We start from the raw sequence: 229,415 nt of genomic DNA, 5'->3' as shown, positions 1-229,415 counted from the left end.
GCGACGTCTTGATACGTGACGGAGCCATTGTGGACGTGGGAAGCGCCCTCAGTAGTGACTCTGCAGAGATCGTCGACGCCACCGACATGATCGTCATGCCCGGTCTAATCGACACCCACTATCACATGTGGAGCTCACTGGGCCGAAGCTTTATTTGCGACGACGGATTTGGGTACTTCCAGGCGAAATGGGCGACCGCCGAACATTACAGCGCCGAAGACTTCTACAACAGTGTGATGCTCGGCCTTGCTGAGCTTGCAAATAACGGCGTCACGACGGTCAACAATTGGTCTCACAATAATCGATCGCCAGCGCACGTGGACGCGGAGCTGCGTGCGCACAGGAATTCCTTGCTAAGAGCTCGATATTCTCTCGGTCCCCCTGACCAACTGCCGATCGACGTCGTCAACGATTTCACCGATCTCCCTCGCGTGAAATCCGAATGGTTCGATGATCGCACGCAGTTTGACGGACTGGTCCATCTTGGCGTGAACCTCAGGGCGATGGTTCAGAGCAATGCTGACGTGTTTCATAAGGAAATGGAGACTATCCTTGAGACGGGATTGCCGGTCTGTATCCACGCCAGCCAGGACGAGCCAAATCTCGACGACGCGGAGGACTACGAAAGCCGAGGCTATCTGGGCCCGAACTTTCTCTTCTGCCACTACTTGGCGGCGACAGACAGGGACCGCGCGGCCCTAGCCAGAACAAATACCCCACTGAGTTTTGCGACGCACTCAGAAATGAAATTCGGTATGCCCGGGGATCCTCGGCGCGCTCTTCTTGCGGCGAAGGACGCGAATGTTCTGATTTCGCTCTCGTCGGATGCGACCTCAGTTTCTCCGCCGAACATGTTTGAAAATATGCGGTTCACCTGGAATTTGGGCTTCTCGGCGACGAACCCGCTCGGGTTCTGTGACGTCATAAAGATGGCCACCATCAATGGTGCGGTTGCATTGGGGCTAGGAGATATCACGGGCTCTATAACGCCTGGAAAACGAGCCGACATAATCCTTCTCCGCTCCAAGGATCTCAACATGGCGCCCGTGACCAACATCGAAACCGCAGTAGTTCAGGCGGCGACACCAGCGAATGTCGATACGGTCATTGTCGACGGTCGTATGATTAAGCGTCACGGCAAGCTGATGGCATTTGATGTCCCCACGATAGTGGACAATGCAGGGCATTCGGCGCTTCGTATCCGAAAAGCTACTGGTGGCATCTTGAAGCCACGGTTCGGCACGCTGGGCAATCCGATCTGCTGCTAGAGAGGATGCATTTAAAGCTGAGTGGGACCCGGGGATCGAGCTGACACCCTCAAATTCCGAAGCGTTCGATTGAAGATTTCCGCATTTCCGCCTTGCGCCTTCCTCGTTTCCGAACTTCCCCATCCGAGCCGTGGGCACCTTGCCCCGCCGAGTGCGGGGATCTTTTTTTGTGGAGGTAATCGCTCGCCCAGCCGCGCGTAGCGGCGTCTGGCAAAGGTGAGTGGCGGAAGGCGCTCCACCACTCACCTGTCACGTCGCGACAACGCCGCGCCGCCGCATAAAGCCTAAATCTTCTTGCCAACAGCGACCATAACACTCGAAATGTCTGCGGCTAAACGAAGAAGCGCAGCATCTTGCCCGCGGCGTCCTACGATCTGCAAGCCACATGGCAAGGCACCGGGAGGGACCGCCAGCGGAATGGATATGGCCGGAAATCCAGCCATGTTGAATGGCGCCGCATAAGTCATCAGCGCTTCGCGCACTGTTCCGCTCCAGCTTCCGATCTGCACGGATTCCTGCCCGCGGAGGGGAGCGACGCACGGAGTAGTTGGAAGCACAAGAAAATCGATCTTGTCCATGAAGTCGTCTAGTCGTTTCGTGAACGACCGTCGGAAGTCTTGGTGGTCAAAGTAGTCACTGATGCAAACGTTTCGCGCGCGTTCGATCCGCTCGCGCGTCTCGGGCTCGTAATCCGCCTCGATCTTCTCCTTGCTGTTGCGCATGTAGTGGCCCACGCTGCCTTCAGTGAGCACAATTCCAGCGAACGCGGCGAATACCCCTTCAAAGGTCCCGGCATGATCGATCTCGACGGTGTCGTAGGCATTCGCAATCGAAATGACCCCAGCATGGAAGGCCTCCGTCACCGCCGCGTCCAGTGGAACTGGCGGAATCGACCTCAGTACTCCAAGCTTGGTTTTGCGTCCTTGCGGCGTTGCAGGGCTATCGATTCCAAGCGCACTGGCGAGCAGCATCACGTCATCAACAGTTGCGCCTAGGATACCCGCGTGATCGAGCGAGGGTGAGAAGGGAAAGATGCCGGAAGTCGAAAGCCTTCCAAACGTCGGCTTGTAGCCAACTGTGCCACACAGCGCCGCCGGAATCCGTACAGAACCACCGGTGTCAGTTCCGAGCCCAGCGGCTACAACACCCGAAGCGATGGCAGCGGCGGCGCCGCCACTGGACCCGCCTGGAATGCGGGCCTCGTCGACCGGATTGCAGGTATCGCCGAAATGCGTGCTGGCCGTAGTGACACCCCACGCAAACTCGTGCGTGGTCGTTTTTCCGACGATTATCGCGCCTTGGTGCCGAAGCTGACGGACGAGCTCTGCATCCGCGCTCGGAAAATGATTCTTGTATGCGGCAGAACCATAAGAGGCCTCCATATCGTCGGTATCGAATAGGTCCTTGACCGCAATCGGAATGCCTTCGAGGGGGCGCGCGCGGTCCTCATCCCATCGTACTCCGCTGTCCACCGCATCGCGGAGTGCTCGCTCGCCAGCGACGGCAGCGAAGGCGTTAACGCGCGGATTCACGAGCTGTGCGCGGTCAATTGCGTTGCGCACCAGATCCACGGGCGTGATCTCGCCATCACCCAACATATCGAGCGCCGCCCGAATACCGAGGGGCGATGCCGACATACCATTCGGAGAAGCTTTCACCAGATGCTCCCAAGTAGGGTTGCCAGTTTGTCGGAAGCATTTTCACCCAGGTCTGCCACTTCGTTGGGATAATTGCTTTCAAGAAGCGCTGCGACAGCTGGCAGCTCCTCAGGTGACAGATTGAAAGCACCGATCCTGTTTGGAAGCTCAAGCCTGCGAACTACATTCTCTATTCGGTTGGCGAGAACCTCGGCCGCTAAGATGGTGCCGCTCTCAGGAGAGAATACCGTCAACTTTCGTCCATAGAAGTCAGCGCAGGCCCGGATGACAGGCGCCAGCGTGATACACGAGGTCATGCTATGCGGCACACCATAGGTACCGCCAAGAATGTGCCCAATTCTATGGCTCAAGCCGTAGATGACCGAGGCCGGATAGAAATAGCACTGCCATGCGGCGAGTTGCAGTTGGAGCAGGTCGTCATGGTCGACTTTGCCCGATCGGAGTCCCTCCACGGTCTCGAGACCCGACGGCCATCGTTCCAATACGGACAGGAACCGCTCTGCCCCGCTCGCCGCCAGGATCGCGTGAGGGTGATCACTTTCGACTTTGCGCATGCCTTCAACTGCGTGATCAAGGCCTTTGATAGCAGACGAAAGAAGAAGTGCGCGGGGCGTACCTTCGACGAGAACGGGATCGATCACAACGACACGCGGCGTCGTTTCGCTTACCGCATAGCTTCGCTTGAACTTCTGCGGACCGCTCGTTTCAGTGACACCGAAGTAGTGGGAGAATTCGGACCCCGAAAGAGTAGTCGGGAATGCTGCGATCGGTAGGAACTCACCCGTGCGCTGATGATGGAAGTGTGAAACCGCCTTCGCGGCATCCAAAACTGAGCCGCCACCAAGCGCAACGATCGACTTGGCGCCTGCAGCGATTGCTGCGTCCAGCGCGGCTTCGACGGCAAAATCCGGCACGTGTGCCGGTAGAGCGGTAGTGAGCCCAGCGACATCTTTCAGAAAAGGCTGTATGTGTTTTTCATAGAGCGGCACCAACGGTTCGGCTGTGAAGACAATCGGTCGGTTCACGCCGTGGCCGGAGAGCCGGGTTACCGCTTCCGCAATAATGGCTTTTCCCCAAATCACGGACTCTTGTGGCAGGCATTTAAGCTCACTCATGTGTGATACAGTCCTTGCAAAAGCGCTTGAGAGGGTCGGTACTGCTTGCTCGAGCGCCCTCTGCGAGGACACTGAGGTTGGACGGAGGGATCGACTCGATCCCTCCGTGATGGCTTTGGACGTCAATGGGCCAGAGATAAGGACAGAGAAATCCGTCGCCGTTTGGCAATGGACATCTCAATCGCAGGGCGCAATCACGCCAGCTTGATTGTGGAGAGCGTGCGGGCGCCCTCCACCGGATCAAGCCTCCAGAACCGGAGTCGGCGCCGGACGGAAAGCGAGGTGCCGTTCGATCTTTGCACGGTTGGGCTCCAGCGACTCTGGCAGGCAGAGTGATTGCCCCAAGTCCTCACGATCTTCATCGATCGTAAAATTGCTGGGGGTCGAAACAGCACAGATATGACCGTCCGGATCGCGGAAATGGAAGATTTTGTTGTAGATGGCATCCTGGATACCGGAGACGTCCACGCCCGCGCGCCGCAGGCGCTCACGATGGTCGGCGAGCGCCGGTTCGTTTTCGACTTCCAGCGTAAAGTGGTGCGACAGCCCGGTGCCCAAGCGGCCCGGCACATAGTTGGGCAAGCCAAAGAATGTGATCACCGAACCGGGTGAAAGATCTTCATCGCAAGCGTAGTAGTAGTGCGTACCACCCTTTTCATCGAGGTAGTCCGTCTTCTTGATGAGACGCAATCCAACAGTCTCGACGAAGAACTTCTCAGTCCTTTCGGCATTGCTGGAAATGGATGTAATGTGATGAAAACCTCGAAGCGCGTAATCGTCGGTGATGAGCGGCACGGGTGCCGGCCAAGTTTCCGAAGCTACGTGCAGTTCGCTACGTCCGCCAACGAGATTCTCTTCCGGCTGAGGCTTGAATTCCGAGCCGAGAATGGTTTCGTCGTGACCGAAGCCCGGTTCCGAAGTGGCGATTTCGATGATCGCTCCGTCCGGATCCCGCAGATAGATCGCATGGAAGTAGTTGCGGTTATAGGGACCGGTAACATGGATGCCCAAGTCGGTGAGCCGCCGCTTCCACTTCAGGAGACCATTTCGGTTTGGAACATGAAGCGCGAGATGGTGGTTAGTGCCGGCGCCCCAGCGCCCCTTTGCATCGCCAACGCGCGGGTTCGAAACCGCATCCGCCACCAGCGCGGGATCCGTGAAGCCTTCCTTCGGCATCATGTAGAAAATCGGGTTCCACTCGAGGTACGTGACCGTCTGAGTTCTAGGAAGTTCTTCGGCGTGGCTATTGAACCCGAACGTAATCACCGGGAGTCGGCCATCGAGATGACTGACGGTGCGCTTGAGCACACGAAGTCCAAGCACTACCGTATAGAAGTGCTCGATCCGCCCTAAGTTCGAGCACACGAATGTCTGGCTGTTGACGCCGCTTATGATCATTTGGTTCATGATTTTAGATTCTCCTGTTGTTCTGCACTAAGGCATTTCTCCCAATATGGCGGGTTCCCGACATGGGCGATGACTGCTGCTGACAAGGCACGAACCTTGCGCGCCAAAAACCGGTTCTGGGGATAGATGATGCAAAGGTCGTCGGGCACGAGTTGCCAATCGAAATTCACAACCTCGATTTCGCCTGCTGCGATCGCCTTATGGACAATGAAAAGCGGCAGCGCCGCAATTGCGATGCCGTCTTTAACCGCAGCCAACTGGATATCGCCGCTATTCACGCGCATCCGGCTTTTTGGCGTGACGCTCTTCAGCTCCTGGCCTCTACGAAAGATCCATTCCGACTGTGGAGTGATGTTCGCGTAGCTGACAGCGTAGTGGTTTTCTAGACTTTCGATCGTATCCGGCTTGCCGTTTTCTTCGATGTACCGCGGCGAACACACAACCACACGATTGCTGAGACCGAAACGTCGAACGATGAGAGCCGAATTTTTCAGTCTCCCGATCCGGATCGCCATGTCGAAAGAGTCACCCACCAGATCATGCATCTTGTCATCAAATTCGACCTGCAGGTCGATGAGCGGATTGTCCTGCAAGAATTTGGAGAAAACGCCCGTGAGGTGAAGTTGAGCGAAACTCACCGGAGCCGCGACGCGAATTGTCCCCGAGAACTCATCCTGGCGATCACTCACCTCCTCCGCTGCTAGCTGGAACTCCTCGACGATCTTCTGACAACGGTCGAAAAAATACTTGCCGCTGTCTGTCAGCGCTTGCTGGCGCGTCGAGCGACTGAGCAGACTCACATTCAGAGCGGCCTCGAGTGCACTAAGGCGTTGACTTACGACCGACTTGGATACACCGAGCCTTCTGCCCGCCTCACGCATGCTTCCCGCTTCGACGATTGCGATAAAAGTCGTTATCACATCGATACGGAGGTTTGCGGGCTTCATAGCCCTTCAAGAGCGCTTGTTCGCAACTGCACCTCCCTGTAGGTCAATCAAAGCAGTTCATGGAACTGCCGCAAAATGCGTTCCCGGACGCCGATCCAGTCGACGTCTCCTATTGAAGGTCAGTATAAATAATGCGCAGCCATTCGGTAGCCGGACAAACAAGGACACAGTTTCTTGGGGGAACGGACACTGCGTCGCGCCGCCGCTATCAGCCGATCTTGCGGAGCCGAATCCGGGCCTTCTTGGCTTGGTCGCCACAGGTCGTCATCGAACACCAGCGCCGCTTGCCTGGACGTGACTCGTCGACAAACAAGCCTGCGCATTCGACGTTCTCGCAGATCCGTATGCGTTGGCGTAACTTGCCTGCGTAAAGGTCGATCGCATCCCGTGCGACATGCGACAACGCCCCCTCGATCCCGCCAGCGACCCAACGTATTGCAGCCGCATCGTCTGATAGCTGTGGAGCGACATCTACGGAGGCTGCTACATTGATTTGGGCCACATCACGCGCCGTCGGCGGTGTTCTGCGTGCAATCGCCTCACCTACCCTTTGAATGGCCTCTCTCAGGGCGATCGCCTTGGACAGTTTTTGCTCGTCAGCGGCTGGCGGATGGTCGAACAGGCCTATTTCAACACACCACCTACCGAGATCGTCCGGGGTCTTGAGGCGCTCGTAGGGTTGTTCGCTGCCACGATCGCCCAAGGTCGCTGGAAGCGTAAAGCACAGCCGCGTGTCGCGGAGCCGGAAATCTTCTTTGGTACGTCTTTTCCTGTCCACCATACCACTAATATAACCGGTGCGTCCTCAAACGCAAGGTTGCAGCATCGCGATCGATGCCAAACGGAAGTCAGCGGGAATTATCTCAGCTTTTCAAGGCCTATTGCATCGCATCTGGCTGACGAGCGTGGGGGACGGAACAGTGATTGTCGCACGAGTAGAGAAAGATGTTAAAGCGGGGCTAGAGCAGCGACATATCAGCCTGGAAACCCCGGTTCTCAAAGCCATGAAGCACGAGAAGAGTCTTCATCAATACGGCTATCACGGATCTCGCGACAGGGCGTTTCATCCGAAAGAGTTTCCGAACATCTCCGCAAACGCTGCACGTTTTCTAAGGTCCCGAGCGTTGATCCGGTGCGCTCTCCTTCAGGCCGAAAGGAGAGGACCAACTCCTTCCGGCCTGCGCGGCTTCTTCAATAAAGAAGCCGAGTAACTGTGCCGAACGATATGTTGCGCCGGCTCAATTGATTACGGTTGCGCCGTTGCCCGCAGCGAAAGCCGCTCCAAAAAAGAGGTCCATGAGCCGCCCACGATCAGGAACAGGGTTGGGCTCGAGTTCGAAGATCCAGTACGACGCACAGCCGTGAACCTGGAAGGGATCGGTGGCAAGTATCTCCAACATCTCGTCGCGAGAATGCGCCGCCATAATGCAGATACCACCGGTACCAGGTACCTGCCGCCCAGTGACGACAGTCCTCCCCGCGCGGTCCTGCTCCTTCAACCAGGCGATATGCGCGGGCAAATGCGGATCCACCTCGGCCAGCGGCTTCGTGTACTGGCTGATGCATACGAAAATGTTGCGGTCTTCAAATCCCATTTTATCCTCCATGACCAATGCTGAACCCGTCGGCCGGGCTATTGCGCAAGATATCCGCCGTCGACCGCAAGGCTTGCGCCGGTGATGAACGAAGCCTCATCCGAGGCTAGGAACACAACTGCTGCCGCGATCTCCTCAGGTTTCCCGAGCCGCGCCATGGGCGTTCTAGACAAGCCGGCATCGGTGAACTCCTTTGCCTGGGCGCGGACCAGGTCGGTATCCGATATCCCGGGCAATACTTCGTTCACTCGGATGCCCTGGGCGGCATAGGTGATGGCGGCATTCCGAGTCATTTGGGATACGGCGCCCTTCGTTGCATGGTACGCAACGGCTCCGGCGACGGCTACGGTGCCCAGCGTGGAACATACATTCACAATTGATCCGCGCCCTTTGCGCAGCATCAAAGGAAGGACGTGGCGCAGCCCCAGCATCACTCCGGTTTGGTTGACCGCAATCGCGCGGCTCCAATCGTCCAACTCTATCTCGTGAGCTGCCGGATACACGTTTATCCCGGCATTATTGACGAGGATATCGATCCCATCGCTTTCTTGATCGATCGCCGACACGGCAGCACGCCAGTCGCCTTCCTTCGAAACGTCCAAGTGCAGAAAGGCCAATCGGGCATCATCGCTGCTCTGCAAATCTGCGACATATACCTTGGCGCCCTCATCAGCCAGGCGCCTACAGATGGCCGCGCCGAAACCCCGAGCGCCTCCCGTGACGATCGCCGTTCGTCCTTTAAACCGCATTGTAATCTCCCAGTCCAATGGTTGCCGTTCCGGACAGCGCGCTGTCCGGAACGTCTTCAAGCTGCTTAGAGACCCAGCGCCTTCATCGACTTGCAAACTCGCTTTTCGAGCGGCTGCCCAAATTCGCTTGCATTGTCTTTGGTGATCATTGCGGCGGTAAGTTCCACGCGATCCGGGACTTTTTCGCCCTTTGCAATGCGATCGATAAACTCAACCGCGGTGCATCCCATCTGGAAGCCGGAAAACTCAACGCTCGCCAGCATCCTACCGTCGGAGACGGCATTTACCCCGTCGACCGTACCGTCCATGCCGACCACCTGCGGAGCATCGCGGCCTGCCGATTCCATGGCCTCAAGCGCGCCAAGTGCCATATTGTCGGATGCGGCAATAATGCCATCAATTTCCGGGAACTGCTGGATCAGGTTCTCCATAACTTGAAGGGCCTGAAGCCGCTGATAGTTTGCGGCCTGGATCGCAAGGACCTTCATATCGGGATAGGCCTTCAGAGTTTCCAATGCGCCAGCTGTGCGGTTGTCGCTCGTCGCGGATCCTTTGACGCCTTCGATGATTACCACCGTACCCTTGCCGCCGAGCTTTTCAGCGAGGATCTTAGTGACCTCCGCTCCGAGGCGGTGGTCGTTGTAGACGACGTAGGAGTTGAAATTTCCGTCGCCTGCGTCGATGAAGTTGACGATCGGGATCCCGCCTGCGCGCACCTTGTCGACCGAGGGCTTCAGACCCTTGATATCGACCGGGACGAACACCATTCCGGCGGGCTTTCTTGTGATCGCGTCCTCGACCTGGGCGATCTGCTCCTGGAAATTGTTCGGGCGGGTCGGAGCGTACTGGACAGTCTGGTAGCCCAGCGACTTGGCGGCGACATCCGCGCCCACTCTCGCCTCTTCGAAGAACGGGTCGACCTTGTTTTTGGTGAATACCGCGATTTCGGCACTCTGGGCCACTGCCGTCGATCCGAGCAGAGCGGTAAGAACGATGGATGCAGTGCTAATTTTCATTTTAGTGTTCCCTCTGGTTGCTTTGGTAGAAGTTCGCTTGCGCGACAAACAGCGCCGTTAGCGGCGACGCCGATTCATTGCGGTGTCCGCCAGCATCGCTGCGACGAGGACGGCACCGGTTGCGAAGGGTTGCCATGCCGAACTGATGGTCAGCAGGTTCATCGCGTTCAATACGATCGTTAGGAGAAGGGCGCCCAAGACGGTCCCTAATACTGTGCCCGTCCCTCCGGACAGCGACGCGCCCCCAACGAGGATGGCTGCAATCGCGGGCAGCAAGAATGGATCGCCCATCCCCGGGTCCGCCGAATTGACGCGACCAAGAGCGACGATCGCGGCAAGGCCGGAGCAGACCCCGCTCAGTGCGAAGACCAGCAGCAGATTCCGCTGCACCGGAACGCCCGACAAGGCTGCCGTCTCGCGGTTTGCGCCCATCATGAAGATCTGTTGACCAAACGTTGTCAGGTGCATCAGAAACGAAGCCACACCGACCACCCCGAACATGATCAGAATCGGGACTGGGACCCCGAACAGGAACCCGCTGCCTAGATACCGAAACTCCTTAGGGAATCCTGTGATCGGAACGCCTCCCATGTAGTTCAGCGCCAAACCGGACAGAATCCATAGGCTTCCGTAGGTGACCAGGAACGAGGGAAGTTTGAGCCACGCAACGAGCGCCCCATTAATGAGACCCACCGCCGTACCAATCGCGAGTGCAGTGGCTATGCCCAGAGCGGCCGATCCCGTTGAGTGCATCACGCCAGCTGCGACACAGGCCGACAAGGTCACATTTGCGCCGATGGACAGATCGATGGCGCCAGCAACGATAACTAGCGTCGCTCCCGAGGCGACGAGGAAGAGCAGACTCGCCTGCCTCAGAACGTTCGTGAGGTTGCTCAGAGAATGAAAGTTTTCATTCACGAGCGAGATCGCAAGCGAAAGGATGAGGACCACGATCAATCGAGCAAGCAAGGAGACCAGTTCTGGCGACATGTGTTTCGGGCGGACACCGGTCAGACGAGGCGAGCTGAGTGCGACTTTCGACATCTTAGCCTCTCCCTTCGCTGACGAAACGCTCGATGAGGAGCACGGCCAGCACCAGGATGCCGATGCAGACAAGCTGGAGTGACGTATCAACGCCAAGCAGATTGAGGCCATTGCGCAGTATCCCAATTGCGATGACACCGAGCACCGTTCCAAATAGCCAACCATTCCCCCGCTCGAAGGACGTTCCTCCAAGAACCACCGCGGCGATGGCGTCGAACTCCATGCCGAGGGCAATCGTCGGATGACCTGCGTTGGTTCGCGCAATCATGCTGAGAGAAGCAAAGCCCGCGGTCAGACCGGAGATCGCGTATACTGCGCCATGAACAAGACGAACCCTGACCCCAGAGAGCCGTAGCGCGTCGGCGTTACCCCCGACCGCAATGACGTAGCGGCCGAACGTGGTGTGATACAGAAGCCAATGGAAGATGCCGTAGGCTGCGATCGCGATCACGATGAGAAGGGGGAGCCCAAGAATTTGAGCATTGTTCAGCGCTTCAACTTCCGGACCAAGACCGGACACTGCATTTCCGTCCGTGATGGCGAGAGCCAGGCCCTGCGCCATACCGAGCGCCCCAAGAGTTACCACGAACGGTGGCATGCCGAGAGCAGCCACACAGACGCCGTTGAACACTCCAAAGGCAAGCCCCACAAACATCGCGACCAGAGTCGCTAAGGGCAGAGCCACTCCTCCGACAAGGCAGAGCGCTAGCACGACGCCACACAGGCTGAGCAAGGCTCCGGGCGAAAGATCCAATCCTTCAGTTAGGATTACGAAGGTCATTGGAAGCGCAATCAACAACAGAATCGAACTCTGCAAGGCGATGTTCAGAAAGTTCCCCGCTGTGAAGAAACGATCGGCGAACACGCCGAAGAGTGGCATCAACACGAATAGCACCGCGATCGCGCCGAGCGCCTTGTGAGGAAGGCCGGAAAACAGGGCGGGCGACGCCCCGCCGCTGAGTTTAAGATTGATTTTCATCGTGCACCGCCAGTTTCATAATGCGTTCTTCAGTGAGATCGGCGCCCGAAAGCTCGCCCCGCACGCAACCGTTCTGGAAAACGTAGACACGGTCGCAAACCCCGATGACTTCAGGCAATTCAGAGCTGATCATGAGAATGCCGCAGCCCTCGGCAGCCAACCCTTCCATCAGCGCGAAGATTTCGGCTTTGGCACCAACATCGATGCCGCGGGTGGGCTCATCGATGATGATCAGCCTGCGCTTTCCAGGGATAGGAAGCCATTTTCCAATCACAACCTTCTGCTGGTTGCCGCCACTCAGCGTCCTTGCTGGCTGGCGTACGGAATTTGCGACCAGGCGGACGCGCCGGGCGATGCCATCTGCAACGTCCTGCGCCTTACCGCGGGATCTCAGGCCGCTGGGGAATATGCTCCATAAGCCAGGAAGCGTAAGATTGTCGCTGATCGACTTGTCGATCGCCAAACCCTGCTCCTTGCGGCTTTCAGGCACGAAAGCTACGCCAGCCTTGACCGCCAGAACCGGATTCTCCGGCAAAGGCTTGCCGTGAAGCTGCACGCTTCCACCAGTGCGTCTGTCGACGCCAAACACCGCGCGTGCGAATTCCGTCCGCCCCGACCCAACCAACCCGGCGAGGCCTACGATTTCTCCTTCCCTGACCGTGATGCTGGCCTCGACCAAGCCAGCGGAGGAGGAAAGCTTGCTCGTCTCTAGTATCGCTGCACCTGGCGTAAAGCGGGCCGCTCTCTTGTAGAATGCTTCGACGTCCCGCCCAACCATAGCCCTGATGAGCTGTTCCGGGGTCGTCGAGCCAGGAAGCGTTGTTACGACGTGCCGGCCGTCCCTCAGCACTGTGACTCGATCAGCGAGTTCGAACACCTCCCGCATGCGGTGCGAGATGAAGACGATCGCGACGCCGCTGCGTTTGAGCTCCAAAATTATTGACTGCAGATTCGCTGCGTCCCGTTCGGAGATGGACGCAGTGGGTTCGTCCATTACGATGATCCGTGACCGATGTGCCAACGCCTTGGCTATTTCCACGAGTTGCTGCTGGCCAGTGCTGAGCTTCACAACATTGCTTTTGGGATTTCCGTCGTAGCCCACAAGCTTCAGCGCCTGCGCCGCGAATTCGCGCTGCGCCTTGCGGTCCACTGATCCGAATAGGCGGGACTTGGGTTCGCGGCCCAAGACGATGTTCTGCTCGACCGACAAATATGGCACGAGCGCGAGTTCCTGGTGGATTACGCTGATTCCGACGCGCTGGGCATCCGCCGGCCGCTTGAACACAATTGGCTGCCCGTCCAGGAGTATGCTGCCGGAATCCGGACTATGGATTCCGCCCAGCATCTTGATCAGTGTCGATTTTCCGGCCCCATTCTCGCCTAGCAGAACATGAACCTCTCCTGGGTAAATCTCGAGATCAACGCCTTCGAGCGCCTGAATCGCCCCAAACGCCTTGGAGACAGACTGCAGTTTCATAATTGCGTTGGGCACGGGTTGGTCCTCGCAGGATGGCGTCGGCGCCACCTGATCTAAGACACGTAGCATTCGCGTCAGTCCTCTGTTCCCAGCGTCATCGGCGACGCTTTTTATGTTTTGTGTTCTTTTTGGCGCTCAACGCGCAGCCATCATCGGCTATTCAGATTGCGGCGGCGCATACTCCAGCCGCAGCGATTCCATTGATCTTCTAGCGAGGCCTTCCCGCCTCTCAGAACCGTCGTCGCAAGGCTTCGGCCGGACAGCTCCAGGCCGTCCAAGGCTGTCAAGCGGCGTGCTTCGCGCTCTTCGGGAAGACCGCGATCATGTCGAGTTCAACGCGCGCTCCCTGCGTCGAGAGCTGATTGATGCAGATCGTCGTACTGGCAGGCCGCCAGTCACCAAAGTACTCCTTGAGCACCTCAACCATGCCGTCCTGATCGCGCATGTCTGTAAGGTACTTCGTCACCTTTACGATATCGGTCCACGTCAGTCCTTGGTCGTCGAGAATCGACCTGACGGTTTCCATCGCCAACCGCGTTTGATCGCGAATATCCACGGGGTGATTGTGCTCGGTCAGCACATGCGGGTGCTGATGGTAAAGCGGAGACGGCGTAGCGCCCGAGATAAAGAGCAATTCGCCAAGACTATCCACCCGTATAGCTGGTGCATACGGCATATCAAAATGCCGTTCCGGCACTGTCTGGACCTCGATGAGATCCGGATTCGTGGGTGATGGCCGAAATCCATTTCGCTTCACGTCAGACCCCTTTTATTTTGACATCGATCCTCAAACGACATGTTTGGGCCGAATTTTGACGATCATCAACTCAAATCCTGTTGACGTTGTCAATGTTTAAGGGGGTGCATTTTTGTGGTTTCTTCGTCCGGCATATGCGGACATCCTACTATATTGCCTTTTTTAGTGCACCGGATATAAAGGTGCCTTATCATTCGACAAGGAGAGGATGGCGAATGATATCGACATCGAGAAAAGGCACCGGCCAGGCTTCAAATGTATGCCTCGGAGGTTCTTATCGCCTGCGACAGGCACCCGTCAGTGACCTCGCGATCGCGGGCGCTATGCCCGCCTTTCACAAGCTGAGGAGCAGCCATCCTCTCCGGTGCACGATACCGATTGGAACCGCGTTGGTCGTGGAGTTTCCGGAAGCGAACCTGCAAAGCCGACGGCCGAATAGAGACCAAGGAGGAGCGCGATTTTGAATATCGAAACTCGGACTTTGCAAGGACGTGTCCGCAAGGATCTCGATGGAAAGATTGTTCTCATTCTCGGTGGGGCGGGGGCGATCGGATCTTCCACGGCGCGTCTTTTCGCAGCGGCTGGTGCGTTCGTAATCTTCACCCATCTTGGATCCCAATGTGAGACTGAACTGGCCTGCGACCTCCTATCGGAACTCGGACCTTCCAGGTCTCGCGCTTTTGTAGCTGATGTTACCGACACAGCCTCTCTCTTGAAGCTGCGGGACCACATTGAAAGCAAGTACGGCCGGTTGGACGTATTGGTCAACGCGGCCGGCTACACGGTTCCGATAGCGCACGCCAATCTCGATGGACTTACAGATGAAATCATCGACCGGATGTTCGCCGTCAACTGGCGCGGCCAGTTTGCGGCAATCCGAACGTTCGTCGGACTATTGGAGTCATCCGCGGACGGCCTGATCGTGTCGCTGTCATCGATCGCTGCATTCACCGGTGTCGGCTCTTCGATCGCGTATTGCGCGGCGAAGGCGGGAATCGACGTGATGACGAAGTGCTTGGCGCGCGCACTGGCGCCAACTGTGCGAGTCCTTGCCGTTTCACCCGGCGTAGTGGACACGCACTTTGTTCCTGGACGCGGTAGCGACTTCAATGAAAGAGCCGCGCTGACCACGCCACTTGGCCGAATCGCGACCGCCAAAGATATCGCGATGGCGATTCTCGCCTGTGCGACAATGCTGACTTACTCCACTGGGCATACGATCCAAGTGGATGGTGGGCGATCGCTATAGGGGGACCGTATGCGGACGCCACGCCAGAGGGTCTACATCACCTGCGCGGTCACGGGAAATCTCACCCTGCCTTCGCGATCACCGCACCTTCCCATTACTCCACGGCAAATCGCGGAGTCGAGTTTGGCTGCGGCGGACGCCGGTGCGGCAATCGTGCACATCCATGTACGCGAGCCTATATCTGGTGCACCCTCCATGAACATCGACTACTATCGAGAAGTCGTCGACACTATCCGGGATAGGAATGAGAAGCTCGTCATCAATTTGACGACCGGACCGGGCGGACGGTTCGTGCCGTCAGCAGAAGATCCGAAAGTGGGTGGACCCGGGACAACGTTGCTGGCGCCGGATAAACGCGTCAAGCATATAGCGTTGCTGAGGCCCGACATATGCACTCTCGATCTGAATACAATGAATTTCGCAGGTGAGGTCGTTATTAATACGCCGGACAACTTGCGACAAATGGCCACCATTATTCGGCTAGCTGGGGCGAAGCCCGAATTGGAGCTATTCGATTCCGGCGACATCGCACTCATGCACGATCTCATCGCCGATGGCACCCTCGATACACCACCGCTGATCAGTCTTGTTCTCGGGGTAAAGTATGGTTTTCAGGCTACCCCAGAGACCGTCACCTATGCACGAAATCTTCTTCCCCCGGACGCTGAATTTACTGCATTCGGCATTGGCAAAAGCGCTTTACAGACCGTGGCGCTCTCATATCTCAGCGGCGGCCATGTGCGGGTGGGATTAGAGGACTCCATCTACCTCAAAAAGGGTGTATTGGCGCCCTCGAACGCAAGCCTTGTCGAAAAAGCCCGGCGGATCGTCGATGATCTGGGCGGGGAGATCGCGACCGCCAATGAAGCGCGCAAAATAATTGGCCTACCCGTCCGTTAATATCGCGGGAGTGTTCCAATCTGCCATCCCTGATCGCAACGTCTTCGAATCCCTCTTGAGCGGACCACCACGTGGAATTCGGCTCAGGGTTCTTTAGCGGGCATAAGGGCGGGCCGGCCACCGCAAAATCGAGTCAGCCAGTAATCGGTCTACCTAGGACTTGAGGAAAGCCGAGATGTCTCGGACCAGATCCGACTCCGGGTCGGCTAGATCAAGCATGATCGAGAAATGATCCCGCGCATTGCGCAGGCTTAGGTCGCCGTGCAGGCCCGCTTGCTGCCATCGCAGCAGGAAATCATCGCTTTGCCGGATAAACTCACTGGTTTCTGCGTCGCCATAGGCGATCCTGAGTTGCGGCGCCTCGGCAGGAAGATCGCGAAGCATTGGGCTCAGGTCGAAGATCTCGCGCGTGCTGAGCTGTAATGCGGGGCCAATGAAAGTGTAGGGCAGAGGGCGCAGATCGTAGAGCCCACTCATGGCATAAGCGCCTTTCACGAGGTCCGCGGGCAGACCATATTCACGCGTCCAGTCCGTAAGCGCAGCCATGACGGTGAGGTGCGCACCCGCCGAATGGCCGATAACATAGATACGATCTCGGTCGCCGCCGACCTTGTCTGCATTGTGCCAACTCCAGGCGATCGCTGCGCGAACTTGCCGCACGATCTCCCAGATCGGCACTTTCGGAGCGAGCGAGTAGTTCACGACGTTGACGGCAGCGTGCCGATGCAGGCCTCGCGCAACAAAATCATAGTCGCGTCCCTGTGAAAGGCGCCAATAGCCGCCGTGCACGAAGATCACGATGGGTGGCCGACCGCTCATCGGAGCGGCTGGGAAGAGATCAAGCCGTTCATCGATACCGAGGCCGAATGGCACATCGGGCTTGTACTCAAGCTCCGACCGCGTCCTGAGGTTGGCTTGCTCGAACTGATCCAGATAGCCTTGGAAGTCCGGCACAGCCGCCTCAACGTCGTATACGGCGTCAAGGTCGGCCTGCGTTGAAAAGTCCCGGTAAAGCATCTGATATCCTTTCTTGTCCGGCAGCGAGAACGGGTTGGCGGATGTCAACGGGCCGGAATCTGCCGCCCCGTTGACATGTCGCCATCGCCTTCAGTGGTTGGAGAGCGCCCATTTACCGTAGCGCACCTGGACGTCGCCGAAGACCGAATGCGGTTGCAGCAACTCCATGACGCCCTGATAGGTCTCGTGGCGAGCCCAGTCCTGCTGAAGTTCATACACGAAGTGCTGAGCCGTCAGCGGCGTCGCGCCCTGCTGGATCATGCGCTCAATGGAGCGCTCGTGAACCTGAAGCGATGTGTCACCGCAGGCGTCCGCCACGAAGCCGACTTCGTAGCCGCGCCAGATGCCTTCAAGCGCGTTGAAAGCGGTGCAAGCCCCGGTCCAGAGGCCCGCAATGATCAGGCGCTTCCGGCCTGTAGCCTCCACCGCCTTGACAAAATCCTCGTTCAGCCAAGCATTGATCGAGGTGCGATCGATGATCTTGGCGTCCGGGAAAACCCCGGCAAGTTCGGGCATGAAGGGCCCCGCGAAGGAATCCGCGGTGATCGTCGTGAGAATGGTCGGCATGCCGAATAGCTTGGCACCCTTAGCAATGATCGCGGCGCTATTGAGAACGGACGAAGGATCGTCGCTGCGGATGCCCATCAACATCTGGGGCTGGAAATCGATCAGCAGCAGCGCACTATTGTCGGCCGTGATAAAGCTATCAAAAGGTTTCCTCATAATCTTCTCCTTCATTTGTTGTCGGGGGGACGGGAACGGGGTTCGGATTTATTCCGCCGAGAAGGCCGCGTTGATCCTGAGCTTGACCTTGTCGGAGACGGCCGGGACGAGAAAGCCGAGGTCGAATTCACTCCGAAGAATCGTCGTCGTTGCGGCGAACCCAAAATTGAGCTTGTCGCTCAACGGATTCTGACCGACGCCAACGAAAGCAGCGTCAAGTGCGACCGACCGGGTGATGCCCTTGATCGTGAGATCGCCGGTGATCGTTGCACGATCAGTGCCACTGGGTTTGACCGAAGTCGATACAAAGCGGGCAACCGGGAAATTCTCCGCGTCAAACAGGTCGGCGGACCGCAGATGATTAGCGAATGCGCAGGTCGTCACGGAAAGGTCTTTGATTGCGAAGGAAACCTCGACGAGGCTTTCCGTTGGGTGGTTGGGGTCAATCACAATCTGACCGTCAGAGGCTCCGAATATGCCTTCGAGCAACGAAAAGCCCATATGGTTGACCGTCCAGGCGACCAGCGTATGAGCGGGATCGATTTTGTAGGTGCCTGCCGACAAACGCGAGGCATCTACCGCTCCCGGCTGCCCCTGTTCAGTCGCAAGCGAAGTCTGATATACGTCCAGATCCGCGAACGGCATAGATTGGACGTTGTACATGGCTTGCTTCTCCATGACGCATAATCGAACGACAACGCTGCACACTCGGCCCCGAAAGGTCCTGGTTTGCGACTGATCGTAGTTTCAATAGCTTGGCGCTATTTTCGGCATCGGCGATCCAGCTTCCTCATCAGATCCCTTCTTGGATATCCTGTCTGCTTGCCCTTGCAGATTCTGTATTTCTGACGAAACGACTCCGCAAAAATGCGGAGACGAGTGCGACCCCGCACTCCAATTGCCTTTGGCCAGCCCGACGCCGGCAATGGCATTGAGTTGGAAATCCGCCTACCGTTGCCATACTGATTCGATCCAGCCCAGAAGATGAACGACAGCACGAAATAGGTATGGCTGCCGAAGCGGTGCCTGCGCCGGAAGTCTTCGGAATGCCGTGATTGGACATCGCGATCACCACCCGACGCAGCGCTTCGGGAAGCAAAGGCCACGCAGCGCACAGCCGGCAGAAATTTCAGGTGTCGCTGTAGAAAACAGTGGGGGCTTGTTTAACGCTAGCCATAGTCTCGTTTGGCAGCGGGGTTATAAACACCAGGAGTCCCAACTCCTTCAATGAAGTCGCGACGTTTAATTACCGCTTGGGCACAGTGCGTCATGAAGGCGTATACTCGACCGGATTTGCGGATATCGGGATGTGTCAGAATCCAGAGTTCGTCGTAAACTTGCGCCTGAACCGCGCTCACTCGAACAAGGCTCGGCACTAGATCGCCATGCATGCAGGGCAAAAAACCTATGCCGCCTCCTGCGCACAAGGCCGATGCAACTCCCAGAACGGAGTCGGCGCGATAAATAATATTCTGCGCCGCCACCCTCTCTTCGACGAACGAGAAGGCTCGCAACCCCTTCAAGCCCGAGCCATATGATATCCACTGTTGCTCGTACAGGTCTTCGAGACGCGGCTGGCGCCCTAGGAAATCGTCACGGCGGCCATATATGGCCCATGCCACCTTGGCGATCTTCCTACCGTAAAGATTCTCGGGCGGCGCGAGCGTCGCCCGGAACGCAATGTCGGACTCGCCTCGCGCCAGATTCAGCGGAGCATTCCCGACGAGCACTTCGACCCGAATGTCTGGATGGATGCGTTGGAAATCCACAATGATTGGAGTCAGGAAATCATACAGGAGCGCATCGCTGGTTGCTATTCTGAGCTCTCCAGCGAGGCGCTCTGCACTGCCAGCAACGCGCCGAGCGACATTTATAATATCCTGCTCAACACGTGCACTCAGCGCGAGGATTTCGGTTCCGGCGGTTGTTGGCTTGCATCCAGTACGAAGCCGATCAAACAACGCAACCCCGAGAATTTCTTCAACGATCGCAAGGCGGCGTGCAACAGTCGAGTGATTGAGCGAAAGCGCAGTCGCAGCACTGCTCAGCCCGCCATGATCGCCGATTGCCTTTATAATACGCAGATCTTCCCACGGCAGCGCCGAAGCAGGATCCTTCACCCTGGCTTTTCGATTCATAGGCGAAACATCACAATCAACCGCCGACCAATTTCATCCTACCGCCACCATGTCGAAGGATCGCCCTTCCTAGATAGGCAGGCCGGCTCTTGTTTTCCAGACCGTATTGCGCCGTGGACCAGTGCGTGCGAGCGAGCACTTCCAGAGGCGTGTGGCCGACAACGGCGCCACCCGCTCGATGAAACGCTCGGGCAATGTCTGGGACAATGCCGCGGCGGTGGCGAAAACTTCCGATCACTCTGCAGGGGTTCGCGGACAGGGCGTCTCGCGATGCCACCCTTCTCCTCGGTTACCACCTCAAGACGTTGGGTTCGGAACGTCGGGTTACGTCCTCGGTATGGCCAGACGACGATGGAGAGCGCTATGCCATGTGAGGCTTGGCGAGGCGCAACCGGTGCTTTCCCCCAAGCTACCCGCCTTCACCGGAGCGTCGAGGAAGTGGCGGCGGGATTCACTCGGCGTGGGCGCCGTTTTGCCGGAAGCTCGCGAAGACAAACGCGGCGTCGAATGCAGAATAGGCGAAGGACGACAACATCCCGTCCTTGCTCGAATCATCCGAATCCTCGAGGGCCTGCTTCTTCTTCGTGAAGTCCAACTTGTCGCTGACGACCGACACGCCAAGTTTCCGAGCGAGCCTCACGATCTGCGCGCCAGCTTGCGGGTCGAATCCTTGGACTGATCCGCTGTCCTGCCGTAGGTCACGCATGGGAAGGTTAAGGACTCGACCGGATTCCCGGACGCGTCAACAAGGGTCGCCGTAAGCACGGTTATCGCACGCTGGCGGTTACTCGTCTGGACGGCATCGTCCGGCTTAATCGGCACGCGCCAGCCGCTTTTGCCCGGCTGGCGCGCGCAACATCAAGCATCCATTCACGGTTCAACGGACGTCAGCCGCTGCGAGCTCGCGGAAATTCGCGAAATCCCAACCGCGCCCGGGCGCGGCTTCAATGAGCGCTCGGGTATATGGGTGGCTTGGACTGGACAAAACGTCGGATGCCGCACCATGCTCGACGATGCGTCCACGCTGCATCACGACCACCTCGTCGCAGATTTGCGCGGCCACGCGCAGATCGTGTGTAATGAAAAGGATCGCGATCCCCAACTGGGCCTGCAGCTCATCGAGCAAGTTCAGCACCTGGGCCTGGACTGACACGTCAAGCGCAGATACCGCCTCGTCCGCGACCAGCACATCAGGTCGCATGGCGACCGCGCGGGCGATCGCGATACGCTGACGCTGACCACCGGAGAACTGGTGCGGGTATCGGCCGATCGCATCTGCCGGGAGCCCTACGAGATCAAGCAGCTTACGGGCGTGCGCCAATGCGTCTTCGCGACATATCCCGAAGTTGAGCGGTCCCTCGATGATGCTTTCGCCGACCGTCCAGCGCGGATTAAGCGAGCGGTACGGGTCTTGGAACACCATCTGGATGCTCCTGCGGTGCGGCTGCAACTGACGACGCGACAGCTTGGCAATCTCCTTCGAAGCTACCCGTATCTCACCTCCCGTCGGATCGATAAGACGCATGATGCAGCGCGCCACCGTGGACTTGCCCGAGCCGCTCTCACCGACGATGCCGAGCGTTCGACCGCGCCGAATTTCGAAGTTGACACCGGTCGCGGCAATCGTTGGCGGTTTGCGAACTCCGGCGAGCGGGTAGGTCTTTTCTAGACTTTTTACGCTGAGAACGTGTTCCCTAGGCGCATCCTGCCGTGGGACCCGAGGTTGAAGGCTTGGCACCGCCTGCAGCAACTTTCGCGAATATTCGTCCTTTGGAGTCCGCAACAAAGTTCCGACGGCTGCATGTTCGACGACCGCGCCTCGTTTCATCACATAGACTGAATCGGCAATGTCAGCCACGACGCCCATATCGTGCGTAATGAACAGCACGGCGGTTCCATGCTTCTCCTGCATTTCTGCGATCAGACTCAAGATCTGCTTTTGCGTCGTGACGTCGAGCGCGGTTGTCGGCTCGTCCGCGATCAACAGCTGTGGCTCAAGGATCAAAGCCATAGCGATCATGATCCTCTGACGCTGCCCGCCCGAGAGTTGATGGGGAAATGAATTGTAGATCCGTTCGACATCGGGCAGGTGCACTTGATCCATCATATCAAGGACATGACGCCGCCTTTCGTGCGGAGTAAGGTCGCCGTGCATTTCCAGCACCTCCTCGACCTGCGCACCGACTCGGAGGACTGGGTTGAGAGCAGTCATCGGCTCCTGGAAAATCATCGAGACTTTGCGGGCGCGCAAGTCGCGCATGGCCTTTGCGTCGAGCGCAAGCAAGTTCCGGCCCTTGAGCAGGATCTCGCCGCCTTTCACCGCCAAAGCGTTCTTAGGCAAAAGCCCCATGATGGCGAGAGACGTGACCGACTTCCCCGATCCACTTTCTCCGACGAGACAAACGGTCTCGCCGTGCCGGATTGTCAACGATACACGATCTAGAACGGGCTGAGCGCCAACGCCGGTACCGGACAGGCTTATAGTGAGATCCTTGACTTCGAGTGCCACAGGAGCCGCTTGAAAATTTCTGTTCCTGAACATTGGGCGTCCCTCACGCTTCACGCTGCTTCAAACGGGGATCGAGCATGTCCCGTGCCGCATCGCCGAGGAGATTGATCGAGAGAATGCATAGCGAAAGCATCAGGCCGGGCCAGAAGATCAGTGACGGCTTGAGTTGGAAGTAAAGTCGCCCGTCAGCCATGATGTTTCCCCAGGTTGGAATTTCAGCACTGACACCGGCCCCGAGAAACGAGAGGACACTCTCGGCCAAAATGGCCGCGGCGCAGATATAGGTCCCCTGGACAATCAAGGGCGCGAAGGTGTTCGGCATCAGATGACGGAACAGAATTTTCGACAGCCCCGATCCGACGGCTATCGCCGCCTCAACGTAAGGCTCTTCCCTAGCGGAGAGCACTACCGAACGCACCAAGCGCACTACCCTTGGGATCTCAGGGACCGTGATGGCGCAAATGACAGACCAAAGACTTGGGCCGTTGAGGGCCACGAGCGCAATTGCAAGCAGGATTGACGGTATTGCCATCAGCGCGTCCATGATCCGCATGATGATTGCATCGGCCAGCCGGAAGAATCCTGCGACAAGGCCAATAAGGAGCCCCAACGCTACGCTCACGACAGCTGCACCGATGCCCACGAGCAACGACACCCGACCACCAGCCATCACGCGTGAGAACACGTCTCGCCCAAATGCGTCCGTACCGAGGATGTAAGCCGCGCTTGGCCCCTTCAGCCGCTCGACTGCATTCATAGCGATGGGATCGTGGGGAACGTAGAGTGGCGCCGCAATTGTAGCGGCAACGATAACGATGAGGACGATTGCGGCGATGGAAGGCGCCAAGCCTCCACGCAAATGCTTGCGGAGCGATACCAGGTTCAAAGCCATTCGCGCACTCGACTCGGGATTTAGATGCGTAGTCATCAGTAGCGGATCCTTGGATCGAAGAGCGAGTAGGAAAGGTCAATCAGCAAATTGATCACGACGTAGATACCGCTGGTCAGAAGGATCATGGCCTGGATGACCGGATAGTCGCGAGCAAGCACGGCATCCACCGTCAGGCGACCAATGCCGGGAATGTTGAACACGCTCTCGGTGACCACCACCCCGGAGATCAGCAGCGCAAAACCGGTGCCCACGATGGTTAGAATGGGCACTGCGGCGTTTCGCAGCGCGTGCCTGAATAAAACCAATCTCTCTGGAATGCCCTTGGCGCGAGCGGTGCGGATATAGTCCTCGCCAAGCACGTCCAACATGCTTGCTCTCGTCATACGAGCGATAAGCGCGATGTAGATCGTGCCTAGCGTCAGCGCCGGTAGCAGGGCGCGCTGAAGAAAGCCTACCAGGCTCTGTGAAGGCGGCATGTAGCCTTGAACAGGCAACCATCTGAGATCAATCGCGAACAGCTTTATGAGAACATAACCAACGACGAAAACGGGAATCGAAAAGCCGAGAACAGAAAAGCTCATGATCGCCCGGTCGATCCAACTGCGGTGGCGCCATGCTGCCACTACCCCGATGGGAACGGCGACCACGATCGCGAGGGCGATTGTCAGAAGTGCGAGATTGAGCGTCGGCCAGATCCGCTGTCCTATCAGCGTCACCACCGGAGTGTTCGAGATCACAGAAGTCCCGAGGTCACCGTGCAACAGGCTTTTTGACCACGTCAGAAACTGAGTATGAATAGGATCCGCGAGGCCGAGCGATTGACGAATGCGCTCGAGTTGCTCGGGCGTGGCTGCGTCGCCAGCTATAATCGCCGCGGGGTCGCCGGGCGTTAATCGCAATAGTAGGAAGACTAGAACTGTTACTGTTAGCATGACGGGGATCACCGCCATTGTGCGTCGAATAAGATATCCGAACATAGACGTTCCTTCCCAAGGCTTTCGCCTTGCGCAAGCTTTTCAAGGGTAGAGCGGGCGAACCTTGAAGTTCCCCCGCTCTAGGAAGCCTGGCGGCTTAGTCTGTCTTGCGAATTCCCCAGAAAACCGGAACAGCCGACGCGTTCATTTCGATAAGCTTGCTCGAACGCGCCTGAACTTCTGAAAATTGGCCGAGGGGGATGTAGATCACCTCGTCAAGCGTGTGGATCTGAACCTGCTTCGCGATGTTTTTTCTGTCTTCTGCAGTCTTCGCTTCCGCGAATGCCGCGCGCAACTGTTCAAGCTTGGGGTCGTCGGGCCAACCAAACCAAGCTTTGTCGCCGCGACCGTTGAGCATGGGGCTCACCAGCGGCGATCCGACCTCCGGAAGGATGAAGTTTGTAATGAACATGTTCCACCCGCCCTCTGCAGGCTTCCCCATGTTGGCGCGGCGGGTGACGAGCGTCTGCCAATCCATCGATTGCATGTCGACGTTGAAGCCGACATTGCGCAGGGCCTGAGCAGCCACGATCGGCTGAGGCGCAGCGGAGAGGTTATCGGTTGGCTGCAACAAGACCACCGGTGTACCGTCATAGCCCGCTTTCTTCAGAAGCTCCTTGGCGCCTTCAATATCTCCCTTGCCTGTCAACGATTCCGAGCCGGTTTCGTCTGCGAGCGGCATGCCACATCCCAGGACGGCACCACACGTCGTATAGTATTTTGGATCGCCCATCAGCGCGACTTGTATGTCGGTCTGGTTCAGCGCCTTGAGTGCAGCGCGTCGGATATCGATGTTGTCGAAAGGGGGATATTTGAAGTTGAGCCGCCCCAGAGTCTGAAAAACCAAACCCTTTCTCTGTTCAAGCACTATATCCGGATTGCTCTCCAGGAGAGGCAGGAGATCGGCCTTCACGGTTTCGATATAGTCGATCTCGCCGGTCAAAAGAGAGTTAATCGCTGTCTGTGCGTCTGGCATGCTCAGCCATTTGACCCGCTTGACGTGCACGGCCTTCCCACCAGCCAATCCATCGGGTTTCTCGCTGCGCGGAACATAGCCGTCGAACTTCTCATAGGTCACACTAACGCCGGGCTGAAACTCGCTTGCGACAAACTTGAAAGGACCAGAGCCGACGTATTCCGTGATGGGCCGGTCGGCAGGGGTATCCGCAATTCTCTCCGGCATGATGAAGGCTGGAACACTGGATTGCTTGCTGACGATTTCAAGCAGGGAGGGGAAAGGCTTCTTCAGCTTCCAAGTGATGGTCCTGTCATCCGTAGCTTCGAGGGTTTCCGTCGCGTCGAAGAGAAGCTGGCCGCCGCCGTCACGCTTGCCCCAGCGCCTGAGCGAAGCCACCGCGTCCTTGGCTTTCACTGGCTGGTTGTCGTGAAAAAGAAGGCCATCGCGCAGCGTAAACACGTAAACGAGACCATCTTCCGAAACCGTCCAATCCGCCATCTCGGGCTGTGGATTGAGGTTCGAGTCCTGGGCGACCAGTACGTCGTAGATCATGTAGCCATGGTCACGCGTGATGTGCGCCGTATTCGTGATCGGATCGAGGACGCGCAAGTTTGAATGCATCACGACAGTGACTGTGTCGTTATCGGCGAGCACAGGACTGGAGACGCCAAGTGCGAGGCCCAATGCCATCGCCCCAGCCAAAAGTTGCCCGGTTAAGCGGGAAAACCTGCCGCTCTTGGTACGTTCGTCGGCTACGGTCGTTTTTTTATGAAGTTGCATTTCACATTCCCCTTTCTTTCTGGATGACGTTCGAAGGCGTAGTCGCGTTTAGTTCAGTCCATGTTCTCCAAAGTCAGAAGCTTCGCGGATCGATTGGTTTCAACGGCCCACCCACCGAAATCTCGATTGCCCGGGCGACCTGCAGCAACCTGGCTTCTCCGCGTGGTCGTCCGATCAATTGCATGCCGACGGGCATGCCGCCTTCGCTGAAGCCGATCGGAATGGAGATTGCAGGCAACCCAGTCGTCGTTGCCAAGAAAGCGAAGCGGAGCCACTGGATGTAGTCGGTAAGCGGCGTTCCGTTGATCGCGGTAGGATATTCCTCTTCGACGGGACCAGGTTGCATTCCTACCGTCGGACAGGCGAGGACATCGTAGCTCTGCAGGAACTGCTGCATGTTGTGGAAGAGAACAGTTCGCCTGATCTGCGCGTCGTACACGTCGTCGATCTTGAGTTTGCGTCCGACCTCAATGTTCTCGACAACCGTCTGCTTGAAGTGCTTTTGGACCTCGGCGGGCGCCCTTCCTGGCCCTGCCGCCCACACCATTGCTCTTAGCGTTACATAGGTCGGCTCAAGATCCGGAAGCTGTGGGCAGGCCTCGTCGACGGCTGCACCTGCCTTTTCGACAAGGCCCAACGCATGTCGCAGCACTGCGTCAACTTCTGGCGTGACATGCGCGAACCCGTTCAGGTTCGGGCTGTAGGCGATACGCACTTTCTCCGAGGCACGGTACACGGCCTGCATGAATGGTGTGCGCGGAGCCTCAAGCGACAACGGCGACCTTGGTTCGAAGCCACTCATTGCGTCGAGGAAGAGCGCACAATCGGTGACGCTCCGAGCCATTGGGCCCGGCACAATTTCCGTGTTGAACGCGAATTTCTCATCGCTTTCAGCGACCCGGCCAATGGAGGGACGCAGTCCAACAACCCCACAGTAGGCGGCAGGCGTGCGCAAAGAGCCTGCGAGGTCTCCACCCTGACTAAGCCAAACCTCCCCGGTTGCCAGTGAAACCGCCGCGCCCCCGGAAGAGCCGCCTGCATTCTTGCGCGTGTCCCACGGGTTGCGGGTCATCCCGAAAACTTCATTGAAGGTATTGCCACCCGCCCCAAACTCGGGCGTGTTGGTCTTTCCAACGACGATGCCACCGTTATTTTCGAGACGTTCGACGAGAGCGCTGCTTTGCTCCGGAACAAAGCTCGCCAGCCCTTTGTTGCCAAAAGTGGTGCGCACCCCCGCAACCGGCGTTAGATCCTTGATACCTATTGGCAGCCCGCCGAGCCATCCAGGCAGACTTACGTTTTTGACCCCCTTGACCGCGAGGCTGGACACACTGCTGCGAGCGCGTTCTTCGCAGCGGGTGACTATCGCGTTGACTGAAGGTTCCACCGCGTCGATGCGGGAGAACGCGGCATCAAGAACCTCGCTGGGCGAGACTTCGCCAAGATGAAGCAATTTGACGACTTGGTGCGCTTCAAGAGCGCAAAGTTCCGGCCCAGTGAACTGGGTGCGGGGAGCTGATTTCATATGCGATCACTCGAGAAAGAGTTTCTAAGCTTAGCGAGAGACGGAGCTCCGCGGCCGGTCAGGCGTTCGTGTAAATCCCTGCGTATTGCTCACGCAGCACGTTCTTCTGGACTTTGCCCATCGTATTTCGCGGTAGATCATCGGCAAAGATCACGCGCTTCGGCTGTTTATAGCGAGCAAGTCGATTCTGTAGGGCCGCCAGTACATCTTCTTCGCCGAGAGTGGCGCCCGGTTTGCGCACGATTATCGCCGTTACGCCTTCACCAAAATCGGGATGGGGAACGCCGAACACGGCACTTTCGAAGACACCTTCGAGCTGGTCGATCTCGCCTTCCACCTCTTTAGGATAGATGTTGTATCCCCCGGAAATCACGAGGTCCTTTCCACGGCCAACAATGCTCAGATAGCCAGCGTCGTCGAATTTCCCCAGATCACCACTGATGAAGAAGCCGTCCTTCGTGAATTCTGCGGCAGTCTTTTCTGGCATTCGCCAATATCCGCGGAAGACGTTCGGCCCCTTGATCTCGATCATGCCGGTTTCGCCCGGTGGCAGAGACGCTCCGGTGGCGGTGTCCGTGACACGCACCGTCACACCCGGCAGCGGAAGGCCAACTGTTCCGGCGATCCGCTCGCCGTCGTAAGGGTTGGACGTATTCATGTTGGTCTCGGTCATGCCGTAGCGCTCCAGAATGGAGTGACCGGTGCGCCTTTTGAATTCGGCATGGGTCTCAGCCAAGAGCGGCGCGGACCCGGAGATGAAGAGACGCATTGAGGCAACCGCGCTCTTGTCCAAGCCCGGATTCTGCAGCAGGCGCGTATAGAACGTCGGGACACCCATGAGTAAGGTGGACTGTCCCATTAGCGCGAGCACCTCGTCCGGATCAAATTTCGGTAGCAGGAACATGGAGGCTCCGGCCAACAGGGTGACATTCGCTGCGACAAACAACCCGTGTGTGTGGAAAATCGGCAAGGCGTGGATCAATCGATCATCCGCGGTGATCCGCCAGTTGTCGCGAAGGCTCATCGCATTGGAAAGCAGATTACCATGGGAGAGCATCGCCCCCTTTGAACGACCCGTCGTTCCTGACGTGTAGAGAATGGCTGCCAGATCGTCCCCAGATCGGTTAGCGTCATCAAACTCTGGAGGCTCGTCTTGTGCGAGCTCGGTCAGCGAGCCCGTGCCGTCCGGATCAAGCGTTTCCACGAAAGCGCCGGACGCCTCCGCGATCTTTCCGATGATTCCCCGGGCAGCCGACGAAACGACGATCAGCTTCGGCTCTGCGTCGCCCAGAAAATATTCGATTTCGGCTGCGGTATACGCCGTATTGAGCGGCAGATAGATAGCTCCACAGCGCACGCATCCGAGATAGAGCATCAGCGCTTCGGCACACTTCTCCACCTGCACCGCCACCCGGTCGCCGGGTCTGACACCCAATGTAGTCAGGGCGTTGGCCAATCTCCCGGAGAATTCGAGCATATCGTTGTACGTCCATTCGCGCCCACCGTTAAGCTGGATGAATGTAGCGTCGCCGCGAGCGGCCGCTCGGATGGCATCGAACAGATGATTGCTCACAGGTTGTTCTCCTTATGTCGTTGATTAAGCTTTGGCGCTATCCGACGCAGCTGCCCGCCCGCCGTTGCGCCTACCTCTCGCCGGCCCAGCGCCTCTACGGCATCCGAAGCGGCGACCTCTCCACGCTGGGCCAGTGCCTCGTGGTTGGCTTCGATGTCCTCCAGCCGATACAAGTAGTTGACCATCAGGCCGTGTGCTTGGCGCATCGCCTTCGCCGAGCGATCACCAAGAAAATTTAGCCGCTCAAGGCGCGCGCCGTTGCCCAGGTGGAAGCGTGCGACTGGATCGACTGGACGTCCCGCGGAAGTTCGCTCGGCCAGGAAAAAACGGGCTGCGACTGGCATCAATGTCGCTTGAAGTTTTGCGGCCTTTGCCTCGTCTGTGAACCAAAGCGGGTCATCGAGTGTGACAAGAGCCTCGCGTTCGGACTGACTGAGAGCGGAACCCGATGCGCGGGCTTTGTGGAGCCAGGCAGCAAAGCCCGGGACGGGAGACAGCGTGACGAAGTTCCTGAGGCCAGGAAAGTCTCGACGCAGATCCTCGACGACTTGTTTGATCAGGAAGTTGCCGAACGAAATCCCCCGCAATCCATCTTGGCAATTAGAGATCGAGTAGAAAACTGCCGTCGTCGCATCCTCGGCGTTGATGGACACCCGGTGCTCGTCCAGCACTTCATCGATTTCATTCGGTATGGAGCGAGTGAGTGCCACTTCCACGAAAACGAGCGGCTCATCCGTCAGGCTGGGATGGAAGAATGCAAAACAACGGCGATCCTGAGGGGCGAGGCGCCGTCGCAATTCGTCCCAACTGCCTATCTCATGGACGGCCTCGTACCTGATAATCTTTTCAAGGATGTGAGCTGCGGTCGACCAATCAATCGGACGCAATGTGAGAAAGCCGCGATTGAACCAGGAACTGAAGAGGTGGGCAAAATCGGCATCAACGGCTTTCAATTCCTCTGAGCTGTCTCGCGAAGCCAGGAGCCTTTCTCGCATCTTCACCAACGCACCCGTTCCGTTGGGCGCCAGGTTCAACCGACGCAACAATTCCTGACGACGGGGCTCGGATGCCTTGTGCAAATTGGTGATCGCCGCGGCGCTCTTCCCGGAGCGATAATCGTCAATCGCCTTGTCGAGTTTGATTTCTTCGGGCCCGAAGGCCCGGTAGAGCATCGAAAGGAACGAGAGCTCGCCCTTTTCATCCATTTCGGACCAACGCTGCAATATCTCCGCCGCGATCGCCATTCCAGACGCCTCTCCGCGACTAGACAGCAGCATTTCGCAGAGCGCTTCCATACCCGGTCGCACGGCTGCCTCTTCCGAGCGCGAGCTCGCAAGCAATCGGCGACCGCGGTCGGTGATGCTCTGCACCATGTCGCTGAAGAACGAAGTTCCGGACACACCACTTCTCCCAATCAGTTGCCGGTCCGCAGTCGCAGTGATCCGCGCCCTAAAGCAGGCGGAGCTATTCTCACAGATTTCGAAATACGGTATGCATTGTGTATCAGCGTTCTTGTGGACGAAGTCAATAATCTTGTATGCAAAAAATAGAAGCTTGCATTTTAAGGGTGGGAAATGGCGAAAAATGTAGTTCAGAGGCTGCGCGACGAAATCGAGGACGCAATCCTCTCAAATGAGTTCGCTCCAGCAGAGCGGCTCGATGAAATGGCCTTGGCGAAACGCTTCGGAGTTTCAAGAACGCCGGTGCGTGAAGCACTGATGCAGCTCAATGCGATCGGACTCGTCGAGATCCGCCCGCGCCGTGGGGCCATTGTTGTAGATCCGGGACCATCCCGGATATACGAGATGTTCGAAGTCATGGCCGAGTTAGAGGGCCTTGCCGGTTCACTAGCAGCGCGCCGACTAACCGACCCAGCGCGGGCGGCAATTCTTGCCGCGCACGACAAGTGCGAGCGTTCGGCGAATGCAGGCGACAGCGACGCTTACTATTACGACAACGAACAGTTCCATAAGGCGATCTACACTGCAAGCCAAAGCGGCTACCTGCTTGAGCAGTGCACCGCCTTGCGTCGTCGGCTTCGCCCCTACCGACGACTGCAACTGCGTGTTCGAAATCGCATCCCCACATCCTTTTCCGAGCATCGCGCTATCGTGGATTCGATCCTTGCAGGCGACGCTGATAAGGCGCGAATCCTTTTGCAGGAGCACGTTGCCATCCAAGGTGTTCGGTTCAGCGATCTGGTCGCGAGCATGGCGAACAACTCGGGTCGCAGCGCAGAAAATTCCCAGTCCGGCGAATGAGTTAGATCCACACTGCGGGCGAATTTTGATCGCCTGCAGTGTCGAGCACTTCGGATAAAATGCGCTCGACAATCTTCCGGTCCGAGCAGCGCTAGCTGGCGATAACGGTCGCGCCTGAACTGATCTCGGGATGGCCGGGATGATCGGGGCTCCACCGGTCAAGATCCCACTCCTGCCATCGATCTCGGTGGCGATTGTCCTTCAAAACAGGAACCTGAGTTCGGGCTCTGCCGCCTAGTGTGAAGAAGAGGGCTGAGACTAAGTGCGGTGACACATAGTTCCGATTTCAGGAGGCATTTATGACCGCACCCAAAATTCTGATCGTCTTCTATTCCCGAAATGGTTCCACCGAAGCATTGGCCAAGGCAATTGCCGAAGGCGCCGAAAATGCAGGTGGCGAAGTGAGACTGCGACGCGCCCGGGAAATCGTGTCCGCCGAAGTCATGGCCAAGGCGCCGGGCTGGACAGAGAAGGCGACCGAAATGAACGAGCGTTACCCGATGCCCACCGAAGAAGATGCAGAATGGGCAGACGCGATCATCTTCGGCACACCGACGCGGTTCGGCTCAGTCACGTCTGAACTCAAAGCTTACATTGATGGCTTGGGTGGCCTGTGGTTTGCCGGAAAGCTGAACGGCAAAGTGGGCTCCGTGTTCGGGTCGACGTCTTCGACCCACGGCGGCAATGAATCGACACTTCTGTCGCTGTACAATCCCATGGCTCACCTCGGCTTGATCATTGTCCCCCTGGGCTACGCCGACAAGGCGCTGTTCGAGGCAGGTACACCGTATGGAGCCACGCACGTGTCCATCCACGATACCGTTTCACCGAACGCCAAAGAACTCGAAGTCGCACGCTTCCAGGGTCGGCGCGTTGCGTCTGTGGCGCAGCGCCTCACCACGGGTGCCGAGGCGTTCTTCAATTAACACACAGACAAGTGCGGGCAGCGATGGCTGGCCGCACTTTTGCTTGCCACTCCGCGGAAATGGCTGCGGCATCCAGGAGCCATGCATATGAAAAAGATCGGCTTTCTTTCCTTCGGGCACTGGACGCCTTCGGCTGGGTCTGCAACCCGCACCGCAAGCGACGCGCTGCTGCAGTCAATCGATCTCGCCATAGCGGCTGAGGAGTTGGGTGCTGACGGAGCATACTTCCGCGTCCACCATTTTGCACGGCAACTCGGTTCACCGTTTCCACTCCTTGCGGCTGTCGGTGCCAGAACAAAACGCATCGAAATCGGTACTGCAGTTATCGACATGCGGTACGAAAATCCGCTGTACATGGCAGAAGATTCCGGTGCTGCCGATCTGATTAGCGGTGGCCGGCTTCAACTCGGGATCAGCCGCGGCTCCCCCGAACAAGTGGTCGACGGTTGGCGATACTTCGGTTTCACGCCGGAGAAAGACGGCTCGGAAGAAGCAATGGCGCGCCGACACGCGGAGGTCTTCCTGAGCGCGTTGCAGGGCAACGGCTTCGCGACGCCGAACCCGTATCCCATGTTCCCGAATCCTCCTGGACTGCTTCGAATAGAACCGCATTCCGAAACCCTCAAGGAGCGCATCTGGTGGGGTTCTAGTTCGAATGCGACCGCCGTTTGGGCTGCCAAGCTTGGAATGCACCTTCAGAGTTCGACTCTCAAGACGGATGAAAACGGGCGCCCATTTCACGTGCAGCAGGCTGAGCAAATCCGAGTATTTCGCGAGGCATGGAAAGCAGCGGGGCATGAACGTGAGGCTCGTGTCTCTGTTAGCAGAAGCATCTTTCCTCTTATAACGGAGCGCGACCGCTCCTACTTCGGAAGGCAGTCGGACTCCGAAGACTCGATCGGCTTCATCGATGAGCAGACCCGAGCGATTTTCGGGCGAAGCTATACCGCAGCGCCTGACCTCCTCATAAAGCAGCTGGAGGCCGATGAGGCGCTTCGGGAGGCCGATACCATACTACTGACAGTCCCCAACCAACTCGGGGTGGACTACAACGCGCACGTCATCGAATCCATCCTAAAACATGTCGCCCCCGGCTTGGGTTGGCGCTGAGGGCAATGGCCACTCCCGGCCCTGAAAAACCAGAATGGGAACCCGTATGACTGGTAGTCCGAGCCCCAGGGGTGAATTGACCTTGCGCACGCTCGCCATGCCTGGGGATGCCAATCCCGCTGGCGACATCTTCGGCGGTTGGGTGATGGCACAGATGGACCTCGCGAGCGGTATCCGAGCAGCTGAACAAGCACGCGGCCGCGTCGTCACGGTGGCCGTCAAGGAAATGGCATTCGTGTCGCCTGTGAAAATCGGCGATACATTGTCGATCTACACCGAAATCGAATCCATCGGGCGGACGTCCATCACGCTTCACATCGAAGCCTGGGCGCATCGCTCACGCTATAATGAGCAGGAAAAGGTCACAGCGGCCACCTTCGTTATGGTGGCGCTCGACGAAACGGGCAATCCGAAGCCCGTCCCCAACGCCTAGGGTATTTCTCCCGCGGTCAGGACACGCTTCCCGTTTTCCGGCTGCTCGGTGCTCTCCCTGTCACATCGCCTCACCGGGGCTCCAATCTTCCATCGCAGAAAAGCGGACGGTGTTTCCTTAAGTGCGGATCTTAACGCGCGCAGGGTGTCCCTTTATGTCTTGCGAGAAAGGTAGGTGCACAAATGTCGATACGACCCATTAAGCACGAAAGTAGGGCTGTCCCAACGGTGGAAGGCGCCGGAGTGAAGCTCCATCGCGTCTTCGGCTTTGACGATCCGTCGATGACGGATCCGTTCTTGATGATGGACGACTTCCGCAATGACAATCCTTCGGAATACCTCCAAGGGTTTCCTTGGCATCCGCACCGTGGCATCGAAACAATCACCTACGTGCTCGCCGGAACCGTCGAGCACGGCGACAGCTTGGGAAATCGCGGACTACTCGGAGCTGGTGACATCCAATGGATGACCGCTGGAAGTGGTATCATGCACCAGGAAATGCCGAAGGGCGACTTTGCTGGACGCATGCACGGGTTTCAGCTGTGGGCGAATCTCCCCTCGTCCCTGAAGATGACCGCCCCGCGTTACCAGGATGTAAAATCGGGCGATATCCCGATCGTAGTCGATGACGACGGCACTGTGGTGCGTGTGATCTGCGGTAACTTCTGGGGCAAGGCCGGTCCGGTAGACGGGATCGCCGCCGAACCGGTGTATCTTGACGTCTCCGTTCCCCCCGGGAGAAAGAAGCGTTTGCCTGTAGACACCTACCGGAACGCTTTCGCTTACATTTTTGCAGGCTCCGGCACTTTCCGCGACGCGTCCAAACCTTTTGGGGTCCGGGTCGAGAAGGAAGTCGATGGAGAAGAACTTAACATCCGCGACATGTCCGGCAACCGCACGCTGGTCGTTTTCGACAGTGGCGATGAGGTAACGGTCCAGGCGGGTGACCAGGGCATACGGTTTCTTCTGGTCTCTGGAAAACCGATCGAGGAACCAGTGGCCTGGCATGGACCGATCGTCATGAACTCCCAGGAGGAGATAAGAACGGCGATACGCGAACTGAGAAACGGGACGTTTATCAAGCCCGCACACTAGCGCCTTTAGACGCTGGATCGTTCGATGTGCCCGAGCGCGTTTCACAATGCTCGGGCACATTCCGTGTTGCACAGGGCCCACTTTGAGAATCCGACGTTGATGCCGAACGCCGTGTGCTCGTGCAGGATCTCCATCACGCCCGCATAAGTCTACTAGCGCCCTCAATCCTGCTGTAGTTCGCAATGAAGTGCTCCGCCGTCGTCGGCATGGTCTTTCCTTTACGTACTGAACACTTCTGAGCGGAAGCAGGACAAAACCTAGGGAAGGGCTTGAAATCCAGACAGCGCCGAGCCTTGTATTCTGAAACCGGAAAACCCGGACAATCGGAGCTTCCAAGACCTTTGTCCGTCACTTCGAAGTCGGGTAAAAACCTCACGGGAGGTGACAACAAGCAATGTGCGTCAGATAGCGCGTGCTAATTATGGCAGTACATTGAGACCGGCTGGCTAGTGGTTTTCAAGCAATGGAAGAAACACGGTTTTACAACGAGGCTGGATCGCCCAGCAATCAGCACTCAGTGGTGCATTGGCTATTGCACGAAACACAGAATGAGCGGTTCCTTGATGATATTCTTGTGCAACTATGCCAGCGGTTAAACGCGGCAGGCGTGCCTGTGGCTCGCTCAACGATGCATTTCCGGACACTCCATCCTCAGTGGCTGGGCGCAAGGATCCTGTGGCGGAAGGGGATGGTACACGCCAGGTTCAACAGTATCGCACATGGTGTAGAAGCTACGCGGCAGTTTCAACTGAGTCCTTTGAACACGCTTTACGAGGGGGCGAGCGAAATCCGCAAGGTGCTCGCGAACTTAGATGCTTCGAACACCTCTGATGTGTTTTTCAGCGAACTCAGGAGGGATGGACTTACGGATTATATCGCATGGCCTTTGTCCTTCACGCTTGGGACTCGGCACATCGTAACCTTCGCAACAGCCAGTCGAAGTGGCTTCGAAGATCGTCACATCAAAACACTAAGCGAACTCGTCCCTATCCTGACGTTGGTCAGTGAGATCCGTTTGAAAAACGTGCTGGCTCGCACGTTGCTCGAGACCTACGTCGGCACCCATGCCAGCGAGCAAATCTTGGCTGGAGCTACCACCAGGGGAAGCGGAAGCACGGTGCGCGCGGCGATCATGATTTGTGATTTGCGGGAGTTTACCGCGATTTCCGACAGTCTGCCCCGCGACGACGTCATCGAGGTGCTGAACGGCTTTTTCGATGCCATCGGTGGCCCGGTCGAGCGCAACGACGGGGAGATCCTGAAATTCATGGGCGATGGCCTGCTCGCCATCTTTCCTCTCGAGAACGCCCGTGCCTCGGACGCACTGCTTGAGACGATAAAGGAAGGGCGGCGGGAAATGGCCCGCTTCAACGAGGAGAACATGTCCAAGGGCCGTCCGACGCTAAGATATGGCACCGGGATTCACGTCGGCGACGTCATGTATGGAAACATAGGTTCCCGCAAACGCCTTGATTTCACCGCCATCGGTCCGGCTGTCAACATTGCGGCGCGTCTGGAAAACCTGACAAAGCGTGTCGGGCGTTCGGTGCTGGTCTCCCGCGATTTCGTGGCTCTCGCTGGTAATCAAGCGGAATTGGAGTGCATTGGTTCCTTCGACTTACGAGGTCTTGAGGACACAATCGACGTCTATGCGCTGCCAGACCCGGAGTGATCAGCATTGGCGGCCGCAGGTGCTCGGTTCATCGTCCGTATTATTGAGACCCTGAATCCTTATTTTGGTGCCTAGTGCTGTCTGGCATTCCCATAGTAGCGTCCGCGAATATTCAACGTTGATAGCGTCGAGGTCATGCGCCAGGGGAGTGGAGCACCGATCAGACTTTGAAGGCAGCCCGCGCGCGACAGGATCAAGCGGTCGTAGATCGGAATGCCTGAACGATAGCAGTTATTCTCTGTGGCTTGTGGATGTGTCCCGCTCACCGCGTGCGAGAATGCTTGTTTGTGCGGTTCGCTCCCATTGGCAAAGGCTGCCCTTCCGCTCATCAGAGGAGGACTCTATGCAGCTTGAACTTGCACAAATTCCGGTCCAGGACGGATCCGTCGATGTCAACCTTGATCGAATCCTGAAGGCGATCGCGGATTCCAAACCGGACACCGAACTGCTGCTGTTCCCCGAGGCGGCGTTGACCGGCTTCCCTACGCCCAAGACCGTTAAGGACGTGGCCGAGGCATTGGACGGAAGTGCGATGTCTCGAGTGCGCGACGCTGCACGCGCGAAGTCTGTCGGAGTAGCGATGGGGCTCGCAGAAAACGACGGCGGACGCTTCTTCAACACCACCGTTCTGATCGACTCCAGCGGCGAAACCAAGCTCACCTATCGGAAGACTCACATGTGGCCCGCAGAGGTCGATATGTTTGAGCCAGGCAACAGGTTCGACATTTGCGAATACAATGGCATGAAGGTGGGAATCCTTATCTGCTACGACATTGAATTCCCCGAAACTGGTCGTTCGGTCGCAAGTCTCGGGGCCGATCTGCTTCTGGTAACCGCCGCCAACATGGACCCCTACGGCCCTGTTCACCGACGCGCGGTCGTGGCGCGCGCCATGGAGAACCAGGTTTTTGCGGCTTACGTCAATCGCACCGGTAGGGCGAACTCTCAACTAAACTTTGTTGGTGAATCAGCCGTCATTAACCCGTTCGGCGACGTCATCTGTGAAACCGGCCTCGCCCCCACGTTACTGTCCGCTTCGGTGGATCTTGCTGGCATCGAGGATGCACGGCGAAATTATAGCTACCTCAAGGATGCGAGGATTAGCCTTGATCTCTCGGACGTGTCCGAGGACCAGATGAGCCGGACTATCCGGAACTGAATAGCTTGGCCGATGCCAAGCACTGCATTCACACCTTAAATCTCAGGAGATATTCCATGGATGATACGTCCACCTCTGGGCGGGCAGAGGCGCAGCCTATTCGCTTGAAACGGACTTTGGGGCTAACGTCACTGCTGCTATTCGGGCTTTCATACATGGGCCCGATCGTCGTCTATCCAACTTATGGTGTGTTGGCGACAGTCAGTCAGGATACAATCGCCCTTTCTTATCTCATCGCCCTTGGTGCGATCTGTTTTACGGCCCTGAGCTACGGATATTTTGCTAAGCGGCTTCCTGTGGCCGGATCGGCATACACCTACACACGCCGAAGCTTTGGAAGCTATGCTGGATTCATGGTCGGCTGGGCTTTGCTTCTAGACTACTTCTTTCTGCCCATGGTTATCGCGTTGACGGGCACGGTAACTCTCGGCGCAGTCTTTCCGGATGTTCCCAGTTGGGTTTGGGTCGTGGGGTTTGTAGCCCTGATCACGGCTTTGAACATCCTGGGCATCGAAATGGCGAACCGTCTGAACATTATCCTGATGGTAGCGCAGCTCGCAATTGGTGGGCTTTTTATTCTTCTCTGCTGCCATTATGTTATCGGAGCATCGGGTCCAGCAGGACTGCTTTCGGTCGAACCGTTCTTCAAGAGCGGCGTTCCACTCTCCGCGACCATGGCTGGCGCTGCGATCGCAGCCTACTCGTTCCTTGGCTTTGATGCCGTCGCCACTTTGACTGAGGAAACGATAGACCCGACCCGTAATGTACCGCGTGCCATCCTACTTACCGCATTGATCGGTGGGTCGATTTTCGTCGTGTCCGCCTATGCCACTCAGCTCGCACATCCCGGGCTGCTTTTCGACCAACCGGAATCTGCCGCTTTCGAAATCGCCAAGAAGATCGGTGGCGACGTATTTGTGGGTATATTCCTGACGGGCTTGGTCATTTCCCAGACAGCATCGGGCATCGCCGCGCAGGCCAGCGTCGCACGGCTTATGTACGCAATGGGTCGGGATGGCGTTCTACCGACGAAGGTGTTCAGCTATCTGCATCCGAAGTTCAAGACACCGACGATCAATGTCTTGATCTCGGGTGCGGTCAGCCTTCTCGCTGTGAAGCTCGATATCGCGACCTCAACCTCCTTCATTAACTTCGGTGCGTTCCTCGCGTTCACAGCAGTCAATCTTAGCGTGATCCGCCAGTTTCAGCTCAGCGGCGATAAAACCACGATCGGGCCTATCCGAGGCGTGTTGCTGCCTCTTCTGGGCGCGATCACCATGGTCTGGCTGCTCGCGAGCCTGGACAAAACCGCAGTCGCCATGGGCGCCGCCTGGTTTGTACTCGGGCTATTCTACCTGACTTGGCTGACCGACGGCTTCCGAAGGGTTCCTCCCGAAGTGACGCTCTGAGCATCCGTCACTTAACTCGCCGGGGTCCGTACGACAGTACGTTCCCCGGCGCTCTTTTTTCGAAGGACGGCCGAAGCACGGCAGCTACATCGCGTCAAAGCAGTGTTTCGCTTTCGTTAACGCAATTCCGGGCTCAGCAAATGCGCATTACCATCCTGGTGATCTTATCCTCGATCATACTAATTTCTTTGTTTTTTTTGGTGAGCGTCACAGCCAACGCGGGCACGACATCGCTGACTACGAAGTGCCGAAGCAGGGACTGCCACGCTGCTAGATCGCTAGCTCACTTTTATTGAATGGTTGGGCCCACCTACTGCTGTCGCACCTAGAACCGTCTCAAGAGCCGCTGCGATTTCAATAAGGCGATGGTCACTGCCCGCTGCCATCGTCAATTGGATACCGACTGGCATTTCATGCCGATCAAAACCCGCCCGAATGACCGCTGCGGGTAGTCCGCTCAGGCTCTGAGGCGCGATGTATCCCATGATCGCCGATCTCAATTCAACGCTTTTGCCATCATGGATTACTGTATCAGTGCCAATCTTGACCGCGCTAACGGCGGACACTGGCGACAAGAGCACGTCGCCCTCCGCGAACACGGAAACAAACTGGGCTGTGAAAGCCGCCCTTCGCTGCGCCGCTTCGATGTACTCTCGCAGACCATACTGGGCAGCCAGTTCTATTCGCTTGCAAACATCCGGGCTGTACTCCGCAGCCCGCTGCGGATAATGGCCGAGAACGACTTCATGCCTTAACCTCGCTTCTGCGTTGAGGGTCGGCGCCAGAATGCCATAGGGATCCGGCCGCTCGGTGTCCGACCAGCGCTTGTCTATAATCCTCGCGCCATGCTGTGAGAGCGCGCCGCATGCTTCCGCAAACACCCGCGAGATGTCTTCGGTCAACGCAACGGGATGAAGGTCGTCAATCACAAGAATTCGCAGACCATTCAGAATCTTGGGATTTACTTCTTGCTCTCGAACTCCAGAACCGTAGGTGCCATCGAGCACCGCCATGGCCAAGGACAGATCTTCAGCGGTTCGCGCCATGGGACCGACATGATCCAGAGACGAGGCCAACGCGAATGCCCCTTCCATTGGCACACGGTTCCGGGTCGGTTTAATTCCAGCTGTGCCGCAGAAGGCTGACGGGATCCGAATGGAACCACCTGTATCCGAGCCCAACGCCAAAGGAACGAGATCAACCGCCAGAGCCGCAGCCGACCCCCCGCTGGATCCACCAGGGACACGCGTTAGATCCCAGGGGTTGCGCGTGGGTCCGTGAAGAGCGCTCGTCGTTGTAAGGCCCCATCCAAATTCATGCGTGGCCGACTTTCCAACTAGAATTGCACCCGCATTTCGCAACCGTCCGACGGCCTCCGCATCCTCACGCGGTACATGGCCGCGGTAAAGCACGGACCCATATGTTGTTTCAACGTTAGCGGTGTCCAAGAGGTCCTTGGCTACGAACGGAATGCCATCCAATGGCAACGCGTCGCCTCGCCTGTAGCGCTTTTCCGATGCTTTCGCTTCCTGCCTGGCACGTTCGATACAGAGCGCGGTCAATGCATTGATGCGAGAATTGAGACTGTCGATGCGGGCCACCGAGTTCTCTAGAACTTCCACCGGCGACATCGTGCCAGATCGGAAATTCGCGAGAATGCTCGCAATTGTAAGGTTGTCGTTCATCTATGGGATCTCCGGATCGCAATCATAAGATAATGTTGGTGGGGGCCATCTAGGTGCCGTGTGCCAGCGAGGGCATTTCTCCGCCTATTTCACCTAGTTGCCGCTGATCTGGGCCAGCTTCATCAGGCCCTTCTGCGGGAGCAGCGCGGAAATGCTGGGGCCGGGCTACGCTTGGCGGGACGAATTAGTTCGATGTCACGAAGGAAGATAATGCCTTTGCCGAAGGGGCCGAAGGCGAAAGCCTGCGCCGTGTTCATCGCGCCGACTGGCTATCCCGTCGAAGTAGCCAACCGGCGGCTTCTATTTTGATTAATGGACAATCGGCTCGAGCTTGCCGATCATTTCATCTCGTCGATCGATAAGCTGGGGTGGGAACTTCAGTTCTTGCCCAAGTGTCGCGGCGGGTTCGTCTTTCAGCCAGCCTTGCTCTTGAGTGACTGCAGCCTCAAAAAGCGCGCCTGACGGCGTGCGGACGTAGACTGAGTTGAAGTAGTTCCGGTCTTTGACTTCCGAAACATCCGTGTACCCCAAACCTTCCAAGTGCAACTTGAGGTCCAGCTGCACTGGCGCTGTCGGCAAATCGAACGCAATGTGATGAACCGTTCCACGGGACCAAGTCCAACTTCCCTGCGGCCGATCCTCCTCGTGAAGGACCTCCAGAAGAGGAGATCCGACACCACCGCCCATCGCAAACTGCGCATTCCTCCCATCTTTTCCCTGGTTGACGAAACCAAGTCCCTCGCTAAGGAAGTCGGAAAATGGAGAAAGATCTCTGGTCGATATGGTAACAGACCGCATCCCCTGAATGGCCGCTTCGACGGGAACGCCGCCCTGGGCCCAGCCGCTTCGTGTATCACCCGCCATCTCGATGATTTCGTATGCGATGCCGCACGGGTGATTGAAGCAAAGCCGCCTAGCGCCGAGGCGATTTTCGACACGGGTATTGTAGCCGAAATTCTGAAGACGCTGCTCCCAGAACGAAAAGCTTCCCTCCGGAACACTCAGACTGAGAATGCAGACCTGGCCCGACCCAACGCCGCCGGAAGTCTTCCAGTCCATCGGGAAAGTGGTGACAAGCGAGCCTTCCTGTCCGGAAGCGTTGCCGTAGTAGAGATGGTAAAACGGTTCGCGACCATCAAACAGAACGGTTTTCTTGATCATTCGGAGACCAAGCACCTTAACATGGAAATCATAATCCTCCTGAGCCGAGCCAACACACATGGTAATGTGGTGGTAGCCGCGAACTGGTGAACCCTGAAACATTTGCTTCTCCTCTCTGGAACTCAACGGATTTACAACACGGCCGGGCCTGCGACGTCCGTTGAGATCTGGTGAGGCTAGAGACGCGCTCAGCGCCCGCCAAGCCGGGCAGCTTGGAACGCTTCGTCCAAAAAAATTGGACGACAAATCGTGCTGTCATCCTTCCTGAATGGAGCGGACCCATGCGGGTCAAAAGGAGACACCGAATGGGGGACGACCAGTCAAGGTGCCCAGATCAAGGAGGAGCTCAAGCCCCAAGAGCGATCACATTCCAGAGCAGCTCGATTAAATTGTCGGTACATTTTCACGATGTTGGACAGCTGCAGCCTTGGGAAATTCCACCGCGAGGAAATCAACCAATGCACGGACCGCAGGCAAGAGGCCATGACGGAATGGCATCAGAGCAGTGACGCTCGAGTCTCGCGTGATCCATCCTGGAAGAACCTGTTTCAGCTCTCCTGACTGAACTTCCAAGCCACCTACGTAGTGCGGTAAGGACACAATTCCCAAGCCCGCGCACGCTGCCTGTTTCAAGGCGACCATGTCATTGCTAACAAACCGCGGCTGAATACCTACATCGATCCGTCGACCGTCAGAATGCTGCAATTGCCAAGCATTGTCGCGCGGCACACCAATAGAGTTGCAGCCGATCAAATCCTCCGGTGTTTCGGGAAACCCGATGCTATCAAGGTAGCGAGTTCCAGCGTAGAGGAACCAAGGTACTCGTGCGATCGTGCGCTGAACCAGTGACGAGTCGGGTAAGGGTGACGAATGCCCTCGAAGCGCGAGGTCGAAGCCCTCTTCGACGATGTCGATTAGCACGTCAGTCGATTGTTGATGAATCTCGACCTTGGGATGTTGAAGCATGAACGCGGGAAGGATCTCGCGCAAAGCAAACTGAGAAACATCCAGCGGCGTCGTCATCCGTACGATCCCGCTGGGTTCCGCCAACCGCTGTCGAACGATATCCTCAATATCCTCCGCATCCTTTAGAAGTATGCGGGCATGCTGGTAAAACTCGCGTCCTACATCAGTCATACTGAAACGGCGAGACGTTCGATTGACCAGGCGAACTCCCAACGAGGACTCGAGCTGCTGAATCCTGTAGCTGAGGGTCGATTTTGGAATTTGAAGACTTCGGCTTGCTGCTGCAAATCCCCCTCGGTTCACCACTTGAACGAAATAATAGACTTCTTTCAAATCCAACACGTTGCACCTCGTGCACCAACGATTTGAGCCCGGATCGTATGATTAGCCGTCATCCCCGAACCACAATATCTCTAGCCATTCTGAGCCCACTTTGGGAGAGGAATGGCGATCCTGGCCCGAACTATGGTGAAGGGTACCTCGTTCATGATGGCCAAGTTTTACGCCTGGCTGCTGAACGAATAATGGGCCATAGTCTGCCGCCACTATCCGACAACGGCGGACAATAATTTATGGACCGTTTTGATGCTATGCGCGTGTTCGCTCGTATCGTAGAGCGACAGAGCTTCACTCTTGCGGCAGAGGACCTGGGATTGCCGCGCTCAACGGTAACCGATGCAGTGAAACAGCTCGAGGCCCGTTTGGGCGTGAAATTGCTCCAACGCACGACGCGGGTTGTCAGCACGACGCTCGATGGAGAGGCTTATTACCAGCGGTGTTTAGCCATCCTGGCTGACATCGAAGACGCAGAAGGAGCGTTCGCCGGCGCAAAGCCGAAGGGGCTGCTGCGCGTTGACGTTCATGGCACCCTCGCGCGCCACTTCGTCCTGCCCAGCCTTCCCCAATTCCTCAAATTATATCCTGAAATCGAAGTCTACATGAGCGAGGGTGATCGCTATAGCGCGGCGATCAGGATGAGACGGTGGCGACAATCTGGATGAGACTCTTATGTCGCGGTCGGGATGAAGGTATCATGCTGATTGTCGCTGGCAAGAGTCTCGTCGTGTTCTGATTGCCGCTCCGCGACAATCTGGGAAGCACTTTTAATTGTCGCGAAGGCGGCAGGTCTGCCGCGCTGGCGTTTGGCTTCCATGGCGGAACGTCGCCGATAGCTTTCGACGTTCATTTCGAAGATCGTTGCGTGATGAACAAGTCGGTCCACCGCGGCAAGCGTCATGGCTGGGTCCGGAAAGACGCGGTTCCATTCTCCGAAGGGCTGATTGGCGGTGATCATGATGGAACGCCGCTCATATCTTGCGGAGATGAGTTCGAAGAGCACGCTGGTCTCGGCCTGGTCCTTGGTGACGTAGGCCAGATCGTCGAGGACAAGCAGATCGAACTTGTCGAGCTTTGCGATGGCGGATTCGAGCTGGAGTTCACGCCGTGCGACCTGAAGCTTCTGGACGAGGTCGGTCGTGCGCGTGAACAGCACTCGCCAACCGTTCTCGATCAGCGCGAGGCCGATGGCGGCGGCGAGATGGCTCTTTCCGCCACCCGGCGGACCGAACAGGAGGATGTTGGCACCTTTGGCGAGCCAGCTATCGCCGGCGGCAATGGCCATGACCTGGGCCTTGGAGACCATCGGCACGGCGTCGAAGGCGAAGCTCTCGAGCGTCTTTCCAGGCGGCAGATGTGCCTCGGCGAGGTGGCGTTCGATCCTGCGATGCGCTCGCTCGGCCAACTCATGTTCGGCGATGGCCGACAGGAAGCGGGCGGCTGGCCATCCCTCCCGATCGGCCTGTTCGGCAAATTGCGACCACAGTGTTTTGATCGTCGGCAACCGGAGCTCATTCAGCATGATGCCGAGGCGGGCTTCGTCGATTGTGTGAATGCTCTTCATGCGACCTCTCCGGCATAGGCAGCCCCCATCAGGGCTTCATAGCTATTGAGCGATGCGAGTTGCACATGCACGGTCGGCAACTGATCCGGGTCCGGGCCGAAGATCGCTCTCAAGGCCACCAGGTCGGGGAGTTTGTGGGCGTCGAGCGTTCTGGCAAGCTCCTCGGCCAGTTCCCGCTCGCAGCCGCGATCATGCGCCAGCGCCAGCAATTCGACGGTGATCTTGCAAGCCTGCCGGTCAGGCAGTTGCTCGATGAGAGTGTCGAAAGCCCTTCTGTATTCCGGCCGGGGGAAGAGCTTGTCGCGATAGACGAGGTTGAGAAGAGCCATCGGCTTTTTGCGCAGAGAGTGGATGACGTGGTGATAGTTGACGACCTGATCGTGCTTGCCACTCGCATGGGCGCGACCTCGTGGCAGCGTCAGCAGATGCGTGCCGCCGATGAAGACGTCGAGGCGATCGTCAAACAAACGCACACGCAGCCGGTGGCCGATCAAACGGGAGGGGACGGTGTAGAAGACCTTGCGCAAGGCGAAGCCGCCGGTGCGCGACACGGTGACGACCACCTCTTCGAAGTCGGACGTGCGGCGATCGGGAAGCGCCTGCAGATGCGGGCGCTCGGTATCGATGCGCTTGCCATGTGCGGCATTGCGGCGGCTGACGATCTCGTCGACGAAGGCGCGGTAGGAACGGAGATCGTCGAAGTCTCTGGTGCCGCGCATCAGGAGTGCATCGCGGACCGCATTCTTGAGATGGCCGTGAGAACTTTCGATTGAGCCGTTCTCGTGGGCGACGCCCTTGTTGTTACGCGTCGGGGTCATCCGGTAATGAGCGCACAAGTCTTCATAGCGGTTTGTCAGATCGACCTTGGCATCGGCATCAAGGTTGCGGAAGGCGGCCGACAGGCTGTCGCTGCGGTGATAGAGCGGCGAACCGCCGACCGACCACAGGGCATTCTGCAGGCCCTCGGCCAAGGCGACAAAGCTTTCGCCGCCAAGGATGACATGGGCGTGTTCGAAGCCCGACCAAACCAGCCGGAAGTGATAAAGCAGATGGTCGAGCGGCTGACCGGCGATCGTCACGCTGAGGCTGCCCATGTCGGTAAAATCCGACAGCCCCAACCGGCCGGGCTCGTGCGTCTGGCGGAAGATCACCTCCTGTGCCTCACCGTAAGCGGCTCGCCATGACCGGATGCGTCGCTCAAGTGTGCGGCGAATGCCTTCGGGCAATTCCGGATGACGCCGCAGCATCTCGTCATAAACGGCGACCGCACGAATGCCGGGAGCGGCTTTGAGGAGCGGAACGACCTCCGCATCAAAGATATGCGCAAGCGGATCGGGGCGACGCCGACCGCGGGGCGGCTTGTTTTGCGACGGAAGGCGTTGCTCTTTCTCCACACGGAACGCCGTCGCCCGGCTGATCGACGCCTTCGCGGCGGCGACCTCAACAGAATGCGTTTGTCGGTACTTCATGAATAATCTCATCTGATGATCGGTTACATGGCGACCCGGCACAAAGGTGGTTCTCCATTCCAGATAACCACCACCGTAGCGGGCCGACCGCGATCATGAGACGCCGAAAAATTGCGCCGCGGCGGGGGTGTAACTCCGGTCGGGCTACGCCCTCCCTTCGTCACACCCCCGCCGCCGAGTCTCATCCTGATTGACGCTGAATCTCACCTTGATTGTCGCCGCGCAGTGATCGCTTTGTCGATATCGTACGCGAAGGAATAGACTGCGTGCTGCGGGTTGGTTCCTTGCAGGATAGCGATATGGTTGCACGCAAGGTGGCGATGCTGGAGGAGGTGACGCTTGCAGCCCCGTCATACATCGCGGAACATGGAACGCCTTTGAATCCTCACATGCTTGATGGACATCGCATGATCGGCTTCCGCTCGAGCGCAAGCGGCAAAATCGTCCCACTTGAATTCGTAGTTGAAGGCCGCACGGAAGAATTTTTGCTGCCCGCAACGGTCTCGGTAAATGCGGCGGAAAGCTACCTTATGGCCGCCAAGCTCGGGCTTGGCTTGATACAGATCCCGCGATATCACGGACTCGCCGCGATGGAGTCAGGCGAACTCGTTGAAATACTTGGAGAGTTTCTTCCCACGAGCACCCCTGTGTCGCTCCTCTACCCTCCCAACAGGCAATTGGCTCCGAGGGTTAGAGTTTTCATCGAGTGGGTGGCTTCGTTGTTTAGGGAGCAGGGTGGCCGCGGTTAAAATCCAGGAAAAGAAGGGCGACAAAGGCGCCCTCCCCCATCTCCAGGGTAGGCATTGTGCTCAGGCGGACGGGCGGGTACCGCCGGGGACGATGCTACCGTTCTATGATTTCATTTCTTGTTCGAGAGCCCCTTGTAGTAGGAGCCGTTTCTTGGCGGCGGGTGGTTTACGGTCTTGCCCGATGGGGCATATTTTTGGCTTCCATGTCCGTCATTGACGGGTGAAGTCGATACGCCTTTGTAGTAGCTCCCGCCAGCCGATGCAGGAACTACACCACCGGCGGCAAACACTACAAAAACCGCCAGAGAAAGCTTCGCAAACATACGCATTTCTGATCCTCGTTGACCCGGCCACGACCCAGATTTTTTAGGTGTCGTGGCTTCGATTTCGCGGCGATGAACTGCGCCGCTCAGGTCCTCCCGGGCGTGACAATAGACAGAAGTTGGTACGCGCCTGTAACTTGGGTGACACGGGTAGATACCTCCGCGCGCTATGCTGAAAGATCAGCTGCAAATAGCGGTGCAAGCCCACCACGCTCTCCATCGCTAATCCTGTCGAGCAATTCCCTTCAGTATGCTGACGCCTTTGGTCGCTACCCAAATTCCACTGTGGATTGGCCGATCTCCCACACGTCGTCGCATCTGATTGTGCTAACCACCTCGACACGAGTTACTCACTGGACTCATCAGAAGGGTTGGCGACGCGTGACCTCACGTTGTCATTCCGTTGAACTGCCTCTTGATTGGAACTGGGACACCGACGGAAGATTGCTACTCCGTGCGGAGCGTACCGAAAAACTTTGGCATGCCGGGTCGGGTTTCATATGAGGCGCCGGGTGCGCCTGAAAAGGGGGATCGAGTTGACGAAGACTATTGGAATGCTTGTCTTCGAAGGTGTGCAGGCCTTGGATGTGTCCGGCCCACTTGATGTCTTCGCCGAAGCGAATGCGATTGTCGGAGTGGAGGCCGGATACAGTATCGCCTCCATCGGGCCCGGCGATCGGGGGTTTCACGCTTCCAACGGGACTATTTTGGGAGCCAACCTCTCGTATCGGCACGCTCAAGGCCCTTTCGACCTCTTTCTTGTCGCTGGGGGGCCCTTGCTGCCTACGTCCGAAGCGCCGCAGGAGCTTGTGGAATGCATCCAACGCTTGGTGCCTCGAAGCGCCATCTACGGGTCCGTCTGCACTGGCGCGTTCCTGCTTGGGGCAGCCGGGTTCCTTGACGGACGCAACGTCACAACCCATTGGCAGAACGCGAAACAGCTGGCTGCGCGCTTTCCAAATGCCAACGTGGACTTTGACCGCATCTATCTGCGGGACGGTCCGCTTGTCACATCCGCAGGAGTGACAGCAGGGATCGATTTAGCGTTGGCTTTGGTCCGAGAAGACCATGGGCCCGCGGTGTCCCTGGCGGTGGCGAAACGCTTGGTCGTCGTTGCCCAACGCCAGGGAGGTCAGTCACAGTTCAGCCCGTACATCGAAGTGCCCGCGGACTCGGGCTCACCGATCGCACGTGTCACGGATTACGTAATGGCCAATCTTAACCGCCAGCTTTCAGTAGCAGAACTAGCCGCCGCGAGCTCGATGAGTGCGCGCAATTTCGCCAGGATCTTTGTATCGGCGACGGGATCGACACCAGCCCAGTTCGTCGAAAGGGCGCGTGTCGATGCCGCGCGGGCGATGTTGGAAGGAACCGGAAAGCCGTTGAAGGTGATCGCCCATGAATGTGGATTCGGAAATCCGAAGCGCATGCGCGAGGTTTTCTTCAAGAGGCTTCGCATCCTCCCAACCCAGTATCGAGATCAATTCCTGACAAACTCGCTGTAAAGATCAGCTTTCCCACTTCGAGTTCAATATCATGTCCACGAAGTTCTCGCGCTTGTAGGTCGGATCCATGTAGCTGAGGACGTCCGCCTTAACGTTACCAAACGTGGTCTCCGGCTTGCGAATCGTTCCCAGGCAGAAAGACGATACGATGCCGTGCTTGAACTTCAGACCGCGGGGGTGGCATGAGCAGACTTCGTGGCGTTGAGCATCGGTGAACTCATCATAGGCGATCCCGAGCACATCCATTTCGACGCCGGCGGTAACAAGCGCAACGGTCGGACGCTTGTGCTGCGGGATCCCCGGAGTGGTATGGAGGGCAATCGAATCCCATACGTCGTCGACACCGCGCTCGGAGACGTCATAGGCCGATAGGAAATCGCGTGCAGCATTCGCGCCGTCCACCTCGAAGCGATCATGGTCGCTAGCATATTGATCCATGATACCCATGTCATGGAACATCGCGCCAATGTAGAGGAGCTCCGCATCGTACTTCAGCTGTTTGCGCTCTCCCGTCAGGGCTCCAAACAGAAATACGCGGCTGGAGTGATGGAAAAGTAGGTCTGTTTCCGTGTCGCGGACCAGTTCCGTTGCGGCTTTCGCCATCGCACTATCAGGAATCTTGATGCCGGCAACGACCTTCTGCTCGTTTTTCATGGGACAACCTCATTGCTTGGAGAATGGCGGCACGTTTGTACCGTAGCGGACGTTCAATCGCCGCTGTCCGTAAAGTTGACACTTCATGATCTTCAAGCAATTCGCTCGCGGGTCACTTACCTGCCATTCAGGGACGAATATCTGCCAAAGGTGGTGATGGTCTGATTATGCTTAGTTGCCTCACAATCGAATAGGTTTGTTATCATTCTCAATTGCTCCGATTGATGCCACGGTTCGGAAAATCTCAACCGGAGCCTCCCTATGAAGACCGATGAAAAGCGACCGCCGCTGACCTATGCCAACGGCGCTCCCGTGAGCGACAATGTCAATATCCAGACGGTTGGGCCTCGTGGCCCCGCATTGCTCCAAGACATCTGGCTGATCGAAAAGCTCGCGCATTTTGACCGAGAGGTTATTCCGGAACGGCGTATGCATGCCAAGGGCGCCGGCGCACATGGGACTTTCACCGTTACCCACGATGTGACCCGTTACACCAGGGCCAAATTGTTTTCCGAGATCGGAAAACAAACCCCGGTCCTCGCGCGGTTCTCTACAGTCGCGGGCGAACGGGGCGCCGCTGATGCCGAGCGCGACATTCGCGGCTTTGCTCTCCGCTTCTACACGGAGGAAGGCAATTGGGATGTCGTCGGCAACAATACACCGGTCTTTTTCTTCCGCGACCCTCTGCGCTTCCCGGACCTCAATCACGCCGTCAAGCGCGATCCGCGCACGGGCATGAGGTCGGCGGACAACAATTGGGACTTCTGGTCGCTTCTTCCGGAAGCGCTCCATCAAGTGACAATCGTAATGAGCGAGCGCGGAATTCCGCGATCCTATCGGCACATGCACGGTTTCGGAAGCCACACTTTCAGCTTCATCAACGCAGAGAACCGACGAACATGGGTCAAATTCCATTTTCGGACACAGCAAGGCATTGAAAACTTAACTGATGCAGCTGCAGCCGATGTCATCGGCCGAGACCGTGAATCCCACCATCGAGACCTCTACGAGAGCATCGAGGGTGGTGAATTCCCGCGCTGGAAAATGTACATCCAAGTCATGACCGACGAAGATGCGAAAGATTACCCGTTCAATCCCTTCGATTTGACGAAGGTGTGGTCGAAGAAGCAGTTTCCGCTGCACGAAGTCGGTGTTTTTGAACTTAATCGGAACCCCGAGAATGTTTTCGCCGAGATCGAACAAGCGGCATTCACTCCAGCCAACGTAGTCCCTGGCATCAGTTTCTCTCCGGACAAGATGCTACAAGCCCGTCTCTTCTCCTATGGCGACGCCGCTCGTTATCGGTTGGGTGTGAACCATCACCAGATCCCAGTCAACGCGCCGAAATGCCCGTACCACAGCTACCACCGGGACGGCGCAATGCGGACGGATGGGAATCTTGGGGGCACGCCGTCCTACTGGCCCAACAGCAAGGGCGAGTGGCGCGATCAATCCTTCCTGAACGAGCCACCGCTCGAAATCAGCGGCGCCGCCGACCATTGGGACCACCGTGTCGACGAAGACCACTATCAGCAGCCTGGTGATCTGTTCCGTTCGATGTCGCCGGCACAGAAGCAGATGTTGTTCGACAACACAGCTCGCGCAATGGGCGACGCTAGGACCGAGGTCAAGAACCGACATATCGAAAACTGCTCAAAAGCGGATCCTGAATACGGACAAGGTGTAGCAGAGGCGCTCGAAAGACTCGGAACCCGCTAGGGCACCACTCACATCGCTTGCCGCGTTGTCGGGGTCCCCTCCCCGGCTCCGCCCGCCGCGATGTCGGGGATCCTCTCCCCGGCATCGCTTGCCGCGTTGTCGGGCATCCCCCCTCCCGGCATCGCTCGACGCGTTGTCGGGGATCCCCTCCCCGGCAACGCTTTTTGGAAGGTTGTCATGGCAACGCGTCGATACGGGCTGACGAGCAATCACGAGATCCTTACCCACTTCAAGGACTCGCCTACGGTCAGATATTCTTCCGATCGGAAAGTGGGAATTCTGCTTGCTGCCCTAGGATTCGAGGGCAATGAGAAACCGCAGGCGGGTTCTCCACCGAAAGCTGAGTCCACGGCTCCAGCCGACCTTCGTTGCATCTCCTCCTTGTTCCAGGAGAGTATCAACAGCAGCATGCTGAGAAACTCGAGCGCCGAAATCGTCGTCGGCTCCGTCCTATTGCATGGAACGCTCTCGTTCGATCAGGCAATGATCGATCTGATGCGGCAAGGCTGCGATCGCATTCTGCTTGCGCCCCTTTATCCCCAGTATTCCAATGCGACAACGGGCCGGATTTGCAGTGCCGCATTCAGGGCGCTGGCGCGACTACAACGGCAACCAACGATCCGGGTGCTTGCCCCCTACTACGCAGAAGACGCTTACATCGACACGTTGGCGAAATCCGTAATCAAGGCGGGCTTCCATCGCAACGCTTCGTCGCAAGCACTCGTTCTATGCTTTCCCGGGCGGCCAATCGAGACCATCAGCGATGGCGATCCCTACTTTGAACAATGCCATCACACGATCAACGTACATTGCGTTCATCTTGGGCTGAACCATGGGCTATTCGGATTTTCGTGTGGAACCGCGAATCCTCTGTTTGTTACTGATGAGCGCTGTCGAAGCTCAACGTTGTAGTCCGATTTCCGCCGGCGTTTGACCGCCGCAAGGATTCGACAGTCAATAGGAACATCCCTCCAACGATGTTCCTGTCTTGCAAACCATCTCCGTTCCCTACCACTGTTCAGACGAGCATCATTCGTTCCTCGACGATCTGCGGCGCGTGCAGTCGGCTGCCATCAGGACAGCCTATGCAAACGCGCTCAATGCCGACGGCTCCAGGCCGAAGGAAATGAACCTGCGCAACCTGGTGAAGGCGCGGTTTGCCCAGGAAGGGCTGCTCGACAGCTGGGCGATCCACTGCGCGACGAAGCTCGGCATGTGGAAACGAAAACTCAGTCCGGCCGGGACGGCGATCTTCGGCGGTCGAGCGGAGTTCGAGCGCCGGCGCAAGGGTCTGATCACGCGGGACGAATGGCAACGCAGAAGACTGCATCCGTTTGTCAGCTTTGGAGATCGCCAGAAGGCGCGCGGGAACCAGAACATCCATCTGATCGACGAGACGACGGTCGTCGTCAAGATCGGCCGCAAGGAGAGCGGCGGTCGGTCGGGAAAGACAGTGACGCGCACGGCGGTTCTCCATCTGGCTCGCATGACGGGCAACCGCGGCATCATCCTGCGGCAATTGGCCGAGATTTGCGGAAACAAGGCCGAAGCAGACCGGGTCAACGTCAGCTTCTCCATCAACGACACGCATGTGAGCGTGACCTTCGATCCCGCCGATCTGCCGAACCACCCGCAGCGGCGGCGCCCGGTCGTGCCGATCAAGGGCCGCTGCCTCGGCATCGACCTCAATCCCAACTGGATCGGCCTGGCGGTGGCGGCGAATACAAAGGATCCGTCGTCGGTCGAGGATACGAGTCTGCTGGAGCACGCCCTGGTGAAGCTCGACATGCCCAAGGACTCGTCGGCGGAGCTTGTGCGCGAGACGCTGGCGGCGGTCTGCGACCGCGCCATCTCGATGGCACGCAAACATCGCTGCGGCACCATCGTTGTGGAGAAAGGCCTTGGCAAGTTGCGGTCGAGCGGCAGGAGTCGTTCTCTCAACAGGCTGTTGAACTACTGGGCAAGGACGGTGTTGGTGCAGATGCTTCAGCGTCGCGCCCGTCTTGCCGGGATCGAAGTGCTTGAGGTCTGGGCGGGGTACTCCTCGACCATCGGCAACCTCGCCTTTGATGCCCCCGACGCCTGCGCGTCGGCAACAGAGATCGCCAGGCGTGGCATTGCCTGCCTGGCTGGAATGAAGGACGTCCTGCCGGTTCTCGAGGAAGGGTGTGTTTCCCGTCTATGGAAGAATGGGAAGGTGCCCGTCGAACTCGGTTCATGGCAGGACGTCCATCGGACAATCAAAGCGGCGAAGATTGGCTACCGCCGCCCGCACCCAGACGTGCCGCTCGGCGCTCTGGGTTCCGATGTCCACGGAACGAGAATGTTCTGTGGGCATGCGGTCGTCCGCCTTGGTAGACGTCATCGTCCGGGACTCTTGTTCCGGCTGGCATCTCACAAGTCGGACGCAGCAGTTCGGACTTTTGCTCAACGTGGACGTGTCGCGTAAAAGCGCGGATCCACACGAAAATCCGGATAGCCAACCATGATCAACTGATTGCCTCCTTTCAGGCGCCTTCGAGTCAGAAGGGCTGGCTCAAGCCCTACACGCTCGAGATCGCGAGGAACCTAGCGGTTAAAGGCGTCGAACGGATCGCTATCATAGCCACCTCATCGGCTTTCGATGACCCCTCGGCAATGGATCATTGCTCCGAAATCGCCCGCACGTTTCTCTCCAACGGCGGGCAAACGGCCGAAACGTCCCGCTTTGATGAGAACCAGAGGGACCAGATTCTCCTCCTCTCCACATTGCTCCAGCGAGAACTCATGGGTTGGCTATAGGTGCAATTGGGCCAGCGGCGTGCGGTGTTATGGTCCAAGACAGCATTTCCGCGTTCGGAACTCGTTTGCAGCAATCGCTATTCTCGATAATTACCAACGGAAAATGCACCAGGCTTCGCTAGCCCTGCAGGAGAGGATTACTGCCAAAATGGAGCGGATTACGGCCAAGCGGTCCACACCTGCCGCTTGGGCAATAGCGGGGGCTTGCTGAATTTTTGGAACGCTTGCATAGAAGCAGCGCGGTCATTGCTCGGACATTGGCGACGGCTCGACGGTCTCATGATAAACCTGAATTATCTTTCATTGCGAGCCCTTGAATACGTCGTTGCTGTCGCCGACAACGGCAGCTTTATCGGCGCGGCGAAGCAGTGTCGGGTCGCTCCGCCCTCCCTCTCCGCACAGATCAAAAAGCTCGAGTCCAGCATCAGGATCACAGTCTTCGAGCGCACTACTCGGCGCGTCTTCCTCACTCGAGAAGGGCAACAATTTGTCGAGCAGGCAAGACGTGTGCTCGCAGAGGCGGGCAAGCTCATAGCACTCACCGGACAACCCAATCTACCGTTCGGCGGTACTTTGCGGCTCGCAGCAATTTCCACGCTTGGTCCCTACATCTTTCCGTTTGTGCTCCCTCAAATGCGTCAGCTGTATCCTGACCTCAGCCTCGGGCTGGAGGAAGGCTTTACCCGTGATTTGATCAGTAAGCTGCTTTCTGGGGCAGTCGATGGCGCTCTCTTGTCATTTCCCTTCGATGAACCGCTCTTATCAAGCAAACCTTTGTTCGAAGAACCGTTCATGCTCGCGGTGCCCAAGACCGAGTCGAAGGATTCGCCGGAGCCTTACGATCTGATGCTGCTCGACGATGGGCATTGTCTTCAAGGGCAAGCGCTCGCAGCGTGCTCAACGCTCAAGCGTGGCAAGCGTCATGCCACCAGCCTCGAGACACTCAAGTATATGGTCGCCGCGGGCGAAGGCTCAACGATCGTCCCGGCGCTCGCGGCCACCCAAAACGATCCCGTCGACTATCTGCCAGTTCCCGGTCCGAACAATAGTCGCACGATCGCGCTTGCCTGGCGACGCAGCGATCCACACGCCCAGGACTTTGCCGCACTGGCAAAGACCCTGACTGAAATTGTGCTGCCAGCCGGGCTAGTGCGACCCGCGACACCCCAACCGTTTTCAGCCGCCACCGGCTGGGTATCAAATCAAAGGAGCCATGGCAGTTCGTGACATGGCTCTTCAATCTTCAACTATTGCCTCGCCTCACTCAGAGGGGGTGCGCGGGTCCCAGAGCTTTCGACCCACATGGGTGCGCTCATACGCCTTGCCGTTAGGATAGCTGACCACTTCCATATATAGACCCCAAGGCGTCTTGAAGTAGCACCAGCTTTCACCAAGCGTCGGACCGGACTCAATTATGGTCTTTTCGAAGACTGTGACGTTGTGCGCTTTCAAATGATCAATGGCGGCATCGATATCATCGACATAGATTGCTATGTGGTGGCCTGCCATGTCGCTGTTCTTGGGACGATAATCGGTCTGGTCGGGCGCCGTGTACTCGAATACTTCGAAATTGCTCCCATGCCCTAGCCGAAACAGCTTCATCCGCTTGGTTACGGAACGCGGATGAATATCAAGGTGGGACGCCATCCAGTCGTCTTCGGATGAGAACGGGCCATTTGGGTGAACTTCTTCGCATCCAATCACGTTGACCAGAAAGTCGGTGGCCGCGTCGAGGTCCGGAACGTTGAAACCAATATGATCGGCGCCCCGGGCGCCGGGAATTCCGCGAGTAAAAACCATTTCTTCCTCCCTGTGGTTACACACGATATCTCGGGCGGTGCAAACTGGCCCGCACATCGATCTGCTGGTCTTCCCGGCAGTTCATGTCGGCGCTCTCCCGTAGCCCTAGAAGGCCGTGACCGCCTCTCACTGAATGGCGGCGCCGGCAACACTCCTAGGCATCAACCTCAAGCATTGTTGCCCGATACAGGGCGATTTTTGCCGTGTAGCGCGCGGCTGCACCCCGAAATCTCTCCATCTCGTCAGTTCTCAAGCTTCGGATCACCTTTCCAGGACTGCCCAAAACAAGGCTTCGATCGGGAATCTTGGTGCCCTCGGTGATGAGTGCATTGGCACCTATCACGCATTCGCTTCCAATAATGGCGCCGTTCAGCACGGTCGATCCCATGCCAATAAGGGTGCCATCGCCGACCGTGCAGCCGTGGAGAATTGCATTGTGGCCCACCGTGACGTCGGCGCCGATTTTCAGCGGAAAGCCGGGGTCGGTGTGAAGCACGGCTCCATCTTGCACGTTCGTCCGGTCGGCAACGATGATCAGTTCGTTGTCGCCCCGAATGACTGCTCCAAACCAGATACTCACGTCGAGACCGAGTTCGACGCCACCGACCACGGTCGCAGTAGGCGCGATCCAAAATCGGCTTCGATCAGCAATCTCAGGCCGCCTATTATTCAAAGAATACATCGGCATGCGGTTTACCTTTCTGCTTACGTTTTTGGTGGCGCAGCGGGAGATGGCGAAAGTGGCATAGCAAGAAGGATCATGGCCGCCTCCGAGGAGCCATTGCGAAGGGCCCTGGATTCACCAGGAGCAAAGCGGCACGAGTCCCATCGGTGGAGTGCTACCTCTTCCGACCCGTTCGATACGATGACTTCGCCAGTCAGAACGACATAGAACTTCTCCGATGCGGACGCATCCAACGTCGTGCCCCCGCCGGGTTCTATCGTTGATACGCCCAGCCAGAGATTGTCTGCAGGGCCCGCCTCCCGACCCTGCAGACGAATCATTTCCATGCCGTCGTGGCCCGCCGCCTGATAAGACGGCGCTGCACTATAGCGTACGACGTGCACTCCTAGTTCTCCGGCACCAGGATCACCCGGTCACGGGTGGACCCCGCGACCAGTTGATAAGCGTCGTAAGCGCGGCTCAAAGGATACACCGCGTGCGGCAGGATCGGGAAAGGTCGCAAAGCGCCGGACGCAAGGCCGACCATGACCTGGCGGAGGATTGCGCCGCTGGCAACCGAGCCCAGGGCAATCGTGTCTACTCCGATATAGGTGTGACGGCCCTTGTAGAAAGCAAGGATGTCAAAGGTGACAAGTCGTTTCACCGCTGCAATGAAAATTGCCCGCCCGCCCGGTGCCATGGATGCTTGACCAATCTCGTACGCCGGATCTCCGACGGTGTTGAAGACGATGGTCGCGCCGCGTCCTTCGGTGAGTTCGCGAACCCGCTGTGGAACGTCCTCGCTGGAACTGTCGATCATATCAACCGGGCCGTTAGCATGGCCGATGTAGGGTTCGGCCTTACGCGAGACCCCGATGACACGTGCGCCGCGCCAGGTGGCGATCTGTACAGCAGCCTGGCCCACCTTCCCGTTTACACCGAGCACGAGAACAGTGTCCGTCGCTTCCGGCAGACCCGCTCTCGCAAAGCCCTCCCAGGCGGTCACAAACGGCACACCAACGCCGGCGGCCTCTTCGACAGAGATGGCTTCCGGAACGGGGACGACGGCATCAGCTTCAACAACCAAATGACTGGAATGCGTACCATCCGCTCGAATGCCGAGGTCACCGGACGACCCGAATACCAGCTGTCCGACCAGCGCCTCGGGGCCCCGGATGACTCTTCCGGCAAAATCACGACCCGGCGTGCGTGGAAAGACTGCATAGGGCATCAATCCAGTCGCGGCCTTTGCATCGGAGGGGTTCACCGCTGCCGCGAGAATCTGGACGACGACCTCGTTTTCAGCTGGTTCGCGCAGGGCATGCTCGCTGACACCAAGTTCGATTTCGGCATAGCTTGCCGCCTTCTTTTCCAATCGAAGGCTACGAGCACGGATGGCATCTCTCTGAAGGGTCTCAGTGGCGTTCATTTTCAACTCCAAATGTAAGTGAGCTTGACTGGTTAGGCATGCAGTCGCGGCAAGCCGAGCATTTCTCTCGTCTCGGTCGGAGACGCTATTTGTCCCCCAAGGTCCTCGACGATGCGGCGCGCCTTTTCGACCATGCTGGCGTTAGACGGCGCCAAGACACCACGGTCCAAGTAGATGGAATCCTCGAGACCGACCCGAATGTGGCCCCCCATCAGGTAGGACAGTGCGACCGCCTGGAAGGCGCTCCTTCCGATACCGATCGCGGTGAAGCGAGCAGTGTCAGGCAATAAATTGCGGGCATACAGCACCGTCTCAGCACTGGGTTGGAAGCCATACTTCACTCCCAGAATGAAGCAGGTCAGCAGCGGCCCCTTGAGAGTTCCGTCCTTGACCAAGTCGTGCATGAGCGCGATGTCGCCGGAGTCGAAGAGTTCGAGTTCCGGGACGACACCTGCCTCATTGATCACTGCTGCCATGCGACGCACGTTTTCAGGCGTGTTGATGACGACCTGCCCCGCCGAGTTCATGGTGTTCAAGTCGAGTGTACAGATGTCAGGCTTCAGGACGGCAATGTGTTCGACCCTGAGTTCGGGACGCAAGAGCGTTGTGCCCGGACCTGCGACACGCGGATCAGCTTCAGACGGCACGAACCGTCCGCCCGGGCCTGTCGTCAGGTTGATGATCAGCTCAGGTCTCTTCTCCCGTATGCGGTCCATGACCTCCTTGTAGAGCGCTATGTCCATCGAGGGCGCGCCCGTTTCCGGATTGCGGACATGCAGGTGGATTATCGAGGCTCCAGCCTCAGCGGCAGCCAGGCTGGAGTCGGCTATTTGTGCCGGTGTGATCGGGAGGTGCGGCGTTTGAGAGGGTGACGTGAGGTTCCCGGTGACGGCACAAGTGATAAACACTTTTGCAAGTGGCGTACGCATCTGGAATCTCCCTTACAGTGCCCGGCCGCCGTCGACCTGGATGATGTGGCCGGTCGAGTAATTCAGCATGGTCGCGCAGGCGACGATCGCCGCTGCGATATCGGCCGCTTCGCCGATCCGACCCAAAGGCGTCGATGCCGCGACCTTGGTATTGAAATCGTTGCCACGGCCAGGAACGAACTGCGTATCGACAACCCCGGGGGAAACAGCGAGCACCCTGATGTCAGGTGCAAGGACCCGGGCCAGAGCCTTGGTCATGACATCGATCCCGGCTTTGGCCGCGCAATATGCGATGGAGGAACCAATTCCAGTGAATGCCGCTATCGAAGAAAGAGAGACGACGAGGCCGTCTCCGCTTGCGCGAAGCAGCGGGGCGAATGTTCTGATCGCGGCGTATTGGCCTCGCCAGTTGACCTTGAACATCGCGTCGATGAGTTCATCAGTCAGAGCGTCGAGGTCCGCGTGGGGAACGGGAATCGTGTAGCCAGCTGCGTTGACGAGGATGTCGATGTGGCTGTGATTGGCTTCGATGGCCTGTCGAAGCAGCAGCAGCGACGCCGTGTCGGCGACGTCGGCGGGCAGTGCGACGCACCGTTCCGACCCGAGTTCGCCGACGAGCTTCGTAGCGGCGGCCGTATCGCGCTCGCTGGAAAGATGCGTGACGATCACCTTGGCACCATGTTCGGCCAGAAGGCTGCTAGTGGCCGCTCCGATCGCCCCCGCACCACCCATTACGAGTGCGACTTTGCCATGCAGAGAGCGGGGAAATGGTATCCGCCGGTTTCCTTCGGAAGCTTGCGCGGAGGAGAGTTGAGACATTTCGCTCATCGTTTGACCTCTTGAATCACTTAATGGGGGGGATCGGGAGCTTGGCTTCGCCAGGCTCCATCACGAACGCATAATTGAGCCGGTACCAGTCGCCCGTCACATCCGCGTCAGGCGCTGCGCCGATACCTTTCTCGTATTGACCGACGAGGTGTCGGGTCACTCCGAAGACGGCATCACTCTCAAGGTATTTGTCGTCGTCGACGAATATCTGCGTAATGAGCGTCTTGTAGTGTTCCCGGAAGCCAAGGACATGCAGATGCGCGGGCCTGTACGGGTGCCGCCCTTGTGCACGCAGAACCTCGCCGGCCGGGCCATGGGTGGGCACGGGATAGCCTGCGGGTTTGACTGACCGAAACCAAAAGCGCCCTTGGGCATCGGTGGTGAACTTACCGCGAAGATTCATGTCTGCCTGTGAGGCATCCTGGTTCTCGTAAAGACCCACCGGCGATGCCTGCCAGACATCCACCTCCACACCCTCGATCGGTTTTCCCGCGGGATCGGAAATTGTGAAATGCGCAAAGAGCGCTGGCCCTGGGGTGGCCGACCGTATGATGGTTCCACCATTCGGGGTAGGTGGCGAATTCATGCGCCAGAAGGGGCCCAGCAGCGCGGCGGCAGTCTCCGTGGCCCCGGCTCCGCCGTTGTTCAACATGCATACGAGCGTGGAAAGCCCAAGGATATCCGCGAAAAGGATGCCCTCATTGTGCCGATCGTTCGTGGCCTGACCGATCCGGTTGAGAAAGTCGATGCCAACTTCAAACTCTTCTTCGGAAAGCCGCGCCTCACGCACGAAGGCATGTAGGTGCCGCACCAGAGCAGACATGAGTTCGCGCAGCCGCGGGCTCTCCGTACCAGCCGACGCAGCGAGAACCGCTTCGGTCACCCCTTTTTCGTTTTCAATGATCATCCGCGCGCCTCCTCGCGACATCTTTTGCGCATCGCTGCGCTGCAAACGTTTGCAACTAGCTACGCCCTTCGGTCGGCAACGTCAACAAAATTGTGCAATCGATTGCCGCTTTCGATAGAATTTTTTGCACGCCGACGGCTTGCGCGGCATTTGAACGCCTTCGCCTTTGGAGGGACATCTACGAGTTCGTGCGGGCGCGTGCTCAGACGGCGTGAACCGCCCCGGCTGGCAGTGTCGCCCTAAGCGCCTGTATTGCGGTCGGGTTTCGATCGCGAGAAGCCGGACAGTGGACAGTCCTTCCCCCAGACCTCACGCTTTTGGGCGACGGCTCGGCATCGCCGATCCAGCACATCAGTGCGCAAAGCTAATTGCCTTTCCAGTCAAGAGTCCTTGCTTGCGTTCGACACAGCCAGCCCAGCATAGCCAATCCGGTTCTCGGTCGTGTGTCGTTCACATCGAATGCTCATCATGCGGTCAGTATCAGGCCCAGCCAAAACCCCTTGGAAATCGATTGCAGATCTCGTAAAAGTCGAGAAGGATCCCGGGGAGCATGAAATGAAACAGAGAGTCACTCTAAAAGAGATTGCCAATCGAGTTGGAGTGCATGTTTCTACGGTTTCGAGAGCACTTGACCCTAAGACCCGACACCGCATCAACCCGAAGGTGGTTGAGAAGATAGTTAGCGTCAGTGAAGAACTCGACTATCGGCAGAATACAGCGGCATATTCGTTGAGAACGAACCGCACGAGGACAATCGGGGTCATTATTCCGGACATCACAAATCCGATCTTTCCCCCAATCATACGTGGAATCGAAGATTCACTGGCAGCCAGCGGGTACGTCGCAATCGTAGGCAACACCGACGGCAATCATCAGCGGGAACGCCACCTGATGGACACCTTTCTCGGACGGGGTGTGGACGGCCTGGTGCTGGCAAGCGTCGAGCGCGACGACGACGCGCTCAACAGCGCAATTGCGGAGGGGGTCCCAATTGTGACTGTAAACCGCCGCGTGGACAAACCGACCGTGTCGTCCGTGGTACATGATGACGATGAAGGTATCCGCAGGGTTTTGACTCATCTCGTTTCACTGGGCCACCGGAAAATCGCCAACATCGCGGGCCCTCAGACTTTTTCGACAGGCGCCGAGCGCTACGCCGCTTTCGAAAGGTATAGGTCGGCGATGGGCCTCGACCCCGATCCGCGGCTCGTCGTTTTTGCCGATGCTTACAACGAGATCGATGGCGAAGGCTGTGTAGAGGAGCTTATCGCTGCAGGCAGCGAGTTTTCGGCCATTGTTTGCGCCAACGATCGCCTCGCGATGGGCGCCATCACAGCGCTGAACCGACGAAATTTAAGGTGTCCGTCGGACGTATCAGTGACCGGCTACAACGACATGCTGATGGTCGACCGCATCAACCCGCCACTGACCACCGTGAGAATCCATCAGTACAGGCTAGGCACCGAAGCAGGCGCCCTGCTTCAAAAAATGATTGGCACTGACTATTCTCCCGAACACATGGTGTTGCCCGTCGAACTCGTCATTCGCGGCTCTACACAGGCGGTGAAAAAAGCAATGTGAGGCCAGCACGGAGGGCCTTGCTCACGCATCATTCGCGTGGACGCTTCTTTTGGGATTGCAATCACCGGGCGGCCTTCTTGGATTTGAGATCCCCGGTGGAGGATCCCATGACAGCAGAAGCGCCTCGCCCCCCCCTATCGCGAGGCGCTACTGCGTTCATCATACGAGCCGCATCACTGCGCCAAGTACCCACCGTCGACAGGCAAACCAATCCCCGTTACCGCGCTGGATTCGTCGCTAGCCAGGAACAGGATGCCATTTGCGATCTCTTCCGGTTTGGTCAACCGCCCCATCGGGTGGGCCGCGACGCCCGCTGCAGTGAAGTCCTCCGGCTGCCTACGGACCATTCCGGTATCTGAAATACCAGGCAGAACTGCATTCACTCTGACGCCCTTCTTGGCATAGGTGATCGCCGCGTTCTTTGTCATGCCAAGAACGGCCGCCTTGGTGGCGTGATAGGCGAACGCACCGTTGACTGCGACCACGCCCAATGTTGATGCAACATTGACGACCGATCCGCGGCCGCGCTCAATCATTCCCGGCAGTACGGACTTCATCCCCAGCATGACACCAGTCTGGTTTACCGCAATCATCTTTCCCCAGAGATCAAGGTCCTGATCGAACACGGTCTCGTACGTTATGATTCCTGCGTTGTTGACCAACACATCGATCTTGCCGAACTTGCCCACCGCAAAGTTCACGAGCGAATTCCAGTCCGCCTCAGATGTCACATCAGCGCTGAACGGATATACGCTTGCGTCCGACCAACCGCCGGACTTCATGTCCACGGCAACAACTGTCGCCCCCTCCTCGACAAATCGCCGGACAACGGCCTCGCCAAATCCGCCTGCTGCGCCCGTCACTACCGCGACCTTCTCGATCAAACGCATGTCTCACTCCTCAAAGAATCTCAATGATTGGAACCTCCACGGCTCACACTTATCCGTGGAGACTTGGTGCAATTTGGTTTCGACTGGATAATTCACCCAACGCAGCAGCCTTTCCTCCAGATGACGAGAGACATGCCAATCTCTCGAAACGGACCGCTGCGCTTTATGTCCTCGGTGGCCGTTTCCCGGCTCACGCGCTGCCAGCTCGGGTTTTGCAACCCAGCGCTCGCGCGGAAAATTTATGCAAACGTTTGTCGTCAGTCAATACAGTTTTATCTCTCGGCACACAGGCCACCATGAGATTTGCGCGCAGCCACATCCAGAATGGGAAGGCTTATTTTTTCACTTGATGCGAACGTTTGCATGAGCTACATTTGTTGACATCGACGGGAGGACGTCGAAAACCGGCGACACACCTGGATATCTGAATTTGCCCAGCTGAAAGCCGCGGTTCGAAATAGGGAGATGAGAAGATGGCCCTCAATCGAAGAAAGCTGGCGGCCAGCAGCGGCGTTCGTTACCCGAACTGCAAAGAGTAGTGCGCGCGTGCGCTTGCTGAGACGAGCAGTGGACTAAGCAAGCGCTGAGCAAGTCACTCGAACGTGACCATACGGCTCCATGCTGAGCATGCGGGGCTGGCAGACGCTGCTCGCCTAACTTTGCGCACCTCAAATATAAATCGTTAGCATTCTTCGGACGGCGAAATAGCAATCGAGGAATTGGGCCTCTGTATTCGAATTTACAGAGACAGACTGCAGTATAATATTTGTGCAATCGTCTGCATTGATTGTTGACATCGCTATTTATACTGCACTTATTGAAGGCGCATGCGGCTGATCGACAACCGCAGAATTCTACAGAGGAGGAACTTATGGCCAGAGGACCAGGCTTCAAACACTCGCCAACCAACCCGGATATCGTCGAAATTCAAACGATCCCCGAGCGGCACGTTGACATGCCATATGCGCCGGCGATCCGGGTCCAGGCGCCGGGAGATATGCTGTTCATCTCGGGAGCGACGCCGTCGCCGCTTTATCACAAGCACCCGCATGAACTGCACGAACACAATCATCCGAACGATATCCGGGACCAGACCCGGCTCGCTATGGAAACCATCGGTTCCATTCTTCGTCACGAGGGGCTGCAATGGACCGACGTGGTGAAGGTGACCAAATACCTGACCGACATCCGGGATCAGGACGGCATGGTTGCTGTTCTCAAGGAATACTTCGGAGACTGGAAGCCCGCGAGCACCACGATCTGCATCAACCAGCTTTCAACCCAGGGCGCTCGCGTTGAGCTGGATATGATCGCGGTGTTTCCCAAATCGGCCCCCGAGGGCAAGTGATGACAATGCATCTCGCACTGTCGGCCTTGCTTGCAATCGTCCTTGCATGGGCTGGCTTGCTGAACCTCGCCGCGCCCGCTTTCGTGCGCGCCGAGTTCGAGAAATGGGGATACCCGCCAGCGCTACGCGTCCTCGTCGGCCTGATGGAACTCTGCGCAGCGGTTCTGCTGCTATGGCCAAATGGCCAGCGGCTCGGAGCTCTGATCGGCGGCCTGGTTTTGCTTGGTGTGGTCGCATCCCTTCTTCGCACCCGCGAATGGCTTCGGCTTGAGTACCCGCTGGTGTTGCTCGCTGCCGTGGCTCTGGTTGCGCTCGTTTAAGCACTTTCGTGGTCACGGCCGCGATCAATACATGTCTGGGAGGATTGAATTGTGAACATGCTGATAAATCCTGGAGGAGACAGGTCACCTGACACCGGTGCCGGTGAAGATAAGAGCTGGCTTGGTCCCGACCACCACGAGACGGCGAATCCTGCAGGGGCTGTCATGGCTCTCCGCGGCGTCGGCAAGAGCTTCGGTCGGTTGAAAGTCCTCGAGGGCATCGATCTTGATATATATCCGGGCGAAGTTCACGTCCTGCTTGGGGAAAACGGCGCCGGCAAGTCGACCCTGATCAAGACACTGTCAGGCATACATTCGCCTGACGCGGGCGAGATCCTTCTCGACGGCGCCCCGGTCAAGCTTTCCGGGCCCGGTCAAGCCCAGCGGCTCGGTATCGGCGTCATCCATCAGGAGTTGGCGCTCGTGCCCTACCTGAGCGTCGAGGAGAACATTGTTCTCGGGCGCGAGCCGAGGTCGTTGGTACCTTGCTCAATCGATCGAAGCGCGCAACGGAACATTGCCACGCGCGCCCTCGCGCTCGTCGGGTTTCAGGGCGATCCGAAGGGGAAAGTGGCGGATCTGACGATCGCAAAGCAGCAGCTCGTCGAGATCGCCAAGGCGCTTGCTCATCAGTCTCGTGTCCTCATCATGGATGAACCCACCGCCTCTATTTCAGAGCGGGACGCGACAAACCTTCACGACATCATCCGTGACCTCAAACGTCGCGGTACCGCAATCGTCTTCATTTCGCACCGGATGCGCGAAGTCTTCGACCTCGCTGACCGCGTGACGGTACTCCGCGACGGCCACAAAATTCTTACCACGGTTCCCAGCTCGACTACGCCGGAAGCACTGATCAAGGCAATGGTGGGTAGGACAGTCGGATCGTTCTACCAGCGGAAGCAAAGAAACGAGCCCGGCGAAACGATCCTCGAGACACGCTCCCTCGGTTCGTCCAACGGGATCGTCGACATGAACATTCTGGTTCGAAGCGGCGAGGTGGTAGGTCTAGCTGGGTTGGTCGGATCCGGACGCACGGAGTTCGCCCGGACCGTATTCGGACTGGATTCCAAGCGCGGGGGTGAGGTGCTCCTGCATGGTCGTCCGTTTAAACCGGATCCTGTCCGCGCTGTAAGATCAGGCATCGCGTTTGTTCCGGAAAGCCGCAAGGAAGAAGGACTCGCGCTGAGCAAATCGGTCAGCGACAACCTGACACTCGCCTCACTGTGGAGAATTTTCCCAAGCGGCATACGCTCGCGAACGAAGGCTCGTCGCATAGCACAGAAACTCGTCGACCGCCTTCGCGTTGCGACACGGTCGCTGTCGCAGCCCGTTCGAACCCTCAGCGGGGGCAATCAACAGAAGGTGGTGATCGGCAAATGGCTCCCGATGGAGGGCAACCGCAGACTGATCATCATTGATGAACCGACGCGCGGCGTTGATGTCGGCGCGAAAGCCGAAATTCTCGAACTCGTCGAAGGATTGGCTGCCGAAGGCAGCGGCATCCTGATGATAAGTTCCGAACTCCCTGAGATCGTCGGGTTCTGCGACCGTGTCTACGTTCTTCGGAGCGGCACGGTGCGGGGCGAGTTGTCAGGTGAGGAACTCACCGAGGAATCAATCATGAAATTGGCGGTGCACGATGGCCATTGATGTTGGAAAACTTGATCACCGGGGCCAGGGTGCGCTCAGCGCATTGTTGCGATCCCGATCGCTTGGAGTCAGCGTTGTTCTGCTGGTTCTCATTCCAGTGTTCGCTCTGCTGACTGATCGCTTCCTGCTACCGCAAAACCTAGTCAACATTGCGGGTCAGAGCTCCATTCTACTACTCATCGCGCTCCCGATGACGCTGATCATCTTGACCGAGGGGATCGATCTCTCCCCGGGTTCGCTGCTCAGCCTATGCGGGGTCGTCTTGGCGCTCGCGTTGGTTTCCGGATACTCGGTGCCAGTGGCCACGTTGTTCGCCGTGATCGTCGGTTTGCTGTTCGGCATTCTCAATGGGTTTTGCGTGGCCGCATTGGCGATGCCGCCCTTCGTAGTCACACTCGGAAGCCTCGGAATGGCGCAGGGGCTGGCGCTGGCCCTCACTGATGGCAATGCCGTCTCTGGATTGGGGCCGGAAATCGAGGCCTTCGCTGCAATCCATGTTTTCGGGCTGCCGCTGCTGGTTTTCATCGCCATCGGGGCCTACGGGATCTTTCATTGGCTGCTCTATCACACCGTGTTCGGCCGTTACGTCGTGGCAGTCGGAGGTAACCCCGAAGCCCTGCGGCTTTCCGGCGTTGGGGTGCGGCTCGTCAAATGTGCAGTCTATGCACTCTCAGGTGCGACTGCGGGCTTTGCAGCACTGTGCATGATCGCCCGGACGAACGCAGGGCATCCGACGATTGCGCTCGGCATGGAATTCGACGCTATCGCCGCCGTCGTACTGGGAGGCACTTCCTTCGAGCGTGGGAACGGTTGGTTGTTCGGCACGGTACTCGGTGTGCTTGCCATCGGCGTGCTCCGAAATGGCATGAACCTTGTTGGAATAGACACGTCACTTCAGCTCGTAGCTATCGGAGTTCTGGTGATCGCGGTGTTGCTGGTCGAACGACTTGCAGGCGAGAGGAGCGCTTAACATGGCCCACACATCTGAGCGGATGGACAACCGCGCCGTCCACACTTTGCCTCCTCTTGGACCAGAGCTGCGTTCGATACTGGTCCGGCTCATCGTACTCCTGGTGCTGTGCTTGTCCGTGTCGGTTCTGAACGAGAATTTCCTCTCGTTCGGGAACCTGGTCAATGTTCTGCGCCAGACCAGCCTGCTGTTCCTGATCGCTGCTGGTGGGGGCGTGGTAATCATCGCTGGCGCGATCGACCTATCGGTGGGAGCAATCCTTACGCTGTCTGCATGTGTTGCAGCGGGGGTCCTGCATGCAACCGGGTCGTCTGCACTCGCAGTTGCTGTCGCGCTTTCGATCGGGGTCTCGTGCGGTTTCATCAATGGCCTTTTGGTCGCATGGCTTCGGCTGCCGCCGTTCCTCGTGACCTATGGCATGCTGTGGATCCTCTCGGGTATCGCGCTCTACTACATGGGCGGAGTTCCGATCACCGGTTTCCCGGCCGAATTCCGGTTCCTTGGCAGCGGCTTTCTGCTCGGCCTGCCCGTTCCGATCTGGATCATGGCCGTGGTCGCTATCCTTGGCAGCGCGGTTCTGCATCTGACGACCGTCGGACAGCAAATTGTCATGATGGGTGCGAACCGAGCAGCGGCCGCACTCGCGGGCGTGCCGCTGCGGCGCAACCTCATCGGAGTCTATGTTCTTAGCGGTGCATGTGCGGGAATTGCGGCTGTTGTCGCGCTCGGTCGCGTCAACTCCGCCGATCCGGGAATGGGCGACCCATTCCTGCTGCCCTCGATCGCAGCGATCCTCGTTGGCGGGACGTCGCTCTTCGGTGGCACCGGAACGCTGTTTGGCACCGCTCTTGGAGCGTTGCTGCTGACGATCGTCCTCAACGCAATGAACATGCTCACCATCAGTTCGGCATGGCAGCCCTTTGCCACCGGCCTGGTTCTGGTGGGGGCGCTACTTGCCGACGCCTACCTCAATTGGCGCCGGGCCTGAATGACTATCCACCTGACAAAAATGGGAGAGAGAAAATGAAAAGAGCAGTTGCAGCGATTATGGTTTTGACAGCCTTTGTCTCGGGCGCACACGCGCAGGATAGCAAGGCTGGCGAGATCGCCGTCTTCACTAAAAACAACGTCGACCCCTTCTTCGAGGAGGCGCGTTCGGGCGCCACTCTAGCCGCGAAATCGCTCGGTTACTCGACCGTTCAATATGCACCGACCAGGCCGAACAATTTCCAGGAGCAAATCGCCCAGGTCGAGGATGCAATAACTCGGAAACCACTGGGCATGATCTTCGTTCCTGTTGACCGCAAGGGCATGAAACCTTCCGTCGACAAGGTAAGCGGCGCCGGTATCCCAATTATCAATTTTATCGACAGAGGCGAGGGCAATTTCACCTCCTACGTCGTCTATGACGATCACCAGATTGGTTTTGAAGTCACGACCCTCCTGGCGGAGAAATTGGGCGGCAAGGGCAACGTCGTCATCATCGAAGGCGTCAAGGGATCCACTACCAGTGACGGTCGCGTGGCTGGCGCCAAGGAAGCGTTGAAGAAATACCCGGGGATCACGTTGCTTGCGTCGCAGGCCGCGAACTACCAGCGTCTGCAGGCGCTCGCAGTCATGGAAAATCTCATGCAGCAATTCCCGCAGATCGACGGCATCATCGCCGCTTCCGACAACATGGCACTCGGCGCTATCGAGGCCATGGAATCCGCGGGCCGAGGCGGAGCTCAAGCGGTCAGCATGGACGGAACGATCGACGGGGTTCAGGCGGTTAGCGCCGGTCGCCTCCTCGCATCGAGTGAGTTCTCGGGCTTCCAGATGGGTTGCAGCGCGGTCGAGATCATCGATCGGCTGGCCAAGAAAGAGGCTGTTCCTGAAAGTCTCGTGCTGAAGGCGACGATTATCACGAAGGAAAATGCCGGAAACTTCGGCAAGCCGCTTGAACAGAGAACATGCAAGCAGCTGGCCGAACTTGGCCTTGGAAACTGACCTTTGAAGAAGCAGGGCCCGAACCGAACAGGTTTTGGGCCCTGTTGCCCATAATATAGCACGAGAGGGTGGGGTGGCCCCTTCCTTGCCGAGCGACACGAGCTTCATTCAAGGCCCGTTGGTTCGTTGAGCGCGCCCCTTCCCCGACCTATTAGCAACGAACCCGCAGGAGAGACCAATGCCGAGTCCTGGAGACAACATTTTCGTCTGCATTAGCCAGTACATGAAGCCCCTGAGCGAGGTGGACGCTCACCTTCCCGCACACATGGAATGGCTGCAAGAACAAGATCGTGCTGGGCGCACTATCGCGACCGGCAGGCAAGTGTCGGGCACCGGTGGCGTAAACCTGATGGCGGCGCGCGACCGGAACGAAATGCTGGAAATTCTCGGCACTGATCCGTTCCAAGTGCACGGGTGCTCCTCCTACTGGATCTTCGAGTTTGAACTCAACCCGGATCCAGCAAAAGGCCGACTGATGGATTACTTCTTCAGCGATGCATTTTCGGCAGGAGCGCCATGATATGAGGCTCGCCAACAAGGTCGCAATTGTCACAGGCGGTACCCGCGGCATTGGGAGCGCCATTGCAGAACGATTTGTCGAAGAGGGCGCCGTTGTCATTTCTGCTGATTTGATCGCCGAGGAGAAGATGAATGGCGACGGCATAGTCTCGCAGCGCCACGATGTCAGTAATCAGGCTTCCTGGCGGACGCTCGTCTCTCAAACTCTAGCGCCCTTCGGCAGGATCGATATCCTCGTCAACAATGCGGGGATGATAAGCCACAACACGGTAGAATCGGAAACGCTTGAATCCTGGCAGCGGGAGATCGATGTCAATCAAACCGCTGTGTGGCTGGGCATGCGAGAAGTGGTTCCAGCGATGCGGGAGAACGGCTCCGGATCAATCGTCAACGTCTCATCGATCTGGGGATTGGTCGCCGTTCCAAGTGCTATCGCCTACCACGCTTCCAAGGCTGCCGTCGTGAACATGTCGCGCTGCGCTGCAGTGAGTTTCGCCAAGGATCGAATTCGCGTCAATTCTCTCCACCCGGGGCTTACGCTAACTGAAATGGTAGCAGCTCAGGCAGCCGAGATCACTCAACGCGTCGTGGCCATGACACCACTTGGCAGGGGTTGTGACCCACGCGAGATTGCGAACGGAGCACTGTTCCTCGCAAGTGATGAAGCCAGCTTCATAACGGGTACTTCGCTCATTGTGGATGGCGGGTATACAGCACAGTAGTTTTGGCTTTTCGTGGATGTCGCCCCTTCAATACCTGCAAGGAATTTGTCGGGCACGTTTCACGGAGACTGAAGCGGCAGAACGAGGCTAGGGATGGCGGCGGAGCACCGGGCCACGGCACATCCGCAGAGGATGGACGTGCCATCTGGATGCCGCCTCGGTCGCAGCGTCGCCGTCGCAGTCCGTAACGGTCTGCGACGACCCCCGGCAGCCTGGAAGCTGGTTCGGCGACAAATCGAAGCGGAAATGGTCTGCAATCGCCAGCCGCAGGTCCGAAATTCGATGCGGCGCCCCCTTCAAAGGAGACGTGTTCGTCACGAATACGACCGTTCCGGCAGCATCCAAACAGCCGAATATACTTCGACATTACTGCCTTGGCGATCGAAGCCTGCTTCGAGAGCTGCGATAATGGCGTGGTGGGGTACGGGAATTGAACGAGTCCCGACCTTGTCAACAATTGGCCTGACTGCCCTGCTGGTGTTTTCTATGATCGCATCTTGATAACGTCCGACAACTCAGTTGTCGGACGCGCTCGTATTCAAACTCGGGAATTCAGATCTCTAAGACGTTGTTTTGCTGGAGAAAAATGCGAAGTCTTCCCGCAGTGGCTCCCAGTACTCCATTCTCCTGGGAGCACGTAGAATTTCCGGCAAGCGGGCCTCATAAGTCTTGCGATATTCCCGTGACATCTGAACCTCCAGGAAATCAGCCTTGTCGGACCATGTCTCATAAAGCATGAACCGCGTCGGATCCTCTGGATCCCGATTGAGCACTGTGTTGACGAATGTCTTTTCGTGTCGCATCGCGTCGAGCACAGGGGTCACCAGCTCGACGTACTCTTTCTCGTGTCCGGGTTTGACGTGGTTTGAGACCACCACCACAAATTCGCTCATATCCAACCTCGTTTTCAACCAACTAATGTGCACCTGTTATAATGGTGCTCACGCAAGCCTCTTGTTGTCAAGGCTGATTGGCCAGGCGTGGCAAAGCGCAAATCTCCACGAGGAGATCCGCCGTGCCCGGACTACGTAGAACCCCTTCTGGTTATCTGGACAACGGGTGTTAGCTCCAGTCCACCCACCTGGGCGTGGAAGATGTTGACTCACCGATTATGATGGTGCATAAATCAGTTGATCCGCTTGCAAGCGAGTTTGCGGTTGGCACTCTGAAACCCCGCACGGGCCGCAGGCGCACCCAGATACCACGCGTATTCGATCCCGTCGGGGAGACCTGGGCAGAGAGATGACAGTGTTAACGAAGATCTGGTGTCTTCGCGCGAAGTCTTGTAATAACTTCTGTTATAAATCGAGCCACGCTAAGCAACTCTCTCGTATTTGTAATATTATTTTCCAGCGAAAATCAACGATTGAAAAATTCGTAGTTCGATAACGATTTTATTCTAATCGTTATATTACCCGACAATGCTCGTCGGAGAACCTCCTCTCGCGTGAGGCGTTACCACCTGGCGGCAGAAATGAGTTCGGCGCACCAGAAGCGAAACGCCCTCGTCTGGAAATGTTCATATGCGGATTAAGAGCCAATTCATGATTCTGGCGTCGGCCACTGGCGTCGCCATTGCTGGCCTAGTCGCCAGTCTTTGGGGCTATGCGGACGCAGCCGCCGACGTCACGGGCGCATACGATCAGAAGTCCCGTTCCTACGTGCTCGCAGATAATTTTCGCCAATCGTCCGACGATCTGACCCGCCTCGTGCGCACATATGCTCAGACGGGCGATCCATCCTTCAGAGACCAGTACTACGCCGTGGTCGAAATCAATAACGGCACGCGCGCGCGGCCGGAGGACTATCACCGCATCTACTGGGATTTTGTCGCCGGCGGAGAAGCAAAACCTCGCCCCGACGGGGCCACCATTTCCATGCACGATCTGATGAAGCAGGCGGGTTTCACAGATGAGGAGTTTGCCCTTCTCGATGAAGCAGGAAAGCGCTCGGACGCGCTGATCAGCCTTGAGACACAGGCCATAGAACTGGTGGACAATGCCGCCAGCCTCGGCCCCAACGTCAAAGCTAAAGCCTCGCAAATGCTGAACTCGCCCGATTACCACAAGATCAAAGCCCAGGTCTTGAAGCCGGTCGATGATTTCTACGTGAAGCTCGAAAGCCGGACGCAAGGCGCCGTCAACGAAGCAAACATCCGCGCGTCATATTATTGGGTACTTATCATCGTCGCCATGTCCGCGCTGGCGCTCATGCTGGCCGTCGTCGGTTTCGTCACCTTCAAGCGCATCCTCGGCGGCATGTACAAGCTCGGCAGTTCGATGGGTCGCGTTGCCGACGGACAACTGGAGACTCAGATCGAGCTCGCCGCAAACAATGACGAAATCGGCGACATGGGTAAGGCTCTCGAAATCTTCCGCCAGGGCGCGATCGCCAACCGGCGCCTGGAGCAGGAGGCGGCGGAAAACCGCGAGCGCGCCGAAGTCGAGCGCGTCGCCCTGCAGGAGAAGGCCGAGGCCGATGCGGCCGAGCGGTTGCGTGTCGCAACATCCGGGCTTGCAGCTGGCCTGAAGCGACTGGCTTCCGGAGACCTCGCCTTTCAGCTCAACAGCGCCTTCGCACAGGACTTCGAGGCGCTGCGTCAAGATTTCAACCAGTCCGTAGCGCAGCTCGGCTCGACGCTTTCCGAGATCTCCGGCTCGATCTCAACCCTCGACACCGGAACTCGTGAGATCGCTGCCGGTACAGATGACCTCTCCAAGCGCACCGAACACCAGGCGGCGTCGCTTGAGGAAACAGCAGCGGCGCTCGATCAGATCACTGTCAACGTCGCCAATTCCTTCAAACGTACCGAGGAAGCGAAAGACGTCGCCAGCCGCGCCAACCATTCGGCCGCGGAATCCGCTCAGGTCGTCTCCCACGCCGAAGAGGCCATGCGCAAGATCGAGGAAAGCTCACAGCAGATCTCCAACATCATCGGCGTGATCGACGAGATCGCCTTCCAGACGAACCTGCTTGCCCTCAATGCAGGCGTTGAAGCAGCCCGCGCAGGCGAGGCTGGGAAGGGCTTTGCCGTCGTCGCACAAGAGGTGCGAGAGCTTGCCCAGCGCTCCGCCCAGGCAGCAAAGGAGATCAAGGGCCTGATCCACAACTCGTCAGCCGAGGTCGAAAACGGAGTGAAACTCGTGCGTAACGCCGGGTCGGCGCTGAAGACGATCAGCGATTTCATCGTCGAGATCAATGCGCACATGGAATCTATCGCGACCTCGGCAAAGGAACAGTCCGTCGGGCTTGCGGAAGTGAACACGGCCGTCAACGCCATGGACCAGACGACGCAGCAGAATGCCGCGATGGTTGAAGAGTCGAACGCAGCCTCCAACACGCTCGCCAACGAAGCGGTGCGCCTCAGAGAACTTGTCAGCCAGTTCAAACTCGAAGGTGCCAGCAATCTGCATCCGGGTACGGCCCGGGCTCCCTCAAAGACTGAAGCAAGGCCGCCGCAGAAGTCGTTGCGCAGTTTCGCATCGGCTGGCAATGCCGCACTCGATATGAAAAACGACTGGGAAGAGTTTTGAGGTTTTTGCAGCTTGGCCGTGACTACATTCACCCGCCGCGCGCCACATTGTGAAATATCACATGCAGGCCGCGGCGGATGTCAGATCATGATCGAGCGCGACGGCCCGTTGTCTCAGACGAAAAGTCGCCCCACTCCTCCGCTGCACCCGGCACTCGCACGCATGAAAGGTGGCGAGCGCTCAGGCGGAACCAGACAGCCTTCCACGCGTTCGGCTTTCATGGACATACGCGAACACCGCGAGCGCAAGTTGATAGCGATGCTCCGAGCTTCGGCAAGCCTACACTTTCCAGATCCTGACGAGGCGGATGCCGAAGTCGAACGGGTACTTCTCGCGGCCATCAAGGAAGCTCAGGTAGGGCTATCTCATCGCGACAGGAAGCGGCAGCTGCTCCGTATCATGAATGTTCCTTCTTAAGCGCTTATTGTTGGCCGCTGAAGAGTTCCTTTGTGCTTTGAGGAGCGTTGATCCAAGGCTGGCCAAAGAGGCGCTGCAACAGTCCTTGCAACGCGCGGCTCTATCCTTTTCTCGTTTTTAAGGTAAACGAATCCTTAAAAGGGAGCCGGCGTCTTTCGCCTATTCCTCCGGGACGCCTTTGCCCAGTAGCCGTCCGGCCGACACGCGTGAAACATCTTCTTCATACTTCACAACGAAGCGCCCGCCGCTCGCCTTAACATATTGGGGGCCCGAGTCTTTTGCCGCTTCAAGGAGCTCGGAAAAACGCTTTCGCGCCTCCGCTTCCGTCCAGCTTTGTTCACTTGCCTTCACGTTAGCAGCGCTCCGAAACCCAGTTCCGAATCCATTATAGCTTTGTTTACCCACTTGGCGAAACCTTCAATGAGGCTGTTTGGTGAATCGCGCCACGTTCGGAAGGTGTGCTGCCGATGTTGCAAGACCGTATCCTGCTAGACACCAATTTGATTAGCGAAGCCCAAAAGCCCCGGCCTCTCCAAGAGGTCGCCGACTGGTTCGAACGCTTAGGCGCCGGCACGATCGCCTTGCCCTTCCCCGTGGTTTTCGAGGCAGAGTACGGGATTCGCCTCAAACAGCCTGATGACCCTGCCAGGGCACTTAGGCTCCTCGCCTGGCTGGACGAAGTGTTGGCATCCGACTTTCACTACCCAGAAATCACGATCGAGGTCGCGCGCCTTTACGCCCGAATGGCCGCGTGCCCGCCGATGAAACACTTCTGGTGCCCGGACCTCACACCCGACAACAAGCGGAAGCGCTTAAAGTTCGGGTGCGACCCAATGATCGCCGCGGTCTCCATCACCCACCGAATTCCAATTGCAACCCTGAATGTCCGCGACTTTCTCGCCATCGACGAATTTTTTCCGATCCCCGGCCTCTATAATCCTGCTCGCAACGAGTGGGCTATCGATCCACCGATCGGCTGGGCGCTGCAGATGAGCGCCAATGATGATCGCGCTGACGACGGAAACATCATCCGCCTCGTGCGTTGAAGCAACTGCGCAGTAGGTGAGGAAATCACGACGACTTCGCGCCTTCCAATCGATCAGCCATTTGCGACTTACCAGACTGCGGCTGTTCAGCGCTGACCCGGGCCAACTATAGCCCACCGGGGTCGAGCGATCCTGTTGGTCTGGCTGGCCGCCCGAACAGGACTCCGACCCAGAAAGAACCGGGAGCAAGCTCTCTTGCTCCCGGTTCGTAGCGTCGGCTTTCAGCGATGGGATCGCCGAACAGCCTTACTTCTTCTGGCCTTCCTGAGCACCGAACATGGACTTGGCGTAGAAGATGCCCAATCCATGTGCGCCGCCATGCTCCTGGGCGATTTTGGTCACGGCTTCGTAGGTATCCCGGCGTGCCCAGTCGCGCTGGTATTCGTACAGCACCTGCATCCAGGTCACCGGCTGTGCACCCGCTTGCACCATGCGCTGCACAGCAGCGTCATGAGCTTCCTTGCTCGAACCGCCGGAAGCATCCACCACGATGTAAACCTCGTAGCCTTCGTCAAGTGCGCTCAACACCGGCAGCGTCAAACATACTTCGGTCCACAGGCCGGCCATCACCAGCTTCTTGCGGCCGGTCTTCTCCACCGCTTTGACCAGGTTCGGGTCTTCCCACGCATTCATGATGGTTCTGTCGATGATGGGCGTATCCGGGAAGGTCTTGGTGATGCTCGGATCCAGAGGGCCGGCAAAGCCGGCGGCAGTGATCGAGGTCAAAACAGTCGGAACGTTGAATGCCTTGGCGGTTTCAGCCAACGCAGCCACGCTATTCATCACATCATGCCGGTCGTGACTTTCCACGCCGAAGTACATCTGCGGCTGGTGGTCGATCAGGATGACTGCAGAATTTTCCGGGGTCAGCAGCTTGGGGCTGGCGCCCGCGGCAAGCGCTGGTACAGAGGACAAACCGACCACCAGAGCGGTCAGCAGTTGCACGAACTTCTTCATCTTAATCTCCTTCTAAGGAATGGCAGTGATCGCAACATGCCAACCTGGAGCCCGTTGGGAGCGAGCTTTCAAAACCATCGGAGCGTCGACGTGGGAGGCGCTGAACTCTGATGGTGAGATTAATCTAGGAAGCGTCCATCGCATTGAGAATGGAAATAATGGAATGACATTCTTTCCATTTTTTATGCCGCGGGATCCGCGCCTGAAAAAGCGGTGAGGACCACTCGGGGTTCGTGTCCCAAGAGGGGCTGCACCGTTCCGTCAACTAGTCGGCACAGAGCTACAGACGGCTGTCGTTCTCGTTTTTCTGTGCCCAGGGCTGCTTTGCCATGCGCTCGGCCAGATAGCTGATCAGCGCCTGCACTCGGGCCGGACGCCTTCGCCCAGGCGGGGTCACAATGTGAAGCGCGACCGGTTCGGCCTGCCAGTCTTGCATGACCACCTCAAGCCGCCCTTTCTGCAATTCCTCCCACACTAGGAACTCCGCCTGCAATGCCAGCCCCCGTCCAGCTAACAGCGCGGGCATAAGCGCGTCGGCATTATTCGCATGCAACTGGGCGCGCACGGCTTGGGTGAATTCTCCATGCCGGGCATGGTGAAAGCGCCAGTTTTCGCCGCTGCATGAGTTACTGTACTGCAGTGTGCGATGGTTCGCTAACTCGCGTGGATGCTCCGGCCGCCCGTGACGTTCGAAATATGCGGGGGCGCCCACCAACAGAACGCTTACAGGACATAGGCGCCGCGCCAGAAGGCTGGAGCTTTCCAAACTCGAAATGCGCAGCGCGAGATCGAACCTGCTGCCTATTAGATCGACCATTTCATCATTGAACTGCACGTCGAGGGTGACGTCGGGATAGGTTGCCATGAATTCCGGCAGCATCGGCGCCAGGTGTACAATACCGAACGACATCGGCGCCGAGACCCGGATCAATCCCTGCAGGCTTGTCGAATGCTCCGCGATGGCCGCTTCCACTGCTTCACCCTCATCAAGAATGCGGGTGGCTCGGTCCAATGCGAATTCGCCGCTTTCGGTCAACGACATGCGGCGTGAGGTACGATGGAACAGCACTGTTTTGGTGCGGGCTTCCAGGCGCGAAATCGCCTTAGATACCGTGGCCTGCGACAGTGAAAGCTCATTGGCTGCCCGCGCAAATGAACCAGTCTCCGCCACTTTGGCAAAGATGGCCCACGCCTCTAGGTCAGGTAGTCTACTCATGATTGGCCCGCGACGGACCCTTGCAGATCCATGAAAACAGAGGGAACGATTGCATTGGCGATTGTTAACTCCAGGACAGCTCCCGCCAATTGGTGCGTGAATGGAAAGAACAAGATTTGCCCTTTCCATCCTCCCCATTAACAACTGCGAACACAATCTAAAAGCATCGAATGGCGCGTTCGCATCAGTGCTGGCCCAGGCCCTATCTGGGGCGCTCCCAAGGTTGGCAGAACGAACCCTTTCAGATGACGGCGATCTTATAGGCGAATGTGCATTGCTGACTAGCTGAGCATCAGCAAACAACCAGCCGCGATCGCGGGTGGCAGGAAGACCTGGGGAAGGATGACAAGCTCTTCCTTGAAGGGGTAGCCAGCCTTTGAGATGCCGATCCACATGTTCACAATCGATATCACCAGCCAGATTGAGATGAAGAGCCTTACTATCTGTGCATTCGGAAATTGCCCGATGTGCCAAAGCCATCCAAACGCGACGAGCAAGGCCAGCAACACGAAGCCGCAAGCAACGATAATCAGAGTATGCACCCTTAGAGTTCCCTTTAAAGAGAAGATTAGATCGACGGGGGCTTCAAAGCCCCCATTTAACACGCGTCAAGGTTTGCGGGCACAAGCAGGTCTTCCAGCCCAATCCGGCGGAACATCTCCGCCCTCACGCGGTCTGCAACGCCATTAACGATCTCGGCGCCATCTTGAGACGGGTCGATGTGGACTCGGAAAGGCCTCTTGCCGAACGGCTTACCAACAACCTCGACAATGGCGACGGCAACCTCTGCAGCGTCTGCATCAGCAGGCTCCAATGAGGCCAGCCCCTGCAACGCCTGCTCCGAAACTCCTTTGTAAGGCCCATCTACATATGCGCTGGCTCGGGCTTCGTCAGCGGGCCTGCCAGAGTGGGCAAAATGATTGGTGCCCTTGGTAAAAGCACCTGGAACGATGATTGAGGTTTCGATGCCCCACCTCGTGAGCTCCGAGGCATAGGAAACGGCAAGTGAGTCCATGGCCGCCTTGGCGGCAAAGTAGGGCGACAGGAACGGCGGCGTACCGCCGCGAGTACTCGAAGAAGAGATCCAGACGACCAGTCCTCTTTTCGCGGCGCGCATGTGCGGAAGGGCCGCTCGGTTGAGCCGCTGCGTCGAAAGGACGTTTACATCGTAAAGCTGGGCGAACTGCCCAGGCGTGAACGCCTCCGCGGGGCCAAAAGACATGTGCCCCGCATTGTGAACCAGCACATCGATGTGTCCGGTCTCTGCAATGATCGATGAGACAGCCGCTTCGACAGAGGCTTCATTTTGGACGTCGAGTTCGACAGTTCGAAGATCGACCTTATGCTGCCCAGCATAGTTTGCCGCATCGGCTACGGCCTTGAGGTTTCGCCCGTTCGTGTCGCGAACGCCCGCATATACGGTATGGCCGCTTTGTGCCAAGGCGCGTGCTGCAAGAGCGCCGAACCCGCTTGAGGCACCAGAAATAAGGATTACTTGATTGGTCGACATCGCTTCCCTCCTTGAGGGTCATATTTGAATAAACTAGGCGCCTGAAAATTCAGGCACCCGGTCCGAGATGTATTGCGTCAAACAACGCCGCCGTTGGCTCTCAAGACCTGGCCGTTGATCCACTTGCCGTCAGGGCCAGCAAGGAAGGCCACGACGCTGGCAATATCTTCGGGTGTCCCGAGCCGCTCGAGCGGGTTCATCTTGGCCATGCGCTCGATCAGTTCGTCCGACTTTCCTTTGAGGAAGAGATCCGTGGCGGTCGGACCGGGAGCGACTGCATTCACGTTGATGTTTCGGCCTCGCATCTCCTTGGCCATAATCGCAGTGAGTGTTTCCACAGCGGCTTTGGTCGCGGCATAAACGCCGTACGTTTCGAGTTTCAGCCCGACAACCGTCGTAGAAAAGTTGATGATCCGGCCACCATTGCGCATACGGTTCGCCGCCTCGCGAAGGGTATTGAAGGTCCCCTTGAGATTGATGTCGATCTGCTTGCTGAAATTGTCGTCGTCAGCCTTTGCCAGCGGTGCCAACATCATCACGCCGGCGTTATTGACAAGGACATCAACACCACCGAAGTCGGCCTCGGCGGAGTCAAACATGCGCTTGACCGCCGTTGCATCTGAAACATCAGCCTGCACCGCCACCGCCTTGCCGCCTTCCCGCCCGATCTCGCTGACAACGGCGGCGGCGGCATCTGAACTTCCAGAATAGTTGACTATGACGGAAAAGCCGTCGCGGCCGAGCCGCTGGGCGACTGCAGCACCAATGCCGCGAGATGCGCCGGTTACAAGGGCAACTTTTTGTGTAGCAGACATTTTCTTCTCCGTTGTGGCCGCGAGTGTCGCGCTTCATGACGGAGTTAGATTTGCCACGTCTTCCCTCTCGGATAATCTGTCGTTCTTCCGCAATAGAATCCGAGAATCACGAACAATCGCATCGCCATATTCACTCACTGGCAGCTTCGATTCGCGTTTCCGCCAGCCTTCAGCCCATTCCTGGTATTTGCAGCAAGTCTGCCGCGGGCGCTTCCTTTGCGTTTTCTGCCGTTTCGTATTCAAGCCAAGCGAGGTGGATAAGAATGCGCGGCGAGGTCAGAGTTGTTTGTTGCCATTTCCGCGTCAGATCAGCCTTCCGCACGCCGCGCAATTTGCGGGATTCTACGTAAAATCGCGGGAACCAGTCTCCACGATGGCGGTTTACAATGCGAGCCCGAGTGTTCCCCTTCCCCCAGCTAGGGCTCAGTGGATGTAAACTCTCTCTTTGGCCCCTTAATCGCCTTCGGGGCCACTTCTTTTCAGCGCCCCAAGGGCGTTGCGGCAATATCCGATCAGGGTGATGAACGCGGAACGTCCCACAACACGTCTGATAAAGCAGATGCGATCCCGTCCGCGTCGGACTGATCGAATTGAGTTGTTCGCTGGCCATTGATCAGCAGTTCTCCGAGCATCGTACGTAGGGGAAAATTCAGCCTGATTTCTCGCCCCAACGTGTCCTTGAAGACATAGCTCTCAACGTCCGCCTCGCGTTCGATCGATATGCCGTCAACTCCGTAAATGCAGACGTAGGGATGCACCGCGCACCATGCGTGCGCGAAATCGGGCGAATTGACGACTTTCGGCATGTCATTGGCGAGCGTCACGATCTCAGATTCGCGCAGCGCGGCCCCGATGCGGGTAAACGTGTCTTCAAGCGAACCCTGCGGATGATAGCTGCTTTCGCCACTCTCTTCCCAATGCACCCAACTGGTGTTTCCGAGTTCAATTAGGCTGTAACAGAGCTCGACGACCTCCAACTTCGCCCATGTTGCACGCTCGCACCCGCTTAGCGCCGGGCCTTCGAAGATCAGGACAATCGGCAAAAAACTGTAGTCGTCGACTTCGAAGCGCACAGTGATCGCTCGCCTATCCTCCACGACGGAAAGCACCAGCCCCAGTTCCTGCATGAGGGCGCCGAACCGCACAGTTATCTGGCTCAGTACGTCATCCATGTATCCGCGCATCTTCTGCTCCACCCAGACCTGTCCTCGGGAGGCAAGATTCGTCAGCAGTTATGCAAAGATCAAAAAATGGTCGCGAAAATCCCTGTCAACAATTCGAGCATTTTTACGACGAAGAGGATGATCCACCGCTCTCAACAGAATGCATGGGCTGTTTCCTTCGCCGGAAAACTCTCCAACGCCTGACACTGGGGACACCAGGGAAAGTAGGTTGGGAGCCATAGCGGCATCTTCCAATCATCGCGTTCAAATGCTCGAATTTTATCGATCTCTTTGCCGTTGCTTCAACCCGTAGACGATAGAGATGCCACCGCACGTACCACGGAGCGAGAAGTTGTCGTCCACATCAGAGCTGCGGTTGCCGCCAACCAGGACCCAGGTAAACGACGCGTTGGCCACCGCCTCAAAGCGACTCCAGAAGATTCACGACAAGCTGGCCAGCCTTTATCTGGAAGCCGCCGACGAAGTGACCCGCCTTAAAGAGTTTGTTGCCGACGACATCCTCCGAGCTCACCTCGTGACGCATTGTGGCGTCTCCCGGAACGATGCCCCTGCCTTCATTGAATTCTCCGACAAGCTGGGACACGTCCGTCCCCTTCTTCGGGAGAAGAAAGTCAGCTTTCCGGTCATCAAGTCGCTGATTAAAGCCAGCTCTGCCACCCGGGACGCCGCGTTGTTGCGCATCACCGGTGGCGGGCTGATTGACACAAATGACGTACGAAGGATTGCCAGCGACGTTCGCAAGCAGGCTCTGAGCGCGGAAGAGCACTTCAAGCTCGGTCGGGCGCGCTTCCTAAAGAAGCATCGTTCCTCCCAAGTGCAGATTTCGGTCAGCGAATTCGAGGCGGGCGTCGAAGCATTCGTGGAGGAAGCAATCGACTTTCGTTTGCGTCACATTCCCTATCCAGAGCCTGACAGTCCTGACATCAACCCAAAAGACCCCACGTACAGGTTGGTATTCGGCAATCTGCGCACACAGGCGATCGGGTTACGGGAAAGCTTCGTGAAGCTGTTCGGAGAGATCGCGATCGCCCCAGCGGATTGGGACCGGGTCAACGAACGAAACCGCCAACGCATTCATCTCGAACAAGCGTTTTTCGCTCTGGAACGTTTCGCTAGCGGCCGCTTCGCGCACAACGGCGGTTTCGCCTTCGATCAAGATAGCGGGGACGTAACGTCGAACGAGCTTTTCGATGCTTTGTCGTACATCACGTCCGATGCCGAGTATGCCCCCACCAGCGATGAGCTTCGCGTTCGCGAGCCGAAGCCCACGGTTCTCGAGCTCTGCGCTGGGGCAGGCGGCCAGTCCATAGGTCTCGAAGCAGCCGGGTTCAGATCGGTCGGCCTCTTCGAAAAGGGGACCAATGCTGTCAAGACATTGAGACTCAACTGGCCTTCGTGGATGACGCGCAAAGCCGACATCACAAAAGATACACAGAGACTTTTCGCTCCCTACGCGGGCAAGGTTGACCTGGTTGCGGGAGGCATACCCTGCCAGGCGTTTTCAAGAGGCGGCAAGCAGCGAGGCGGCGACGATGATAGAGCGCTTTTTGGAACGGCTGTTGAGATCGTAGGTATCATAAAGCCCAAGGCATTCTTCTTCGAGAACGTGACAGGCTTTCAGGATAAGAAACACGGCTATTATCGAAGCGAGATAGCGAAACGTTTCGCTGAGATCGGATATGACGTCGCCATTCAAGAAATAGAGGCCTCCAAATTCGGAATTCCCCAACAGCGTAACCGCATCATCCTAGTCGGGATGCCTGCAGGCACAATCCATCGGTTCGCCATGCCACCGACCGACCTGATTCCCGAAGCGTACATTTCGGAGGCCTTGGGCGCTTTAATGTGCCCGCACCACACTCCAGAAAGCGATCGTGGTGCGAATGGCAGCGGAGATCTACGTAGTGCCCAACAAAGACTTTATGACGATTGGGCGGACGCCTGGCTTCGGCATAATGAGCGTCAACTTTCCCCTACCATCACCCAAATCAAGAAGAACCTGAGAGAATCGATCAAAACACAATGGGCCAAAAGGCTGATCGATATCGACGGATGTGCGGATAGTGCCCCCGCGGTAGAAGACATCACTGGTCTCGACTTCAAGCCCAAGCTGACTGTAGAGATGCTCAAGCGCCTCCAGGGATTCCCAGATTTCTGGCATTTCGTCGGAAGGGATGGATCCAGACTGAAACAGATCGGGAATGCGTTTCCCCCTCGGGTAGCAAGAGCCGTCGGCCTCGCATTGCTGAGCGCCATCACGGGGCGAGACGTGGATTACGGCACGGCGCTCCAGGGCCCCGACGTGCCACATTCTGCAATCAAGCGAAAACCGCCGCCGTTGAACAAGCGCTTGTCGCCGGAAGAGCTCTGGACCCAGCACGTGGTCAATCGAATTCCACTGAGCCTGATAGCGGGCAAAGGCAAGGGAGTCCGCGCTCGCATTGAGGCTCACGAGCTTATGCTGGCGCAGTACGAACCGCCCTGGCATATCGATAGTTGAGATAGCAAACGTCGCCACCCTCCCAGTCACTCGGTTCAGTGAGTTTCGGGACTTCCTAGCTCACGATGCGCTATCGATGCGTCCTCGCGAATCCACTCCTCAGCCAGGGGAGGAAGGCGGCACTCGTCTAGGGTCAAGCGCCGGTATCGAATACAGGCGTGTCGCGGCAATCCTATGAGTTCCACGACCGCGCTATCGACGCCCAATGCTCACGGTCTCCTGCAGCGCTACTTCCCAGACTGCGGCTGCTCGCGTCTCTGGATTGACCGGTCGTGTACCCATTTGTCCACGGCACGACCAACATCCCTCCCACGGTGAGTGTTGATCCGATCGACCTCCTGCCCGTCGATCAACAGGACGACGTCTTGATTTTCAAAAGCCGGAGGGAACTCCAGGACAAACTCGCGTCCGTGCTCGCTGACAAATCTGAGACTCTCCTTGCCCTGCTCGTCCCTTCGAAACTCAACTGTGACGTCCAGTCCAGCCGCTAGTTCGACGTGTTCATAAGCTTCAGCGATGAGGGGAGAACTTACGATGTTCGGGATATTCTCACCTGCCTGGATAATCTCGATATCCTCGAGCCATTCCGCGATGGCGCGCTTGTTCTCTTCGGCAGTGCCGTCCAGTTCGTAATCGCGCGTTCCCTGCAGCTCCCAATATCGCCATCCCGTGTCGCCGAGATCGATCGGGTAGTAGCACTCCATCTCAACCTCCACGTTTTCCCAGGACGCAAGCTTCTGCTTTGTCGTCGCGCGGCCGAAAAACCTGATGCTGACCGGTGAGAATGATTTCTTGTCGATATCGAAGTCTACGCGCAGATCGCCATCCTCCATGACCGCACTGACCTTCAGACCGTACTTCTCGAGAATGGGCGCGAAAGTCTCCTTCACTTCCGCCACAACATGTTTGAAATAGAACATCGGCTGCCTCCTGTGGTGTGTCCACCAACGATCGGATGCGGGCATGCAAGCCACCATACACATCCTTTCGGCAGTACAATTGTTGACAACGAGGCGAGACGCAGTTCCCCACACATTGTTGACAATATATTTATGTTTAACTAAGGGTTAATATTGCGCCAAAAGCACGCTACTCTTGACGTTACCACAATTTTGTAATAGTTTATATTATGAACTTGGAGATATGACTTGAACAACCACCTTCGGATAACGCAGTAACGACTTCTCCAACCCCTTCCGGGGGATGGATAGACCGTTTTCCGATTTCGACTTGCGCTTGCACAGTTCACAAGGTGGTCAGGTTGCCAACCATTTCCCGGGAACTCGCTCTAAGAGCCTTCCAAATGCTTAGCCCGAAGCGCAGAGATCAATCCGCGCGAAAGCGCACCCGCGTGAGAACATTCGGGAAAACGCTAGCTATAATTCCATTTCGAATAAGCGCCCCGCGATTCCGATCCATTTTCCATCCTGCGCGTTTCGAACAACTTTCGTAGAATCTTCGGACATCAGGAAGTGACCTGAAGCTCTGGCCAATGAGGCGAGGAACTGCACGTTCCGCGCACGGCGGAGCCATGGCCGAACGAGGAAAGGAAAAGCAGAGTTTGCATAACGATCTGATCCTAAAGACCCACGTGGAGCTCACGCGGGCGCTCCGGCTTTGCGGCAAAAACTCGATCAAGCCCCGAACCTGCGACTGCCAGACCGCTGGTCAGTGTGAGGCGCTCTTCTCGAGCTCGCCTCTCCTTGTGGCCGAGCGCCTGTCCTCGCTGGTCGCCGCGAGCAGCGACGCGTCGACGGCGATCACTGCATCGAACGCCGAGCACCACATAACCCGCTCGTAGCTCGTCGCCGTAGCGCCCAGCAGCGCTCAGCGGACCTCTCCATCCCCACCAACACTCTCTTTTCCACCGCTCGGTCCCCCGGCGCGGATCGGATCACCATGCCCATTCATCAAGCACAGAAAGGCTTGCGCATGCACGACTTCTACTCCTCCCGCACCGCCCGCATGATCGACGATCAAGACCCCTACGAAGGCATGTACGTCCTCGGAGACGACAAGCCCTCGCTCGACGTTTGCGACCACATCACCGCAACGAGCACGGGAAGCCGCGAAACGGATCCCGACACCACGCTCTATGATGAAGACGCTGACGAGGCGGAACGAGGTCGAGGTGTTTCTCCGTGCGACGGATCCCCGCCGTCGCGCTGCACGTGTTGCCACCCGTCTTCAGCGGAAGATCGAGGCCCGCCGCCTCGGCGGCCCCGCCTCCTGATCGTCGACGCATTCACATGCAGGCAACGCCCCAGGAAGCCATTCCGGCCGCAGCGACGCGACTGCGGCCGTCCAAAGTCATGATCGAAAGGATCCATAGTGAAGGCACTCCAGGTACTGCGTTTTATGAAGGAAGAACAGGCTCTGCAGATGATCGGCCGCGGCGCGTCGACACCGGAACATTCCGAGCTGCGTCCCGACCATCTTGCTTCGGGCAAGGTCGTCACGATGAGAGGCGGGGGCTGGGAAATACGACGCTGTTGGAGATCCCTGGTCCGAGGCCTGGGTTCCGCCCTCCCGCTCGACGGGCTCGCGCCAGCCCACGCCCCGTACGAAGGCGCACTGCCGGGGATGGCTTGTCGATCCCACCACAAACCGGTCCGTCGGCTTCTCGAGCACGCACGAGCTGCGAGTGGCAGCGATCCTGATGGCAAATCGGGCCGTCACAAACGTCGAAGATCAGCCCCCACCCATCCGCTTTCGCTGCGACGACGGCAAACTGCGCGAACACACGTTCGATTTCCGCGCCACGTATTTCAACGGGCGACGGATCGCCATCGCCGTGAAACCCAAGTCAGACGTCGTGAAGAGCGGCATTCGGCAAGTGCTGAGGCACGTCCGCCCGCTGCTTGGCGGCTTTGCCGACGAGGCCATCCTGCTGACAGACGAAATCGTCACGCTCAAGCACGGCTGGAACGCATGCAGCATTCTTAGAGCGCGGCGCGCGAGAAACCACGAAGACTGCGCGCGGATGCGCGACTTCTTTCGAGGAGTGCACGGTGCCGTGCACATCAGCCAGGTGGCGGTCCAGTTCGACAACCCCGCCGCCGCGCTGAATGCCATCTGGTGCCTCGTCTACGACGGCGTTCTGAAACTGGTCTTCCCCGACCAGAAGCTCGTCGACGCGCCTTACGTCATCAACGCCAAAACCACTCTGTAAGGAGTTCACGTTGCACGACCTTCTACAGCATTCTCCCGTCAGTTCCGCCAATGATCATGTCCCCAACCTCCGGTTCGGCCCAGATGACAAACTTGTCTATCGTGGCGTCGAGTATGGCTACGTCGCAAGCAACACCGCCGGCCACGTGCTGCGCCGCAAGGACGGCTCGAACATCCTGGAGCCGTTTTCGCACAAGCTGCTCGCGGCCATGCTGGCCGATGTCCAGGACCCGCTCGTCGTATACCCCGGCGCCTACAAGGAGGGCGCCGCTCCCAGGGGAGCGAAGGGTACAGACCTCCTCTCCAGCCTGCGCCCGCACCAGCAAAAAGCGGTTATCAAGAAAGACCGATGGTGTCGCCGCTGGCTTCAGCTCGAGTACCAGGAAACCAATGTCACGCGCAGCGACGCATGCATGCGGCTCCACATTTTCCGTATCGGCGAGGAGTTCAAGCAACTCCTGAATCCGACGCAGAAGCGCGTCACCTACAAATCGAAAAAGACTGCGGAAAGCACTCCCGCCCCAAGCACGTTGCGCCGCTGGCTCAGAGATTTCGAGGCAGCTGACTACGACCCAATCGTGTTCGTCGACAAGTATCTGACGGCGAGACCAAGTCCCCTAGACCCGGAGGTTCAACAGATGATGGCCGCATTCGCCCGCATGTACGCATCCGATGCAAAGCCCAAAATGAACGAGCTCTACGACCAGTTCGTTGCCGCAACGCTTGACGAGAACAAGCGCCGCGCGGCTAAGCACATGCCTCCGCTCGACCTTCCCTGCCTGCGCACCTTCCAGAACAGGATCAATGACCTCCCGCGGGCATTCATCGACCTTGGGCGTCTGGGTGAGGCCGCCGCAGCCAAGAAATACGCGATCGTGCTGGAAGGGATCGACCCGATCCGTCCCTTTGAGCGACTGGAGCAGGACGAATGGGCGGTTGACCTCCAAACCTTGCTCACGATCACCAAGATCTGGCCGACTCTGACCGCGGCCCAGAAGAAGCGGCTCAAGCGGGTGCGCCTCTGGATTACAGCTCTCATCGATACCGCGACAAAGTGCTTCGTGGGGCTCCGCGCCCACCGCGAAGCCCCATCAGTAAAATCTGCGATCATGACGCTCGAACTTGTCACACGCGACAAGTCCGATATCGCGGAGAAGTTGGGCTGCAAAACGCCGTGGGACATGTCCGGCACGCCCGAAGTAATCGCTACCGACTCCGCGACCTGGTACACGAGCACCGCCTTCCGCGTAGTCGTGAACGATCTCGGCAGCACGCTGTTTCTGCCCCCGGCTGGTGCAGCATCCGCACGCGGAACTATGGAGCGGTCGTTCCGGACCACTGGGTCGAAGGCGCTCCAGTACTTCTCTGGCCAAACCTGGGGCTCCATCGCCGAGAAAGGCGAGTACCCGTCTGAAAAAGAAGCAAGCGTGCTGGTCGATCAGGCCGCCGAGGTGATCACGCGCTTCTTCGTCGACGTCTATCACAATGAACCCCACGCGGGATTGAGCGGCGAGACGCCGCGCAATGCCTGGATCCGCCTGAGCAAGACCCACGGGGTCCTCCCTCCCCCGACCGGACATCGCCGCCGACACATTTTCGGCATCAACCGGAAAGCTTCCATCACGACGTCCGGTATTTGCCAGAACGGCAACTGGTACCAATCGCCAGCCCTCCAGGCAATTCGCCGCCGTAACCCGAAGGTCAAGCTACTCACTCGCGTCGACCGATGGGATCTAGGCGAGATCTCCGCCTGGGACGGGACTGGCTGGATTCGCGTCCCTGCAGTCCACGCGGAACTCAAAGGCATGAGCATCTGGGTCTGGGCCGCAGCATGCGAACGTCTTCGCCTTCTCAACCGCGAGAAGGCCAGCGTCTCTCGAGAAACGCTTCTGAAGACCAAGCAATGGCTGCAAAAACAAGGTCAGATGGCCCGGCTGGAAGCCGAGCTCGGAACCGGTTTCATCACGGATGCGGACTTCCAGCGCTTCGAAAGCAAGATCTCGCACTCGATCAGGATCACCGAAAAGAATGACGCGGTTCCCCTCGATGACGAAGCGGATTGGGGGCCGTCGACGCAGTTCTTCGACCTGATGGGCATGGACCACACGGAGTTTGAGAAGGAGCCACGCTCGCCCGCGAAGAACGACGAACTCGAGCGCGCGATGCTGCGCCCGGAGCCGGGAGAACTGCTGCCGCTCGGCGCAGTCGAGGCCGACGAAGCAGACGACCACGGCGTGAACTTCGCCACCAACAGCCAGTTCGACAGCTAAGCAAAAGGAACCTGTCCATGCCGAACAACTTCGACCAGGCTGCAGCTGTAGCGCGCATCAGGGCCATGATCGACCCCGAAAAGCTCAAGGTGGCGGACCGAATTGCCGATCTAAACGCACGCTACATCGGTCTGTCCCGAGACCAATTGGTGCAGTCAGCGCTGGCAGGAATGGTTGCCAGCATTGCCACCGTCGACATCAAGGCCGTGAGCAAGCCAGACAAGCGCCGGATCGTTGCCATTTGCGGCGATTCCGGCGCGGGCAAGACGCGCACGCTGCTCGAACACACCAACCGCATCCAAGCGATGCAGCCCTACGTCGACGACGACGGCGTTGAGGTGAGCCCATTGCTCAATTTCAATGCCCCCTCGCCCTGCCCTCCAAGACTTCTTGCGCTGACCGGACTAGACGCGCTGGGCTATCCCGTCCGGCGCCAACTTCAGGAGCATCAGGCGTGGGCTCTCTTCCAGCAGATGTTGAAGAGCCACCGCATCATGTTCGTCATGATCGATGAAGCCCAGCACGCGGTGGACACAGCCGACATTCTGGCGACGACCAAGATCGGCAATGCCTACAAGAACCTCGTGCAGATGCCGGACTGGCCCGTTCGCCTGATCCTGGCAGGTGTGCCGCCGCTGGCAAGCTTCCTCGCGCGAAAGCAGCTCTACAATCGCCGCACCGTAATCCGGTTCGAGAAGCTGAAGGGGAAGTCTGCACGGGAAACGGTCGAGACCGTGCTGAAGAAGGTCATCATCGAGCACGCGCAACTTAATCTCGACACCACGCTGGATGGAGACCTCGTCACTCGGCTGACCTACGCCTGCGATGGCGAGTTCGGTTCGGTAGTCCAGATGGTGAGAGGCGCAGTTGAGCACGCAATCCAGGACGGGGTGAACGCGGTAACAATCGATCATTTCAAACGCGTCTACGAGACCTACTCAGGATGTGTACCTGCCGAAAACATCTTCAGCGCTAACGACTGGCGCGGGATGACTCCGCAAACGGCATTCCTGCGTGACGAAGACCACGAGTGGGAAGAAGCACAGCTCGAAAAGAAGAAGCGCAAGACATCGACCAAGTTCGGAGTTCGTCCGTAGTCGGCACCACTCCAACTTAATCGAGATCCTACTTGCGGCCGCGGTGTATCGAATTCCGCGGCCGCTCGGAGCCACCAGCCAAACGCACAGGAAGTCGGATGAAACCTCTGTCGATCACTGTCCCACTCCACGCAGACGAGATTATCACAAGCTATTGTTCGCGCATTGCAGCCGCAAATGGCATTCCGAGCGCACGCGTTTTCGCAAACGACATGACCCTCGACTTCACAGGGCTCGCCAATGGAAAGCCCGCAGCAGTTCAAAGGCTCGCCGAACTTGTCAGGCTTACCCCGAGCCAAATTGAACATGCTGTCGTTGTTACGGACCAGAAGCACGCGCACGTAAGTGGTCAGACATTCTCACGGCCTCATTTCCGCCGGCACAGGCTCCGTTTTTGCCCCCACTGCATCATGGAGGACGAGGCGACAAATCTCGGTCGCCGCCAAAGTCGGGCTTACGGCCGCATGAACTGGTTGATCACGTTTATTCGCACCTGCCCGGTTCATCGAGCACGGCTGATAACTTCAATCAAGACCAGTACCATCGCGGTTCACGATTTCGTCGTCCGCCTCGGTTGGGAACGACCGAACATGTCTGAGCACTTGCTCGCCAGTTCGAGGCAGGAGCCCACCAAATTGGAACGCTACGTCTCCAATCGACTTCTTGGAAAGGAGAGCGGTATGCGCCTGCTCGACTCCATGCCCCTCTACGCAGCAGCCCAGACAGCGGAGTGGGTGGGTGCCACCATGACCCAAGGGGTCGACTTCATGCCCGACAGCCTCAGCGAAATGGATTGGCAGGAAGCGGCCAAAGCCGGATTCGAAGTCCTGGCGGACGGGAAAGCCGGGGTCCGACGTTTCCTCGAGGACCTCTGCGCGAAATACACCACGAACCCTGGCGTACGACAGGGAGGGAAGGTGCTGGGGCGGTTCTATGCGCTGCTCAAGTGGCAGCGGCGCGACCCCGCCTACGATCCCATCCGCGAGATCGTTCACAGCGTCGCAGCGGAGTGTCTTCCGTTGGGGCCCGGCGACGATGTGTTCGGATCAATCACGCGGCGAAAATGGCACACGGTAATAACTGCGGCGAGACAGCATCGGCGAAGCCCCGGGAGCATCGCAACCAAGTTTCGAGCGGCGGGGCTGCTCCCATACAATGGCACCCCCTACCGCAACCGTCGGGTACTAGTGGATGCGAGGAAGGCGGATGAACTGCTTGTTGCGGCAGAGAGTGCGATCTCATCAGCTGCTGCAAGCCGCATGCTCAACCTGGATACGGTGCAGCTTTTCGCGATCATACGAGAAGGGCTCCTGACCCCCATTATGTCCACAAAGGACACGGGAAAAGGCGGCGTGGTTCCGTTCTTCCTGCCGGAGCAAGTCGTGGAACTCAGACGCACAATCGAGAACCTCGTCACTTTGCGTAAGCCGACACCTGAGCTGGTCCCGATTTCGGGAGCATGTCGCCCAGCCAAATGTACCCTAAGGGAGTTCTTCTCGATGCTCTTTGAAGGAAAGCTGAAAAACGTTGCGTGCGATACCAGCAAGCCAGGTTGCAGCACGCTGCTTGTAGACCCCGTGGAGATCAGGAAGGTACTCTTGTCTACCGGACGGGACGCAGAACTTATCCCGGTTTCACAGGCCCACAGGAAGCTGCCAGTTTCTGGTGCCTGCGTTTCGGCCCTGGTCCGTCACGGCTACCTCCGCACGGCAACGCCGATCAGGCGAACGCGCCAGTCCAACGCAAAGTACATTGCGCCGAACGACCTCACCGAGTTCAGGTCGATCTATACGACACTTAGAGAGGTCACGTTTGCAGTTCAAAGGCGGCCCAAATGGCTCACGCAGCGCCTGTGCGCACTTGGTGTCAAGCCCGCCTTCGATCGCGAACTCATAGGCGCGGTTTTGTATCGCCGCTCGGATGTAGAGCCCCTCTACGACCAGCTTCGCAAGGGTCCCAAACGTCCAGAAATCCGTAATGGTGAGAGAACGTGAACATGACACGACTGTCGATCAGCCTGCCCTTCCACGGCGACGAGTCCCTGGCCAGCCACTGCTCGCGTCTTGCGGCCGCTCACAATTTCAAGTCCGCAAAGATGTTCGCCGGGCAGCTGGGAATTCGCTTCGAAAAGCTCTGCAACGGGGCCGGTCCGGAACTCGAAGCATATGCACGCCTGACTAGCCAGGAGAACTGCGATCTAACCGCAGGCATCATCCGCACTGACGGAAAAAACGCGCGCATTGCCAAGGAGATCATGTCCAGGACATTCCTGACGACAATGTGTCACCGCTTCTGTCCCGTGTGCCTCGTCGATGACGAAGCTCGACTTCCTGGACGAAAGGGCTCGCGCGCATACGCCCGCTTGCACTGGTCGGTCTCATCGATCAGGTCGTGCGTGGTCCACGACTGCGCACTTGTCGAAGTACGCATGCCACTGGGCCATCATCCAGCAGACTTCTCAGCCAACATCAGACATCTATGCGATCAGAGGGACAAGGCCCTGATGACTCCGATGCCATTGCCAGCGTCGCCATTGGACCGATACGCCATTGCTCGGCTCCAGCAGCACCCGACTACGTCGAACTGGCTCGACACGTTGCCGCTCGAGACTGTCTGCCGCCTGACGGAAACCACCGGCGCCATCCTCCGTCATGGCATCTGGTTCGATACTCTCATGTCCGACGGAGCCGAGTGGTCCGCGTGTGCAGCAGAAGGTTTTGCCGTTACCTCCGAGGGCCCAGAGCGCTTTTGCGATTTCCTTCGGCACCTCGTCAAAGCCTCTTATCGCCCGTCGATCCAGCGCAGTCCGCTAAAGATCTTCGGCCGCCTTGCGGAACTCGTGCAGAGTGCCTCCCCCCTGTCACCCTATCGGAAAGTTCGCGAACTCATGCAGACAGTTTCTGTGGGCGAACTCCCGTTCGGTCCGGGAGACAAGTTTCTCGGCACCGTCCGGGAACGCCAACTGCATTCGATCGCATCGGCTGCCACTGCGTCCGGTCTCAGCCGCGTCGAAGTCCGCGCACAACTCCGGAAGGCGAACATCATCACCAGCGACACCGAGAACCTTCCAGACCACATGGTGGTCTTCCCCAGCCAGACACTCGACAACATTGGCCGACCCGCCCGATGCTCGACGAAGGAGGCGATGGGCCGCCTGAACGCGACTGGCGACGAACTCGCCGCCCTGGTGCGAGCAAGGCTGCTCTTTCCGATGCAGGGGAAACGCTTCCAAGCGATCGAGTTTTCCGACAGCGACGTGGAACGCATCCGAGATCAAATCCAAGCCCTTCCTTTGATCACTCTGAAAGAAGCTCCGATGACGTGCATCAGCAGTGCGGCAACCGTCTCACAGCGCTCCATCGCAACCGTGCTGAAGCTGGTTTTTGATGGGAGCGTCCGCGCCGCCACGACTGGCGAAACCGGAATCGCTGGCCTGCTAGTGGACCCGGTCGAGTGCGCCCAGGCGCGTTCGAAATACAAGCTGAAGGAACTTCCCTGGCGCAGGGCAATGGCAGCGCTTCAGGTTCCCTCCCGCACTCTGGAGGTGCTCCTTTCCAAGGGCTATCTCGAAGGAAACACAACCGGAGAACAGTTGGACTTTACGATCACGACGGACGCTCTCATCCGGTTCGCCCGCGAGTATGTCTCCATGCGCGAAATGACTCATCAGCTACGATTTGCGTACCCGCAGCTCGCAGCAAAAATTGCGATGCGAGCACATCCGCCTGCCACCCCTTGGACGATCGCTCATGCGAATTTCTATCGGCGATCTGAAATCGCTATCTAGCTAAAATCTTCAGAACTGACGTTCGAGCCGGGCTTTCGCCCGGCTTTTTTTATGCCTTTTTGCCGCCAGACGAGCGGAGCCGTTCGTGCCCAGAGCCATTTCAGGCTGCTTTCGAGCCAAACCTAAATGCCGAACTCGAAACGGGATACGAGAAATCAATGGCTTGCAGACGCGTTGAGCCAAACCTAGATGCTTCTAACACACGATTTGATAACCAAGATCGAGCTCGCCGCGCGCGGCCGACGACCTTTCAATGTCATCCGGCTGTCGTTGACTCGGCACGCCATGGTGGTTACTGGCGCTTCAGGAGCCGCATTTCTCGGATTCTTCTCAAGGGGTTAGCAACTTATGGCCACAGGTCTCATCGCCCTCCTCGACGACATCGTGGCCATCGCCAAGCTGACGGCCGCTTCGCTGGACGACGTGGCGGCCCAAACCGCGAAGGCCAGTGCCAAGGCAGCCGGCGTCGTGATCGACGACGCCGCGGTGACCCCGCGCTATGTGGTGGGACTGACGCCTGAACGGGAACTGCCGATCATTGCACGGATCGCGCTCGGATCGCTGAAGAACAAGTTGCTTTTCCTTTTGCCTGGCGCGCTGCTGCTCGGCTATTTCGCGCCCTGGGCGATAACGCCGCTGCTGATGCTCGGCGGCGTCTATCTCTGCTACGAGGGTGCCGAGAAGCTTTACGGCGCCGTCTTTCCGCATGCGGCCCACGCGCACGAGGAAGCGGTGCTCGGCGAAAAGAGCGATCCGGTGGCGCTTGAAAACGAGAAGGTAACCGGCGCCATCCGCACCGACTTCATTCTCTCTGCCGAGATCATGGCGCTGACCCTGTCGACCGTGGCCGATGCCGACATCTACATGCAGGGCATTGTACTCGCGGGCGTCGGCATCCTGATTACCCTTGCGGTCTATGGCGTCGTGGCGCTCATCGTCAAGGCCGACGATGCCGGCATAGCGCTGGCGAAGAACCCGCTGTCCGCCCTGCGCGTTCTCGGCCGCGGCCTCGTTCTCGGCATGCCCGCATTCCTGAAGGTCCTTGCCGCGATCGGCACCGCGGCCATGCTCTGGGTCGGCGGCAGCATTCTCGTGCACGGCATGGCGCAACTGGGCCAGGCTGGGCCGGAACATTTCATCCACGACATCTCCGAAAGCGTTGCCCACACGCTGACGATCGCGCCGGCGGTCGTCGGCTGGTTCACAACCTCGGCGCTCCAGGCACTGCTTGCCATGGTCGTCGGCGCTGCAACCATTATCATCATGGGCAATGTGGTGGCGCCGCTCTGGAGCCGCCTGCGGCCGGCAAAGAGCTAGACACTTTCGCAAAGATGCATCGGGAAGGAGGCCGCCTACGGCCTCCCGCCAATTCGTCTCCAGGCTCTCCGGCAGGCTAGCGCTTGTACTTCACACCCGGCAGCACGCAGAGCATTTCGTAAAGAAGGTTCGCCGCCGTGATCGCCGTCGTCCCGGTCGTGTCGAAAGGCGGGCTCACCTCCACGAGATCGGCGCCGACGAGATTGAGGCCGCGGCAGCCGCGGATGATTTCGATCGCCTGGATGATGGTCAGGCCACCGATCTCGGGCGTGCCGGTGCCGGGAGCATAGGCCGGATCGAGACTGTCGATATCGAAGGTCAGGTAAGTCTTGTGGTTGCCGATCTTGGCGCGGATGCCTTCGATCAGCGGCACGAGCGACTTGTGCCAGCATTCCTCCGCCGGAACGACGGTAAAGCCCTTGTCGCGTGACCAGTCGAAGTCGTCGGACGCATAGCCGGTGCCGCGCAGGCCGATCTGAAACACCAGATTGGGATTGAGGCAACCATCCTCGTAGGCGCGCCGGAACGGCGTACCGTGCGCGATCTTCTCGCCGAACATCGTGTCGTTGATGTCCGCGTGGGCATCGACATGAATGAGGGCGACCGGCCCGTGCTTTTCGGCAATCGCCTTCAGGATCGGGTAGCTGATCGTGTGATCGCCGCCAAGCGTCAGCGGAATGCAGTCGTGCTTGAGGATCTCGCCGATGTTGCGGGTGATGATCTCCATGTTGGCCGGCAGGTTGAAGGTGTTGATGGCGATGTCGCCGATATCGGCCACCTGCAGGCTTTCGAAGGGGGCAGCGCCCGTCGCCATGTTGTAGGGGCGGATCATCACGGATTCGGCACGGATCTGCCGTGGCCCGTAGCGCGTGCCGGAACGGTTGGATGCGCCGATATCCATGGGGATCCCGACGAAGCAGGCATCGAGGCCTTCAGCCGACGCCGCGGTGGGAAGGCGCATCATCGTACCCGGCCCACCGAAGCGGGGCATGTCGTTGCCGCCCAGCGGCTGATTGAATTTCTCATCCATCGAAGCTCTCCCTTTTGATTTCGCCGGAACCCTATCAGGCGCTGCGGGCCGAGAAATGCCCATTGATCGAATGTTACTTCGATCGCGATCAAACCAACATGGTCGACCCAGCGAAGGCAGGCGTCGATTGCCATTTACGTCGACGCTTGGCTCGCCGCACCTAGCCAAAGGGAGTGTTGCCCTCGCGGGACCCGCCGATCACTTTGGCGAAAACAAAAATACGATGTCCTTGGGAGGAACCATGCAAAACTTTACCCGCACCGCACTGCGCTCCATGTTTGCGGCATCGCTCGCCGCTATCGCGGTCTCGACGACCGCCCAGGCGCAGGACAAGCTGTTCATCTACAACTTCTCCGACTACTTCGCCGAAGATACGGTTTCGAACTTCCAGGCCCGCACCGGTACCGAAACCCGCGTCGACTTCTACGATTCGCTTGAAGTGCTCGAGACCCGGCTGCTCGCCGGCGGCAGCGGTTTCGATGTCGCCTTCCCGAGCGCCACGGTCGGCGAACGGCTCATCCAATCCGGCGCACTGAAGCCGATCGACGTCACGGCGCTCAAGAACTACGGCAATCTCGACAAGGATCTGCTGAAGCTCGTCGCCGAGCATGACCCGGAGAACAAGTATCTCGTTCCTTACATGTGGCTGACGACAGGCGTCGCCTACAACGCCAAGCTCGTCGGCGAGCGCCTTCCCAATGCGCCGACGAACAGCCTCGACATGTTCTTCAAACCGGAGGTCGCCGAGAAGTTCCAGGATTGCGGTATCGGCATCGTCGACGCGCCGAACGAGGTGATCCCGATCGCGCTCAACTACCTCGGCCTCGACCCTTATTCCACCAAAGCGGAAGACCTCGACAGGGCGAAGGAGCTGCTGCTGAAGCTGCGTCCCTTCATCCGTCACATGCAGAGCGGCCAGCTCGTGGCCGACATGGCGTCCGGCCAGCTCTGCCTGGCGCTGATGTGGAGTGGCGACGCCGGAATTGCGGCTGCCCGCGCGGAAGAAGCGGAAACCGGCGTCAAGGTCGACTATTCGATCCCGAAGGAAGGAACGATCATCTCCTTCGACACGATGGCGATCCCGGCCGATGCGCCGGATCCGGAGCAGGCGCTTGCCTTCATCGACTATATCCTCGAGCCGAAGACGGTTGCCGCGATCAGCAACCACGTCTTCTACGCCAACGCCAATGCCGCAGCGACCGCCGAGGTTGACGCCGGCATCCGCGACAACCCGAACATCTATCCTCCTGCCGACGTTCGTTCCAAGCTCTTCGTCGACAAGTCGCTGCCGCCGCGTCAGACGCGCGAGCGCACTCGCGTCTGGTCGGCATTCAGGGCCGGCCAATAGCGCGCACCGTCAACAGCAGGACCAAACCCCGTGCAATCCTATATTTCGATCGAGAACCTGGCGAAGTCCTATGGCGTCGTCACCGCTGTCAACAACATCAACCTGGGCATCGAGAAGGGCGAGTTCTTCTCGCTTCTCGGCCCCTCGGGCTGCGGAAAGTCGACGCTGCTCCGGATGATCGCCGGCTTCGAGACGCCGACATCCGGCGCCATCAAGCTGGAGGGAGCCGACGTCACCGATGTTCCGGCGCACCGGCGGCCGACCAACATGATGTTCCAGTCCTATGCGTTGTTTCCGCACCTGACCGTCGGCAAGAACATCGCCTTCGGATTGCAGCAGGATGGTCTTGAAAAGCTTGAGATCAGGAAGCGCATCGACGAGGTTGCGGAGAAATTGCAGCTGACGGCGCTGCTCGATCGCAAGCCGGCACAGCTTTCCGGCGGCCAGCGCCAGCGCGTGGCGCTCGCCCGTGCGCTGGTCAAGCGGCCGAAGGTTCTGCTTCTCGACGAGCCGCTCGGCGCACTCGACAAGAACCTGCGCACCGAAACGCAACTCGAACTCGTCCGTCTGCAGCGGGAGCTCGGCCTCACCTTCATCATCGTCACCCATGACCAGCATGAGGCGATGACCGTTTCCACCCGCATCGCCATCATGAAGCAGGGCCAGGTGCTGCAGGTCGGCACGCCTTCGGAGGTCTACGAGACGCCGCGATCGCGCTATGTCGCAAAGTTCCTCGGAGAGACCAATGTCTTCGCCGGCGGACGCGCGAAGCGCAATGGCGAAGAGCTTAGAATCGACAGCGATGAGGCCGGCGGCGGCGTCCGCGCCGCCTTCACCGACCGGGTGGCACTCGATCGGCCGTTCTGGGTCTCGGTTCGCCCGGAGCGGGTGGAACTCGCGACTTCGGGCGGCGGGCTTGAAGGCACCGTGGAGCAACTCACCTATACCGGCGTCGAACGGCACTACCGGGTGCGGCTGAAATCGGGAGCTACGCTCGACGCACGACGGGTCAACCTCGGCACCGAAAGCGATCTTCGCGTCGGCGATCAGGTGTTTGCGAGCTGGTCGCCGCAGGCAAGCCGGCTGTTGGCCGAATAGGAGGTTCCCATGCTCACGGCAGCGACACCGTCCGCAAAGACGAACTGGGGCAAGCGGCTCCTGATCGCCATACCCTATGCCTGGCTTCTGGTCCTGTTCCTGGCGCCCTTCGCGCTCGTTGCCGGCATCAGCCTCTCGACCGTGCGGCTCGGCATGCCGCCCTTCGAGCCGCTGACGGCCTGGGACGGATCGATCCTTAATCTCCGGCTCAACTTCGAGAATTTCCTCTATGTTCTCACGGACGACACCTATCTGCTGGCCTATCTGACGAGCCTCAAGATCGCGGCGATTTCGACCGCAGCCATGCTCTTCATCGCCTATCCGCTTGCCTATGGTATTGCCTCATGTTCGCCGTCGTCGCGGTCGCTGCTGGTCTTCCTTGTGATCGTGCCGTTCTGGAGTTCGATGCTGATCCGCGTCTATTCCTGGATGAGCATTCTGCGAAACGACGGTCTTCTGAACGCGCTGCTCTTGAAGCTTGGCCTGATCAGCGAACCTCTGCGCATCCTGAACACCGAGACGGCGATCTACATCGGCATCATCTATACCTACCTGCCCTTCATGGTGCTGCCGATCTACTCGAACTTGAGCAGTGCCGACCGCACGCTGATCGAGGCGGCGCGCGACCTCGGCTGCTCGCGTATCTCGGCCTTCTGGCGGGTCACCTTCCCCTTGAGCCTGCCCGGCGTTTTGGCCGGCTGCGCGCTGGTCTTCATTCCCGTCGTTGGCGAGTTCGTGATCCCGGATCTCCTAGGTGGCGCCGACACCCAGATGATTGGCCGCGCCATCTGGCTCGAATTCTTCAACAATCGCGACTGGCCGATGGCTGCTGCCGTGACGATCGTGCTGCTCGCGTTGCTGGTCGTGCCGATCGTCTATTTCCAATCGCGCCAGTCGCGCGAGCGAGCCTGAGGAGCTGGCCATGACAAAACCAAGCTGGTTCAATCGGCTGTCGATCCTGTTCGGCCTCGCCTTCCTCTATCTGCCGATCGTCGTTCTCGTCATCTACAGCTTCAACGGCTCGAAACTCGTGACGGTCTGGGGCGGCTTCTCGACCCAATGGTATGCGACCGTTCTCAACAATCCCTCGATCATCGAGGGTGCGAAAGTCAGCTTCCTGGTCGCGGCGGTCTCCGCCACTGCAGCAACCATTCTCGGGACGCTCGCGGCGGTCGTCATGGTGCGGCTGCGTCGCTTCCGCGGCCGGGCGCTCTTGAACGGCATGCTGCTTGCGCCCATGGTCATGCCGGAAGTGGTGATGGCGGTGTCGATGCTCTTGATGTTCGTGACGCTTGGGATCGATCGCGGGCCGCTCACCATCACGCTGGCGCACACGACCTTCACGCTCTGCTTTGCAACCGTCGTGCTGCAGTCGCGGCTGGTGGAACTCGACCCGTCGCTGGAAGAGGCGGCCCGCGATCTCGGCTGCCCGCCGGCCAAGGCATTCGTCAGCGTTGCCTTACCGAACATGATCCCGGCCATCGTCTCCGCCTGGCTCCTGTCCTTCACCCTGTCGCTGGACGATCTGGTCATTTCGAGCTTCACCACAGGACCGGGCGCCTCGACCCTGCCGATGAAGATCTATTCGCAGATCAAGTTCGGCGTGACGCCGGAGATCAACGCGATCTCGACGATCATCCTCGGCATCGTGGTGCTGGGATTGATCGCGGCCCAACTGGTCTCGCGGCGCTCGGAACAACGGGTGAGCGCCGCAGCTTGAGGGCAGTTCCGAGGAAGATGGTTTTCCCCGGAATTGAGGACGTAGTGAGCGAAATCAGTGCGGCTTCAGCGCGACACCCGGCGAAAGATACGTGGCCAGCGGATCCTCGAAGGCATTGTTCGCCGAAGACACGGCGTCGAGGAACAGCGAGAACAGTGCGGTCTGCGATGTGATGTCGAGCTTCGCATAGAGATTGCGGCGGTGCAGCTTGACGGTAGCCGGCGATATGCCGAGCTTTTCCGCCGCCCCCTTGACCGAGTAACCGCGCAGGATCATCTGCGCGACCTGGCACTCACGGTCGGTCAGCAGGCTGCGGCCGAAGTTGCGGATTGCCTGCGCCAGGGCGCTTTGCAGCGGCGAGCCATCTTCGCCGAGGCTTTCGGGTCTGAGGTCACGATAATGCCGAAGCACGGCCATGCTGAGCAGCGGTGCCGCGCTCTGCAGGAAATCCTGGTCTTCTCCGCTGAAGGCCGCGTGCGCGTGGCGTCGCGCCAGCGAAATCGCGATCTTCGTGTCGGCATCGATGCCGATGAAGAAATTGAACTCGTCGTGCAGGCCCGAGTGGCGGTAGTAATCGCGGTAATATTGCGATCGGTCGAACGACGGATCGATCTGCCTCAGGCGGTAGAGACCGTCATCACCGTTGTCGAGCGCCAGCCGATAGAACGGATCGAGCCGGTACGGCCCCTGTAGATAGGCGCGGATATCGGAAAGCCCCTTGTCCGTGCGCCAGTCGTTGAACAGGATCTTCGGCGCCGCGCCGCGCCGATAAAGCAGCATCAGCCCCGCATCCACCGCGACGTGCCGCTTCAGCGACTGTGCCAGGCGATCCTGGAAATCCGAACGGCCAACCCCCTCCATCAGGGACAGCGCCAGATCACCCACGCGGGTCTGCTGCGCCGGCGCGCAGACTTTGATGATCGCATCGTCTTTCATGTTGTTCTCCTCCAAGCGCAGACTAGGCGAAGGTTGGGTTCGTCGCAAGTAACTGATTTTCACTACGGGATTTCCAAAACTAACGTTTGGACCTAGCAAAACAACGGCAATCGCCGTCAAAACCCGGCAAGGCAAGGCCTGCAAGCCCGTTCCGGGGCGCCGTTATCGCCCGCAACCTAGCCCTTTGGCGTATACCTAAGGTCATTACGGCCACTTAGAAAAACGGGACAAGCCGCGCAGTAAGAACGCCGACTTGCAAAAACAAAGCGCTGCGGCCGAGACGACATTTATCTCTGGCACCGCGTCGTCTTGCGAAGATTTCAAACAACGAAACCCTGATGCGCGGCCGATCATCTTGCCGTTCGTCTTTCTGAACTGGAGTGAACATGTCGAAGGTCATCAAACTCGGGCGCGATGGTGTCGGCCTCAAGGCGCTTGAAAAATGCAGCGTCGTCCCCCCGGAGGCAATCCTTTCCGGCTTTGCGAACGAGCTCGGCGACGTTCATTTCGAAAGCCCCGACAAGGCCGTCGTGATCGGCACCTGGCAGTCGACGCCCTATGCGGAAATGCTCTCCTACCCCGATGGCAACGAATACAGCGTCATCCTCTCGGGCAAGGTCGCCATTACCAACCCCGACGGTTCGGTCGAAACCTTTTCAGCCGGCGAAAGCTATATCCTGCCGGCCGGCGTCGAGGTGCGTTTCGAAGTGCTGGAGACGATGCGCAAAGTCTACGTCCTCTATACCGCGCCAGCCGCGAAGTGATGTGAGGCCTCCCCATGACCAAGGTAAGAAGCAAAGCCCTTGCAGATGTGACGATGACGCCTTTCTGGCTCGACCGGCCGGACGCGCCCGAGCCGAAAGAGCGACTGACCCGTCACCTCAAGGCAGACCTGCTCGTCGTCGGCGGCGGCTTTACCGGGTTGTGGGGCGCCATTCAGGCAAAGCAGCGCCAACCCGAGATCGACGTCATCCTGATTGAGAAAGGCTCGGTTGCCAACGGCGCATCCGGCAGGCCGGGTGGTGTCGTCTCGACCTCGGTCATGCACGGGCTGTCGAATGCGGTGCGCATCTTTCCCAAGGACATTGCAACCCTTGAGAAGCTCGGCCAGGAGAACATGCACGGCTTCCTCCACACCCTTGAGGAACACGCGATCGACTGTCATGCCGAATGGGGCGGCGAACTGACGGTCGCCGTCGACGACGCCCATATCGACGCGCTGCACGAGGAGCACGAGCTTCACCTGAAATATGGCCACCAGGCCGTCTTCCTCGATCAGAGCGCCGTCTGCGCCGAGATCAACTCGCCGCGTTACAAGGCTGGTGTCTGGTCGAAGCACATCTGTGGCACCGTCCACCCTGCCCTTCTCGCCTTCGGGCTGAAGCGGGTCGCGCTCGCGCTCGGTGTCCAGGTCTTCGAGAACACCGAACTCACCGGCCTCGAAGACCTCGGCGACCGGATGAAAGCCGTGACACCATCCGGAAGCGCCACCGCTCCGAAGGTGCTGCTTGCCACCAATGCCTTTACGTCCGGGCACAAGCGCATCAAACGCCGCGTCGTTGCGGTTCGCGACCGGGTCCTGGCAACGGAGCCGCTGTCGGCGGAGCGCATGGCCTCAATCGGCTGGAGCCATCGGCAGGGTGTGTATGACACCCGCACGCAGATGAACTACATGCGGTTGACCAAGGACAACCGCATCATCTTCGGTGGGCGGCTTGCCTATGCGTTTGCCGGTGACCCATTCCCCTCGGTCGACCGCGAACTCGACACCTACGAGCCGCTGGCAGCTGCATTCTTCGACACATTTCCGCAACTCGAAGGCTTGCGCTTCAGCCACGCCTGGAGCGGGCCGATCGATCTCAGCACTCGCATGGCGGTGCATTTCCAGCGCTATTATGCCGACAAGGTCGTCTATGCCGGCGGCTATTCCGGCTTTGGGGTTTCGGCCTCCCGTTTCGGCGCGCGCATCGCTCTCGATATCCTCGACGGCTCGAAGACCCCGGAAAGCCGGCTGGATTTCGCCACCAGCCTTCCGAATACGATCCCGCCGGAGCCGTTCCGCTGGCTCGGCGCGCAGGTCACCATGTATGCGCTCGATACCGCCGACAAATCCGGCGGTTGGCGCAAGCCTTGGCTGAAGATGGTCTCGGCCATGGGCTTTCCGCTCAGCTGACGCAGTCGTTCAGGTACAATTGAAGACAGGCGGGGCCGCCACTGCCGGCCCCGCCTGTCTTTGTGTCGGTCCTGAATAGGTTGAGATGTGGCTATCGCCCGGCGCGCAGGCGCGACGCACTGAGCCCGGTTTGCGAGACGCCGAACTCGCTGACGAGCAACTTCACGAAAAACGGGATCAGGCCCGACTTCGCACGCGATTTATCAAAGGCTGCCTGAAACGGTGCCTTGTAGCTGAAGAGATCCGGACGGATCGGCCGCAGCAAGCCCTCGCTCACATACCGGCTGGCGAAATGGTCCGGCAGATAGCCGAGGTAGCGACCGGAGAGGATCAGCCGCGCCTCCGCCTCCATGTCGCTGACGGTGGCGCGCGGATTGGCGATCGAGAAGATCTTGAGGTCGCGGGCGTTCCAATAGGAGCGGCCGATCAGATTGTAGGATCGGATATCATCGACCTCGATCTCGCTGTCATTGCGGCTGAACAGCGGATGTTCGGCACCGCAATAGAAGCGCTGGGTCTCCTCGTAGAGGTCGATGTATTCCAACCCCAGCGTCGTGCGCGGAAAGCTGGCGACGGCGATGTGCAGCTCGCCCGTTATCACGTCGCGCAAGAGCTCGTGCGGCGGCCGCGTGACGATCGAAAGCGCCACCTCCGGCGCCTCGTCGGTCATCCGGGCAAAGACGCGGTTGAGACGGGAAGACGGATCGGACAGCGTGTTGTCGATGAGACCGACGGAAAGGGTGCCATTCAGCTGGTGCTGCAACCCTTTCATGCGGGTGTCGAACTGGTCGATGGAGCTGAAGAGGCGCTTGGCTTCCTCGTAGGCCGCCCGCCCTTCCTCTGTCAGGCGAAAGCCGGAGCGGCCACGCTGGCAAAGGGTGAGGCCCAGCCGGCTTTCCAGCGCAGAGATATGGTTGGAGATCGTCGAGAGCGAGAGATTGAGTTCTCCCTGCGCGGCCGCGAAGCCGCCGGCTTCCACGATCGTGACGTAGATGCGTAGCAACCGCACATCCAAAGAGTCCAATGCCATGCGCGCCTCGCCATTACCTTGAGATAGCTCCAAGTGAAGCGCAATTATTATGTATTCTCATGGACTAAGCTAGCTCTAAGCGCGAACGAAAAGCACGTGTCATCTGGCTGGCCGCGCATGCTCGTCCCAAAGGCCCTTAGCGTATTTGAGCCTGTAGTCCGCGGCATCATGGATATCGTAGGCGACGCCCTCACTCCCGCTGCGGTTCTTTCGGCCCGAACGGCGCCGAAAACCGGTAACGGCAATGCCCGCATGCCAAATCGACCGGCGCCCACGGGCACCGGCCGAAATGACTAGACGATCCGAAAGCAAGATCGATGGAACGCATGTCGATCGCTTGGCCCGACAGCGACGAAGAGCTCTCGTCCAGATTTAGGGCTGGCGATAGACCTCGTTTCCGGCGAGATAGGTCGCCTCGACCTTGCGCTCGCGGATGGAACGGTCGAGCGGATCCGGCAGCGTACCGTTGATCAGCACGAAATCCGCCCATTTGCCGACGCTGATCGAGCCAATCTCACCGCCCCAGGGCGTCATGTCGGCGCCGGCTTGAGTGAGCCCATGCAGCGCCTGGTCGAAGCTGACCGCCTGCTCCGGATGCCAGGGCCCGTCACCGAGGCCGAAGGGGCTTTCGCGGAAGACGGCATCGTTGATCTGGGTCAGCGGGCTCAGCGGTGAAGTCGGCCAGTCGGAACCGAACACCAGCGGCACTCCGGCGTCGAGCATGGAATGCCAGACGTAAGCGCGTGGCTCACGCTCGGTGCCGATGCGCTCGGTGATGTATTTGCCGATCGTGCCGGTCGCATGGTTCGGCTGCATCGAAGCGACGACGCCCAGTTCCTTGAAACGCTGGATATCCTTGGTCTCGACCACCTCGATATGCTCGATACGGTTCGGTTGCGCGCGCGGCACCGAGGCCTCGGCGAAAGCATCAAGCACGAGACTGACACCGCCATCGCCGATCGCGTGCACCGCCGTCGGGAAGCCGTTTTCGTTGGAGGCCTTGATCGCGGCCGCGAGTTGCTCCTTCGTTTCGAAAGGCTTGCCCTTCCAGCCGTGTTGGTCGGAGTAATCCTCATGCATGTAGGCCGTGCGTGTCGAGAGCACGCCGTCGATCACCGACTTGGTATAGCCGAGCTTCAGCATCGGCCCCTTCTTCACCTGCTCGCCGGAATCGGCGGCAACCTTGTCGACCTCGTCGCGGTCCTTCACGGCGGCGGCAATCTTCTTCGGGTCGCCCTCGAAGAAGCCGTACCAGACGCGAAGCGGCATCTTCTTCTCTGCAAGGATCGCCGCGTAGTCGTGGACGGCGGCAAGATCGGACATGTCGTTGACGCCGGTAATGCCGAGGCTGTTGGCAAATTTCATCGTCTGCAGCAGCGCTTCGCGCCGCTCGGTGTCGGTCGCGACCGGGCGATGCTTCTCCACGAGGTCACCGGCCTTTTCGAGCAGGATGCCGCTCGGTTCGCCTTTGTCGTTGAGGAGTACCTGTCCGCCTTCTTCGACTTCCGACTTCGCGGTAACGCCACCGACCTCGAGCGCCTTGGAGTTGACCCAGACGGAATGGAAATCGATATCGCGCAGGACGACCACCCGGTCCGGCACCACGGCATCGAGGTCTTCCTTCGTCGGCAGCTTGCCCTCGCCGAGCGTGTAGTCCCAGCCGCCGCCCATCAGCCAGACGCCCTTTGGAAGACGCGCGTCGGCCTCCTTGATCTTTTCGAGCCAGGTCTTCTTGTCGGGGATGTAGGAAAGGTCCACACCGGTCACCATGTCCATGCCGGATGTGAGATGGGTATGGCCGTCGATGAAGCCTGGGGTCACGGTCTTGCCGCCGGCATCGATCACCTTGGTTTCGGCCTCGGCCAGGGCCTTGATCTCGTCATTGCTGCCGATCGCAGTGAATCTTCCGTTCTCGACCGCGAAGGCCTGTGCCTTCGGCTTGCTCTGGTCGACCGTGCGCACATCGCCGTTGAGCACGATCAAGTCGGGTGCCGCCCATACCGGCTGTGCTACGCAAACCATGATCGCCAGGACCGACGTCGCGCTCAGTGCCCGGGTTACTGCTGCCAATGTCATGAAATCCTCCTCCCGCGACTGCATCCCTCCACCCCCGGCGAGCCGCGCGACACCGGTGTTGGGGAGATGATGCTGCAAGTCGGGAAGGTAACGATATACTCCCTCGGGCTAGGTCTGCGCCAAGCCGCCGCAAGGGCCGCCATCCACCGGAGTTTCGCGTGAAGTGTCGTCGACACCAACGATCGCACATTTCTCTACCGCCCCGGCGGCGAAACCTCGTCACCGCGGAAGAGGAAAACGGGAAGTGAGGGAAGCTTCCGGCTGGCGCCCTGGCTTCCCTGAGGAAGGCCGATCTGGCTCAGGTAAAGAGCGCCTTCAGTCGCGGCCAGAGGCCGATGGCCGAGCGAACTCGCCGGGCGGCATAGGCCGCACGCACCGAACTGCCGAAATTGCAGTCGCAGACGATGTCGTGCAGTTGGTGGTCCGATATTTCGAAGAACCGTTTTGCTTCGCCGTAGCTGTCATCGGCAAGGCCCGCGAGCCGCAGCTGCGTATCCTCGAAGGCGACAGTCATGGGCGAACCGTTGACCTGCATGGCCTGCCGAACGGCAGCGGTAGCACGTTCGGTACCGGAAAGCGTGCCGAGCCGGCGGTCGGGATTGCTTTCCAGGAGTTCGGCCCAACGTTGGAGCCGTTCCGTTCTCGTCATGACGGGATCGGGACGGATTTCGGCGAGCGCTTGCAATTGTTCAATCGATTGATGCTTCATAGTCGTCTCTCCTAGTCCGAAGATGCGACCTTGGTGCGCGCCCCGCCACACGAAGATCGCCGCTCCACCAACTCGCCAGCAGGAACCACAGTTCCCTCGCCAATAAAAAAAATTCCGAGGACGCGTACCGCAGCGCGAAGCGCGGTCGGGGACCCAACCATCACTGGCGGAAATGCCCGAATTCTCCGCTGCCAGCCGCTGAAAATGCGCGCCCCGCGTGTCGGAAGGCGCCGGCGCTCGTTTTCAGTATGCGTCCCCTTCTGCAAGGCGTATTCTTTCCTTCGACCGGTCGGGAACGATTTTGCCGGATCCGCATCAAACGATGGTTTGGAGGTGGATGATGAAGGATGTTCTCTTGCAATCGACACGGGCCGCTCCCGATGATTTGACGGACCACGATCTCGTCCAGGGCGCGCTTGCCAATGATCCGGAAGCGTTCCGCACCATCATGCGAAGGCACAACCAGCGGCTCTTCCGCATCGCCCGCGCCGTGGTGCGCAACGACAGCATCGCCGAGGACGTCGTGCAGGAGGCCTATCTTCGTGCCTTCGAACACCTTGAGACGTTTCGCGGCGACGCCAGCCTCGCCACCTGGCTCCATCGCGTGGTGCTCAACGAGGCGCTCGGACGCCTGCGCAAGTCATCCACCCGGCGCGAGGTTCCGCTCGTAGCCGAACAGGTGAGCGCCGACATCGTGCCGTTTCCGAACGCAGCTAGCACGGAGGATCCGGAGCGATCCCTTGCCCAGCGGCAAATCCTGCGGCTGGTGGAAGAGGCGACCGACGCCCTGCCGGACGCGTTTCGCCTCGTCTTCACCGCCCGCGTCATCGAAGGCATGAGCGTCGAGGAAACGGCCGTCCTGCTCGGCATCAAGCCGGAGACCGTCAGAAGCCGTCTCCATCGCGCCCGCCAGCTGCTGCGCCAGCATATCGACCGCAAGATCGGCCCCGTACTGATGAATGCCTTCCCTTTTGCCGGTCGTCGCTGCGAACGGCTGACCATGGCCGTGATGAGCCGGCTTGGACTCGTGTAAGATAAAAAAGTCGGGAACTTCCGCCATCGGCGCGCATCCAATGGAGGTCATCCACAGAGACCGGTGGCAACGCCCCGCCGGAGAGGAGTTTCCCATGTATGCCCGCCTCACCTCAGCCCTCGCCCTCGCCTGCCTCCTCAGCGGCGCAAGCGTTGCGGCCGGGACCAAGATCAACGATCCGCAGATCGCCCATATCGCTTATACCGCCGGTGTCATCGACATCGAGGCGGCCAAGCAGGCCCTGCAGATTTCCAAGGACAAGGACGTGCTGGCTTTTGCCAACGATATGGTGCGCGACCACGAGGCTGTGAACAAACAGGCTCTCGATCTCGTCAAGAAACTCAAGGTGAAACCGGAAGACAACGACACTAGCCGTGCGCTTACGAAGGCCGCCAAGGAAGAGCGCGAAAAGCTTGCGAAACTGAGCGGCACCGACTTCGACAAGGCCTATGTTGCCAACGAGGTTGCCTATCACAAGCAGGTCAACGGCGCGCTCGAAACGCAGCTGATCCCGTCCGCCAAGAATGCCGAGCTCAAGGATCTGCTTCAGACCGGGCTGAAGCTGTTCCAGGGCCACCAGCAACATGCCGAGCATGTCGCCGAGATGATGAAATAGGCGGCGCCATGGTCTCGAAGCTGAGCCTTGGTGCCATTTGCGGTCTGGCCGTGATGCTGGCCGGACCGCCCGCGCGGGCCGAAACCATCCGGGTCACAATCGAAAAGCTCGTGTTCTCGCCCGCCGAGATCAACGCCGCCGTGGGCGACGTGATCGAGTGGCAGAACAAGGACGTCATGGCGCACACGGCAACGGCCAAGGGTGATTTCGATATCGTGATACCGCCCAAGAAGACGGCGACGCTCACCGTCACCAAGGCCGGCAGCTACGATTACTTTTGCCGCTTTCACCCGAACATGAAGGCCCGCCTGCAGGTACGGTAAAGCGAGAAGGGTTCCGTTCCAGATCAAGACGGCGGCGCGACGCAGCTGGCGCCGCCGTTCACGGCGAAGTCACCAAGCGCTGTCTGTATCCCAAACCGGAATCGTGCGATGAAGCGGTCGGTTTCATTCTACAGGCGGCACGACCATGAAGAAGATCGGTTTTCTTTCCTTCGGACACTGGACGCCCTCGCCCCAGTCACAGACGCGATCGGCGGCCGACGCCCTGCTGCAGTCGATCGATCTTGCGGTCGCGGCCGAAGAACTCGGTGCGGACGGCGCCTATTTCCGGGTCCATCACTTCGCCCGCCAGCTCGCTTCGCCCTTCCCGCTCCTGGCAGCCGTCGGCGCCAAGACCAGCCGGATCGAGATCGGCACCGCCGTCATCGACATGCGCTACGAAAACCCGCTCTACATGGTCGAAGACGCCGGTGCCGCCGATATCATCGCCGGTGGACGCCTGCAGCTCGGCATCAGCCGCGGCTCGCCGGAACAGGTGATCGATGGCTGGCGCCATTTCGGTTACCAGCCGGGCGAAGGCGAGACTGAAAGCGACATGGCGAGACGCCACGCGGAAGTGCTGCTTGACGTGCTGCGCGGCGAAGGCTTTGCTGCGCCCAACCCGCGACCGATGTTCCCCAACCCGCCTGGCCTGCTGCGGATCGAGCCGCATTCCGACGGCCTGAGAGAGCGCATCTGGTGGGGCGCCAGCTCCAACGCCACTGCTGTCTGGGCCGCCAAACTCGGCATGAACCTGCAAAGTTCGACGCTGAAGGACGATGAGACCGGCCTGCCGTTCCATGTCCAGCAGGCCGACCAGATCCGGGCCTACCGGGAAGCATGGAAGGCGGCGGGTCACACGCGCGAGCCACGCGTCTCTGTCAGCCGCAGCATCTTCGCGCTGGTGGACGAGCGCGACCGCGCCTATTTCGGGGGCGGCAATCAGCACGAGGACAAGATCGGCTTCATCGACGACAAGACGCGGGCGATCTTCGGCCGCAGCTACGCCGCCGAACCTGATGTCCTTATCAGGCAACTGGCCGAGGACGAGGCGATCGCCGAAGCCGACACGCTGCTCCTGACCGTCCCGAACCAGCTGGGCGTCGACTACAACGCCCATGTGATCGAGGCGATCCTGCAGCACGTGGCGCCGGCGCTTGGCTGGCGCCAAGGCTGAAAGCCGGCCGTGGCGGAAGCAGGCGGGATTGTCACCGTCTCGGCGCGCCGTTAGCCGCCGAACTGGACCATAAGCATTCCCTCATAGACATTTCCGGCGGACGTCCTACAATCCCGCGTACCCCTTTCTGCGGAAGCGCGCGATATGGCTGAAGAACGCGCTCAACGGCGTCTCGCCGCCATTGTGGCTGCCGATGTCGTCGGTTACAGCCGCCTCGTCGAACTGGACGAAGGCGGTACGCTTGCGACGTTGAAGGAACGCCGCAAGCAGATTCTCGATCCCCTTGTCCGAGAGCACAAAGGCCGCATCGTCAAGACGATGGGCGATGGGGTGCTGGTGGAGTTTGCCAGCGCAGTGAATGCGGTCACCTGTGCGATCGACATTCAGAAGGGTATGGCAGCGGCCAATCAGGGCCTTGCCGACGACCGCCGAATTCTCCTGCGCATCGGTATCAATCTCGGCGATGTCGTCGTCGAAAGCGGCGATCTCTACGGCGACGGCGTCATTGTCGCCGTGCGGCTCCAGACCATGGCCGGCCCCGGCGAAATCTACGTCTCCGGCAACATCTACGATCAGGTCAGGAAGCGCCTCTTTTGCGATTTCGACGCGCTTGGCCCGCAAGCGATCAAGAACATCGTCGAGCCGGTCAACCTCTATCGCATCGGCATCGCAACCCTCGGCCAAGGCGGCGGCGCCAGGGCGCCCCTGCCGCTGCCGATCAAGCCGTCCATCGCGGTCCTTCCCTTCACCAATATGAGCAACGAGCCGGAGCAGGAGGTCTTCGTCGACGGCCTGACCGAAGACCTGATCACCGACCTTTCCCGGGCCGGCGGGTTGTTCGTCATCGCCAGCAATTCGGTCTTTGCCTACAAGGGCCGGCATGAGGATGTGCGGCGGATCGCGCGCGAACTCGGCGTTCGATACGTGCTGGAAGGCAGTGCCCGACAGGCGGCCGGCCGGGTTCGCATCAACGCCCAGCTGATCGATGCCTTGCATGGCGATCACCTCTGGGCGGAAAGGTTCGACCGCAGCCTGGAGGACATCTTCGCCGTTCAGGACGAGGTAACGAGCAGGATCGTCGAAGCCCTGGTCGGACGACTAACCGACGCGCCTGCCCGCAACCGCCCATCAAACCTGAAGGCCTACGACTATTGCGTCCGGGCGCGCTCGCTCGGGCTGCAGACGGCGGGTGCCGCACGAGAGGCGGTCTTTCTTGCCGAGCGGGCGCTGGCACTCGACCCGGACTACGCCGAGGCGCATCGGCTCCTGGCCCTGAACCTGTGGCTAAGCTGGGAATTTTGGGACCAGCCGGTCGTACCCTATCGGCTACGCGCTGTCAGCGAGGCGCAGAAGGCAGTGGCGCTCGATCCCAACGACGCCGGGAACCGCTGGGTCCTCGGCATCATCCTGGGGCACGAGTGCCGCTGGGAAGAGTCCGACGCCGAATTCGACCTGGCCCTGACGCTCGATCCGAACCACGCCGATGCCTGGGCGATGCGCGCCGACCTCATCGTTCTTGGTGGCCGACCGGCCCAGGCGATAGATCATGTTCACAAGGCGCTGCGGCTCAACCCGCATCCGCCGGGCTGGTACTACTGGATGCTTGGGCAGGCTCAATATGCCACTTGCGACTATGAGGCGGCGGTGCAGACCTTGCGTCACCCGGAGACCTACCGGGCGACGTCCCGCCGGCTGCTTGCTGCCAGCCTGGCGAGGCTCGGCCGCCTGGATGAAGCCCGCACCGAAGCGCAATTGTTCCTGATGAACAACCCCAACTTCACGATCGCCCAGTGGGCCGCATCGCAGCCGTTCCGGGACGAGAAGATGCTGCAGCACTTCGTGGAAGGCTACCGCCTGCTGGATCTGCCGGAATAGGCGATGCTCCAGGCAGACGTGCGTAACGACAGGGGGGACGCGTGGAAACCTCATCCCACGCGTCTGCTTCAGCACTGTCGATTGGATCCGCGGCAACGGGCTTAGGGAACCTGTGGCGGATGCGCGACGCCGAGGTAGTAGTCGCCCTCGCCGCCACTCTGATACTCACCCGTGTAGCGCTGGCGGGCGTCGCCCAAGGTGCGGGCCGGCGGGCGATAGACGTAACCGGGCGCTGGTTCGACATAGATGCTGCCGGTCGGCATCGGATCGACATAAACCTGCGGCTGAACAGGCTCGACATAGACCGGGCCGGGCGCGGGTTCGACATAGTAGGGTTGCCCATAGAGAACCCTGTTCTGGGTGCCCGGCGGATTGTGCGGGTCGATACCGGTGTAGAAACCGTTGGCCATCGCCGGTGCTGCCGCGCCAAAGGCGAAGACGATTGCGGCGAATGACATTCCCTTCGAAAGCTTCATGGCGTTGCTCCTGTCTCGGCTCGGCATCCGGCCCATCCTGTCGAATGCTGCCATCGAGAGATAAACGCCTGATCGCTGCAACCGTTCCGCCGAAGCCTCAGTGCAGACCGAAGAGGTTGAGCAGTTCCTCGCGATGGCGGACGAATTCGGGCGCGCTGCGATCGCGTGGGCGCGGCAGGTCGATCTCGATCAGCCTTGGTTCACCGCCCTTCTCGCGTGGCAGGATCAGGATACGGTCGGCGAGGTAGATCGCTTCCTCGAGATCGTGGGTGACGAGCACCGTCGTCACATCCTCATCCCGCCAGATCCGCGCCAATTCCTGCTGCATACTGATCTTGGTCATCGCGTCGAGCGCGCCCAGCGGCTCGTCGAGAAGCAGGATTTCGGGCTGGACCGCGAGCGCCCGGGCAATGCCGACGCGCTGCGCCATGCCGCCGGAGAGTTGCCGCGGATAGGCGCTCTCGAACTGCTGCAGGCCGACGAGTTGTACATAGCGTCGTGCCCGGTCCCGCGCTTCGCCGCGGGGGAGCCCCTGCGTCTCCAGTCCAAAGCCCACGTTGTCGAGCACCGTCAGCCAGGGCAGCAGCCGCGGCTCCTGGAAGATGACCGCACGGTCGGTGCCGACGCCTCTCGTCAACTTGCCGTCGATCAGCACCTCTCCCGCATCCGGATCCTCGAGCCCCGCCAGCACCCGCAACAGCGTCGTCTTGCCCGAGCCGCTGGCGCCGACGATGGCGAGCGTCTCACCGGACCGGATGTTGAGGTTGATGTCTCTGAGAACGGGCAACGGCGTGCCGTTCAGGCGGTAGGATTTGGAGAGATGGCGGATCGCCACCTCTCCACGACGAAGGTTCGGGGAAACGCTCATGGCCGGTCCTCAGTTGCTGACCGACAGGCCGTCGACGGCAAAGAGCACGTCCTTCGGCGTCAACTGGCCTTCCTTGAGCTTGCCTTCACGCACCAGAACGTCGATCCAGAACTGAAGGTCGCGCTCGACCGGAAGACCACCCACCCGCACCCCGTAGCCGCGGAAGTACTGGGCGATCTCAGGATTTTCGCCGCGCGCCTGCAATGCCTTGGCCAGGATCTTCTTGGTTTCTTCGGGATGTTCACGCGCGTAGTCGAGCGCGCGGGCCGACTGCAGGACGAAGGTCTTGGCGGCATCGGGATGCGCCTTGACGAAATCCCGGCGAAGCACCACGAATCCGCCGGCGATTTCCCCGAGCACGTCGGTATCGTCGAAGATCGCACGCAGGCCGCCGTTCTTGCGCGCCGCGCCCTCGAAGGTCGTCTGCCAATAGCCGAAAGCGGAAATATCCACCTGGCCGGAACGCAGCACCTGCTCGAGCTGCGGACCGGGGACGACCACCTGGTTGGCAGCGTCCGTCGGCAGGCCGACCGAATGCAACGCTTCGCGGATCGTGTAATCGAGATGCGCGCCGAGCGTGTTGACAGCAATGCTCTTGCCGGCGATGTCCTTGATGCTCTTGATCGGGCTGTCTTCCAGCACGTAGAAGATCGACTGCACCTCGTTATTGATGCCGTTCGAAGGATAGGCGGCGACGAACTCATTGCCGCTGATGATGGAGTTCAGCACGGCGGAGGTGGCCGCACTGCCGATCTCGACATCGCCGGAAGCAAGCGCGATCAGCGAGGCCGGGCCGCCTATCGCGTAGCCGATGTTCTCGATGGTGATCCCGGTCCCATCGAAATAGCCGAGCTCCTGGGCGAGTTCATGAGCCGACAGGCCGCCCTGGCTCGCAAGGTAGCGCAGCTTCACTTCGTCAGCGGCCGCCGCCGGTGCGGCTAGGCCGAGGGTGATTGCGGCGGACAGAAGAAGATTGCGGGGGTGGAAAGTCATCGCGTTATCCTTTCGCAGATGAGAATGGGAGGTGACGATCAGGCGTTGGGCTGCGACCAACGGCAAAGGTTGCGCTGGAGCAGAACGAGCAGCGCGTTGGCGGCGAGCCCAAGCAGGGCGAGCAGCAGGATTGCGGCGAACATCAGCGGGATCTGGAAATTGTACTGCGCATTCATGACCTGGAACCCGATGCCCTTGTTCGCGCCGATCATCTCGGCAGCGATCAGCAGCAAAAGGGCCGTGGTGGCCGAAAGGCGCAAGCCGACGAAGATCGCCGGCACCGAGGCGGGCAGCACTACCCGGCGGAAGACGGTGAGCGGTCCGGCGCCATAGGTCCGGGCCATCTCGATCAGCTTCCTGTCGACCTCCTTGACGCCACCGATGGTGGACAGCAGGAGCGGAAACAGCGTCGCCCAGAAGATCACGAAGACCTTTGAAGTCTCGCCGAGGCCGAGCAGCAGGATGAAGACCGGATAGAGCGCCAGGGCCGACGTCTGGCGGAAGAGCTGCAGGATGGGATCGAGCGCCTGTTCGACCAGCCGCACCTGGCCCATGAACAGGCCGAGCGGGATGCCGACGACAACGGCTGCCGCAAAGGCGATCCCCGATCGCTGCAGGCTGATGGCGATATCGTCCAGCAGCGCGCCACTGGCAAGAGCACCCCAGAGCGCCGACAGGATCACATCGAGGGGTGGAAAGACCGCCGGGTTGACCCAGCCCAGCGTGCTGGAAAGCTGCCAGAAGGCGAGAAAGCCGAGCACCACGCCATAGCGCGCCACGATCGACCCAAACAGGGCGCGCCAGCGGGAAACGATGGCCCGGAGAGCAGTGGGGGTCTGCCCCTCGGCACGGCCAAGTCCAAAACTTGCGGCAAGCGATGTGTTGACGTGTTCATAGGACATGATCGTACCTCATTCTGCTGCCTGAACGGCCGATCGCGCGGCGGCCCAGCGGTTGACAGGAACGGGCAGGCCGAGGTTTTCGCGGAGTGTCCGGCCCTCGTATGCCGTGCGGAAAATCCCGCGGCGCTGCAGTTCCGGGATCACCAGCTCGACAAAGTCGTCAAGCGCGGTCGGGAACCAGGGCGGCAGGATGTTGAAGCCATCGGCCGCTTCGTTTTCGAACCACTCCTGCAGGGTATCGGCGATCTGTTCGGCCGAGCCGACAATCGTGTAGTGGCCACGCGCCGATGCAATCCATTGATAAAGCTGGCGAATGCTGAAGTTGTTCTCGTCGGCGATCTGGCGGATCAGCGCCTGGCGGCTTTTCATGCCCTCGGTCGGCGGCGCCGGCGGCAGCGGCCCATCGAGATCGTAGCCATGAAGATCGAGCGTCCCGCCGGTCAGGCCATTGAGCAGTCCGATGCCGTCTTCTTCGACGATGAGCGAGGTCAGGCGTTCGTACTTCTCGCGCGCCTCGGCCTCCGTCCGGCCGACGAACGGAGAGACGCCCGGCATGACCAGGATATGGTCCGGGTTGCGACCAAGACCGCGGGCGCGGGCCTTGATGTCACGGTAGAATTCCTGCGCCGTCTCGATATGCTGGTGCGCGGTGAAGATTACCTCCGCGGTCGCCGCGGCCAGCCCGCGTCCGTCATCGGACTGGCCGGCCTGCACGATGACAGGGTAGCCCTGTGGCGAGCGCGAGATGTTGAGCGGGCCGCGGACCTTGAAATGATCGCCGCGGTGATCCGTGTCGTGCAGCTTCGCCGGGTCGAAGAAGACACCCGTTTCCTTGTCGCGGATGAAGGTGTCGTCCTCGAAACTGTCCCAGAGCTTCTTGACGACGTCCACATGTTCGGCTGCACGGCGGTAGCGCTCCGCATGCGGAAGCTGCGTATCGCGATTGAAGTTCTGCGCCGTCGGATCGCCCGTTGTCGTCACCACGTTCCAGCCGGCGCGGCCACCGGAAATGAGATCAAGCGACGCGAATTTGCGCGCGGTGGTGTAGGGCTCCTCATAGGTCGTCGACGAGGTGGCAATGAAGCCGAGATGGGTGGTAAGCGGCGCCAGTGCCGAGAACAGCGTCACCGGCTCGAAGCCCGCCACGCGGGCATTGCCGCCTTCACGCGCGCCGCCAAAGCCGATCGCCAGCCCGTCGGCGAGAAAATACGCATCGAACAGGCCGCGTTCGGCCGTCAGCGCCAGCTGCCTGTGAAATTCGAAACTGGTCGCCCCGTCGGCGGGTTGGTCGGGGTGGCGCCAGGCGGCGATATGCTGTCCGCCACCGGGAAGAAATGCTCCAAGCCGGATCTTGCGTGTCATCTCAATCCTCTCCTCTTCTCGCTGCAAACTCATGGGGCCAAACGCCCCGACCCTGGCGATGAAGGGCTGTCTGCGGCCAGACCCAACACCTCGTTGCCATACAGACAAGGTACATTATCCATAATGTTTATAGAGAACTAGTATTTCGTAAGCGCCCGAGACAAGTGAAATGATTTTCGACGCAAACCCAGAAAGCGGGATCAGTCGCCGCATGCCTGGAAGCGAAGGCTTGTAAGAAAGGGGATGCGGCGAAAGTTTTGCAGGAGCGGACCCGACGGGTTGAGCTATTCGGCAGCTCTCCATCGCTACTCCCGCCACCCAGGCGAACGCGCAAAGTCGACGCCGCATGCGTCGCTTCGGCCGAAGCACAGCCTCTCCGTGAGATCCGAGTAGTCGTCGGGCACAATCGCGTCGGGGAAATTATTCCACTCTGAGTGGTTTTCGAGCCAAAGGGTTTCTTATCCCGAAGCAGGCACTCGACTATTTCTTGGGCACTTGCGGCGACCGTTGCCTAAAAATGCGGCCGCCGCCGTTCAATGAGAGTGCAAGACGTGTCCCAAGCAACCACCAAATCCTCACAGAAGCCGATTTTCGCCTCCTTCGGCTTTCAGGTCCTGGCAGCCATGGTCATCGGCCTGCTGCTCGGCCTCATCGCCCGCAACATGGGCGCCGACGCAGCCGGCAATGCCAACTGGTTGACCGTTACCCTGCAGACGATCGGCTCGATCTTCGTCCAGCTTCTGCGCGCACTCGTGCCGCCGCTCGTCTTTACCGCGATCGTCGCCTCGATCGCCAATCTGGCGACGCTGCAGAATGCCGCCAAACTCGTCTGGCAGACGCTTCTCTGGTTCGCGATCACCTCGCTGGTCGCCGTCGTCATCGGGATCGCACTCGGCCTCATCCTCCAGCCAGGCGTGGGCTCGGCCGTTTCGCAAGAGGCTGCGAAGGCGCCTTCCCATTCCGGTTCATGGCTCGATTTCCTCAAGGGCTTGGTGCCCGCCAACATGCTCGGGCTCGAAGCCAGCACCAAGGTCGCCGATACCGGCGCCACCACCTCGCTCAACTTCAATGTATTGCAGATCCTCGTCGTTTCGATCGCCGTCGGCGCCGCTGCGCTCAAGGTCGGTGACGCCGCCAAGCCGTTCCTCGCCTTCAACCAGTCGTTGCTTGCGATCGTGCGCAAGATCCTCTGGTGGGTCATCCGCCTGACGCCGATCGGCACCATCGGCTTGCTCGGCCGTGCCGTCGCCCAATATGGCTGGGAAACGTTGGCGCAGCTCGGCTGGTATGCCGCCGCCGTCTATATCGGCCTCGCGATCGTGCTCTTCGTCGTCTATCCGGCGCTGCTCGTCGGCCACGGCCTGAAGCCCTCGCGTTTCTTTGCCGGCGCCTGGCCGGCAATCCAGCTCGCCTTCGTCTCGCGCTCCTCCGTCGGCACCCTGCCCGTTACCGAAACCGTGACCGAAAAGAGCCTCGGCGTTCCGCGCGAATATGCCGCCTTCGCCGTGCCGCTCGGCGCGACCACCAAGATGGACGGCTGCGCCGCGATCTACCCGGCAATCTCGGCAATCTTCATCGCGCAATTCTTCGGCCTGCCGCTCGGCGTCCAGGAATATGTGCTGATCGTCTTCGTCTCGGTGCTCGGCTCTGCCGCCACCGCGGGCCTCACTGGCGCGACCGTCATGCTGACGCTGACGCTTTCGACGCTCGGGCTGCCGCTCGAAGGTGTGGGCCTGCTGCTCGCCATCGACCCGATCCTCGACATGGGCCGCACGGCAGTCAACGTCGCCGGCCAGGCGCTGGTACCGACGATCGTCGCCAAGCGCGAGGGCATTCTCGACGAGACCGTCTACAACGGCGACAAGGTCCTCGACGACATCGAGCCGCTCGCCGCCGCAGCACGGGCTGCTTAGCGGCCTGGAACAAAGCATGCGGGCCGCGAGGTCCGCATGCCGTGTTATACTTCAGGCATCTGCCTGCTGAGGGATCGGCGATGTCGTCGACCAATTTTCATCTTGTCACCGAATGGACGGTCGACGCCTCTCTCGAGGATGTGTGGCGAGAACTCGCAACGGCCGAGCGCTGGCCCGAATGGTGGCCGTCGGTGAAACAGGTCACGCGACTGCGGGAGGGCGACGAGCGCGGCGTCGGCGCCGTGCGTCGCATGCGCTGGTCGACGGCACTGCCCTACGAACTGGTCTTCGATATGGAGACCGTCAAGGTCGAACCGCCTTTGCTCATCGAAGGCAAGGCTATCGGCGAACTCGACGGCATCGGCCGCTGGACGTTGCAAGGCAACGGTGCCAGCTGTCACATTCGGTACGATTGGATCGTTGAGGTCACGAAACCCTGGATGGTCCGCCTTTCCTTCATTCTCAGACCGGTCTTCCGCTGGAACCACGGGGTCGTCATGGAGCGAGGCCGCCGCGGTCTCGTGGATCGGCTGGCCCAGATCCAATTCGGAGCATCCCGTCTCGAGGACGAGGCCCATGCAGGCGGCGCGAATGGAGGTTGCCCTTGAGACCCTCGATGCCGAGCTCGGCGACGCCGTCGTACATTTCGTCGGGTGGAGAGACTATGCGGTCATCGATGCAGCGACGGCACGCAGGATCGAGCCGGGCCTTCCCTCTCAGGCCTATCTCGGCGGCTCTCGGCTTTCCCGGCCTCACCGCCTATGTGGGGCTGACGCGGATCGCCAATGCCGCGCCTGGCGAAACCATATTCGTCTCGGCCGCCAGCGGCGCCGTCGGCAGCATCGTCGCCCAGATCGCCAAGCTCAACGGCCTGCGGGTGATCGCCTCGGCCGACACGTCGGACAAGGCCACCTGGCTCAGAAGCGAGATCGGCGCCGACGCCGTCATCAACTATCGCGAGACGTCCGATCTGACCGAAGCGCTCGCGGCCGCAGCACCTGACGGCATCGACATCTACTTCGACAATGTCGGCGGAGACCATCTCGAAGCGGCGCTCGCGCTTGCCAACGACCACGCCCGCTTCGTACTTTGCGGCATGATCACCGGCTACAATTCCGGCGGCGCCGCCGGTCCGCGCAACATCTTCCAAGCGATCGAGAAGCGCATCCGCCTGCAGGGGCTGATCGTTTCCGATCATGTCGACCTCATCCCGGAGTTCGATCGCAAGATGAGCGCCTGGATCAAGGAACGGAAGATCCATCTGCGCGAGACCGTCGTCGACGGGCTGGAGAACGCGCCCGATGCCTTCGTCGGCCTGTTCAAGGGCGCCAACACCGGCAAGATGCTCGTTCGCCTCTGACACCGGCGCGCCCGGGCGGCCCATCGGCTGCCCCGAGCAACGCCTCGATCCGCGAAAAAAAGTGCCCCGCGCGAGGGCGGGGCAAGCGCGCATCCCCAGCTTAAAGGATGCGAGGGAACTCTGTAGCACCGCCGGCCTCTGGAGGCATCGACGAGCGTCGCATAGGCTCTATGCCGGCGAGACCTCCTGCTGAAGGAGAGCCGAGCGCTTGCCGCGATGAAGGTCGGCAGCGAAGCTGCAGGCCGCCGTATGACCCGGCGAAAGCACCCGCGATGGCGGCATCGCCTTGGCGCAATCGTCGACGGCAAGCGGGCAGCGGGTTCGGAACCGGCAGCCGGAGGGTGGATTTGTTGGGCTCGGAACCTCACCGATCATCAGCGGTCCCCTGCGGTTCTTTTCGATCCGCGGATCCACCTCGGGCGCCGACGCCAGCAGCATCTGCGAATAGGGGTGGCTCGGGCGGTCGTAAAGTTCGCGCGACGAGCCATGTTCGACGATCCTGCCGAGATACATGACATAGACTCGCGACGCAGCCTGTCTGACCAGCGCCAGGTCATGGGCGATGAACAGGCACGCGACGCCGAGATCCTTCTGCAGCCGCAGGAAGAGGTTCATCACCTGCGCGCGGATCGAAAGATCGAGCGCGCTCACGGGTTCGTCGCAGATCAGCACCCGCGGATTTACCGCGAGCGATCTGGCGATTGCCACGCGCTGACGCTGCCCGCCCGAAAGCTCGCGCGTGTGGCGGTCCCTGACCACAGAGGCGAGGCCGACCTGATCCAGCAGTTCCTTCGTGCGACGATCGCGCTCCTCCGGCGACCGTGTGCCGGCAATCACCAGTGCTTCGTCGATCGCCTCGCCCACGGTCTGGCGGTCGTTCAAGGACGAATAGGGATCCTGGAAGACGTATTGCAGCGCCCGACGGCTGTCACGCAGCGCTGCGCCGGAGAGAGCGCTGAGGTCGACGCCGTCGAGCAGCACGCGGCCGCTGCTCGCCTTCTCGAGCCCGACGATGGTGCGCCCAAGGGTCGACTTGCCGCAGCCGGATTCCCCGACGAGACCGACGATCTCGCCCGGATAGAGCTCGATCGAGACGTCGTCGACGGCATGTACATATTTGCCTCGCTGCACGCTCTTGAAGCGCGTCTGCAGGTTTTCGACTTTGAGAACGGGAGCCTGTGTCATGCGGCAGCCTTTCCTTGATTGACGACGGGGCAAGCCACGAGAACGGCGCTGTCATCCGACCGGACCAATGGCGGCCGGGCATTCCCGCATGCAGGGACGGCGAGCTCGCAGCGCGGCGCGAGGGCACAGCCCTTGATCGGCGCGCCGAGCGTCGGCGGAATGCCGGGAAGCCCCCGGAATTCCGATCCGATCGGGTCCTCTCGCCGCGGGATCGCGTTGATCAGGCCCCTGGTGTACGGGTGGCGCGGGCTGACAAGCACCTTGTCCACCGGACCGCATTCGGCAACACGCGCCGCATACATGACGACGATGTTGTCGGCAGCGCCCGCCACCACGCCCATGTCGTGGGTGATCAGTACCATCGCCATGTTCAGCCGACGCTGTACGTCTTTCAGCAGCCGCAAGATCTGCGCCTGAACCGTGACGTCAAGTGCGGTCGTCGGCTCGTCGGCGATCAGCAGCTTCGGTTCGCCGGCTAGCGCAATGGCAATGACAATGCGTTGCCGCAAGCCGCCGGAGAGCTCGTGGGGATACTGCCGAAGCCGTGCCACAGGGTCGGAGATGCCGACGAGCTTCACGAGTTCCAACGCGCGCGCTTCCGCGGCCCTGGGCGTCATGTCGAGATGCAATTCGGCCATTTCGGCAATCTGCCGGCCGATCCGGCGCACCGGGTTGAGCGCGCTCATCGGGTCCTGGAAGATGAAGCCGACGGACTTGCCGCGCAGCTTCTGGATCTCGGCCTCCGGCAGGCCGATCAGCTCCCGTCCTTCGAGCTTGACGGATCCCGAGAGCATCGTCGTCACGCCGGTTGGCATCAGGCCGAGCGGCGCGAAGTTCATCACCGTCTTGCCGCTGCCGCTTTCGCCGACAATGGCGAGACACTCGCCTTGCCGGACCGAGTAGCTGACCCCATCGACGGGACGAACTGCGGATTTCGCCGTCAGCAAGTTGACGGTCAGATTGCTGACTTCAAGGAGCGGTTGGTCATGCATCGGAATTCTCCTTGCTCCAGCTTGCGACCTCGGCGCGGCGCAGTGCCAGCATGCGCCGGGTCAGCGGCTTCGGAATACGGTTAAGCGCGATGGATTCGCCGAGCGTGTTGAATCCGATGACGGCTGCGGTGAGAGCGAGGCCCGGAAGCAGAACCTGGCGCGGGTCGGATTCGAGATAGGGCAGCGCATCGACGAGCATCTGCCCCCATTCCGGCGTCGGCGGCTGAATGCCGAGGCCAAGGAAGCTCAAGGTGGCGACGGCGAGCGCGGCCGTACCAGCATCCGCCGTCGCATAGACCATCACCGAACCGATGGTGCCCGGCAGAAGGTGGCCGAAATAGATCCGCCACGGGCTAGCGCCCAGCACCCGCAAGGCCTCGATATGCGGCTTGCTCATGATGCTGACGGCAACCGCCCGGCTGATACGGCCGCTCATCGGCCACCAGGCAAGCGCCAGCGCCAGCACCATCGTCCAGTAACCGGGGCCGACGATGCCGATGACGGCGAGCGAAATGATCAGGCTCGGGACGGACAGACCCACATCGACGACGCGCATCAGGAGGTCGTCCACCCAGCCTCGGTGATAACCCGCGATCGTTCCGAGCAGGATGCCGATAGTCATGGCAACGCCGAGAACCGAGCCGACGCTGACGAGCGAGGTGTTTGCCGCGATGATCAGCCGACTGAAAGTGTCGCGTCCAAGGTGGTCGGTCCCGAGCCAGTGCGCGGCAGAGGGGCCGAGACCGGCATCGAGCAGGTTCTGGGTGCTCGGGTCCTGGGGCGCCAACCACGGCGCAAAGGTTCCAAGCGCGAGGAATAGGCCGATGGTGATCAGTGCCGCGCGCGGCATCTTGTTCAATCGGGCCATGATGGGATTGAGCATGTTCATGATCAGCTCCATTGGCGGCGGATGCGCGGATCGGTCAGCAGCACTGCCAGATCGACGATCAGGTTCACCACGATGAAGAAGGTGAGGAAGATGAGCAGGCATGCCTGCACCACCATGAAATCGCGGAAGCGCACGCCGGCGAGGAAGTAGTCCCCCACGCCCTGCCAGGCGAAGAGCGGCTCGACGATGATCGCGGTTGCGGTCATCAATCCGACCTGGGTGCCGAGCGCATTGATGAAGAGCGGCGTGATATTGGGCAGTGCCTCGCGAAAGAGGATTGCGGTACGGCCAAGCCCCTTGCTCTTTGCCGTGAGAACGAACGGGCTTGTCATCGCCTCCTCCAGCCCCACCCGCACGACACGGCTGAGGACAGCGGCCGGCAGAACCGCCACGGTGAGCCATGGCAGGATCCAGCTCTCCGGCCCGTTGAAGCCGAACGACGGCAGGAGCTGGAAGGTAACGGAGAAAGCGTAGATCATCAGCGCGCCGACGAAGAACGTCGGGGTGGACGCGCCGAGGAGCGCCAGACCGCGCGAGACGCGGTCTGGCAATCTGTAGGGCCAAAAGGCTCCAAGGAATCCAAGAGCCAGGCTGATGAGAGTGGCGATCACCGCCGAGCCCGCAATCAGCGTACCGGTCACGAGCATCCGGTTCGCGAGATCCGCGCTGACGTCCTGTCCGGTTCTGTAGGAGATACCGAAATCTCCGCGAACCGCATCGCCAAGCCAATCCACGTAGCGCATCAGCAGTGGCTTGTTCAGTCCTATCTCTTCTTCAACTTGTTCAACGTAACCGGGTGTGGCGACGGCTCCCCGTAGCTCGGCAATCAGAACGGCAACATTACCGGGTGCCGATACGACGAGAGTGAAGCAAACCACGGATGCCATGAACAATAGGACCAGGGAGTGCTTCAGCCGCTTGCTGATGAAGTGGATCAAGATACCCTCCTAATCGTCCAGCAGAATGTTTTCGTAGGGCATGTCGTATTCGGTGACCGGGCTGGTAAAGCCGTGGACCCGCGTGGAATGCGCCCAAATGCTCGGCACGTAGACCAGCGGCGCAATCGCGTCGTTGTCTCTGAGCCAGTCGTAGACCTTCTGGATGGTCGGCTGGATCTGATCCCCGGTCGCAGCGGTCGCCGCGTTGATCAACGGATCGAGGTTGACCGGATCCGTGACCAGCTTGCCTTCGACGTCGTTCTTGAAGGTCGAAAGGCAAAGCGCCACGATCGAGCCGAACGGATCATAGGGCGCGCCATAGGTCAGGAAGAAGCCGAGATCGTACTTCTGCTCCAACATGTCGGTGTGCTTGGAGGCATGGTCGACGGAGCGGATGACGAGATCAATGCCGATTTCCTTCATCTCGGACTGGATGACTTCGGCGATCACACGTGATCCGGGCACCGCGTCCGGGCTGACGACGAGTTCGAGCGTCAGCGGCTTGCCGTTCTTGGACCTGATCGGGCTACCAGTCCAACCGGCCTTTTCGAGCAGCGCCGATGCGGCCGCGACATCGCGGACGGGAGCATCATATTGCGTCCCGGCATAGGGCAAGGCGCCCGAGAACATGTTGCCTGCGGGCTTAGCGTAACCATGGTAGAGCACCTTGGAGATCGCCGCGCGGTCGATGCCGATGCTGACGGCCTTCCGCACTTGCGAATCCTTGAGCGCCTCGGCGCGATCAGGATTGAACGCCAAGACCAGCGTGACGTTGCCGGGATCGACGACGACGTTTAAGCCCGCCCCCTCGAGCTGCTTACCCTCTTCCGGCGTCAGCGGCGCAATCCAGAAACCGCCGATCAGGTCGATTTCGCCGGCACGCAGCGCCGCGACTCGAGACCGAGCGTCGGGGATCACCTTGGCTTCAAGGCGTTCATAGGACGGTAGTTGACCCCAATAGCCTTCGTGGTGCTCGAAGACGCTCTGCGTGTCGTCCGCGCTGACCTGGCGCCAGGGACCTGTTCCGACCGGATCCTTGAACTTGCCGTCCACGCCAACCGACTTGGGCGAAAGGAAACGCGTCGGCCGCGTGTAGGAAAGTTCCTGCATCAGCGCGAGCACCGGCTCCTTGAAGTGCAGGGTGATGTTGTAATCGTCCACCACGTCCAGCGACTGGAAGTGCTTGGAGCAATTCATCCAGCTGAACTGGTCGAGCCCCATCCAGCGCTCAAGATTCCATTTGCAGGATGCGGCATCGAACTTGGTGCCGTCCTGGAACGTCACACCCTGGCGCAGCGTCAGATGCAACGTCTTGCCGCCGTCCTCGATCTTCCAGTCGGTCGCAAGGCACGGTTCGATCTGGCCGCCCTTGCCGTACTTCACGAGCGGCTCGAACATCAGGTCCTGGATTGCCCAGATGGCATAATGGCTCTGCGGATCGAGGTTGCCCGCCGGCTTGGCGATGGCAACCCTAAGCGTGCCGGCTGCGCCCTGTGCGTAGGCAATTTTCGAAAGGGCACCCTGTGCGATGGCCAAGCCGATAGCGCCGGCCGCCCCTTGCAGGAACGTACGTCTCTTCACTGACATGAGTTTTTTCCTCCGTTTGGGCGCTCCTCGCGCCGTCGATACAAGCGGCCTCCACACCGTTTTGTATAGACAAATAACTGTCTCATGTATGCAATCTTGCGTCAATATCGTATTTTAGATTGCAGACATTTTAGAGCAGGAGTGAAAAATCGACTGCCCTGCGCAAGGCGAAATGAACAAGAAGACAGCTTTCGGACTGACAAGGCGGCCCGCGTTCGACCAAATCGTTGAGGTTAGACAGCCAAACACCCCTTCCTCGGCGTAAAAATCCCGCAGGGTGCCGGTACTTGAATTGCATACAATATGAACGCACGAACTCACCCTAGAAGGCCCGCAGGCGGGTTGAGCGGGGCAGAACCAGGCTGGCGTCGCGTGGAACGATCCCGCTAAATCCACCACTTGATACATCCCCTCCAGGAGGATAGGTTATAGAAATGACCGAGCATAGACACGACACCCACCCCGAGATCGTCAAGCGACTGAAACGCGCCGAGGGCCACCTGAAGAGCGTCATTGCCATGATCGAGGGCGGCCGACCCTGCCTCGACATCGCCCAGCAACTCCACGCGGTGGAGAAGGCGATCAGCCAGGCGAAGCGAACCCTGATCCAGGATCATCTGGACCATTGCCTCGAAGACACGATCGGGGCGCTTCCACGAGACCAGCGCCACTCCATCGACGAGTTCAAGGCGATCACGAAATATCTCTGATCGGCCGGACCTCCCGTCGCGCCGACAGCCACCGAGCGAGCCCCAACATCATGCTGCAGATCCTTGCAAACCGGACGTATCGCCATCTGTTCCTGGCACAGGTGATCGCGCTGATCGGAACCGGTCTTGCGACCGTCACGCTCGGGCTTCTCGCCTATGATCTGGCCGGCGCCGAAGCGGGCGCGGTGCTCGGCACGGCGCTGGCGATCAAGATGATCGCCTATGTGGGGGTGGCGCCGGTCGCCGCCGCCTTCGCCGAACGCCTTCCGCGTCGGGCTATGCTCGTCTGCCTCGATCTGGTGCGCGCCGCCGTCGCGCTCTTCCTGCCGTTCGTGACCGAGATCTGGCAGGTCTACCTGCTGATCTTCGTGCTGCAGTCGGCCTCTGCCGCGTTCACCCCGACCTTCCAGGCGACCATTCCGGACGTGCTGCCGGACGAAAAGGAATACACCCGCGCCCTGTCGCTCTCGCGGCTCGCCTATGATCTAGAAAGCGTCGCAAGCCCGATGCTGGCCGCTGCCTTGCTGACGATCATCAACTTCCACAGCCTGTTTGCCGGCACGGTCATCGGCTTCCTCGCTTCGGCCGCCCTCGTCCTCTCGGTCCTGCTACCGAGCCCGAAGCCTGCCGAACACCGCGGGATTTACGACCGGACGACCGGGGGCCTGCGTATCTATCTCGCGACGCCGCGCCTGCGCGGGCTGCTGGCGCTCAACCTCGCGGTGTCCGCGGCAGGATCGATGGTCATCGTCAACACAGTGGTGTTGGTCCAGTCAAGATTCGGACTTACCCAGACCGACACAGCTATCGCACTCGCCGCCTTCGGCTGCGGCTCGATGATCGCCGCGCTGCTGTTGCCGCGCCTGCTCGACAGGACTCCTGATCGCGTCGCCATGTTTTCGGGTGCGACGATCCTGACCGCCGGCCTGTTCATCGGCGCTCTTGTCCCCAGCTTCGTCTCGTTGCTGCCGCTGTGGCTCGCCATCGGCCTCGGCTATTCGCTGGCGCAGACGCCATCCGGCCGGCTGCTGCGCCGATCGTCACGTCAGGAGGACCGGCCGGCGCTGTTCGCCGCGCAGTTCGCCCTGTCGCATGCCTGCTGGCTGATCACCTATCCGCTTGCCGGATGGCTCGGCGCCACTGTCGGCATGCCCATGACCTTCACGGTGCTTGGCCTCATCGCCGTCGGCGCCATCCTCGCGGCGACCCGGCTCTGGCCGGCGCAGGATCCCGACGAAATCGAGCACGTGCATCATGCACTTGCTGACGATCACCCCCATCTTGCCGGCGCAACGCGCGTCGGCAGCGGCCATCGGCACACCCATATGTTCGTGATCGATAGCCATCATCCGGACTGGCCGGCCGAGCGCTGAGAGACGCGCGCCGCTACTTGGCACGACTGCCGGCAAAGGACAGGATCGCCGCATCGGCGATCTCCGCAAAGCGGGCGCTCGGCCCTTCGGCGCCGCTGCTTTGCTGAGCGGCGCGCGCGCCCTCGATCAAAAGCAGCAGCGTGTCGCCGAGCATTTCCGCATTGGCGACGCCGGCCCTGCGGCAAAGCTCGACGACGCGATCGCGTTGCGCGTCCTTGAACATGCGGATCAGCGAGCGCCCGGGATGATCCTCATCGGTCAGCTGCGCAGCGGCGCTCATCATTTCGCATTGGCACTTGTCGTCACCGAGATGCTCGGCGATCCGCCGAACCCAGGCCCTCAGCTGCCCCAACCCGTCACCAGGGTGCGCGTCTTCCAGCTCGCGCCAGAAGCCATCCATCTCCATTCCCGCATGGCGCAGGCATTCGACGATCAGCTCATCCTTCGAATTGAAGTGGCGGTAGAGCGTCATCTTGTTGCTGTCGGCGGCATCGGCGATCGCATCGACGCCGGTTCCGCGAATGCCGTGGCGACGGAAGAGGTCACGCGCGGCCTCGACGATGCGCTCGCGCGGCGAACGACGGGATGGCTTGCAGGTATCCGTTGTCATCACATTGGCCCGGCGTGGGTGGCGTGGAAAATCTTGCCCCTTGACGCCCTGTCATTGGTCGATAACATACGACGATGTTACCGACCAGTAACATTTTCGCCAGCGCGGCACATCGAGGCGTAGTCGCTTGCCGCGAAGGCCTTTCCGGATATGGCGGTAACCGCAGAAAAATTTCTGGCGCAGTGTCGGTGGGCGCGCTCATCAGGCGTCTTTTAGCCAGAGCGCACACCGCAGTGACTTTTTAAGATTCGATAACGCTCGTGATTAGGGTCGTCTTGGCCCATCATGATCTCGTGCTGGAGCCTTACGATGCGCAGGCTGGATGGGCTGAAGGCTGAGGTGAACGTCGCTGGCTGCAAGGTCCGCGCGGCGCGCGTGCGCATGCCCGGTTTCGAAATGCTCCGCTTTGCCGCCCGCCACGGTGGCAACACCTCACAAGGATCGATCCCGCCATGATCGACTTCTTCATTCACCGGCCGATCTTCGCATCGGCCATCGCGATCATCATGACGCTCGCCGGCGGCATCTGCTATTTCCTGCTGCCGATCTCGCAGTTTCCCGACGTGACGCCGCCACAGATCGTGGTTGCCGCCAACTATCCCGGCGCCAGCGCCCAGGTGGTGGCCGATACGGTGACGACCCCGCTCGAGCAGCAGATCAACGGCGTGCCGGGCATGCTCTACATGACCTCGACGAGTTCGAACGACGGCTCGTCGCGGATCATCATTTCCTTCGAAGTTGGTTACCCGATCGACGTTGCGGCGCTCGACGTGCAAAACCGCGTATCGCAGGCCGCCTCCTCGCTTCCCGCGCTCGTCAACCAGACCGGCGTCACCATCGCCAAGCAGATCCCGAACTTCACCGTGCTCGTCAGCCTGGATTCGCCAGACAATTCGGTCGATTTCGCCTCGGTCAGCAACTACGCCTACCTGCAGATCCTCGATCCGCTGAAACGTCTGCCGGGCGTCGGCGACGTCCAGCTCTTCGGGGAGCGCCGCTATTCGATGCGCGTCTGGCTCGATCCGGACCGCATGGCCAATCTCGGCATTACCGCCGTCGACGTCCAGAACGTCATAGCCGAACAGAACATCCAGGTCGCGGGCGGCAAGATCGGGCAATCGCCGGCGCCGGCAGGAACGCCCTTCGAGATGCAGATCAACGCACTCGGGCGCCTGAGCGATCCCTCGCAGTTCGGCGACATCGTGCTTCGAGCCGACCAGACGACCGGGGCGACGACCAGATTGCGCGACGTCGCGCGGATCGAACTCGGCGCACTGCTCTATTCGTCCTCCGTCACCTTCAACGGCAAGGAAAGCGTGGTCCTTGCCGTCTTCCAGGCGCCGGGTTCCAACGCACTCGACCTGCAGAGCCGGGTGCAGGCGAAGATGGACGAGCTGTCGCAGCGTTTCCCCACGGGCATCGCCTACCACATGTTCTACGACACCACGCGTTTCGTCTCGGCGGCGATGAAGGATGTCGTCTATACGCTGCTGGAGGCGCTCGCCCTCGTGGTCTTCGTCGTCTTCATCTTCCTGCAGAACCTGCGCACCACGATCATCCCGACCATCGCCATTCCGGTCTCGCTGATCGCAACGCTGGTCGTCATGTATCTGCTCGGCTTCTCGCTGAACATGCTGAGCCTGCTCGGCATGGTGCTCGCTATCGGTCTCGTGGTCGATGATGCGATCGTCGTCGTCGAAAACGTCGAACGCCAGCTCGAGGCCGGCCTGCCGCCACTTGCCGCCACCAAAAAGGCCATGCAGGAGGTGACCGGCCCGATCATAGCGACGACAGCCGTTCTGCTCGCCGTTTTCATCCCTGTCGCCTTCATTCCGGGCGTCGCCGGCAGCCTCTACAACCAGTTCGCGCTGACGGTCGCAATCTCGGTCGCCTTCTCCGCCTTCAACTCGCTGACCCTCAGTCCCGCACTCAGCGCCGCATTCCTGCGTTACCGCGGCGAGCCGCGCTTTGCCCCCTTCCGCTTGTTCAACAGCGGCTTCCATGCGCTGTCACATGCCTATGCCCGCAGCGTCGCCGGGCTCGTTCGCTGGCACTGGGCGCTGTTTGCTCTGTTCCTGCTCGCCGTCGGGTCGACCTATGCGCTGTGGCAGCGCATCCCCTCAACCTTCCTGCCGGTGGAAGACCAGGGCTATTTCTTCGTCGTCATCCAACTGCCCGACGGCGCCTCACTCGAACGCACCGAGGCGGTCGCGCGGCGATCCGAAGAAATCCTTCGCGGTACCGCGGGCGTCGATTTCGTCGGCTCCGTCGTCGGCTTCAATTTCCTGTCTTTTGCCGCCCAGTCGAACTCGGCCGTGCAATTTGCCGTCCTGAAGCCATGGGACGAGCGACCGCCGGAACAGGGCGCCTCGGCACTACGTCAGGCCGTCACCCCGCAACTCCTGCAAATCCCGGATGCGCTGGTGCTCGCCTTCGATCCGCCGTCGATCCAGGGGCTCGGTGCAACTGGCGGCTTCGAATTTCAGGTCGAAGACCTCGCCGGGCGCAGCGCGCAAGCCCTGAGTGACACGACCCAGGCGCTGATTGCCGAGGCGCGCAAGCAGCCAGAGATCAATCCCTATCAGCTCTTCACCACCTTCAGCACGTCGAGCCCGCAATTCAACTATGATCTCGACCGTGACAAGGCGAAGCTGTTGGGCCTGAGCCTGCCGGACATCTTCAACACGCTGCAGATCTATTTCGGCTCGCTCTATGTCAATGACTTCAATCTCTTCGGCCGCACCTTCCGGGTGACGCTGCAGGCGGACCAGGGCGCGCGGGCCTCGGCGACCGATCTTTCACGCCTCTATGTGCGCAACACCCAAGGCGAAATGGTGCCGCTCAATACGCTCGGGACGTTCAAGCCAACGGTCGGTCCGGAGACAATCACCCACTATAACAACTACCCTTCGGCGCTGATCAACGGCGCGGCAGCACCCGGCTTCAGCTCGAGCCAGGCGGTGGCGGCGATGGAGCGCGTGGCCCGCACAACGCTGCCGCGGGACTACACATTCGAGTGGACCGGCATTACCTATCAGGAGATCCGGGCAGGCTCGATCGCCGCGCTTGTCTTTGCGCTCGCCCTCGTCTTCTGCTTCCTCATCCTGGCCGCCCAGTATGAAAGCTGGTCGATGCCGTTCATGGTGCTGCTTTCGGTGCCGCTCGCGCTTTTGGGCGCGCTATCGGCGCTGTGGCTGCGCGGTATGCAGATCGACGTCTATTCGCAGATCGGTTTCGTGATGCTGGTAGGACTTGCCGCCAAGAACGCCATCCTGATCGTCGAGTTCGCAAGGCGACGGCGCGAGGAAGGCCTGGATGTGGTGGCTGCGGCCGCGGAAGCAGCCCGCCTGCGCCTTCGGCCGATCCTGATGACGGCCTTCGCCTTCATCCTCGGTGTGCTGCCGCTGATGTACGCCAGGGGCGCGGGCGCGGCCAGCCGCCAGTCGATCGGCACCACCGTCTTCGGCGGCATGTTGGCGGCAACCATTCTAACTCTCATTTTCGTCCCGGTGTTCTACGCGGTCATCGAACAATGGCGCGAGGGTACGTCCTCCAGGCCAATCGGCCAGCGGGAGCCGGAGGCGGCGGAATAGGAATTGGAGCCTGACATGCGTGGTTCGAGACTGGTCCTTGCCGCAGCGGTCGTGATCGCCGCCTTCGCTGCAGCCTATCATTACAAGAACGGCGGCTTTGAGCTCAAAGGCGGCGATGCCGGCGCCGCGGTGGGGCCACCGCAGCAGGCCATGCCGGTTCCGGTCGCAGCGGTCGTCAAGCAGACGATCCCGATCTATCTCGACTATTCGGCCCGGACCGAGGCGATCCGTAACGTCACGCTTCGCGCCAAGATCACGGGCTACATCGCGTCACAGGCCGCATCTGACGGTTCGGATGTGAAGCAGGGCGATCTTCTTTACCGGATCGACGCACGCGACTACCGGGCGCAACTCGATCAGGCGAAGGCGCAAGTCGAACGCGACGAAGCATCGCTCATCTATCTTCGCTCCAGTCTGACGCGCGGCAACGAGCTTGCGACCACAGGCTATCTCAACAAGGACAGCTTCGACCAGCGCCAGAGCGCTGTCCACCAGGCGGAGGCCGCGCTGGCGATGTCGCAGGCGGCGGTCCGCACCGCCGAGATCAATCTCGATTACACCGAGATCCACGCTCCCTTCGCCGGCCGGCTGGGACGCAACCTGGCGCCGGAGGGCACGCTGGTCAGCAATACGACCGGCACCCCGCTCAACAACCTGGTACAGCTTTCGCCGATCTATGTTTCCTTCAACCCGAGCGAATCCGAGCTCGCGGACATCCAGAAGGCCCGGGCGAAGGGCAAGGTCGAGGCCGAAGTGCTTCTGCCCGGCGACAAGGAGCCACGCTACCGCGGCGACCTCAGCTTCATCAACAACACCGTCGAAGGCAACACCGGAACGGTCGTGGCGCGCGTGACGATCGACAACACCGATCTCTCCCTGCTGCCCGGCCAATATGTGCGCGTGCGGCTGAAGATCAGGGACGAGCAGAACGTGCTGATGGTCCCGGAAACGGCGCTCGGCTCCAGTCAGCTCGGCAAATACGTCTATGTCGTCGGCAAAGGCGACACGGTCGAACAACGGCTAGTCTCCCTTGGCCCGGCGAGCGGCGACCTTATCGGGGTGACGTCAGGGGTTTCGGAGGGCGACCAGGTGATCGCGGGAAACCTGCAGAAGATTTTCCCGGGCGCGCCAGTCAAACCGATGCCGGCGGTGCAGGCGCAGAAATAGGCCGGTCGCCGGCGCGGCCTACGCCCTTTTCAGGATCGGGAAGACCATTCCGAACGTGATGACGGCAATGGCAACGACCTGAAGCAGCGTCGGAACTTCGCCGAGAACGACGACCCCCGCCGCGGTCGTCGTCACCGGGACGCACGGCATGAACAGCGACGCAGGCTGCGGGCCCAACTGACGGATGACATAGGTGTAGAGAACGCTCGCAAGCGCTCCGGCAAGAAATCCCTGGATGACGAATTGCGTGGCAATTTCGGTGAAAGAGGCGGCAGCGAGCCCGCTGGGCGCCAGAATGTGCAGCAAGGGCAACGGCAGACAAGAGAAGAACACCACTGCGATCGTCGCCGTCACGGCGTCGACGGACCATAGCCGCACCAGCACCGCAAAGGTAGCAAACATCAACCCCGAAACGGCGAACAACAGATCACCGCGCAATGTCCCGGCGTCAGCAACTCCCGATTGGACCACGAACAGCAAAAGGCCGGCAATGACCGTGGCAACGCCAGCAAGCCGCGTGCCGGAGGCCTTGTCCTTGAAGACGAGACGGGAAAACAGGAACGAGAAGAAGACGATCACGGCGGGAGAGAGTGCTGCCGCATGTGCGACCGGTGCCAGCGAAAGTCCCTGGTTGATGATCAGCGGATAGGGCAGCCCCGTCAGCAGCGCCAGCACGGCTGCCTTGCGCCAGCCGAGCTGCGTCAACTTCGGCAAGCCGGCGCTGAGGAACACCGGCAGGAAGGCCAGGGCGGCCCCGGAAAACCGCAAGGTGACGATGTCGGCGGCGGTCAGATGCTCGCGCAGACTGAACCGGGCGGCCACGAACTGTAAGGTGGTGATTGCGACCACCGCCACCCCTGCCCATATCGCCAGCCGCCGGCTGCGGTCGCCCTCTCCGATTGTAGCACTTTGCACGCCAGTCTCTCCACATTGCGGAAGCCTTACCCGCGGCTTCGACAGAAACACCGTATTGCGCAAACGGCTGCATCAAAATACACTGATTTCAATGAATCTGAGCGATTATCACTCTTTCGTGGACCAAATAGCGTGAAGAACGAAATTGCAGGCCTCGACGCCATCGATCGCACTTTGCTGAGATTGCTGCAGGACGATGGCCGGCGGACCACACTGGAGCTGGCAGAGCGTGTCGGCCTGTCGCCAACGGGCACGAGCCAGCGCGTGAAGCGCCTCTTCCGCGAGGGTTACGTGAAGGCCGTGCGAGCAATCCTCGATCCGAAGAAGATCGGCCGGGGCACCGTCGTCTTCATCCAGGTGCGCCTCGATCATACCGCCCCGCATATCTTCGAGCGCTTCTCCGAGGCGGTTGCAAAGGCGCCGGAAGTTCTGGAATGCCACATGGTGATCGGAGGCTTCGACTATCTGGTGAAGGCGCGGATTGCCGACATGTCGCTCTTCCAGGATTTTCTCGAGCGGGTCATCCTGCCCCTTCCCGGCGTCAGGGAGACGCATACTTATGCGTCGGTCGGGGATGTGAAGCCGGACGCGTTGTTGCCGATCTGAACGCCCCGCGGGACTTCAACTGCTACTGCTGCCGTCGCGGCCGAGCCAGGGATCCGGCCCCGGATCGCGCCCGGACGCAACCTGCCCCAGCCGTTGCAGGTAGTGCGCCCAACCTTCCGCATGCCCGGCGCATTGTTCGGAATTGGGCAATCCGGTTTGCGTGAGACGCAGCAAGGTTCCGGGCGGCTGCTCGATCAGGTCGATCTCGATCAGGCTGGAACCGGGTGGAACGATCTCGCTGCCTTCCCAGCCGAAGCTGTAGGCGAGCCGATGCACCGGCACCACTTCACGAAAAGACCCGCGGGCGAAACGCGCTCCGGTTACGTTGACGAGATAAAGACCGCCAGGCTCTGCCTTGGTATCGGCCTGCGTTCCCATCCAGCGGAGAATCTTCTCCGGGTCAGTCAAAAGCGCGAACACTGCGGCGCGCGGCGCCTGGATATGCGTTTCGCGGCGGACGACGAGGGCTTCCTGCATCGGTCTTCCCTTTGCTGTTTGGCCGGCCCGCCGGTTCAGGAGAGGTGAAGCACGGAACCCGGGCTGCCGCAATCATAGACCCGCACGCCCATTGGCGCCACCATGCAGGCGAGGCCCTTGCCGGAATGGGGCGCAGCGCTATTCTCGTCGCCATGGATTTGTCTGCGCCCCTCGCCTGGCTCGTGGATGAAGCGAGCGCCTCGCCTGAGCCGGACCGGTTCCTGTCCGAGCTTGGGCGGCTGCTCGTCGCCGACGACCTGCCGCTTGCCGGCGGGGCCCTCACCCTGGCCGTGCCGCACCCGATCATCGCCCGCCGCACCTGGCTGTGGCGCGCCGAGACAGGCGTGGTGATAGAGAGCCTCGGCTTTGCGGGCGCGGTCTCCGACCGGGCCGGGCATGAATGGTTGGCCGGGCTTGGACCTGTACTGGAACAATCGACCGGCTCGGGCACCGACCGGGCGACCCTCGGTTGGGCCGGGACCCGGGCTTTCGGCCCGGACGAGACGGCACGGCTTCGTCGGGTCGCGCGTTTTGCCGCCGCGCCCCTGGCAGCACTTGCCGAGCGGGCGGCGCTCGCAGCCCTGCTTGAGGCCTATCTCGGCCGCCGCAGCGCCGCTCGCGTTCGCGCCGGGGCGCTCACGCGCGGGACCGGCGAGACCATTCGCGCGGCATTGTTCTATGCCGATCTTCGCAATTTCACGGTTCTGTCGGAAGCGACGGAACCTGCTTTGGTGATCGCGACGCTCGACGCCTGGTTCGAACGGGTGGCCGGCGCGATCCACGCCTTCGGCGGCGAGGTGCTGAAGTTCATCGGCGACGGCGTCCTGGCGATTTTTCCCGTCAGCGGCTCGCCTGTCGATGCATGCGATGCTGCCCTGCGCGCGGTCACCGCCGCGCGCGCCGGCATGGCCCATCTCGATCAGACACGGCAGGCCGAGGGGTTGCCGCCGCTCACTTTCGGCGTGGCGCTGCATCTCGGAGAGATTCTCTGGGGCAACATCGGCGCGGCCGACCGGCTCGACTTTACCGCCATCGGCCCGGCGGTGAACCTCGTCAGTCGTCTGGAGGGGCTATGCCGGCCGCTGGGCCGGTCTGTGTTGATCTCCGGCGCCGTCGCCGCAGCAACGTCGACGCCGCTCGTGCCGCTCGGCGAGCATCCGTTGCGTGGTATCGCAACGCCCTGCGCCGTGTTCACCCTGCCGGATGCGTAACGGCTGCCCGGAACCGGCTTTGGTTGGCCGTGATCACAGCCGCGGAAAGACGGTCGCCCGCTTGACCGTGCCATACGCAAAGCTCGTGTCGATCGCCGCTATGCCCTCGATGTTATGCAGCTGGGTGCGGACGAATTGCTCGTAGTCCTTGAGGCTCGTCACCAGAACACGCAGCAGATAGTCCGCTTCGCCGGTCATGACATAACAATCCTGGATGTTGTCGATCGTTCTCACCTTGCGTTCGAAGGCGGCGACGGAGGCCTCGGAATGGCGCTCCAGCCGGATGCGAACGAAGGCCGTGATCGGCAGGCCATAGGCCTCCTCGTCGACGATCGCCGTATAGCCCTTGATGATCTTCGCCTCCTCGAGCAGGCGCAGCCGCCTGAGGCATGGCGATGGAGACAATGCGACCTTCTCGGACAGGTCCTGATTGGAAAGGCGGCCATCCTTCTGCAGCGCCCAGATGATCTGCATGTCCTTTTCGTCCATTTACCCCTCCTCACTGGCATATTCTGCCAAATACTCTGCAATAGGCAGGTGAAATAGCAAGAAATCAGCGGTGCGAGAAGCATATCATGGGAACCATCCTAGCGATGAGGCCGCACATGACCGAGGTGACGTCAGATTTCCAGCAATCAAGAGGCGGATGGCTGTCACCGACGGCCGTCGGCTACATCGTGCTTTCCATCGTCGTTCTGGTGTGGGCGGGCTTCGCGCTGACCATGCGCGCGATCGGGGCTTCGCCGCTCGCCACCGCCGACGTCGCCCTCATCCGTTTCGCCATCCCGATCGTCGCCCTTCTGCCGGCGATCCCGCAGCGTCTCTCCGTGCTTCGCAAGGTCAGGCCTGTGGATGCAACCCTCGTCTTGCTCGGTGGCGTGCCGTTCTTCTTCATCGTCTCCGAGGGTGCGAAGGCAACGTCTGCGGCTTATGTCGGGGCGCTCGTTGCCGGGACCACGCCACTTTCCGTCGCATTGGTCGCCTTTCTGCTTGAACGTAGGGGCGTGCCGAGGAAGCGCTGGCTGCCGCTCGCGCTGATCCTCGCCGGCGTCATCGGCATCGTCGCCGGACAGCAACATGCGGTGACCTCCGAGACGCTGCGCGGCGTCGGCATGCTTCTGATCGCAAGCCTCATCTGGGGCGCCTATACGATCGGCCTGCGCCGTACCGGAGTGGACGCGATCAGCAACGGATTGCTGCTCTCCATCGGCTCGCTTGTCATCCTCGTCCCGTTGCTGCTTACGGGCGCCGTCACCACCCATATCGGGCAGTTCTCCTGGCATCAGGCCCTGCCCTTCGTTCTGGTCCAGGGGCTCGGTGTCGGCCTCGTCTCGACGGTCGGCTACGCATTCGCGATCTCGCGGCTCGGCGCCGCCCGGAGCGCAACGCTCGGCTCGCTGGCGCCGGCGCTTGCAAGCCTGATGGCCATACCGATCCTCGGCGAGACGCTGGCTCTTGCTACCGCCATCGGCATTCTCGTCATCACGACGGGCGTGATCCTGGCAAACCGCCACTAGTTTCAAATACGACAGGGGACCAATGATGCTCGCAGCTCTGCCAATTGCCGAACCCGATCCGTTATGGGCACTCATCAATGCGTTCCGGCAAGATCGTCGGGCCGACAAGATCGACCTCGTGGTCGGCGTCTATCGCGATGCTTCGGGCCAAACTCCGGTCATGCAGGCCGTTCAGGCTGCGGAAGTGCGCCTTGCTGCCGCCGCCGTCTCCAAGTCCTACCGAGCCCTGTCCGGCAACCTGACATTCAACGACGGAATGTCGAGACTCCTTCTCGGCGAAGGGGCCGAGGCGCTCGACCGTCAGTGCACGATCCAGACGGTCGGCGGCACCGGCGCACTCAGGATCCTTGCGGATTTCATCGCGCTCGTCTCGCCATACGCGACGATCTGGAACACCAACCCCGGCTATGTGAACCACCGCCCGATCATGACAGCCGCAGGCCTCAGCGTGCGAACGTTCCGCTGGCAGGAGAACGATGCTGGTCTGGATCTCGACGCCGTCATCGCGGATCTTGCGGAGGCTCGCCCGGGCGACGTCGTTCTACTGCATGGCTGCTGCCACAACCCGACGGGTATCGATCCGACGCCCGAACAGTGGCGCCGGCTTGCCGGCCTTTGCAAGGACAAGGGACTGATACCCCTGATCGACATGGCCTATCAGGGCTTCGGTGACGGGATCGAACAGGACGCCGCGGGCCTGCGCCATTTCGCTAAAGAACTCGACACGGTGCTGGTCGCTGCAAGCTGCTCCAAGAACATGGGCCTCTATTGCGAACGCAGCGGCGCGGCGATGGTGATTGCGCCCGACCGAGGCCCGCTCGCCAACATTCGCGCCACGCTGGAGAGGATCACGCGGGCCAACTATTCCATGCCGCCGGAGCACGGCGCCGCGATTGCAGCGCAGCTCCTCGAAAGCCCCAAAACGTGGCTTGCCGAACTGGACACCTGCCGCCGGCGCGTCGCCGATATTCGTCGAGATCTCGCCGATGCGCTTGCTGCCTGCGGCGCTCCGGAATTGTTCCAGGCATTGCGCCGGCAAAAAGGCCTGTTCTCGCTGCTGCCACTCGACCCGCACGAGATGAACCGACTTCGCGAGGATTTCGGCATTTACGGAACATCGAACGGTCGCATCAACATCGCCGGCCTGTTGCCGCGCGACGTCGAGCGGCTTGCCGAAGCGCTGCGGGCGGTTTCAAACGCTGCGTGCCAGGTTCACGCGGCTTGAGCGGGACGCGGAAATGTGTCGGGCGATCGTGGTCTAGAGCCAGCGCCTGACGCGCGTCTTGTAATCGCGATAGACATCACCAAACTTGCGCTCGAGATAGGCCTCCTCGCGCGCCACGACGCCGTAGCGGATGACGAGATAGAAGGGCACGAGCAGGATCAGCAGCCAGAGGCTGTCGAAGACGATGGAAAAGCCGATCAGGCCCAGGAACATGCCGGTGTAGATCGGATTGCGCGTAAAGCGGTAGGGACCGATTTCGACGATTTTCGATGTCGGCCGGTTGATCTGGATTTCGGTTCCCGCACGGCCGAAGGTCATGGCTGCCCAGATGAGCAGCGCCAATCCTGCGAGAAACACGATGCCACCGACCAAGGCGTCGGGCACCATGGCAGGCACGAACGGCAGCGGGTAGAGCCGATCAAGCACGAGGCCGCCACCCACCGCCAGCACCCAGGCGATCGGCGGGTGCACCACCGCGCCGGACCTGTCAGGCGCATTTCCGGTCGTCTCGTTCATCCGATCAATCCTTGCCGGTTTCGCGCGCGTGGCGCAGGCTTTCCATTTTAACGGAAGCGGACCATTTGCGAAAACCCTTCGAGACGTTATGTGAACAGGCGATCATCGGCCGCGCTGGTCTATGATCGGGGCATAGCTGCAACAGGACGAGACACATGAAAGCACGCGTCAAATGGGTGGAAGACCGGACCTTCGTCGGAGAATCCGGTAGCGGCCACAAAGTCGTATTGGGTACCGCCTTCGGTGAGGAAGGACGCACTCCGGGGCCGAGCCCGATGGAACTGGTGCTGATCGGCACCGGTGGCTGCTCGGCCTATGATGTCGTGCACATCCTGGAAAAGGGCCGCGAGCCAGTCGAAGACTGCGTCGTCGAGCTCGATGCTGACCGCGCCGAGACCGAGCCGCGCGTCTTTACCCGCATTCACATGCACTTCATCGTCAAGGGACGTGGGCTCGCGGTCAACAAGGTCGAGCGCGCCGTTTCGCTTTCGATCGAAAAATACTGCTCGGCCTCGGCGATGCTCGCCAAGACCGCGACGATCACGCACGATTTCGAAGTGGTCGACACCAGCGCCGGCTGAGACCCGGCGCGGCACTCGCATCCCAGGGGTGCGAGCGGCATCAACGACCGGGACGCGCGCGGTCGCTATCGTCGCGCCGGCTGAAACAGCTCGACGACATTTCCGGAGGGGTCGATCAACAGGATCTGCGCCCCGCCGGGACCGGTTACGATGTCATTGCGGAACATGACACCGGCGCGGCGCAGCCGCTCCACTTCGGCGTCGAGGTCATCGACGATGAGATGGATGCGGTTCCAGCCGCCCGGCGCTGGCTTTTCGCCGTCCGGCATCGGCCTGCCGGCCGAACTCGTCGGTCCACTGAGCAGCAGCCGTAGCGCACCGCGCTGGACATCCGCGAAGGCCGGCGCGTAGCTCGACAGCAACAAAAAGCCGAGATGGGTCGTGTACCAGGCGACCGCCGCCTCCACGTCGTCGACCATGTAACGGACGTTGACCGTTTCCGACATTGCCTTTCCTCCCACTGAATGCGGCCGATGCGGCCCCTCCGAGCATCATTCCGGCAAGCCCGCAAGCCGCAGGCCTTCAACATAACGCGCGAGCAAGGCCTCATCCCGATAGGGTGCGCGAGAACCGTATCGTTCGATCGAGAATTCCGGATTGAGCTTCAGGAGTTCGGCAGCGGCACGACGTGCGTCCTCCAGCCGCCCGAGTTGCGCGTAGGTTGCGGCGAGCAATCGATAGGCCGAACCAAGATCGGCCATCTTTTCCAGGAGCGCCAACGCCTCTGCGTATTGGCCCGAGAGATATTTCGCGGCAGCGACGTTCCAGAAATACCAGTCGGGGCGACTGGGGTTCAGCCGCAGGGCCAGCTCTCCGATCCTGATCGCGTCTTGAAGAAGACCGAGATAGCCCAGGGCATCGCAATACTCCGCGAGCAAATCGCAATTGTTGGGCGCCAGTTCGCGACCGCGCTCGTAGCACCCGATGGCCCGCTCAGCCTCGCGCCTCCAGAGGTGCACGACGCCGAGCGCCCAGTGCACGTCGGCGTCGCGGGGGCTACGCTCCAGCGCCTTGTTTGCCCAGGCGAAGGCATTGGCGAGCGTAGTTTCCATGTCAACGCGCTCGTTCCACTTCAGCTTGCGGATCTCCAGCCAGGCCAGCCCCAGATAGCCGCGCGCATAAGCCGGATCAGCGTCAATCGCTGCAAGGAACATCTCCTTCGCCAACCTGCCCTCATCCGGTTTCAGGCTCATTTCAATGTGTCGACCACGCAGATAGAAATCGTAGGCGCTCGACCCTTTGAGCGGCTCGGCGAGAACCCTGTATCGTTCAGCTTCTTCGATTTTGACATTCAAGGCGGCCGGAATCGAGCGGGACAACTCGTCCTGGACGTCAAACATGTCGACGAGCTCGAAATCGTATTTCTCCGCCCAGATGTGTTCGCCAGTGGCGTTCGTCAGGCTCGCATTGACCCGGATACGGTCGCCACCGCGCCTGACGCTGCCTTCCAGCGTGTAGTAGCTGGCTGATGCTTGGTGTTGCGGCTCGACGCGCGGCACCCGAACAATCACGTTCAGCCCGGAGAAGCGCGACAATGCTGCGACGACATCCTGCGTTATGCCGGCCGCGAAATACTCCTGGTCCGGATTGCCGCTCAGATTTGCGAAGCGCGACACATGGAGAAGCGTCCGACCCGACTTAACCGGGGGATTTTCTCGCACCTCTTGTGATGGTGGCGCCATGAGTGCGGCAGGCCCAGACCCGGCGGCGTCGATGGAGACATTGTAGATGTGGACGGGGCGGCCGATGTTCTTCAATGCCTGCTCGCCCGCATCCTCGAAGCGGATGCCCAGGCGACCGCCCAAGGTGTCGTGGACCGAGGAGGAGACGGATACACCACCCGGTTTGGCGAGACCCTCGATGCGCGCCGCCACATTGACGCCGTCGCCATAGACGTCGCCGTCTTCAAAAAGGATGTCGCCAATGTTGATCCCGATGCGAAAATCTATCCGGCGATCCGCGTTTATGCCTGCGTTTCTGCTCCGCATTCCCCGCTGGATCTCGACCGCGCAGAGAACTGCGTCTTCCACGGCACGGAATTCCACCAGCATGCCGTCGCCGATGAGCTTGACGATGCGCCCGCGATGCGCGGCGACCTCGAGGTCCCAAAGCTCCTGTCGATGAGCCATCAGGGCCGCAAGCGTACCCTTCTCGTCGAGCTCCATCAGCCGGCTATAGCCGGCAACGTCCGCGGCCATGATGACGGATAGCTTTTGTTCCATCGGCGCCCCCCGGGCTCCTGCAACCATATGGATAGCACATCCAGACGCGCAGGGCACCGAAAGAGCCGTCGTCCGGCGGCAAGAATCCCTTGGAGGGAGTGTTTTAGCCGCCAGGCAGCCGATGGCCGCCGGGCTGCTCAATCCCTGTAGAAGTTGCGCTGCCAGCGGTGGGCGCTCAGCTTTGCACGCTGCGCGTCCGGCAAGCCGAGGCCATCGCCGATGGCGCAGTTGCGCTCGACGTTACGGACCGAGCGCATGCCGGGAATGACGGTCGATACGGCCGGGTGGCTGAGCACGAAGCGCAGAGCCGTTTCGGCAAGTGCATCCGGGGCGATCTGCAGGTCCTCAACGATCTTCTGCGTGCGTTCCTCGACCTCACGCTTGCGCTCGCCACGGAAGTACGTCTCGCGAAAATCGCCCTCGGGGAAGACCGTGTCGGAACGGATCTGCCCGGTCAGGCCGCCTTCGTCGAGCGCCACACGGACGATGACGCCGACATTGTGCTTGAGGCACGCGGGCAGCAGCTTTTCTTCCGGCGCCTGTTCGAAGATGTTGTAGATCACCTGGACGCTGTCGACGACGCCGGTCTCGATCAGCCGGAGCGCATTGTCCGGCTCGTAGTCGTTGATCGAAACACCGAAGAAGCGGATCTTGCCGTCGCGCTTCAGCCGTTCGACCGCCTCCAGCCAGTCGCCGCGACCGACCCATTCGTCCGACCAGACATGGAACTGCTGCACGTCGATCGTCTCGACGCCGAGGTTACGCAGGCTCGTCTCAGTGCAGGCGATCACATGGTCGGCCGGAAAGGTCTGCTCGGCCGGCGTACCGGCATGGGCGGGCCATTGCATGTTCTTCGGCGGGATCTTGGTCGCGACATGGATCGTCTCCGAGCGCTCGCGCAACAAAGCCCCGATCAGCTTTTCGCTGTGGCCCTGGCCGTAACCGAGCGCCGTATCGATGAAGTTGAGGCCGAGATCGACGGCACGGTTGAGCGCGCGGGCGGATTCGTCGTCGCGCGCTCCCTGCCAATGGCTCTTGCCGATGCCCCAAGCGCCATAGCCGATTTCGGAAACGCGAAGGCCGCCACGGCCGAAGGTTCTGTAGTGCATGATGAGCTCGCTGACATTGGAAGGAGGCGGGGTGTCGCCGGTTATCTAGGGTGTCGCCGCCCTTCGTCAACCGCGGCTGTATCGTCGATGCCCGGAGATTTCGAGGGACACTACGCGCGTCCTCGTCGCGCTACGCGAGAAACCAGAAGAAAACCGCCGACAGGAAGATAAATGCAAGAACCAGTCCCATGAACTGTCGCATGGCTTCACTGGTGTTATCGCCGAGCACAGCCAGCCACACCGGCCCGCCGGCACCATCTTCGTCGCGCATATTCTGGGCGGCAGGCAGCTTGCCGCGTTTGAGCGAAGCACGGCTATAGTCGTGCGGAGGCGGTTGGTGGTTGCGATCGGGTGCAAGGTCGCCTGCAAGGTCCGGCGCAACGAGCCCGCCGTCGCCCGCGTCGACGATCTGCGCCTGCTGTGCTTCATTGGTCGGCCGGCTGCGTGCCTCGTCGCTTCCTGCCCGACGGAGACGTCCCGCACCATGGTGAAACGCCCATCGCGGTGTTTTCGGTTCCACATTGGATTTCGACTGACGGATAGACATCGAAACCTCCTGGCGGCTCAACGATCCGGCGGGCACTTTGTTCCGCAGAGCCGGACCGCGCCAAGCTCATTTCGGGGCATGTGCGGAGGTTGAAAACAAAAGAGCCCGCCGCGGGAGGAGCGGCAGGCTCTTAGAAAACCGATCAGCAGCCTTAGGAGGAGGAGTGGCGCTGATCTCGCAAACGACCTTTGGGAGGAGGAGAAGGTCGTTCGCCTGTCGAAGCTCTGCGGGAGGAGGTGCATCGCTTCGATGATTTGAATATACAGGGATCGCGCCGAAGTCGTAGACGGGATTTCGCAAGCCAGCCATGCGCCCCGCGCAACACGATGCCAGACCCCGCACCAATCCCCCTCGTTCATCACGCCATTTCGATTTTACTCCACCAAGCGCGACCATTAGGCTTCTGCCCGAAACCAGACGGGAGAGAGACCAATGAAAAGCGGACTTGCAGCCCTCGCATTCGTCCTGGCCTGCTCCGGAGCGGCCCATGCTCAGGACACCAGCATGAGTTTCTTCGTCACCAGCGTGAACCCGGGAAAGGGCGGCGATCTCGGCGGGCTCGCAGGCGCCGACGCCTATTGCGACGCCTTGGCAAAGACGGCCGGATCGACCGGCAAGACCTGGAAGGCCTACCTGTCCACCGATAGCGAAAATGCAAAGGACAGGATCGGCAAGGGGCCATGGTACAACGCCAAGGGCGAGAAGATCGCCGACGACGTCGCTTCCCTGCACAGCGACAAGAACAACCTCACCAAACAGACCGCGCTCAACGAGAAGGGCGAGATCATCAACGGTCGCGGCGACACCCCCAACCGCCATGACATCCTGACCGGCTCAAAGGCGGATGGCACCGCCGCACCGGATACCTGCGGCAACTGGACGATGGGCGGCGCCGACGGCGCGGCGATCGTCGGCCACAGCGACCGCACGGGCCTGAACGATTCCGCCGAAGCGAAATCCTGGAACTCGTCGCACGCGACGCGAGGCGGATGCACCGTGGAAGCCTTCAAGGGTACGGGCGGCGAAGGCCTGTTCTATTGCTTCGCCGCGAACTGAGGGCTGGGGAGAAGTACGTAACCTTCTCTCTCTGCCGCGTCGTCATCTGGGCGATGCCAGGCAAGGGCACGGCTCCCCGAACGGCGTTCGAGGGGCCTTGCTTAGTTTTCCATGAAAGCGCGAGCCATGCTGTCGCGGATCGGCTTCGTGAGATAATCGAAGAAGGTCCGCTCCGCCGTCTGGATGAGGATTTCAGCCGGCATGCCCGGCGTCACGGCGAAGTTATGGACCCTTGCGAGCTCACTTGCCGGCAGGCTGACGCGGGCGAGGTAAACCTCGCGCGTACCATCCTGCGTCTGCACGGGTAACGCATCGGCGGACAGGTAGAAAACCTGGCCGTTCAGCACCGGCGTCGTGCGCTGGTTAAGCGCCGTCAGGCGTACGGTTGCCTTCTCGCCGACCTTGATGTTGTCGATCTCGGTGCGCAGGACCTGCGCCTCGATGATGAGGGGCACATCGGCCGGCAGGATTTCCATGATCGGCTTGCCGCTTTCGATGACGCCGCCTGACGTGTGGTAGTGCATCCGGATGACCGTGCCGGTCACCGGTGCATTGATCGTGGCGCGGCGCAGCACGTTGGTCGCCCCGCGCAACTGCTCGCGCACGGTGTCCAGTTCGGCTTCAGCTTTCTGCAACTCGTCGAGCGCCGCCTCTTTGTAGCTCTCTTCCGTCTGGTTGACCTGTTGCTCCTGCTTCAGGATCTGTGCACCCGTTTCCGAGACTTCGGACATCAGCCTGCCGATCTGACCTTCGGCATCGGCGATCGCACGCTGGATGGTCTTGATCTCCGTCTTGCGGATCAGGTCTTTTGCCAGCAGCACTTTCTTGCCGGCATATTCTTCGTCGAGAAGGGCGCGCTGCTCGCGGACCGCCTTCAGCTGCTCCTGAAAACCTTCGGAGCGAAACTCCAGGCTCTCGATGTTGCGCTTCAACAGACCAATATCGCTGTCGAGCTTGCTTCTCCAGGTCTGGAAATTTAGCTGCTGGCTTTGCACGATCGGGCGGATCTCCGGGTCATCCTTCAGATGCTCCGTGATCGCCTCCGGCAGCGCGATCTCCTTGAGACCGTGGGCCTGTGCGTTCAGTCGAGCAACAATCGCCTCCAACCGTGCCCGCCGCAGGAAGAACTGGCGTTCGTTCGCCTGTGCCGCTGTCTCGTCCAGGCGGATCAACGGCTGGTCTGCGGTGACGTGGTCGCCCTCACTGACCAGGATTTCCTTGATGATCCCGCCTTCGAAATGCTGGATCACCTTGTTCTGGCCCGTCGCGACGAAACTTCCCTGGGCGATGATCGCCGCAGCCAACGGTGCGGTAACAGCCCAGGCACCAAAACCGCCGAATGTGACACCGATCAGCACAAAGCCGATCAACGTGTGTTGCCAGATGGATCGCGGAACCTCCGCGTACCATGTCAGTTCCTGTACTTTGGCTGCGTCCGTCATGTTCGCCTACGGAAGTTGGGGCTGGTCGAGTGGGTTGCCTTCGGTGTTCACCCCGCGGGAAGCCAGCGCCTTGAGAACATCCTGCCGATGGCCGAAGAGGGCCACCGTGCCGTTGACCAGGAGCAGCACCTTGTCGACGCTGTTGAGAAGCGCTGGGCGCTGCGTGATGGTGATGACCGTGATCTTCTCCCGCTTTGCATGTGTCAGCGCGCGGGTGAGCGCCGTTTCGCCGGATGTGTCCAGATTGGAATTCGGCTCGTCGAGCACAACCATGCGCGGATTGCCGAAGAAGGCACGAGCAAGCGCGACGCGCTGCTTCTGGCCGCCCGACAACGGCGAGCCGTCGGCCGCGACGACGGTTTCGTATCCGTGCGGCAGCATGGCGATCATGTCGTGCACGTCGGCGAGCTTGGCAGCGGCATAGATCTCCGCATCGGTGGCATCCTCGCGCATGCGAGCGATGTTCGCCTTGATCGTTCCCGGGAAGAGTTGGACGTCCTGCGGCAGATAACCAATGCTCTCGCCGAACTGGCGCTGGTCCCAGTTCCTCAAGTCCATGAGGTCGAGACGGACGGCGCCCGACGTTGGCAGGATGGAGCCGACGAGCATCTTGCCAAGCGTCGTCTTGCCCGCGCCTGAACTGCCGATGACGGCAAGCGAGTCACCCGGTTCCAGTGCGAAAGTGATCCCGTTCAGCACGACGCGCTTGGTGCCCTGCGGAACGAAGAGCAGCCGCTCGACGTCGAGGCGTCCTTCAGGGCGCGGCAGCTTCAACCGTTCGAAATTGAGCGGCGACGTATGCAGCAGCGCGGAGATGCGGCCGTAGGCGGCGCGTGCCTGGATCACCTGGTGCCAGCCTTCGATTGCCGCCTCGATCGGGCCGAGCGCGCGGCCGGCGATGATCGAAGCCGAGATCACCATGCCCCCGGTCAGGTGACCGTGCAGCGCCAGGTTCGCGCCCCAGCCGAGCATCGTCACCTGGGTAAGCAGCCGCACCGCCTTGGAAAGCGATGCGAAGGCGATGTTGCGGTCCTGCGCCAGAACCTGTGCCTTCAGCGAGCCGGCCATGTCCTTGCCCCAGATGTGTACGGCTTCGGGGATCATCGCCAGCGCATTGATGATCTGCGAGTTGCGTGACATCGAATCGAGGTGAAGGTTCGCCTTGGTCTGGTAGTTGGTCGCCTCCCCGAAGCCCGCGGCGGTCGCCCGCTGGTTCAAGAGGGTCACGATCAGCAGAAGAAAGGCCGAAGTGATGACGATCGCGCCGAGATGCGGATGGATGAGGAACACCGCCAGGACGAAGAACGGAGCGATCGGCGCGTCGAGAAAGGAAAGCAGCGTGCCCGATACCAGGAAGGCGCGAAGTTGCTGCAGATCGCCAAGTGTTTGATATTCACGCCCGTTGCTGTGCAGGGCCGCTCGTGCGGCAGCGCTCAGGATCGGCGCGCCGAGCTGGGCGGCGACCTCCACCGCCGTGCGCATCAGGATCATGCGACGGATGCCGTCAAAGATCGTCTGCAGCACAACTGCTCCGACGATCAGGGCCGTCAGCATCACCAGCGTGTCGATCGACCGGCTGGTCAGCACCCGGTCCGAGATCTGGAACAGATAGACCGGTATCGCAAGCACGAGCACGTTGGTGGCGATCGTGAAAACCATGACGATCATCAGGTTCTGTCTGATCGCCTTGAGGCCCGCCTTCAGGCTCGCGGTGAAATCTACAGCTCCAAGACGTTTGTGAAAGACGCCCGCGCCACCAGCACCGCCACCGCCACCACCATTACCATTGCCCCCGCTACCGTTCGAAGTCCCGCCGTCCTTGGCGGCTGGACGCGGCTCTGCCTTGATCGGCCCGCGGTCACCATCGATCACGACCATGCCGGACGGTGTGTTCCTGTCCTTTATTTCGGCCGTCGGCCAGACGACCGGCTTCTCGAAGCGGGGTTCGGGCTTGCGCTGCTCCTGTGGCGGCCGCTGTTCCGCCGACATGCGATCGCGCAGCGCCGAGAGCGTTTCTACCTTTGCCGGGGTTTCGACCCTCGGGGGCCACGCGCGCTGTGCGGGGTTGCCAGCCTGCGCGGCATTGGCTGCTGGGGGCGCAGCATTCGTCGTCGGCATCAGGTTGATTGGCCGGGGCGCTATGTTCGTCGGCGGCGGAGTTGTGCTGGCGGCCGGAGGCGTGGGGCCTGCAGCCTTTGCCCCCGGGCCTGGAAGGGGTGCCGCGCCGGGATTTGCCGACCTCTGATTTTCGCTGGCGCCGTCGGTCGCTGCTCTGCGTAGTTGATCTGCCACCCCGTCGATCTCCTTGACAGCTCGGTCCAGAATGTCTTCCTGATGGTCAAGTCTGCGAAGGAACCGCTGCTGAACGGTTTGCGCATCCGACCATCCGGCCTGCCGGGGCTTCCCATCGGCGTCCGCAGAAGGTGAATTTCCGACTTCGGTAACGTCTTGCCGCGACGGGTCGGTGCGGTCGGTCATGAAATCCTCCCGCGCCCGTTCAGGCGACCATGCTGTGCATGGGATCGACGCTGGCCGTGTCTATCGTATGCATAGCCGGGTTCGGCGATGCGTGGTCCTGTGTCTGATGGCCGGTATCCGGGCTCAGCATGCCATCTCCAAGGAAGACGACCGCCTCGCACGCCAGCGCATTCGGATCCTGCCCTCCGAGGAATGGCTCGTTCTTGATCAGCTCGGCCTGGACCAGCACCTCGTCAGAATAGATGCCGCCACCGGCATAGATGGTCTTGCCGGTGTCCACATCGACGATGCCGGCATAGTTCATCAGGGCGTTCTTGCCAGTCGAGATGGTCCAGTCCGCATCCGGACGCGCCGCCAGCGCGTTCATCGCCAGCGTCACCTGGTCGCTGTCGCCCAGAATATTGGTCTGCTGAATGTAGTTGAGGCTGAGCAGGTCACCGGAAATATAGAGTACTCTCAGACCCATCAGTCCGGCGAAGGCGGCATCGTGCATGAAGTCCTTCGACGACGGATTCTTGCCTTCCGAAAGGTCCTGCAGGGCCGAAAGATAACTTTCCGGCATCGGGCTTACCGGACCCGCGCCACCGGCCTCAACGATGCTGGCATAGTTCCAAAGGAGGTTGCCGCCCGTCGAGACGGATCCGTGACCGCTCATCTGGAAGCCGCCGACGACCCCTATGAAATCGTTGTCGAGCAGGATGTTGGTCTGCTGGATGATGTTGGCGTCAAAGACGTTTCCACCGACGAAGACCAGATCGTAGCGGTATCCCAACTCCAACAGCGAGAGTTGGTTGGCAGCGGTGTTGTCGCCGGCGATGATCGAGAGCTTGGACCCGGAGGCCGCAAGGATGGCCGTGTCGTTGTCGGACATGAAGGTGAATTGCTGATGCCAATTCACCATCATCAGGTCGCCCTTGATCTCGGTGATGGCCCAGGCCTTGGGAAAGACATTCGTCTCGTTCTGCGCGGTATGCGTCGGTTCGACATGCTTGAACGACGCGATGTTGAACGCCTCGGTCGCCTTCTCCGCGCCCAGGCCCCCACCGGTGAGCGTAGCGCCCACAGCGTCATTGTCGGAATAGACGTTGGTCTGGATGATGGCGTTGAGCTGGACGTGATCGCCCGCGACCGCAAGGACGTTCGATTGCAGCCAGTTTCCTGTAATGACGACCTCGTTGACCAGCGTGTTGCTGCCGGCATCCAGCTCGACCGAGGCCGCGATCGGAACGGTACCTCCGCCGTGCGCGACGGCACCGCTGGCCTCCTTCGGGCCGTTGGTCAGTTCAGGCTGGTCGGGCGTGCTCGAGGGTTCGTCGGGGTTCGGCAGATGATCCTTGAGGACCGGCGCCGTCTCAACCAGTTCACCGTTGACATAGATGCCTTCCAGCGTGTCGCCCTTGGCGACGAATTGGCTGGCGGACAGTCCGTCCACCTGTCCCGTATCGTCAGGAGAATAGGCATCAAGCGTCGCGGCGGTCGTCGTAACCAGGCTTGCGATCGTTGGGCCGGAACCGGCAACGTCCACGGAGCCGAGTGGCGAAACCTGCTGCGCGGCATCGATGAGTTGGGCCATCGTCGCGCTGTCGTCGATATGCAGGCCGGATTTCAATCCGTGCCCGCCCATGTCGACGAAATCGTTGTCGGAGAGCTCGACAGTCTGCTGGCTGTAGACCACGACCGAGCCCGGAGGATTGATGATGTGCGGGGTGGCGGCATAGGACGCCTTGAAGGACCACGTCTGCAGGACACCTTCAGGGTTGCTGCTACCAATCACGCCTTCCGTGAGCGGGTACTCCGGAAAAGGCAAACCGGCATATCCACTCGGAACGGGCCCATAGATGTCCGTGTCGAGCGGACGGTGGGGAACGTCAGGATTGAAGTCGTCGAGATCGTAGGGAGCCTGCGCCTTGACGGGCGCGACCTCGATGTCCTTTGGATCCTTGTGAACTTCGCGCGCCGGGTCGAATTTCTCGTGTGCTTCGCGTACGCGAGCATCTTCGGTCGAGAGTTGGAAAAGACCGATGAAATGGGCGATGGTTTCGGAGATTTTCGCGGAGTACATGGTCAGGGCCCCTTTTTGTAGCCGGTAGTGCCCCTTAGCGTATCGGGTCATGATGGGCTGCGCGGGTACCCGCGCAGCCCTGTTCGAAGCCGATTGCGAACCGTAGAACCGGCCGCGGCACCTGACGATCAGGAGTTGTCGTCGTGACCAATTACGTCAGCATGGTAGTCGCCACCGACGACTGTCATGTCGATCGTGTTGCCTTGCAGGTTCGCGCCAAGCACAATCTGCTGGTTGAAGGCATTGGTGTCGATCGACGCATCTGCCGTCGCCTGGGAGATGCCTTCGACCACAGAGTCGCCGCCATTGTACGAGCCCCACATGCCGGCATTGCCGCCCGTGCCACCATCGCCGTTGGTCGCGAAGCCGCCGTTGCCGCCAGCACCACCGTCACCGCCCCAGGCGTCGCCACCATAGGCAGCACCACCGTCGCCGCCGCCGGCCCACGAACCCGTGAGAGCGAGGCCGCCAAAGCCATGACCACCGGTCGCTGCGCCACCGGTTCCGTCGCCGCCATAGCCGTCGCCGGTCGTTCCGCCGCTCGCGTCGGCAGCGCCGCCGTAACCGCCGTCACCACCGTAGCCGACGCCTGCGCCGTAGCCGCCGCCAGCCCCGAAGCCCGCGCCGAGCGCATTGCCGCCGGCACCGGCATCGCCTGAATCGCCGCCGTCCGCGCTGCCGGTCCGGCCGAGCGCAACACTGTTGCCATCGCCGCCAGCACCGCCGTCGCCGCCGTCGCCAGCAAAGTTCAGGATCGGCAGGATGAACCCACCAGCATCTCCGCCGTTACCAGCTGCACCGCCGTCACCACCGTCACCATCTCCGCTCTGGACGTTACCGGACTGACCGCCCGCGCCGCCTGAGCTGTCGCCACCGTCACCGCCGCCTGCTGCGCCGACCCCAAGGCCAACACCGAGGCCGAGGCCAACACCGAGACCAGCAGCACCGGCACCACCGGCACCACCAGCGGCGGCACCGCCATTTGCGTCACCGCTGGAGCCATCGGCGCCGACGCCAACGCTGGCTGCAATACCGCCAAGGCCATGCCCGCCGGTTGCGTCGCCGTCGTTGTCGGAATGACCGCCGTCACCCTTGCCGCCGGCAGCAAAGCCACCGATCGTGTGACCGCCATCGCCGCCGTCGCCACCATCGGCATAGGCCTTGCTTCCGCCTGCGCCACCGTCTGCGCCGGACTGGATGCCGTCGCCGGACTTGGCCGTGCCACCCCAGGCGCTGCCGTTCTGGTTCAGCGTACCGCTGTTGTGGATGTTTTCAGCCTTGTCGTCGTCCGACATGATGGCGTTCTGGCTGAAGACGTTGGCAACGTTGTTGTTGCCGTTGAGCGAGTCGTTCAAGATGTCCTTGAAGCTCGTGCTCGCCATGCCGTCGATCTTGGAATGGTCGATGTCGTTGAAGTCGTCGTCGGACGGCTTGTAGCCATCGAGGTCGAGATTGACCTTCACGTCGACGTTGGTCTTGCTGTCGACGTCGACATGGGTGTTCGACGTGTTTTCGTTGTGGTTGGCGTTCAGGTTGCCGTTGGCATTGAAGTTGCCGTTACCGTTAAGATTGGCATTGCCGTTGCCATTGGCGTTACCGTTGGCATTGCCATTACCGTTGCCGTTCAGGTTGCCGTTGCCGTTGCCGTTCAGGTTGCCATTGTAGGATTCGCTGTGCTGCGACTGATCCTGTCCTTGCCCCTGGCCCTGATCCTGGCCCTGACCTTGTCCCTGGCCTTGTCCCTGCCCCTGGAGCTGACCCTGGAGTTCAGCCTGGAGCTGGCCTTGTCCCTGCCCTTGTCCCTGGTCCTGGTCCTGGCTCTGGTCCTGGCTCGGGTCCCATGGGAACAGAATGTTCTTGTCCTTACTCATAACGATGACCTCAAGTTGAGGCCGCCATAGCCGAACCGCATTCTTCTCTTACGCGGATTTGGGCCATCGCGGGCTACGGTTGGATTTTGATGAAGTTTTGGATCCTCCGAGGCGCTCAAGCGCCTGTATGTCATAATGTGCAATCAACAAAATTTGAGCTGCTCTCCCTCCCACTTGGTCGAGAGGAGCTGGTCAGGTGCTGAAAAAGGGCATTGTCCCATTCGCTGCAGTACTAGCCCTCAATAGGCCTGAACACGTTCTGCTCGCCGGTTGCGGAAAGAAGTCTGTCGAAAACCGACCCGCATTGTAAGTTGTCAGTTCGGGCTAACCTTGGCGGGGTAGCCCGGGCTCGAAATGCGGTCCGCCCAAGGTATTATCTATTAGAATTTTCTTTTAAACGGCATCATTGCATGCATAATTTCCGGCACTGAATGCGTGCGCCGGATAGTCTTGTTGGAACAATTTACTGACAACGGGAATGCGCTATTCTGGAACGGAATGGTTCTTGGAAAGCAAGTTTTGGCAGGGGCCCATGGCAAGATTTCATGACATTCTTCTTCTGATCGGACAGCTCAACTACACCTGGACCAACACGGAAAGCCTGCTCATCTATCTGATCGCCGGTCTTGCGCGTGTGGACAAGGAAACCGCGATCATCATCTTCCTGACGCTGAACACGACACGGGCGCGGATCGAGCTCGTCGAGCGATTGGCCAAGACAAACAAGACGCCGCCGAACCAGCGGCAGGAAATCCTCGCGCTGACCCAGCAGCTCGGTCGGCAGGCGAAGCTTCGCAACAAGTACAGCCACTGTATCTATTCCTTCGACGAGAACGGCGACCAGGCAAGCACGCAGCTGATGGCGATCTTCGACAGCAAGGACACGATCAAGTACGGCAAGATCGAACAGATTAACGAAGCGGAAATCACTCGGATCAACGAAGTCATCGAGCAGCTACAGGAGGTCAACCGGGAAATCTGGTCGATCGTCGAGCGTTACTCCTTCCCACGCTGATGCGCGCCTAACCCGCGAGGGCTACTGAAAACCATCGGGTGGACCACGTCACGAAACGGCATGGCCGCAGATTTCGCCTAGCCGGCAGTTGTCGTCCATCCTTATTTCAACCGCATTGTCCCGGCATTCGCGTCGCCAGTGGTGAAGCGGAGGCTATACGCGTGGCTCTAATGTCGGACGATAGGCGTTTCACGAGCCGGGAAGCCCGTATCGAAGCTGCTGCACATCGCCTGCTCGACCGCCTTCCGGCGAGCGGCCTCCTCGGCGGCCTGACGGAATTCCTGGTGTTCGGCATCAAGCAGGCCTTCGCCTGCCTTTTCGGCGGCGCCATGCTTGCCCTCATTCTTGCCACGAAATTGTTCTGGCCGCAGGAGATCGGCTTCGCCCGCTATGATTTCCTTTTCCTCGCGGCGTTGGCCATCCAGATTTCCCTGATCGTTTTCAAGCTAGAGACCCTTGCGGAAGCCAAGGTCATCCTGATCTTCCACATCGTCGGCACGGTGATGGAGATCTTCAAGACGTCGGTCGGGTCATGGATCTACCCGGAGCCAAGCATCTTGCGCATCGGCGGCGTTCCCCTGTTCTCGGGTTTCATGTATGCCGCCGTCGGCTCCTATCTGGCGCGCGTGACCCGCATCCTCGACATGCGCTATACCGGCTATCCGCCGCTCTGGGCGACAGTGCTGCTCGCCTTGGCGATCTATGCCAATTTCTTTACGCACCATTTCATCATCGACCTGCGCTATGGTCTGTTCGCGATCACGGCGGCCCTTTTTCTGCGCACGACGGTGCACTACCGCGTCTTCCGGTTTCGCCATCGCATGCCGCTGCTTGTCGGGTTCCTGCTGGTCGCCCTGTTCATCTGGTTTGCCGAAAACATCGGCACTTGGTCGCGCGCCTGGATCTACCCCTCCCAGCACAATGGCTGGACCCTGGTTTCTCTCCAGAAGCTCGGCGCCTGGTACCTGCTGATGATCCTGTCCTTCGTGCTGGTCACGCTCGTCCATCGCCCAAAAACACAGGTGGCGACGATGGCAAGCGCGGCGACGCCGGACCTCACGGCGGATGCGAGGAGTGCCGCGGCTTCCGGTTGATTGCAGCGCAGGAGTTGCAAAACACGTCTGCGTGGAAAACGATACCGAATCAATCGCTTTCGCAACGGAGAGGCACATGCAGCGTTTCTTTCTCGGCCTGCTGGCGCTCGGGGTTCTCGCGGTCGTCTCTCTTATTGTCCTGCCGAGCTTCGTTTCCAGCGACTGGATGCGTGCCGAACTCAGCCGTCAGCTCTCGAGTGCAACGGGCAGTTCGATCGCGCTGAAAGGCCCCGTCCGGCTCTCCGTCATCCCGCATCTGGCTGTTGTGGCCGAGGACGTTTCGCTCGACGCCGAAAGCGATGGCGTGACCGCCGAGATCGGCGAAGTCGCAGGTTCGGTGACGCTGTCCTCGCTCTGGGCCGACCGTTTGCACATCAGGGAAGTCCGGCTCATCCGGCCGCTCGTGGTGATACGGCCGAAGTCGGAAACCGCATCGACGGCAGAAGCCGGCGGCAGCGCCGGTGACAATGGCGAGGCCAAGCCGAACGATCCGCTCGCAGCCCTTGTCGCCTTCCTCGAACGAAGCGCCATCGATACGATTTCGATCAGCGAGGGCACGCTGAGACAAGAGGATGCAGCCGGGGCGACCGAGGTCGTCAGCGATCTCGACCTTACGCTACAGGCCCCAGACATCGACGGAGAACTATCGCTGTCGGCCGGCGCCCGGCTCGACGACCGGCACTATAAAATCGCACTTTCCGTCACTCCGCTCCGCCCACTCCTCGAGCGTAAGCCGGCCGACCTCAGCCTCTCGGTGGAGACCGACCCGGCGCTTGCACCCGGCCTGACCCAGCTCAAGGCAAGCGGACAAGTGGCGCTCAACAGCAACGGCAGCTACCAGATCCGTGGTGGCAAACTGCATGTCGGGGACGAGGAGCTCAATCTCGATGCGCTGTTCATTCCCGGCGACCGCCCGCGGTTCATGGCCGACCTCAACGCCGATCGACTGAATTTCAGTGCCTTTGCCGGAACCAGCAGCTCGGGATCGTCGCAATCCAGCGCAGGGACGTCTCAAAAGCAGTCGACCTCGGCTGGCTTGCAGGCACTTACCGGATTCGATGCCGATGTCAGCGTCACCGTGGGTGCTCTTACCGTCAACGATATTTCCGCCTCCGATGTGACGCTGACGGCGGCCCTTAAGGATGGGCTGCTGACGACACGGCTTGAACATCTCGGCATCGACGCCGGCGGCATTTCGGCCGAGATCTCCGCCGACGTCCGCAAGAACGAGCCGACGTTCAAGGGCCGCGTGACGAGCAAAGGGCTCGACATCTCCAAGCTCGCGGGCCTTGCCGGCCTGTCGGTTCCACTGTCCGGCACGCTTGCGGTGGATAGCGGTTTTGCGTTCCGCGGCCTTGGCGGAGATGCGTTTAGAAAGTCCGCCAACCTGAGCGGCACCGCAAGCTTGCGCGATGCGATCTTCATGGTACCCGGCGTCAACGATCCGTCGATGAGCCAGGTGAAGATCAAGAAGCTGGCGGTCAAGATCGACGATCTTACCAAGCCCGTGCTCTTTTCCGGCAACTTGGTCTGGCGTGGGAAGGCGGTCGATGCCGACTTGCGGCTGCCGGTGCGCGACCTGCTCTCGGGCTCGGTTCCGGATGAACTGCCCTTGAAGCTCGATCTGCGCACGCCGGAAGCGACACTCTCGCTCGACGGCAAGGCGGCACTCGGCGGCAGCTATGCCGGAAAGGCGAACCTGGCGGTGGCGGATCTGCGCGCCCTTCTTGCCTGGGTGGGCCAGGGCGGCGGCGACAGCATCGAGCAATTCGCCTTCAAGGGCGAGGTCAATGCGGCCCCCACCGGCGTTTCGTTTCAAAAAGCCAGCCTTTCCGTCAATGGGGTCGAAGGGAGCGGCAACGGTTCCGTAGCACTCGGCACTCCGCTCAAGATTTCCGGCGCGCTTCATTTCGCCGAACTGGACCTGGCGCGACTTGCCGGCGCCCGCCCCGCCGCGCCGCAAGCAAAGGGCAAGGCAAGCAGCCCCGAACCCAAAGACGCGCCGCTGGACCTGTCGTCACTTCGCACGATCGATGCCTCCATCAAGGTCGATGCGGAAAGGCTCGGCTATGGACGCGTTTTTGCGGGACCGGTGGCTACGACCCTGGTGATCTCCGAGGGTGTGGCGAGCCTCGACCTTCCCGAAAGCCCGTTCTATGGCGGCCGGATGGCCGCAAGTCTGAAGGCGGACGGCACCGGAGAGCAAGCTTCGATCGCTCTCAAGGCCTCGATCGCCGGCGCCTCGGCCGCCCCGCTGTTGATCGACCTCGCGAACTTCAAGCATCTCGAAGGCGCACTCCAGGCCCAATTCGACATCGCGGGGGCTGGCGCAACGACCGGCGCGCTCAAGCGCGCGCTTCAGGGCTCGGCAAACGTCCGCTTCTCCGACGGGGCGATCCGCGGCATCGACGTCGCCGACGTCTACAACAACCTCGTCGGCCTCATGTCGTCCGGCTTCAAGCAGAACGAGAACAAGGCGACGGGCTTTACCGAACTCGGCGCATCCTTTGCCATCGAGAACGGCGTCGCGCGAACCGAAGATATCAAGCTCGTCGGTCCGCTGGTGCGCATGAGCGGCAGCGGTGAGGCAAACCTTCCGGACGACCAGCTGAACTTCCGCCTGGATCCGCGCGTCGTCGCATCGCTCGAGGGCCAGGGCGCCGACATCGCAACCGAAGGCATCGGCGTGCCCGTGATGATCGAGGGCTCCTTCGCCGCCCCCCGCATCTATCCCGATCTGTCAGGCCTGCTGAAGAACCCGGACGCTGCACTTTCGGCGCTGAAGAAGCTCGGTCTGCCCACGGGCAAGCTGAAGCTCGACGAGCTTCTCTCCGGCGGCGGGAAGGCCGGAACGATCCGCGACATCATTGGTGGCGCGATCGGCAAGCCGCAGAAAGAGGGCGGGGACCAACTCTCCATCGAAGAGATCATCGGCGGCAAGGCGGCAGAGGGCAGCGAAACGCCGCCCGCTCCGCCGGCTGAAGAGCAAGCCGTGACGCCCGAGGTGCCCGCCGAACAGCCGGCAGGGGAGGCCCAGCAGCCCGACCAGCAACCAGCCGCTGAAACGGAGCAGCCGCAGGAGGAAGGCGGTACCCTGGGAAAGCTGTTCAACCAGCTTCTGCAGTAGCCCTTATATAAAGAGTCTGCGATCGCCGATCCGGCGGCCCATGTGGCCGCCGAAAGGCGTCACCCCAGGAGCTCGTATTTGCGAAGGATCGCTGCGATCTGCGCGTCCTGCTCTGCGTTCGGAAGCAGGGCCGGCTGGCGGCTGGCGCCGACAGAGGCGTCCTGCAGAAACAGTGCGCGCTTGACCATGGCCGGAGCGAAGCCCAGGGCGTAGAGGTCGGTGCGGAAGGCGGCGAATATCGCCTGCTGCTTTTCGGATTCACCGATCTCGCCTGCATTGAAGGCGTTCAGGATGCCCGCAAGCACGTGCGGCATGGCGTTGCCGAGGCCCGAAATGCAGCCGGCCGCACCGTTTTGCAGCGCCCAGAGCACGAGGTGGTCAGGGCCGGAATAAACCTCGAAACCGTCGAATTCCTTGGCAACCTGCAGATAAGCCTCCAGCGTCTCCTTCGCGCCGCCTGAATCCTTGATGCCGGCAATGTTGCCGTGGCCGGCGAGCGTGCGCGCTGTTTCAGGCTCTATGTGGTTCTGCGTGCGGGCCGGAATGTCGTAGAGGTAGACCGGCGTCTTCACGGCGTCGGCCACGGTCGAGAAGTGGCGGACCAGGCCATCCTGCGTGCAGGCGATGAAGAACGGTGTGATGACGGCGATCCCGTCGACGCCGATCCGGTCGAATTCGCGGGCAAGCTTCACTGTCTCGAAGGTTGCCGGCATGCCGGCATTGACGATCACCTTGACACGGCCGCCGACCTCGTCGACGACTTCCTCGGTGAGGCGCACCTTCTCCTCAAACGTGAGCGCGGTGAAGTCACCGTTGGTTCCGGCACACATGATGTTATTGCCGGCCGCGACCTGGCGGCGAACCTGGGCGCGTGTCGCCTGGTAGTTGATGGTCTCGTCCTCGTTGAAACAGGTCACGAGGGCAACGAAGGCTTGCTTGGTCATGCGGGTATTCCTTTGAATGGGCGCGCCTCAGGACGCGCGCTGAAGACGGGCGGCGCGATGGGCGGCCTGGACGTCGGGATCGGGGTCGAGGCCGGCGGCGAGCAACGCACGCGTATAGTCTTGCTGCGGCGCGTCGAACACCTCGCGCACCGTGCCGAGCTCGACGATGTTGCCCTTCTGCATGACCATGACGTGGTCGGCGAAGTCGCGCACGACCGGCAGGTCATGGGCGATGAAGATGAAGGCGATGCCCATTTCCTTGCGCAGCCGGTCGAGCAGCGCGATCACCTGCGCCTGCACCGAAACGTCAAGCGCCGAGACAGCCTCGTCGCAAATGATGAGCTGCGGCTCGAGCGCAAGCGCGCGGGCGATGGCGATACGTTGGCGCTGGCCGCCGGAGAACTGATGCGGGTAGCGGCCCATGTGCTCCGGGCCGAGACCGACCTGCACCAGAAGTTCGGCCACGCGCTCGCGCCACTTCGCCTTGGGCAGGATATCCGGATGGATGACCCAGGCCTCGGAAATGAGCTGGTAGACGGTCATGCGCGGATTGAGCGACTGCGTCGGGTCCTGGAACACCATCTGCAGGTCGCGGCGCAGCTTGTAGAGCTCGGCTGGCGACATGGTGAAAAGATCACGGCCCTTCCACAATGCACTGCCGCTATCCGGCTCGTCGAGACGCAGCAGGATACGCGCCAGCGTCGACTTGCCCGAGCCGCTTTCACCGACGACGGCCATGGTCTCGCCGGGCATGAGATCGAAGGACAGGCCCTTCAGCGCCTCGAAGGAGCCATAACGCTTGCGCACGTCGCGGACCGAGAGAACGGGCTCGGCGCGGACAGCCGGCGCATGCATCTCGCCCTTGCCGGGGGCGGCGGCAATCAGCTTCTTCGTATAGGGATGCTGCGGGTTCTTGTAGACCTCGCGCACGGTGCCGGCCTCGACCAGAACGCCTTTTTCCATCACCACCACGCGATCGGCGATCTCGGCGACCACACCGAGGTCGTGGGTGATGATGAGGACCGCCATCCCGGTCTCCCGCTGCAACTCCTCGAGCAGGGCGAGCACCTCGGCCTGCACGGTGACGTCGAGCGCCGTCGTCGGCTCATCGGCGATCAGGAGGTCCGGGCGGAGCGCCAGCGCCATGGCGATCATGACGCGTTGGCGCTGGCCGCCGGAGAATTCGTGCGGGTACTTGTCCAGCGAGCGCTCGGGGTCGGGGATACCAACCCGGGTCAACAGCCGCAACGCCTCGGACGCGGCTTTCGTCGCATCCGTTCCGTGGGTGGTCAGCGCCTCGCGGATCTGCCAGCCCACGGTATAGACCGGGTTGAGATGGCTCAGCGGGTCCTGGAAGATCATCGCGATACGGCGTCCGTTGACCTTGCGCCTTTCCTGCGACGGCATCGTCAACAGGTCGACACCGTCCAGCAATATCTCGCCCGAACTGATACGCCCCGGCGGCATGTCGATCAGGTTCATGATCGCCGAGGAGGAAACCGACTTGCCGGAGCCGCTCTCGCCAAGGATTGCGAGCGTCTCGCCACGGTCGAGATGGTAGGAGATGTTGCGAACCGCTTTCACAACGCCGACTGCGGTGTGGAACTCGACCGACAGGTCGCGGACTTCGAGGAGATGGTCAGCCATTCTTGCGACCTTTCATTTCGAGACGCCAGCGCTGCACCGGATCGAGCGCGATGCGCAGCCAGTTCGACAAGAGGTTCAGCGACATGGTGGTAAGAATGATCGCAAGGCCCGGCCAGAACGAAAGCCACCATGCGTTGGTGAGGTACTGGCGCCCCTGTGAGATCATCAGGCCCCAGGTGATTTCCGGCGGCTGGATGCCAATACCGAGGAACGAGAGCGCGCTTTCGGCCAGCATCACATAGGCAAAGTCGAGCGTCGCAAGCGTCGTCAGCGTCGGCAGCACCACCGGCAGGATGTGGCGGAAAAGGATGCGCTTGTTCGATGCGCCCATCACGCGGGCCGCCTGCACGAACATGCGCTCGCGAATCTCCAGCACTTCGGCGCGTGTGGTTCGCAGGTAGACCGGGATGCGGGTGATCGCCAGCACCAGCATGAGGTTCAGGACCGACGAGCCCAGAATATAAAGTACGATGACGGCAATCAGCAGCGACGGGAAGGACATGATGACGTCCGCGAGCCGCATGATGATCTGATTGACGCGCGGCGAGGAGAAGCCGGCGACAAGACCGAGGAAGGTGCCGACGGTTGCCGAAAGCGCGACGGCACCGGCGGCCACCATCAGCGTGTTCTGGGTGGCGACGATGATGCGGGCAAGCAACGGCCGCCCGAGGGCATCGGCACCCATCCACCAGACCCAGCCCCGCTCCCAGTCGAAGGGTACGGCGTTGCGGCCTCGAAGGTTCTGCTTGGTCGCGAGATCGCCGAGCCAGGTCGGCCCGATGATTGCGAGGATGAGCACGAAAAGCAGGAAGATCGCAGCGCAAAGCGCGAACTTGTCGGCAAGCAGCATGCGGAACATGCGGGTCGCAAAGCCCGGTTCTTCGGCGATGACGGTATCGGCGGTCTGCAGGGTCATGGTCGCCTCCTCAGTGCCGGATGCGCGGATCGAGCAGCGCGTAGGCCAAATCGATCAGCAGGTTCATGAGGAAGATCGCCAGCGCCGTGACGAGGATGGCGGCGAGCACGACGTTGAAATCGCGCTGCAGAATGGAATCGATCATCAGCTTGCCGACGCCCGGAAACCCGAAGATGGTTTCGACGATCACCGCGCCGTTCAGAAGGCTCGCGGCCTGGTCGCCGATGACGGTGATGACTGGCAGCATGGCGTTACGCAACGCATGCACGAAGATGATCGGCCCGGATTTGACGCCCTTGGCGCGCGCCGTCTTCACATAGGCCGAAGAAAGCGCCCCGATCATCGAGCCGCGCACCACCTGTACGATGATGCCGAAAGGCCGGATGAACAGAACCGAGATCGGCAGGATCCAATGTAGCAACGACCCCGTGCCCGAAGTCGGCAGCCAGGCGAGGTTTACCGAAAAGACGACGATCGCGACGATGGCGATCCAGAAATCGGGAACGGAGGCGCCCACCAGCGAGATCAGCGAGGAGAGCCGGTCGAAGAAACCGCCGGCGCGGAAAGCGGCGAGCGAGCCGACGATAATTGCGGCACCGGCCACCAGCGTCATGGTGATGACGGCGAGCCAGAGCGTCCAGGTGAAGGCCTCGAGCACGACATCCAAGGCAGGGCGGGCCTTGCGCAGGGACTCGCCGAAATCGCCGGTGACGACGTCGCCGACATAGCGAGCGAACTGAACCAGCATGGGATCGTTCAAGCCATGCAGCTCGCGAAACTGCGCCTTCATCTCTGCGGAGGCCTCGACCGGCAGGAACAAGGCGGCCGGATCACCCGTCAACCGCGACAGGAAGAAGACCATGACGAGCAGCCCGACGAGCGAGATCAGACTGGCCACGGCGCGTTTTCGAACGAATTTCAGCATGGCGCCCTCGAAGAAATCCGGCGGCGGGATCATCCCACCGCCTTGATTGCTGTTGTGACTGGCGAACCGATCGTTCGCCAGGGCAGATTACTTGATCTTGATCTCCGAGAGCTGCAGCGTCCCGTTTGTCGCCATCGTCGGCTTGAAATCGAGCCGCTCGGAAACACGGGAGAAGCCTACCATGTGGAAGAGCAGGACGTCGGCAACGACGTCGTCGTGCAGATAGGCGATCAGCTCCGACCAGAGCTTGGCCCGCTCTTCGCCGACGGCAGCCGATGCACGCTTGATCAGGTCATCGACCTTCGGATCGGAGAAGCCGGACTGCGTGCCGTCGGTCGCGTATTTGAAGAACATCGAGAACGACGGATCGCCCTTGGAATTGTCGTGCATGGCAGCGACAATCTGCGGGCCGCGGCCTTCCTTGAAGGGCTTCGAATAGTACTGCTCGTGCTCAGCAACTTCGACGAACTTCAGGTCGACCTTGAGGCCGACTTCCTGAAGCTGCGCCTGAATGGCCTCCATGATCTCGGTCACGTTCGGGAAGTTGGCCGAACGGGCGATGATGGTGATCGGCGTATCGACCTTCACGCCATCGGCCTTGGCTTCCTCGATCAACTTCTTGGCGCCTTCCGGATCATAGGGGAAGACCTTGACGTCGGGGTTCCAGCCGAGCGTCGGCGGCGGCACGATTGCGGTGGCGAGCAGCGCGCTTTCGGGAACCAGCGTACCGAGGAAGGCCTGGCGGTCGATGGCGATGTTGAGCGCGCGGCGGACACGAACGTCGTTCAGCGGCTCGATGTTGTGATCGATGCGCAGGTAGACGGTTTCACTGTCGAGGTAGGAGAAGTCCGTTGCCGGGTTCGTGGCGTCGAGCTGCGAGATCGACGGCGAAAGGTCGGCTTCGCCGGTCTGCACCATAGCTGCGCGCACCGACGGATCGGCGCGGAACAGATAGGTGGCTTCCGTCACTTCCGGCTTTGCGCCCCAGTAGTCGTCACGGCTGGTGAGCACGATCTGCTGGCCCGGCGTCCAGTTGGTCAGCTTGTACGGACCGGTACCGACCGGCTCGCGTACGAATTCGAGCGGCGTTTCCTCCGGCACGATGGTGACGAGAGACATCAGCAGCGGCAGGATCGGCTGAACCGGATCGGCCTTGAAATCGATCGTATAGTCGTCGACGACGGTCGGCGTTACCGTGATGCCACCGAAGTAACGGCGCGATTCACAGGCGTTCTTGTCGCTCATGATGCGATCGAAGCTGTGCTTGACGTCCTTGGCATCGAAGGTCGTGCCGTCGGAGAACTTGACGCCCTGGCGCAGATGGAAGCGCCAGCTGCCATCGGCATTCTGCTCCCACTTTTCCGCCAGGCGCGGCATGACGCCCTTGTCGCCGCGGACGTCGAGCTCGGTCAGCGTTTCGCTGACGTTCTGCATGATGACGCGACCGATGTTCGAGCGCGTCGCCATGCAGGGCTCGAGCAGGTCCGCTTCCTCGGCCAGCACGATCTTGATCGGTCCGGATCCCGCCAAAGCGGGCGACAGGGCCGACCCAAGCATGAGTGCACTCAAGACCAATAGTTTCTTCACGGCATTTCCTCCCTAGTGAAATTCGTTCAGCCGGATGTTGCTTTTCCGGATCGCGCGGCGATCAGCGCCGCAAAACCGATGAGTCCGCCGCCACACAGCGTGGTGAGGGCGATGGTCTCGCCAAAGAGCGCAAAGCCGCCGAGCGCCACCAGTGGCAAGCGCAGGAAATCGACCGGCGCGACAATCGTTGCGGGGGCGAGCGAGAAGGCATGCGTCATCATGCCCATGCAGGCGGTTCCGACGACGCCCTGGAGCGCCAGCAGGGACAACTCCTTTGCCCCGGGCATGGCCCAGAACGGCAGAGCAAAGAGAAGCGCGATCGGCACGGTCAAAAGAAGGTTCCAGACGACAAGCGTAGAGGTCGGGTCGCCTCGGGACATCGACTTGAGGATCAGTTGAATGGCCGACTGCAGCACCGCGCCCGTCAGCGCGAGAAGGATCGCAAGACTGAAACCGGTTCCCGAGGGGCCGATGATCAGCATCGCGCCGCCAAAACCGAGCACCACCGCACCGATCATGGCCGGACCAGGCCTTTCGCCCAGCGCCAGTGCGGCACCGAGCAAAAGGAAGATCGGCGAGGTGAAGGCGATGGCGGTCACGTCGGCAAGTGGTCCCCAGCTGAAGGCAGCGAAAAAGGCGACCATGGCGAGCAGCTTGAAGCCGGCACGGACCGCATGCTGACGCAAGGGGTGGCTCGACCTCAAGACCGATGGGCGCAGGGCAATCCAGGGCAGAAGGATGACCGCACCGAAGAAGGCGCGGAAGAAGCCAATGACGAAGGGGTGCACGGCACCGTTCAGCGCCCGCACGATCACCGCGTCGGTGGCAGCAAGGATCGCTGCGCCGACCGCGAACATGACCGCCATCTTAGCCCCCTGCGGGCTGGCTTCCGGCATAAGACCTCCTCCCGGCATCCTCTTGCCGGCTTGCCCAGACCATCCACCTTTCACCAAAGTTTGTCAAATTAATTCGTGATGTAAATTTTATTATGAAGCCGTCACGAAAAATAAAAACATAAAATCAGTATGTTAATAAAGACGAAAAGAGAAATTATGCAGATTTGTAACTTTATCAAACTTGACAACTTTGAAAATTAGGCGATTTTCGAGGCACAGAGGAGGAGCCCATGGACCCTGAAGAAATCGCCCACGGCATGAATGGCCAGCTTCAAACCGCGTCGCCCGGGCGCATGGAAGCGCTGTTGCCTTCGCCGATGATCCAGAACCATGCCGCCTTTCTGCATCTGCTCTCAGACGGTGCGCTCGCCTGCGCCTGGTTCGGCGGCACGCTCGAGGGCAAGTCGGATATCTCCATCTTTGCTTCCGTGCTACCGAAGGACGCGACGCAATGGGGACCGCCACAGCGCCTGAGCTTCGATGCCGCGCATTCTGAACAAAACCCTGTTCTCTTCACCGCATCCGACGGCAGGCTGTGGCTCTTTCACACCTCCCAACCCTCCGGCAATCAGGATGAGTGTCGGATCCGGATGGCTGAAGTTCACCGTGATGCCTCCGACCCGTTGGCACTGACAACCAGCAAAGACCGCTATCTGAACCTTCCTCGTGGCTGCTTTATCCGCGCGCCCCTCGTGGTGCGCAGCGACGGCGCGTGGCTGCTGCCGATCTTCCGCTGCGTCCAGCGCCCTGGCCAGAAGTGGAACGGAAGCCACGACACGGCAGCCGTCGGCATTTCGCTTGATCAGGGAGCGACGTGGCAGCTGGAGGAACTGGATCAGTCCGTTGGCTGTGTGCACATGTCCCCGGTGTCGCTCGGCGATGGTCGCCTTGCCGCTCTTTTCCGTCGGCGGCAGGCCGACTGGGTCTACAGGACCGAGAGCCACGATGAGGGCAGATCCTGGTCCGTGCCCGAGGCTAGCGACGTCCCGAACAACAACTCCTCGATCGCCGCCCTTAGCCTCAATGACGGCCGGATTGCGATGATCTGCAATCCCGTCAGCGCGGCCGACACCGCCGAGCGGCGCGCCTCGCTCTATGATGAACTCGGCGAGGACGACAGCCGCCCGGACGCAGACCCTACGGGCGGCTGCGTGCCGATCTGGGGCGTCCGGCGGGCGCCGGTCGCCCTCTGCCTCTCCAAGGATGGTGGCAAGACCTTTCCCGTGCGTCTGCTGATCGAAGACGGCCCTGGCACCTGCCTTTCCAATGACTCCACCGACGGCCGCAACAAGGAAATGTCCTATCCGTGGCTGCTCGAAGGGCCAGACGGCACCATGCACCTCGCCTACACCTACCACCGGCGCGCCATCAAATATGTTCGCCTGGCCCCTGGCTGGGACCACGCCGACCAACGGAGACCTTCATGAGCAGCATCATCGGCATAACCATGGGCGACCCGTGCGGCGTCGGCCCCGAGATTTCGGTGCGCGCGCTGGCCGACATGTCGCAGCAGGAGCGCGACACAGTCCGGATTTACGGCAATCTTGCCACGCTCGAAGCGGCCCGGACCGCTCTCGGACTTGAGGTCGATCTCACCGGGCATGTCGTTGATCTGCCGATCGAGGGCGCACCGCTTCCCTGGGGGCAGTTGAGCCCTGTCGCCGGCGACGCCGCCTTCCGCTTCATCGAAAAGGCGGTGCGCGACGCTGAAGCCGGCATCATCGGCTGCATCGTCACCGCGCCCATCAACAAGGAAGCGCTGAACCTTGCCGGTCATCACTATGACGGCCACACCGGGATGCTGCGCAGCCTGACGGGCTCCGAGGCGGCCTATATGCTGCTTGCCTCCGAGCGCCTCAAGGTCATCCACGTCTCGACCCATGTGGCGCTGCAGGAGGCGATCCGGCGCTCGACGACCGAACGGGTTCTCGCCACGATCCGCGCCGGCGACGCCCATCTGAAACGCATCGGTTATACGGCACCCAAAATCGCCGTCGCCGGCATCAATCCCCATTGCGGCGAAAACGGCCTGTTCGGAACCGAGGACGACGACCAGATCGCGCCGGCCGTTACGGCGGCGCGGGCGGAAGGCATCGACGCCTATGGGCCGATCTCCGCCGACACCGTGTTTCACCGCGCCTATTCGGGCGCCTTCGACCTCGTGGTCGCGCAGTATCACGACCAGGGGCACATCCCGGTGAAACTCGTCGCCTTCGATACCGCCGTGAACGTATCGGTGGACCTGCCGATCGACCGAACCTCCGTCGATCACGGCACGGCCTTCGACATCGCCGGCAAGGGCATTGCCAATCACGGCAACATGAACTCCGCCATCGCCTATGCCCGCAAGCTCGTGGCGGGCGACGCCAAGCGAGGATGACACCATGACCATCGCCCCCATTACCCTTCATCAGCCGCGTCGCCTCGCCGTCGGCGCCGGCACGATCGCCGAGGTCGGCGCCTGGGCGGCCGACGCCCGTTCGGTGCTCGTCATCGCAACGCCGATCACCGCCGGCTTCGTCGATCGCCTGAAACTCGTCGGCCGCGTCACGGTGTTCGACGCGATCCCGGGCGAACCCGATGTCGACACCCTGAACGCCGCGCTCGACGCCGCGCGCCAGAGCAAGCCGGACCTGATCGTCGGCCTCGGCGGCGGATCAGTGCTCGACGTCGCCAAGCTGGTTGCCGTGCTTTGGGATTCGGAGCAGACGCTGACCGATGTCGCCGGACCGAACCGGGTTCTCGGCCGCAACACCCGCCTTGCCCAAGTCGCCACGACCGCAGGCACAGGCTCGGAGGCCGGTATCCGCTCGCTGATCACCGACCCGGCCAAGGGAAACAAGATCGCGGTCGAAAGCCCGCACATGATTGCCGACTTCGCCGTTCTCGATCCGGAGCTCACTTATTCCGTACCGTCGGCGGTAACCGCTGCTACCGGCGTCGATGCCATGGCCCATTGCGTGGAAGCTTTCACCAATCGCCGCGCCCATCCGATGATCGACGGCTTTGCCCGTATGGGCTTCAAGCTCGTGGGCAAATATCTCGCCCGCGCCGTCAGGGATGGATCAGATACCGAGGCACGCGAAGGCATGATGCTGGCTTCCTACTACGGCGGCATCTGCCTTGGGCCGGTCAACACCGCCGCCGGCCACGCCATCGCCTATCCGCTCGGCACGCGGCTTCGCCTGCCCCATGGCCTGGCAAACGCCATCATCTTTCCGCATGTGCTCGCCTTCAACCAGCCGGTTGCGGCGGGCAAGACGGCGGAAGTTGCCCAAGCCCTGGGTCTCGGGGGAAGTCTCTCCGCCCGAGAACTTCTGGGCGCCGCGCGTGGCTTCTGCCGCGATCTTGGTATCGAAATGTCGCTCGCTGCCCACGGCGCAAGTGCCGATGACCTGCCGCTCTATGCCAGCGAGGCGCATGCAAACCGCCGCCTGATGGACAACAATCCGATCGACATGAGTGCCGAAGACGTACTCGCCGTCTACAAGGCAGCTTTCTGATCCATCCGTTGGCGCAAAAAACAAAACCCCGGCGGCTTGCCGGGGTTTTCGCATTTTGAGGCGGCTACTTGCTCGCCTGGAACAGGCGCTCGCGGGATCCGGAAAGGTGTTCGTGCATCAACTCCCTCGCCTTTGAAGCTTCTCGGGCAGCAATGGCTTCTGCGATCGCCTCGTGCTCCGCAAAGACCCGCGTCAAGCCGGTGGTTTCGCGCTTGACCGAAGCGCCGTGAAACCGCATGCCGACGGCGATGTGATCCTTGAGCGCTTCCATCGCGGTGAAGAAGTAGCTGTTCTGGGCGGCGCGCGCGATTGCAAGATGGAACTGGAAGTCCGCATCCTCCCGGTGCGATTGCCGGTTGGTGGCGTCCCGCATCAGTTCCAGCGCCTGGCGGATAGCGGCCAAGCTGGCTGCGTCGTGCCGCTCTGCGGCGGCGGCGGCCGCCGCCGGTTCGACCGTCAGGCGGAACTCGTAGCAGTTCAGAAGATCGGCGACGTTTTCCAGTTGTCCGAAGCCAAGGGGCTCGCGCATGCCTACGGCGCGAACGAAGCTGCCGGCGCCGCGGCGCGAATAGATGAAGCCCTGCTCGCGCAGCCGGCGCAGCGCTTCGCGGATGATGGGGCGCGAAACCTCGAACTCGCTTGCCAGCTCGTGCTCGGTCGGCAAGCGTTCGTCCGGCTTGTAGGCGCCGGACTTGATCGCACGGTGCATGCGCTCAAAGACGAGATCGCCGAGGCTCTTGCGTGCTGTTCCGTTCTCCAGTCCCATCCGTCATCCCATCTTGCGGAGGACAGCCTCCGCGATTTCCCTCAGCGTGCCCGGCGCACCGAATCCGCCAGACTTGGCGATGATGCAACGTCCGTCGACCTCAGCCAAGCCCAGGCCGGGCAGGCATTCGCCCAGCAGGCGAAAACGCTGTACGCCCATCTTTTTCAAAACCGCCTCCGCGGTTGCGCCGCCGGACAGAAGCACCGTTCCTGCCGCGTCGACAAAGCCCGGACAAACGCTCTCGGCAAGCGCCTCGGAAACCGCTTCCGGCGTCACCTCCCCTTCGCCCGGCACCGCCTGAACGAGCGTGATCGCGCCGGCGACGTCGCCCGCTCTCACAAGCCGGCCGTTCGGCGCCGGCAGATAGGATAAAGCGAGGGCATCGCGAAGCGTATCGATCTGGGCAAGGGTAATCGGATCGCGGGATCCGATGACGAACAAGGCCGGGCCGGCCGACACCTCGGCAGCTCGCGCTTCTGCGCCGCCACTCATGCGCTCGGCAAGCGCCTCTGCGAGGCCACGCGCGCCGATCAGCAGTTCCGTGCCGTTGCCTTCCGCGTCCTCGAGCAAATCACGCATCTCGGCCTCGGTGGATGCATCCGGGATCGAAGCCTTTGCCGCATGTCCGCCGAGCCTCTCGGCAACGGAAATCGGCACCTCCACCCCAAAGCCTTGAACGCGACCGGATACCACCACCCGGCCAAAGGCCGGGATGGCCGGCGCCACCAGCGCAGCACGGAAGGACATCGCGTCGAGTTCGGCAACGATGTTGCCCTTCAGACGGGAGTCGACCTTCTTGAAGATCCGCGAACCCGAAGGCAACGCGGCGAGAGCGGCCTCGGCACGCTGCCTGGCACTCTCAGTGCTCAACTCGCGCGAGCCGAGATTGATCGAGAGCACATCCGGAGCCGCCCTCAGCGCATCGCCGATCGCTTCGACCGCCAATGCAACTTCGACATGGAAGCCCCTCGCAGCAAACGGCGCCGCGGCATCCAGTGCGCCGGTCAGGTCATCAGCGACAATGGCGAGCATCTAACAGATCCAGATATTTGTTGTTATCTTTATAACCAATTTTTCTATTGAAATGTCAATATTTTTTGAGATCTATTTACAAGTAAGAACCCGTTTAACCGTGTACGTTCGCCATCCGCCGCCGTGTTTTTCCACGCGCCGCGGGCAAGAGCGCGCGCAAGACCAAGGAGTTAGAGCCCATCGGCGATCGGCTGATCTTCGTGGACGATTGTGATCCCCTGGCACGCGGTTTTCAGATAGGATAACGGATCGGAACAACAGTCTGCGAGACGCCGGGCTTGCGGCTGCTGTCGCCGGCGACTGTGCGATGCCGCGGCGCCCCTCCGAAGGCGCCGCGACCGCGACAACGGCGCGCCAGCCAATTGGCATGAGTAGTTTAAAGTGGGTTCGCAATGACGATAAACACGAAATCCAACGATGCTGCAGCCAACCGCCTCAAGATTGGCTTCGTTCTCGCCCGGTCGTTCACACTTTCGGCTTTCGCCCTCTTCGTCGATACGCTTCGGCTGGCAAGCGACGAACTCGACAAATCGGGCCGCGTGCGCGCCGATTGGCAGGTGCTCGGCAACACGAGCCATCTGATCGCATCGAGCTGCGGGGTTCAGGTCGCGCCGACGTCAGGCCTCGTCGATCCGGGGCAGTTCGACTACATCGTGATGGTCGGCGGCCTGCTCAAGAACGAACACCCGATCGACGACGAGACGATCGCTTTCCTGAAGAAGGCGGCCGCGAAGAAAGTACCTTTGATCGGGCTGTGCACCGGTACCTTCATTCTGGCGGAAGCGGGGCTCATGGCCGGGCACGTCGTTTGCGTCAGCTGGCTTCACTACCAGGCATTCCGTGAGCGTTTTCCGGATCTGAAGGTTCGCTCGGACCGCCTCTTCAACCTCGACCGCACCCGTGGTTCCTGCGCCGGCGGCAGTAGTGCTGCCGACATGGCTGCCCATATCGTGCGCCTCCACATCAGCCGGGAGGCAGAGCGCAATGCGCTGGAGGTCCTGCAGATCGACAAGGCCCGCTCGCATCTCCATGTGCAGCCAAGAAAGCCACTCGCGATCGAAAGCAACGACCCCCGTCTGAACGCTGCCCTCATCATCATGGAGCAGAATACCGAGAACACGATCTCGATCCCGGAACTGGCCGCCTCGGTCGGCCTGTCGCGCCGGCAACTCGAGCGGCTGTTCATGGAGAAAGCAAAGATGTCGCCTGCGCACGTCTACCGGAAATTCCGGCTGGAGCGCGCCAAGCACCTCATCATCCAGACCGATGCTTCGCTCATCGAGATCGCGCTTGAAGTCGGCTTCGAAAGTGCCGGGCATTTCTCCAGGACATTTGCCAAGACCTTCGGCCAGTCGCCGCGGCAGATGCGCGCCACATCGCCGAAGTGAGCCCTGCACTGTCGCTCCGGCTGCACGATAGCCGATCGGCCATCTCTCTCCCCGAACGGACGTAGCCGAATTGCAGGCTCATCTTTTGCCGCAACCGCCTGCAAAATAGTTCGCGATGCGCGCTCGCACACGTCGCATGATCGTGTTGCGGGGGCTTGAGTTTATGGGAGTCATGGCGATGACGGAAACTCGTGTTTTGTCGGAAGAGGCACCGAACGCGAACTCCAACCAGAGCACGATCGCCGGCGGCCACCTGGCGCTGGTGCCGACGTGGCTTCCGCTGGACATAGCGCCGGCACAGAACTCCGCGGGAAACGGCGGCGACGGCACCAGCCTGGGCACGATCGGCAGCAACACGTTGGCGATGTTCACACCGTCGAACGCGGCCATCGCCGGCTCACACACGGATGCCGACGCACTCCAGGGCAACCACGCGCTGATGAACCAACACGTCACCGAGATGGGGGGCATTGGTGGTGAAGGCGGAAACGGCAACGTGGCCGGTGGCCATGGCGGTGGCAGCGTGGCCGGCGGCGGCGGCGACGGCACCTTCTTTGGCGGCCTCGTCAGCACCGACACCGCCGTGTTTGCGCCCTTGAATCTGGCCGTCGCAGCCGGTCCCGGTTCGAGCGCCACGGCCGGGCAGGCAAACAATGCGGCCTTCCTTCAGGGCGCCACCCAGATCGGCGGCGTTGGCGGGTCCGGTGGCGACCATAACGTTGCCGGCAATACCGCCCCGGCCCAGCAGCAGGGCGCGACGCTCATTTTCAACGGCGATGCCTATGCGGGCCATGGCGGCGACGGCACGTTCATCGGCAGCATGGTCGACGTAAACGTCGCGGTGTTCTCGCCAATCAACATCGCTGTCGGCGCCGCCGGCGGCGATGCTCACGCCACACAGACGAACAACGTCATCTTCGACCAGGGCGGCGTGCAGATTGCCGGTGTCGGCGGCAAGGGTGGCGGCTTCAACCTGTCCTCGGACACGATCTTCACCGGAAGCGGTGTCTCCGGCGGCGGTGGTGACGGCTATTCGAACGGCAGCACCGTCGACGTCAACATCGGCTACTTCCACCCGATCAACATCGCAGTGCCCGCCGGCGGCACCGCCGAGGCGGACCAGCTCAACCACCTGCTCGTCGACCAGCATACGCTGCAGATCGGCGGCATCGGGGGCGCGGGCGGCGAAGGCAACATCGCCGAGGCCAATGCCGCGCTGATCGACGACGTCCTGCACGGCTGAACCGCAGCATCCCCGCTCAAGCGCAGCAAGCGCGCCCTGGCGCGGCGGTTTCGTCGCGTTCCGCTGCCATCTCTCACAATCCACTCCCTGATTCGTGCCCCGCCGGGTCCGCTTGACGCCGGCCAAGCTGAAACGCGGGCACACCCTACCCAAAGGAACGTCTCCGAATGTCCGGCTGGTTCGCCCCGAGGATCACGCGCACCATAGCTTTCGCGCTGTCCCCCCGCTGCGGCGGTGTGCTGTGGCATCGAACCGTCCAAGACTACGGGGCAACAAGTAGAGGAGCGACGCTATGCCTATCTCACAAATAACCTCCGACACGATCGACTTCACCAATCCCATCGCGGGCGACGCGAGCGCCGGCAACGGTGGCGACGGCACCAACAACGGCGATATCAACTACAATCCTGTCGCCACCGTGGCTCCGGTGCAGACAGTCGTCGGCTCAATCCCCACCGTGGATAACGGCGACAACGTCGGTCAGGGTGCAGACTGGGGGACCGGCAACGCTGATGGCGGCGGCCTCGTCCAGGTGCCGATCGCTGTCCTCGCCTCGCTTGCCAACAGCGGCGCGGGCGGCGCCGGCGGCAATCCGACGTCGAGTGGCGATCAGAGCAGCACGAGCGGCGGTAACACCGCAAGCGTAGACGCGAGCACCACTGCTACGCAGACGACAACGTTGCTCGCCGATCAAGGCGCGACGATCATTTCGGGCATGGGCGGGGCTGGCGGCGACGGCGCAACGGCGCTCGGCGGCGACATTTCCGCGGCTATGGTTCACTCGAACCCGATCTCGGAAACCACCACGACGACGACCACCACTGCGGTCTCGAACGTTCTCGACAATTTCGACAACACTTTGGGCACCATCAGCGACATCGGTATCTGAGTCGCTCGACAAGGATCGCCGGCCATGGCCGGCGATCCTCTTTTTTACTTGTGTCGCGGCGCGCAAGAAACGCTACGGGACCTTTGAGTTGCATTTGGCCACGGATCGAGCCCAAGCAAAGGAAGCCTGAAGCAACCAAGCCGACCGCATCATCGATCACGCCGATCCGATCGAGATCCGATAATGACGACGAATCCGACAGGGGCGCAGCATTCTCCAACCCACCTGGTCGTGGCACTCAAGGCCTGCACGGGGGCGTTCCTGCTGGTCTTTCTCTATAGCTGCGCCTACAACCTGTTCCTGCTGGCGCCCTCCATCTACCTGCTCCAGATCTACGATCGCGTCATGTCGAGCCGCAGCGTCGACACGCTGGTCATGTTGACACTCATCATTGCCGCGGCGGTTTTGGTCGGCTCGATCCTGGATATCGTGCGGCGTGCCGCGCTCTCGCGGATCGGCAGCTGGCTGGATCATCGCTTGCGGCCCGTCGTGCTGACGGCGTGTTTCGAATACGGAGCCCGCGCCGAAACGGGTCTCGCCAACGACTGCTACCGGGACCTGTCGATCCTGCGCCAGTTCCTCGACGCCCCGGCCAGCTCGCTGCTTTTCGACATTCCCTGGGCGCCGATCTTCCTGCTGCTTCTGTTCTTGGTCCACCCCCTGCTCGGAACCATCGGGCTCTTCACCGCGCTCGCCTTGCTGCTGCTCGCTATCGTAACGGAGCTCTCAACCCGCCAGCCCTTGATGAAAGCGAACCTGGCGCTTTCCCGCAGCCATATGCGCTTTGCGACCGCGCTGCGGTACATCCAGGTCATCCGCGCAATGAACATGCAGAACGGCGCCGCTCAACTCGTCTACCGCGACGCCGAGACTGCGCGACAGGCGCAAGACGATGCGATGAAGCGCACCGAGACCATTCTCGGGCTCTCGAAGTCCGTACGCATGCTGGCGCAGATTCTGATGATGGGGTCGGCCGCCTGGCTCGTCGTGGAGGATAGCGGAAACCCCGGCATCATCTTCGTCTCCAGCCTGCTTCTCGGCCGTGGGCTTGCACCGATCGAAGGCGCGATCGGCGCATGGCGCGCCGTCGCCTTCACCTATGCCGCCTACAATCGCATCAACACGATGCTGATATCGATCGCCGCTCAGGACAGTGCCCGTACGATACCGATACCCGAAGCGGGCGGTCTTGTGCTTGAGCGCGTCGGCTACACGCTTCCTTCGGGCAACCGCCAGATCTTGAATTCCGTCACCTTGCGGCTGGCACCGGGCGACTGCCTTGCACTGATCGGCCCATCCGGCTCCGGAAAGTCGACGCTTGGCCGGATCATCGCGGGCGTCCAGCCGACGACCATCGGCTGCGCCCTGCTCGGCGGTGTCGATATCTCCACTCTCCGGCTTGGTGGCTGCATGCGGCATATCGGCTACCTGCCGCAGGACATCGAACTTTTCGGTGGTGCGGTGAAGGACGTCGTCGGCCGGCTCGACGGAACCGACGTCGGCAAGGTCATCGAAGCGGCAAAGCTCGTCGGGCTGCACGATGCGATCATGCAACTGCCGCAGGGCTATGAGACGGATATCGGCGACGGTGGCGCAACGCTGCTTCGAGCCCAACGGCAACAGCTGGGACTGGCGCGCGCCGTCTACGGCAATCCCGCGCTCGTCGTGCTCGACGATCCCAATTCCAGCCTGGACTATGACGGCGAACGCCGGCTGTTTGCGGCGATCACCCGCATGCGCGCCATGGGTATGATGGTCATCATCATCACGCACCGCATGGGCATTCTGCCCGTGACCAACAAGATCGCGATCATGCGCAACGGCACGATCGAAGCCTTCGGCGACAGCGACTGGGTCTTCGATACCTATCTGCACCCAGCAGCCCAAGCCGGCACGTGAAAAGGGAGGCGCGAGAACGATGGAGCTCATCAAATCCGACCTGACCCGACCCGGAACCGAAATCGTGGGCTATGCCTTGGACGCCAAGGGCAACGCTGGCCCCCAGCCCTCGACGGCTGTCGCTACCGCCCTGCCGATGACGCTAGCCGAAGCCTCGCCGATGTCGCGGCTGCGGCATGTCGCCTGGACGGGAAACCTGCTGATCGGTTTCTTCGTTTTCGGCCTCGGCATCTGGTCGGTTCTCGCACCGCTCAGCAGCGCGGCGATCGCGTCCGGCGTCGTCGAGACCGAAGCGAACCGCAAGACCATCCAGCATCTCGAAGGCGGGATCGTCCGGCGGATCCTTGTCCGCGACGGCGATGCCGTGTCTGCCGGCCAGGTGCTGATCAAGCTCGACGATACGAAGCCGCGTTCCGAGCGGGATAGCCTTCGCGGCCAGCTCTGGGACGCTGAGGCGCGACAGGCGCGGCTGACGGCCGAGCAGGAGGGATCGAACCACGTCGCATTTCCGCCTGATCTCGTGGAGCAGGCCGGCAACTACCGGGTGATCCATGACATCCTCGACGGACAGCAGAACATATTCGACGCACGGCGCCAGGTGATGCAGTCCGAAGTCATGATCACGCAGCAGAAGATCAAGGAAGTGTTGGAGGAAGTCGCCGGGCTGAGCGCCCAGAAGGCCTCCCTGATCGAAAGAAGCGCCATATCGCGCCAGGAACTCCAGACCGTCTCGGCGTTGACCGAGAAGGGCCTCGAACGGCGGAGCCGAGCGCTCGTACTGGCACGGGAGAAGGCCGACATCGGCGGCCAGATCGGCGAAGTCTCCGCACGCATTTCCCGTGCCCATCAGGTGATCAGCGAATCGCAGTCCTACATCGTCAAGCTGCGCAGCGACCGGCTGAATGAAGTCGCACTCACGCTGCGCGACACGGAGAACCAGTTGGCTCAGCTGCGCGAACGCTTGAACGCCATTGACGATCAACTGGCGAGAACCGAGATCCGGGCGCCCGACGACGGGGTGATCATGGACCTGCGTGTCCACACGACAGGCGGCGTCATCGGCGCCGGAGAGCCGCTGGCCGACCTCGTGCCGGACGCGGGCGCACTGGTCGTGGCAGCACGGGTGAAGCCGGAAGATATCGCCCAGGTCCATGCCGGGCTCGAGGCTCAGGTTCATCTCATTCCTTACAACCAGCGGCGGGTTCCGCTGTTGAAAGGTACGGTTTCCTATGTGTCCGCCGACAATCTGGTCGACCGGATGACCGGCCGCACCTACTACGCCGCCACGATCCGCGTTACCGATGAGCGACTCGGCCACTTGCCGGGCGTGGAAATGGTCCCGGGCATGCCGGTGCGGGCCATGATTGAGACCGGTACGAGCAGCGTCGCGCTTTATGCGCTGCGTCCGTTGATTGACAGTTTCAACACCGCATTTCGCGAGAACTGAGTCATGCCCCGCGGAACGCCGTGGGCGTACCACATGGGCACGATTTTTCGACCCCGCGATCAGATGTGCCAGTCGGTTCCCCGAAGGACAGCCGCGATGGGCAAACGTAAGTTCAATGACGACGAAGTCCTGGAGATCCTGAAGGAGCATCAGTACGGTGCAACCGTCGCCGATGTCTGCCACCGGTATGGCATCAGCCAGCCGACATTCTACCGGTGGCAATCACTGCAAAGCAGGGGTCCCAACTTCGATGCCGAGCGCGTAAAGGCGCTCGAAGTGGAAAATCAGAAGCTCAAGAGGCTGCTGGCCGAGGCCATGCTGACGGCCGCAACCCTTAGCGAGATGCTCGAAAAGACATCACGTTGACGACGCTGCTGCCGTTGGTGGCGACACCATGACCGTTGCCGGGAGTTCCCCGGTCGGCAAGCAGGGCGACGACCTCGGTTCGGTTCTGCACCTGCAATTTGCGCATGATGTGCTGCAGATGCATTTTCACCGTATGGTCGGAAAGATTGAGCTTGCCTGCGATCACCTTGTTCGAAGACCCGCAGCGCAACTCGGCGAGGACATCCGCCTCGCGCGGCGTGAAGTCGGCGAGCGCCAACTCGCCTCGATAGGCGCTGATCTGCGTCCTGTCTCCTTGGCGAGCAACGGCGGCACAATCGGTAAGCGCGGCAAGCGGGTCTGGACAGAAGATGCCGCCTGCAAGAATCAGCCGCAAACCGGCAAGCGCCAATTCGATCCGCAAGGACGTGGTGAAGAAGCCGCGAACCCCCAGCTTGAGGACGTCGGCGGCGGTCGCCTTGTCGTCGGTGTCCGAGAGCACCGCAACCGGCACTTCCGGAAAACGCGGATTTCCGCAAGCTCGCCATGCAAATAACACCCGCCGTCGTTTCGCGCACTCAGGTCCAGCACAATCAAACGCACGTCGTAACCGAGCGCCTGGTCAAGGCTGTCGGTCGAGACCATATCGATAAAATTCCAACCGGAGAGTTCGTATTCGAGAACGGCGACGATAACGCTGCGCACCAACGTCTGATGTTCTATGACGATCCCGGTCGGCGTACGGTCCTTGCGGCACGGCGTTCCTGAACTGATGGACATGCGTCACCCCCAGGATTCGTTGCGACAAGTTAGCGACGCCTAAAATATTTCCGTTCTGATAGTCTGTCATGAGAAAATCAGAATTAATCCGATCGGGCTGCTTCGCCAACCAATTGAAAATACTAAGTAATTTCGATAGCTCCCGCGAAACTTGTAACATATCTTGAGCAGCGAACCTGAGAACCTCTCGGGAAGAGAGCGGCCAAGCGCAACCATAAGCCAAAGCCAACACCATAGCGCACGCAAAGGGCGCGATAATTGCTTCAGCAGGAGCGGAAAGCATCGGGTCGCAGTCGGCGATGTCCTCAGAAACCGAAGGACTGCTGCGTCGGTTCGGGTGGCTGCCCCAGATGTACCCCTTCCAGCTCCAGCATGCGGGTCTTGGTGGTGGAACCGCCGGGTGCCGAGAAGCCGCCGATCTTGCCGCCGGCGGCCAGCACCCGGTGACAGGGGATGATCAGGGAAACCGGGTTCTTGGCCATGGCCTGCCCGACATCACGCGCCGCCTCCGGCCCGGCGCCCAGCTCTTTTGCCAGCGCCCCGTAGGTGGTCGTCTGCCCCCAGCGCAGCGCGCGCGTCGCGGCGTAGATGCGGCGGAAAAGCTCGTCCTGCCCTTCCAGATCGACCGCAAAGCCAGTGAAATCGACTTCCTTGCCATCGAAGTAGCGTTGAACGGCTCCCACCGCTTCCCGAATTTCGGGCGTCGGCTGGGCTGACTCGGCAGAGGGCAGCCGCTTCAGCAGGAGCCGTTCGCTTGCCTCGGCCGCGCGGGTTGGCAGTTGGAAACGCGTGATGCCCACATCGTTCCAGGCGATGCCGCAGAAACCGGCCGCGGTTTCGAAGATGAAATAGCGATGTGCTGCCTGGCCCATCTGCCTAGCCTCCCTTGAGTCTCTGTCGTCAAAATCGTGCCTGCGCGGCTCAAATTCAACCCGTTTCCTGCCTTGACGCCGTCGAGACCAGCGCTCGGTCAGCGGCGCGCATCGTCGCGAGAGCCGCCATTTGCGAAAGCTTTACGGTTGTAGGGCAAGGTTCCGCGCGAACATCAGGAGACGACGGTGGACATCCTGCATACCCCGACGATCATGCTCAGTTCGTTCGTGACACTGGTGATCTTCGCCATTTTCTTCGGCCTCGCCTGGCGGCAGGAGCGCAAGAGCTTCGAACTGCTTCTATGGTCCTCGGCCTTCGCCATAGGCGCAATCGGTTTCGTCCTGCTGACGTTGCGCGGTGACGGCTACAGCTTCGCCACCATTTCGCTCGGCAATGCGCTCGCGGTGCTGGCCCTTGCCATGATCTGGCTCGGCCTGCGCGCCTTTGACAATCAGCCGCTGAAGATCGCCTCCGCTCTTCTCGGACCGATCCTCTGGATCGCCGTAACCTACTTCTCCGAATACGTCCGCGAGAGCGTCACGAGCAGGATCGTCCTCTACTCGATCCTGATCTTCGCCTATTCTGCGTTGATCGCGCTCGAGGTCTTCCGATCGGAGTATTTCCGCCGGTTGCCGAGCTCCTATATCGTCGCCTTCGTTTTCGCCACACACGGCGCGCTTTATCTCGCCCGTATTCCGCTGATCGTGCTGTGGCCGCTCGCAGGCAATACGGCCGCGGGAACGGCACAGCCGCTTTGGTATCAACTTCTGACCTTCGAGCTGTTCTTTCACAGTCTCGCCGGCGGCTTCGCCTTCTTCGCACTGGTAAAGGAGCGAACGCAGCAGCGCTACAAGCTTGCCTCAGAAACCGACGCACTGACGGGCGTGCCGAACCGGCGCGCCTTCCTCACGCAGCTCGATACCCATCTCGCCGCGGGCTCGGCAAAAGGAGCGCTGCTCTATCTCGACATCGACCACTTCAAGGCGATCAATGATCGCTTTGGGCACGCAGCCGGTGACCAGGTGCTGGTCGAATTTGCCGAGATCGTTTCCAGGGCCGTGCCCGCTGACGCTTTCATCGCACGCTTCGGCGGCGAGGAATTCGCCGCTTGTCTGCCCCACGCGGACCGGTTGGACGCGCTCGCCATCGCCGACGGTATTCGCACCTCGCTCGAAGCGCGCCGGCTCGGCACGGCCAAAGGCGTGCTGTCAGCAACCGTGAGCATCGGCGTCGCCTTCGCAGAAGGGCACGAGGATTCGCACGCGCTCATCTCCGCCGCCGACGCGGCCCTGTATGCGGCGAAGACTGCCGGCCGAAACGCCGTTTGGTCGATGGATGCGGACGGCGTCGCTCGTTTCTCCGCCGGACTTGCCAACGGCGGCACCGCAGCAACGGCGCTGTTTTCGCTGAAAACCTCGAGGGGTGGCACGGCACCAAGACCGCCGAACGTATCCTGATTGCCGTTCAGCGCTGTCACCGCAGATTTCTCAGAGATCGAGCATCCGGTCGAATTGCGAATTGCGAACGGCGACGCGCCCGTCGAAGGAGACTTGAACAGCGCGCCCGGATCGGCCGTCGACGGCATGGATGTGCAGATGCGGCTCGGTGCTGTTGCCGGAGTTGCCAACCTCACCGATCGGGGTGCCGGCAAAAACAGCCGCACCGGCCGAAACCACAATGCTTCCCTGACGCAGATGTGCAAGTTCCACCTGCATGCCGTTGCAGCTCAGGACCACGTGGTTGCCGGCTGGATTGTCCCGGTCGGTCAGGGGTGGCGACAGATCCGGCAGTCCGTCGACCGCAGCGATCACTTCTCCCTCACAAGGACTGAGCACGGTTTTCCCGAAGATCGTGTAGTCCCGGGGACTTTTGGGCAGCAGACCCAGGGCACGAAGGCCCGCGGCATTGACGGCCGTAATATCGAGGGCATGCCTTTGCGCCGGATGGTCGCTGTGATGGTTGAGGATACCGATGCCGCTACCCTGGGCGACGACGAAGCGTCCACCCGTCAACGGAAACGACAGGTCGCGGGGATCACCGCGCACGGACGTCCCCCCGATGACATAGGCGAGCACCGCACCGAAAACGGCCAGCGAGGCGATCGTCGGGACAAGACTGCGCCACAGCGCCCCGCGATCCCCGGAGAGCCAGGGTCGGCCCGCGTGCCGCACCGCTGAGGCGAGGGCAGCGATGATGGCAAGAACTGCAAGCGCGAGGCGAGTCCAGAGCCCGGCAATGTCCCAGCGACCAAGGAGCATGACCAGCGAGATCAGCACGACGCTTTCGGCAAACACCAGCAACCAGCCAAGGCGCGTGGGCTCGTCAAGGCGCAAGAGGCGCCAACTGAAGGCAAGCGGCAGCGCGATACAAAGGACAGACATAAAACCGACAATTGCGATCATGAAACTTCCCACTGCGCGCGATGCGTTTGCTCATGTGGGTTCAGCACTGTTTACACGGTAGGGGAATAGGGATATTTTTTATCCTTAATAGATACGCATTGGCATCTGCCGGACGAACACATGATTCTCAAAAGCCAAGTCGAATGGGCGTTGCATTGTTGTGCCATTCTTGCCGGCCTGCCTGAAGGCCGCTACCTCTCAACCAAGGCGCTGGCGGAGTTCCACGGGCTTCCCAAGGAGTATCTTTCGAAGGCGCTGCAGAGCCTTTCGCAAGCCGGGCTCGTCCACACGACCCTCGGCCCATCGGGCGGGTATCGACTGGCCAAGGCGCCGGCCGAGCTTTCCTTTCTCGATATCGTCGAGGCGGTCGAGGGCAAATCGCGAACCTTCGTTTGCACCAACATCAGGGCCAACAATCCCTGTCGGGCACCGGGCTATTGCGAAAGCACGCCGTGCGCGGTGGCGCGCATCATGTGGGAGGCGGACGAGGCCTGGCGCGACAAGCTGCGGAGCGTGCGCTTGTCCGACCTGATCGACATTCTCTCGAAGGAAATTCCATCAGACCTCTGGAAGCGCAGTTTCGAGTGGGTACTGGGGCGCGCTGGATAAGAGAGGCCTGACCGCCACCTCCGCAGGGGAAGCGTAGAAGTATGCTTGCGCTGGCAATGCAAGCGAAAGACCGTCTTGCCGGCATCGGTCGTAGACACGCGCGATCACCTCGTTGCGTGCGGGTGTCCGTTCGGCCGGGCTTCTAACGCGAAACTGCAGTTCAACCTCGATCGCCACGGCGTCTATCGCCTTGAGGGCGACAACCGGTGGCGGATCGCGGACGATGCGGGCGCAATCCTGCAGCGCCGCACCCAAGATCTCTTCGACGCGCCTCGGCGAGTGGCTTGCCGCCACGCGGATCGGCAATGGGATCTGATGCGTTTCGTCAGGACGGCTGAGATTGGTGAGCCCGACCTTGGCGAGCGCGCTGTTCGGCAGGACAACGACATTGTGCGCACCGGTAAGCAGGAAAGTCGAGCGCCAGTTGTTCTCGATCACACGGCCCTCCGTCCCGTCGCCAAGCGTAATCCAGTCACCGATGGCAAAGGGCCGCCCCAGTGTCAGGGCAATGCCGGAGAACACGTCGCCGAGCGTATTTTGAAGCGCGAGGCCGAAGATGATGGCGACCACGCCGGAGGTCGCGACCAGCGTGCCGATCGGCGCCTTGAAGACGAAGCCCAGGACCGACAGCGACACGCCGAGATAGACGACGGCGACGATCAGATCCTGCAGCAGCCGTGCCTCCTGCGGCCGCTTTTCAAGAACGATGTAGATGCGCACGAAACCGATGAGGGACCAGGCGAGATGCGTCCACCACAGCACGCGCGCCGACGTCGCCAGCAAGGCCGCTGCACCTTGGAGGTGCTGATCGTCGCTCCTGTGCGGCATGATCCCAGCCAGGATGAGGACCGCGGTCATCACCGTGAAGAACAGGATCTGAACGATCAGCCTTGCCGTCGGGCGACCACGCCCCTGCAAGTGCCAGACGGCTATGCCGGTGACCCCGAGAAGGTTGATCAGCAGCAACGGCAACGGCAGGTGTTCGGCAAACATGGCAGGCTCCAACGGTTGCACCCCCAAGGAAGGGCCGGCTGCGCGATCGGCACCCGACCCTTCCGATGCATCACTTCGTCATCGGGTAGGTGAGTTCTTTCTGGGCGGTATCGACGACGAAGACCGCAAGCAGCTTGGCGGGCTCCGTTTCGCTGCCATTGGCACTGACGCCGTGCCGATCGCCGGGCATCTCGGAAAAGCTCTCGCCAGCCTTGTAGACCTTGACCGGGCCGTCATTAACCTGGCTGCGGATCGAGCCTTCCAGCACCGTCGCATAGATGAAGGCCGTGCTCGGATGGGTGTGTGCCTCTGAAGACCCGCCAGGCCCGTACTCCACCAGAACGCCCTTGATGCTCTTGCCGGGAACGTTCGGCAACTCGTGCTCGTAGACCAGTGTGACTTTGGCGGCGTCACTGGCAACAGCACTGCCGAACAATATTGCGCTGACCGCGAGCGCGGCGATGAGAGACTTGATCATGTCGAATATCCTTTCAAGGCTGGGTAAGGCGCCGAGCGGCGCGCAGTGCTGTCACTTGCGGGGCGCCTTCGCGAACCACTCTTCGAAGGTGATCCGGCCAAGACGCGGATTGTTGTCGGAGACGAGCGAGCCGTCTTCCAGGAGGGCGCCGAAATAGCGGGCCTCACGATCGGGCTCGACCTTTCGGTTGTCGCCGCTGGCTTTGAGATAGCGGGCAACGAGGTCGCTGAGGCGCGAGCGCTCGGGGCCGGCAATCTCGATCGTACCGTTGACGGGAGGGGCCAGTGCGACCGCGGCCATGGCGTCGGCAACGTCGTCGGAGGCGATCGGCTGCACATAGGCCGGCGACAGGCGCACCATGTCGCCGACCGCTCCCGATTGGGCGATACCGCCCAGGAACTCCATGAACTGGGTCGAATGCACGATCGTGTAGGGAATGCCGGACGCCTTGATCAGCCTTTCCTGGGCGAGCTTGCCACGGAAGTACCCGCTCTCCTGCAGCCGCTCGGTGCCAACGACCGACAACGCAATATGATGTTTGACGCCGGCAGACCTTTCCGCAGCAAGCAGATTGCGGCCGGAGGTTTCGAAGAACTCGAGCACCGCCTTGTCCTCGAAGGAGGGCGAGTTTGCAAGGTCGATCACGATCTCGCAACCTGTGAGCGCCTCGGCAAGGCCCTCGCCGGTCATCGTGTTGACGCCCGTGTTCGGAGAGGCGGCGATCACCTCGTGGCCCTGCTTGCGCAGGCGTTCGACTGTCTTGGAGCCGATCAGGCCCGTTCCGCCGATGATGACGATTTTCATGGGATCCTCCATTCGCTGCGGCCGTTGCGTCGCAACGCTCGATCACTCTGGAATAGCGGTTAGTTCAGTCCGGCCTTGTCGAGGCCGTAGAGCTTGTCGGCAGAACCGGGCACGGACTTGAAGGCGATGCTGACGCGGTTCCAGGCATTGATGACCATGATGGAGAAGGTGAGATCCGAGATTTCCTTCTCCGAAAGCTGGCCACGGACACGCTCGTAAAGCTCGTCCGGAATGCCGCCTTCGGGCAGTTTCGTGAGCGCCTCGGTCCAGGCAAGCGCTGCACGTTCGCGCGGGATGAAGAGGTTCGAATCACGCCAGATCGCGACGTGGTAGAGGCGCAGTTCGCTCTCCCCGTGGATCTTCGCCTCCTTCACGTGCATGTCGACGCAGAAGGCGCAGCCGTTGATCTGCGAGGCGCGGATGTTCACGAGGTCGCGGATCTTCTGTTCGATGACGCTGTCCCTCAGGCTGAGGCTCAGGTCAGAGATCTTCTTGAAGAATTCTGGTGAGTGCTGTGCGTAGTTCAGACGCTGTGTCATTGGGTCGCTCCGTTATTAAGGACATTTAACATCCTTATGGATACAAGATATCCTTAATATCTGGACAGTAAAGCGCGATGGGCATACAATCGGCGCATAAGGCTTATGTCGAAACATTTGGGGGATCCGATGGACATCGTCTCAGCGCTGAGAGCTTTCCTGCGCGTGGCGGAGACGGGTTCGTTTTCCGCCGCCGCGCTCGACCTCAACCTGACGCAACCGGCCGTCTCGCGGCAGGTATCGGCGCTTGAGGAGCACCTGAACACGCGCCTTCTTCACCGGACGACGAACGCGCTGGCGCTTACCGCCGAGGGCGAACACATGATCCCGATGGCACTCAGGGTGGTGGAGGCGGTCGACGCTCTCAACGAAGCCTCATGCGCCGAGACGGCCATGGTGGCCGGTCGGGTCCGCTTGACCCTACCGGCCCCACTCGGCCTTTATGTCAGCGATCGGCTCGCCGCTTTTCTCGAGCGTCATCCCGGCCTTTCGGTCGAGCTGATCTTCCGTGAGGAGCCATCGGACCTGGTCGGAGAAGGCATCGATCTCGAAGTGCGCCTCGGCCCCGTGACGGACAGCAGCCTGATGTGCCGACGCATCGGCTGGACAACCGCCTTCCTCGTCGCCGCACCTGGCTATCTCGACGGACGGAGCACGCCGAAAACGCCGGACGAGATCGAGGGGCACGAGTGCATCTGTTATAGCCGCGCCGGAGACGGACGTTCCTGGAGCTTTTCCGATGGATCCGACGATGTCTTCGTGCGCATCGCGCCACGTCTCGTCGCCAACAATGCCGTGGCCGTGCATCGCGCGGTCCTGGCGGGAAGCGGCCTTGCCATTCTTTCGCATATCCTTGCCTGCCCGGACATCGAGGCAGGCAGGCTGGTGAACGTGATGCCCGACTTTCCGCCGGCACGCCTGCCGATCAGCGTCGTCTATCCGTCACGCAGGAACATGCCACTGCGTGTCAGAACCGTTCTCGACTTCCTCGTGCAGGTCATTCGGGAAGACCCCTTGATGGCATCCGCCTCCTGAGTGGGCAACGCCTCGTTCAACGTTGCCCGGATGTCGCGCGCAACGGGAGACCGCTGAAGGCCTTGATCTCCTTCAGCACGAAGGTCGTCTGCATCTCCTTGATGCAGGGCAGCCGCCGCACGACCTTCATGGCGAAATCTGAATAGGAATCGAGGTCGGACGAAACGACCTGAAGAAGAAAGTCCGCGTCGCCGGCAATGCTGTAGCAGGCGACGACACTATCGAGCTTCATCACTTCGTCGGCAAAGGCATCGGCCTCCGCCTCCGTATGGCTGTCTATCTTCACGCGGATGAAGGCGAGTACCCCAAGACCGATTTCCTTCCGGTTCAGCACCGCCATGTAGCCCTGAATGACGCCGTCATCCTCAAGCTGGCGCACGCGCCGCCAGCACGGCGAGGTCGACATGCCGACCTCGTCGGAAAGCGCCTGATTGCTCAAGCGGCCGTCATTCTGCAGCGCGGTCAAAATCTTCACATCCGCAGGCGTCAGCGTTGCAGGCACATTCTACCTCATTCACTTTGTTTTCAGGTAGACACTACCACATACCTGCATTTCACCGCAACATCCGAAAGAACTTACCCGGCCGACCGGTCTATTCTCTCCGGTAAGCAACCGAGAAGGAATAGACCACCGTGCTTCAGGACATCCGCCTCGCCATCATCGTCAATCCGGAGCTGCCGCCGGGCCATCTCGCCAACACCATCGCGGCGATATCCATCGGCATCGGCTCGGCAATGCCTGATCTTGGTAATCGGCAACTTACGGATAGCAGAGAGAATACGATCGATATCAGTTCCAACCGGCCCGTTCCGATCCTCCAGGCAGACAGCCAGACGATCGGCGCATTGCTGCTCAGGGCGCTGCCGAAAGAGGAACGCCGCATCGTCGTGCCGTTTCCGGCGTTTGCGCGCTCGATGCACAGCTATGCGGACTATGAGGGACAATTTCCGGAGCGCGATCTCTCTGCGGAAACGATCGACGGCATCGGACTGGCCGGCGCTTCCAAGTGGGTCAAATCGCTGACCGGATCCTTGAAACTGCTGCGCTGAGGCGCGATCCGCAACGGTACGGGAGGCCGCAGAGCCCAGCCTTCCGGCCTGGCGTGTATATTTTTTTCATCACGACCAGACCAATACTACGATTGGTGGCGACACATTCGCAACACTGCCGGCCATTCAACCCGAACGACATAGCTTTTCCACTCGGCAACTGTTTCCTGCCTTGACGACACCTGCCCCGAACGACAAGCTCTGAAAACGATTTTCAGAATATCAGAATTGTATCAAATACCACATCGGCTCGACGGCCTTAACCGCTGCCGAGGCAGGATCGCGCGATACGATACCTATTGGGGAACAATACGCATGACCAATCAACGGCTCATCATGCTGATCTTCTTCCTTCAACCGATCGCCTTCGGCGCCTGGCTGCCACGCATTCCCGATGTGCAGCAGCGACTCGGCCTCGGCCCCGCGGACCTCGCAATCGCGCTTCTCGGCATGCCGGTCGGCATCCTCCTCACCCTGCCCTTTGCCGGCCGTTTCGTTGCCTGGATCGGCGGCCGCGCCACGATCCTCTACGGTTTCGTCGTCTTTCTGGCCCTCGTCTGGCTGCCGACTTGGGCCTCGAGCATCGAAGTGCTGTTCGTGACGCTCGCCATCGTCGGCGTGGCGCTGGCAACGTTGGAGCTCGGCCTCAATGTCGAAGCGGACGCAATCGAGAAGCACTCCGGGCAACTGATCATGAGCACCTGCCACGGTTTCTGGAGCCTCGGCATCATGACCGGCAGCCTGATCGGCGTCGGCTTCGCCGCGCTCCATGTGGCGCCGGAATGGGCCGTACCGTTGACGGCTGCGGTCATGCTGCCGATCAGCGTATTTTTCGCCAGAAAACTGCCGCTCCTCAAAACCGGCGAGGCAGCGGCTGCGCAGGCGGCACCGTCAAGGCGACGGCTGCCAAGCTTTGCACTGCTCGGCGTTTGCTTCTTCGTCGTCGGCATCACCATGACCGAAGGCGCGGTGGCTGACTGGTCGGCGGTTTTCCTGCGCGATGTCTTCGGACTTTCCGGTGCCAGCGCCGGCTTCGGTTACTCGATCTTCGCTTTCATGGTGGCGGCCGGTCGTTTTGCCGGCGACCGGCTGAAGGCGAGCTACGGGCCGGTGGCCGTCGCGCGCGCCTGCGGCGTCGCCAGCATTGCCGGCCTGGTTCTGGTCGTGGTGAGCCCCGTCGCCTGGGCAGCGCTTCTCGGCTTTGCCGCCATGGGCTTCGGCGTTTCTGTCGGCTTCCCGCTCGCAGTCACGGCAGCTGCCGACCAGACGGACCGGCCGGCCGCCGCCAGCGTCGCCATCCTGTCTTTCATCGCACTCCTCGGCTTCCTGCTTGGACCGCCGCTAATCGGCCTGATTGCCGAGCACAGCGACATGCGCTTCGGCCTCGGCGTGCTCGTTCCCTTCCTCGCTGTCAGCTTGCTTTTGACCGGCCGGCTCAAGCCCGCCGCGCGCATTAGCGCGCAGGACACCCAGCAAGCTGCCAGCCGCGCGTAGCGGCGACCGCGATAGGCAACGCGAAAGCCCCGGCCGATTTCGGTCGGGGCTTTTGTCGTTCATCGGCAGCGCGGCTTACTTGCGCGCTGTCATGGTGGTGTAGCTGGTGATGAGGTTGCGATAGTCGGGGATGTGGTTGGAGAACAGGGTACCGAGCCCCTCGATATCGTTGCGCCAGTCGCGGTGCAATTCGCAGGCGACGCCGAACCAGGTCATCAGCTGAACGCCGGCGGCGGTCATGCGTGACCAGGCGGAATCGCGGGTCACCTCGTTGAACGTGCCGGAAGCGTCCGTCACCACGAAGACCTCAAAACCTTCCTCGATCGCCGAAAGCGCCGGAAACGCCACGCAGACCTCGGTCACCACGCCGGCGATCAGCAGCTGCTTCTTGCCCGTCGCCTTCACCGCCTTGACGAAGTCCTCGTTGTCCCAGGCATTGATCTGGCCCGGACGGGGAATGAAGGGCGCGTCAGGAAACGGTTCCTTCAGTTCCGGCACCAGCGGGCCGTTCGGACCGTCTTCGAAGCTGGTCGTCAGCACCGTCGGCAACTTGAAATACTTGGCGAGGTCGCCAAGCGCCAGAACGTTGTTCTTGAACTTGTCCGGGTCGAAGTCGCGCACCAACGACAGGAGGCCGGTCTGATGGTCGACGAGCAGGACGGCAACATCATCCTTGTTGAGACGTACGTAGGGCTTGGTCATCGGAAGTCCTTTCCTTCGGTTGGTTTCCATCACCGCCGGCAGCGTTCGTTGCCGCCTGATCCGCTGTGATTGAACGTAGGCTACTGCAGGACCGCTGACGCAAAAAGATTGTGAAATCCGACGCAGCGTCCTACAGATAGAACGATGCAGGATCTGAACGACCTCTATTATTTCGTGCAAGTGGTGGAGCATGGTGGCTTTGCGGCTGCAGCACGGGCGACCGGAACGCAAAAGTCCCGGCTCAGCCGACGCATTGCAATGCTGGAGGATCGGATCGGCGTCCGGCTGATCCAGCGTTCGCCGCGCCGGTTCTTCGTCACCGATGTCGGCCGCGAATATTATCAGCGCTGCGTCGCAGTGCTGATCGAGGCCGAAGCGGCCGACGCCTTCATCGCGCAGCACCAGGGAGAACCGCAGGGGACCATCCGGGTGAGTTGCCCAACGGCGCTGATCTCCTTCCAGTTCGCCCGACTTTTCGCCCGATTCATGACCGCGCATCCAAAGATCAGTCTGCAGCTCGAAAGCACCAACCGCCGCGTGGACGTGATTGCCGAGGGCTTCGACGTCTCGATCCGGGTCCGGTTTCCGCCACTGGAGAGAAGCGAGCTCGTCATGCGCAAGCTCGATGACAGCTCGCAATATCTCGTCGCCAAACCGGGATTCCTGAGGGAGCCGATCCAGACGCCCGAGCAGCTGACGGGGCTCGCCAGCCTTGCCTGGACTTCGGCCACACACAGCTATGAATGGTGGCTGGAGAGTTCTGCCGGCGAGCAGGCGGTCATTCGGCACGAGCCACGCTTCCTGACCGACGATATGGCGGCGCTGCGCGAAGCCGCGCTCGACGGCGCCGGCATCGTGCAGCTACCGACGATGATGATCTGGAAGGACCTGGTGGCAGGGACGCTGGTGCCGGTGCTACCGCAATGGCGGCCTGCATCCGGTATCGTGCATGCCGTCTTCCCCTCGAAACGCGGGCTTCTGCCGTCGGTTCGCACCTTCATCGACTTTCTCGCCCAGGAATGCGCTGCCGATCGCCTGACGATCGATGAGAGCCTGGCATGGCCGGCGAAGAACCCCCATATGGAGATCTAACGCGCCTCGAAGGTACCTCTTCGCCTCGATCCGCCGACCCATGCGCAGGGCGCATAGTAGCCATTCCTTGCATCCCGCGCCGCTATTCACGACATTAATGAAGAAGCCGCGTTCGACGCCGGCTCCCTTCAGCACTCCATCACAGTCGTAGACTTTTCCCCCGGCCCTGCGCCGGCGTGGCCAATTCCGGCTTGAACAATAGGGAAGGTAATCATGCAGACTTCTGCCAAGACGCCCGATGCCAAGACACTGGACAAGATGACGCTCAACGAGCGCTCGGACATGATGGCGCTCGTTGCGGACGCACTCGAGGCAACGGCCGAGAAGGCCTATGAGATCGGCGACGACCGGTTCGCGCAGAACTCGATCAGCCTCGCCAATATCATCACCAGCTGTGCCGATGACCTGGTCGTTGGCGACCTGCCGGCAGCCGAACTGCTGCTGCAGCAGGGCATCGCGTTGCTCAGCCTGTTTCAGGGCGAGCCCCGCGAGTTCACCCTGCACTAAAGCTTGGAAACACGGCCGACGTCTCGCCGACCGTAACCACATTCTCCGGTCGGGGACGTCCTCGACCGGCCCTGGCGGCCTCGCGACGGCCACTGACCATCAAGCTTCTCACGCGCCTTCGAGCGCAAGGTCGACCGCAGCCAGCGCATGGATCTCGGTCGTATCGAACACGGGGACCGGGCTATCGGCCTGTGAAATCAGCAGCATGATCTCGGTGCACCCCATGATGATCGCTTCCGCGCCCGCATCGACGAGCCGTGCGATAACAGCGCGATAGGCGTCGCGCGAACTGTCATTGACGATGCCGGCAACGAGCTCGCGATAGATGATCTCGTGCACCTTGGCGCGGTCTTCCGCCTCCGGCACCAGCACCTGGAGACCGAAGGCATCCTTCAGGCGGCCCTTGTAGAAATCCTGCTCCATGGTGAAAGCGGTTCCAAGCAGGCCGACCTTTTTGAGCCCCGCCGCCTTGATCTTCTCGGCCGTCGGGTCGGCGATATGAAGCAGCGGGATCGACACAGCAGCCGAAACATCGGCAGCCATCTTGTGCATCGTGTTGGTGCAGATCATCAGGAAATCGGCACCGCCTGCTTCCAGTCGACGCGCCGCCGCAATCATCTCCTCGGTCAGGGCCGGCCAATCGCCATGGTGCTGCAGTTGCTCGATTTCGCCGAAATCCATCGACCACATCAGCGACTTTGCCGAGTGCACGCCGCCCAGGCGCTCGCGAACCGTCTCGTTGATGATGCGGTAGTACTGTGCCGAGCTCTCCCAGCTCATGCCACCAATCAGGCCGATGACCTTCACCCTATGCTCTCCCTTTTCGAACCGGACTCTGAGCTAACAAATCGCGCGCCATCGCGATAGCTCCAGCGACCGTCTTCGCCCGCCACACAAGGCAATTTGCTGGGCGCAACGCCGGTCTCTCTCACCCGCGTTCCTTGTCCCCAACAACCGACCTTTCGGCAAAGCTGCATGACACGACGACGACAACCCGTTGACATTTCCGGTTGGGTGGACTTTTATGTTCCAAAATAAAGAATTACATAGCATAACTATGGAATATGAGGAGGAGCAAATATGAAATCGACTAAACTTGCCTTGCTTGTCGGAACCGCACTCGCGGTATCGGCATCATTCGCCTTCGCGCAGGAAAAGGGTGGCGTCATCAATGTCGCGACGGTGGGGGAGCCACCGACACTAGACCCTATGGCCTCTACCGCCGACCTCGTCGGCATCGTTTCGCAGCACATCTTCGAGACGCTCTACACCTTCGACAAGGATTGGAAGCCGACGCCGCTTCTCGCAGCCGCCCTGCCCGAGATCAGCGCCGACGGCAAAACCTACACAATCAAGCTGCGTTCGGGCGTCAAGTTCCACGACGGCACGGATCTCGACAGCAAGGATGTCGTCGCCTCGCTCGAGCGCTGGACCAAGGTCGCCTCGCGCGGCAAGCAGACAGCCACGACGATTTCGGGCATCGAGGCGGTCGATCCACTAACGGTGAAGATCTCGCTTAGCACGCCCTATGCGCCGCTCGTGTCGCTGCTCGCCTTCAACAACTCCGCAGCAATCGTGCTTCCCTCGGAAAAGCAGGCCGAGCCGATGACCGATTTCGTCGGCACCGGTCCCTACCAACTGAAGGAGCGCAAGGCGGACCAGTACATCCAGCTGACTCGCTACGACGCCTACAAGTCGCCGGAAGGCGAAGCCAACGGCTACGGCGGCGCCCGCCACCAATATGCCGACGAAATCCGCTTTGTACCGGTACCGGACCCGAACACCCGTGTCGAGGCTGCCGTTTCCGGGCAATATGATTACGTCGATTCGCTGCCGGTCGAATCCTTCGAGCGCGTGAAGGGGTCGAGCGTTTCCGATCCCGTCATGCTGCAGCCCTTCGGCTGGCCGGTCTTCGTCCTGAACTCCGGCAACGGCATGACCAAGAACCTGGACCTGCGCAAGGCGATCCGCGCCTCGCTCAGCATGGAAGACATGATGGCCGCCGCGTTCGGCACCACCGACTTCTATGCGCTCGACGCCGCCCTTTACCCGTCGCAGTTCACCTGGCGGGCCGATGCGGGCACCGAGGGCGCCTACAACATCGCCGATCCGGAAAAGGCCGGCGAACTCCTGAAGGCCGCCGGCTACAAGGGTGAGCCGCTGCGCATCCTGACGAGCCGCCAGTACGAGTTCCACTACAAGATGGCGCAGGTCGCCGCCGAGTATCTGAAGCTTGCCGGCTTTACCGTCGATCTGCAGGTGGTCGACTGGGCGACCTTGACCCAGCGCCGCGCCGACCCGACACTCTGGGACATCTACATCACCCACAGCCCCTTCCTGCCGGAACCGGCCCTCATCGGCATGATGTCGACCAAGGCTCCCGGCAACTGGGACACGCCGGCGCGCGCCAAAGCGGTCGATGCCTTCAACGCTGAATCCGATCCGGCCAAGCGCGTGGCGCTTTGGGCCGACGTGCAGAAGGTGATCTTCGAGGAAGTGCCGTTCATCAAGATCGGCGACTTCAACGCGTTGTCGGCCAAGGCAAAGACGCTGGACGGCGTCTCGCCGGCACCGTGGCCGTACTTCTGGAACGCTTCGATCAAGAAGTAAGCTCCCACCCTCCCAGGGACTTTGGCGGGCGCCCGGCCATTGGCCAGGCGCCCGCCGCAAGGGCGCGCCGCACGCCGTCCGCGTTTCGCGGTTGAGGCGCACAGGAAAGGTTCGAGGCCACCATGTTACGCTACATTATCCAGCGGCTGATGGGCATGATCGTCGTCATGGCGATCGTCGTCACCATCGTCTTCGTCATCGTCCGCGTGACGCCTGGCGACCCGGCCGCCGTCATGCTCGGCCCCGAGGCGACCCAGGAAGACATTGCAGAACTGCGCACCCGTCTCGGCCTCGACCAGTCGCTCGGTCTGCAATATGTCTACTATATCGGTCAGTTGCTGCAGGGCGATCTCGGCCAGTCGATCTTCCTCAACCAGCCGGTGACCTCGGCGCTGGCAGAGCGTGCCGAACCGACTTTCTTCCTGACCCTGTTTTCGATCCTGATCGCCTGCGCCATCGCGCTGCCAATCGGCATTTACGCCGCCTACAGGCGCGGCTCGTTCGTCGACCAGGCGGCAACGACGCTCGCGATGCTGGCGGCGAGCATCCCGAGCTTCTGGCTCGGGTTGATCCTGATCCAGGTTCTGGCGGTACGCTTTGGCTGGTTCCCAGTGTCGGGCTATGGCGGCCCGGGCTCGTCCTTTGCCGAGCGCATGTATCACCTGACCTTGCCGGCGATCGCGCTTGGTGTCGTCTCGTCTGCGCTCATCCTGCGTTTCACCCGCGCCTCGATGCTCGACGTGCTCGGCGACGATTTCATCCGCACCGCCCGCGCCAAGGGCCTTGGCGAACGCAAAGTGGTGATGAAGCACGCGCTCAAGAATGCGCTGATCCCGATCCTGACGATCATCGGCCTCACCGCCGCCGTGCTGATCTCCGGTGCCGTCGTCACCGAAACCGTCTTCGGCCTGCCCGGTGTCGGCAATCTCGTCGTCTCCGCCGTGCTTCGTCGCGACTATCCGGTCATCCAGGGTGCTCTGCTCGTGATTGCAGCACTCTACGTGCTGATCAATTTCGCGATCGACATGCTCTACCTCCTCGTTGATCCAAGGGTGCGCTACTGATGGCTATTTCCGTATCTGCCCCCACCGAGAGCGAAGGCCGCAAGTTCGTCCGCCGCCTGTTGAAGCGCAAGACCGTTGCCTTCGGCCTGATCGTGCTGACCGTCTTCGTGCTGCTTGCCGTCTTCGCGCCGCTGATTGCGCCTTACGCGCCCGGCAAGCTGTCGATCGTCAACCGGCTGCAGCCGCCGAGCCTGCAATGGTTCTTCGGCACCGATGAATTCGGCCGAGACGTCTTCTCGCGCACCATCTATGCCGGACGATTGTCGCTGCTGGTCGGCGCCGCCGTCGTCACGCTTGCAACCGTGATCGGGGTCGTGCTCGGGCTGCTGGCCGGCTTCTTTCCGAAGCTCGACACGCCGATTGCCCGCGTCATCGACGCGATGATGGCTTTCCCGGACATCCTGCTTGCGATCGCGCTGGTCGCGGCCCTCGGCCCGTCGCTGACGACCGTGATCATCGCGCTCAGTATCGTCTATGCGCCGCGGCTCGCGCGCGTGGTGCGTGCCTCGACGCTGGTGATCCGCGAGCTTCCTTATGTCGAGGCCGCCCGCGCGCTCGGCATCTCGACGCCGCACATCATGACGCGCCACGTTCTGCGCAACCTTCTCTCGCCGGTTCTGGTCCAGGGCACCTTTCTCTTTGCCCATGCGATGCTGGCCGAAGCCGGGCTTTCCTTCCTCGGCGTCGGCGTCAGCCCGGAAATCCCGACCTGGGGCACGATGATCGCCTCCGGTCGCCAATATATCGGCCAGGCCGACTGGGTGACGCTCTTCCCCGGTATCGCCATCGTGCTTTCGGTGCTGTCGCTGCAGATGGTCGGCGACGGCCTGCGCGACATGCTCGACCCCCGCCTCAGAAAGGACCTGTAAGTCATGACGAACGCAACCAACGCCGGTCCGGTGCTGATCCGGCAGGTGAAGCCCGTCGCCTTCGGCATGGCCGCACCTGCCGAAACGATCGACATCCTCGTCGATGGCGAAGGCCGCATCGCAGCCCTCGGCCCGAACATCGAGACATCAGCCGATGTCCGTCGCATCGAGGGCAAGGGTGCGTGGATTTCGCCCGGCTGGATCGACCTGCACGCCCATGTCTGGCACGGCGGCACCGACATCTCCGTGCGCCCGCAGCTTTGCGGCATGGAACGCGGCGTCACCACCATTGTCGATGCCGGGTCGGCCGGCGAAGCCAATTTCCACGGGTTTCGCGAATACATCATCGAGCCGTCGCGCGAGCGCATCAAAGCGTTCCTCAATCTCGGCTCGATCGGTCTCGTCGCCTGCAACCGCGTCAGCGAGCTCTCCGACATCCGCTCGATCGACATCGATCGCATCATCGCCTGCTACCAGGAAAACCGCGAGCACATCGTCGGCCTGAAGGTCCGCGCCAGCCACGTCATCACCGGCTCCTGGGGCGTCACGCCGGTCAAACTCGGCAAGAAGATCGCCAAGATCCTGAAGATCCCCATGATGGTGCATGTCGGCGAGCCGCCGGCGCTCTATGACGAAGTGCTGGAAATCCTCGGCCCCGGCGACATCGTTACCCATTGCTTCAACGGCAAGGCCGGTTCCAGCATCATCGAGGACGAGGACCTGTTCGAGCTTGCCGAACGCTGCGCCGGCGAGGGCATCCGCCTCGATATCGGCCACGGCGGCGCCTCGTTCTCCTTCCGTGTCGCCGAAGTGGCGATCGCCCGAGGCCTCCTGCCCTTCTCCATTTCTACCGACGTGCACCTGCGCAGCATGAACCAGTCCGTCTGGGACCTCGGAACCACCATGTCGAAACTGCTGAGCGTCGGCATGCCCTTCGAGAAGGTGATCGAGGCCGTCACCCAGGCGCCCGCTTCGGTGATCCGCCTGCCGATGGACAAACTCTTGAGCGTCGGCGCCCGCGCCGAGTTCACCCTCTTCGACCTCGTCGATAGCGAGCTTCGGGTCTTCGATTCACTCGGCACCGAAGCCCATCTCAACCGCCTCTTCGAACCGCGCTACGCGGTCATGGGCACCGACGTGGTCGCGGCCAACCGCTATCAGCCGCAGCATGTCGGATGCCCGGACCACAGCCATGGCTACGGCTACCGCTGAGCCAGGGCGATCGAATACAGAAATGACAGGACATCGCGTGAACAGTCTGGATCAGAAGAAGGGCAACCCCGTAGTTGCCTCACCCTATCAACGGCTTCAGGCCCTCGGCATCGACCTGCCGCCGGCGCCGCCGCCAATTGCCAATTTCGTGACGCATGTGCGCGAAGGCAACATGCTCTACCTCTCGGGCCAGGGCCCGCGCGAGCCCGATGGGCATCTCTATGCCGGCAAGGTCGGGGCCGATGTCGACATCGACAGCGCCTATGATCACGCACGACTGACCGGTATCAATCTGCTGGCCGTGATGCACGATGCGCTGGGGGACCTCGGACGGGTCAAGCGCATCGTCAAGATCCTCGGCATGGTCAATGCCGTGCCGGATTTCGCCGAGCATCCGCGGGTCATCAACGGCTGCTCGGACCTGATGATGGACGTCTTCGGAGCGGCCGGCAGCCATGCACGCTCGGCGGTGGGTTTCGGGTCGCTGCCCGGCAACATCACCGTCGAGATCGAGGCAATCGTCGCCCTTCACGAGTGACGACGGGAGGTCGGATCAATGGCTGCGCCAGCCCATCATCTTCTCGATCCGCTCAGCGGAAACCCTGACGTGATCGGCGTAGAACGCCCGATCGTCGAGGATCTTCTGTTCCGGCAGCACGATCGAGATCGTGGCGGCGCAATTGCCCTTGTCGTCGAGGATCGGGGCCGCGACGCAGGCAACAGCATAATCGGATTCGCCAGCCTGGATCGACAGCCGTGCCGCAAGCGCGCTCTCGGCCTGGTCGGAAAGGGCGGCCGGATCGATGTCCGCGCGGCCAGTCGGCGACGTGCGGGCGCAACGGCGGAAAAGCTCGAGCCTTTCATCGGCGGGCAGATGACCGACGAGCAGGCGGCCGGAGGCCGTCCAGTTGAGCGGCACACGGGTACCGACACGCGAGGTCACCTGGAAATGACCGGGACCGTCGGCCATGGCGAGCACCTGCATGTAGTCGCCGTCGCGGCCGCAGAGCTGGATCGTCTCGGACACTTGTCGGCCAAGGTCGTGCATCTCGCGGGTGGCGACCCCCAGGAAATCGAGCGAGCGAGCATAGGCAAGGCCGTAGTGGTAGAGCCGGTCGCCGAGCCAGACGAAACCGTCGGCATCGCGGCTGAGCAGGTTCTTTTCGACCATGTCGTCGACGATGACGTAAGCGGTAGACAGCGGTGCGCCGACCGCCTTGGCAATGGCGTAGACGCCGCTCGGGGAACCCGTCTCATAAAGGAAATCAAGCACCTGCAGGGCGCGATCCATGCCGCTCACGCGCGAACGGCGCGGCTTTCCGGTCGTTTCGATATCGTCGGTCGGCTCGACGCCCGTCATCGTCTTGTCCACTGCTTCACTCCTGCACCGCTCGAAGGGCGTGCTGCCGGTAAAATCTCGGCTTCCGCTGTCGCCGCGCCGCCGATGGCGGCCGCACCAGATGGTGGAAAGCCTCACTCATACTTCATTACTATGGTAGATATTCCGCGAAGACGGAATAGTCTATCCGCTTCGACCGCCAGAAAATCGCCTGCCAAAAAATTACATGGAGACCACTATGCCTGATCGTGACATTCGCGAAGCTCTCGGACTTCGTCCCGTTATCAACGTTTCCGGTACGATGACGGGCCTCGGCGCATCGATCGTGGTCCCGGAAGCGATTGCCGCGATGACAGGCATACTGCCGCAATTCGTCGAGATCAACGACCTGCAGCGCAAGGTGAGCCCGGTGATTGCGCGGCTGACAGGCGCCGAGGCGGGCTTTGTGACGGCGTCCTGCTCCGCCGGCATCAGTCTCGCCGTCGCCGGCACGATGACCGGCAGCGATCTGGCCGCCATCGAGCGCCTGCCGGACACGACCGGCCTCAAGAATGAAGTCATTCTCCAGATGGGCCATGTGGTGAGCTACGGCGCGCCCGTCGACCAGGCGATCCGCCTTGCCGGCGCCAAGCCGGTGATCGTCGGTCAGGCGACATCGGCCTATCGCTATCATATCGAAGGCGCGATCAACGAGCGCACCGCCTGCGCCGTCTACGTCGTCTCGCATCATGTCGTGCAATATGGCCTCGTCGGCCTCAAGGAATTTGCTGAAGTCTGCCATTCCAAGGGCGTACCGGTCATCGTCGATGCCGCATCGGAATATGACCTGCGCATCTTCCTCGAGCAGGGCGCCGACATCGTGCTCTATTCCGGCCACAAGTTTCTGGGCGGCCCGACTTCGGGCATCGTCGCCGGCAGAAAGGAGCAGGTGCGCGACACCTTCCTGCAGAACCTCGGCATCGGCCGCGGCATGAAGGTCGGCAAGGAAAGCATGCTCGGTGTGATGGCCGCACTCGAAGCCTGGGAGACACGCGACCACGCCGGCATTAGAGAGCGGGAAACCGGCTATCTGAACCTTTGGCATGAAACGCTCGACGGCCGCCCCGGCATCAAGCCGGTGATCGAAGCCGACCCGACCAACAACCCGCTCGACCGGCTGCGCGTCAACATCGATCCGCAGCAAGCCCACATCACCGCCTGGGATCTCGCCGATGCGCTGGCCCGCGGCACACCGCCGATCATCGTGCGCGACCACGAAGCCGAGCACAATTACTTCTACCTCGACCCCTGCAATCTGCATCCCGGCCAGGAGAAGGTCGTGGCCAGCCGCCTCGGCGAAGAGCTCGACAAGGCAAGAGCCTCGAACGAGATCATCGCGACGTCGCTCAGCGAACGCAACGCCCGCCGTTTCGCAGGCCTGATGCGCTGGCCTGACTGACCCACAACGACGACCAAGCACGCAGCATGTGACGGAGGAAACGAGATGACCGAGACCAAAGCCCCGCAGGACCGTTCGACGGCGCCCGTTCTCTCCGTCGAGAACCTGACGACCTCGTTCCTGGTCGATGGCGCGTGGAAGCCAGTCGTCCGGGACATCTCGTTTTCCGTGGCGCCGGGCGAAACCGTCGCGATCGTCGGCGAATCCGGCTCGGGCAAGAGCGTCACGTCGCTCTCGATCATGCGCCTCCTGCAGAAGGAGACGAGCCGGATCGAGGGCCGGGTGATGATGGGCGGGCGCAATATCCTCGGTCTGCCCGAAAGCGAAATGCGCAACGTGCGCGGAAATGACGTCGCGATGATCTTCCAGGAGCCGATGACCAGCCTCAATCCGCTGTTCACGATCGGCGACCAGATTTCCGAAGCCTTGCTCTGCCACAGCCCGATGTCGAAGGCCGAAGCGCGGGCCGAAACCATCCGGCTGCTCGAAAAGGTTCGCATCCCCTCCGCCGCCTCTCGCTTCGACGAATATCCGCATCGGTTTTCCGGCGGCATGCGCCAGCGCGTGATGATCGCCATGGCGCTGGCGAGCCGCCCGAAGCTCCTGATCGCCGATGAGCCAACAACGGCGCTCGACGTCACCATCCAGGGTCAGATCCTCGATTTGATCAAGGTGCTTCAGGAGGAAGAAGGTACCTCGGTGCTCTTCATCACCCACGACATGGGCGTGGTCGCCGAAATCGCCGACCGCACCGTCGTGATGTTCCGCGGCGACGCGGTCGAGACCGGCAACACCGAGGACATCTTCCTGCGGGCGAAACACCCCTACACGCGAGCGCTGCTTTCGGCCGTGCCGATGCTCGGCTCGATGAAGGGTGAAAGCCAGCCGATGCGCTTTCCCATCATCGACGCTTCGACCGGGCTGCCAAGCGCCGTGGCTGAGGCGACCGACACTGTTCAATCCGGTCGCAAGCCGATCCTCCAGGTGAAAAACCTCGTCAAGCGGTTCGACATCCACGCAGGCATGCTCGGCAAGCTGAAAGGCCGGGTACATGCAATCGAGGACGGATCCTTCAGCCTGCAGCCGGGCGAGACGCTGTCGCTCGTCGGCGAATCCGGATGCGGCAAGTCCACAACCGGCCGGGCCATCATGCGGCTGATCGAGCCGGAAAGCGGCGCCGTGACGCTCGATGGCCAGGACGTCCTCAAAATGGACCGCAAGCAGCTGCGCGAAATGCGCCGCACCATGCAGATGATCTTTCAGGATCCCTTCGCCAGCCTCAATCCGCGCATGACGGTGGGCGCTGCGATTGCCGAACCCTATCTCGAACACAAGCTCGGCACCACGCGACAGGCCCGCGAAAAGGTCGCCGACCTCCTGGAACGCGTCGGACTGCAGGCCGACATGGCTGCGCGCTACCCGCACGAGTTCTCCGGCGGCCAGCGCCAGCGCGTCTGTATCGCCCGTGCCTTGGCGCTCGACCCGAAGGTGATCGTCGCCGATGAATCGGTCTCGGCACTCGACGTCTCGATCAAGGCGCAGGTCATCAACCTGTTGCTCGACCTGCAGGCGAGCTTCGGCCTGGCCTATCTGTTCATCTCGCACGACATGGCCGTCGTCGAGCGCGTCAGCCACCGCGTCGCGGTCATGCATCTGGGTGAAATCGTCGAGATCGGCTCACGCGCGCAGGTGTTCGAGAACCCGCAGCATCCCTACACGAAGAAACTGATCGCTGCCGTGCCGATCGCCGATCCGACCCGTCGCCACACGCGCCGCAATGTCGCGAGCGATGAGCTGAAGAGCCCCTTGCGCGCGCCCGACTACGTTCCGGAAGCGCGGCGCTATCAGCAGATTGCCGAGGATCACTTCGTCCAGGTCTAGCTAGGGAACGGAGCCGCTCGGCTCCCTCAACGCTGCCGACTGCGGTCAAACCCCGACGAAATACGCCTCGAAGATACGCCGGTGGCTACTCCCGAGTTGCCGTCAGACCTTTTCGGGCCCCCGCCCACCGCTCCGCGGTGCGCGGCGTTTCGGCGGTGATGGCGAGGTGTCGCGCCGAATATCTTCCGCACATGCCTTTGCCAGTTCCGTGCTGCGCGACAGGAAGTCGGCGATCAGTGCCAACTCATCGCAATCATAGCGCGACCACAGCTCGAACATCCGCTGTTGCATCGGTTCATAGACGGCCTTGATCGGCGCAATGGCGTGCGGCCGGACACGGACATGCACGCGGCGCCGATCCCGCGGATCGGCAACACGCTCGACATAGCCGGCGCGCTCCAGCCTGTCGATCAGCGCGGTCGTGGCGCCGGAAGTAAGCCCCGCAACTTCGGCCAGTTCGCCTGCCGAGGCCTGTCCGCTCAGATAGATCAGATCGAGGCATTCGAGGTCCGTGGTATGCAAGCCGAAGCGTCCCGCGACGGCCTGGCTGGTCATCACGCTTTGCGCGCCCATCTGGCGGATATTGCGACCGACCTGAGCGACGAGTTCCTGCTTATCTGCCACGCTTCTATTGTTGCCCTCGTCCTTCATTGACAGCTCCTGCTCAAGCGATCGTGACAGCAATCGCAAAGGCGGCCAACATCGCCGCGGCCGTCAGGAGATCGAGCGGCAGGCGCAACCGGCTTCGGTTGCTCCACCGCCGGGCGGCCGCCGCATCGAACTCCGCGGGATCGGCACGCTCGAAGGCCAGCGCCTTCGGGATGAAGTCGAATGCCGACCAGAGACGCATCACAGCATGGCTGGTGAAGGCAATGAGCAGCCAGAAGCGAATGTCGGGCTGATGCCAGGTGATGATCAGCGCCGCTATCTGTGCCAACTCGAACGCGACATGCGCAGGTATCCAGAAGCGGCGCCGGGAAATGCCCCCGCGCACGGGCTGAATCAGATCCGGACGCTGCGGCCAGGCGACGTCCACGACGGAAAACTCATAGAGCCCACCGCCGACACCGATGAGCGTCAGCGAACCGGCAAGGCCGACCGAGGCAACCGATAGTGAAATCATCGAGAGCTCTCCCGTCCCAATTAGATGAAATTATCTTTATCGAAAAGTATCTTGATTATCAAGATATCCTCCGAGCGATCAGAACGGCAGCCGCGCGTTCTCCTTGACTTCCTTCATCACGAAGAAGGTCCGCGTCTGGCGCACGCCCGGTAGCGCGATCAGCTTCAGGCCGTGCAGCTTGTTGAAGTCCGCCATGTCGCGCACGCGGATCTTCAGGAGATAATCGAAATCGCCGGCGACAAGGTTGCAGTCGAGCACCTCCTTCATCTCCATCACCGCGCCCTCGAAGGCGGCAAAGCTTTCCGGTGTCGAGCGGTCGAGCACCACGCCGACCATCACCAGCGCCCCGAGACCGACGGCACTGGGCGCGATTTCCGCCCGGACACCGGTGATGTAGCCCTCATCGAATAGCCTCTGCGTGCGCCGATGGCAGGTGGCAGCACTCACATTCACGCGCTCGGCGAGGTCCGCATTCGACAGCCGGCCCTCGGATTGCAGGGCTCGCAAGATCTTGAGATCGATCCTGTCAAAATCATCGCTGGAAGAATCTTTCATTTATATGTCTCTCGTTCGAAGAAATTTTATTTTCTGTCGATCCAGTTTCGAAATCCAGGAAATTATTGCCGGATATTAGAGAGCACCTTTCGCGAACATTCTCCTATCGTTCTTCTATGAATCCAGCACGGAGGCGATCATCAATGTCACTGCTTGAGAAGTTCGAACGTTACCCGCTCACCTTCGGCCCGACGCCGATCGAGCATCTGCCGCGGCTGACGGCAGCGCTCGGCGGAAAGGTGGAGATCTATGCCAAGCGCGACGACTGCAATTCCGGTCTCGCCATGGGCGGCAACAAGCTCCGGAAGCTCGAATACATCGTACCCGACGCGATCGCCTCCGGCGCCGATACCCTGGTTTCGATCGGTGGCGTGCAGTCGAACCATACACGCATGGTCGCTGCCACGGCCGCGAAGATCGGCATGAAATGCGTGGTCATCCAGGAAAAGTGGGTGCCGCACTATGATGCGGTCTACGATCGCGTCGGCAACATCCTGATGACACGGCTGATGGGGGCGAACAGCCGGCTGGTCGATGACGGCTTCGATATCGGCATCCGCAAGAGCTGGGAGGACGCGATCCAGTCGGTAAAGGATGCCGGCGGCAAGCCCTACCCGATCCCGGCCGGCGCGTCCGTGCACAAATACGGCGCGCTCGGCTATGTCGGCTTTGCCGAGGAGGTAGCAGCACAGGAGAAGGAACTCGGCTTCACCTTCGACTACATCATCGTCTGCGTCGTCACCGGCTCGACCCAGGGCGGCATGATCGTGGGTTTCGCCGCGCAAGATCGCGCCGATCGCGTGATCGGCATCGACGCGTCCGGAACGCTCGAGCAGACGCGCGCCCAGGTCCGGAAGATCGTCGATTCCACTGCCGAGCTGGTGCGCCTCGGCCGGGGCATCCGGGAGGACGAAATCATCATCAATCCCGATTACGCCTACCCCGCCTATGGCGTACCATCGGAAGAGACCAACGCGGCGATCCGGTTAGCGGCTCGCACCGAGGCCATGATTACCGACCCGGTATACGAGGGCAAATCGATGCAGGGGATGATCGACCTCACCCGCAAGGGCTTCTTCCCCGAGGGGTCACGCGTGCTCTACGCTCATCTCGGCGGCGCTCCGGCGCTGAACGGCTACAGCTATTACTATAAGGACGGCTGAGCTGCGCTCTCACCGGTTGATCCATCACGCCAACCACATCCGGCCGGAGGTCGACAGGAGCAGAACATGCCGGCCCTCGCCTTCGTGGCGGATCGCCAGGATCCGCTGCGAAGGCCATTTCTTCCGAAAGTCCCTAGACGTTTGCGGTCCTGAGCGGACGCGAGCCGCCTTCGATCGCCTGGCGCACCTGCCGGCGGTCGCGTCTCAGCGTGTCCATGCAGTCACTGCCGAACCACTCCAGCGATGCATCGGCCAGCGGATCGCCGGCTAGCTCCTCAAGGAACCGCGTGTAGTCGACGGTCCCTTCGAACAAGGGCGTCATGCCCCGCCGGTTGCCGGCAGCCGCATAGACATTGGCCGGCTCGAAAACCGACAGATCTGCACGGTCGACGATGTTCTTCAGATGGTAGTGGCGGATATGCGGCTTCATGGCCCGGTGCACCGTGACCGGATCGTCCCCGCCCTCCCAGACATGCAGCGTGTCGAAATTGACGGCGAAGTGAGAATGGTCGACCTCCTCGATCAGTTGCAGGGTCGATGCCGCCGTATCGGCCAGTGTCTTCGGGTGCGTCTCGGCAAGAAGGTGAATACCGTAGCTGGCGGTGATCTCGCTGATCTCCTTCAGCCGGGCGACGACCTGCCGCCGCTCGTCTGCCCCGACGGCCTGACTGCCGCGGCTTCCGGCAAAGGTGCGGATCTTGCGGGCGCGCCAGCGGCGGGCAAGCCGGCAAAGTTCCACCGTCTTGTGCCGCAACGCTTCGGTATCGCCATCGAGCGGCAGGTAATCGCTGATCATCGGAACCGAGAGGCCATAGCCGTCGAGCCATTCGGCGTTCCGGTCCACCCGTGGCGCCAGGTTGCGCGCATGCGCCCCCCAGAGCTCGATGCCCTGGAAATCATTGGCCTCGGCCCAGGTGGCGATCTCGTCGAGCGATATCAGATGGTGCCGGAAGGTGATGGTGCAGAGCGAAACTCTCATCGTGCAGCTCTCTTCAATGGGGGAACGTCTGCGGGAAGGACGAGGTCGCACCAGAGATCGAAAACCTCGGCGAGCTTGGTTTTGAGCTTCATCTCCTGCCGGTCCGCTTCGTCGAAGCGCTCGAAAACGTCTGCCGCCAAGGCGCGATCGCCGGTCTGGGCAAGCTTCATGCAGCTGTAGTGCAGCGTCTTCAACGACTGGACCAGCGCCTCGATTTCCTCGCACCACCCTTCGAATTCTGCTGCCGGCAGCTTCAGTGCCCGCCAATAGAAGGCGAAGCCGTGCTCATAGGCATATTTGCGGATGGTGATGACGGGCAGTTCGCGCACCGCGGCGCCAAGGTCCGAAAGCGCGAGCCCGTCCCGTTCCTCGAGATGCGCGGTAACGATCGCCCTGACGGCATCGACAAGCGGATTCCGGTCCCGGATGAAGCACGCCTCGAAATAGGCCCTGAGGTCTTCCGCGTACGGTGCGCGCGCCTCGGCATTGTCGAAGACATAGCCGCCGCCGACGCTCGGCTGCATGATCGCGTGGATGACCTTTTCCTTGGCGATCTCGCCTTCCCAGCGGTAGTCCGGATCATGCACGAACCAGGTGTCGGGATCGGCGGTTTCCTGCAGCATGAGATAATGCGGAAACGGGTTCTGGTTGAACTTGTTCTCCCGCTCCGGCAGGTGGAACATGTCGAGCATGACCATGACCGAACCGGTGTCACCGCGCTGCTTCAAGAGGCCGAGCAGCACAGCAAGGTTGTCGAGCTTGATGCGCTCCGGATCGTACCATTCGACGACGGAGACCCCGTAGAGCCGCTCGAACCAGCCGCGGAAAAACTCCTGGGTGATGTCAGGCGCATGGTAGAGAAGTTCGAAACGGTCGCTGACCGCGAACTTCGCATCCCATACACCGAAATAGAACGGCCGCTGGTCCAGCCCGTTTCGCTTCAAGCCATCCGAGACGCAGCTGACGAAGCAATGGACCTTGATGTCGTAGTAGGCGTCGCCGTGCACGCCCTCGTCGCTCGTGCCGCCGGTGAGCGGGAAGCTCGGAACGACAGCCGTGGACTTCGGCAGATAGAGGGCGACCAGATCGGCAACTGTCTCGATCTCCTGCTTTGCAATCGCTTCCTCGGGCACGGAAAGCCCGTATTCGAGTTCGAGATTGAGGAAGATCTCCAGGATCAGAACGGAATCGAGATAGAGGTCCTCGTTGAGCCGCGCGTCCAGCCCGAAGCCAGCCATATGCCCATGCGCCATCTTTTCGATGAGAACGGTCTCGATCGCCGTCAGGATTTCGGTCTCGCTCATGATGCAGCACCTGCCATAGACCTGTTGAATTCACCGGCCATGTGCCGCGCCGCAACGTCGCGGCGGCTGATCTTGCCGTTCGCCTGACGGGGAACTGCATCGACCTGCAGAATCTCCATCGGCAGCTGGTGGCCGGCGAGATGGCGGCTGCACCATTCCCGCACCGCCTGCGGCTCGATCGCCTGGTCGGCGCTGAAGAGCAGCGCGACGCGCTCACCGGCGAAGCGGTCACTCTTGCGGAAGGCAACGGCATCGGTGATCGCAGGCATCGCCATGGCGGCGTCCTCAACATCCTTCGGATAGACATTGAGACCGGAGACATTGATCATGTCGTCCATGCGCGAGACGAAGACCAGCATGCCGTCGGTGCGGCGGTAACCGAGGTCTCGGGTATGAATTGCGATGCCGTCGCCGTTGCGGACGATGATCTCGGCGGCACCCTCTGCGCTGCTGCCAGTTTCGGCGGAATGGTGCGGCAGAACGAAGCCCATGTCGCCCGCGGCGGCGACATCCGGGTTGATGGCGATGCAGCCGGATTCCGAGCAGCCATATTGCTGGAACATGAACCGGCTTTTCGCGCGGATATCGGCAAACCACGGATCGGGAAGCAACGTGCCCGAAGTCATCGTCGCATGGATGCGCTCGCCCGCGGGCAGCAGCCGCGCCAGCGTGTGCAGGATCGCCGGCGATGAATAGAGCAGCGGCCGCTCTGTATCGCGCAGCACCTTCAAGAGATACTTCGGGTTCGCGGTGTCTACGATGACCGGCGTCTGGCCGCGCTTCAGCGCCACCAGAATGCCGCAGATCAGGCCATAGGAATGCGTGGTCGGGCAGGCGATGACCGGCGTCATGTCCTCCGGTTCGCGGAAGGTGCGGACGTAGCTTGCGATTTCGACGTCGATCTCCGCCCAGCTGCGTGCGACGCATTTCGGCGCACCGGTTGTCCCCGAGCTCATCTGCAGCAGCGTTCCCGGCTCCGGCTCCGCGGCGGGCCCATCGAGAACTTCGGCGGTCAGGCTGTTGTAGAAGAACCGATCACAGCCGGCACCGATCGCAAGCTTGCGGGCAGCCGGATAGGGCGTGCCCGGATGAATCGGCAAAACGCTCGCGCCTGCCTTGCGGATCGCGAAAAACAGAGACAGCCAATCGACGGTTTCCGAGAAGCAGACGGCATAGCGGCCGATGTCGCGCTGCGTAAGGCCGATCTCCGTGGCCAGCCGTGCCGATGTTTCGCTGAAATAGCTCTCGTCGTAGAGCCTGTCATCGATGCGGATCATGACTTTCTCCTTCGTTGAAGCGTTTTCGCAGCCAAGGTGTTCGGCACCGTGTGGTGGTACTCGGGCTTGGTCGCGAGGAGCTTCCTCGTCATCAGGGATTCGGTGAGAATGCGGGAGTGATCGCAGCCGAGCGCGGCCAGTCGGTCGCTCGCCCCGTGCTCGCTCTCATAGGCGGCAAGCACGCTTTGGACCCGCTGCCAGAATAGTGGTTCCGGCAGGTCGTAGCAGTGGTCGAAAAGATGGGAGATTTCGCTGAGATTGTAGACGAACAGCGTGTCCATCGCCAATTCGCGCAGCGAAGCCAGATTGTCCGTCCAGTAGAACTGGTCGGATTCGGCGTCCCTGTAGACGGGGTGCAGCGACAGGAAATCCGGCGCCTTGTCCGGCTCGCGCAGGAAGCCCGGTGAGAACTCGATGCTCTCGTGGAAATCGCGCAGGATGAGCCTGACCGGCCAGCCATCACGATGGACGAGCAGCATGTTCTGCCCGTGCGCCTCGACCGCGAGACCATGATGGACGAGCAGGTGCCAGACGGGCAGGACTGCGACTTCGATGAGCCGGTTGAGCCAGGGCATGAGGCCGAAACGCCTGATCCAATCGTCGGCGAAGGGCCGCCCGTCCGCCTCCACCATCATCAGCGCATTGAACGGGATCACCGCTTCGCCGGCCGCAAGCTTGGCTTCGGCACTCTCGCGCCAGATCGCCGCCACCTGCCCCGCCAGGGGGCCGTCACCGTCTGCAATGATGCCGGCATATTCCTGCAGGATGGTCAGGGGATAGTGCGCGGAAAAGGCCGGATCGCCGGCCACGATCCCGGCGATCCAGCGCGAAATCACCGGCGCGGTGCAGACCGAATGCGGCTCCAGCGTTCGCCGCGACGAGGTGTTGACGATGTTGAGCGGCAGCTTGAGGCTGGCGGCATGCGGACGGTTCTGGTTGAGGAGAGAGCGCACCGACTGGGTTGCCGTGTAGCGGTCGCCTACTGTGCCGAGATAGTGGGCCTCGCCGGCAGCAATCCAGCCAGGTCGCAATGTCTCGCCAAGTTCGCGCCATTGCCAGGGATGCAGGGGAACGAGGCCGAAATCACCTGGCGAAACATCAAGCCGTTCTCGCGACGCGCAGAGATGCGCCCATGTTTCCGCTCCGAGTTCGGCCTGCCAGAAGGCATCCTCGTCGCTGGGCAGGGCCTGCCGCAGATGCTTGCGCGCCACCAGCAACCAGACGAGCTGGAAGCTGTCGCCCGCTTCCGGACCGTAGGCAGCATGATCGGTAAAGGTAAAGCCGCTGCGCGCCTTGAAACAGGGGTGGTACGGGTGCCCCTCATCCAGCGCGCCCTCGAGTTCCGCGAAGGTCATCATGCGTCGGGGCCGCCCGGCGAGATGGCGCTCGTTCCACCGGCAGAAGGCGATGGTCTGCAAGAGCTCGTTAAGCAGTTTGCCGCGCGTGGGGCCGCTACCCGGCAGGGCCGAGATCAGCTGCGCCAGCGGTGGTGCAACCCAGCTGTCCGCGCCTTCACGCATCTCTACCGAATTCGGTACCAAGCGAAGCCGCGCGAAGGGGCCGATGGCGCCGCGGCAGCGATAGTCGCGACCACCGAGCGACCACTGAAACTCAACCATGTCGTCCCGGACGTGCTTGCCGGCGTCGACGATGCCTTCGAACAGCAGCGCGGCGACGAGTTGGCGAAGCACCCGCTCGTCCGATCGTCCCGGGAGATCAAGAGGCAATGGCATGATCGATCCTCGGCAGCGTCAGGACGGCCGGCAGCCGCAGCGGGTTGGGCACGGGGCGGTAGAGCGTCGGCGCGTTATTGGATTGCAGCTCGTCCACGTCGTAGAGGCGGGTCGTCAGGTTGGCCTTGGAGGCGATCGTCGGCAGGTCGAGCACATGGCGCGCGAAATCCCGACCGGCACCGGTCATCCGGGCGGCATAGCGCTCCAGGTGCAGGCGCAGTTCGCGCAGCAACAGACCCTCGTCGCAGAGCCCGTCATGGCCCATGCGGCTGACGACCGAAAAGGCCTGGTTGACGATCAGGTAGTAGGCGAAGCGATCACGGATCTCGCTGTCGGCAAAATAGAGCGACGCGATCGTTTGCGTCTCGGGAACGTGGCTGACGATCAGACTGCGATAGCGCTCCGAGAGGTAGAAGCCCTGATTGTCGCGATAGTAGCTGGCTAAGGGGTAGCCGTTGCCGACGTCCAGCAGACTGTTCTGCTGATGCGCCTCGAGCGCGATGCCATAATCGTCATAGAGGCGGACCAGCGGCTCGACGGCGCAGTCGAGATAGTGGCGGAACCAAAGAAGTGCGGCATCCGCCAGCGTTTCGCCGATGCGTGCGGCGAGCGTCCGAACCAGCCATTCGAGCCGGGAAGCCCGGCCCGGAAGCGGATCGGCCGTCAAGGCAGCAACGGTCACGATGCCCCTGCCCTTCCCACCGGCAAAAGGGTTCTCCCGCAGGATGACTTCGAAACCGCTTTCGCTGCGGTCGGGCAGGTCGAGGGTGATATAGGCCGGGTCCTGGATGATGCGGAAATTGCGGGAACGCTCGGCAAAACCGATGCGATCGATCAGCTTCGCCATGGCCACTCCCGCCTCAAGCTCCTGACGCCGGTTCAGCCGCACGGAGTTGGTAATGCGGACAGGGAGCGAGAATTTAAGCATCCAATCGGCATCGACGCCGTAGACCGTGCGCACCGAGGAGGTAGCGGTGAAGGTCGGTCCGGCAGGGCCTAGGTGGCGCAGCCTCCCCTCCCCGATCAGTGCCTGAATATCGGGATCGAGCAACAGCGCTTCCGACTGCAGCGGGTGCATCGGCAGAAGATGCTCATCGGTCCCGAGCGCGGTCGCCTCTGGGATTAGCGAACGGACAATCTCAGGAGCCGCTGTCGAGCGGGCGGAGGCGTGTCGCACGCAATCCGTCTTGGCGGCAAAATAGTGCAGCTTGAACTGGCCTCGCAGTTCCGGCGCATAAGACTCCTGCTGCCAGTAAGTCATGCCCTGCCGGCTTTTCGGCGTCGGATGCTGCCAGTGGCCGAAGACGAGGGATTGCTCCGCCTCGATGAAATGGCCGCCGACTTCCGACTCTGGCTGCGCCTTGTCGATGTAGAGTGCCGTCTGCTGATAGCTTTCAAGCACCCGCATCAGAAGCTCGAGCTCGAAGCCACGCAGGGCATCGGCGTGCGCGTCATCGACCTGGCAGTAGCATTCGTGGATGAGAATGTGCAGCGCCGATATCCGCTCGATCTGGCGCCAGGTGGCATCGGAAATGCCCCTGCCCCAGACCCTGCCGAAGTGATGCGGACCGCAGAGCGACGGCGACGTCACCTCGGCGCGCAGGATCATGTGCTGCCGCGGCAGCGACCACTCGACACAGTCGAAGGCGCCGCCGCCGGCTCGATGAATGACCCGAATGCCCGGGTTCACTTCGCGCAGGTAGCAGTTTGCGAAACTTTGAAAGGTGGCGATTTCAGCGATCTGCCTAGACGATTGCATCCTGTCGATCCTCGGCACGCGACGCGCATAGCCGCGCAATGGCGTTGGCCGTTTTCGACCAACACATTGAATTTTCTTATTGAAAGTGCTCTTGGCCCGCTGCGTTCAGCCGGTAGCTTGCCAGTGGAGCGGCCCGGGCTCTTCGCGGAAGGCGAAGCGCAGAAGATGGCTTTCAATGACTGATTTCGTATCGGCGAGATTGTCATCGTCGGACGAGCGGGCGCGAATGCTCAGACCATCCACTGTTGCCTGGAGATAGCCGGTCCCGCAGGAAAACCGGAGCTCGGCGTGGTCGCCCGCCTGTTCGACGTCGATCTTGTGGGCGAAATGCTTGCAGAGCTGCGTCAGGTATTTCTGGCCATCTTCCGTCGCAAAATGGGTGGTCGCTTCTTGCATCTGGAACTCCTGTCTTTCGGCTTTCGCGGCTCGGGCGGCCGGGGTGACCGCCTGAGCGTCTTGGGCGGCCGCCGCGGGGAGGACACGGCAGCCACAATTGCAGGCCGTCGGCCTAGAAGGTCGCTCTGGCGGTCAGGATGAAGGAACGGCCGGGCTCGTAGAGCGGCGTTACGTTCCCGAATTCCTGGCCGTAGGTCGCCCGGTCCGAATAGGTTTCGTCGAAGATGTTCTTGAGCTCGGCGCGCAGCGTCAGGTTCGAGCGTTCCGGCGGCACATATTCGACAAAGGCGTTGAAGACCTCGTAGCCCTTGAGAGGCTTGCTGCCGGGAGCGACGTCGTCGTAGTCGAGCGCAATCTCGGCATCGGCACCGAAGGTGATACCCCAATCGGTCAGCGTGTGGATCGCCTGAAGGGTGATGATCTGGCCGGCGGGTGCTGCAAGATAGGTGCCGACGTCGGAGTCGGCCGGCTTGCCGTCGATTTCGACATCGATGTTGGCGTATTTCACCTTGAAGTAGCCGTCGCCCCAGTTGTAGCCGCCGCCGATCTCGAAACCGCGCGAGCGAACGTCATGGGCGGCAATACCGAGGTCCGCCCGGAAGCGTGGCGCGCGCGCATCATCGAGATCGGTCTGGAAGACGCTACCCTCTACGGTGAAGCCGTTGTAATTGGCCTCCAATCCCAGGATGTAATTGTCGGCAGTCACCGGTTTCGGGCCTTGGCCGTAGTCCCAGTTGGGATTGATGATGAAGTTCTCGGCGAGCGGAATGCCGGCCCAGACATGCGAGTAGCCTGCCTTGGCGGTCAGAAGATCCTCGATCAGGTCATATTCGCCCGAGACGTTGCCGCTGAAGCCGGAGTTGGTCCACTCCTGGCCCGTCGTTCCGGTGAAGTGCTGGTTGTCGCCTCGGGCGCCGAAGGACAGGCGCGTCCTCTCCCAGGGCTCCAGCCTTGCCTGTGCGTAAATGCCGACATTTCGCGCCTTCTCCGCCCCTGGATCGTAGAGATCCTCGAGCTCGGCCTTGTCGCTATAGAAATCGATACCGGCGATCACGTTGCCGATATCGAAGGAGAATTTGTTCTCGAACTTGCCGTTGAAACTATCCGACGTGCCGATGGCGTCGTAGGTGCTGGGAACGCCTGCTCCCGGCTTCGGGAAGATCGGCAGATCGACCTCTGTCTTGCTGTAGGCAAGCAGGAGCTTCGGGTCCCACCAGCCCTCCGGCGTGCTGTCGGTGTAGGTGAAGACGGTGTTCTGCCGGTCGAGCGTATAATCACGGATGCGTGGCTCCCATGGCTTGGGGTTCGAAATCGAACCCACATTGGCGCGGAACGGCCGGGGCGCATCGTCGTTGATCCGGTCGTGGCTGATCTCGAAACGGTCGCCGCTTTCGAACTCATAGGCCAGCTTTCCAAGGCCGCTGAGCAGGTTGGTGCTCGTACCTTCGACCACTTTGCCGTTACCGGCGGTAAAATCGTTGCCCTTGCCGAAGTTGAAGTAACCGAGGAACTCAAGCCCTTCATGCATGCCATAGGCGGAGAGGCCCGTCGTCACCGTGTCGCTGTTGAAATTGTAGCTCAACGTGACGAAGCCGCCGAAACCGTCTGCGTCCAGCAGATCGCGCGGATCGATGGTCTCGTAGGCGATCGCGCCGGCGAGCGCCCCCGGACCTGCATCGGCCGGCGCGACGCCGGCATCAACGCTCACTGCCTTCAGGAGACCGGGGTCGATAAGGTTCGTACCGTTGTGGTGGAAGACCTTGTTGTTCTGGCGGCCGCCGTCCATCGTCACGGCAAGGCTGGTCTCCTCGATCCCGTGGACATAGACCTTCTGCGACATCGGCAACGAGCTGCCGACTGAAATGCCGGGCTCACCCGAAAAGACGTCGGCAATGTTGGCAGGGTTCTTCTGCTTCAGGTCTTCCGACGAAATCTCGATCTCGCCGGCGCCGAGCGGTCCGCTGCCAAAGGCGGAAATCGGATCAAGGACCGTCGCGCCGGAGGCATCCACGCCCCCGCTTCCGCCGGCCGCCGTCGGCGAACCGATCAGCGCCGTTCCGCCCGATACCCTGTAGGAGATGCCGGTGCCCGACAGCAACCGCGCAAGGGCCTGCTGCGGCTCCAGCGTACCATTGACGGCAGGCGAGCGAAGGCCCTGCGACGTCGCCGCGGCCAAGGTCACCTGCAGGCCAGATTGCCGGCCAAAGGCATTCAAGGCGCTAGCAAGCGGTTGCGACGGAATATTGAACGTGCGGGCCGTGCTGACGCGCGATGTCGTCTGCTGCGCGGAGGCGATGGAAAGGGGTGTGAAGGCAAGGGAGGAAAGCCCGACGATTGCGGTCGTTGTCAACAGGCGCGGGCCCGCCTGGCTATATCCTGCATTGAAAGAAAGATGTCCCTTGCGGCATTTCGGCGAACTCATTTTACCCCCGTCTCGATGATCCGCGCGGTGCCTCTCGGGCAGGCGCTTCGGACCAAAGACGACGGGCTCCGGATTTTTTTTCACCGGCCCGCGATTTTTTCTTGAATTTTTGAGTCCAAATTAAAATTGCGTCAGAACGCGGCCATAGGGTGTCACCTCGCGCACCTTGCCGCCGAAGGGCTGAACCAATGCCTGAAGAGCGTGGTCCGGGTCGGTAAGGTCATAGACGCCTGTAACCCTTCGTCCCGCGAGTTCGGATTGCGGGACGGAGATCCAGGCGGAATGGTAGCGTTGCAGCCGCTCGGCGGCAGCGGCAACGGTGACGTTGTTGACGAACATCTTGCCGCTGCGCCAGGCGCCGATCTCTTCGGACGCGATCGCGCCTCGGGTAACCGCGCCCGTCGCATGAGTCACCGTCGCCGTTTCTCCCGGCGCGAGCTCGAAGTTCTGCCTGTGGCTTTCCCCGTTGTACGAAACGGCGACGGTGCCATGAGCTAGCTCGACCGTGGTCTCCGTACTCGCGAGCTGCACGTCGAAAGAGGTGCCGAGAACCGAAACCTCCACGCCGCCGGCGTCGACGACGAAGGGACGAGACGGGTCGCGTGCAACATCGAAATAGGCCTCGCCCCTGAGAAGCCGAACGTGCCGGGCCGTGGCTGTAATCTCGGTGGCAATCGCGCTGCCGCCGCTCATTTGGATCGTCGTGCCGTCCTGCAGTGTGATCGTCCTGCTCTCGGCGGTCTCGGTCACGTGATCGGCCTGCCACCACACCAGCAGCGACGGCAGCGAGACGAAAAGCACCAGGCAGGCGGCAAGCGCCATGGCCGCGGCGCCGACACCTAGGGTTCGCACCACCCGGCGGTTCGGCGGGCGGACCGGGACGACCGACGAACCCGACGGCTTAGCGCCGCGCCAGAGATGCTCATGAACCGGCGGCACTTCTCCCAGCAACTGCCAGGTTTTCAATGCCGTCTCCCAGGATCGGAGATGCAATTCCGACCGACCCAACCAGGCCCGGAACGCAACTTCGGTCTCCCGACAGTTCGGGCGTGCCTTCAGCTCGAGGAACCAGTCCATGGCCTCTTCCAGCAACGCCTCCGGTATGTGCTTGTCCTTGGTCAAAGCTCTGCCTGCTGGTTACGTGTTCGACGAGACACTAGCGGAATGATCCGGTCTGACACAAAGACGAATTGTTTCGGATTTTTTTTCACCCCGGCCCAAAATTCTAGGAGGCGTCGCCTGCCAGAGTTGCGGCCACCCGCATCATGGCGGTGCGCACGTGGCGATGGGCGGTCGCTATGGAGATGTTCAGGTGGGCAGCGATTTCTTCCAGGGTGTACCCACCGAAGCGGTGCATCTCAAGGGCCACCCGAACCTCCACGGGAAGATCGTCGAGGACGCCGGAAATGCGCCTGATCTCGTCGCTCACCATCACGATATCTTCAGGCGTCGGCATGTCGATCGGCATCGACCAGAAAGGCGGTTCGCCCTGTTCCTCCCGTGCCTCGATCTTCCGGCGCTTGAGAAGATCCAGGCAGAGGTTGCGAACGATCCTGTAGAGATAGGCAGGCGAGCGCCCCTGGGAACCGTTGTCGGCGTTGGCCGGCGCGAAGCGGATGAACGCCTCCTGCACGATGTCTTCGGCAGTTTCGCGCGATCCGACGATGCGGGTGGCATAGGCGACCAAAGCGGTCCGATTGGCGAAATAGACCTGATGGCGCGTTTCCATGTCGACCAAGGGCGTCTGATCCGAACAAAACAACTTTGATGTGGCGTCCAGCGTCGTTCGCACTGCCTGCCGCGAGGCGATCGATGGACAGGCTGACCCAGCGAACGCGAAGTCTCTTAGCACGCAGAAATAAACTTGTCTGTAATAGTCATGTTATTTTTCGAGGCAGTGACGGCAGCGCATTGCCGTCGAGCGCGATTGTCCTCGGTCAGGCACCCTACCCCGTTACTGCAGCGGAACTTTTCCCCGGAAACACCATTACCCATCTGAGTGCGAACCGCGTCAACCGGACGCGGCAGGGATGGCGAACATGGCGGTTTTTCCGGTTTCTCGCCATGGCCAACGAAACGGCAGTCGAGCGCCCAACCTGCCCGGTTCGTCTCGTTTTTTTTCGATCGTGATTCAGGGCGTAGCGCCGACGGCTCCACCACCTTCGACGCGCAACTCTCTGACGAGTTCGATCAACGCGCGGAGTTTTGCCGGCACGTGTCGTCGGCCGGAGAAATAGAGGCACAGGCCGTCATAGGGTGGCGTCCAATCATCGAGAACCTGCAGCAATCGCCCGGAAGCGACGTGCTCCTGGACTGCATGATCGGAGAGATAAGCCAGTCCCGCGCCACATAGTGCCGCCTCGAGCATCAGCCCGCTCTCGTCCAGGATGAGCCGTCCGGGCACATCGATCTCCACGCTTTCACCACGACGCGAGAATTCCCAGTGGTAGATCCGGCCGCTCGCCCTCCGCGCCCGGATACAGGTGTGGTTCACGAGATCGCCCGGTCGCAGCGGCGCCGCCTTTTCACGGAAATAGTCCGGCGATCCGACGACGATCATGCGCGTCTGGCGTGTCACCGGAACGGCGATCATGTCTGGCGGCACCGCTTCGGACAGCCTGAAACCAGCATCGAAACCGAGGGCGACGATGTCGACCAGGGCATTGTCGGTCGCCACCTCCACCGCCATTTCCGGAAAGCGCCTGAGATACTCCATGAGCAACGGCTGCAGCACGATGCGTGCCGCACCGGGCGAGGTATTCAGCCGGAGCGTTCCCCTCGGTCGCGCCCGTGATTCCGTCACCCTCTCGACGGCACCGTCGATCGCGGCGAGAGCCGGCAGGACTTCCGCCACGAAGGCCTCGCCCGCCGCCGTCAATGCCACCGACCGGGTCGTCCGGTTGAAGAGACGGACGTCCAGCCGTTCTTCTAGCGCCGACACGGCATGGCTGAGCGCAGAGGACGAAACGCCGAGTTCCCGGGCCGCGGCGCGGAAGCCGCCAAGCCGCGCGATTGCCGTCACCGCCTCGAGTTCGGAGAGACTGGGCCTCATTGCGCAATTTTCCTCATCAAGCTGTCTATGATTGATGATCTTATCCTAGCGACCGTTCCGGCGCATATCCCCTTCATCGCAACAGGAGACCGAACGATGAAAATGATCGAGCAGATCTACGTGGACGGAGCTTTCGTGACACCTGAGGGCAGCGAGCGTTTCGAGCTTTTCAATCCCGCCACGGAGGAGAAGATCGGCGAAGTTCGCCTCGGCGATGCGGAAGACGCCCGCGCGGCCATCGCAGCTGCCAGGCGCGCCTTCCCCACGATGCGGCGCACGACACCAGCCGAACGCATCGCAATGCTGCACGCGTTGCGCGACGCCGTCGCGGCGCGCGCCGGTGCCCTGCATGAGGCAATGGCAACGGAATACGGCGCACCGCAATCCTTCCTCGCTTTTTCGGTGCCGCATGCAGCCCGCGTTTTCGATGTCGCCGCGAAGACCGTGGCCGATTATGCCTTTGCCCGGCAGATCGGCAACGCCGAGGTGGTCATGGAACCGGTCGGCGTTGCCGCCGCTATCACCCCGTGGAACAGCAATATCGGCTTCATCTGCACCAAGCTCGCCACCGCGATCGCGGCTGGCACGACGATTGTGATCAAGCCGTCGGAAATGAGCGCCATCCAGACCCAGACTTTGCTGGAAGCGCTGCACGAGGCCGGCCTTCCGCGCGGCGTGCTCAACGTCGTCAATGGCTACGGCCATGTCGTCGGCGCGGAACTCAGCCAAAACCCCGGTGTCGCCAAGATCACCTTTACCGGTTCGACGACGACCGGGCGGACAATCCTTCGAGCCGCCGCGGAAACCTTCAAGCGCGTGACCCTGGAGCTCGGCGGCAAGGGGCCGCAGATCCTGCTCGACGACGCCGATCTCAACCGGGCCATTCCGCATGTGCTTGCTTCCGCCTTTCGTAACAGCGGTCAAGCCTGCATCGCCGGGACCCGACTTCTGGTTTCGAAGCAGAAGCATGCGGAAGTGACCTCCCGTCTCGCGACCGCCGTCTCGGCGCTGAGGACCGGCCCTTCGAGCGACCCGGCATCGGATATCGGCCCCATGGTCAGCGCCAGACAATGGCAGCGCGTCCAGTCCTATATTCGTTTTGCGCAGGAGGACGGCGCGACGTTGCTGGTCGGTGGCGAAGGTCGCCCCGAAGGGCTCGATCGTGGCTGGTTCGTCCGCCCCACCGTTTTCACCGATGTAACCAACGACATGCGGATCGCGCGCGAGGAAGTCTTCGGCCCGGTCCTCAGCGTCCTCTCCTATCGCGACGAAGACGAGGCGATCGCCATCGCCAACGACACGGACTACGGTCTGCAATCCTATGTTCTCGGCACCGACCTTGCGCGCATGCGCCGCGTGGCCGGCCAACTCGAGGCCGGCCGTGTGGTGCTCAATGAGGCGCCGGCGGATGCTGAGGCTCCCTTCGGCGGCTTCAAGCATTCCGGCATCGGTCGCGAGTTTGGCCCCTTCGGCCTCGAAGCCTTCCTGGAGCCGAAGGCCATAATCGGCTGAGCGCAGATCCGCCTTTCAGGCGACTTGCGCACCAGGCTTCGGAGCGCTCGCGAGCGTGACCGTGTTGCGGCCCATGCGCTTTGCCTCGTAGAGGGCGCTGTCGGCCTTTTGCAGCAATTTTTCGAGCGTCGTTTCGGCCGCAAGGGCCGAGGCGACGCCGAGACTTGCGGTCACGCACCCGTCGCCAAGTCCGCGGTGCGCAATGCCGAGCCGTTCGATCGCCGTGCGGATCCGCTCGGCCATCGCCAGCGCCTGCAGCGGCTCCCGATCGGCGGCGAGCACCAGCATTTCCTCCCCGCCGAAGCGGAAGACGAAGGAGGCCTCGTCCACCGTATCGCGGATGCATTGCGAGACGGCGCGGATGCAGGCGTCGCCCTCGATGTGGCCGTGAACGTCGTTGAACCGCTTGAAGTGATCGATATCCAAAAGGATCGCCGAAACCGGCACCAGGTGCGGCGCGTCGTTCCACAGCATCTCGCCTACTCGCGCCAGCGAGCGGCGGTTCAGCAGTCCCGTCAGTTCATCCCGTTCGGCGTTACGCTCAAGCCGGCGATAGAGGAGGCTGCCGCGCAAGTGGTTGAGAAAATTCTGCCTGTCCTTCTGCTCCAGGAAATAGGCGCTGGCCGCAAGAAAGATCGACAGCGTCAGATAGAAGGTGATGATGCCGGAATAGGTGACATCGTCGAAGGCACCGGTCAGCTGCGTAGTGGTGAAATGGGACGCGCACATCAGCGCTAGCCCGATCACGACGGCAAGGAAGCGCGGCCGCAGCGCGATGACGAAGAACAGGAAAGCGGCAGAATTGCCGTTCTGGTAGACGAAGAGGTAGGAACTGGCGCTTTGGGTAGCCGCCGCCATCGGCAAGGTGACGCCGAGCACCGCGATTGCCACCGCCAGAATGTCGTAGAGAAGCGCATTCGGCCAGCGGCGCACGGCGAGGATACAGCCGATTACGAAAGGCGTGAACACCAGGAAACGGGCGACGAGCAACTCGTCGAACACATCCGGCAGCATCGTACGGTCGCCGAAATAGACCAGGTCGTAGATGAAGACGCCGATCACGCCCCAGATCACCGCGAGCCGCACACGCTCGGCCGCATATTCCTTGCGGAACAGCGCCTCGATCTCCGGCGAGAACTGCAGATAACGAAAGCCGCGCGCGATCTGGTTCTCGACCTGGTCCAGCGTGACAACGCTCATTACCAATTCCCCGGCTGCGGAAGGACACCAGCAAACTAGAAGAGAAAACTGAATATTCGTCTAAAGTTAGATCGATTCGCCGCAGAAGTATCGAGTGTTGCGCTGAGCGGCATCAGTCTTCGGGAACCTTGATCAGGACTGTCTCGGACGCCTCGATCGGCCTGCCATCCTGCGTGCGGATATCGAGCTTGACTGGTAGCCCTGTTTCCTTTTCGACCAGCAGGGAATGCTCCTCGCCGGGCCGAAACAGGTGTCGTTCGCCGAACTGGCGCAAAGCGACCATCACGGGAAAGAGGTCCCGGCCCATCGGCGTCAGCTGATACTCCACCCGCGCTTTCGCCTCACCGACAGGGACTGTCTCCAGAATGCCGCGGTCGACGAGCGTGCGCAGGCGATCCGTCAGGATATTCTTGGCAATGCCGAGGCTTTTCTGAAAATCGCTGAAGCGTCTCAGCCCATCGAACGCATCGCGCACGATCAGCAGCGACCACCAGTCGCCGATCGCGTCCAGAGATCGCGCGCTGGGGCAGTAGTCCCCCTTGAGGCTTCTGCGCGCCACCATACGAACTCTCCTCTTTCACGTGCCATGAATTTTTGGTTGCATTATGAAACCAAATTGATATCCATTATTTGGTTTCATAATTAAACCGAAATAAGGAAGAAGTCCAATGGATGGTAGAGCCGCTGCGGCGTCGATCGACGCCGCAAACGATGCTGCGCGCCCCAACGCCGGCAAGACTGCGACGTCACCGCTGACGCGCCCGATGTTGACCCTCTTCGCCTTTGCCTCTGGCCTGGCGGTCGCCAACGCCTATTTTGCCCACCCGCTGCTGGATGTGATGGCCGCGGATTTTAAGCTGTCGCAGACAAGCGCCGGCCTGATCGTCGGCGCGACGCAGATCGGCTACGCGCTCGGCCTGATCCTGCTCGTTCCGCTTGGCGATCTCTTCGATCGCCGCAGGGTCATCATCGTCCAGTCCCTGCTTTCCGTGGTCGCGCTCAGCTTTGTGGCCCTTTCGGCCCGTGCCGAAATGCTGATGGCCTCGATCGCCGCCGTCGGCATGCTTGCCGTATTGACGCAGGCTCTGGTCGCCTATGCGGCCAGCCTGGCCCATCCTTCGGAGCGCGGACGAGTGGTCGGGTTCGTCACCAGCGGTATCGTCATCGGCATCCTCTCCGCCCGCACGGTCGCGGGTCTTCTGACGGATCTCTCCGGCTGGCGCTCGGTCTATCTCGCATCCTGCGTCGCAACCCTGTTGATCGCCGGCCTGCTTTACAGGCTGCTGCCGCAGCAGAGACGGGAAACAAGCCAGCTCAGCTATCCCCGCCTCGTCGGTTCCACCTTCAAGCTGATCTGGGAAGAGCCGGTGCTGCGCACCCGCGGCGTGATCGCCATGCTGATCTTCGCGAATGTGACCACGCTGCTCACGCCGCTTGTTCTGCCGCTGAGTGCGCCGCCTTTCTCGATGTCCCACACCGGGGTCGGCCTCTTCGGCCTCGCAGGCATCGCCGGAGCACTGGCCGCTTCGCGGGCCGGCCATTGGGCCGATCGCGGCTTTGGCCAGACGACGACCGGAATTGCACTTACGCTCATGCTCGTCGCGTGGCTGCCGATCTCCCTGCTGGACCACTCCCTTCTCTGGCTGATCGCCGGGGTCCTCGTGCTCGACTTCGGGCTCCAGGCGGTTCACGTAACCAACCAGGCTCTGATCTATCGCATCCGCCCGGAAGCGCAGAACCGGCTGACGGCCGCCTACATGCTGTTTTATTCGCTAGGCAGCGCCATCGGGTCCTCCCTCTCCACCGTCGCCTACGCGCGGGCGGGATGGAGTGGCGTGTGCCTGATGGGCGCCACGATCAGCCTTGCCTCGCTGCTCTTCTGGCTGATGACACGGCCTTCGGGATCGAAGCATCGGGAAGAGGCGGCGTTGAACGGTTGAGTGGCGACTCCGACCGCGACAACCGGCCGAGACCGCCGTCGTCGCAGCGGAATTGCCCCAGATAACGAGAAGGCCCCGCACCATGGCGGGGCCCCTGCGGGAGCGGCAGGCCGTCGCTCCTCGACGCTATGCTGCCGGTTCGAAGTCGGTCGAGACCGATACGGCATGCCAATTCGCAAGGATTTCCGCGTCCGCTACGTGCTTGGCTTCGATCGCCGCCACCGTGTCGCTGCCGAGCGGCAGCCGTACCGGCGGATTTTCAGCATCGGCAAACGCGATCAGGACCTCAGCCAGCTTGTCGGGATTGCCCGGCTGGTTGTGGCTGATCTCCTTCGCCTTGCCGCGAACGACGCCGGCCGTTTCCGCATAGTCCTCGATCTCGATCGGGCTGACGCTGAGCGAGGTCGAATCCAGGAAGTCGGTACGGAAGTAGCCGGGCTCGATCGCCGTCGCATAAATACCGAGCGGGGCAAGCTCTGCGGCAAGCGCCTCGGTCAAGCCTTCGACCGCGAACTTCGTCGAGCAATAGACCCCGAAACCGGGGCCGCTGCGATAGCCGCCGACCGACGAGAAGTTCAGGATGCGTCCCGAACGCTGGCGGCGCATGTGCGGCAGCACGGCCCGGGTAACGGCCAGCAGGCCGAAGACGTTGGTGCGATAGAGCGCCTCGATCTCGGCGCCGCCCGCTTCTTCGACTGCCCCCAGCAGACCGTAGCCTGCATTGTTGACCAGAACATCGATCCGGCCAAAGCGTGCGATCGCCTGGCCGACCGCCTGATGCGCCTGGGCCTCATCGGTAACATCGAGCGCGACTGCCAGAAGGTTGGCTTGCTCGCCGAAACGCTCGACGATCGCCTTCGGATTGCGCGCCGTCGCGACGACCTGATCGCCCTTGGCGAGCGCCCTTTCAACAATGAGGGCACCAAATCCGCGCGATGCCCCGGTAACGAACCATGTATGCATGAGAACCTCCTGTTTGTGTCGCCGCTCCATCGTCGGCGGCTGAGAAGGTTTTACCGCGCCCTGGCTACTGAGATAATCGACTGGATTCTCCTCAAGCTGATGAATACAGTTCACCAGTGAGAACCGTATCACCGTCCGACCTGTCCTCCTTCCTGGCCTTGGCCCGGCATCGCAGCTTCCGCCGGGCCGCCGACGAGCTCGGCTGCACGCCCTCGGCCCTCAGCCATGCGCTGAAAGCGCTCGAAGAGCGTCTCGATCTCCGCCTCTTCAACCGAACGACCCGCAGCGTCGCGTTGACGGAAGCAGGCGAGCTCCTCCTCGCACGCGTCGCCCCCGCCTTCCGCGACATCGAGGATGCGCTCGACGACCTCAACAACTTCCGAGGCACACCCGTCGGGCGCCTGAAGCTCAATGCGGCGCGGGCCTCCGCGAAGATGGTGCTTCTGCCTTTGGTCGCGCGTTTTCTCGAAGCTTATCCGAAGATCAGCATCGAGATCGTCACCGACAACGATCTCGTCGACATGGTATCGGAAGGTTTCGACGCCGGCGTTCGTTTCGGCGAAGTGATTGCGCAGGACATGATCGCCGTACCGATCGGGCCACGCCAACGCACCGCAATCGTGGCAACGCCCACCTTCTTCGAGCGCTTTCCAAAACCAACCGCACCCGATCACCTGAGGCAACTCCCCTGCGTCGGGCTGCGTTTCGGCAGCGGCCGCCTCTATGCATGGGAGTTCGAGCGCGGTGGCGTGGAACTTCAGGTCGAAGTGAGCGGCCCGCTGATCGTCGACGACCAGGACATGATGGTGGATGCCGCCCTTGCCGGCGCCGGCGTGACATTCACATTCGAGGATCAGGTGCAGTCGCTGATAGACGAGGGAAAGCTTGTTCGGGTGCTTGAGGACTGGTGTCCCTACTACGGCGGCCTTTACCTATATTATCCCAGCCGGCGACAGATGCCGGCGGCACTGCGCGCCTTCGTCGATTTCATCAGGATGACCGCGGGCACCAGAACTTAGCGCGACCCGCTTCATGCGACCGACCGCACCGCGGTCGGTCCTGATACCGTCTCAGACCAAGCCGGAACCGGCAAGGCTGCCCGATCAAGGTCCCCTCTGACTACGCCCTGGCTTCCACGGCGGACGAAGTGGCCGCCGCGACGGCCAGTTCGGCCATGGCAAGTGCCGCTTCGCGCGTCGCGGCGGCCGCGATGAAGCGGCCATTGTGGCAGAAACTCGCGCCCGCGACCCCGCAAGCCGCTTCCAGATCGCCATTGGTCAGGCCAGCCCAGGCGGCAGGCAGGTCTGCGCGAAGTTCAAAGCCCTCATCGGACTTGCGAATGCCAGTCAGGCACCAGTCCTTGTCGCGCGGATGCACGACGAACAAAAGATGATCGGCACCGGACTTCACGACGGCCGGACGGAAGGGCATGCCCATCGGCAACTCGAGAACGCGACCATCACCGGCACGGGCGATTTGCTGCAAGACGAGTGCCTCGGCCCGAAGCTTGGCAGCGCGCTGCGCTACGCCGGCCTCGACGAGCGAGCGGGCAATCGCCAAGGCTGATTGAAAACCACGGTCGTCTGCCTCCTGGCCGGCCTCGTCGAAGACCGGCTTCAAGGTTTCCAACAGCGCCGGCAACGTCAGCCCCGCCAGCGGCCCAGCAACGGAAGGGTCGAGCGCGCCGTTGTCCACCAGATCGACCGGAAGCACGAAGCGTGTGTCAAAGGCCGAATGAACCGCCTCGACATGGTCTTGAGGAACGCCTGAAGCGACGAGATAGTCGCGGCCATAGTGCTTCCAGATCAGGCCGAAAGAGCTGTAGGGCTGGCCGTCTTCTCTGAGCGGCGCGCCACGCTGGTGATGATCGAAGATACCGGTAGCCGGGTCATACTGCCCCCCCACATCATAGACGATACGATCCGTACCGGGCTTGATCCACTCCGGATCCCGACTGCGGATCAGGCGCGCTTCAGGGAAAAGCCGGGTGAGAATGACGGTGGACAACAGCTCGTCGGCATGAAAGCCACCGGAATGGGTAACGAGAAACTCTGGGATCATTCCGATCGGCCTTATGGTTCGTTGAAGAGGAAGCGCACCACATAGCCATTGCTGGCTGCCACCTCAACCCACCATCGCTCCAAGCCTGCCTGGAGGCCCGCACGCGCCGGCTAGTGACCTTGGCGGTTGAGGCCCAGAACGCAGCTACTCCAGATCCATCGTGGTGAAGACCCGACAATTGTCGGGCGCAGGTGTGGCACGGCAAATTTCCGCATCGACCAGTTGGCCGACGGGCAGCTGGTCCGTCAACATCAGCTCTAGGGACAATTGATAGGGGTGGAGTCTACCAGCCGCGTTGCGCAGGCGTTCGGCCAAAGACTGGTAGCGGACGCCCATTTCTCCGTAGTAGGCCACGAGTTTGCGGGTATCGGCCTCGTTTCCGGCCAGCATCGGAATGTCATCAACGATCGTCCCTTCTCCCGCCAGCCGCCGAATGCCGGACGCAAGTACGAGCGTGCAGGCCTGCTCGCAGGCTCCAAGCGAAACTGCCTTGCCGATGTAATCGGCCCCCTTTTTGTCGTTTGCGGTACAATTCTTCTGATCGCGCTGACATCCAACGAACATGGTCGTGCCCACCGCCACGCTGAGCTTGCTCTTGCGGATGAGGCGGCCGAGTGCCATCGCAGCTGCCATGTCGCCACCGGGCGATCGCAGGACCAATGGCAGCTTGCGGCCTGCGAGCGTCTTCAAGGTTGCCTTCAGCAGGGCCGGTGTCTTCGGACCGATAGCGCCTGCGGCGGAAATCCATTCCGGACATGTCGGCTCGCACCCGGCCTGGTTAGAGCGCACGACGACAAACCGCATCTCCTGCTCTGCCGCCATTGCCGGCCGCTCCATCAACAGGCCTGCGGCCAGAAGGCAGATCAGAGCCACAACGCATTTCAGGCGGGTCGTGGCAGGACCGGGTGGAGAACTCCATACTCGCATCGCAGTCTCCAACCTAAAAGTCCCCGGGTCTAGCGCTTCAGGTCCGACATGACGAAAACCCGGCAATGGGCGGAGGCGGGCACCGTCTTGCAGACCCCGGCCGCGGTCAGCAGTTCGACCCCGCCCAGCTGCGTGATCAGCTTCATTTCCATCATCGCCACCGGCTCGATCTTGCGCATGTCGTTAGCGAACGTGATCTTCATCTGATCGATGACCGCACGCCCGACACCCATCTCCGCAAGGTAGGCCGCCAGTTCGCGCTCCTGCGCCTTGCTCATCTCATAGGTCGTGCGGGTGCCGACATTCTTTCGGCTGACGACCTTCTTGCTGGTGACTTTCTTCTTGCCGTTCACGATGCGGTACTTCTCCTGGTACCGCGTCAGGACCTGCGTGTGGACCGTGGTGATCTGGTGAACGCCGAGATATGCCCACTGGCCGACTACGCGCCGGGTGCCGCCGGCCAGCATCAGCGGACAGGCCGAGTTGCAATAGGCTCCGCCCGAATAGGCGATTCCGATATAGCGCGCACCCCTGCCGTCGTTGTCGCGGCAATCCTTCTGCTGCGGCTGGCAACCGATGAAGCGGGTCTTGCCGACCGCCACTTCCAGCTTGCGCGCCCTGATGATCCGCCCGAGCGCCAGCGCCGCATCGACATCTCCGCCGGGCGACGTCACCACGACGGGAAGGCGGCGATTGCCGATGGTTTTGAGCAGCTTCTTGAACAGTGCCGGGCTGTCGCGGACGATCGCCCCCTCGGCCGATATCCACTCCGGACAGGTTGGCTCGCACCCGGGCTGACCGCTACGAACCACGAAGAACTGCATGTCGCTGTCATCGGCTGGCGCCCCGCGAGCCGTCGCGGCGGAGGCCAAAAGCCCAACCAACAGACAGACAATGACCACTGAACGCGAGAATACTTCTCGTGGAAATGCCATGCCGATCAAAAAAGTGTACCTCTCCCGATTGTCGCGGCCCCGGATGGAGCGGCCACGCTCGATCCTGTTGCATCTGCGTGCAGCACCGGCACCAGTAAAATTCATGCTGCAAATATGACTATCAAAACAAACAGTTCTTGCGCGGTCGCCACGAGGATTGCTCCTCAGAAGGCGACAGGAGAATGAAAGTTGCGCCAGCCAATAATAAAACCAACGATAGCATGGGCCCCGAATATGAGGCAACAATCATGAAGCCAAAATCGGCTGCCTGCGTGATGCGCCCAGCCCGTCTAAATACCGGCAGCGAGACGATTAGTTGTTCGTGCGGTAGCGATCAGCAGCCGAAGGACTGGATACGCCGCCGACGCTTTGACAACATAGGTGTTCAAGGCAGGATTGCGATTCGATGACGATTTTCTTTAAGGCAGCAATTTCCGACGACGTGGCATTCGGAATGATCGAGCGGTGTTTTTCCGATCCGGACGACTATGACGCCTATCTCGATATCTTTGGCGATCACACCGAACGGACCGTTTCATGGAGCAAGGGCCGATCGGTTGAAGAGTTCAAGGCGGAGATAACCGAAGCACTGCGAACGGCTTGGGAGAGCGCGCCTTTCTGGCAGGTGTACGAACGGCGCGAAGACCGGGACGATGCCGGGACGAATGAAATCCGGCGCGCGGCCATCAATCTGACGCGCACCTATGGCGGCGTGATCGTCATCACCTTGAGCCTGCTGGGCAGACGCAACAGCACTCACGATCTCGAACTCGTGTTTGTCTGCTTCCAGGAAGACGCCCAACGCCGGAATTTTCGCGTGCGCTACGACGGGAAATTCATTCCCGCCTGATCCCTCCCGCAGCCTGGAGTGCAGCGATCAAGCGCCGATCCGCCGGCATCGCCTCTTGAATCGAGCGCCGGGCGCGTTGTCTACTTCAGGAACGCCCGGAAGCGCCGCATGGCGAAGGCAAACAGGATCGCGCCGATCAGTAGCAAGGCAAGAAGCTGCGGCCAGACCACGTCCAGCCCCGCATCGCGAAACAGAACCGCCTGCGCCAGAATGACGAAATGCGTGTTCGGCGCCGCCAGCATGATGTTCTGGATGATCTCGGGCATGCTTTCGCGCGGCGTCATGCCGCCGGACAGGGCCTGGAGCGGCAAGAGCACCAGCATCAGCAGCAGGCCGAACTGCGGCATGGAGCCGGCAATCGTGGCCAGCAGGATGCCCATCGACGTTGTCGCAAAGAGCTGCAACGCCGTTGCCAGCAGGAACAGCGCGAACGAGCCCTGCACGGGAACCGCAAGCGCGCCCTTGACGACGAATATCAGCGAGACCGCCGACGCTATGAGCACCACCAGCCCCATCGACCAGACCTTGCTGACCATGATTTCGAACGGGGTCACCGGCATGACCAGCAGGTGCTCCACAGTGCCGTGCTCGCGCTCGCGGATGAGGGCCGCGCCCGTCAAGACGATCGACAGGATGGTGATGTTGGTGATGACGTTCATGACCGCGCCGAACCAGCCCTTGTTGAGTTCGGCGTTGAAGCGGGCGCGCAGAACGAGATCGACCGGCAGCGGCGTCTCGTTGCTGTGGCGCTCTAGAAAGCCCGAGACCTCGCCGGTCACGATCTGCTGGATATAGCCGTTGCCGGAAAAGGCCTGGCTCATGCGCGTCGCGTCGACGTTGAGCTGGATGGTCGGCGAGCGACCGGCCAGGAGATCCGTCTGGAAATTCGGCGGGATGTCGAGCGCGAAGGTATCGAGCCCCTGGTCCATGCGGCGGTCCATTTCCGCCGGCGTGATCATCTGTGGCGGCACGAAATAGGGCGGATAGAAAGCCGTCGATATCCGCGTCGAAACCGGCGACTGGTCTTCGTCAACGATGGCGATCGCCGCGCGGTTCAGCGTTTCGGGCATGGCTGTCGAGCCCGTATAGACCGACAGCGTGAAGGAATAGACGATCAGGATCAGCAGGATCGGATCGCGCCAGAGCCCCCAGAGTTCCTTGATGCCGAGATGGTAGATGTGGGACAGGCGCATCGCTACCTCGCCTGCTTCTTGAGGGAGAACGTGCCGATCGCCAGCAGCACCGGCACCGCGATCAGCATCGGCACGAAGGCACCGCCGAGATCGGCGAAGCCGAGCGCCTTGGAAAAAGTGCCGCGGGCGATCGTCATGAAATGCGTGGTCGGATAGAGCTGGCCGATGA

207 protein-coding genes and 3 pseudogenes (2 of these 210 cut by a window edge) are annotated in these 229,415 nt (G+C 60.7%); 95 read left to right on the top strand and 115 right to left on the bottom strand.

Annotated features, from left to right (window positions below):
* A protein-coding gene (locus tag LAC81_RS29450) for an amidohydrolase family protein (RefSeq protein ID WP_223728209.1) crosses the window boundary here: on the top strand, positions 1–1,268 show its 3' portion. It extends 88 nt beyond the left edge of the window; the window shows 1,268 of its 1,356 coding nt (coding positions 89–1,356); its start codon lies off the left edge, out of view; the stop codon is at positions 1,266–1,268.
* 284 nt (positions 1,269–1,552) lie between these two features.
* Here the strand turns inward: LAC81_RS29450 and LAC81_RS29445 are convergent, their stop codons facing one another.
* The 12 genes from LAC81_RS29445 to LAC81_RS29390 form a co-directional block, all read right to left on the bottom strand.
* Positions 1,553–2,926, bottom strand: coding sequence for an amidase (locus LAC81_RS29445; RefSeq protein WP_223728208.1), 1,374 nt, complete (start codon positions 2,924–2,926; stop codon positions 1,553–1,555).
* On the bottom strand, positions 2,923–4,041 hold the full coding sequence (locus LAC81_RS29440; protein ID WP_223728207.1) for an iron-containing alcohol dehydrogenase: 1,119 nt from the start codon (positions 4,039–4,041) through the stop codon (positions 2,923–2,925). Before LAC81_RS29440 ends, LAC81_RS29445 begins: the two co-directional genes overlap by 4 nt.
* A 240-nt stretch (positions 4,042–4,281) precedes the next feature.
* Entirely contained in the window at positions 4,282–5,448 is a 1,167-nt protein-coding gene (locus tag LAC81_RS29435) for a VOC family protein (protein ID WP_223728206.1), read from the bottom strand.
* Positions 5,445–6,395 carry a LysR family transcriptional regulator gene (locus LAC81_RS29430; RefSeq protein WP_223728205.1) on the bottom strand — a complete coding sequence of 317 codons (951 nt, stop codon included), beginning with the start codon at positions 6,393–6,395 and terminating at the stop codon, positions 5,445–5,447. The genes LAC81_RS29435 and LAC81_RS29430 overlap by 4 nt, the downstream gene beginning before the upstream one ends.
* Positions 6,396–6,603: 208 nt before the next feature.
* Entirely contained in the window at positions 6,604–7,176 is a 573-nt protein-coding gene (locus LAC81_RS29425) for a CGNR zinc finger domain-containing protein (protein WP_223728204.1), read from the bottom strand.
* A 457-nt stretch (positions 7,177–7,633) separates the two neighbouring features.
* Positions 7,634–7,990 carry a YciI family protein gene (locus LAC81_RS29420; RefSeq protein ID WP_223728203.1) on the bottom strand — a complete coding sequence of 119 codons (357 nt, stop codon included), beginning with the start codon at positions 7,988–7,990 and terminating at the stop codon, positions 7,634–7,636.
* Positions 7,991–8,028: 38 nt separating this feature from the next.
* Entirely contained in the window at positions 8,029–8,739 is a 711-nt protein-coding gene (locus tag LAC81_RS29415; RefSeq protein WP_223728202.1) for an SDR family NAD(P)-dependent oxidoreductase, read from the bottom strand.
* A gap of 65 nt (positions 8,740–8,804) precedes the next feature.
* Positions 8,805–9,803, bottom strand: a complete 999-nt coding sequence (locus tag LAC81_RS29410) for a sugar ABC transporter substrate-binding protein (protein WP_223728201.1) — start codon at positions 9,801–9,803, stop codon at positions 8,805–8,807.
* A 9-nt stretch (positions 9,804–9,812) separates the two neighbouring features.
* The gene (locus LAC81_RS29405; RefSeq protein ID WP_223728200.1) at positions 9,813–10,799 is read right to left on the bottom strand and encodes an ABC transporter permease; all 987 of its coding nucleotides are present in this window, start codon (positions 10,797–10,799) and stop codon (positions 9,813–9,815) included.
* A gap of 1 nt (position 10,800) precedes the next feature.
* Positions 10,801–11,778: an ABC transporter permease gene (locus LAC81_RS29400; RefSeq protein ID WP_223728199.1), complete on the bottom strand. Its 978-nt coding sequence runs from the start codon at positions 11,776–11,778 to the stop codon at positions 10,801–10,803.
* A complete protein-coding gene (locus LAC81_RS29395; RefSeq protein WP_328717458.1) occupies positions 11,762–13,270 on the bottom strand; it encodes a sugar ABC transporter ATP-binding protein in 1,509 nt (502 codons plus the stop codon). Before LAC81_RS29395 ends, LAC81_RS29400 begins: the two co-directional genes overlap by 17 nt.
* A 268-nt stretch (positions 13,271–13,538) precedes the next feature.
* A complete protein-coding gene (locus LAC81_RS29390; protein WP_223728198.1) occupies positions 13,539–14,012 on the bottom strand; it encodes a RidA family protein in 474 nt (157 codons plus the stop codon).
* Positions 14,013–14,472: 460 nt separating this feature from the next.
* On the opposite strand from LAC81_RS29390, the gene LAC81_RS29385 reads away from it, so the two are divergent.
* Both LAC81_RS29385 and LAC81_RS29380 read left to right on the top strand, forming a co-directional pair.
* On the top strand, positions 14,473–15,261 hold the full coding sequence (locus LAC81_RS29385; RefSeq protein ID WP_223728197.1) for an SDR family NAD(P)-dependent oxidoreductase: 789 nt from the start codon (positions 14,473–14,475) through the stop codon (positions 15,259–15,261).
* Between the two features lie 9 nt (positions 15,262–15,270).
* The gene (locus LAC81_RS29380) at positions 15,271–16,161 is read left to right on the top strand and encodes a 3-keto-5-aminohexanoate cleavage protein (protein WP_223728196.1); all 891 of its coding nucleotides are present in this window, start codon (positions 15,271–15,273) and stop codon (positions 16,159–16,161) included.
* A gap of 153 nt (positions 16,162–16,314) precedes the next feature.
* On the opposite strand, the gene LAC81_RS29375 is transcribed toward LAC81_RS29380, so the two are convergent.
* From LAC81_RS29375 to LAC81_RS29320, 12 genes are all read right to left on the bottom strand, one after another.
* Positions 16,315–17,226 carry an alpha/beta hydrolase gene (locus tag LAC81_RS29375; protein ID WP_223728195.1) on the bottom strand — a complete coding sequence of 304 codons (912 nt, stop codon included), beginning with the start codon at positions 17,224–17,226 and terminating at the stop codon, positions 16,315–16,317.
* 42 nt (positions 17,227–17,268) lie between these two features.
* Positions 17,269–17,901, bottom strand: coding sequence for an isochorismatase family protein (locus LAC81_RS29370; protein ID WP_223728194.1), 633 nt, complete (start codon positions 17,899–17,901; stop codon positions 17,269–17,271).
* Positions 17,902–17,949: 48 nt separating this feature from the next.
* Complete coding sequence (locus LAC81_RS29365) at positions 17,950–18,564, bottom strand: YceI family protein (RefSeq protein ID WP_223728193.1); 615 nt, start codon at positions 18,562–18,564, stop codon at positions 17,950–17,952.
* A gap of 506 nt (positions 18,565–19,070) precedes the next feature.
* Positions 19,071–20,039 (bottom strand): LysR family transcriptional regulator, encoded by a 969-nt coding sequence (locus tag LAC81_RS29360; RefSeq protein ID WP_223728192.1) that lies wholly within the window; start codon positions 20,037–20,039, stop codon positions 19,071–19,073.
* A gap of 451 nt (positions 20,040–20,490) precedes the next feature.
* Positions 20,491–20,655, bottom strand: coding sequence for a hypothetical protein (locus tag LAC81_RS29355; protein ID WP_223730442.1), 165 nt, complete (start codon positions 20,653–20,655; stop codon positions 20,491–20,493).
* A 261-nt stretch (positions 20,656–20,916) separates the two neighbouring features.
* Positions 20,917–22,581 carry an ABC transporter ATP-binding protein gene (locus tag LAC81_RS29350; RefSeq protein ID WP_223728191.1) on the bottom strand — a complete coding sequence of 555 codons (1,665 nt, stop codon included), beginning with the start codon at positions 22,579–22,581 and terminating at the stop codon, positions 20,917–20,919.
* Positions 22,582–22,591: 10 nt separating this feature from the next.
* Complete coding sequence (locus tag LAC81_RS29345) at positions 22,592–23,440, bottom strand: ABC transporter permease (protein ID WP_223728190.1); 849 nt, start codon at positions 23,438–23,440, stop codon at positions 22,592–22,594.
* A gap of 35 nt (positions 23,441–23,475) precedes the next feature.
* A complete protein-coding gene (locus tag LAC81_RS29340; protein ID WP_223728189.1) occupies positions 23,476–24,417 on the bottom strand; it encodes an ABC transporter permease in 942 nt (313 codons plus the stop codon).
* A gap of 94 nt (positions 24,418–24,511) precedes the next feature.
* The gene (locus LAC81_RS29335) at positions 24,512–26,152 is read right to left on the bottom strand and encodes an ABC transporter substrate-binding protein (protein WP_328717453.1); all 1,641 of its coding nucleotides are present in this window, start codon (positions 26,150–26,152) and stop codon (positions 24,512–24,514) included.
* A gap of 73 nt (positions 26,153–26,225) precedes the next feature.
* Complete coding sequence (locus tag LAC81_RS29330) at positions 26,226–27,677, bottom strand: amidase (protein WP_223728188.1); 1,452 nt, start codon at positions 27,675–27,677, stop codon at positions 26,226–26,228.
* 58 nt (positions 27,678–27,735) lie between these two features.
* Positions 27,736–29,250 carry a malonate--CoA ligase gene (locus tag LAC81_RS29325; protein WP_223728187.1) on the bottom strand — a complete coding sequence of 505 codons (1,515 nt, stop codon included), beginning with the start codon at positions 29,248–29,250 and terminating at the stop codon, positions 27,736–27,738.
* A complete protein-coding gene (locus LAC81_RS29320) occupies positions 29,247–30,650 on the bottom strand; it encodes a malonyl-CoA decarboxylase (RefSeq protein ID WP_223728186.1) in 1,404 nt (467 codons plus the stop codon). The genes LAC81_RS29325 and LAC81_RS29320 overlap by 4 nt, the downstream gene beginning before the upstream one ends.
* Positions 30,651–30,824: 174 nt before the next feature.
* On the opposite strand from LAC81_RS29320, the gene LAC81_RS29315 reads away from it, so the two are divergent.
* The 8 genes from LAC81_RS29315 to LAC81_RS29280 all read left to right on the top strand — a co-directional run bounded on the left by LAC81_RS29315 (position 30,825) and on the right by LAC81_RS29280 (position 39,314).
* Complete coding sequence (locus LAC81_RS29315; protein ID WP_223728185.1) at positions 30,825–31,511, top strand: GntR family transcriptional regulator; 687 nt, start codon at positions 30,825–30,827, stop codon at positions 31,509–31,511.
* A 299-nt stretch (positions 31,512–31,810) separates the two neighbouring features.
* Entirely contained in the window at positions 31,811–32,437 is a 627-nt protein-coding gene (wrbA, locus tag LAC81_RS29310) for an NAD(P)H:quinone oxidoreductase (RefSeq protein ID WP_223728184.1), read from the top strand.
* Between the two features lie 87 nt (positions 32,438–32,524).
* A complete protein-coding gene (locus LAC81_RS29305) occupies positions 32,525–33,547 on the top strand; it encodes an LLM class flavin-dependent oxidoreductase (RefSeq protein ID WP_223728183.1) in 1,023 nt (340 codons plus the stop codon).
* 46 nt (positions 33,548–33,593) lie between these two features.
* Positions 33,594–33,980 (top strand): acyl-CoA thioesterase, encoded by a 387-nt coding sequence (locus LAC81_RS29300; protein WP_223730352.1) that lies wholly within the window; start codon positions 33,594–33,596, stop codon positions 33,978–33,980.
* Positions 33,981–34,162: 182 nt separating this feature from the next.
* Entirely contained in the window at positions 34,163–35,074 is a 912-nt protein-coding gene (locus LAC81_RS29295; RefSeq protein ID WP_223728182.1) for a pirin family protein, read from the top strand.
* Between the two features lie 463 nt (positions 35,075–35,537).
* Positions 35,538–36,746 carry an adenylate/guanylate cyclase domain-containing protein gene (locus tag LAC81_RS29290; protein ID WP_223728181.1) on the top strand — a complete coding sequence of 403 codons (1,209 nt, stop codon included), beginning with the start codon at positions 35,538–35,540 and terminating at the stop codon, positions 36,744–36,746.
* A gap of 343 nt (positions 36,747–37,089) precedes the next feature.
* Entirely contained in the window at positions 37,090–37,905 is an 816-nt protein-coding gene (locus tag LAC81_RS29285; protein ID WP_223728180.1) for a carbon-nitrogen hydrolase family protein, read from the top strand.
* Positions 37,906–37,961: 56 nt separating this feature from the next.
* Entirely contained in the window at positions 37,962–39,314 is a 1,353-nt protein-coding gene (locus LAC81_RS29280; protein WP_223728179.1) for an APC family permease, read from the top strand.
* Positions 39,315–39,592: 278 nt separating this feature from the next.
* Here LAC81_RS29280 and LAC81_RS29275 read toward each other — a convergent pair whose 3' ends face one another.
* From LAC81_RS29275 to LAC81_RS29265, 3 genes are all read right to left on the bottom strand, one after another.
* Positions 39,593–40,999, bottom strand: a complete 1,407-nt coding sequence (locus LAC81_RS29275) for an amidase (RefSeq protein WP_223728178.1) — start codon at positions 40,997–40,999, stop codon at positions 39,593–39,595.
* A 309-nt stretch (positions 41,000–41,308) separates the two neighbouring features.
* Positions 41,309–42,262: a VOC family protein gene (locus tag LAC81_RS29270; protein WP_223728177.1), complete on the bottom strand. Its 954-nt coding sequence runs from the start codon at positions 42,260–42,262 to the stop codon at positions 41,309–41,311.
* A 282-nt stretch (positions 42,263–42,544) separates the two neighbouring features.
* On the bottom strand, positions 42,545–43,468 hold the full coding sequence (locus tag LAC81_RS29265) for a LysR substrate-binding domain-containing protein (RefSeq protein ID WP_223728176.1): 924 nt from the start codon (positions 43,466–43,468) through the stop codon (positions 42,545–42,547).
* Positions 43,469–43,698: 230 nt separating this feature from the next.
* Between LAC81_RS29265 and LAC81_RS29260 the strand changes: the two are divergent.
* Positions 43,699–44,100 (top strand): annotated as a pseudogene (locus LAC81_RS29260) (LysR family transcriptional regulator); the annotation flags it as partial.
* Between the two features lie 32 nt (positions 44,101–44,132).
* On the opposite strand, the gene istB reads toward LAC81_RS29260, so the two are convergent.
* Positions 44,133–45,026: an IS21-like element helper ATPase IstB gene (istB, locus tag LAC81_RS29255; protein ID WP_223728175.1), complete on the bottom strand. Its 894-nt coding sequence runs from the start codon at positions 45,024–45,026 to the stop codon at positions 44,133–44,135.
* Positions 45,023–46,537, bottom strand: a complete 1,515-nt coding sequence (istA, locus tag LAC81_RS29250; protein ID WP_419195845.1) for an IS21 family transposase — start codon at positions 46,535–46,537, stop codon at positions 45,023–45,025. The genes istB and istA overlap by 4 nt, the downstream gene beginning before the upstream one ends.
* Positions 46,538–46,722: 185 nt before the next feature.
* Here istA and LAC81_RS29245 point away from each other — a divergent pair.
* Positions 46,723–47,244, top strand: a pseudogene (locus LAC81_RS29245) (LysR substrate-binding domain-containing protein); the annotation flags it as partial.
* A gap of 110 nt (positions 47,245–47,354) precedes the next feature.
* On the opposite strand, the gene LAC81_RS29240 reads toward LAC81_RS29245, so the two are convergent.
* Positions 47,355–47,573: a hypothetical protein gene (locus LAC81_RS29240; protein WP_223728173.1), complete on the bottom strand. Its 219-nt coding sequence runs from the start codon at positions 47,571–47,573 to the stop codon at positions 47,355–47,357.
* A 548-nt stretch (positions 47,574–48,121) separates the two neighbouring features.
* On the opposite strand from LAC81_RS29240, the gene LAC81_RS29235 reads away from it, so the two are divergent.
* Positions 48,122–49,072 (top strand): GlxA family transcriptional regulator, encoded by a 951-nt coding sequence (locus tag LAC81_RS29235; RefSeq protein WP_223728172.1) that lies wholly within the window; start codon positions 48,122–48,124, stop codon positions 49,070–49,072.
* 3 nt (positions 49,073–49,075) lie between these two features.
* Here LAC81_RS29235 and LAC81_RS29230 read toward each other — a convergent pair whose 3' ends face one another.
* Entirely contained in the window at positions 49,076–49,726 is a 651-nt protein-coding gene (locus LAC81_RS29230) for an HD domain-containing protein (RefSeq protein WP_223728171.1), read from the bottom strand.
* A 261-nt stretch (positions 49,727–49,987) separates the two neighbouring features.
* On the opposite strand from LAC81_RS29230, the gene LAC81_RS29225 reads away from it, so the two are divergent.
* From LAC81_RS29225 to LAC81_RS29210, 4 genes are all read left to right on the top strand, one after another.
* Positions 49,988–51,445 (top strand): catalase, encoded by a 1,458-nt coding sequence (locus LAC81_RS29225; protein ID WP_223728170.1) that lies wholly within the window; start codon positions 49,988–49,990, stop codon positions 51,443–51,445.
* Positions 51,446–51,622: 177 nt separating this feature from the next.
* Positions 51,623–52,357 carry a ferrochelatase gene (locus LAC81_RS29220; protein WP_223728169.1) on the top strand — a complete coding sequence of 245 codons (735 nt, stop codon included), beginning with the start codon at positions 51,623–51,625 and terminating at the stop codon, positions 52,355–52,357.
* A 76-nt stretch (positions 52,358–52,433) separates the two neighbouring features.
* The gene (locus LAC81_RS29215) at positions 52,434–53,894 is read left to right on the top strand and encodes a hypothetical protein (protein WP_223728168.1); all 1,461 of its coding nucleotides are present in this window, start codon (positions 52,434–52,436) and stop codon (positions 53,892–53,894) included.
* Positions 53,895–54,505: 611 nt separating this feature from the next.
* A complete protein-coding gene (locus LAC81_RS29210) occupies positions 54,506–55,453 on the top strand; it encodes a LysR substrate-binding domain-containing protein (protein WP_223728167.1) in 948 nt (315 codons plus the stop codon).
* A 33-nt stretch (positions 55,454–55,486) separates the two neighbouring features.
* Here the strand turns inward: LAC81_RS29210 and LAC81_RS29205 are convergent, their stop codons facing one another.
* The 7 genes from LAC81_RS29205 to LAC81_RS29175 form a co-directional block, all read right to left on the bottom strand.
* Complete coding sequence (locus tag LAC81_RS29205) at positions 55,487–56,026, bottom strand: VOC family protein (RefSeq protein WP_223728166.1); 540 nt, start codon at positions 56,024–56,026, stop codon at positions 55,487–55,489.
* Between the two features lie 154 nt (positions 56,027–56,180).
* Positions 56,181–56,714, bottom strand: coding sequence for a gamma carbonic anhydrase family protein (locus LAC81_RS29200; RefSeq protein WP_223728165.1), 534 nt, complete (start codon positions 56,712–56,714; stop codon positions 56,181–56,183).
* Between the two features lie 17 nt (positions 56,715–56,731).
* Positions 56,732–57,031, bottom strand: coding sequence for a cupin domain-containing protein (locus tag LAC81_RS29195; RefSeq protein WP_223730351.1), 300 nt, complete (start codon positions 57,029–57,031; stop codon positions 56,732–56,734).
* 65 nt (positions 57,032–57,096) lie between these two features.
* The gene (locus LAC81_RS29190) at positions 57,097–58,119 is read right to left on the bottom strand and encodes a quinone oxidoreductase family protein (RefSeq protein ID WP_223728164.1); all 1,023 of its coding nucleotides are present in this window, start codon (positions 58,117–58,119) and stop codon (positions 57,097–57,099) included.
* 32 nt (positions 58,120–58,151) lie between these two features.
* Positions 58,152–59,048, bottom strand: coding sequence for a 3-keto-5-aminohexanoate cleavage protein (locus LAC81_RS29185; RefSeq protein WP_223728163.1), 897 nt, complete (start codon positions 59,046–59,048; stop codon positions 58,152–58,154).
* 12 nt (positions 59,049–59,060) lie between these two features.
* Positions 59,061–59,876, bottom strand: a complete 816-nt coding sequence (locus LAC81_RS29180; RefSeq protein WP_223728162.1) for an SDR family NAD(P)-dependent oxidoreductase — start codon at positions 59,874–59,876, stop codon at positions 59,061–59,063.
* A 16-nt stretch (positions 59,877–59,892) separates the two neighbouring features.
* The gene (locus LAC81_RS29175) at positions 59,893–60,783 is read right to left on the bottom strand and encodes a dioxygenase (protein WP_223728161.1); all 891 of its coding nucleotides are present in this window, start codon (positions 60,781–60,783) and stop codon (positions 59,893–59,895) included.
* Positions 60,784–61,338: 555 nt separating this feature from the next.
* Here LAC81_RS29175 and LAC81_RS29170 point away from each other — a divergent pair.
* A complete protein-coding gene (locus LAC81_RS29170) occupies positions 61,339–62,364 on the top strand; it encodes a LacI family DNA-binding transcriptional regulator (protein ID WP_223728160.1) in 1,026 nt (341 codons plus the stop codon).
* A 173-nt stretch (positions 62,365–62,537) separates the two neighbouring features.
* On the opposite strand, the gene LAC81_RS29165 is transcribed toward LAC81_RS29170, so the two are convergent.
* Positions 62,538–63,254 (bottom strand): SDR family NAD(P)-dependent oxidoreductase, encoded by a 717-nt coding sequence (locus LAC81_RS29165; protein WP_223728159.1) that lies wholly within the window; start codon positions 63,252–63,254, stop codon positions 62,538–62,540.
* Between the two features lie 790 nt (positions 63,255–64,044).
* Between LAC81_RS29165 and LAC81_RS29160 the strand changes: the two genes are divergently transcribed.
* From LAC81_RS29160 to LAC81_RS29125, 8 genes are all read left to right on the top strand, one after another.
* Positions 64,045–64,602 carry a RidA family protein gene (locus tag LAC81_RS29160; protein ID WP_223728158.1) on the top strand — a complete coding sequence of 186 codons (558 nt, stop codon included), beginning with the start codon at positions 64,045–64,047 and terminating at the stop codon, positions 64,600–64,602.
* A complete protein-coding gene (locus LAC81_RS29155) occupies positions 64,602–64,922 on the top strand; it encodes a DoxX family protein (protein WP_223728157.1) in 321 nt (106 codons plus the stop codon). The genes LAC81_RS29160 and LAC81_RS29155 overlap by 1 nt, the downstream gene beginning before the upstream one ends.
* Positions 64,923–64,979: 57 nt before the next feature.
* Positions 64,980–66,575: a sugar ABC transporter ATP-binding protein gene (locus LAC81_RS29150; RefSeq protein WP_328717882.1), complete on the top strand. Its 1,596-nt coding sequence runs from the start codon at positions 64,980–64,982 to the stop codon at positions 66,573–66,575.
* Positions 66,565–67,545 (top strand): ABC transporter permease, encoded by a 981-nt coding sequence (locus LAC81_RS29145; protein WP_223728156.1) that lies wholly within the window; start codon positions 66,565–66,567, stop codon positions 67,543–67,545. Before LAC81_RS29150 ends, LAC81_RS29145 begins: the two co-directional genes overlap by 11 nt.
* A gap of 1 nt (position 67,546) precedes the next feature.
* On the top strand, positions 67,547–68,533 hold the full coding sequence (locus LAC81_RS29140; RefSeq protein WP_223728155.1) for an ABC transporter permease: 987 nt from the start codon (positions 67,547–67,549) through the stop codon (positions 68,531–68,533).
* Entirely contained in the window at positions 68,518–69,534 is a 1,017-nt protein-coding gene (locus LAC81_RS29135; protein ID WP_223728154.1) for a sugar ABC transporter substrate-binding protein, read from the top strand. Before LAC81_RS29140 ends, LAC81_RS29135 begins: the two co-directional genes overlap by 16 nt.
* 178 nt (positions 69,535–69,712) lie before the next feature.
* Positions 69,713–70,054: a YciI family protein gene (locus tag LAC81_RS29130; RefSeq protein WP_223728153.1), complete on the top strand. Its 342-nt coding sequence runs from the start codon at positions 69,713–69,715 to the stop codon at positions 70,052–70,054.
* Between the two features lies 1 nt (position 70,055).
* Entirely contained in the window at positions 70,056–70,775 is a 720-nt protein-coding gene (locus tag LAC81_RS29125; RefSeq protein ID WP_223728152.1) for an SDR family NAD(P)-dependent oxidoreductase, read from the top strand.
* A 560-nt stretch (positions 70,776–71,335) separates the two neighbouring features.
* Here LAC81_RS29125 and LAC81_RS29120 read toward each other — a convergent pair.
* Positions 71,336–71,668, bottom strand: coding sequence for a putative quinol monooxygenase (locus LAC81_RS29120; RefSeq protein ID WP_223728151.1), 333 nt, complete (start codon positions 71,666–71,668; stop codon positions 71,336–71,338).
* Positions 71,669–72,319: 651 nt separating this feature from the next.
* Between LAC81_RS29120 and LAC81_RS29115 the strand changes: the two genes are divergently transcribed.
* The 3 genes from LAC81_RS29115 (at position 72,320) to LAC81_RS29105 (ending at position 75,771) form a co-directional block, all read left to right on the top strand.
* Positions 72,320–74,308 (top strand): methyl-accepting chemotaxis protein, encoded by a 1,989-nt coding sequence (locus tag LAC81_RS29115; RefSeq protein WP_223728150.1) that lies wholly within the window; start codon positions 72,320–72,322, stop codon positions 74,306–74,308.
* 87 nt (positions 74,309–74,395) lie between these two features.
* On the top strand, positions 74,396–74,725 hold the full coding sequence (locus tag LAC81_RS29110; protein WP_223728149.1) for a hypothetical protein: 330 nt from the start codon (positions 74,396–74,398) through the stop codon (positions 74,723–74,725).
* A 467-nt stretch (positions 74,726–75,192) separates the two neighbouring features.
* Positions 75,193–75,771: a PIN domain-containing protein gene (locus LAC81_RS29105; RefSeq protein ID WP_223728148.1), complete on the top strand. Its 579-nt coding sequence runs from the start codon at positions 75,193–75,195 to the stop codon at positions 75,769–75,771.
* 246 nt (positions 75,772–76,017) lie between these two features.
* Here the strand turns inward: LAC81_RS29105 and LAC81_RS29100 are convergent, their stop codons facing one another.
* The 6 genes from LAC81_RS29100 to LAC81_RS29075 all read right to left on the bottom strand — a co-directional run bounded on the left by LAC81_RS29100 (position 76,018) and on the right by LAC81_RS29075 (position 81,441).
* A complete protein-coding gene (locus LAC81_RS29100) occupies positions 76,018–76,728 on the bottom strand; it encodes a hydrolase (RefSeq protein WP_223728147.1) in 711 nt (236 codons plus the stop codon).
* A 280-nt stretch (positions 76,729–77,008) separates the two neighbouring features.
* Complete coding sequence (locus LAC81_RS29095; RefSeq protein ID WP_223728146.1) at positions 77,009–77,944, bottom strand: LysR family transcriptional regulator; 936 nt, start codon at positions 77,942–77,944, stop codon at positions 77,009–77,011.
* Positions 77,945–78,225: 281 nt separating this feature from the next.
* Entirely contained in the window at positions 78,226–78,486 is a 261-nt protein-coding gene (locus LAC81_RS29090) for a hypothetical protein (RefSeq protein WP_223728145.1), read from the bottom strand.
* A gap of 56 nt (positions 78,487–78,542) precedes the next feature.
* Positions 78,543–79,454 carry an SDR family oxidoreductase gene (locus tag LAC81_RS29085; protein ID WP_223728144.1) on the bottom strand — a complete coding sequence of 304 codons (912 nt, stop codon included), beginning with the start codon at positions 79,452–79,454 and terminating at the stop codon, positions 78,543–78,545.
* A gap of 77 nt (positions 79,455–79,531) precedes the next feature.
* Positions 79,532–80,269: an SDR family oxidoreductase gene (locus LAC81_RS29080; RefSeq protein ID WP_223728143.1), complete on the bottom strand. Its 738-nt coding sequence runs from the start codon at positions 80,267–80,269 to the stop codon at positions 79,532–79,534.
* Positions 80,270–80,781: 512 nt separating this feature from the next.
* A complete protein-coding gene (locus tag LAC81_RS29075) occupies positions 80,782–81,441 on the bottom strand; it encodes a hypothetical protein (RefSeq protein ID WP_223728142.1) in 660 nt (219 codons plus the stop codon).
* Positions 81,442–81,841: 400 nt separating this feature from the next.
* Here LAC81_RS29075 and LAC81_RS29070 point away from each other — a divergent pair, with 400 nt between their 5' ends.
* The gene (locus tag LAC81_RS29070) at positions 81,842–83,953 is read left to right on the top strand and encodes a DNA cytosine methyltransferase (RefSeq protein ID WP_223728141.1); all 2,112 of its coding nucleotides are present in this window, start codon (positions 81,842–81,844) and stop codon (positions 83,951–83,953) included.
* 227 nt (positions 83,954–84,180) lie between these two features.
* Here LAC81_RS29070 and LAC81_RS29065 read toward each other — a convergent pair whose 3' ends face one another.
* Entirely contained in the window at positions 84,181–84,873 is a 693-nt protein-coding gene (locus LAC81_RS29065) for a hypothetical protein (protein ID WP_223728140.1), read from the bottom strand.
* A gap of 611 nt (positions 84,874–85,484) precedes the next feature.
* On the opposite strand from LAC81_RS29065, the gene LAC81_RS29060 reads away from it, so the two are divergent.
* The 7 genes from LAC81_RS29060 to LAC81_RS29030 all read left to right on the top strand — a co-directional run bounded on the left by LAC81_RS29060 (position 85,485) and on the right by LAC81_RS29030 (position 95,595).
* Positions 85,485–85,754, top strand: a complete 270-nt coding sequence (locus LAC81_RS29060) for a hypothetical protein (protein ID WP_223728139.1) — start codon at positions 85,485–85,487, stop codon at positions 85,752–85,754.
* Positions 85,755–86,597: 843 nt separating this feature from the next.
* A complete protein-coding gene (locus LAC81_RS29055) occupies positions 86,598–87,125 on the top strand; it encodes a hypothetical protein (protein WP_223728138.1) in 528 nt (175 codons plus the stop codon).
* 10 nt (positions 87,126–87,135) lie between these two features.
* Positions 87,136–89,394, top strand: coding sequence for a hypothetical protein (locus LAC81_RS29050; protein ID WP_223728137.1), 2,259 nt, complete (start codon positions 87,136–87,138; stop codon positions 89,392–89,394).
* Between the two features lie 17 nt (positions 89,395–89,411).
* Entirely contained in the window at positions 89,412–90,491 is a 1,080-nt protein-coding gene (locus LAC81_RS29045) for an ATP-binding protein (protein WP_223728136.1), read from the top strand.
* Positions 90,492–90,589: 98 nt separating this feature from the next.
* Positions 90,590–92,485, top strand: coding sequence for a TniQ family protein (locus tag LAC81_RS29040; protein ID WP_223728135.1), 1,896 nt, complete (start codon positions 90,590–90,592; stop codon positions 92,483–92,485).
* Positions 92,486–92,487: 2 nt separating this feature from the next.
* The gene (locus tag LAC81_RS29035) at positions 92,488–94,278 is read left to right on the top strand and encodes a TniQ family protein (protein WP_223730349.1); all 1,791 of its coding nucleotides are present in this window, start codon (positions 92,488–92,490) and stop codon (positions 94,276–94,278) included.
* Positions 94,279–94,626: 348 nt separating this feature from the next.
* Entirely contained in the window at positions 94,627–95,595 is a 969-nt protein-coding gene (locus LAC81_RS29030) for a DUF808 domain-containing protein (protein WP_223728134.1), read from the top strand.
* A gap of 76 nt (positions 95,596–95,671) precedes the next feature.
* Here the strand turns inward: LAC81_RS29030 and speB are convergent, their stop codons facing one another.
* Positions 95,672–96,625, bottom strand: a complete 954-nt coding sequence (gene speB, locus LAC81_RS29025; protein WP_223728133.1) for an agmatinase — start codon at positions 96,623–96,625, stop codon at positions 95,672–95,674.
* 241 nt (positions 96,626–96,866) lie between these two features.
* Here speB and LAC81_RS29020 point away from each other — a divergent pair, with 241 nt between their 5' ends.
* Genes LAC81_RS29020 through LAC81_RS29005 form a run of 4 tightly spaced genes read left to right on the top strand, consistent with a single transcriptional unit; the run spans position 96,867 to position 100,791 of the window.
* On the top strand, positions 96,867–97,973 hold the full coding sequence (locus LAC81_RS29020) for an extracellular solute-binding protein (protein WP_223728132.1): 1,107 nt from the start codon (positions 96,867–96,869) through the stop codon (positions 97,971–97,973).
* Between the two features lie 30 nt (positions 97,974–98,003).
* Complete coding sequence (locus LAC81_RS29015) at positions 98,004–99,071, top strand: ABC transporter ATP-binding protein (RefSeq protein ID WP_223728131.1); 1,068 nt, start codon at positions 98,004–98,006, stop codon at positions 99,069–99,071.
* Between the two features lie 9 nt (positions 99,072–99,080).
* A complete protein-coding gene (locus LAC81_RS29010) occupies positions 99,081–99,983 on the top strand; it encodes an ABC transporter permease subunit (protein ID WP_223728130.1) in 903 nt (300 codons plus the stop codon).
* A gap of 10 nt (positions 99,984–99,993) precedes the next feature.
* On the top strand, positions 99,994–100,791 hold the full coding sequence (locus LAC81_RS29005; protein ID WP_223728129.1) for an ABC transporter permease: 798 nt from the start codon (positions 99,994–99,996) through the stop codon (positions 100,789–100,791).
* A 54-nt stretch (positions 100,792–100,845) separates the two neighbouring features.
* On the opposite strand, the gene LAC81_RS29000 is transcribed toward LAC81_RS29005, so the two are convergent.
* Positions 100,846–101,727, bottom strand: a complete 882-nt coding sequence (locus LAC81_RS29000) for a helix-turn-helix transcriptional regulator (RefSeq protein WP_223728128.1) — start codon at positions 101,725–101,727, stop codon at positions 100,846–100,848.
* A gap of 386 nt (positions 101,728–102,113) precedes the next feature.
* On the opposite strand from LAC81_RS29000, the gene LAC81_RS28995 reads away from it, so the two are divergent.
* Positions 102,114–102,491: a cupin domain-containing protein gene (locus LAC81_RS28995; protein ID WP_223728127.1), complete on the top strand. Its 378-nt coding sequence runs from the start codon at positions 102,114–102,116 to the stop codon at positions 102,489–102,491.
* Between the two features lie 14 nt (positions 102,492–102,505).
* Positions 102,506–103,900 carry an NAD(P)/FAD-dependent oxidoreductase gene (locus tag LAC81_RS28990; protein WP_223728126.1) on the top strand — a complete coding sequence of 465 codons (1,395 nt, stop codon included), beginning with the start codon at positions 102,506–102,508 and terminating at the stop codon, positions 103,898–103,900.
* Between the two features lie 91 nt (positions 103,901–103,991).
* On the opposite strand, the gene LAC81_RS28985 is transcribed toward LAC81_RS28990, so the two are convergent.
* The 3 genes from LAC81_RS28985 to LAC81_RS28975 form a co-directional block, all read right to left on the bottom strand.
* Positions 103,992–104,930 (bottom strand): LysR family transcriptional regulator, encoded by a 939-nt coding sequence (locus LAC81_RS28985; protein WP_223728125.1) that lies wholly within the window; start codon positions 104,928–104,930, stop codon positions 103,992–103,994.
* 372 nt (positions 104,931–105,302) lie between these two features.
* Positions 105,303–107,006 (bottom strand): amidohydrolase, encoded by a 1,704-nt coding sequence (locus LAC81_RS28980; RefSeq protein ID WP_223728124.1) that lies wholly within the window; start codon positions 107,004–107,006, stop codon positions 105,303–105,305.
* Between the two features lie 298 nt (positions 107,007–107,304).
* Positions 107,305–107,715, bottom strand: a complete 411-nt coding sequence (locus LAC81_RS28975; protein WP_113539803.1) for a hypothetical protein — start codon at positions 107,713–107,715, stop codon at positions 107,305–107,307.
* A gap of 340 nt (positions 107,716–108,055) precedes the next feature.
* On the opposite strand from LAC81_RS28975, the gene LAC81_RS28970 reads away from it, so the two are divergent.
* The 5 genes from LAC81_RS28970 (at position 108,056) to LAC81_RS28950 (ending at position 112,736) form a co-directional block, all read left to right on the top strand.
* The gene (locus tag LAC81_RS28970) at positions 108,056–108,748 is read left to right on the top strand and encodes an RNA polymerase sigma factor (RefSeq protein ID WP_223728123.1); all 693 of its coding nucleotides are present in this window, start codon (positions 108,056–108,058) and stop codon (positions 108,746–108,748) included.
* A gap of 94 nt (positions 108,749–108,842) precedes the next feature.
* Positions 108,843–109,364 (top strand): DUF4142 domain-containing protein, encoded by a 522-nt coding sequence (locus tag LAC81_RS28965; RefSeq protein WP_223728122.1) that lies wholly within the window; start codon positions 108,843–108,845, stop codon positions 109,362–109,364.
* Positions 109,365–109,372: 8 nt separating this feature from the next.
* A complete protein-coding gene (locus tag LAC81_RS28960; protein ID WP_223728121.1) occupies positions 109,373–109,687 on the top strand; it encodes a cupredoxin domain-containing protein in 315 nt (104 codons plus the stop codon).
* 145 nt (positions 109,688–109,832) lie between these two features.
* On the top strand, positions 109,833–110,861 hold the full coding sequence (locus LAC81_RS28955; RefSeq protein WP_223728120.1) for an LLM class flavin-dependent oxidoreductase: 1,029 nt from the start codon (positions 109,833–109,835) through the stop codon (positions 110,859–110,861).
* A gap of 144 nt (positions 110,862–111,005) precedes the next feature.
* A complete protein-coding gene (locus LAC81_RS28950) occupies positions 111,006–112,736 on the top strand; it encodes an adenylate/guanylate cyclase domain-containing protein (protein WP_223728119.1) in 1,731 nt (576 codons plus the stop codon).
* A gap of 101 nt (positions 112,737–112,837) precedes the next feature.
* Here LAC81_RS28950 and LAC81_RS28945 read toward each other — a convergent pair whose 3' ends face one another.
* The 5 genes from LAC81_RS28945 to LAC81_RS28925 form a co-directional block, all read right to left on the bottom strand.
* The gene (locus LAC81_RS28945; protein WP_223728118.1) at positions 112,838–113,212 is read right to left on the bottom strand and encodes a hypothetical protein; all 375 of its coding nucleotides are present in this window, start codon (positions 113,210–113,212) and stop codon (positions 112,838–112,840) included.
* A 97-nt stretch (positions 113,213–113,309) separates the two neighbouring features.
* Positions 113,310–114,080 (bottom strand): ABC transporter ATP-binding protein, encoded by a 771-nt coding sequence (locus LAC81_RS28940; protein ID WP_223728117.1) that lies wholly within the window; start codon positions 114,078–114,080, stop codon positions 113,310–113,312.
* A gap of 9 nt (positions 114,081–114,089) precedes the next feature.
* Positions 114,090–115,073: an ABC transporter substrate-binding protein gene (locus tag LAC81_RS28935; protein ID WP_223728116.1), complete on the bottom strand. Its 984-nt coding sequence runs from the start codon at positions 115,071–115,073 to the stop codon at positions 114,090–114,092.
* A 38-nt stretch (positions 115,074–115,111) separates the two neighbouring features.
* Positions 115,112–115,975 (bottom strand): ABC transporter permease, encoded by an 864-nt coding sequence (locus tag LAC81_RS28930; protein ID WP_223728115.1) that lies wholly within the window; start codon positions 115,973–115,975, stop codon positions 115,112–115,114.
* Positions 115,976–115,984: 9 nt separating this feature from the next.
* Positions 115,985–117,337: an LLM class flavin-dependent oxidoreductase gene (locus LAC81_RS28925; protein WP_223728114.1), complete on the bottom strand. Its 1,353-nt coding sequence runs from the start codon at positions 117,335–117,337 to the stop codon at positions 115,985–115,987.
* 551 nt (positions 117,338–117,888) lie between these two features.
* Between LAC81_RS28925 and LAC81_RS28920 the strand changes: the two genes are divergently transcribed.
* From LAC81_RS28920 to LAC81_RS28910, 3 genes are all read left to right on the top strand, one after another.
* Positions 117,889–119,250 carry a dicarboxylate/amino acid:cation symporter gene (locus tag LAC81_RS28920; protein ID WP_223728113.1) on the top strand — a complete coding sequence of 454 codons (1,362 nt, stop codon included), beginning with the start codon at positions 117,889–117,891 and terminating at the stop codon, positions 119,248–119,250.
* An 80-nt stretch (positions 119,251–119,330) separates the two neighbouring features.
* Complete coding sequence (locus tag LAC81_RS28915) at positions 119,331–119,858, top strand: SRPBCC family protein (protein ID WP_223728112.1); 528 nt, start codon at positions 119,331–119,333, stop codon at positions 119,856–119,858.
* Positions 119,859–119,914: 56 nt separating this feature from the next.
* Positions 119,915–120,610 (top strand): MDR family NADP-dependent oxidoreductase, encoded by a 696-nt coding sequence (locus tag LAC81_RS28910; protein WP_223728111.1) that lies wholly within the window; start codon positions 119,915–119,917, stop codon positions 120,608–120,610.
* A 168-nt stretch (positions 120,611–120,778) separates the two neighbouring features.
* On the opposite strand, the gene LAC81_RS28905 is transcribed toward LAC81_RS28910, so the two are convergent.
* Genes LAC81_RS28905 through LAC81_RS28885 form a run of 5 tightly spaced genes read right to left on the bottom strand, consistent with a single transcriptional unit; the run spans position 120,779 to position 126,201 of the window.
* Positions 120,779–121,795 carry an ABC transporter ATP-binding protein gene (locus LAC81_RS28905; RefSeq protein WP_223728110.1) on the bottom strand — a complete coding sequence of 339 codons (1,017 nt, stop codon included), beginning with the start codon at positions 121,793–121,795 and terminating at the stop codon, positions 120,779–120,781.
* The gene (locus LAC81_RS28900; protein ID WP_223728109.1) at positions 121,792–122,787 is read right to left on the bottom strand and encodes an ABC transporter ATP-binding protein; all 996 of its coding nucleotides are present in this window, start codon (positions 122,785–122,787) and stop codon (positions 121,792–121,794) included. Before LAC81_RS28900 ends, LAC81_RS28905 begins: the two co-directional genes overlap by 4 nt.
* A complete protein-coding gene (locus tag LAC81_RS28895; protein ID WP_223728108.1) occupies positions 122,780–123,688 on the bottom strand; it encodes an ABC transporter permease in 909 nt (302 codons plus the stop codon). The genes LAC81_RS28900 and LAC81_RS28895 overlap by 8 nt, the downstream gene beginning before the upstream one ends.
* Positions 123,679–124,614: an ABC transporter permease gene (locus tag LAC81_RS28890; RefSeq protein ID WP_223728107.1), complete on the bottom strand. Its 936-nt coding sequence runs from the start codon at positions 124,612–124,614 to the stop codon at positions 123,679–123,681. Before LAC81_RS28890 ends, LAC81_RS28895 begins: the two co-directional genes overlap by 10 nt.
* Positions 124,615–124,623: 9 nt before the next feature.
* On the bottom strand, positions 124,624–126,201 hold the full coding sequence (locus LAC81_RS28885; protein ID WP_223728106.1) for a nickel ABC transporter substrate-binding protein: 1,578 nt from the start codon (positions 126,199–126,201) through the stop codon (positions 124,624–124,626).
* 434 nt (positions 126,202–126,635) lie between these two features.
* On the opposite strand from LAC81_RS28885, the gene LAC81_RS28880 reads away from it, so the two are divergent.
* Together LAC81_RS28880 and LAC81_RS28875 are read left to right on the top strand one after the other, a co-directional pair.
* Positions 126,636–126,911 (top strand): metal-sensing transcriptional repressor, encoded by a 276-nt coding sequence (locus tag LAC81_RS28880; RefSeq protein WP_223728105.1) that lies wholly within the window; start codon positions 126,636–126,638, stop codon positions 126,909–126,911.
* 50 nt (positions 126,912–126,961) lie between these two features.
* Positions 126,962–128,284 (top strand): MFS transporter, encoded by a 1,323-nt coding sequence (locus tag LAC81_RS28875; protein ID WP_223728104.1) that lies wholly within the window; start codon positions 126,962–126,964, stop codon positions 128,282–128,284.
* 13 nt (positions 128,285–128,297) lie between these two features.
* Here LAC81_RS28875 and LAC81_RS28870 read toward each other — a convergent pair whose 3' ends face one another.
* On the bottom strand, positions 128,298–128,894 hold the full coding sequence (locus LAC81_RS28870) for a TetR/AcrR family transcriptional regulator (protein WP_223728103.1): 597 nt from the start codon (positions 128,892–128,894) through the stop codon (positions 128,298–128,300).
* Between the two features lie 309 nt (positions 128,895–129,203).
* Here LAC81_RS28870 and LAC81_RS28865 point away from each other — a divergent pair, with 309 nt between their 5' ends.
* Genes LAC81_RS28865 through LAC81_RS28855 form a run of 3 tightly spaced genes read left to right on the top strand, consistent with a single transcriptional unit; the run spans position 129,204 to position 133,654 of the window.
* Positions 129,204–129,350, top strand: coding sequence for a hypothetical protein (locus LAC81_RS28865; protein WP_223728102.1), 147 nt, complete (start codon positions 129,204–129,206; stop codon positions 129,348–129,350).
* Positions 129,347–132,487, top strand: coding sequence for an efflux RND transporter permease subunit (locus tag LAC81_RS28860; protein WP_223728101.1), 3,141 nt, complete (start codon positions 129,347–129,349; stop codon positions 132,485–132,487). Before LAC81_RS28865 ends, LAC81_RS28860 begins: the two co-directional genes overlap by 4 nt.
* Positions 132,488–132,502: 15 nt before the next feature.
* Positions 132,503–133,654, top strand: coding sequence for an efflux RND transporter periplasmic adaptor subunit (locus tag LAC81_RS28855; RefSeq protein ID WP_223728100.1), 1,152 nt, complete (start codon positions 132,503–132,505; stop codon positions 133,652–133,654).
* An 18-nt stretch (positions 133,655–133,672) separates the two neighbouring features.
* Here the strand turns inward: LAC81_RS28855 and LAC81_RS28850 are convergent, their stop codons facing one another.
* Positions 133,673–134,569, bottom strand: a complete 897-nt coding sequence (locus LAC81_RS28850; protein ID WP_223728099.1) for a DMT family transporter — start codon at positions 134,567–134,569, stop codon at positions 133,673–133,675.
* Between the two features lie 132 nt (positions 134,570–134,701).
* Between LAC81_RS28850 and LAC81_RS28845 the strand changes: the two genes are divergently transcribed.
* Entirely contained in the window at positions 134,702–135,175 is a 474-nt protein-coding gene (locus LAC81_RS28845) for an Lrp/AsnC family transcriptional regulator (RefSeq protein WP_419195864.1), read from the top strand.
* Positions 135,176–135,190: 15 nt separating this feature from the next.
* Here LAC81_RS28845 and LAC81_RS28840 read toward each other — a convergent pair whose 3' ends face one another.
* Positions 135,191–135,652 (bottom strand): SRPBCC family protein, encoded by a 462-nt coding sequence (locus LAC81_RS28840; RefSeq protein WP_223728098.1) that lies wholly within the window; start codon positions 135,650–135,652, stop codon positions 135,191–135,193.
* 152 nt (positions 135,653–135,804) lie between these two features.
* Between LAC81_RS28840 and LAC81_RS28835 the strand changes: the two genes are divergently transcribed.
* Positions 135,805–136,863 carry an adenylate/guanylate cyclase domain-containing protein gene (locus tag LAC81_RS28835; protein WP_223730348.1) on the top strand — a complete coding sequence of 353 codons (1,059 nt, stop codon included), beginning with the start codon at positions 135,805–135,807 and terminating at the stop codon, positions 136,861–136,863.
* A gap of 33 nt (positions 136,864–136,896) precedes the next feature.
* On the opposite strand, the gene LAC81_RS28830 is transcribed toward LAC81_RS28835, so the two are convergent.
* The gene (locus LAC81_RS28830) at positions 136,897–137,352 is read right to left on the bottom strand and encodes an Lrp/AsnC family transcriptional regulator (protein ID WP_057255347.1); all 456 of its coding nucleotides are present in this window, start codon (positions 137,350–137,352) and stop codon (positions 136,897–136,899) included.
* A gap of 86 nt (positions 137,353–137,438) precedes the next feature.
* On the opposite strand from LAC81_RS28830, the gene LAC81_RS28825 reads away from it, so the two are divergent.
* Together LAC81_RS28825 and LAC81_RS28820 are read left to right on the top strand one after the other, a co-directional pair.
* Complete coding sequence (locus LAC81_RS28825) at positions 137,439–138,380, top strand: DMT family transporter (RefSeq protein ID WP_223728097.1); 942 nt, start codon at positions 137,439–137,441, stop codon at positions 138,378–138,380.
* Between the two features lie 25 nt (positions 138,381–138,405).
* Complete coding sequence (locus tag LAC81_RS28820) at positions 138,406–139,605, top strand: aromatic amino acid transaminase (RefSeq protein ID WP_223728096.1); 1,200 nt, start codon at positions 138,406–138,408, stop codon at positions 139,603–139,605.
* Positions 139,606–139,638: 33 nt separating this feature from the next.
* On the opposite strand, the gene LAC81_RS28815 is transcribed toward LAC81_RS28820, so the two are convergent.
* On the bottom strand, positions 139,639–140,121 hold the full coding sequence (locus tag LAC81_RS28815; RefSeq protein ID WP_113539825.1) for a methyltransferase family protein: 483 nt from the start codon (positions 140,119–140,121) through the stop codon (positions 139,639–139,641).
* 155 nt (positions 140,122–140,276) lie between these two features.
* On the opposite strand from LAC81_RS28815, the gene LAC81_RS28810 reads away from it, so the two are divergent.
* On the top strand, positions 140,277–140,702 hold the full coding sequence (locus LAC81_RS28810) for an OsmC family protein (RefSeq protein ID WP_060604512.1): 426 nt from the start codon (positions 140,277–140,279) through the stop codon (positions 140,700–140,702).
* Positions 140,703–140,767: 65 nt separating this feature from the next.
* Here LAC81_RS28810 and LAC81_RS28805 read toward each other — a convergent pair whose 3' ends face one another.
* The 4 genes from LAC81_RS28805 to LAC81_RS28790 all read right to left on the bottom strand — a co-directional run bounded on the left by LAC81_RS28805 (position 140,768) and on the right by LAC81_RS28790 (position 144,580).
* Positions 140,768–141,148 carry a VOC family protein gene (locus LAC81_RS28805; RefSeq protein WP_223728095.1) on the bottom strand — a complete coding sequence of 127 codons (381 nt, stop codon included), beginning with the start codon at positions 141,146–141,148 and terminating at the stop codon, positions 140,768–140,770.
* Positions 141,149–141,193: 45 nt separating this feature from the next.
* Positions 141,194–142,924 (bottom strand): adenylate/guanylate cyclase domain-containing protein, encoded by a 1,731-nt coding sequence (locus LAC81_RS28800; protein ID WP_223728094.1) that lies wholly within the window; start codon positions 142,922–142,924, stop codon positions 141,194–141,196.
* Between the two features lie 137 nt (positions 142,925–143,061).
* Entirely contained in the window at positions 143,062–144,033 is a 972-nt protein-coding gene (locus tag LAC81_RS28795; RefSeq protein ID WP_223728093.1) for an aldo/keto reductase, read from the bottom strand.
* Between the two features lie 130 nt (positions 144,034–144,163).
* Complete coding sequence (locus LAC81_RS28790) at positions 144,164–144,580, bottom strand: hypothetical protein (RefSeq protein WP_223728092.1); 417 nt, start codon at positions 144,578–144,580, stop codon at positions 144,164–144,166.
* Positions 144,581–145,012: 432 nt separating this feature from the next.
* Here LAC81_RS28790 and LAC81_RS28785 point away from each other — a divergent pair, with 432 nt between their 5' ends.
* The gene (locus LAC81_RS28785) at positions 145,013–145,636 is read left to right on the top strand and encodes a hypothetical protein (RefSeq protein WP_223728091.1); all 624 of its coding nucleotides are present in this window, start codon (positions 145,013–145,015) and stop codon (positions 145,634–145,636) included.
* Positions 145,637–145,737: 101 nt separating this feature from the next.
* Here the strand turns inward: LAC81_RS28785 and LAC81_RS28780 are convergent, their stop codons facing one another.
* From LAC81_RS28780 to LAC81_RS28765, 4 genes are all read right to left on the bottom strand, one after another.
* The gene (locus LAC81_RS28780; protein WP_223728090.1) at positions 145,738–147,078 is read right to left on the bottom strand and encodes an HlyD family type I secretion periplasmic adaptor subunit; all 1,341 of its coding nucleotides are present in this window, start codon (positions 147,076–147,078) and stop codon (positions 145,738–145,740) included.
* Positions 147,079–147,084: 6 nt separating this feature from the next.
* A complete protein-coding gene (locus LAC81_RS28775) occupies positions 147,085–149,196 on the bottom strand; it encodes a type I secretion system permease/ATPase (protein WP_419196233.1) in 2,112 nt (703 codons plus the stop codon).
* Between the two features lie 379 nt (positions 149,197–149,575).
* On the bottom strand, positions 149,576–151,618 hold the full coding sequence (locus LAC81_RS28770; RefSeq protein WP_223728088.1) for a type I secretion protein: 2,043 nt from the start codon (positions 151,616–151,618) through the stop codon (positions 149,576–149,578).
* 128 nt (positions 151,619–151,746) lie between these two features.
* On the bottom strand, positions 151,747–153,489 hold the full coding sequence (locus tag LAC81_RS28765) for a hypothetical protein (protein WP_223728087.1): 1,743 nt from the start codon (positions 153,487–153,489) through the stop codon (positions 151,747–151,749).
* Between the two features lie 532 nt (positions 153,490–154,021).
* Here LAC81_RS28765 and LAC81_RS28760 point away from each other — a divergent pair.
* The 3 genes from LAC81_RS28760 (at position 154,022) to LAC81_RS28750 (ending at position 158,725) form a co-directional block, all read left to right on the top strand.
* Positions 154,022–154,504, top strand: coding sequence for a hypothetical protein (locus LAC81_RS28760; RefSeq protein ID WP_223728086.1), 483 nt, complete (start codon positions 154,022–154,024; stop codon positions 154,502–154,504).
* A 170-nt stretch (positions 154,505–154,674) separates the two neighbouring features.
* Positions 154,675–155,598, top strand: coding sequence for a DUF817 domain-containing protein (locus LAC81_RS28755; RefSeq protein WP_223728085.1), 924 nt, complete (start codon positions 154,675–154,677; stop codon positions 155,596–155,598).
* A 76-nt stretch (positions 155,599–155,674) separates the two neighbouring features.
* Complete coding sequence (locus LAC81_RS28750) at positions 155,675–158,725, top strand: AsmA family protein (RefSeq protein ID WP_223728084.1); 3,051 nt, start codon at positions 155,675–155,677, stop codon at positions 158,723–158,725.
* A gap of 59 nt (positions 158,726–158,784) precedes the next feature.
* On the opposite strand, the gene LAC81_RS28745 is transcribed toward LAC81_RS28750, so the two are convergent.
* From LAC81_RS28745 to LAC81_RS28720, 6 genes are all read right to left on the bottom strand, one after another.
* Positions 158,785–159,669 carry a dihydrodipicolinate synthase family protein gene (locus tag LAC81_RS28745; protein WP_223728083.1) on the bottom strand — a complete coding sequence of 295 codons (885 nt, stop codon included), beginning with the start codon at positions 159,667–159,669 and terminating at the stop codon, positions 158,785–158,787.
* A gap of 27 nt (positions 159,670–159,696) precedes the next feature.
* Complete coding sequence (locus tag LAC81_RS28740; protein WP_223728082.1) at positions 159,697–161,316, bottom strand: ABC transporter ATP-binding protein; 1,620 nt, start codon at positions 161,314–161,316, stop codon at positions 159,697–159,699.
* On the bottom strand, positions 161,309–162,232 hold the full coding sequence (locus LAC81_RS28735) for an ABC transporter permease (protein WP_113539844.1): 924 nt from the start codon (positions 162,230–162,232) through the stop codon (positions 161,309–161,311). Before LAC81_RS28735 ends, LAC81_RS28740 begins: the two co-directional genes overlap by 8 nt.
* 10 nt (positions 162,233–162,242) lie before the next feature.
* Positions 162,243–163,157, bottom strand: a complete 915-nt coding sequence (locus tag LAC81_RS28730; protein ID WP_223730347.1) for an ABC transporter permease — start codon at positions 163,155–163,157, stop codon at positions 162,243–162,245.
* A gap of 87 nt (positions 163,158–163,244) precedes the next feature.
* Entirely contained in the window at positions 163,245–164,714 is a 1,470-nt protein-coding gene (locus LAC81_RS28725; protein ID WP_419195913.1) for an ABC transporter substrate-binding protein, read from the bottom strand.
* 56 nt (positions 164,715–164,770) lie between these two features.
* Positions 164,771–165,640, bottom strand: a complete 870-nt coding sequence (locus LAC81_RS28720) for a DMT family transporter (protein WP_223728080.1) — start codon at positions 165,638–165,640, stop codon at positions 164,771–164,773.
* A gap of 230 nt (positions 165,641–165,870) precedes the next feature.
* Here LAC81_RS28720 and LAC81_RS28715 point away from each other — a divergent pair, with 230 nt between their 5' ends.
* The 3 genes from LAC81_RS28715 to LAC81_RS28705 are packed head-to-tail and all read left to right on the top strand — an operon-like array spanning position 165,871 to position 169,143.
* Positions 165,871–167,067 (top strand): sialidase family protein, encoded by a 1,197-nt coding sequence (locus LAC81_RS28715; protein ID WP_223728079.1) that lies wholly within the window; start codon positions 165,871–165,873, stop codon positions 167,065–167,067.
* Positions 167,064–168,020: a 4-hydroxythreonine-4-phosphate dehydrogenase PdxA gene (gene pdxA, locus LAC81_RS28710; protein WP_223728078.1), complete on the top strand. Its 957-nt coding sequence runs from the start codon at positions 167,064–167,066 to the stop codon at positions 168,018–168,020. The genes LAC81_RS28715 and pdxA overlap by 4 nt, the downstream gene beginning before the upstream one ends.
* 4 nt (positions 168,021–168,024) lie before the next feature.
* Entirely contained in the window at positions 168,025–169,143 is a 1,119-nt protein-coding gene (locus tag LAC81_RS28705) for an iron-containing alcohol dehydrogenase (protein WP_223728077.1), read from the top strand.
* A 64-nt stretch (positions 169,144–169,207) separates the two neighbouring features.
* Here LAC81_RS28705 and LAC81_RS28700 read toward each other — a convergent pair whose 3' ends face one another.
* Entirely contained in the window at positions 169,208–169,909 is a 702-nt protein-coding gene (locus LAC81_RS28700) for a FadR/GntR family transcriptional regulator (protein WP_223728076.1), read from the bottom strand.
* 3 nt (positions 169,910–169,912) lie between these two features.
* Positions 169,913–170,941 (bottom strand): four-carbon acid sugar kinase family protein, encoded by a 1,029-nt coding sequence (locus LAC81_RS28695; RefSeq protein WP_223728075.1) that lies wholly within the window; start codon positions 170,939–170,941, stop codon positions 169,913–169,915.
* A gap of 392 nt (positions 170,942–171,333) precedes the next feature.
* On the opposite strand from LAC81_RS28695, the gene LAC81_RS28690 reads away from it, so the two are divergent.
* The 6 genes from LAC81_RS28690 to LAC81_RS28665 all read left to right on the top strand — a co-directional run bounded on the left by LAC81_RS28690 (position 171,334) and on the right by LAC81_RS28665 (position 178,173).
* Complete coding sequence (locus LAC81_RS28690) at positions 171,334–172,329, top strand: GlxA family transcriptional regulator (RefSeq protein WP_223728074.1); 996 nt, start codon at positions 171,334–171,336, stop codon at positions 172,327–172,329.
* 178 nt (positions 172,330–172,507) lie between these two features.
* Entirely contained in the window at positions 172,508–173,572 is a 1,065-nt protein-coding gene (locus LAC81_RS28685) for a hypothetical protein (protein ID WP_223728073.1), read from the top strand.
* Positions 173,573–173,864: 292 nt separating this feature from the next.
* The gene (locus LAC81_RS28680) at positions 173,865–174,461 is read left to right on the top strand and encodes a PE-PGRS family protein (protein WP_223728072.1); all 597 of its coding nucleotides are present in this window, start codon (positions 173,865–173,867) and stop codon (positions 174,459–174,461) included.
* A 183-nt stretch (positions 174,462–174,644) separates the two neighbouring features.
* Positions 174,645–176,360 (top strand): type I secretion system permease/ATPase, encoded by a 1,716-nt coding sequence (locus LAC81_RS28675; RefSeq protein WP_223728071.1) that lies wholly within the window; start codon positions 174,645–174,647, stop codon positions 176,358–176,360.
* A 19-nt stretch (positions 176,361–176,379) separates the two neighbouring features.
* A complete protein-coding gene (locus tag LAC81_RS28670) occupies positions 176,380–177,807 on the top strand; it encodes an HlyD family type I secretion periplasmic adaptor subunit (protein WP_223728070.1) in 1,428 nt (475 codons plus the stop codon).
* Positions 177,808–177,903: 96 nt separating this feature from the next.
* On the top strand, positions 177,904–178,173 hold the full coding sequence (locus LAC81_RS28665) for a transposase (RefSeq protein ID WP_162768826.1): 270 nt from the start codon (positions 177,904–177,906) through the stop codon (positions 178,171–178,173).
* On the opposite strand, the pseudogene LAC81_RS28660 reads toward LAC81_RS28665, so the two are convergent.
* Together LAC81_RS28660 and LAC81_RS28655 are read right to left on the bottom strand one after the other, a co-directional pair.
* Positions 178,142–178,911: pseudogene (locus tag LAC81_RS28660) on the bottom strand (DNA-binding response regulator). The gene LAC81_RS28665 and the pseudogene LAC81_RS28660 overlap by 32 nt on opposite strands.
* A 305-nt stretch (positions 178,912–179,216) precedes the next feature.
* The gene (locus LAC81_RS28655) at positions 179,217–179,783 is read right to left on the bottom strand and encodes a methylated-DNA--[protein]-cysteine S-methyltransferase (protein ID WP_113539086.1); all 567 of its coding nucleotides are present in this window, start codon (positions 179,781–179,783) and stop codon (positions 179,217–179,219) included.
* 186 nt (positions 179,784–179,969) lie between these two features.
* On the opposite strand from LAC81_RS28655, the gene LAC81_RS28650 reads away from it, so the two are divergent.
* Entirely contained in the window at positions 179,970–181,241 is a 1,272-nt protein-coding gene (locus tag LAC81_RS28650; RefSeq protein ID WP_223728069.1) for a GGDEF domain-containing protein, read from the top strand.
* A 30-nt stretch (positions 181,242–181,271) separates the two neighbouring features.
* On the opposite strand, the gene LAC81_RS28645 is transcribed toward LAC81_RS28650, so the two are convergent.
* Entirely contained in the window at positions 181,272–182,186 is a 915-nt protein-coding gene (locus LAC81_RS28645; protein ID WP_223728068.1) for a M23 family metallopeptidase, read from the bottom strand.
* Between the two features lie 120 nt (positions 182,187–182,306).
* Between LAC81_RS28645 and LAC81_RS28640 the strand changes: the two genes are divergently transcribed.
* The gene (locus LAC81_RS28640; protein ID WP_223728067.1) at positions 182,307–182,795 is read left to right on the top strand and encodes an RrF2 family transcriptional regulator; all 489 of its coding nucleotides are present in this window, start codon (positions 182,307–182,309) and stop codon (positions 182,793–182,795) included.
* Here the strand turns inward: LAC81_RS28640 and LAC81_RS28635 are convergent.
* From LAC81_RS28635 to LAC81_RS28620, 4 genes are all read right to left on the bottom strand, one after another.
* Positions 182,745–183,788, bottom strand: coding sequence for a mechanosensitive ion channel family protein (locus LAC81_RS28635; RefSeq protein ID WP_223728066.1), 1,044 nt, complete (start codon positions 183,786–183,788; stop codon positions 182,745–182,747). The two genes, LAC81_RS28640 and LAC81_RS28635, sit on opposite strands and share 51 nt — an antisense overlap.
* A 70-nt stretch (positions 183,789–183,858) precedes the next feature.
* Positions 183,859–184,266 carry a cupin domain-containing protein gene (locus LAC81_RS28630; protein ID WP_223728065.1) on the bottom strand — a complete coding sequence of 136 codons (408 nt, stop codon included), beginning with the start codon at positions 184,264–184,266 and terminating at the stop codon, positions 183,859–183,861.
* A gap of 51 nt (positions 184,267–184,317) precedes the next feature.
* Positions 184,318–185,070, bottom strand: coding sequence for an SDR family oxidoreductase (locus LAC81_RS28625; protein ID WP_223728064.1), 753 nt, complete (start codon positions 185,068–185,070; stop codon positions 184,318–184,320).
* 59 nt (positions 185,071–185,129) lie between these two features.
* Positions 185,130–185,609 carry a carboxymuconolactone decarboxylase family protein gene (locus LAC81_RS28620; RefSeq protein WP_223728063.1) on the bottom strand — a complete coding sequence of 160 codons (480 nt, stop codon included), beginning with the start codon at positions 185,607–185,609 and terminating at the stop codon, positions 185,130–185,132.
* Between the two features lie 129 nt (positions 185,610–185,738).
* Between LAC81_RS28620 and LAC81_RS28615 the strand changes: the two genes are divergently transcribed.
* Positions 185,739–186,644 carry a LysR family transcriptional regulator gene (locus LAC81_RS28615; protein WP_223728062.1) on the top strand — a complete coding sequence of 302 codons (906 nt, stop codon included), beginning with the start codon at positions 185,739–185,741 and terminating at the stop codon, positions 186,642–186,644.
* A 16-nt stretch (positions 186,645–186,660) separates the two neighbouring features.
* Here the strand turns inward: LAC81_RS28615 and LAC81_RS28610 are convergent, their stop codons facing one another.
* On the bottom strand, positions 186,661–187,146 hold the full coding sequence (locus LAC81_RS28610; RefSeq protein WP_223728061.1) for an Lrp/AsnC family transcriptional regulator: 486 nt from the start codon (positions 187,144–187,146) through the stop codon (positions 186,661–186,663).
* 131 nt (positions 187,147–187,277) lie between these two features.
* On the opposite strand from LAC81_RS28610, the gene LAC81_RS28605 reads away from it, so the two are divergent.
* Both LAC81_RS28605 and LAC81_RS28600 read left to right on the top strand, forming a co-directional pair.
* Entirely contained in the window at positions 187,278–187,694 is a 417-nt protein-coding gene (locus LAC81_RS28605) for a DUF2000 domain-containing protein (protein WP_113539096.1), read from the top strand.
* 315 nt (positions 187,695–188,009) lie between these two features.
* A complete protein-coding gene (locus LAC81_RS28600) occupies positions 188,010–189,188 on the top strand; it encodes an MFS transporter (RefSeq protein ID WP_223728060.1) in 1,179 nt (392 codons plus the stop codon).
* A gap of 75 nt (positions 189,189–189,263) precedes the next feature.
* Here LAC81_RS28600 and ycaC read toward each other — a convergent pair whose 3' ends face one another.
* Complete coding sequence (gene ycaC / locus LAC81_RS28595) at positions 189,264–189,890, bottom strand: isochorismate family cysteine hydrolase YcaC (RefSeq protein WP_223728059.1); 627 nt, start codon at positions 189,888–189,890, stop codon at positions 189,264–189,266.
* Between the two features lie 144 nt (positions 189,891–190,034).
* On the opposite strand from ycaC, the gene LAC81_RS28590 reads away from it, so the two are divergent.
* On the top strand, positions 190,035–190,982 hold the full coding sequence (locus LAC81_RS28590; protein WP_223728058.1) for a LysR substrate-binding domain-containing protein: 948 nt from the start codon (positions 190,035–190,037) through the stop codon (positions 190,980–190,982).
* 213 nt (positions 190,983–191,195) lie between these two features.
* Entirely contained in the window at positions 191,196–191,489 is a 294-nt protein-coding gene (locus LAC81_RS28585; protein WP_113539100.1) for a hypothetical protein, read from the top strand.
* Between the two features lie 108 nt (positions 191,490–191,597).
* Here LAC81_RS28585 and LAC81_RS28580 read toward each other — a convergent pair whose 3' ends face one another.
* Positions 191,598–192,296 carry an aspartate/glutamate racemase family protein gene (locus LAC81_RS28580; RefSeq protein ID WP_223728057.1) on the bottom strand — a complete coding sequence of 233 codons (699 nt, stop codon included), beginning with the start codon at positions 192,294–192,296 and terminating at the stop codon, positions 191,598–191,600.
* A gap of 273 nt (positions 192,297–192,569) precedes the next feature.
* On the opposite strand from LAC81_RS28580, the gene LAC81_RS28575 reads away from it, so the two are divergent.
* The 5 genes from LAC81_RS28575 to LAC81_RS28555 all read left to right on the top strand — a co-directional run bounded on the left by LAC81_RS28575 (position 192,570) and on the right by LAC81_RS28555 (position 197,782).
* On the top strand, positions 192,570–194,099 hold the full coding sequence (locus tag LAC81_RS28575) for an ABC transporter substrate-binding protein (protein WP_223728056.1): 1,530 nt from the start codon (positions 192,570–192,572) through the stop codon (positions 194,097–194,099).
* Positions 194,100–194,221: 122 nt separating this feature from the next.
* Positions 194,222–195,163 (top strand): ABC transporter permease, encoded by a 942-nt coding sequence (locus LAC81_RS28570; RefSeq protein WP_223728055.1) that lies wholly within the window; start codon positions 194,222–194,224, stop codon positions 195,161–195,163.
* Positions 195,163–196,032, top strand: coding sequence for an ABC transporter permease (locus LAC81_RS28565; RefSeq protein WP_223728054.1), 870 nt, complete (start codon positions 195,163–195,165; stop codon positions 196,030–196,032). The genes LAC81_RS28570 and LAC81_RS28565 overlap by 1 nt, the downstream gene beginning before the upstream one ends.
* 3 nt (positions 196,033–196,035) lie before the next feature.
* Positions 196,036–197,244, top strand: coding sequence for an amidohydrolase/deacetylase family metallohydrolase (locus LAC81_RS28560; protein ID WP_223728053.1), 1,209 nt, complete (start codon positions 196,036–196,038; stop codon positions 197,242–197,244).
* A 22-nt stretch (positions 197,245–197,266) separates the two neighbouring features.
* Positions 197,267–197,782, top strand: coding sequence for a RidA family protein (locus LAC81_RS28555; RefSeq protein ID WP_419195865.1), 516 nt, complete (start codon positions 197,267–197,269; stop codon positions 197,780–197,782).
* A gap of 15 nt (positions 197,783–197,797) precedes the next feature.
* Here the strand turns inward: LAC81_RS28555 and LAC81_RS28550 are convergent, their stop codons facing one another.
* Positions 197,798–198,604, bottom strand: coding sequence for an IclR family transcriptional regulator (locus LAC81_RS28550; protein ID WP_223730345.1), 807 nt, complete (start codon positions 198,602–198,604; stop codon positions 197,798–197,800).
* A gap of 217 nt (positions 198,605–198,821) precedes the next feature.
* Here LAC81_RS28550 and LAC81_RS28545 point away from each other — a divergent pair, with 217 nt between their 5' ends.
* Together LAC81_RS28545 and LAC81_RS28540 are read left to right on the top strand one after the other, a co-directional pair.
* The gene (locus LAC81_RS28545) at positions 198,822–200,021 is read left to right on the top strand and encodes an aminotransferase class V-fold PLP-dependent enzyme (RefSeq protein WP_223728052.1); all 1,200 of its coding nucleotides are present in this window, start codon (positions 198,822–198,824) and stop codon (positions 200,019–200,021) included.
* Between the two features lie 45 nt (positions 200,022–200,066).
* Entirely contained in the window at positions 200,067–201,902 is a 1,836-nt protein-coding gene (locus LAC81_RS28540; protein WP_223728051.1) for an ABC transporter ATP-binding protein, read from the top strand.
* A 102-nt stretch (positions 201,903–202,004) separates the two neighbouring features.
* Here LAC81_RS28540 and LAC81_RS28535 read toward each other — a convergent pair whose 3' ends face one another.
* The 3 genes from LAC81_RS28535 to LAC81_RS28525 form a co-directional block, all read right to left on the bottom strand.
* Positions 202,005–202,553 (bottom strand): MarR family winged helix-turn-helix transcriptional regulator, encoded by a 549-nt coding sequence (locus tag LAC81_RS28535; RefSeq protein WP_223728050.1) that lies wholly within the window; start codon positions 202,551–202,553, stop codon positions 202,005–202,007.
* 13 nt (positions 202,554–202,566) lie between these two features.
* A complete protein-coding gene (locus tag LAC81_RS28530) occupies positions 202,567–203,025 on the bottom strand; it encodes a hypothetical protein (RefSeq protein WP_223728049.1) in 459 nt (152 codons plus the stop codon).
* A gap of 78 nt (positions 203,026–203,103) precedes the next feature.
* Positions 203,104–203,580 (bottom strand): Lrp/AsnC family transcriptional regulator, encoded by a 477-nt coding sequence (locus tag LAC81_RS28525; RefSeq protein WP_113539110.1) that lies wholly within the window; start codon positions 203,578–203,580, stop codon positions 203,104–203,106.
* A 143-nt stretch (positions 203,581–203,723) separates the two neighbouring features.
* On the opposite strand from LAC81_RS28525, the gene LAC81_RS28520 reads away from it, so the two are divergent.
* A complete protein-coding gene (locus tag LAC81_RS28520; RefSeq protein WP_223728048.1) occupies positions 203,724–204,743 on the top strand; it encodes a 1-aminocyclopropane-1-carboxylate deaminase in 1,020 nt (339 codons plus the stop codon).
* Positions 204,744–204,876: 133 nt separating this feature from the next.
* Here LAC81_RS28520 and LAC81_RS28515 read toward each other — a convergent pair whose 3' ends face one another.
* From LAC81_RS28515 to LAC81_RS28470, 10 genes are all read right to left on the bottom strand, one after another.
* Positions 204,877–205,722 carry a sugar phosphate isomerase/epimerase family protein gene (locus tag LAC81_RS28515; protein WP_223728047.1) on the bottom strand — a complete coding sequence of 282 codons (846 nt, stop codon included), beginning with the start codon at positions 205,720–205,722 and terminating at the stop codon, positions 204,877–204,879.
* A complete protein-coding gene (locus tag LAC81_RS28510) occupies positions 205,719–207,026 on the bottom strand; it encodes a DUF6005 family protein (protein ID WP_223728046.1) in 1,308 nt (435 codons plus the stop codon). Before LAC81_RS28510 ends, LAC81_RS28515 begins: the two co-directional genes overlap by 4 nt.
* Complete coding sequence (locus LAC81_RS28505) at positions 207,023–208,303, bottom strand: AMP-binding protein (protein WP_223728045.1); 1,281 nt, start codon at positions 208,301–208,303, stop codon at positions 207,023–207,025. The genes LAC81_RS28510 and LAC81_RS28505 overlap by 4 nt, the downstream gene beginning before the upstream one ends.
* A complete protein-coding gene (locus LAC81_RS28500; protein WP_223728044.1) occupies positions 208,300–210,036 on the bottom strand; it encodes an IucA/IucC family protein in 1,737 nt (578 codons plus the stop codon). The genes LAC81_RS28505 and LAC81_RS28500 overlap by 4 nt, the downstream gene beginning before the upstream one ends.
* A complete protein-coding gene (locus tag LAC81_RS28495) occupies positions 210,020–211,795 on the bottom strand; it encodes an IucA/IucC family protein (protein ID WP_223728043.1) in 1,776 nt (591 codons plus the stop codon). The genes LAC81_RS28500 and LAC81_RS28495 overlap by 17 nt, the downstream gene beginning before the upstream one ends.
* Positions 211,796–211,900: 105 nt before the next feature.
* Positions 211,901–212,191 (bottom strand): DUF2218 domain-containing protein, encoded by a 291-nt coding sequence (locus LAC81_RS28490; RefSeq protein ID WP_223728042.1) that lies wholly within the window; start codon positions 212,189–212,191, stop codon positions 211,901–211,903.
* Positions 212,192–212,303: 112 nt separating this feature from the next.
* Complete coding sequence (locus tag LAC81_RS28485; protein ID WP_328717405.1) at positions 212,304–214,541, bottom strand: TonB-dependent receptor; 2,238 nt, start codon at positions 214,539–214,541, stop codon at positions 212,304–212,306.
* Between the two features lie 192 nt (positions 214,542–214,733).
* Positions 214,734–215,735 carry a FecR family protein gene (locus LAC81_RS28480; protein ID WP_223728040.1) on the bottom strand — a complete coding sequence of 334 codons (1,002 nt, stop codon included), beginning with the start codon at positions 215,733–215,735 and terminating at the stop codon, positions 214,734–214,736.
* 103 nt (positions 215,736–215,838) lie between these two features.
* Complete coding sequence (locus LAC81_RS28475) at positions 215,839–216,342, bottom strand: RNA polymerase sigma factor (RefSeq protein ID WP_223730344.1); 504 nt, start codon at positions 216,340–216,342, stop codon at positions 215,839–215,841.
* 402 nt (positions 216,343–216,744) lie between these two features.
* Positions 216,745–217,665, bottom strand: a complete 921-nt coding sequence (locus tag LAC81_RS28470; RefSeq protein WP_223728039.1) for a LysR family transcriptional regulator — start codon at positions 217,663–217,665, stop codon at positions 216,745–216,747.
* A 96-nt stretch (positions 217,666–217,761) separates the two neighbouring features.
* Here LAC81_RS28470 and LAC81_RS28465 point away from each other — a divergent pair, with 96 nt between their 5' ends.
* The gene (locus LAC81_RS28465) at positions 217,762–219,177 is read left to right on the top strand and encodes an aldehyde dehydrogenase family protein (RefSeq protein ID WP_223728038.1); all 1,416 of its coding nucleotides are present in this window, start codon (positions 217,762–217,764) and stop codon (positions 219,175–219,177) included.
* A gap of 15 nt (positions 219,178–219,192) precedes the next feature.
* Here LAC81_RS28465 and LAC81_RS28460 read toward each other — a convergent pair whose 3' ends face one another.
* The gene (locus LAC81_RS28460) at positions 219,193–220,377 is read right to left on the bottom strand and encodes a GGDEF domain-containing protein (protein ID WP_223728037.1); all 1,185 of its coding nucleotides are present in this window, start codon (positions 220,375–220,377) and stop codon (positions 219,193–219,195) included.
* A 112-nt stretch (positions 220,378–220,489) separates the two neighbouring features.
* The gene (locus tag LAC81_RS28455; RefSeq protein ID WP_223728036.1) at positions 220,490–220,939 is read right to left on the bottom strand and encodes a winged helix-turn-helix transcriptional regulator; all 450 of its coding nucleotides are present in this window, start codon (positions 220,937–220,939) and stop codon (positions 220,490–220,492) included.
* A gap of 106 nt (positions 220,940–221,045) precedes the next feature.
* On the opposite strand from LAC81_RS28455, the gene LAC81_RS28450 reads away from it, so the two are divergent.
* A complete protein-coding gene (locus LAC81_RS28450) occupies positions 221,046–222,317 on the top strand; it encodes an MFS transporter (RefSeq protein ID WP_223728035.1) in 1,272 nt (423 codons plus the stop codon).
* A gap of 126 nt (positions 222,318–222,443) precedes the next feature.
* On the opposite strand, the gene LAC81_RS28445 is transcribed toward LAC81_RS28450, so the two are convergent.
* Positions 222,444–223,280: an oxidoreductase gene (locus LAC81_RS28445; RefSeq protein WP_223728034.1), complete on the bottom strand. Its 837-nt coding sequence runs from the start codon at positions 223,278–223,280 to the stop codon at positions 222,444–222,446.
* A gap of 116 nt (positions 223,281–223,396) precedes the next feature.
* Here LAC81_RS28445 and LAC81_RS28440 point away from each other — a divergent pair, with 116 nt between their 5' ends.
* Positions 223,397–224,299, top strand: a complete 903-nt coding sequence (locus tag LAC81_RS28440) for a LysR family transcriptional regulator (protein ID WP_223728033.1) — start codon at positions 223,397–223,399, stop codon at positions 224,297–224,299.
* A gap of 100 nt (positions 224,300–224,399) precedes the next feature.
* On the opposite strand, the gene LAC81_RS28435 is transcribed toward LAC81_RS28440, so the two are convergent.
* The 3 genes from LAC81_RS28435 to LAC81_RS28425 form a co-directional block, all read right to left on the bottom strand.
* The gene (locus LAC81_RS28435; RefSeq protein ID WP_223728032.1) at positions 224,400–225,341 is read right to left on the bottom strand and encodes an MYG1 family protein; all 942 of its coding nucleotides are present in this window, start codon (positions 225,339–225,341) and stop codon (positions 224,400–224,402) included.
* A 144-nt stretch (positions 225,342–225,485) separates the two neighbouring features.
* The gene (locus tag LAC81_RS28430) at positions 225,486–226,268 is read right to left on the bottom strand and encodes a hypothetical protein (RefSeq protein ID WP_223728031.1); all 783 of its coding nucleotides are present in this window, start codon (positions 226,266–226,268) and stop codon (positions 225,486–225,488) included.
* 29 nt (positions 226,269–226,297) lie between these two features.
* Positions 226,298–227,092, bottom strand: coding sequence for a hypothetical protein (locus LAC81_RS28425; protein WP_223728030.1), 795 nt, complete (start codon positions 227,090–227,092; stop codon positions 226,298–226,300).
* A gap of 293 nt (positions 227,093–227,385) precedes the next feature.
* On the opposite strand from LAC81_RS28425, the gene LAC81_RS28420 reads away from it, so the two are divergent.
* Both LAC81_RS28420 and LAC81_RS28415 read left to right on the top strand, forming a co-directional pair.
* The gene (locus LAC81_RS28420; protein WP_223728029.1) at positions 227,386–227,613 is read left to right on the top strand and encodes a hypothetical protein; all 228 of its coding nucleotides are present in this window, start codon (positions 227,386–227,388) and stop codon (positions 227,611–227,613) included.
* The gene (locus LAC81_RS28415; protein WP_113539129.1) at positions 227,610–228,053 is read left to right on the top strand and encodes a hypothetical protein; all 444 of its coding nucleotides are present in this window, start codon (positions 227,610–227,612) and stop codon (positions 228,051–228,053) included. Before LAC81_RS28420 ends, LAC81_RS28415 begins: the two co-directional genes overlap by 4 nt.
* Positions 228,054–228,133: 80 nt before the next feature.
* Here the strand turns inward: LAC81_RS28415 and LAC81_RS28410 are convergent, their stop codons facing one another.
* Positions 228,134–229,246 (bottom strand): ABC transporter permease, encoded by a 1,113-nt coding sequence (locus LAC81_RS28410; RefSeq protein WP_223728028.1) that lies wholly within the window; start codon positions 229,244–229,246, stop codon positions 228,134–228,136.
* Positions 229,247–229,248: 2 nt separating this feature from the next.
* On the bottom strand, positions 229,249–229,415 hold the 3' portion of the coding sequence (gene rbbA, locus LAC81_RS28405) for a ribosome-associated ATPase/putative transporter RbbA (RefSeq protein ID WP_223728027.1). The gene runs 2,620 nt beyond the window's last position; the window shows 167 of its 2,787 coding nt (coding positions 2,621–2,787); the start codon falls outside the window, past its right edge; it ends in the stop codon at positions 229,249–229,251.

Source organism: Ensifer adhaerens, assembly GCF_020035535.1.
GTDB lineage: Bacteria > Pseudomonadota > Alphaproteobacteria > Rhizobiales > Rhizobiaceae > Ensifer.
This window is presented reverse-complemented; position numbering and strand designations above follow the sequence as displayed.

What these genes read in the sequence shown, in the direction of transcription:
- LAC81_RS29170 (WP_223728160.1), top strand. Translation starts at nt 61,339, where the DNA reads ATGAAACAGAGAGTCACTCTAAAAGAGATTGCCAATCGAGTTGGAGTG.
- LAC81_RS28995 (WP_223728127.1), top strand. Translation starts at nt 102,114, where the DNA reads ATGTCGAAGGTCATCAAACTCGGGCGCGATGGTGTCGGCCTCAAGGCG.
- LAC81_RS28495 (WP_223728043.1), bottom strand. Translation starts at nt 211,795, where the DNA reads ATGCAATCGTCTAGGCAGATCGCTGAAATCGCCACCTTTCAAAGTTTC.
- LAC81_RS29095 (WP_223728146.1), bottom strand. Translation starts at nt 77,944, where the DNA reads ATGAGTAGACTACCTGACCTAGAGGCGTGGGCCATCTTTGCCAAAGTG.
- LAC81_RS28460 (WP_223728037.1), bottom strand. Translation starts at nt 220,377, where the DNA reads ATGAGCGTTGTCACGCTGGACCAGGTCGAGAACCAGATCGCGCGCGGC.
- LAC81_RS28545 (WP_223728052.1), top strand. Translation starts at nt 198,822, where the DNA reads ATGCCTGATCGTGACATTCGCGAAGCTCTCGGACTTCGTCCCGTTATC.
- LAC81_RS28885 (WP_223728106.1), bottom strand. Translation starts at nt 126,201, where the DNA reads ATGTCAGTGAAGAGACGTACGTTCCTGCAAGGGGCGGCCGGCGCTATC.
- LAC81_RS28780 (WP_223728090.1), bottom strand. Translation starts at nt 147,078, where the DNA reads ATGACGGACGCAGCCAAAGTACAGGAACTGACATGGTACGCGGAGGTT.
- LAC81_RS28590 (WP_223728058.1), top strand. Translation starts at nt 190,035, where the DNA reads ATGCAGGATCTGAACGACCTCTATTATTTCGTGCAAGTGGTGGAGCAT.
- LAC81_RS28640 (WP_223728067.1), top strand. Translation starts at nt 182,307, where the DNA reads ATGATTCTCAAAAGCCAAGTCGAATGGGCGTTGCATTGTTGTGCCATT.
- LAC81_RS29040 (WP_223728135.1), top strand. Translation starts at nt 90,590, where the DNA reads ATGAAACCTCTGTCGATCACTGTCCCACTCCACGCAGACGAGATTATC.
- LAC81_RS28960 (WP_223728121.1), top strand. Translation starts at nt 109,373, where the DNA reads ATGGTCTCGAAGCTGAGCCTTGGTGCCATTTGCGGTCTGGCCGTGATG.
- LAC81_RS28875 (WP_223728104.1), top strand. Translation starts at nt 126,962, where the DNA reads ATGCTGCAGATCCTTGCAAACCGGACGTATCGCCATCTGTTCCTGGCA.
- LAC81_RS28915 (WP_223728112.1), top strand. Translation starts at nt 119,331, where the DNA reads ATGTCGTCGACCAATTTTCATCTTGTCACCGAATGGACGGTCGACGCC.
- LAC81_RS29330 (WP_223728188.1), bottom strand. Translation starts at nt 27,677, where the DNA reads ATGAAATCAGCTCCCCGCACCCAGTTCACTGGGCCGGAACTTTGCGCT.
- LAC81_RS29075 (WP_223728142.1), bottom strand. Translation starts at nt 81,441, where the DNA reads ATGGATGACGTACTGAGCCAGATAACTGTGCGGTTCGGCGCCCTCATG.
- LAC81_RS28500 (WP_223728044.1), bottom strand. Translation starts at nt 210,036, where the DNA reads ATGCCATTGCCTCTTGATCTCCCGGGACGATCGGACGAGCGGGTGCTT.
- LAC81_RS29240 (WP_223728173.1), bottom strand. Translation starts at nt 47,573, where the DNA reads ATGCGTATGTTTGCGAAGCTTTCTCTGGCGGTTTTTGTAGTGTTTGCC.
- LAC81_RS28620 (WP_223728063.1), bottom strand. Translation starts at nt 185,609, where the DNA reads ATGACACAGCGTCTGAACTACGCACAGCACTCACCAGAATTCTTCAAG.
- LAC81_RS28430 (WP_223728031.1), bottom strand. Translation starts at nt 226,268, where the DNA reads ATGCGAGTATGGAGTTCTCCACCCGGTCCTGCCACGACCCGCCTGAAA.
- LAC81_RS28990 (WP_223728126.1), top strand. Translation starts at nt 102,506, where the DNA reads ATGACCAAGGTAAGAAGCAAAGCCCTTGCAGATGTGACGATGACGCCT.
- LAC81_RS28540 (WP_223728051.1), top strand. Translation starts at nt 200,067, where the DNA reads ATGACCGAGACCAAAGCCCCGCAGGACCGTTCGACGGCGCCCGTTCTC.
- LAC81_RS29370 (WP_223728194.1), bottom strand. Translation starts at nt 17,901, where the DNA reads ATGAGGAAACCTTTTGATAGCTTTATCACGGCCGACAATAGTGCGCTG.
- LAC81_RS29305 (WP_223728183.1), top strand. Translation starts at nt 32,525, where the DNA reads ATGAAAAAGATCGGCTTTCTTTCCTTCGGGCACTGGACGCCTTCGGCT.
- LAC81_RS29430 (WP_223728205.1), bottom strand. Translation starts at nt 6,395, where the DNA reads ATGAAGCCCGCAAACCTCCGTATCGATGTGATAACGACTTTTATCGCA.
- LAC81_RS29145 (WP_223728156.1), top strand. Translation starts at nt 66,565, where the DNA reads ATGGCCATTGATGTTGGAAAACTTGATCACCGGGGCCAGGGTGCGCTC.
- LAC81_RS29335 (WP_328717453.1), bottom strand. Translation starts at nt 26,152, where the DNA reads ATGCAACTTCATAAAAAAACGACCGTAGCCGACGAACGTACCAAGAGC.
- LAC81_RS28925 (WP_223728114.1), bottom strand. Translation starts at nt 117,337, where the DNA reads ATGACACGCAAGATCCGGCTTGGAGCATTTCTTCCCGGTGGCGGACAG.
- LAC81_RS29030 (WP_223728134.1), top strand. Translation starts at nt 94,627, where the DNA reads ATGGCCACAGGTCTCATCGCCCTCCTCGACGACATCGTGGCCATCGCC.
- LAC81_RS28770 (WP_223728088.1), bottom strand. Translation starts at nt 151,618, where the DNA reads ATGTACTCCGCGAAAATCTCCGAAACCATCGCCCATTTCATCGGTCTT.
- LAC81_RS29200 (WP_223728165.1), bottom strand. Translation starts at nt 56,714, where the DNA reads ATGCCGATGTATTCTTTGAATAATAGGCGGCCTGAGATTGCTGATCGA.
- LAC81_RS29010 (WP_223728130.1), top strand. Translation starts at nt 99,081, where the DNA reads ATGCTCACGGCAGCGACACCGTCCGCAAAGACGAACTGGGGCAAGCGG.
- LAC81_RS29405 (WP_223728200.1), bottom strand. Translation starts at nt 10,799, where the DNA reads ATGTCGAAAGTCGCACTCAGCTCGCCTCGTCTGACCGGTGTCCGCCCG.
- LAC81_RS28820 (WP_223728096.1), top strand. Translation starts at nt 138,406, where the DNA reads ATGCTCGCAGCTCTGCCAATTGCCGAACCCGATCCGTTATGGGCACTC.
- wrbA (WP_223728184.1), top strand. Translation starts at nt 31,811, where the DNA reads ATGACCGCACCCAAAATTCTGATCGTCTTCTATTCCCGAAATGGTTCC.
- LAC81_RS28865 (WP_223728102.1), top strand. Translation starts at nt 129,204, where the DNA reads ATGCGCAGGCTGGATGGGCTGAAGGCTGAGGTGAACGTCGCTGGCTGC.
- LAC81_RS29065 (WP_223728140.1), bottom strand. Translation starts at nt 84,873, where the DNA reads ATGTTCTATTTCAAACATGTTGTGGCGGAAGTGAAGGAGACTTTCGCG.
- istB (WP_223728175.1), bottom strand. Translation starts at nt 45,026, where the DNA reads ATGAAGAGCATTCACACAATCGACGAAGCCCGCCTCGGCATCATGCTG.
- LAC81_RS28615 (WP_223728062.1), top strand. Translation starts at nt 185,739, where the DNA reads ATGGACATCGTCTCAGCGCTGAGAGCTTTCCTGCGCGTGGCGGAGACG.
- LAC81_RS28515 (WP_223728047.1), bottom strand. Translation starts at nt 205,722, where the DNA reads ATGAGAGTTTCGCTCTGCACCATCACCTTCCGGCACCATCTGATATCG.
- LAC81_RS28815 (WP_113539825.1), bottom strand. Translation starts at nt 140,121, where the DNA reads ATGAACGAGACGACCGGAAATGCGCCTGACAGGTCCGGCGCGGTGGTG.
- LAC81_RS29340 (WP_223728189.1), bottom strand. Translation starts at nt 24,417, where the DNA reads ATGTTCGGATATCTTATTCGACGCACAATGGCGGTGATCCCCGTCATG.
- pdxA (WP_223728078.1), top strand. Translation starts at nt 167,064, where the DNA reads ATGAGCAGCATCATCGGCATAACCATGGGCGACCCGTGCGGCGTCGGC.
- LAC81_RS29175 (WP_223728161.1), bottom strand. Translation starts at nt 60,783, where the DNA reads ATGATCATTGAAAACGAAAAAGGGGTGACCGAAGCGGTTCTCGCTGCG.
- LAC81_RS28755 (WP_223728085.1), top strand. Translation starts at nt 154,675, where the DNA reads ATGTCGGACGATAGGCGTTTCACGAGCCGGGAAGCCCGTATCGAAGCT.
- LAC81_RS28525 (WP_113539110.1), bottom strand. Translation starts at nt 203,580, where the DNA reads ATGAAAGATTCTTCCAGCGATGATTTTGACAGGATCGATCTCAAGATC.
- LAC81_RS28705 (WP_223728077.1), top strand. Translation starts at nt 168,025, where the DNA reads ATGACCATCGCCCCCATTACCCTTCATCAGCCGCGTCGCCTCGCCGTC.
- LAC81_RS28750 (WP_223728084.1), top strand. Translation starts at nt 155,675, where the DNA reads ATGCAGCGTTTCTTTCTCGGCCTGCTGGCGCTCGGGGTTCTCGCGGTC.
- LAC81_RS28765 (WP_223728087.1), bottom strand. Translation starts at nt 153,489, where the DNA reads ATGAGTAAGGACAAGAACATTCTGTTCCCATGGGACCCGAGCCAGGAC.
- LAC81_RS28630 (WP_223728065.1), bottom strand. Translation starts at nt 184,266, where the DNA reads ATGATCAAGTCTCTCATCGCCGCGCTCGCGGTCAGCGCAATATTGTTC.
- LAC81_RS28735 (WP_113539844.1), bottom strand. Translation starts at nt 162,232, where the DNA reads ATGACCCTGCAGACCGCCGATACCGTCATCGCCGAAGAACCGGGCTTT.
- LAC81_RS28985 (WP_223728125.1), bottom strand. Translation starts at nt 104,930, where the DNA reads ATGGCATTGGACTCTTTGGATGTGCGGTTGCTACGCATCTACGTCACG.
- LAC81_RS28410 (WP_223728028.1), bottom strand. Translation starts at nt 229,246, where the DNA reads ATGCGCCTGTCCCACATCTACCATCTCGGCATCAAGGAACTCTGGGGG.
- LAC81_RS28785 (WP_223728091.1), top strand. Translation starts at nt 145,013, where the DNA reads ATGAAAAGCGGACTTGCAGCCCTCGCATTCGTCCTGGCCTGCTCCGGA.
- LAC81_RS29180 (WP_223728162.1), bottom strand. Translation starts at nt 59,876, where the DNA reads ATGAGCGAAATGTCTCAACTCTCCTCCGCGCAAGCTTCCGAAGGAAAC.
- LAC81_RS28560 (WP_223728053.1), top strand. Translation starts at nt 196,036, where the DNA reads ATGACGAACGCAACCAACGCCGGTCCGGTGCTGATCCGGCAGGTGAAG.
- LAC81_RS28530 (WP_223728049.1), bottom strand. Translation starts at nt 203,025, where the DNA reads ATGATTTCACTATCGGTTGCCTCGGTCGGCCTTGCCGGTTCGCTGACG.
- LAC81_RS29210 (WP_223728167.1), top strand. Translation starts at nt 54,506, where the DNA reads ATGATAAACCTGAATTATCTTTCATTGCGAGCCCTTGAATACGTCGTT.
- LAC81_RS28570 (WP_223728055.1), top strand. Translation starts at nt 194,222, where the DNA reads ATGTTACGCTACATTATCCAGCGGCTGATGGGCATGATCGTCGTCATG.
- LAC81_RS28435 (WP_223728032.1), bottom strand. Translation starts at nt 225,341, where the DNA reads ATGATCCCAGAGTTTCTCGTTACCCATTCCGGTGGCTTTCATGCCGAC.
- LAC81_RS28720 (WP_223728080.1), bottom strand. Translation starts at nt 165,640, where the DNA reads ATGCCGGAAGCCAGCCCGCAGGGGGCTAAGATGGCGGTCATGTTCGCG.
- LAC81_RS29000 (WP_223728128.1), bottom strand. Translation starts at nt 101,727, where the DNA reads ATGAAAGACGATGCGATCATCAAAGTCTGCGCGCCGGCGCAGCAGACC.
- LAC81_RS28415 (WP_113539129.1), top strand. Translation starts at nt 227,610, where the DNA reads ATGACGATTTTCTTTAAGGCAGCAATTTCCGACGACGTGGCATTCGGA.
- LAC81_RS28420 (WP_223728029.1), top strand. Translation starts at nt 227,386, where the DNA reads ATGAAAGTTGCGCCAGCCAATAATAAAACCAACGATAGCATGGGCCCC.
- LAC81_RS28455 (WP_223728036.1), bottom strand. Translation starts at nt 220,939, where the DNA reads ATGGTGGCGCGCAGAAGCCTCAAGGGGGACTACTGCCCCAGCGCGCGA.
- LAC81_RS29230 (WP_223728171.1), bottom strand. Translation starts at nt 49,726, where the DNA reads ATGAAAAACGAGCAGAAGGTCGTTGCCGGCATCAAGATTCCTGATAGT.
- LAC81_RS29120 (WP_223728151.1), bottom strand. Translation starts at nt 71,668, where the DNA reads ATGAGCGAATTTGTGGTGGTGGTCTCAAACCACGTCAAACCCGGACAC.
- LAC81_RS28505 (WP_223728045.1), bottom strand. Translation starts at nt 208,303, where the DNA reads ATGATCCGCATCGATGACAGGCTCTACGACGAGAGCTATTTCAGCGAA.
- LAC81_RS28510 (WP_223728046.1), bottom strand. Translation starts at nt 207,026, where the DNA reads ATGAGCGAGACCGAAATCCTGACGGCGATCGAGACCGTTCTCATCGAA.
- LAC81_RS28450 (WP_223728035.1), top strand. Translation starts at nt 221,046, where the DNA reads ATGGATGGTAGAGCCGCTGCGGCGTCGATCGACGCCGCAAACGATGCT.
- LAC81_RS29155 (WP_223728157.1), top strand. Translation starts at nt 64,602, where the DNA reads ATGACAATGCATCTCGCACTGTCGGCCTTGCTTGCAATCGTCCTTGCA.
- LAC81_RS29035 (WP_223730349.1), top strand. Translation starts at nt 92,488, where the DNA reads ATGACACGACTGTCGATCAGCCTGCCCTTCCACGGCGACGAGTCCCTG.
- LAC81_RS28685 (WP_223728073.1), top strand. Translation starts at nt 172,508, where the DNA reads ATGACGGAAACTCGTGTTTTGTCGGAAGAGGCACCGAACGCGAACTCC.
- LAC81_RS29220 (WP_223728169.1), top strand. Translation starts at nt 51,623, where the DNA reads ATGGCAACGCGTCGATACGGGCTGACGAGCAATCACGAGATCCTTACC.
- LAC81_RS28740 (WP_223728082.1), bottom strand. Translation starts at nt 161,316, where the DNA reads ATGGCTGACCATCTCCTCGAAGTCCGCGACCTGTCGGTCGAGTTCCAC.
- LAC81_RS28805 (WP_223728095.1), bottom strand. Translation starts at nt 141,148, where the DNA reads ATGTCGGAAACGGTCAACGTCCGTTACATGGTCGACGACGTGGAGGCG.
- LAC81_RS29045 (WP_223728136.1), top strand. Translation starts at nt 89,412, where the DNA reads ATGCCGAACAACTTCGACCAGGCTGCAGCTGTAGCGCGCATCAGGGCC.
- LAC81_RS29185 (WP_223728163.1), bottom strand. Translation starts at nt 59,048, where the DNA reads ATGCGTACGCCACTTGCAAAAGTGTTTATCACTTGTGCCGTCACCGGG.
- LAC81_RS29085 (WP_223728144.1), bottom strand. Translation starts at nt 79,454, where the DNA reads ATGTCGACCAATCAAGTAATCCTTATTTCTGGTGCCTCAAGCGGGTTC.
- LAC81_RS29130 (WP_223728153.1), top strand. Translation starts at nt 69,713, where the DNA reads ATGCCGAGTCCTGGAGACAACATTTTCGTCTGCATTAGCCAGTACATG.
- LAC81_RS28935 (WP_223728116.1), bottom strand. Translation starts at nt 115,073, where the DNA reads ATGACTTTCCACCCCCGCAATCTTCTTCTGTCCGCCGCAATCACCCTC.
- LAC81_RS28665 (WP_162768826.1), top strand. Translation starts at nt 177,904, where the DNA reads ATGGGCAAACGTAAGTTCAATGACGACGAAGTCCTGGAGATCCTGAAG.
- LAC81_RS28670 (WP_223728070.1), top strand. Translation starts at nt 176,380, where the DNA reads ATGGAGCTCATCAAATCCGACCTGACCCGACCCGGAACCGAAATCGTG.
- ycaC (WP_223728059.1), bottom strand. Translation starts at nt 189,890, where the DNA reads ATGACCAAGCCCTACGTACGTCTCAACAAGGATGATGTTGCCGTCCTG.
- LAC81_RS28945 (WP_223728118.1), bottom strand. Translation starts at nt 113,212, where the DNA reads ATGAAGCTTTCGAAGGGAATGTCATTCGCCGCAATCGTCTTCGCCTTT.
- LAC81_RS28645 (WP_223728068.1), bottom strand. Translation starts at nt 182,186, where the DNA reads ATGATCGCAATTGTCGGTTTTATGTCTGTCCTTTGTATCGCGCTGCCG.
- LAC81_RS29115 (WP_223728150.1), top strand. Translation starts at nt 72,320, where the DNA reads ATGATTCTGGCGTCGGCCACTGGCGTCGCCATTGCTGGCCTAGTCGCC.
- LAC81_RS29125 (WP_223728152.1), top strand. Translation starts at nt 70,056, where the DNA reads ATGAGGCTCGCCAACAAGGTCGCAATTGTCACAGGCGGTACCCGCGGC.
- LAC81_RS29195 (WP_223730351.1), bottom strand. Translation starts at nt 57,031, where the DNA reads ATGATTCGTCTGCAGGGTCGGGAGGCGGGCCCTGCAGACAATCTCTGG.
- LAC81_RS29275 (WP_223728178.1), bottom strand. Translation starts at nt 40,999, where the DNA reads ATGAACGACAACCTTACAATTGCGAGCATTCTCGCGAATTTCCGATCT.
- LAC81_RS28895 (WP_223728108.1), bottom strand. Translation starts at nt 123,688, where the DNA reads ATGGAGCTGATCATGAACATGCTCAATCCCATCATGGCCCGATTGAAC.
- LAC81_RS28475 (WP_223730344.1), bottom strand. Translation starts at nt 216,342, where the DNA reads ATGGAAACGCGCCATCAGGTCTATTTCGCCAATCGGACCGCTTTGGTC.
- LAC81_RS28775 (WP_419196233.1), bottom strand. Translation starts at nt 149,196, where the DNA reads ATGCCGACGACGAATGCTGCGCCCCCAGCAGCCAATGCCGCGCAGGCT.
- LAC81_RS28490 (WP_223728042.1), bottom strand. Translation starts at nt 212,191, where the DNA reads ATGCAAGAAGCGACCACCCATTTTGCGACGGAAGATGGCCAGAAATAC.
- LAC81_RS28550 (WP_223730345.1), bottom strand. Translation starts at nt 198,604, where the DNA reads ATGACGGGCGTCGAGCCGACCGACGATATCGAAACGACCGGAAAGCCG.
- LAC81_RS28795 (WP_223728093.1), bottom strand. Translation starts at nt 144,033, where the DNA reads ATGCACTACAGAACCTTCGGCCGTGGCGGCCTTCGCGTTTCCGAAATC.
- LAC81_RS29420 (WP_223728203.1), bottom strand. Translation starts at nt 7,990, where the DNA reads ATGGGATTTGAAGACCGCAACATTTTCGTATGCATCAGCCAGTACACG.
- LAC81_RS29140 (WP_223728155.1), top strand. Translation starts at nt 67,547, where the DNA reads ATGGCCCACACATCTGAGCGGATGGACAACCGCGCCGTCCACACTTTG.
- LAC81_RS28745 (WP_223728083.1), bottom strand. Translation starts at nt 159,669, where the DNA reads ATGACCAAGCAAGCCTTCGTTGCCCTCGTGACCTGTTTCAACGAGGAC.
- LAC81_RS28905 (WP_223728110.1), bottom strand. Translation starts at nt 121,795, where the DNA reads ATGACACAGGCTCCCGTTCTCAAAGTCGAAAACCTGCAGACGCGCTTC.
- LAC81_RS29150 (WP_328717882.1), top strand. Translation starts at nt 64,980, where the DNA reads ATGCTGATAAATCCTGGAGGAGACAGGTCACCTGACACCGGTGCCGGT.
- LAC81_RS28855 (WP_223728100.1), top strand. Translation starts at nt 132,503, where the DNA reads ATGCGTGGTTCGAGACTGGTCCTTGCCGCAGCGGTCGTGATCGCCGCC.
- LAC81_RS29285 (WP_223728180.1), top strand. Translation starts at nt 37,090, where the DNA reads ATGCAGCTTGAACTTGCACAAATTCCGGTCCAGGACGGATCCGTCGAT.
- LAC81_RS28690 (WP_223728074.1), top strand. Translation starts at nt 171,334, where the DNA reads ATGACGATAAACACGAAATCCAACGATGCTGCAGCCAACCGCCTCAAG.
- LAC81_RS28655 (WP_113539086.1), bottom strand. Translation starts at nt 179,783, where the DNA reads ATGGGCCAGGCAGCACATCGCTATTTCATCTTCGAAACCGCGGCCGGT.
- LAC81_RS28425 (WP_223728030.1), bottom strand. Translation starts at nt 227,092, where the DNA reads ATGCAGTTCTTCGTGGTTCGTAGCGGTCAGCCCGGGTGCGAGCCAACC.
- LAC81_RS28835 (WP_223730348.1), top strand. Translation starts at nt 135,805, where the DNA reads ATGGATTTGTCTGCGCCCCTCGCCTGGCTCGTGGATGAAGCGAGCGCC.
- LAC81_RS29225 (WP_223728170.1), top strand. Translation starts at nt 49,988, where the DNA reads ATGAAGACCGATGAAAAGCGACCGCCGCTGACCTATGCCAACGGCGCT.
- LAC81_RS29365 (WP_223728193.1), bottom strand. Translation starts at nt 18,564, where the DNA reads ATGTACAACGTCCAATCTATGCCGTTCGCGGATCTGGACGTATATCAG.
- LAC81_RS29100 (WP_223728147.1), bottom strand. Translation starts at nt 76,728, where the DNA reads ATGAAGAAGTTCGTGCAACTGCTGACCGCTCTGGTGGTCGGTTTGTCC.
- LAC81_RS28635 (WP_223728066.1), bottom strand. Translation starts at nt 183,788, where the DNA reads ATGTTTGCCGAACACCTGCCGTTGCCGTTGCTGCTGATCAACCTTCTC.
- LAC81_RS28860 (WP_223728101.1), top strand. Translation starts at nt 129,347, where the DNA reads ATGATCGACTTCTTCATTCACCGGCCGATCTTCGCATCGGCCATCGCG.
- LAC81_RS29315 (WP_223728185.1), top strand. Translation starts at nt 30,825, where the DNA reads ATGGCGAAAAATGTAGTTCAGAGGCTGCGCGACGAAATCGAGGACGCA.
- LAC81_RS28760 (WP_223728086.1), top strand. Translation starts at nt 154,022, where the DNA reads ATGGCAAGATTTCATGACATTCTTCTTCTGATCGGACAGCTCAACTAC.
- LAC81_RS28555 (WP_419195865.1), top strand. Translation starts at nt 197,267, where the DNA reads ATGACAGGACATCGCGTGAACAGTCTGGATCAGAAGAAGGGCAACCCC.
- LAC81_RS28725 (WP_419195913.1), bottom strand. Translation starts at nt 164,714, where the DNA reads ATGCTTGGGTCGGCCCTGTCGCCCGCTTTGGCGGGATCCGGACCGATC.
- LAC81_RS28585 (WP_113539100.1), top strand. Translation starts at nt 191,196, where the DNA reads ATGCAGACTTCTGCCAAGACGCCCGATGCCAAGACACTGGACAAGATG.
- LAC81_RS28565 (WP_223728054.1), top strand. Translation starts at nt 195,163, where the DNA reads ATGGCTATTTCCGTATCTGCCCCCACCGAGAGCGAAGGCCGCAAGTTC.
- LAC81_RS29110 (WP_223728149.1), top strand. Translation starts at nt 74,396, where the DNA reads ATGATCGAGCGCGACGGCCCGTTGTCTCAGACGAAAAGTCGCCCCACT.
- LAC81_RS28675 (WP_223728071.1), top strand. Translation starts at nt 174,645, where the DNA reads ATGACGACGAATCCGACAGGGGCGCAGCATTCTCCAACCCACCTGGTC.
- LAC81_RS28730 (WP_223730347.1), bottom strand. Translation starts at nt 163,157, where the DNA reads ATGCTGAAATTCGTTCGAAAACGCGCCGTGGCCAGTCTGATCTCGCTC.
- LAC81_RS29380 (WP_223728196.1), top strand. Translation starts at nt 15,271, where the DNA reads ATGCGGACGCCACGCCAGAGGGTCTACATCACCTGCGCGGTCACGGGA.
- speB (WP_223728133.1), bottom strand. Translation starts at nt 96,625, where the DNA reads ATGGATGAGAAATTCAATCAGCCGCTGGGCGGCAACGACATGCCCCGC.
- LAC81_RS28825 (WP_223728097.1), top strand. Translation starts at nt 137,439, where the DNA reads ATGGGAACCATCCTAGCGATGAGGCCGCACATGACCGAGGTGACGTCA.
- LAC81_RS29235 (WP_223728172.1), top strand. Translation starts at nt 48,122, where the DNA reads ATGCTTGTCTTCGAAGGTGTGCAGGCCTTGGATGTGTCCGGCCCACTT.
- LAC81_RS28470 (WP_223728039.1), bottom strand. Translation starts at nt 217,665, where the DNA reads ATGAGGCCCAGTCTCTCCGAACTCGAGGCGGTGACGGCAATCGCGCGG.
- LAC81_RS28465 (WP_223728038.1), top strand. Translation starts at nt 217,762, where the DNA reads ATGAAAATGATCGAGCAGATCTACGTGGACGGAGCTTTCGTGACACCT.
- LAC81_RS29205 (WP_223728166.1), bottom strand. Translation starts at nt 56,026, where the DNA reads ATGGTTTTTACTCGCGGAATTCCCGGCGCCCGGGGCGCCGATCATATT.
- LAC81_RS28930 (WP_223728115.1), bottom strand. Translation starts at nt 115,975, where the DNA reads ATGTCCTATGAACACGTCAACACATCGCTTGCCGCAAGTTTTGGACTT.
- LAC81_RS28445 (WP_223728034.1), bottom strand. Translation starts at nt 223,280, where the DNA reads ATGCATACATGGTTCGTTACCGGGGCATCGCGCGGATTTGGTGCCCTC.
- LAC81_RS29415 (WP_223728202.1), bottom strand. Translation starts at nt 8,739, where the DNA reads ATGCGGTTTAAAGGACGAACGGCGATCGTCACGGGAGGCGCTCGGGGT.
- LAC81_RS29400 (WP_223728199.1), bottom strand. Translation starts at nt 11,778, where the DNA reads ATGAAAATCAATCTTAAACTCAGCGGCGGGGCGTCGCCCGCCCTGTTT.
- LAC81_RS29080 (WP_223728143.1), bottom strand. Translation starts at nt 80,269, where the DNA reads ATGTCTGCTACACAAAAAGTTGCCCTTGTAACCGGCGCATCTCGCGGC.
- LAC81_RS28940 (WP_223728117.1), bottom strand. Translation starts at nt 114,080, where the DNA reads ATGAGCGTTTCCCCGAACCTTCGTCGTGGAGAGGTGGCGATCCGCCAT.
- LAC81_RS29005 (WP_223728129.1), top strand. Translation starts at nt 99,994, where the DNA reads ATGACAAAACCAAGCTGGTTCAATCGGCTGTCGATCCTGTTCGGCCTC.
- LAC81_RS28975 (WP_113539803.1), bottom strand. Translation starts at nt 107,715, where the DNA reads ATGAAGCATCAATCGATTGAACAATTGCAAGCGCTCGCCGAAATCCGT.
- LAC81_RS28950 (WP_223728119.1), top strand. Translation starts at nt 111,006, where the DNA reads ATGGCTGAAGAACGCGCTCAACGGCGTCTCGCCGCCATTGTGGCTGCC.
- LAC81_RS28680 (WP_223728072.1), top strand. Translation starts at nt 173,865, where the DNA reads ATGCCTATCTCACAAATAACCTCCGACACGATCGACTTCACCAATCCC.
- LAC81_RS28900 (WP_223728109.1), bottom strand. Translation starts at nt 122,787, where the DNA reads ATGCATGACCAACCGCTCCTTGAAGTCAGCAATCTGACCGTCAACTTG.
- LAC81_RS29440 (WP_223728207.1), bottom strand. Translation starts at nt 4,041, where the DNA reads ATGAGTGAGCTTAAATGCCTGCCACAAGAGTCCGTGATTTGGGGAAAA.
- LAC81_RS28955 (WP_223728120.1), top strand. Translation starts at nt 109,833, where the DNA reads ATGAAGAAGATCGGTTTTCTTTCCTTCGGACACTGGACGCCCTCGCCC.
- LAC81_RS28910 (WP_223728111.1), top strand. Translation starts at nt 119,915, where the DNA reads ATGCGGTCATCGATGCAGCGACGGCACGCAGGATCGAGCCGGGCCTTC.
- LAC81_RS29190 (WP_223728164.1), bottom strand. Translation starts at nt 58,119, where the DNA reads ATGAACGCCACTGAGACCCTTCAGAGAGATGCCATCCGTGCTCGTAGC.
- LAC81_RS28700 (WP_223728076.1), bottom strand. Translation starts at nt 169,909, where the DNA reads ATGGGACTGGAGAACGGAACAGCACGCAAGAGCCTCGGCGATCTCGTC.
- LAC81_RS29360 (WP_223728192.1), bottom strand. Translation starts at nt 20,039, where the DNA reads ATGAATCGAAAAGCCAGGGTGAAGGATCCTGCTTCGGCGCTGCCGTGG.
- LAC81_RS28600 (WP_223728060.1), top strand. Translation starts at nt 188,010, where the DNA reads ATGACCAATCAACGGCTCATCATGCTGATCTTCTTCCTTCAACCGATC.
- LAC81_RS29290 (WP_223728181.1), top strand. Translation starts at nt 35,538, where the DNA reads ATGGAAGAAACACGGTTTTACAACGAGGCTGGATCGCCCAGCAATCAG.
- LAC81_RS29165 (WP_223728159.1), bottom strand. Translation starts at nt 63,254, where the DNA reads ATGCGTTTGATCGAGAAGGTCGCGGTAGTGACGGGCGCAGCAGGCGGA.
- LAC81_RS29425 (WP_223728204.1), bottom strand. Translation starts at nt 7,176, where the DNA reads ATGGTGGACAGGAAAAGACGTACCAAAGAAGATTTCCGGCTCCGCGAC.
- LAC81_RS29300 (WP_223730352.1), top strand. Translation starts at nt 33,594, where the DNA reads ATGACTGGTAGTCCGAGCCCCAGGGGTGAATTGACCTTGCGCACGCTC.
- LAC81_RS28800 (WP_223728094.1), bottom strand. Translation starts at nt 142,924, where the DNA reads ATGGAACAAAAGCTATCCGTCATCATGGCCGCGGACGTTGCCGGCTAT.
- LAC81_RS29060 (WP_223728139.1), top strand. Translation starts at nt 85,485, where the DNA reads ATGGCCGAACGAGGAAAGGAAAAGCAGAGTTTGCATAACGATCTGATC.
- LAC81_RS28535 (WP_223728050.1), bottom strand. Translation starts at nt 202,553, where the DNA reads ATGAAGGACGAGGGCAACAATAGAAGCGTGGCAGATAAGCAGGAACTC.
- LAC81_RS29435 (WP_223728206.1), bottom strand. Translation starts at nt 5,448, where the DNA reads ATGAACCAAATGATCATAAGCGGCGTCAACAGCCAGACATTCGTGTGC.
- LAC81_RS28870 (WP_223728103.1), bottom strand. Translation starts at nt 128,894, where the DNA reads ATGACAACGGATACCTGCAAGCCATCCCGTCGTTCGCCGCGCGAGCGC.
- LAC81_RS28965 (WP_223728122.1), top strand. Translation starts at nt 108,843, where the DNA reads ATGTATGCCCGCCTCACCTCAGCCCTCGCCCTCGCCTGCCTCCTCAGC.
- LAC81_RS28715 (WP_223728079.1), top strand. Translation starts at nt 165,871, where the DNA reads ATGGACCCTGAAGAAATCGCCCACGGCATGAATGGCCAGCTTCAAACC.
- LAC81_RS28840 (WP_223728098.1), bottom strand. Translation starts at nt 135,652, where the DNA reads ATGCAGGAAGCCCTCGTCGTCCGCCGCGAAACGCATATCCAGGCGCCG.
- LAC81_RS29295 (WP_223728182.1), top strand. Translation starts at nt 34,163, where the DNA reads ATGTCGATACGACCCATTAAGCACGAAAGTAGGGCTGTCCCAACGGTG.
- LAC81_RS29345 (WP_223728190.1), bottom strand. Translation starts at nt 23,440, where the DNA reads ATGGCTTTGAACCTGGTATCGCTCCGCAAGCATTTGCGTGGAGGCTTG.
- LAC81_RS28830 (WP_057255347.1), bottom strand. Translation starts at nt 137,352, where the DNA reads ATGGACGAAAAGGACATGCAGATCATCTGGGCGCTGCAGAAGGATGGC.
- LAC81_RS28970 (WP_223728123.1), top strand. Translation starts at nt 108,056, where the DNA reads ATGAAGGATGTTCTCTTGCAATCGACACGGGCCGCTCCCGATGATTTG.
- LAC81_RS28980 (WP_223728124.1), bottom strand. Translation starts at nt 107,006, where the DNA reads ATGACATTGGCAGCAGTAACCCGGGCACTGAGCGCGACGTCGGTCCTG.
- LAC81_RS28695 (WP_223728075.1), bottom strand. Translation starts at nt 170,941, where the DNA reads ATGCTCGCCATTGTCGCTGATGACCTGACCGGCGCACTGGATGCCGCG.
- LAC81_RS28880 (WP_223728105.1), top strand. Translation starts at nt 126,636, where the DNA reads ATGACCGAGCATAGACACGACACCCACCCCGAGATCGTCAAGCGACTG.
- LAC81_RS28790 (WP_223728092.1), bottom strand. Translation starts at nt 144,580, where the DNA reads ATGTCTATCCGTCAGTCGAAATCCAATGTGGAACCGAAAACACCGCGA.
- LAC81_RS29350 (WP_223728191.1), bottom strand. Translation starts at nt 22,581, where the DNA reads ATGTTCAGGAACAGAAATTTTCAAGCGGCTCCTGTGGCACTCGAAGTC.
- LAC81_RS28625 (WP_223728064.1), bottom strand. Translation starts at nt 185,070, where the DNA reads ATGAAAATCGTCATCATCGGCGGAACGGGCCTGATCGGCTCCAAGACA.
- LAC81_RS28520 (WP_223728048.1), top strand. Translation starts at nt 203,724, where the DNA reads ATGTCACTGCTTGAGAAGTTCGAACGTTACCCGCTCACCTTCGGCCCG.
- LAC81_RS29020 (WP_223728132.1), top strand. Translation starts at nt 96,867, where the DNA reads ATGCAAAACTTTACCCGCACCGCACTGCGCTCCATGTTTGCGGCATCG.
- LAC81_RS28575 (WP_223728056.1), top strand. Translation starts at nt 192,570, where the DNA reads ATGAAATCGACTAAACTTGCCTTGCTTGTCGGAACCGCACTCGCGGTA.
- LAC81_RS29280 (WP_223728179.1), top strand. Translation starts at nt 37,962, where the DNA reads ATGGATGATACGTCCACCTCTGGGCGGGCAGAGGCGCAGCCTATTCGC.
- LAC81_RS28810 (WP_060604512.1), top strand. Translation starts at nt 140,277, where the DNA reads ATGAAAGCACGCGTCAAATGGGTGGAAGACCGGACCTTCGTCGGAGAA.
- LAC81_RS29105 (WP_223728148.1), top strand. Translation starts at nt 75,193, where the DNA reads ATGTTGCAAGACCGTATCCTGCTAGACACCAATTTGATTAGCGAAGCC.
- LAC81_RS29270 (WP_223728177.1), bottom strand. Translation starts at nt 42,262, where the DNA reads ATGTTTCAGGGTTCACCAGTTCGCGGCTACCACCACATTACCATGTGT.